Below are 230,686 nucleotides of genomic sequence, written 5' to 3' on the forward strand. Positions count from 1 at the left end.
CATTTTCATAGAAAAATAATCTGCATAAAGTAAGGAATCCCTTGGTGTTTTTTTTAGAGAATCTTTAATTCTGTCAATATTCTCATAAATATAAGAGTTAGCTTCTCTTTTGTTTTTTTTGTTGATTTTCAGAAACTTAACTATATTTAAAGTATTCACTCTGTTGTATTCGTTAATAGTATTGTTTTTCGACAACAATTGCTCCAGTTCATCATACTTTTTTAGATTCAACAATAATGATATTATTGGTAAGGAATTGTTTCCGGACAGTCCAATTTCTACATAATCTTTATTATACTTAAGTTCTTCATAAGCGCTATTCAAAATTCTTTTGTCTTTAGTTTGAAAATATTCTCTAATGCTTTTATTTAATAATACATTTAGATCTTGATTTGAGATATCCTTTTTTTGGTTAGTACATGATAAAAAGAATAAAAAACTTATTGCTATCGTGAAAATTCTCATAATTTATTAGGATTAATTAATATTGGCGCCGCTGTATTATTAAATTTAGCTGAAACATTCGTTTCGGTAGTATTGGGAAGTCCTAAGATTCCAGCAGCTCCTAAGAATGACATTGGAGTATTTCCATTTAAATATTGACCTGTAAAACTAAAATCAAGAATAAATGATTTCCCAAAATTCCTTTGTATTGAAGAACTGTTCCAATAACTATCAAATATTGTTGTTGCAACACCTCTACCTCCTTGTCTAAACTCGCCAAAACGACTAGCTTCGTGTGCTTTCATTTCATTACCTTGCAATTTCATATTATGAACAACTAAACTAATATCAATATCGGGATATGGCGCAACGATATCTCCAGAAACAGATGCACTTATATTTATCCCTTTAAAATCTTTACTTTTTACACTACCATCACTATTATATACAGTAGATATATCTGCAGAAAAACTTACAGTCAAAGTTGTATTAGTCATCATATTCATAAATGCCGCTCCTTTTGCTGAATGTGGATTATCAAAATCTGCTATTGAAATTAATCCAATATCTCGGCTACTATCGCTAATCGAATTAGTTCCAAATAAATTCATAACAATAGAATTATTTTCTTTTCCAATATAAACGTAACCCTTTGGTGTATTAAATTTAGAAGTTACACCATTTTTCCATTCAAACTTGCCTGTCGTATTATTTTTTATCCAATCTCTTCCATCTGGATCAATTAATTTAAGGGGATTATTGGCTACATAAATGTATGAAGAATATTCTGGATGTTTCTCTCTCTGCGGATCAACAGAAGCCCAAAGACTTAACTTTGAATCATAATACCTAGCTCCGTAGTAATAAAGTCCTGTTTCTCTATCTAATTCCTTAGACGTAAACAAATAAGGCGTATTCCACTTAGCATTCTTCTCTTCTAGGAAAACCTCTCCGAAAGGTACGTATTCTATATGCTGAACAACTTCGCCATCTAAGTTGCTAATATATGAAGAACTTCCCAAATGATCCGGGTGGTAATAAAACTGTTGCAGTTCTGCGTTATCATTCTTAGCACTTTTGGCTGTCGTCGAGCTACTAGAAGAAGCATCCTGAGAAGGATTACAGCAAAAACCAAGCCCATTCACATAGTCATTATTATCAACGCCATAATAAGGAACTTCAAATGCATCGTAATTTGCTTTAGTAATTTCTAGCGCTTTTTTGTATTTAGCATCATAATTTACTTTTACGCCTGAAAATGATTCGCCCGCTTTCTCAACACGTCTTGGGTCAGCTCCGTAAGAATCAAAATCTCCCAATTTTGAAACTATTCTTTGGCTTCCAATATAGATGTGTTTCGTATATCTTCCGCCGTTCTGTGCGACTAAATAAGGATTTACATATAATGTGAAATCTGAAGTCGACGTTTTTCCTCCCGCAAATACAGAATTCACAAATATCCCTTGTCCTCCGCCTGAAAGCTTAGTTACACGCTCGCCTCCGGCGTCATAAGTATAATTGGAAACATATCCATTTATATCAATAGCTTGTAAACGATTTTCTTCATCCCATAAAAGTTTCTTTTCAAGCGCTTTTTCAGCAACTTTTCCATCAATTTTTGCTTCCTCAGTATTAACATAAACCTTGTTACCGTTCTTGTCGTAAGTGTATTTGTTGTCTTTTTGCTTGTCGTTTCAAATATTGAAATTTAGATAGAACTTTTTAGGACCTAAAAGCTTTATTTAAAACACGATAAGCCAAGAAAAAACATGTTTTAATCCCCTATTCTGATACACTTAATTCATTTTTACTTGATTTTGTGCTTTTTAAACAGCTAAAAACAAAAAAGACAACCCGAAGGTTGTCTTTTTTTAAATTGAAATTACATTTTATCTGTTATTTTAAAGGGCTTGAGAGCTTGTTTTTATAAAACCCCCTATTCTGAAACGTGACCAAAACCCCTAATCTGAAACGTGACCCGAAGGTTGTCCTCTTTTAATTTGAAATTATAATTTATCGTCCATTTTTGTTGGGCTTAAAGGCTTCTTTTTATAAAAACCCCTAATCTGAAACGTGACCTATATTATCTTCTTTTTCAAATCCATATAAATTACCACCATTGGCTGTACATCTTATAAAGATTTCTTTGGGGATACTATCTCTAAAACTAACAACTGTTGTTTGGTTACATGAAGCGTAATTCTCATCAAAAATTAAATTATCATTTTCAAGCCGAGGTGTACTGACGGACCCTATATAATATTTTCCTAATTTTTCCCCACTACTACTATAAAGAGACAAATATGAATCAAGATGAGGGCTATCAGTACCTGCCAGTCTATCATAATGCAATACCTTTACACCAGATTTTTTTAAAACTCCTATAAAAATAATATTATATTCCAGTGTTTCTTTTTTAGTATTTGATTTTATAATATATTCTTGTAACACATTATTTTCACTCAAAACAAGCTCTTCTAATTTCGTTAAATAATCTTTTGTTTTTTGATTATTTTTAGGCTTATTTTTACAACATAAAAAAATAGAAGTCATAATTACTAATAATATCCGTTTTAAGTTCATATTGTATATTTTAAAATTAATTAGATTCGTTAACCATTGATTTAATATAATCTTCATACATAGATGGGGTTTTTCTATCTTCTTTTTTTATACCTTTTGAATTTTCGACTCCCCAGCCATTATAATTACCAGCAGCTCTAAACCAACCTTTAAAATTATAAGTTTTATTTCCAGTTTTTGTATCATAATCTATACCATCTCTAAATCCTTTTGTGGCCAAAAATCTAATCCCCAAATATAAAGATCGATTTGTATCAACATACTCATTTTTGGTTAAACCATAAGCAGCTTTATATGCGTCATAGTCACCTTTATTGTTTACAGTCATAATGTCTCCAATCCCCCTAATTCCATTATGAGATTCTTGAATTGCCATAGCTTTTACAAGTGTTGGATCTAAGTCAGGAATCTTTAAAGATTCAGAAATTGGTATCGGTAGACCTTTCTCCGTATAAAGTTGTAATAGACCAGCATTTTTTGTTTGATTAAACAGTCCAGTTCTAGCGGCTATAATATAATCATTTTCTTGGTAAGCTGCTCCTGTTGTATCTTCTCCTGTCTGTATTCTTTCTTTTATTACATTTGGCATAGGAACTTTACTAAAAGAAGTTTGTCTATCGTTTTTAGCAATATAAGTTTCAAAAATAGTTGTTGAAACTATCCTTTTACTTGTTATTTCATTACCATTAACATCAAAATAAACTATATCTTTTCCTTGTGGGTCTTTCAGAACGATAGGATTATTGGCAACATAGCAATAAGGAGATATATTAGGATATTTCTCCGCCAGCGGATCAACAGATATAAAGATTCCCAACTTAGGATCCTGATATCTCGCCCCAAAATAATATAAACCTGTTTCTCTATCTAATTCCTTAGACGTAAACAAATAAGGCGTATTCCACTTGACATTCTTTTCCTCCAAGAAGACCTCCCCGAAAGGCACATATTCTACATGTTGAACAACTTCGCCGTCTAAATTAGTAATATATGAAGAACTTCCCAAATGGTCAGGATGATAATAGAATTGCTGTAACTCTGCATTGTCATTTTTCGCAGATTTAGCAGTAGAGCTACTAGCACTAGCATCCTGCGAAGGATTGCAACAAAAACCTAGACCATTTACATAATCATTATTATCAACTCCATAATAAGGCACTTCAAATGCATCGTAATTTGCTTTAGTAATTTCTAGCGCTTTTTTGTATTTAGCATCATAATTCACTTTGACACCAGAGAATGATTCTCCAGCTTTCTCCACACGTCTAGGATCTGCTCCATAAGAATCAAAATCTCCTAATTTTGAAACAATTCTCTGCGAACCAATATAAATGTGTTTCGTATAACGACCACCATTCTGAGCAACCAAATAAGGATTTACATACAGCGTAAAATCACTTGTAGATGTTTTCCCACCAGCAAAAACAGAATTCACAAAAATACCTTGTCCTCCGCCTGAAAGTTTTGTTACACGTTCTCCGCCTGCATCGTAGGTGTAATTACTCACATAACCGTTTATGTCAATAGCTTGCAATCTATTCTCTTCGTCCCAAAGCATTTTTTTCTCTAATGCTTTTTCAGCAATCTGACCATCAATTTTGACTTCTTCCGTATTTACATAAATCATATTTCCGTTGGAATCATAAACATATTTGTTGTCTTTCTGCTTGTCGACTTTCGGTTCTGTGTTTTTAGTTCTGTACTCCGTTTCAGTTACGTTGTCAAGCTGGTGTTTGTTGGTGCTGTTGTAATTGTAATTCATCGTATAACCGGCCTTCAGCGCACCTGCTTCGGTAACCTTATTCTGCGCAACGTTTTGTGTTTTACTCACAATATTGTGCAAATCGTCGTATTTCATTTCCAGATTATAATTTGCCGTTTTCTGGTCTGCTCCTGTGTAAACACCGCTGGCACTTGTAAGCTGGTACAAATTGTCGTACGCATAATTATGCGCCATGATGCCACCCATTTTGTTGGTTACGCCTGCAGCGCTGTTGGTCACGCTCAGCACATTGCTTACTTTGTCGTATTGATACTTGTTGTTCATGAACATTCGCGGCGTGTTAACACCTTGATATCCTGTTCCTGAAGCTACGGTCATATTATCAAGCCTTCTTCTCAGTGGCTCATAATTGTATTTTGTTTCGGTTCCGTTGCAGTATTTTAAATAACTTCTCTGCTCAAATTTGTCGTAGCCAATTTTGTTTACATAATTGTAGCTGTAGGCTTTTTGGCCTGCAACGGCCTGCAACAAGCCTCCTGAGTTATACGTATAACTTATCTTTTCCTGATCCGGATAAATCATTTCCTGCAGGCGGTTCCATGAATCGTATTTCCAGCTGGTGACATACGTTGCCACGGCAGAATTAGGCACAATAACCGTTCTTCTTATGCTTTCGATCTCGCCCATAACGCCATACGAAAACTCCTGTGCGCCTGTGGCGTCTTCCATCAAAATCAATCTTCCTTTGCGGTTCTGGCTTTCGTTTTTGGTGCCAAAAACATAACGTACATCATTCTGGGGATTTTCAGGATAATGAATATTGGTCAGTCTGTTGTACTCGTATTCATAGGTTATCTTCTTGCTTTTGGCTTCCAGATTTGCTGTCTGTCTTTCCAGCAAATTCCCCAAAGCGTCAAATTTGAAGGTGCTTTTTCCGGCATCGGGCTGGATGACCTGTATGCGCCTGTCGCCCATATCAAACGTGCTCTTGGTCTGCTGTCCCTGCGCATCGGTCACCAGAATATTTCTTCCTATTCCGTCATAAGCAAACTGCGTTGCAACGCTGTTGGCGTCCAGAGTTTTCATGGTTAATCCTGAACCGTTGGCATAACTTGAATTTATGTTGCCCAGCGCATCTGCAACTTCTGTTTTCAGCAGATCGCCTTCTATTGTATATTTCATTTGAGTTGCAGCACCATCCGGCAAAGTAGTCGTAATGGGTCTGTCCAGAATATCATAAGTCGTTTTGGTTGGTTCAACCAAATCATAACTGTCCAAAAATTTATTCCAGTCTCCAAGTACCGAAGTCTGCGGGTAATAGGCTTCTTTCACACGCCCGAAAGCGTCAAATTTTGCACGTCCTGAAACTATCATCACATCACTTTGCTGATCAGGCGTTTTATTATCGGTAATGGCTGCATCTTTCTTAATCTGAATGGCTCGTCCTATTCCGTCAACAAAAGTCACCGTTTCAATCGGGTCGTTCGGGTGCTGGGCGTCGAAATGGCTGGTTTTGGCATACGCTGTTCGGGTTATCTTTCCATCGGCCACAATTGTTTTTGGAAAATATTCCATCTGAATGGTGTACAATTGTCCCGTTGCGGCTTCTTTCGGCCCCTGAATTCTCGTGATGCGGCCAAGTTCGTCCAGTTCTTTTAGTACTACATAACCATTAATATCTTCGGTTTCCAGAGGAATTCCGTAACGCGTGTCATATCTTCTGAAATAGCTTCTGTAATCAAAATTATCTGAGATTTCTTCTACATACATTTTGAGTTTATCATCGTAACGGTAATAGAAAGTAGGTCTTTCTCCTTTATAATTCTGTGGCAGATATTTTCGGGTTATATTTCCGTATTCATCATACATAAAACTTATAGAAGCCGATTCGAGGTCATTCACTTTTGACGAATAGTTTAATATCTGGTTGTACTCCATATCCATCTGAACAGCAACATCCTTGACAATCTGCCCTCCTGTAGTAACCCTGTATATATAAGGAACCCCGATGATATGCTTCGCTAAGTTCGATTTATACATCAAATCTGTTGTATAGCTTCCGGTGCTGTTGTCTTTAAAATTGTAGGTTCTCAGATTCCCAAACTCTCCTTTGCTTACATAATAATCATAATTTACTTCGCTTAGCTGAAGCGGGTTTCTGCCTCCCTCATAAGCAAATGAAACTTCTTTTTTGACAGGAGTAAAACTCACGCCGCGGTCTGAGCATATTTTGGTTACGGGACTAAAACTATATTCGTCTCCTGATGCTTTTACCGAATATGTATAATAGTTCTGCGTGCTTTCTGTAAATTTTTCTCCAGCATTTGTCTGCGCATCTGTCCCTTCATTGCTCGCCAAAACAGAACTTACTAATTGTCCGGCATTGTAATAATCGGATACATCGTAGTTTTGGGTTAGCATTGTTTTTTTATTTAACTGTTTTTATTTTTTTGAAGCAGAAAATTCACGTTTTCAAAACAAGTTTAGTCCCGCTATCCGCTGTATCTTTTGTAGCGAACCCCGCTACAAAAGGATGCCGCTTCTATCGGGGCTAGACTAGAAGTTTTCAGTTTTTTCGATTACGCTTGTTTCAAAAAAACTTTTCAAAAATTGCAATTCCTTTCTAAATTTTTGAGCCCTAAAAGCTTTATTTCAAACACAATAAGCCTAGAAAAAACATGTTTTTACCCCCTATTCTGATACACTTATTTCATTTTTATTTGATTTTGTGCTTTTTAAACGGCTAAAAACAAAAAAGACAACCCGAAGGTTGTCTTTTTTTTAAATTGAAATTTTATTTTATCGTCCATTTTGTTGGGCTTAAAGGCTTGTTTTTATAAAAACCCCTAATCTGAAACGTGACCCCTCACTCCATTAAATCTAATTCAATATCTGTTGTATTCCATATTTCTTTTATCAATTTTATAATATTTTCAATTCTTTGATCATTTTTATTTATTCTTAATTCTTGCGAAATAGGGAGAGAAACAATTACCCTATTTCTTAAATTTTTATTATCTGAAATCAAACCAATTTTAAAACTTATTTGTGCACCATAAAGATTACTATCTTTTCCTGACCAAAAAGTAAAGTAACTCCCTAATTCTTGATTTTTTTTATCCCATGCTTTTTCAACAACTTTTTGAATGAATTCTTTTTCAAATACGACTTTTTTTTCTAAAGCTTCTTTTTTTGACCATCCTTGCTCAAACCAATTAGAGAATAAATCCTCATCTATTTGTTTTAAGGATTCCAAAAAAAATACAACTCTATTAGATAAACTATCAATACCCTCTGTTTTTTTAGGTATGAATCCTCTTATGTTTTCTACAAATTCAATTTTCATTTTTAATTTGGTTTATATATCAATTCTATTCCTTTAATTCCTTCTTTTTTAAATAACTTTTGAGTAGCTTCCATTACTGATTTGTTTTCAAAAAACCATTGTATTTTAGTGCCATTCGCAGCTCCTATCTGTCTTTCAGCCTGCTCAATCATTTTTCTGCCACCTGTGAACCATGGCTTAAAGCTTCCTGTAGCCTTATCAACGAAATTGCCCATTCCTGATTTTGCATCTTGTAAAATACCATTTGAAAATCCATCAAATTTAACACCTTTTAACAAAAATGATTTATTTGCCGCTTGACCAGTAATTGAAGTTTGATATTTTGCAGCTGCTGCACTCATGTTTTCTGTAGTTTCTATCCAAGCTCCACCTTTAATAGTTCCTGAACCAAATGGAGTTTTTATATATTTTGCGCCAGCTCCAATTACTGCTCCAATCGAAAAATCTATTAATAAGTCTGCTGCTGTGGTTTCTTTATCTTGAATAGCTCTATTTACTGTGCCTCCAATGGCATTTGCACTACCAGCGACACCAGCGGTTACCGCCAAACTTGCTCCTCCTGTAAATCCTGCTGCCCCACCTACAATAGCTCCTTGTAATGCTGAACCACCTACGGCTTTCCAATTGTTTACCTTTCCATTTCTGTATAATTGTGTTCCTGCTTCTATAGCCCCTCCAATTATACCTCCAATTACTGCTCCAGCAGCTGCAGTTACACAATTTGGACATTCGCCATTTGGATCAACATAAACTATTGGACTATTATATGAAAATGAATAAGATGATAAATTATGTGAATTATAAACACCTCCATTAGTAAACTCAGGATTTTCATATATCTCTTCACGTAACAAAATAGGATCAACAGAAGTCCAAATAGAAATCTTTGGATCATAATATCTCGCACCGTAATAATAAAGTCCTGTTTCTCTATCTAATTCCTTAGACGTAAACAAATAAGGCGTATTCCACTTAGCATTCTTCTCTTCTAGGAAAACCTCTCCGAAAGGTACGTATTCTATATGCTGAACAACTTCGCCATCTAAGTTGCTAATATATGAAGAACTTCCCAAATGATCCGGGTGGTAATAAAACTGTTGCAGTTCTGCGTTATCATTCTTAGCACTTTTGGCTGTCGTCGAGCTACTAGAAGAAGCATCCTGAGAAGGATTACAGCAAAAACCAAGCCCATTCACATAGTCATTATTATCAACGCCATAATAAGGAACGTCAAATGAATCGTAATTAGCTTTTGTTATTTCTAGCGCCTTTTTATACTTTGCATCATAATTTACTTTCAGTCCAGAGAAAGATTCTCCTGCTTTCTCTACTCTGCGTGGATCTGCTCCGTAGGAATCAAAATCTCCCAATTTACTCACGATACGTTGCGAACCAATGTAAATATGTTTTGTGTATCGTCCGCCATTTTGAGCAACCAAATAAGGGTTCACATATAACGTAAAATCACTCGTTGAAGTTTTTCCACCGGCAAAAACTGAGTTTACAAAAATACCCTGCCCACCGCCAGACAATTTGGTTACTCGTTCTCCGCCGGCATCATAAGTGTAATTGCTCACGTAACCATTTATATCAATAGCCTGCAAACGGTTTTCTTCGTCCCAAAGCATCTTTTTCTCTAATGCTTTTTCTGCAATCTGACAGTCTATTTTTACTTCTTCCGTATTTACGTAAATCATATTTCCGTTGGCATCATAAACATATTTGTTATTTTTCTGTTTGTCATTTCAAAAATTGCAATTCCTTTCTGAACTTTTAAGTCCTAAAAGCTTTATTTCAAACATAATAAGCCAAGAAAAAGCATGTTTTCATCCCCTATTCTGATACACTTAATTCATTTTTACTTGATTTTGTGCTTTTTAAACAGCTAAAAACAAAAAAGACAACCCGAAGGTTGTCTTTTTTTAAATTGAAATTATATTTATCTGTTATTTTTTGGGCTTAAAGGCTTCTTTTTATAAAAACCCCTAATCTGAAACGTGACCCCATAGGAATCAAAATCTCCTAATTTAGAAACAATTCTCTGCGAACCAATATAAATGTGTTTCGTATATCTTCCGCCATTCTGTGCCACTAGATAAGGATTCACATACAAAGTAAAATCACTTGTAGATGTTTTTCCTCCTGCAAAAACTGAGTTTACAAATATACCCTGACCGCCACCTGAAAGTTTCGTTACTCTTTCTCCTCCAGCATCATAGGTGTAATTGCTCACGTAACCATTTATGTCAATAGCTTGCAGACGATTTTCTTCATCCCAAAGCATCTTTTTCTCTAATGCTTTTTCTGCAATTTTTCCATCAATTTTTACTTCCTCGGTATTTACATAAATCATGTTACCGTTCTTGTCGAAAGTGTATTTGTTGTCTTTCTGCTTGTCGTTTCAAATATTGAAATTTAGCTAGAACTTTTTAGGACCTAAAAGCTTTATTTAAAACACGATAAGCCAAGAAAAAACATGTTTTCATCCCCTATTATGATACACTTAATTCATTTTTACTTGATTTTGTACTTTTTAAACAGCTAAAAACAAAAAAGACAATCCGAAGGTTGTCTTTTTTTAAATTGAAATTACATTTTATCTGTTATTTTAAAGGGCTTGAGAGCTTGTTTTTATAAAACCCCCTATTCTGAAACGTGACCATATTTTTATCAGTTTTTTGATTTAATATTTTTTCTCTATTAAGGTTTGCTATCAGAATGAAAAATAGTGCGGTCGCAATTATAAATATTATTACTAAAACGCCTCCTTTTATATCCTTTCTAAAATCACATTCTAAGAACTCTTCTTTTCTAACAATTCCATAATAATTAAATATCCAAATAAGAATCATAAATACAACAATATAGGATTTACTGAGAGCAAAGGGAAACATATTTAAATATTCAAAAATAAAATAAATAGTCATTAAATTGACACTTATTAGAACTGTACTAACGAATGAAGCTGAAAGACTATAATTGCCTTTCTCTTTTATAGTGTCTTTATAGAACATATAAATTCTAAACAATAAGTAGTAATAGGTTTTCATAATTTATTATTGTGGTTTTTCAAATAAAGTATTTCCTGAAGAATATTCATAAATTGTCTTGCCAACAAAATATGTTAAACTTACAGTTGCTCCTATAGGCCCCATAAAACCTATAGCTCCCATAGTTGCATCGACACTAGCTTCTCTACCAGTAATTTGACCAGTAGCATATTGATATCCTGTTAATCCCATTCCAAAGCCTCCTAAAACTTTACTACCAATACCTGCGCCACTAGCTAGTTTATTCATACGAGCCGTATTCTGAAGAGTTAATTCAACAGCACTAGCTTCAGCACTACCGTATTTATAAATTGTTTGAGAATTTGCTTTAGCAAAGTCTGTTAAAGCTTCAGCATAAACATTTAGAGCAAGAGCACCAGTACCTAATGCACTTACATCTAAAGGTTGTTCACTTGTACTAGTAGGATTATCTTGACTAACAGTATTATCTTTACCTACTTGTGCAAATATAAGTTCTTCATGCCATGACTTATCTGCATACAAATTTACAGTTGTTCCTCGCTCAGAAGTATATGCCACATCCTTACCAAGATAGGTCTCTCCAGATTTTGTTGTGGCTTGTGATGTTGCATTATTATCCCAATAAACACTGTTATCTGCCCTAGCTACCCAATCAGGAGGAGAAGCTATCATCCCGTTAGGGTCAATAAAATAAACTGGATTATTAAGTGCATACGCATAAGAACTAACTCCTGGATATTTTAGTGCCATTGGATCAACAGATATAAATATTCCGAGCTTCGGGTCTTGGTAACGTGCACCAAAATAATATAAACCTGTTTCTCTATCTAATTCCTTAGAAGTAAACAAATAAGGTGTATTCCACTTCGCATTCTTCTCTTCCAAGAATACTTCCCCAAAAGGAACGTACTCAATATGCTGTACAACCTCTCCATCTAAGTTGCTAATGTACGAAGAACTTCCCAAATGATCAGGATGATAATAAAACTGTTGCAGTTCTGCGTTATCGTTCTTTGCAGATTTAGCAGTAGAACTGCTGGCACTTGCACTTTGTGAAGGATTACAGCAGAATCCTAAGCCATTCACATAATCGTTATTATCAACGCCATAATAAGGAACTTCAAAGCTATCATAGTTTGCTTTAGTAATCTCTAGCGCTTTCTTGTATTTAGCGTCATAATTCACTTTTACTCCAGAGAAGGATTCCCCAGCTTTCTCCACTCTTCTAGGATCAGCTCCGTAACTATCAAAATCACCAAGTTTAGAAACAATTCTTTGTGAGCCGATATAAATATGCTTGGTATATCTACCACCATTCTGCGCTACTAAGTATGGATTCACATAAAGTGTAAAATCACTTGTAGATGTTTTTCCTCCTGCAAAAACTGAATTTACAAATATTCCCTGTCCACCACCTGAAAGTTTCGTTACTCTTTCTCCTCCAGCATCATAGGTGTAATTAGAAACATATCCATTTATATCAATAGCCTGCAATCTATTTTCTTCGTCCCAAAGCAATTTCTTTTCTAACGCTTTTTCTGCAACCTGACCGTCTATTTTTACTTCCTCGGTATTGACGTAAATCATGTTTCCATTGGCAACGATTTTTCAGTTTTTTCAAAGACTCCTATTTCAATAATGAAACGTTCAAATATTTAAATTTACCTACAATTTTTTTGGACCTAAAAGCTTTATTTCAAACACAATAAGCCAAGAAAAGCATGTTTTCATCCCCTATTCTGATACACTTAATTCATTTTTATTAGATTTTATGCTTTTTAAACAGCTAAAAACAAAAAAGACAACCCGAAGGTTGTCCTTATTTAATTTGAAAATTATAATTTATCACCCATTTTGTTGGGCTTAAAAGCTTGTTTTTATAAAAAACCCTAATCTGAAACGTGACCACCTGACCATCAATTTTTACTTCCTCGGTATTGACATAAATCATGTTGCCATTGGCATCATAAACATATTTGTTGTTTTTCTGTTTATCGTTTCAAATGTTGAAATTTATATAGAGTTTTTTAGGACCTAAAAGCCTTATTTCAAACATAATAAGCCAAGAAAAAACATGTTTTCATCCCCTATTCTGATACACTTAATTCATTTTTACTTGATTTTGTGCTTTTTAAACGGCTAAAAACAAAAAAGACAACCCGAAGGTTGTCTTTTTTTTAAATTGAAATTATATTTATCTGTTATTTTTCAGGGCTTAAAGGCTTCTTTTTATAAAAACCCCTAATCTGAAACGTGACCCCCTAAGGTTGTCTTTTTTTAATTTGAAAATTTTAATTTATCTCTTATTTTTCGGGGCTTTAAGGCTTATTTTTATAAAAACCCCTAATCTGAAACGTGACCGGGCTTAAAGGCTTGTTTTTATAAAAACCCCTAATCTGAAACGTGACCATTTATTACAATAACTTTGCGTGTTATCCGTTCTTCATTTTCTATAAGTCTCACAAGTTGAGAACCATTTTTATCCTTTTTACCTGTATCAATAATAACACAGTCATTTATGATGCCATCAATATAATTAATACCAGGTCTAGTAAACTTTACATCATAAATAGAAATTTTCTTATTATTATCTGCTCCAAATTTCTTTGCAACTTTTTTTAAATGAATATAATCAGGGTCTGGTTTATCTACTATTGTTAAATAAAAAAGAACATATCGATTCTTTTTCTTATCATCAAAACTTGTTGTAATAGTATCTAATATACTTTTGTAATTAATAACCCCACTATACAAATCATTTACATAAACAGTATCAGGAAATTCTATTTTATATTCTATTTTCTTTTTGGTTTCTTTATCAAAAACTTCTTCATTTTTTTTACAAGAAGACATTATCGATTGTAATGCAAATCCAACTATTAAGACTAAATTTCTATTTTTTGACATAATATTAATATCCAAATTTTCTTTTATGCTCTATGTTTTTTTCTCTTGATTCTTTAGCTGATCGGACTGAATCTCGTGTGTTTAATATATTAATTATAGATTTATTTCCTACTGGAACTGTGGTATCAATAGGTTTTCCAGCAAAAGGAACAGAATTACTAACACCTACAGGATCTGGAGCTGTATAATGATATCTTTGACCTGTAAATGTTTCTGGTTCAGCAGGAGTTGTAGTAGTTTCAGGAGTAGATTGATTATTAGAATTACTGTACTTTAACTTTAGTCCTAATCCCATTGTTGTTGGATTTGAGATAAGGAACCCCGAAAATAAATTCCCAAGCATTTTACCAAAATCAAACATGGTGTTAAAATCATGACCTGGAGCATCAATCGATCCGGAACCTCTATCGTTTCCTAAATTTCCACTACCTCCTGTAGCATCTCCTCCATTACCAAAAATTCTCAATCCATCACTAGAAGGACTACTATAATTATCCGATGCTGAAATACTTCCATCTGCATTATAATTAAGAGTATAATTTCCTGCATCATTAGAAACTTCTTCTGTATAGGTAGCTCCAACATATGAATCGCCGTCATTTAATTGAGTTGAAGCATTTTCTTTAGTAAGATTAGGGTCAAATATCATATTTCCATTAGCATCAGTTTTCCAGTCATCTGCCATCATACCATCAGGATCAATAAAACGAATAGGATTGTTAAGCGCATACACATATGGAGAGTAACGTCTTGATTTCTCCGCTAATGGGTCAACAGATATGAAGATTCCTAACTTTGGATCTTGGTATCTCGCACCAAAATAATAAAGTCCTGTTTCTCTATCTAATTCCTTAGAAGTAAACAAATAGGGAGTATTCCATTTCGCATTCTTCTCTTCCAAGAAAACTTCTCCGAAAGGTACATATTCTATATGCTGAACAACTTCGCCGTCTAAGTTAGTGATATATGACGAACTACCCAAATGATCCGGGTGATAATAAAACTGTTGCAGTTCTGCGTTATCGTTTTTAGCAGATTTAGCGGTAGAACTGCTGGCACTTGCACTTTGAGATGGATTACAGCAGAAACCTAAACCATTAACATAATCATTATTATCAACGCCATAATAAGGAACTTCAAATGCATCGTAATTTGCTTTAGTAATTTCTAGCGCTTTTTTGTATTTAGCATCATAATTTACTTTTACGCCTGAAAATGATTCGCCCGCTTTCTCAACACGTCTTGGGTCAGCTCCGTAAGAATCAAAATCTCCCAATTTTGAAACTATTCTTTGGCTTCCAATATAGATGTGTTTCGTATATCTTCCGCCGTTCTGTGCGACTAAATAAGGATTTACATATAATGTGAAATCTGAAGTCGACGTTTTTCCTCCCGCAAATACAGAATTCACAAATATCCCTTGTCCTCCGCCTGAAAGCTTAGTTACACGCTCGCCTCCGGCGTCATAAGTATAATTGGAAACATATCCATTTATATCAATAGCTTGTAAACGATTTTCTTCATCCCATAAAAGTTTCTTTTCAAGCGCTTTTTCAGCAACTTTTCCATCAATTTTTACTTCCTCAGTATTCACGTAAATCATATTCCCATTTGCATCATAAACATATTTGTTGTTTTTCTGCTTGTCTACTTTAGGATCAGTATTTTTAGTTCTGTACTCAGTTTCGGTTACATTGTCAAGCTGGTGTTTGTTGGTACTATTGTAATTATAATTCATCGTATAACCAGCCTTCAAAGCTCCGGTTTCTGTCACTTTGTTCTGCGTTACGTTTTGCGTTTTGCTCACAATATTGTGCAGATCGTCGTACTTCATTTCCAGATTATAATTGGCTGTCTTTTGATCCGCTCCGGTGTAAACTCCATTCGCAGAAGTCAATTGATACAAATTGTCGTACGCATAATTATGCGCCATCATACCGCCCATTTTGTTCGTTACGCCTGCGGCGCTATTAGTCACGTTCAATACATTGCTTACTTTATCATATTGGTACTTGTTGTTCATGAATGTTCTCGGCGTATTCGTTCCCTGATAGCCAGTTCCCGAGGCAACGGTCATGTTATCAAGCCTTCTTCTCAAGGGCTCATAATTGTATTTGGTTTCCGTTCCGTTGCAGTATTTCAGGTAACTTCTCTGCTCAAATTTGTCGTAGCCAATTTTGTTTACATAATTGTAGCTGTAGGCTTTTTGGCCTGCAACAGCCTGCAATAATCCGCCTGAATTATACGTATAACTTATCTTTTCCTGATCGGGATAAATCATTTCCTGTAAACGGTTCCAGCTGTCGTATTTCCAGCTTGTAACATACGTTGCCACGGCAGAATTAGGCACAATAACCGTTCTTCTTATGCTTTCGATCTCGCCCATAACGCCATACGAAAACTCCTGTGCGCCTGTGGCGTCTTCCATCAAAATCAGCCTTCCTTTGCGGTTCTGGCTTTCGTTTTTGGTGCCAAAAACATAACGTACATCATTCTGGGGATTTTCAGGATAATGAATATTGGTCAGTCTGTTGTACTCGTATTCATAGGTTATCTTCTTGCTTTTGGCTTCCAGATTTGCTGTTTGTCTTTCCAATAAATTCCCTAAAGCATCAAACTTAAAGGTGCTTTTTCCGGCATCAGGCTGAATCAGCTCTATGCGTCTGTCGCCCATATCAAACGTGCTTTTGGTCTGCTGTCCCTGCGCATCGGTCACCAGAATATTTCTTCCTATTCCATCATAAGCAAACTGCGTTGCAACGCTGTTGGCATCAAGAGTTTTCATGGTTAATCCTGAACCGTTGGCATAACTTGCATTTACATTATTCAATGCATCTGTAACTTCGGTTTTCAGTAAATCTCCTTCAATGGTGTAGGCCATTTTTGTGGCTGCACCATCCGGCAAAGTAGTCGTAATGGGTCTGTCCAGAATATCATAAGTCGTTTTGGTTGGTTCAACCAAATCATAACTGTCCAAAAATTTATTCCAGTCTCCAAGTACCGAAGTCTGTGGGTAATAGGCTTCTTTCACACGCCCGAAAGCGTCAAATTTTGCACGTCCTGAAACTATCATCACATCGCTCTGCTGATCAGGCGTTTTATTATCGGTAATGGCTGCATCTTTCTTGACCTGAATGGCTCGTCCTATTCCGTCCACAAAAGTCACCGTTTCAATCGGGTCGTTCGGGTGCTGGGCGTCGAAATGTCTGGTTTTTGCATAAGCTGTTCGGGTTATCTTTCCATCGGCCACAATTGTTTTTGGGAAATATTCCATCTGAATGGTGTACAATTGTCCTGCAGCAGCTTCTTTCGGCCCCTGAATTCTCGTGATGCGGCCAAGTTCGTCCAGTTCTTTTAGTACTACATAACCATTAATATCTTCAGTTTCCTGAGGAATTCCGTAACGCGTGTCATATCTTCGGAAATAGCTTCTGTAATCAAAATTATCTGAGATTTCTTCTACATACATTTTGAGTTTATCATCGTAACGGTAATAAAAAGTCGGCATTTCCCCCTTATAATTCTGTGGAAGATATTTTCGGGTTACATTTCCGTACGCATCATAGAAAAAACTTGTAGAAGCCCACTCGTCGTCATTTAGTTTTGCCCTATATTGCATTACTTGGTTATAATCCATATCCATTTGGGCGTAAACATCCTTGACGACTTTTCCTCCTGTAGTAACCCTGTATATATACGGAACCCCGATGATATGCTTCGTTAAATTTGATTTATACATCAAATCTGTTGTGTAGCTTCCAGTGCTGTTGTCTTTAAAATTGTAGGTTCTCAGATTCCCAAACTCTCCTTTGCTTACATAATAGTCATAATTTACTTCGCTTAGCTGAAGCGGGTTTCTGCCGCCTTCATAAGCAAATGAAACTTCTTTTTTAACTGGGTTAAAACTTACGCCGCGGTCTGAACACATTTTAGTTACAGGCGTAAAATTATATTCGTCTCCTGATGCTTTTACCGAATATGTATAATAGTTCTGCGTGCTTTCTGTAAATTTTTCTCCAGCATTTGTCTGCGCATCTGTCCCTTCATTGCTCGCCAAAACAGAACTTACTAATTGTCCGGCATTGTAATAATCGGATACATCGTAGTTTTGGGTTAAAGTTCTGTACACTTTATCGCCATTTTCTGTATCTATATTTTGAATTTTTACTTCGCCAAAACCTAAAAAGCTTCTTTCGTGACGTTCGTATTTTCCTTTCGCGTAGGCAAACTGCGTTTTCATATCAACACCATCGCTGGCAATTCCGTCTTTTATCACTACACTCTGCATAACCCATTTTCCTCCCGGATGATCATAAGTCGGCGTACTGCGGCTATAATCAACTATATATTCTCCACCAAATGGCGTGTGCACTGCTTTTAACTTATTAGTACGTGCAATAGTAGAGCGTTTTACCGTCATTTCGTCATCTTGTGTAGAGGTCAAATAATCTGGAAAACCATCGCCGTCAATATCCTGTAATTGGCTTTCTACACGGTTGCTTGAAAGTCCAGCACTTACTCCTGGATTTATGGCTAATTTGAAAGCTGGAGTTGCTGGAGTTGGCAATGGTATTCCGACTGTGAATGCCGTATTCAATGATTCTGCCGTAGAAGAAACTTGACCCAAAATTCCTAATCCGTTCCACGGCATTGGAGTACTAAAACGATCTCCTAAATTTAGGCGAACCAAATCATTTTTAAAGACCTGATCTACCAATCCATCACCATTGACATCTTGAAGGCTAAAATCATTCCAGGTAATGTTTTTATTAATTCCGTATCCAGCCGTAATTGAAGACGATCCAAAATCAACACCCATACCTAAACTCGGAAAAATCGATTCTCCTTTATTAATATCTTCAAGCCCATAATCTATAGGTTCTGTAAAACTGTAGCCTAAATTGAGTTGGACTTTTTTATTGCTTAAAATTTTATCTGGTAGCCCGTCTCCATTTACATCTGTCCACGTTTGAACTGTTGCCTCTTTATTGTAAGCAACTCCACCACTATAGGTTAAGGAATTAGAATCATTTTTGGCTTTGCCTAAAGCCGACTTAGCCGCATCTTTGTCATTATACCTTGCTACAGCTGCATCTAGTGGCGTATTTATATCGATTTTATCAATATTTGCTTTTGCGGATTTATAGTCTGCCTTGGCAGTTGCTACAGAAGATGAAAAGAAAGCTTGTCCTCCGTAAGAAACGGAATACGCTTCATTATTACTGGAATGTAAACCTGTAATTGGGATGTTTTCACCATCAAAGCCACCTTTGGCATTAGTCATCTGGATATTTCCTTTGGTGATAATATCAGGAAAACCATCTCCATTCATATCCTGAAAATCCATAATAACTTCTGAGCTCCCTGTTGCTGTATTGGCTGTGAATCCACTTAAACCAGTTTGTATAGCAACACTTTTAGATTTTGTTATCTTATTAACTCCAATCGCACCGGATGCTTCCGTACAATATCTATTATTCGTATTTAATTCTCCTGCAGTCAAACCGTCCAGAGGATTTGTTAAAACTACATTATTCTCTCCCAAACGCGAACTTGACATTTCAGCACCTTTTATATAGGTCAAATTATTAGGTCCTGACCAATATTTTTTAGTAGTAACATCAGGAGTCATCATTGTAAAGATCATTTTTCGGGGATCCATTTCTGCGCTCTCAGAATCCGGTAATACCAGTTTACTCTCATCAATTGGTTTGTTGTATCTTCCCTCCATTGCATTGTAAACAAACTGCCCCCAATGACGCAGCATGGAGCCAAATTTTTCTTCGCCTGCATTTTGAACAAATAAAGCAGCTACCAAGGGAGTTCCATTTACTAATACCGTTGGTGTAGTCGCTACTGTTGCTGATAAAATCCCTAAAGCCGCAGGATCAGAAAGGGAGTACTCCAGCCAGATTTTATCTCCGGCTGTCGCTGTGATGGTTAACGGTGTCGCATCTGTAAGCTGCCCGTTCAGCATGGTGTAATTCTTTTTGCCTAATAAGATTCCGGTACTTGTTTTTGCAGAAAGTGTTAGTTTATAAGCTACACCATTTGTATTTGTCGCTACAAATGTTGGAACAATTTGGTTTGTACCCGTTGACGCGGCAGTAAACAATTGTCCTTCGATCAAATGATAACCAAATATGCTATAATCCTTAAATGGTATGGTTTCATAATCTGATGTTCCTGTAATATTTACCTTATTGACTCCTGAACAATTTACATCTGAAGGAATGGGTGTAATCGCTGTGTAAGCTCCTGCCGGATAATGTGTTAATGTGGCATCCCATGTTATTTTATCCCAGGCAACATTGGTATCACTGGTAATATTTACTTTTAATTCCTGATAATCAGTTGCAAGAGCAGGCAAAAGTGTTGCTGCTGTCAATGTGTTATTAAACGTTTCTGTAGGGGCAAATGTCTTGCACCAAAGTGTTTCAAAAGTACCTGAACTGTTTTTTCCTAAAAGGCTGACCTGAACAGCATCGCTGGTAACGGGTTTTGTAAAAACTCCTGTTACCTGAACTGCTCCAGCTTCATTTGCTTTTTGGAGTACAACATTAGCCGTGCTATTTTCTACGACAAAACCTTCACTTGCTTTATAGCTAAAGCGCTGCTGTCCATCAGGATTTGTAGGCAAGCCTGCTCGTGTTGCGTCGGTATAGGTAATAACCGGATTCCAATCGACCTGATCAAAAGCGCCATTGGCCAGATCGGTACGTCCGGATTGAAGCCTGAAATAAATTTTCTCTCCTTTCGCGACTGTTTGTGAAGCCAAGGAAAGATTTGCTGAAGGCGCTGATTTGGTTAACGCTTGTTGCGGAACAATTTGGACTCCACCTTTTTGAATACCTACAAAAACACCATCTGCCAAAGCATATTCTTCCTGATCATAATCTCCCGTAGGTGCTATAAGCGTAGCTGTACTTTCAATTTTTATGGTTCCCGAAAAAGGAGCTTCCCACACACGCACCACATCCTGCAAAGGCGAATTAGCAATTGCCTCTGCTTGTTCGTCTGGATCTACCGCAGTAAAACTGCTGTCTATATTTCCGCCACCTTTTATGGGACTGGCAGTATCTGAACTTGAAGTAGTAAAAGTTGGAATAGGATTGCCATCAAGATTTACAATGTGATTAAAATACACTACACCATCACGCACCAAATCAACTAATCCATCATTGTTTACATCCTGAAAATAGGCACTAGTTGTTGATTTGGTATTTTCATAGCTCGTCCCTAAAGTAACTACTGCATTGCCAAAACCAGGTTTTGTCTCGATGCCATAACTAGTTCCCGTTGATTTAGAAAATGCAATAGTTGAGATTCCGCGAACTTCTAAAGGATCTCCAAAAGTGCCATTTCCTAAATTTGGTCGATAATAAATGCGTCCTGATTCGTTAAAAACCTTATCAGGAAGTCCATCGCCGTTAATATCTACTAAAGCCAAAAGGCCTTTTGATTGCGAAGGAGAAAAAGAAAAACTTGCTCCAACTGTATTACTGGTAGAGTTTACACCTCCATCATACACACCAAATCCGACATACAAAGAAAATCCTTCTGAAGTTGTCGTTCCTCCACTAATCGCTGAAATTTTATCATTAAAGTTTACACCATCTTTGGTAATATTTGTTTTTGTTATTATGCCCTTGCCAGTTATTTTATCATTTCCTGTATTCCAATTCTCGGTATTGTTAGTAAAAGGGACATATCCTTCTGAAGCTTTTACATCATCGTAATAGTCAAAAACGTGCTCAAAAGCTTGATTTTGAGATCCGCTTTTATGTATAATTTTTTCCAGGAGTGTTTTTTTAAAGGCCCCGTCATTTTTTTTGTAAACAAAATCATAGAATCTAACAAAAGAACGCTGATGTTGTACCACAATATTTTCAAGCAGTTTTTGATTTGACGTTAAAAAACCATAACGGCCACTGACGGTTTTTACTGTTTTTAATGTATTACTGTTAAAAGTAACAACGGAATGAGCTTCTTGACCGCTGTTTCCATATTCAATAGTTTTTAAATAAACGGCTTTTGCTTTTACATTTCCTTGTACAGTCTCATTTTCTGTCAAATAATTATACTTAATATAGTCTCCATGTAGTTCGGTAACCTTGGTTAAATACCATTCGGCAATGTTTCCGTTATCTGCCTGCAGCAGCTGTTTATACTGATAAACTACACCATTTTTATCGGTAATTTCCCAAACATAGTCTTTAGGACTAGATCCTGATCGTATAATTTTATTAAAACTGCCTTCATTTCTCTGATAAAACTGAACCTCTCCTGATTTACGGGCAATTTTATCCCCACGGTGTGCTACTACTGGATTTTGATTGTCCATTTGAACCAACATTGTACCATTTAAACTATAGGTTTCAGTTTCTTCTGTTGTACTATACCTTGGAACTCCCCAACGCGTATCAACTGTAATTTTTGGTATTTGTATGTCCCAGCCTTCGCCAAGCCAGCCACTGCCACCATCGCTATTGTAACTCACAGTTATGTTTGGTTGCATGCCATTTCGCGCCGGCGGCACTTCAATTGTATAACTTAAATTTGCAGAACCTTGTTGGTTTGCTGTTGGAGGTTGTATACTTTGTATTCCCGCTGTGGGGTCTGCGACTTTGATGTCGTTCATCATTGTAGCTGCAAAACCTTGCGTATCGGGAGATTCCGGAGTTTTAATAACTCCATTTATCATATCTGTAAAATGCGTCGTTTTTGATATGATGATTTGATTGGCCACATCAAGGCTATCACGTTCCAAAGCCTCCCAATGTCCAGTGTTTTTATCAAAAAAGAAGGTTCGAATATCTTCCTCTGTATATCCTGGAGGAAGCAATTCTTTGTTATAGCCCAATTTTATCAATGCACCTTCTGCAAAATGTTCGCCGTGAGGTAAAAAACGATACCCTCTACCTGTCGTTAAATTGGTCATTGTAGGATCAAGTGCTGGTAAATCAAGCGATCTAAGAGGGGTTATACTCAAAGTTTTATTTTCTAGTAAGGCATTTTCGTTTACCTCAATACTTGCAGCTCCAACAGAAAGCTGCATTTTTTGACCTTTTACAAAGGTTTTAGATTGTCCTGCAAAAACGTTAGTTAATTCTTCCTGATGCGTTGCGGCAATAGGTTTAACAACAATACTTTGCTGTAAAATCTGTCCTCTTGTTGTAATAGTTACCGTAGCTTTCGGACTGGTACCTAATGGCAAAATAGTCTCAAAAAAACCATTTTGATGTGTTATTTTTTTTCCTTCAATAGTAATTTGGCTTTCTGCGGCTAATCCATCCACAAAGCCACTTACATAAGCTTCGCCTTTACAACTTAGAGCTGTCAGGTTATCCAATCGAAGTGTTTTTGCTTTTCCTTTTTCAATTACAAAAGCCAGTTGGCGAACCTGATAACCATAAGCAGCATTTTCAGGCAATGAAAATAATATCGTATTATCGCCTTGATGTAAACTTGTTGCTGCAATATATTGTTCCTGTTTACTCCACTGGTCGCTTTTTTCTACCCAGGTTCCGCCTGTTGCAAATTCATCGTTTACACTTATCGCTACTCCATGATAATCTGAAACTCCCTGTAGTTCATAAACTAACTTAACTCGATCGTCAGATTGTAATGGTTCTTTTAAATTAAAATGGAACAAATTATCAGCAGGATTGTCCAATAACCTGCCTGCGTAAACCCCAATAATCCCTCCGTTTTCTAATGCCGGAATTACGGTTTGGCCTGCTCTTGCTGTTTCATTTTTTTCGACTGTTTTTGAATCCCGATGCGACAAGGCCACATCTGAAACAGTTGCAGTATTGCTATAGTTTTTATTAGTTCCTACGATTTTAGAAACTTTATTAGAAACTGTTTCTCTACCCCATTTTACATTATAAGCAAAGGCACTTTGTCCAAAAATTAGGGTTGCCAATATAGTTGCTGTAATTCGGTGTATCGTTGATTTTAAATTTTCTTGCTTTTCCATAGTTTTCCTAAATTGGTAGATGGATTATTTTATTGAGTTTTAAAAGTCGTACTGGAATACGTAACTTTTAATTGATAATTATAGATTTAGAGAATTCACCTTCCGCCGTTAATACTTTTATGATGTAGATTCCGTTGGTTGGAATGCTGGTAACAAACGTATTGGTCAGTTGCGGTTCAGCGTTACGCAGCTGGTTTATTAATGCACCAGCCGAATTAAATATGAGCACCATAACCTCTGAAGGGTTATTTAATTTTACATAAATATTGAAATTAGCTCCTGCTTTTGAAGGTACCGGTGCCACCACAAGATTGTCGGTAATTACAGGGGTTATTGGCGGAACAATTTCTTTACATTCTGGCGCTATAAGCTCAATTTTTTGAACAACCTTACTCGTCACGCCGTCTCCTTCAATAATGTTCAGATTAGTGGCGGTTGTCCAAACGAGTTTTGCCGGACTTGTAACTAAACCAGTATGCACTAAATTGTAAATTCCGTTGCTTGATCCCTCCATTAGTACAAATGCATAATAAGCTGATGAAACATCTGCCATTGCCAGATTTTGAGTGCCAACCAAATTATCATCGACCCAGCATTGCAGCGTGCCACTTTGCATATTGAGCTTTATTCTGTTGCCTTTATTTAGAGTAGCGAGAGCATTGCCAGAAGCAACTCCTTTATTCCAGAAATACAATTGATTTTGTTTTATCTGAACTCCATAATTAAGTACTGCTGTAGTTTTGGTCGTCTTCTGGCTGATAAAGCCAATATATTTATCGGAGGTAAAATCAGTTACCGCCCATTCCAGTGTTCCGTTTCCTCCAGTGGTCATAGGCGTATTTGAACAGCTTGCTACTGCAGTGGTTCCACCTGTTTTTTCAAAATTGGTGCCCACCATTTCCAGTGTCAAATCATAATTTCCAGCTGGTATTCCGGTCAATGTGTTTTTTGATTCATAAAAAGTTCCTGTTTGTACGACTGTGGTTGTTCCTGTTTTATTCAGCGTATATTTATAACCCGGCAAACCTTCTTTTACTTCTATATTAATTTTACCGTTTTCCTGTAGAACGCCGTCTTGACAAGTGGGATTTACTCCTTCTTCTAATGCTATCAATCTGACTGATGCATCTTTGTAGCCAAAAGAAAAAACGTCTTTACCGTTACCATCAGCATCCCAAATCACATTGTTGAAAATGATTTTTTTTCTGCTGGCATCAATCTCGCTAACGGGATAATATTCTACATTTTCAACACCAAAGTCTCCCGTTCCTGAACGGTCTATAATTAAAAAACTTCTGTCTGTGTTAGTGGCAAATTCGGCCGCTCGTGAAGCATCATAAGAGAGCTCAACTTTTGATCCTGTAGCTACAAATCCGCCGTGAACTACTTTTAGATAAGCATCTGCAGTTTTTCTCTCTATTGAAACAATTCCATAAAAAGGCTTATCGATATCTGTAGGTAAAACGGGTAAAGTTCGACTTGTAATAACTTTAGCACCATTCGAATCATAAATGTTTAGATAAACCTGATCTCCTTTTTTTTCGAGAGTTGTTTTATTGAAATTAGGAGTAACCCATCCTATATAGAGCGGTTGTTTAGTATTTTCAAGAATATATATATAACCGCTTGGGTCAATTTTTACACCAAAATCCTGTGAACTCGGAAGGCCATCTTTCGCGCCAAATTTTATGATGAGTGTACTACCCGTCGCTGCAGTAATAAATTCGAGATAACCATTTTTTCCTTGTAAGGGTGTTTGAGTGACACTAATTCCCGTTGTGTTCGCAGTTTTATTGGTGAATGTGCATTGCCCAAAACCAGAATCGGTTTCCAAACCATTATTGTTAAATAACAATATTTTTTGCTCTGAGGTTGGTGGTGGCGTATTGGTAACTAGTTTCCATGTTCTTGTCATTCTTTTAATGCCTGCAATCCCACCTTCGTTTTTGGTAGTTAAAGCGCCATTGTCATCTCCCCATAAGGTGGCATTCTTGTCTGCCAGGTCATTTGCTGGAGATTGTCCCATGACGAGCAATCTATATCTTGAAGTCTGATCGTGATATGTTTGTTCTACGTATGAATCGTAAGCGTCAGAAAAATAAGGACTTTCTTCATAGCTGGTAGTTGAAAAAGGTTGATTTAGTGCGCTAAGGTCATCACGCATGATGCCACTTATACGATTATTATAGGCAGTGTTGGCACTAAAATCCCAAAGTAATTTATCATCACTTGATATATACGAATTGCTAAGGCTAACGCCATACTTAATTGCCAGATAAGTTTCGGCTTTTCGACGTTCAAGTGGCGTCAGAACACGGCTATAAACTAATATTTCGGGAATATATCCGTAGAAATTATTATTGAAATTTTTTAAGTCATAAGTAGATAAACCATTTGCCCTATTTAAATAGGCATATCCTAATGTCAAACTGGATGTTTGATCCTCGCCCCAAACAGAAGTATGGGGTTGCTGATATTGATAATAAGAAACAATCTTTAAGGCTCTTTCCCTGTATTTTGCATCAGTGCCTTCACTATTGTCAGCCTTTCTAAATAAATCTTCTCCAAACTGACTTCCATAATCTAGTGTTTCTCCATCTCTTTCAGCACTGTTTGCGATCTTATCATTTGTGATTATGGTGCCTTCATCCGTGCGGCCTTTGATCCCAAAAAGTGTATTCTCGTAATTGAAATAGGTTGTCGAATGCCCAAAAATTCCAATTATGGTACCTTGCTGTAAGTTGGTTTGATTTAAAAAAAACTCACGACTATTGCCATCAAAGTACAATCCTGGATTGAAGTTAAAATAGCGACCGATATTTGAATACTCATTCTTAGTATTCCAGTTATTGAGTTTGGTTTGATCTCCGCTGAAATCGATCCAATTAAAATTTCCATTGGCCAAACGATTACTTTTAAACCATGCTTGCGAACCTGTTACACCTCCCGGTGTCTGTGCATAGCTGAATGTTGAAATAAAACTGCAGATAATTATGAGATAAACATTTTTCATAAGCTTACTTTTTATAGAGAAAGATCAAACCAATCAAATAAGATATTTTAGTATATTTCTTACAATTTTAAAAATTTATTCTTTTAAAATAAAAATATTTAACATATATAATCTTACTTATTTATTCAATTTTTCAAAAAGCTATTTTTTACGTAAGCAGTTGACATAAAAAAACCACTCGATAAGAGTGGTTCTTTTTTTTGCTATTTTTAGCAAGCTAGGAGTTTAAAAACTTTGTTAGGTAGTAACAAAATAACTTCGAGACCGATTTATTTATATAATCTCTTCAAATTGATTACGGTCATGATATAAACCAAAAAAGCATCACATTTGTGTGATGCTTCAAATTTCTCCTATTTGAAAATTTAATTTAATTTTTTCAAATAAACAGATTTTCCGTTCAGAGAAACTTCAATTTGATTTGTTTTATCGCTAAAGGTTGTTCGGATAACATTTCCTTTAAAAAGTTGTACATCGCCAAAAACTTTTCCAGTTTCATCAGAAACATATTCAAACAACAATTTTTTGTTTCCAGGATCAATTCCCAATTTATAGCTTGAAAATTTTGTTCCTTTTAAGTCAAATTGCTGTTGCGTGTCTATGATGTTTCCATCAGCATAAAAATTGGTAACGGTTTTGCTCAACGTGATATCCGGGTAATATTCATTTACTTTTTTAAGAAGTTCATATTGTGCCACATTAGCATCTTCAATTTTTGATGTGATGGTTTGAGCAAATGAAACTGACGAAAATAGGATCGCTAATAATAAGATGTACTTTTTCATAATTTTTTAAAATTTTTGATTAATAACTCTTTTCTGCAAATTTTAAATGCATAAATATTTAAAATTCGCTATTAATAGTGTTTAAGAACTCTACAAGTTATGAAAACTCTACCTTTGTTGGAAACTTATTAGATTTTTTTAAGAAAATGACAACAAAAAAATACATCAAACTTATCCTGATTTTAGGTTCTTTAACTGCACTTGGTCCTTTTTCAATCGACATGTATTTGCCTGGTTTCTCTGATATTGCAAAGGATTTGAATACAAACGTTGCAAAAGTTTCGATGAGTTTGTCGAGTTATTTTATCGGGATTTCTGCAGGACAATTATTGTACGGACCTCTTTTGGATCGTTTTGGACGTAAAAAACCGTTATTTATTGGGCTTTTGGTCTATGTTTTAGCTTCTTTAGGCTGTATATATGTTGCAGATATCGATTCTTTTATCTTTTTGCGTTTTGTTCAAGCCATCGGAAGCTGTGCTGCAACTGTGGCTTCTGTTGCGATGGTTCGTGATTTATTTCCTGTGAAAGATATTCCTAAAGTTTTTTCCTTATTGATGCTTGTTGTTGGGCTTTCGCCGATGTTGGCGCCTACAATTGGAGGTTATGTAACTGAAGATTTTGGCTGGCATATTGTCTTTTTTATTTTAATGTGCATGGGAATAATAATTCTGCTGGCTTCACAAATTGGATTGCCAAATACCTATGAGCCTGATTTGACTGTATCATTAAAGCCAAAACCTATTATAACAAATTTCATAAAAGTTATAAAAGAGCCTCAATTTTATACCTACGCATTTACAGGTGCCATTGCGTTCTCTGGGCTTTTTTCATACGTGGCGGCCTCTCCTATCATTTTTATGGATATTTACCACGTTGACGGAAAAACCTACGGATGGATTTTTGCTTTTATGTCGGTCAGTTTTATCGGTTCCAGCCAGTTAAATTCGGTCTTATTGAAGAAGTTTTCGAGCGAGCAAATGATTTTCGGAGCCTTGATTTCACAATCTATTATTAGTATTGTCTTTTTGATTTTGGCCCTAAATGATCTGTTGGGTTTGTATGAAACGATCGTTATGTTGTTTTTGTTTTTAGCTTGTTTAGGAATTTCAAATCCCAATACCGCTGGTTTGACTTTAGCTCCTTTTGCTAAAAATACTGGAAGCGCTTCGGCATTAATGGGCGCGATTCAGCTTGGTCTAGGAGCTTTGGCATCCTTTGCAATTGGTATTTTTGTGAAAGATTCTGTCGCGCCAATGGTTGCCATCATGACCATAACAACAATTACTGCCTTTATTGTGCTAAATATTGGAAAGCGTTTCATCAAACATAAAGTCGAATTAGGAGTAGAAAATGATACTGTAGTTGTTCATTAATTGACTTTTGGTAATTGTTTAAAAACCAGTATTTTCTGCTTTTTTAATCTTTTAATTTATTAATTTTATACTACTTAAAAATTAATGGAATCCAGATACCATTTTGAAAAACGGGGCGAAGCCGAAAAGCCACATGAGTAGGGTTAAATTTCGAATTATTATGCCGAAGTATGTTATAGAAAGGGAAATCCCAAATGCTGGTAAACTTACATCTGATCAATTAAAAAGTATTTCACAGGCTTCCTGTGGCGTACTTAATCAATTAGGAACACAAATTCAATGGCAGCACAGCTATATTACGAATGACAAGCTTTATTGTGTTTATATAGCGCCAAATAAGGAAATGGTTTATGAACATGCTAAATTAGGTGGATTTCCTGCTAATTCAGTAAATGAAGTTGTAGGGATAATTGACCCAACTACTGCAGAATAAAATTTAAAATTCCAATCTTAAAAATTCCAAATTCCAATTTATTGGAAACTAAAAAGCCAAAATCATTTGATTTTGGCTTTCGTATTTCAAAATTCGTATCACTTTTTATAGTTTGGAATTTTGGATTTGGAATTTCATTCCTTTATTTATTCCGCAGATTGTCTTTTATCTGGTCTAATGATCATTCTAAGAGATTGGTCTCGTGCAAAATAAGCGACCATCCAATTCCAAAAAGTATTTAATCTGTTTCTGTAGGTGATCAACGAAATCAAGTGAATGAATAACCAAATAACCCAAGCGAAAAATCCTTTGAAATGCCATTTCGGACTTGGTAAATCAACAACAGCTTTAGCTCTTCCTATAATAGCCATAGATCCTTTGTCATGATAAGCAAAAGGTTTTAATTGTTTTCCAGCGGCCATATTCATGAAGTTTTTGGCCAAATTTATTCCTTGTTGAATGGCTACTTGTGCCACTTGCGGATGTCCGTCTGGGAAATTTTTATCTCCGGCTAAAATTGCCGTATCGCCAATTGCGTAAATATTTTCTAAACCGTTTACTTTATTATATTGGTCTGTAGCCATTCGTCTGCCACGGCCATAACTTTCTTTTGGAATTCCATCAAAAAGTTTTGCAGAAACCCCAGCTGCCCAAATTAAATTTTTGGTTTTAATGGTTTCTCCGTTTTCAAAAAATACGGTATCATTTACATAATCAGTGACACGTGTATGTAATTTTACAACAACGCCTAATTTTGTAAGTGCTTCTAAAGTATCTTTTTGAGAAGCTTCACTCATTGGCGAGAGCAATGCATCTCCTCCATCGACCAAATAAACATTGCTAGCTGATGTTTCTAATTCTGGATATTCTTTAAGGAGAATGCTTTTTCGCATTTCGGCAAACATTCCAGAAACTTCTACTCCCGTTGGCCCTCCTCCTGCCACTACAATCGTCAATAATTTACGACGCTTGCGCATATCTTTGCAAATAGCCGCTTTTTCGAGGTTTTTAAGCAAGGTATTTCGCATTTCGATGGCATCATTTAATGTTTTCATTGGAATGGCGTTTTTCATTACGTTTTCCATACCAAAATAACTTGTTTCTGCACCGGTTGCAAAAACAAGATAATCGTATGTCAATTCGCCGTTATTGAGAATTATTTTGTTTTCTGCCGGAACGACAGAAAGCAATTCTCCTAAACGAAACTGCAGGTTCTTTTTTCCTGCAAAAAACTTTCTGAATGGATAACTAATGCTCGACGGCTCCAAAAAAGCGGTCGCAACCTGATATATAAGTGGTGGAAAAAAGTTATAATTGTTTTTGTCAACAAGGGTTACTTGAATTTGAGGATGGTTGACAAGTTCTTTCGCGAGATTGATTCCTGCAAAACCTCCTCCTATAATGACTATCTTCATAGATGTTGTTTTTAAGTAGGCTTTAATAAAAAAATACCTTATAAATATACAACATTAATATGCAATGACAATTGCTGAAATTATTACTTTTTGAATTTTTTAACAGGTTTTTCAACTACATCGATTTTGTTTTGCAAGACATAATTGGCCAGCAATTTTTCAATCAATTCGTCTTTGGTAAGATGATGAAAAACGGTTTTTACTTTTGTTTTTAGATCAGAAGAAATATCATGATTTGGTTTTGTTTTGAAGATTTGCTTCGCCCACAAAAGCGTGTTGTTTTCTTCTAAACTTAAAGCAGATGGTTTTTCGAATTTAGTGAATTTTATCCCTAATTCCTCTTCAAATTCTGGAATCTCAATAACTTCTTCTTCCTGTAAAACAGTCAATGAAAGTCCTTTTGCTCCTGCTCTTGCAGTTCTTCCGCTTCGGTGAACATAATTTTCGTATGTATCGGGCAAATGGTAATTTACAACATAAGCAATTTCTTTTACATCAATTCCTCTCGCTGCCAAATCGGTCGCAACTAAAATATTGATATGTCCTTCACGAAATTGCTCCATAATTCGGTCACGAATTCCTTGCGTCAAACTTCCATGAAGAGCTCCCGAAGAAAAACGATTAATAGCCAAATTTTTAGCTAACTTATTGACAGCCGCTTTTGTTTTGCAGAAAATAATGCCTCGTTCGCCTTCTCTTGAATTCAAGAAATGCATTAAAACATCTAGTTTTTCAATAGGATCAACTACTATATATTGATGATCTATGCCTTGATTTCCTGATGTTTCCATGCTGGCACTAATTTGAACGACATTTTTGTTCAAATAATTTTGGATTAGCTGTTTAATTGTTCCCGGCAAAGTTGCAGAGAATAAAAGCGTACGGTGTTTTTTTGGAAGTTCAACAATAATTTCGTCTAGACTTTCTTTTAGAATAGAAACCATTTCATCGGCCTCATCCAAAACTAAATATTGTGTCTGGCTTAGATCGACAGCTTTTCTCTGAATCAAATCAATCAATCGTCCCGGAGTCGCTACAACGATATGCGTAGGCTGCGTAAGGCGCTCAATCTGTGGCTTGATCGGGATTCCTCCACAAGTTGCAGCAATTGAAACATTTGGAATATTTCTAGAAAAATCTTCTAAATTTTTAAAAATCTGATGCCCAAGCTCTCTTGTTGGAACCAAAATCACAGCTTGAACAACAGGCAATTCTGTTTTTACTAGTTGCAAAAGTGGCAAGCCAAAAGCGGCAGTTTTTCCGGTTCCGGTTTTGGCTAAACCAACAACATCGTGATTTTCAGATAAAAGCAAAGGAATTGTTTTTTGCTGAATTTCTGTTGGTTCAACAATGTTTAATTCGCCTAAAGCTTTTAAAATTGGCGCTGAAACTCCTAATGCTGAGAATTGTTTAGACATGTTTTTTTATTTTAGATTTTTGACTTTAGATTTTAGATTCTCTCAAATCGTACTAAAGATTTTGTTTCTCTTTAAAATTATTGAACCATCAAGACATTTAGATTTATTTCTAAACATCTTAATGGTTTATTTTATTTAAGTTCTACAAAAGAACTTTAGGACTTTTAAACTTTAGACTTTCTGACTAAAAGTTATTAATCCGGTTCGTTCATGATTTTTTCACGGTATTTTTTACCGATTAATAAAGTCATGTTCTTTTTGTAATCATCAACCAGCCATTCGCGGTAGTTTTTACTGCATTGACTTAAACATTTTGCATAACGCTTGATACGGCATTCAATATCGTCATCGAGCTCTTTTGCTAGTAATTTTGCTTCCTGCAACGTTTCAGTATTATCAACGCACATTGAAGCGTGCTGTTCTAACGATTTGTCTAAAACAATTTTTGAACGCAAATTTTGCTTAATTGCCAGTTTATGTTCTTCATCAACGTCAAAAGTAACATCAGCCGTTTTGCTGAATTTTGCTCTCAATTCAGGTGGCATGCTGTATTTGAAAAACATTTCGATTTCAGTATCATCTCGAAGATTCTCAAGATAAAACTCAGGAGATTTAAAAATATGCTGCCAGTTTACAGGCTCGCTCCACAATCCAAAACGAGCGGCGTTGTTACCTAAATCAATTACTGTAAATTCATCTTTTCCAGGCAATTTACGAGATCCTCGTCCAATCATCTGGAAATATAAAGTAAGCGATTTTGTCGCTCTGTTCAAAATAATAGTTTCAACCGTTGGCTCATCAAATCCAGTAGTCAAAATTCCAACCGAAGTTAAAATTGCGTCTGGAGTTTTCTTGAACCATGCTAAAATATCTTTACGCTCTTCAGAACTGCTTGTGTTATCAAGGTGTCTAATGTCATAACCAGCTTCTCTAAAAGTATCATATACATATAATGATGTATGGATACCGTTATTGAAAATCAAAGTCTTTTTGCCCAAAGAACGTTCTGTATACGCATGAAGCAATTTTTCCTGCATCATGCTATTGGTGTACAAATCATCAGAAGATTTCACGGTATAATCACCATTGATACCTACTTTCAATGAAGTCAAACCAACGTCATAGCTGTAAGTTGTTGCTCTTGCCAAAAATCCTTTGTCAATCAATGAACCAATTGTATCTCCAACGATAAGTTCGTCATAGCTTTGGTGCATTGGCAACTTTATATTTGAACTCAAAGGCGTTGCCGTTACTCCGAGAATAAAAGCATTTTTAAATGAGTTTAATAATTTTCTGAATGAATTGTAATGTGCCTCATCGATAATAACCAAACCGATATTGTCCAGATGCAATTTTTCATCGTTGATACGGTTTTTCAAAGTCTCAACCATTGCCACAAAACAAGAATAATCATTTTGATCAGGAAGTTCTTTTACCTTACTGTTGATTATTTTATTGCTCACGCCAAAACCTTTCAACATTTTTGACGTTTGTTTGCAAAGTTCGATACGGTGTGTTAAAACAACCACTTTTTTATCATTATTCGATAAATAACGACGTACAATTTCGGAGAATATTACTGTTTTTCCCCCACCAGTAGGCAATTGATACAATAAATGGTGTTTTGGAGGAGCATTGTCTAGGCGGTCAAAAATGGCATCAATATCGCCTTTTTGGTACGCATAAAGTTCTTTTTTCTCTTCTCTTTCTATTTCTAAAGTGTTTTGAGACATTGTTTATTTTTGGATTTTTGCAAAAATACATCGAAAAAACAGTTATTCATCGTAATTTAACCTAAAATAAATGTTTTTTTTAAATAAAGATTTTTTATGAGAAGTGCATTTAAAGGTCAATTTTGTCTAAAATCGCTTCAAAATCGTACTTGTTTTTCCATTTTTGTTGAACAGTTTCATCATAAATTGCATGAATTCGTGCTTTATAGTCAAACAAAATTCCGTTAGAAATCAAAAAATTGATTGCTTGTTCAAATGAATTAAACATGCTTTTGTAAAACAATTCTTGCTTGATGAGATTTTGAGATGAATACGTTTGAGCAATTTCTATATTATACAACATCAAATCGGCAATAATAAAAGAATCAACGCCAAGAGAAATAAAATGTTTGATGATTTTTTGAGCTACGGAACGGCGCATTTTTGCTTTCGGACGCCATTTTGCTCCCGGTTTTTTTATTGGAAAATATTCGTGTGAAATCTTAACCTTTGATTCTTGCAAAAGTTTGTCTTCTTTCGGATTAAAAACAAAATCATAATATACTTTTACTGGACTGAATTTTTCGTACAGCTCGATCAATTGTTCTTCAAGTTGTTCTTTGCTTAATTCGGCTAAATATTTTTTTAAATCGCGTTTGCTCATTATCAAAGTTTAAGATTGTAAAAGTAAATTACTTTTCTGACACATAACTTAAAAACCAATCCTAATACTTAATTTTGCCGTCATAAATTCAAAAAACACATCTATATGCTCAAGATTTTTAAAGTTACCGCTATTTTAGAAGGAATTTCTTATTTGGTGTTATTTGCCAATATGCTTATTATAAAAAACACTAATCCTGAACTTTATCATACAGTATTGCGTCCGTTAGGAATGACACACGGTGTTTTATTCATTGGCTACATTATTCTTGCTTTTTTATTGAAAAAAACAATGAATTGGGATATGAAAACCTTCGGAATCATTTTAGTTGCTTCTCTTATTCCATTTGGAACTTTCTATATTGAGAAAAAATATTTAGAAAATAATGCATAAGCTTTTGGATAAAATATTCAACTTTTTATATCCGATTTTTAGAGATTGGGGAATGAGCCGAAATGTGGCGTCATACACCAGTCTTATTTTTAATATTGCCATTTTGGTGGCATTGGCTTATATTATTTATTATGTGGCCAAATTTGTTTTGGTTACGCTGACCGCTATTTTCGCACAACGTACTAAAACCAAATTTGATGATTATTTAATTCAGAACAAAACCACAAGATATACAGCCTATTTAATTCCGTTTTTCTTTATTTACAAAGCAGTTCCAGTAATTTTGGACAAATACGAATATTGGGAATCCATATTCGGGAAAATTGTGGGAATCTATATTGTATTGCTAGGATTATGGATCGTAAGAACTGTTTTTAATTCGCTACGCGATTATTTAAAGCAAAAACCAGAATACAGCGACAAACCAATTGATAGCTTTGTTCAAGTTATTATGATTGTGCTCTGGATTTTTGGAGTTGCCATGATTATTTCGACTTTATTCGGAATCAAAAAAGGCGAATTACTGACAATTTTAGGAACGCTTTCGGCAATTATTATCTTGATTTTCAGAGATATAATTCTCGGATTTGTTTCAAGTGTTCAGGTGGCGATCAACGACATGGTTCGAATTGGCGACTGGATTACAATGGATAAATTTGGTGCCGATGGTGATGTAATCGAAATCAATTTAACAACGGTAAAAGTTCGAAATTTTGACAATACGATTACCACGATTCCAACTTATGCCTTAAGTTCAGATTCTTTCCAAAACTGGCGAGGTATGCAGAAATCTGCTGGACGCCGAATCAAAAGACACGTTCTGATAAAAAGCAGCACCATTCGCTTTTTGACAGATGAAGATTTGGCACAAATGAGAAAAGTGCAACTGATTTCGTCTTATATAGAAACCAGACAAGCCGAAATTGAAAAATACAATGATCTTAGAGGAGTTGATAAAACACTTGCTCTTAACGGTCGAAATATGACCAATTTAGGTTTGTTCCGAAAATATATTATGCAGTACCTTGTGACGCATCCTGGATTGAATAAAGACATGCATATCATGTGTCGCCAACTGCAATCGACAGCGCACGGAGTTCCGTTAGAAATTTATGCTTTTTCGAGCGACAAACGCTGGGCAAATTACGAATACATCATGGCCGATATTTTTGACCATGTTATGGCTTCAGTAGAATATTTTGATCTTGAAATATTTGAACTTCCGTCTAAGATTGGAAGTTTGGAATAGTTTTGTTTCAGGTTTCAAGTTTCAGGTTTGAATTGTGTATCAACGATGTCACCCTGAGCGAAGTCGAAGGGCGCAAAGGGCTTCGACTTCGCTCAGCCTGACAAACTAGTTTAACGTGAAACTTGAAACTTGAAACAAAAAACTATTTTTTAATCTCTTCAAAAATAAACTTTGGGTCATTATAATTTAAGGTTCCCTGAATAAAGCACGGAAGACTCATATAAGTTCCAATTACTCCGTTTCCTGAAATTAGTTTATTGTCTTTTTTTAGAAATGCTAATGGAATTCTTTTCCAGCTCCCGCCATTTGAAATATAATGAAAATCACCTCTCAAAGTGTCTCCTTTAATATCTCCTCTTACATCGCCTGAATCTTTTCCAATTTGATGATATAGGATTTCATATCGGCCAAAAAAACGTTTTTCGTTGATATTAAGTGTCAATATAGCTGTGTCTTTTTGATGTACAGCACGATAAACAATTTCTTTATAACTGTTTTTATCTTCTTTTGAATTGCAAGAAACAATCAAAATCGAAACCAATAAAAGAAAAATTATAACTGTTTTATTCATTATGGTAGTATTCATCATATAAGTAATTTAAGCTCGATTAAAGAAAAACTTATAAACTTTTATTTGCTTATATGGTTCATTCTTTTTTTATTAAAAAACAAAAATAGACTATTTTGTATTTGATTTTTTCCTAAATTTAAAGAAAAACACATGGAAGCTAGAGACATTTTTTTAAGAGAATTCAGAGGCGAAACTTTAGGAACTGTAAGTGCTCAATCTTCCGCAGATGAGATTTTTCAAAATCAGACGATTAGGCCTATTTTAAAACTTCAAAATGATTTGTTTATTGCAGTTTTTATAAACTACATAAATAAAAACAAAGCCGATTTTTACTCCTATTCAGTCGAAAAGAAACTTCAGACGATTGAAAATTCCATTCAAAAAGATATTAAATTCAGAAATTCATTAAAGGGAATTGTAATGGCTCTTTTTACGCTTGAGGAATATGAAACGTATATTCAGAATTCATCAAGTTTAAATAAACGCATGATGAATTTGTTGATTGACCGATTGAAAAGTCAGGTGCAATTATTTGAGGTGGAATCGAATTAAAAAGAAAATCAGATAAACAAAAAAGGATTGACACTATTTGCCAATCCTTTTCTTCTTTTATATAATGCTGAATTACTCTTCTGAAAGCATTAATTTTTTTATATATTTAACCGGAGCGCTTCCAAAGCTTAAAAATTTCTCATGAAATTTTTTCAAGTTGAATTTATCGCTTTCTTGTTTTTTCAATTCTTCTCTTAAATTATAAATTTCCGTGTATCCTGTAAAATAAGAACACAATTGAACTTGTGATAAAGTTACTCGTTTCCATTTTCCTTCTGCTTCAGCTTGTTGTTGAAAAGCTTCTCTGGTCAGCAAAATCATGGCTTCTTCTTTAGACATATCTTTAGTGTGGACACTGTTGTCTAAAATAGTGTTGCAAGTCGTTCTTAAATTCCACTTATAATACATCAACCACATTTCGTCAGAATTTTTATAACCGCTTTCCAACATCATTTTTTCGGCATAAACCGCCCAGCCTTCGACCATTGCGCCATTTCCTAAAATAGATTTTATAATGCTTGGCGATTGATTGCTGTAAACTAACTGTGTATAATGTCCCGGAATTGCTTCGTGGATATTTAAAATCTGAAGAATATAATCGTTGTATTCTCTCAAATAGCTTTCAGCATTTTCTGGAGTCCAGCCAGACATACTTCCAACATTATAATAAGTATTTGCATTTTTATCATAAGGTCCAGGAGCCGAAATCGAAGCGCCAGCAACACCCGCCATGTATGCAGGTTCTTTGCGAACAACCAAAGGTTTTGATGGATCGATATATAATAAATCTTTCGCTTTTACATAAGCTGTAAGTTCCGGAATTTGCTTTTCAATTTCCGATTGGAATTTATCCGGCGTTGTATGATGAAGCGAAATTTTATCAATAACTTGTTTGATCAAATCTAGTTTATCAGCTGGTTTTGGAGCGTTTCCATTGTATTTTTTCCAAAGTTTATCAGCTAAAATGAACATTTTGTCATGAAGATCATTTTTATGATCAACAGCAATTTTGTAGATTTCATCAGCTGAATAACTTGATTGGATATCAAAATTGAATTTTTTAGCATATAAATCGGCGCCTAATCTAAAAGAACGAGGTGTTTTATTCGGCATATTTTTAAGCCATTCAGCGTAATCTTTGATAGCTTTTACAGATTTTTTTGCCTTATCCTGAATTTCTTTTTTTTCAGTTTCACTTAATTTGCTTTTGCTTAACGCCTCATTTAATTCTGCTTCAAAAACGGTTGAACCACCAATATTTTGAGCAATTGCTAAATCAGTATGTTCAATAGTTGGATTTTTAATGTTCTTTTTTGCCGCTTCGTAATAAGCGGGAACATTATTCATTTTAATGTTAAAAGTATGAAGACGAACTTCTGCGGCATCATATTTTCCGTTTAAAATTTCTGCGAAAGAACCACAAACATTATATTCTGCAGGATTCCATTCAGAGGATTTTAATTCGTTTATGCTAAAAATTGCCCCTTCAAGTTGGTTTTTAATCATCTGGAAGTCGGTTTTGTTATTGTCCGAAAGGCTTTCAATGTCATAATGTTTTAAAGAATCTAATTGTGCGTTGGCAAAATCAAGTTCCGCTCTTTTAGCATTGGCATCTGGCACAACCAAAATGCTGTCTAATTTATGATATCCTACTCCAGAAGCCCATCCTGGATAGATTTTCCATAAATCAGTAACAAAATTGTCTTTATACTTGTCAAATTTTTGATCTAACACTTTATCGACAGCAGTTTTGCTGTTTTTATTGCAGGAAATGAGCAATGAAACAGCAAGAATTGGAATAAGCAGTTTTTTCATAGTTTGGGTTTAAGTTGGATTTAAAGATAGAAAAAATGTTTTCTCTTCAAAACAATAGGTCTTTCTCGATTAATATTTCAATAAATCCAATAATGCTTCTTCAAAACGATCTTTTGCCAAAAATTGATCTTCCAAGGCTTTTGTAAACGGTATTGGAGAATCTAAACTAGCAACTCTTTTTACAGGGCCATCCAAAAATTCAAAACAGTTTTCCATAATCAAAGCCGAAATATCACTTGCTATACCGCCAAACATGGTGTCTTCTTGATAAATAATAGCTTTTCCAGTCTTTTTGACAGAAGCAAAAATAGCTACGGTATCAAGAGGTTGAAGTGTTCGTAAATCAATCAAATCGGCATCAATTTGTGGATTTTTTTCTAAAGTGTCTAAAGCCCAGTGAACCGTTGCTCCGAAAGCAATAATAGTCACCGAATTTCCTTCTTTGATCAAAGAGGCTTTTCCTAAAGGAAGTGTATAATAATCCGTTGGAACATCTTGATAAATACTTCTGTACAACTGTTTGTGCTCAAAAAACAAAACCGGATTTGGATCATTTATAGATTGATTCAATAAACCTTTTGCATCATAAGGAAACGCAGGATATACTACTTTTAAACCTGGAGTTTTGGTAAACCAAGCTTCGTTTGTTTGCGAATGAAATGGTCCCGCTTGTGTTCCTCCACCGCAAGGCATACGAACGACAACATCAGCATTTTCACCCCAGCGATAATGTGATTTTGCCAATAAATTCACAATAGGATTAAAACCTGTTGAAACAAAATCAGCAAATTGCATTTCGACAATTGCTTTGTAACCGTTGATTGACAATCCCATTCCAGCTGAAACAACAGCACTTTCGCAAATTGGCGTATTTCGAACTCTTTCTTTTCCAAAAGCATCTACAAATCCTTCTGTAATTTTAAAAGCGCCACCATATTCGGCAATGTCTTGCCCCATAATAACTAAGTTTTTATTGCGCCACATCGATTGTTCCAAACTATTTCGAATAGCATCAATAAAACGCATGTTTTTCACTTCTTCACCATGAGTATATTCTTCATATTCAAAAGGTTTATAAACATCATCTAATTCTCCGCTATAAGTTGGTACGATTTCAGGTTCTGCATTTGCAATGGCTAAATTTTCATCAATTTCTTGCTTGATTTCGTTATGAAGCTGCTCGTCGTATGCTGCTGTTAAGACTCCAGTTTCAGTCAAATATTTTCGATAATTTGTTACAGGATCCTTAACAGCCCATTCGTCCATTAATTCTTGCGGCACATATTTGGTGCCACTTGCCTCTTCATGCCCTCGCATTCTGAAGGTTTTGAATTCCAATAAAACAGGATGCGGATTCTCCTGCATTTCATTTTTTAATTGAGAAAGTTTATTATAAACCTCCAAGATGTTATTTCCATCAATAATGTGGCTTTCCATTCCGTAGCCGATGCCTTTATCAGCTAAGTTTTCGCATAAATACTGTTCGTTTGTAGGTGTCGAAAGTCCGTAGCCGTTATTTTCTATAACAAACATTACAGGTAATTTCCAAACGGCAGCAATATTTAAGGCTTCGTGAAAATCTCCTTCGCTGGTTGCGCCTTCACCTGTAAAAACTGCGGTTACTTTTTTATTATTCTGAAGTTTATCGGCTAATGCAATTCCGTCTGCAATTCCTAATTGTGGTCCCAGATGCGAAATCATTCCGATTATTTTATATTCCTGAGTTCCAAAGTGAAAACTGCGGTCTCTTCCTTTAGTAAAACCGTTTGCTTTCCCCTGCCATTGCGAGAATAAGCGATGAAGCGGAATATTTCTTGTGGTAAAAACGCCAAGATTTCGGTGCATTGGCAATACATATTCTGAATCATCCAGAACAGATGTAACTCCTACGGCAATAGCTTCTTGCCCGATTCCGGAAAACCATTTTGACACTTTGCCCTGACGAATCAGGATGAGCATTTTTTCTTCGATTAACCGAGGTTTTAAAATTTTCTTATATAAATCTAGTAATTGAGCGTCAGTCAGGTTTTCTCTGTAAAAGATCATTGGTTTATGTTTTTTATGATTTCAAATATAGAAAAATATAACAATTTTATTTGTTTTTGTTATAAAATTTCAATTTTTATATAACTTTTAAAATTCAATTCTAAAATATTCTCTACCTTTGTTTCTGAAAGGTTTTTCGACACCTTTCATCTTTAAATAAAAAATGTAAAGTATGCAAAACATTCCTAGTGTAGACTTACGTGATTTCCTTTCGGACGACCCGAAACGTAAACAAAAATTTGTAAATGAAATCGGCAGTGCATTTGAAAACATTGGCTTCGTAGCCTTAAAAGGTCATTTCTTAGATGATCAATTGGTAGACGAGCTTTATAGCGAAATTAGAAAATTTTTCGCTTTGCCAATAGAAACTAAGCATAATTATGAAATTCCTGGTATTGGCGGACAAAGAGGTTATGTATCTTTTGGAAAAGAACATGCGAAAGGTCGCAAAGAGGGAGATTTGAAAGAATTTTGGCATTTTGGCCAATACGTTGACAAAGATTCAAGATGGGCTTCAGAATACCCAGACAATGTTGAAGTAAAAGAGTTGCCACGTTTTAATGAAGTGGGAAAAGAAGCGTATCAAATGCTTGAAAAAACAGGTGTTTATGTACTGAGAGCTTTAGCTTTGCATTTAGGTTTAGATGAGTTTTATTTTGATCAATATGCAAAAGAAGGAAATTCTATTTTAAGACCAATTCATTATCCTCCTATTACTTCTGAGCCAGAAAATGCAATTCGTGCGGCTGCTCATGGCGATATCAACTTGATTACGCTTTTAATGGGAGCGCAAGGAAAAGGATTGCAAGTTCAAAATCACGACGGCGAATGGATTGATGCTATTGCGGCTGATGATGAATTGGTTATCAATGTTGGAGATATGTTATCTAGGCATACTAATAATAAACTAAAATCGACGATTCACCAAGTAGTAAATCCGCCGAGAGAACTATGGGGAACTTCTCGTTATTCTGTTCCGTTTTTTATGCACCCGGTGAGCGATATGCGATTGGATTGTTTGGAAAACTGTATTGATGCTGAAAATCCTAAGAAATTTGAAGATATCACGGCTGGAGATTATTTATACGAACGTTTAGTAGATTTAGGTTTAATAAAAAAATAAAAACTTAAATAAATTCAATATCAAAATTCCAAATTCCAGCTTTATTGGAGTTTGGAATTTAATTTTTAAATACTTTTATAGTTGGAATTTATTTTTTAGAATAAAAAAATTATGGACTTTAAAGATCAATTAAAAAACTTATTTCCTGATCATATTGAATCAAATGAACCAGAAGAAATTCAGGCAGAAGAACATGTATTATATGTTCAAAAAGAGCCTATGATTTGTAAATTTGAAAAACGCAAAGGAAAAGCAACAACAATTATCGAAGGTTACGAAGGATCTGACGAGGATTTTAAAATTCTTGCCAAAGAAATCAAGACAAAACTTAGCGTTGGTGGAACTTTTAAAGACGATTCAATCATCATTCAAGGTGATTATCGCGATAAAATCATGGCAATTTTAAAAGAAAAAGGATTTAAAACAAAACGTGTAGGTGGTTAAAAGTTTGCTTCGCCAATTCGGCTAAAGCCTCGTGTCAAGTTTAACGTTTCAGGTTTCAAGTTATGTGAATCTGAAAAAAAACTTAGAATCTTAGCAACTTAGAACCTTAGCATCTTAAAAAAAATGATACAAAACTCAGAATTAATACTTAACCCAGACGGAAGTGTTTACCATTTGAACCTTCGTCCTGAACATATTGCACAAGACATCATATTTGTAGGAGATCAAAATCGAGTGGAAAAAATCACTAAATTTTTTGATTCAATTGAATTTTCGACGCAAAAAAGAGAGTTTAAAACTCAAACTGGAATCTACAAAGGAAAGCGTCTTTCTGTAATTTCAACTGGAATTGGCCCAGACAATATCGATATTGTTTTGAATGAATTAGACGCATTGGTAAACATTGACCTAAAAACGCGTACACCAAAAGAAAAGTTGACTTCTTTGAATATTATCAGAATTGGAACTTCAGGCTCTTTGCAGGCAGATATTCCTGTTGACAGCTTTGTAATGTCAAAATTCGGACTTGGATTAGATAATATGCTTCGCTCCTATTTAATTGACGATGTTTCAAATGCAGCCATTGAAGATGCTTTTATCACGCATACCAATTGGGATATTAGAAAAGGAAGGCCTTATGCAATTGCATGTTCTGAAAAATTAGAGAAATTCATTGAATCAGATCAAATTTTCAAAGGAATTACAGCTACTGCTGGTGGTTTTTACGGGCCTCAGGGGCGTGTTTTGCGTTTGAATATTCAAGATGAAGAATTAAACAATAAAATGGATAATTTTGATTTTGACGGTACTAAAGTCACTAATTTAGAGATGGAAACGGCGGCTATTTACGGGCTTTCGGCGCTTTTAGGGCATAATGCATTATCCTTAAATGCAATTATTGCCAATCGCGCATCTGGAACTTTTAGTGAAGATCCTTATAAAGCTGTTGATGAACTTATTGCTTTTACGCTTAACAAACTGGCGGGGAAATAGTGGGACATATTTTTAGTCATATTTTACAGAGATTCTTTTTTGGTATTGGAGGTTTGATAAGATGGTGTTTTTTTCAATTGCTAAACGCATCTATTGAAGAAAAATACCCGAAAGATTTAGAATATTATATGGATTTGAAAAATCAAACTTTAGATAAAAATGGTTTTACTACAGCAAATAAAAACTTTTTTGCAGCAATATTCATTTTTGTAAGTTTTATTTTGTTGATAAAAAAAATTGAAGGATAAATATTTAAATCAATTCATAAGCAATTAATTCATGGAAAATGCATTTCTAAAATTTGAAAAATTATTAACGGAAAATGTAAACTTTTTTCCCGAAATTAGTCAAAATGTTTTAGAAGAAAGAAAACCTGGAAAATGGTCTAAAAAAGAAATTTTGGGTCATTTAGTTGATTCGGCGGTTCATAATTTGGTACGTTTTACTGAAATCAATTATGCAGAGAAGCCGTATAGACACAGGCCGTATAATCAAACAGATTTAGTAAATATAAATCAGTATCAGGAAATGGATATTGAGGAGTTGACCCAATTATGGTTTGTACTGAACAATCAAATTGTTAGGATTATGAAATCTGTTACTGAGGAAGCTTTGAATTATAAAATTGTTTTAAGTGACGAATCTGTTATCGATTTAAGATTTCTTATGACAGATTATGTTGAACATTTAGAACATCATATCAATCAGATAAAATCCTAAAAGGTTATGTTTTTAAGAGTTGCACGACACACCGATGATTTAAAAAAAATTGAAGATTTTTATGTAAATGTTCTTGGTTTTGAACAATTGGGAGAATTTCAAAATCACAATAATTATAACGGAATTTTTATTGGAAAATCAGGTTTAGATTGGCATTTTGAATTTACGCAGTCCAATAATAAAGCCAAACACACATTTGATGAGGATGACGTTATTGTTCTTTATCCGAAATCAATTTCAGATTACAACAGCCTGATAAGCAAACTCAAACATTATAATATCTCAACTATAACTGCAGCTAATCCATTTTGGAATGAAAACGGAAAAATGATCCAAGATCCCGATGGCTATCGCATTGTTATATCACCATTAAAAGCTGAAATCAGCGAAATTGAATAGAAAAATTAGAAAATTAAATAATTAGTCAATTTGAGAATTAGATAGTTCGAAACCATTGTCGAAATTACTAATGGATTGAGATAATTAAAAAATAATTTCAAATTAAATAATGACAGAAACACACAAAAAAATACTTTTTAAATATTACAGTGATTATTTGGAAGACAATGTTTCAGAAACCATGTGGGCTGAGATTATAGATTTAGAAAAAGGCCTTTTTAAATTGGATAATATCCCATTTTTTGGACCGCTTATTGCTACAGACGATTTGTTTTACGCTGAATTTGACGAAAAGGAAAATCGTTTTGTTTATAAAGAAACAATTGAAAATTCGGGCAATTCAATTGTCCAAGTTTTAATTTTAGAAAAAGGTTTTGATCAGGAAATCATTAGAGAAAAATTAAAAGCAATTAATTGCCAATCTGAAGGGCTGAATGAAACTTTATTTGCAGTTGAAATTGTTCGAGATGTTGATTATTCGCTTGTACGAAGTATTTTGAATGAATATGAAGCCCAAGAAATAATAGAATATGCTGAACCATGCCTTTCAGACAAGCATCGGGCAGATTTATTGAAAAACTAAACAAACAAACTTAGAATACGCATACCAAACTTAACTTAAACTTAAAACTGTAATGAAAACCGTAAATATTGTGGGTGTTCCCGAACACTTCAATTTGCCATGGCATTTATGCATTGAAAATGGCGAATTTGAAGCTGAAAATATTGATTTGCAATGGAAGGATATTCCGGAAGGAACGGGCAAAATGTGTCAGATGCTGCGTGATGGCGATGCTGATATAGCCGTGATTTTAACGGAGGGAATTGTCAAAGATATCTTGGCAGGAAATCCGAGTAAAATTGTCCAGATTTATGTGCAATCTCCTTTGATTTGGGGAATTCATGTTGCCGCAAAATCAGATTTTCAGACTGTAAAAGATTTAGAAAATAAAAAAGTGGCGATTTCAAGAATTGGATCTGGCTCGCAGTTGATGGCTTATGTAAATGCTGCTGAACAAGGATGGGAACAAGACGAACTGAAATTTGAAATCATAAACACAATTGATGGCGCTGTTGAAGCTTTAACAAATGGAACGGCAGATTATTTTATGTGGGAACGTTTTATGACAAAACCTCTTGTCGATAAAGGGATTTTTAGACGTGTTGGCGACTGCCCTACTCCATGGCCATCGTTTGTAATTGCAGTTCGAGATGAATTTTTGAAAAAAAATCCAAAAGTGATGGAAAAAATTCTTGAAGTGATCAATAAAACAACACAGGATTTTGCCCAAATTCCGAATATTGACAAAACATTAGCAGAGCTTTTTAAGCAAAAAAAAGAAGATATACGCGAGTGGTTAAAACTCACACAATGGTCTCAAAAGCATTTGAGCGAAAAAGCATTTATTAAAATTCAAAATCAGTTATTTGATCTGGGAATTATTGATAAAAAAAGTACTTTTGTTGAAACGGTAAAAGCGCTGTAACAATCGCTTTGATTATTTTATGATGAAAATTCCCAAAATTGACTTTCCGCAATTAAAATCCAAATTACAGGTAAAATCACCGTATGACAGGATTATTATTATGTTGTTGAGTCTTTTGATTACCATTCCAATTTTCATCATTCTGCATCAAAATCTCCGCGATTTAAATTGGGCTTTCAATTTAGATCGCGTCTTCATTTTTATTTTTGTCTTTGCAGCAATATTTTTTTTGCTGATGCTTCTCAGAACCATAATCATTCTGTGTGTCGCAGTTTATCTACTGGTCTTATTTTATGGAACTGTTATTGGAAATTATGGTTTTAGTGAAATATCTGAAGATTATAATTCGATGATTTACACCATGTCTGACAATCCGTATCCGCAAGATATTATTGTGGCAAAATTGCTTCCATTTCCAAACCGATCTAAAATTGTAAATGCGATTGAATATCAAAATCCAAAAGTGCGAAATTTTGCCATTATGAGCGCCAATAAACATTTTAAAGGCATTAGAGGATATTCAGATTATAGAACTATTATTCAGTGTTTTGCTGTTTTTAAGGAAATCAACGGACGTTGGAATTATGTCAATGATCCTAAAGATGGGGATTATATTGCGACAGCGAGCGAATCGTTAGAATACTTTTCTGGAGACTGTGACGATCATTCCATATTAATGGCCGCCGCAATTCGCGCTATCGGAGGAACTCCGCGACTTATCCACACAAAAGGGCATATTTATCCAGAAATATTGATAGGCTCTTTAATCGATTTGGAAAAGGCAAATTACCTTATCAAAAATGTGCTTTTTGTGAGAGAAAGTTACGGCAAAACAATACATTATCATATTGACGAGCGTGGCCAAGTTTGGATGAATCTCGATTATACGGCCACATATCCCGGAGGCCCATTTTTATACGAAGAAATCTTGGGAGAGCTTACGCTGAATTAAAATCGATCTTATAAACTGGTTTTATTGGTGCAAAAATTAATAAATCGTCACTTGTTAAATTGTCATTTCCTAGCAGATTCAAGGCTTTTCGACTAAATTTAAATATTTGATTACAAACGCTTTAAATATTGATTTTTTTTGTAACTTTTCCTGTCTAATTTTTTAATCGCAGAATTATGAAAAAATCTAAATTATTTATCTTCGGAATTTTATTATCAGCAGTATTAATTATTTCATGCAATAAAGCAAAAAGAAATGAATTAGTGAATTCTTGGAAAATTACCGAAATTGAATCTAAAAAAGGACCAATTTCAGATTCCATTAAACATGTAATTTTAACAGAAGGAAATTTAACATTTACTGAAGACGGAAAAGTAACAGGATATTTAACACAACCTATAACTGATGGTACCTACGCTTTGACAAAAAAAGGAACTAGTTTAGTGATTAAGGATGAAACAGGCACTCCGTATCCTTGTGTTAGCACAATTACAAAGGATCAACTTATTATTGAAGGGGAAGATTATAAATTTACGCTTAAAAAGATTTAAGCTTCCTTCACTCATAATAAACAATAACCACATATCATATCAAAACTCCTAAATGATCTCAAATTTTAGGAGTTTTTTATTTATCGACAATTTATTTCTAATAATGTAAAATTTAGCTGTATGAAAACAAAAAATAGCATTTTGATCGTTTTTGCTTTTTTAAGCGCAATATTATATAATGAAAAGGCTCTCGGCTGTACAAGAATCGTTTATCAAGGGCTGAATGGCACAATTCTTACTGCTCGTTCAATGGATTGGAGAGGTGAAATTCCGGCCAATTTGTGGGTTTTTCCAAGAGGAATGGAAAGGTTTGGTGAAGCGGGAAATAATTCGGTTAAATGGAAATCAAAATACGGAAGCGTTGTAACAAGTTCGTGGGATATTGCGTCGTCTGACGGAATGAATGAAAAAGGTTTAGTTGGAAATTTGCTTTGGCTTGCAGAATCTACCTATCCGCAATTTGAAAAAAACAGTAAAACTAAGGGCTTAGCGGTTTCGTTGTGGCTTCAATATGTTTTGGATAATTTTGCTACCGTTTCTGAAGTTGTAAATGCTTTAGGAAAAAATGACTTTACGGTAACATCGTCACATATTCCAGGAACTGATATTTTTGCCACCATACATTTGTCAATTTCTGATTCATCTGGTGATAATGCTATTTTTGAATACATAAACGGAAAACTCGTTATTCATCATGACAGAAGCTATGTTGCGATGACAAACTCCCCAATTTTTGATGAGCAATTGGCAATAAATACCTATTGGAAAAGTATTCCCGGAACCATTATGCTTCCGGGAACCAATAGAGCAGCCGACCGTTTTGTTCGTGCCCATTATTATATTGATGCGATTCCAAAAACAGATAATATAAGAACTGCGCTTTCCAGTGTTTTTGGCGTAATTAGAAATTGTTCTGTGCCTCTCGGAATTTCTTCGGCAACTGAACCCAATATTTCCTCTACAAGATGGAGAACCGTTGCGGATCAAAAAAATCTGGTATATTATTTTGACAATGTCTTAAATCCGAATGTGGTTTGGGTAGAATTCAGCAAATTGGATTTTAGCGAGAAAGCTAAAGTTCGAAAACTAAGTTTGGCCAATAATGAAAATTATTCTGGAGAATCTTCAATGAATTTCCAAGCTATGGCGCCATTTAAATTTGCAGGTTTAGATTAAAAATAAAAACCTTCAGAACTTTAGAGAAGGTTCTGAAGGCTTTTTGTATTTCATAAATTTTTAAATGAGCTAAGACAAACCACGCGTCAGCCATCCTTTTTTATTGGCTGTTGCAATAGCATAAGGCGTTATCCAAAATAAACTGAAAGTATAAAATATGCTATAAGAATAGGCCCAAAAAGCATCAGAAAAACTATATCTTTTAGCATAAAACAATACTGAAAAAGTTGATACGATCATAATGCTTAAAAGCGTTGAGCTAAAAAACAGCACGGGATGGACTGCTATAAAAAATAGCATAAATAACAAGAAAGGATATGACATAATTATTTTTAAAGACTGATTCAAAAATAAAAGTCTTGCACCAAATTTAGATTCGCTTCTAAAATCTTTAAAAACATACTGTGCCATCATGATATTCTCGCGTACATTGCTTCTTGCCCATCTTATAAACATTTTGTATAAACCTTTGTATTCTTCGGGAACATTTGTCAATACAAGCGCATTTCTTTGGAACAAAACATGAAGGCCTTGTTTTAAAATCATATTGGTCATGGCACGATCTTCGCCAATATCTGACGGTTGCCCCATAAAAGTTTGATTGATCCACTCTGGAAGACAAGCAAATACAGCATATCTCCTATATGCGGCTGCAGCGCCAGGCGTACATAAAACGGATTTCAGCATACTTTCGGCAGAACGCATAAATTCAAAACTCATTACAAAACTTACATTCAGCATTTTTGGCAACAAAGCTTTTTTATTATTCAAAACATGAACATTTCCAGCTACTGCGCCGCATTTTTCATCTACAGCAAACGGACTTACAAGATTTCGTAAAGTGTCTTTTTTTACAATTGAGTCACTGTCAACGGTTACAAAAACTTCACCCGTTCCTAGTTCAAATCCGCGATATAATGCGTGACGTTTTCCCTTATTTTCTGGTTGTTGGAAAATTTCAAGACGATCTCCAAGTTTTATTTTAGCTTGCTGCATCCAATACCAAGTATCGTCCTTGCTTCCATCATCAATGGCTAATAATTGAAGTTTTTGTTGAGGGAAATCACTTTCTGCAAGACTCATCAAGGTTTGCCAAACTAATTTCCCTTCATTGTACGCAGGAACAATTACAGTGCAAGTTGGCAATAAATCATCGGAAACAGATTCAATTGGTTTGTATTTGAAGTATAGATACAAATTATATAAAAATGAACCTGTTTGGAAAAAGAATAAAACGGTTGCTAAAATTAAGAATGGAAATCCCCAACTCGAATTTATCCTGTCTAATTGAAATTGATCAAAATCAGATTGGAATTTGTAAACTAAAAAAGCACCACCAAGCATCAATAAAAAAGTGCCTGCAAGTACTATAGTACCTAACGGACTTGATGTTTTTTCGTTTGCTTGGGTTAAGGATTTTGTATTGGGGTTAAAAATTGAACTTTTGGTTGATTGTTCTTTTGTACTGAGGATTTTATCAGAAGTATAAAATTGTTCTGAAGTAATTGTTTCACTTTTCATTTGGGCTATTGCTTTATTCGTAAAATGGCTTTTAAATTGATTTTTCTTGTCCGTTTTTGCGTTAAAAACAAATAAAAACGCAGTAAACAAGAAATCGACTCTAACCGATTTTACAAGCGTTGTGCCACAAATACTAAAAATTGAAAATGAGAGTTTTAGGAAATTTTAGCTAAAAAAAGAATGTGTAAACTTTACACAGGTGTAAAAAGTTTATACTTTAATTTTTTGAAAAAACCTCCAAAAATAAGGCTTTCCAGAGATTTTAAAAACGTTATTTACTGGATGTTATTGTTTTTGTCCTTTAGAATTTTTCCATCTTTTGAAAATTCCAAATCAATTGAGTTTGTCAAATCAACATCCAAATCTTTATGGCCGTAATCGATGTGCGTGATCTTTTCATTTGGATAGTTTTTTGAAATATAATCTCGAATATTGGACGGAATAAAATCGGTCGGAATTGGATTTTTCCCTCCGTCAACTTCCCGATACGAGCCATCTTTCCAAAATTCTACTTCGGTTCCATCTTTTAATTTGACTTCATAACCTTTTTCACCGTGTTCCGCATCTTTTTGAGCTTTAACGACAGTAGTATAACTAAAATATTTTTGAAGAAATTCTTGAGCTGGTTTTGGCAATTCTGTAGTTTCATTTTTTTTCTGGGCATTTGCCGTTAGCACTAGACTAAAAAACAATATGGCAATTATATGATATGTTTTCATGATTTCTGTCTTTTAAAATTTTGTATCTAGCTAATTTACAATAACTAACATTGGGTTCAAATGAATTTAAGAAAGCTTTAATTGTTTGCAGAATGCATTTTTAGTACATTTAACATCTTAAAACCAGAAAATTATGGAAGATTCAAACAAACAGAAAAACAATGTTGTTCCAAAAGTGACAGGCATTGGCGGTGTTTTCTTTTTTACAGAAAATCCAAAAGAAACCAGAGAATGGTATGCTAAAAATTTAGGACTCGAAGTCAATGACTGGGGTTCGACGTTTGAATCTAGAAATTTAGATAATCCAGAAATAAAAGAAGCGCTTCAATGGAATCCGTTCAAAAAAAATGATGATTATTTTTCACCTTCAAAAAAAGAATTTATGATTAATTATCGCGTTCAAAATATTGAAGGCCTTATAAGCAAATTAAAAGAAAATGGCGTAACCGTTTTAGATGATATTGCAACTTATGACTACGGCAAATTTGTTCATATTATGGATGCTGACGGCAATAAAATTGAACTTTGGGAACCGGTTTAATAAAACGCAACACAATAAAAGAAAAGCTCCAAGATCAATCGATTCTGGAGCTTTTCTTTATTCATAAACTTTAATTTACCATGGGCTTTCTTCACTTTCGTCTTCGATGTCGTTGCTGAAAAACTTTCCCGTTGGCCCGTTTTCATCTGTCAAAGTATGTTTGATGATAAAGCTTGCTGCGCTTTCGACACTTCCAGGTCCGTTAAAATTATTAAAATCGGTCGCAGTATAGCCAGGATCAATTGAATTGACCTTAAATGGCAAATCTTTTAATTCAAAAGCCAAAGTCACTGTAAAAGCGTTTAAAGCTGCTTTTGATGAAACATACGAAACCGCTTTAAACGGATAATATTTCCAAGTTGGGTCACTGTGCAAAGTAAGTGAACCAAGACCAGATGTAATATTGCTAATTCTCGGACTTTCTGATTTTTTTAGCAAATCAAGAAATGTTTGAGTCACTCTAATTACGCCAAAGAAATTTGTATCAAATGTGTCTTGTATATTTTCAATTGAAGTTGTTGAAGAACCTTGTGGCATTGCTCCCAGAACGCCTGCATTATTGATCAAAATATCAAGTTTGCCTTGTTCTTTTTCGATACTATTTTTAGCCGCTGCAACGCTTTCCTGATTCGTAACGTCAATTTGGATTGCTTTTATGTCTTCAAATCCGTTTTGAGTTAATTCGGCAACTACTTTTTCTCCTTTTTCTAGATTTCGGCTTCCTAAATAAACAAATAAACCTTTTTTAGAAAGCTGTTTGACTATTTCTAAGCCAATACTTCTGTTTGCACCTGTAATTAATACTGATTTCATTTTTTTCGTTTTAAAATTATTAATACAAAGTTGCAATCCTAAAAAATAAGAACATTTGCCAAATGACAAAAAAGCATTTTAACGAATATTTTTTCTGATTCGGCTTAACGACGACTGCGTGATTCCGAGGTAAGAAGCTAAATAAGAAAGCGGAATTCGATTGATGACATTCGGGAACATTTTCATAAAAGACAAATAACGTGTCGTTGCATCTTCTGCAACTAGCGGACTTCTTCGGGCAACTTTCTGAATCAAAGCTTTTGAAATTATTTTATGAACAATGGTGTCCCAACCAATTATGGTGTCTAACAATTCCTGCCAATCTTTTTTTGAAAAAACAATGATTTTACAATCTGTAACTGCTTGTACATAACACGACGAACAAATGCCATTATCAAAACTTTCTAAATCCACAACGAGATTGTTTTCCTCGATAAAGTATTTTGTAATTTCTTCGCCTTTATTATCGTAGTAGCAAACGCGCATTATTCCGTCGATAATAAAGCCAACTTCAGTCGCGACTTTTCCTGCTTCAGCAAAATAGTTCTCTTTGCGAATGTCCTTTTCTTCTCCTTTTGATAAAATTAAATCAATTTGCTGCTGATTCAAATTGCCAAACTGCAATATGTAATTTACTAATTCTTTCATATGCGAAAGTTAAGCATAACTTTTTGGCGAGAATTTGTCATTTGGCAAAAAATAATGCAGATGTTTTTTTTTTGCTCTGAATTAAATCAATTTTATAAATACGCCAATAATTCCTGCAATTAAAATGATATAAGGTTCTTGAATTTTTTTGTAATAAAGCAAAGCTCCAATTGTCAAAATAGCAATTAATGCAGTTGGAATATCAACAATACTTCTTGAAGCAATGACAATAACAGATCCTACCAAAGCGCCAATTACAACGGCCGTAATTCCTTCAACAAAAGCTTTAACCGATTTATCGTCAGCAATTTTTTTGAAATATGGCGCCAACAAAATGGTGAACAAATAACAAGGAAGAAAAGTTGCCAGAGCAGCAACTAATGCACCAGAAAATCCATATACCAAATAACCAATGAATCCAACTGTAATCACTACAGGCCCAGGTGTTATCATTGCAACTGCAACTGAATCAAGAAATTGCTGTTCAGTCAGCCAATGATTTTCGGCTACTACGCCCGAATGCAGGAAAGGAACAATTGCTAATCCGCTTCCAAATACGAAAGCGCCGGCTTTTGCGAAAAAAACTGCTAATTTTAAAAGTGTTGATTCTTCATAATTCCATAAAGCAAATTGAAACAAAACCAAAGAATTTGTGGTTTTGAAGTTCCACCATTTTGGAGGAGCGGTCACAATCATATAAAATAATCCCGCTAGTATAAAAAGCAAAACTTGCTCCTTTTCAGTTATATACGTTACAATAGTTGCAGTAAAAAAGAAAACCCAAAGCAACCATTTTGATTTAAAAGATTCCAGATTGAATTTGCCAATAGATTTCAATGTAAGCTTATATGAACTCAATGCTATAATTCCGACCACCGAAGCGCCAACGCCATAAAATACAGCCTGAATCCAAGATAAACCACCATACAATTGGTAAATAATACCCAACGCAATTACCATTAAAAAAGAAGGCAATATAAAGGCAAAACCCGCTAAAGTTGCTCCTAAAAAGCTATAATGAACAAACCCAAGATAAATTCCTAATTGTGCCGCAAGTGGTCCCGGTGCAAGTTGTGCTAGTGCCAATCCTTGCTTGTATTCCTCTTCTGTGATCCATTTTCGGTCTTCGACTAAATCTTTGTGCATGTATCCCACTAAAGCGACTGGACCTCCAAATCCCGAAGTTCCTAATTTTAGGAAATAAAGCGTCAATTGCAACAGGCTGTATTTTGATGTTTTTTCCATTTTAAAAAGCAATTCCGAATTGAAAACCTATTGTAAAAGTAGCTGGATGATTATTTCCAAAACGAACCGGCAAAGGAACGGCGGCATAATAACTACAAGTTTTGTTTTTAATGATTGTTTTATTTAAAACTGGGGTAAAACCATATCTTCCGCTGGTTTCAAAGGCTGCTCTTCCTGCAAAAGTGTAGCCTTTTCCTAATGCCACTAAAACTCCCGGATGAAACAATAAATTTGTTACTTTGTCGGTTCCGTTGTCGTCTTTGATGTTCGGAACAAATTCAAGTGAGAATCCTATTTTTTCGCTTTTCCAGATGTTGATTCCTGTTGGAAATCCTACCGCATAATAATCTCTGAAATTCACAGTTGTTTCTTCGCTACTAAATGTAACGATGGGGTGCATAATGCCAAAATAGCCTGTTATTTTTGGGTAAACAGTCTGAGAAAAAACAGAAAAACTGCAAAAGAATACTGCAAAAAGCAAAGTCGATTTTAAATACATTGTTTTAGTTTTGGTTATAAAACAAAACTAAGGGCTTCTACCCTTTTAAAATAGAATCAAATTTACCTTTTGTATAGGATTTACTTTTTTGCTTTTTTTCGATAAGCCGAAGGATTTTTTCCTGTGTGTTGCTTGAAAATTCTCGTAAAATGACTTTGATCTGAAAAGCCTGTCATATAAGCTATTTCGGTTAATGAGTGCGTTGAATTTGCAATAAGATGAATTGCTTTTTCAATACGAAGTTTTCGAACATATTCGCCAAAATTCAAATCTTCAAAATGTTTTGAAAATTCTCGGGATAAATATGAGGGATTCAAATCCAGTTCATTAGAAATCTTTTTTAGATCAAATGCAAACTGAGCATCAATTTGATCCTGAATCATCTCTTTTAAATCTTTGACCCAAGCAGGTGTTTTGGCAGATGATTTTTGATCTTTTAAAAACTTATTATAAACTTCATGAAGCAAATTTTCAAAAGGGCTATTCTGCAAATGATTTTGTTTGTAAAGATGCGTTGCCCAGCTGTACAGAGCATCGTATAAAATCATTCCTGTTTCTAGAAGTTGATAATCATTGGTAATATTATAAGAAAGTCCAGCAGAAATCGCCCAAAGTCCCGCCGATTCTTTTGCAATATCATGTCGGTCGGTATCTGCGCCACGAACAATTCCGGCAATAATTGAAATTGCAGGATCCTGTATTTCGTATTTTTTAATGATATAATCAAAAGTACATTGATCTTCATAATGCGTAAATTCAACATCTGGAATATCAAACGGAATTGCATTCAATTCTTTTGCTTTCTCTATAACGACATTAAAAGGAACATAAATGAATTCGGCTTCACGATCAACAAATTTGCGTATTAGCCAAGGACAGGCAATTCGGTCTATTTTTGGGCGCTCTCTCGTAATCCATTTCATGTGATAAATCTTAAAAATTTTGGATGCTCAAATCTAGTGAAATCATTTCATTTTAATAATCTAAAATTTAGGATGATTTTCTTTATTTACAACGCTAAGTTTTAATTTAGTTAATATAAAATAGTTATTTGAAATTCAGTACTTTGCATTTTATTTGTTGTTAATAAAAATCCCTGATGGAAATGTAATAATTGATTCTAGCGAATGGGAATTTATGGCGAGAAATAAAAAAAACTCCTTAGATTCTAAGGAGTTTTTTTCTATCGAATAATTTTAATAAATGCGCTATAAACATCATCTTTTATAGATGTTCGCATATAAAACATGTTTTCATCCTGTTCTTTTAAATCATATTGAATCAAGCCTGCGTCGCAATAGTACAACAGTAGATTATCATCAGTTGGAAACTCAATATTTGAAATTGGCATGGTTGTCAATTTTTTATCTAATACGACTTCCCCATTATCTAGAAGAATTTGAAAAAGCTTTTTTCCGCGCGTATATCCCCATAAATTATCATTTTCTTGAGTAATATATTCTATATTGTCATTTGTAAAATCGGTTTTCCAAAGTTGTGTTCCCGTTTTTGAATCTACACAATACACAGAAGTAGTATTAGTACCTTGGGCGGCAAAATAGATTTTATTGTCTTTGCAGAATATTCGATTCTTTACATTGTTCTGATTTTCATCAAATTTAAATTCCCATACAACATCTGATTTATTTGAACTTAAAGCATAAAGCGTGTTTTTTTCATTGGCTACAAATACATTTTGGCCATCTGTAACGGGTTTTCCGGTTATAGCATCATCAAAAGTTTTTTGATAGATTACTTTTCCAGTATTGGCGTCAAAACAATAAAAATTAGCCGCACTTTGAGTAAAAACTTTGTTGTCAAAAAACAAAACTGGTGCATGATTAACTTCGGCATCTAGTTTGTAGCTCCATGCTAAACTTCCGTTTTTGATGTCAAGGGCATAAATATTACTGTTTTGATTTTGGGTAGTAATATATAATTTTCCGTTACTTATCGTTGGAGCTTGATCTTTTAAAACAATTTGATCTGTGTAATTGCCAATTCTTGATTTCCAGAAAATTGCGCCTGTTTGATTATCAATGGCAAAAATTTCACCGTTGATAAAAGGAACATAAACAACGCCATCTTGAAGTGTTACGGCATTTGCACACATTTCAGTATGAGAATCCGACGCTTTTACAGTCCAAACAATGGTTTCAGATTCTAAATCAAATGAAAAAAGAGTACCGTCATAATCATAAAGCAAGATTGAAGCTTCGTCTAATGGAACTTTTTTAAGCGCGCTTAAAGCTTTGTTGGTAACAATGTCGCTCGAAGTTAATGTTTTACTGTTGGGATCAATTGTTGGATTAGGTTTTGCTGTAGGTGACGCTTGACCAAACATATTTATAAAAGTAAATACAAATAAAAGCGTTGTTAGTTTTTGTTTCATTTTTAAAATTTTGATTTTATAGTTTGATTTGGGGAATCATTGGCGTAAAAAATGTAACTAATTAAATTGAAAATTATTATTTTAGAATCGATTAATTCAAAACAATTCAATGAAATTGATGGAAATAAACCGACCAATATCTATGCCAAATATAGTAAAAAAGTATTATCGGAATTTGTAAGTTTTAAGCGTTTTAAAATCTGCTAGTTTTCGGTTTTTTATTAGAAAATTAAAATGCCTATATTCGTTATTTATGATGTAAAATATCAGAATTTTAAATTTGAAACAGTAAGGTAAATTATTATTGAATGAAATCATTAATTGACTATTTTGCAAAACTGGGCTTTCCAGAAAACACTTTAACTGAATTTTTGGGTTGTATTAAAACCAGGAGTTTCTCAGCAAATGAATCAATTCTTGTTCAGGGACAATTAGAAAATTATTTATCTTTTATTGATTCTGGAGTTGTATGATATTATGTAATTGCAAATGATAAAGAAATAACTTTTGATTTTGCTTTTAAAGATTCATTTTATTGTGCCTACGATTCTTTTTACAATAGGACCAAAACCAATATTTATATTCAAGCATTGACGGAATGCCAATTATATTCTGTTTCATACGACAATTTGCAACGTTTGTATGAAAAATGTGAAACTGCAAAAAAATTAGGCCGTATTGCAACAGAATATTTGCTTGACAAAAAAGTAAAACGAGAATTAGATCTTTTGACTAAAACGCCACAACAACGCTATGAAAATTTGCTGTTGGCACAACCCAAATACATTCAGCAAATTCCATTAAAATACCTTGCTTCTTATATCGGAGTTGTGCCAGAAACGCTTAGCAGAATCAGAAAACGCATTTCTTGACGAAAGTCAATTTCCGAACCACTTATTAAACGCAGCTTTGTATGATATTTTAACAACCAAAATAGAATACAAATGAAAGTTACGATTACTCATATTGATACGGCTTGCGTGTTGATAAACATTAACGGATTTAAGATTTTGACCGATCCGACATTAGATAAAAAAGATGGATTTTTTCCGCAATATGTCAGCAGCCCAATGGCATTTTCAAAAAAATATATCAATCCTTTCCTTATCAAATGAAGAAATTGGCAAGATTGATTTGGTTTTGTTGAGTCACGATCATCACAGCGATAATTTAGACAAAAAAGGAAGGATTTTTATTCAAACAGTTCCAATTGTTCTTTCTACGAAAGATGCTGAAAATCGTTTAAAAAATACCAATACAATTGGTCTTGATAATTGGCAAGAATATGCCGTTGAAACAGAAAAAGTGAAAAATCTAAAAATCACCGCAATTCCAGCCCCACATACTAATATTAAAAGATTAGATAAAATAATGGGCAAAGTGATAGGTTTTACAATAGAATTTGAAGGACAAACAAAGGGCTGTATTTATATTTCTGGAGACACAGTCCTTTTTGATGGAATTTACGAATTGGAAAAAAAGAAAAAAGTAGATGTTGCAATTTTGCATTTGGGTGCAGGCGCATTTCCGTATTTAAAAAAGAATTTGCGAGTAACTATGAATGGTGAAGAAGCAATTGCAACAACAAAACTTTTAAAACCGAATGTTGTAATTCCAATACATTATGAAGGTTGGTGGCATTTTAAGCAATCTGCAAAATCCTTAAAAAGTGAAATTGAAAAATCTGAAGTAAAAGAGCAATTTTTATGGCTTAAAAGTGGAAAGGAAACCATTTTGGCATATTAAATCGTTATAACAAAACATAAAAAAAGCTCTGAAATTTAGATTTTCAGAGCTTTTGATCTTTTAGGATTATTGATAATTAAGCCACTATTTTTCGCTTTTTTATAAATTTGTTTACGATGGTACAAAGAACAATAAAAACAATAAAATGTATTAAATAGGACTTTGGTTCGTTTCCGTTCACTACAGAAAAAACGCGATTCCATCTTACTTTATTGATGCCAACACCATCTTTGTCCCAGCTGAACCAAATAAAAACGGGCTTGCCAATAACGTGATCAAAAGGAACAAATCCCCAAAATCTTGCATCTAAAGAGTTTTGACGGTTATCGCCCATCATCCAGTAATAATCTTGTTGAAAAGTGTAAGTAGCAGCTGGTTTTCCGTTTATGATAATTTTTTTGCCATCAATTTTCAAGTCATTGTGCTCATATTCCTGAATAATTCTTTTATAAAAAGGCAATGTTTCTAGAGTCAATTGCACTGTTTTTCCTTTTTTAGGAATATAAATCGGACCAAAATTGTCAATATTCCATCCCAAAGACGGAATGTGCGGAAAAACGCCTCCATCTTCGCCCTTTGGCGTCAATTGTTTTTTAACCCCTTTTACAGCAGGATTATTTGCAATCAGTTTAGCTTCTTCATCTGTCAATGTCAAAAAATATTCACCGGTATTCGTCAAAGCAAAAGCTCCATTTTCATATCGGAGACCTTCTCTTGCGCCATATCTGTGAACAAGTGCTTCTTGATCAATTGTTTGACCTTTTGTGTCAATCAGAAAATTATATTGTGGCTTTGCGCTTTTGGGCAATATTGATAATTTTCCATTAATGTAAATATAGCCTTGACGGATTTCTAAAGAATCTCCAGGAATGCCCACACATCTTTTAACTAGATTTGTTTTTTTGTCGATTGGTTTATAATAATTTCGATCTGGATGAAAATTATCCATATCGCGTAATGTGTCTGCAGGCTGATTGAAAACTACAATTTCATTTCGTTGAATGGTTTCAATGGCAGGAAATCTAAAATAAGGCAATTGCAACTTGTTTAACAATGATGTTTCTTTTTTTGTCACATCATCATTAAATAAATATGATTTTTTGCCCAAAAAAGGAATTGAATCATGCACCATTGGCAATGCAACTGTGGTCATAGGAGTTCTTGAACCATAATTAAATTTGGTTACAAACAAAAAGTCTCCCGTGTATAATGTTTTCTCTAATGATGAAGACGGAATGGTAAATGGTTGTATGATATAGGTATGCACCAATGTTGCAACAACAATTGCAAATATAAGAGAACCTATAGTCTCTTCTGTTTTAGATTTGGGCGTTAAATCTCTATTTTCAATATAAGTGAGCTTTTCAGAATAGTTTATAAAAGCGATATACAACCCCAAAGTCACTAAAACTAGTATAGTGTCTTTTGTAGTGTTTTTTCCAAAACTTCGTATAATTTCAATCCAAAACACCGGAATCACTAACAGATTAATAATAGGAATGAAAAGCAAAACAACCCACCAACGCGGGCGTTTTATGATTTTCATCATTACCACCAAATTATAAATTGGTACAAATGCCTCTATAGGTTTTCTTCCCGCTTTTATATAAAGTTTCCAAGTAGATAATCCATGAATGATTTGCAATATAAAAATAAAGAGGAGCCATTGTGATAAATTCATATTTACGAAGTTTTATTGGTTGTTTTCTTTGAACAAAATCTATATTGATTCTGTATATGTAGCTTTTTATAGAAATTGTTACATAATAAAAAGAGTCAGTATAAATCAAAACAAAAAATAAAAAAGCACAGAAAACAAATTATTTTCCGTGCTTTTTCGATACTTTATAATGTACTTATGTTATTTCAATTGAGTAGTATTTACCCTTGTTGGTGTATCTTTTCCGCTTATAATCGAAGAAGAACTTGCTGCAATTGATTTTATTATTTGGGTCATATTATCAATGTCTAACGTTTCAAATTCATCATCGACTGTATGATACGTTAGCTCATTATCCATTTTTGAAGTAGAGATAGTATGGGCAGGAACTCCAAGCCTTGCTAATGTCGCGTTATCTGAACGGTAAAATAATTGTTGGTCTGGATAAGGATCTGGGTAAAATGTAAAACTCGTTCCCTTTAAATTATTTTGTAAAATCTGCCCCATATCCGATTTTTCGTAGCCTGTAATGTAAGCAGAGTTTTTCCCCCATTTAGATTCTGTTCCTATCATTTCAATATTGAACATCGCAATCACTTTTTCTGGCACAAGCTGTTTCGAAAAATATTTGGCTCCATAACCGCCTATTTCTTCAGCGACAAATGTGGTAAAAATAATAGTTCGCTCGTTGTTATTTTGTTTTTTAAAATATTTTGCAAGCATAATTACTGCAGTTGTTCCAGCAGCATCATCATTAGCGCCGTTATAAATTGAATCTGTTACAGTATGCGGAGCACCTTCTTCAGGAGAGCCTACTCCTAAATGGTCATAATGCCCTGAAAAAATAACATACTCATCTGGTTTAGTTTTTCCGGGTAACATTCCAACAACATTATTTAATGTTTTTTTGGAAATTGTATTTGTCAATTCAACCGAAAAAGTGGTCGCTTCTGTGGTGCCAAAAACAAACATAATGGTATTGTTTCCAGGATTAGCATTTATTCGATCAATATGCTGGATATTTGGTAAAACATTATCAAATGAAGGGTCAACTAGTACCAAAAGGTTTTTCGGACTTTTGTAATATTCATTAAATTTCTGGCCAATGTTATCCCCTTTATTGATTTTTACAATAGAAATATCGCTTTTTTCGGTTAAGGAAACTTGCGGAAGGTATGAGAATGTTACAACTTGATTATTGTTGATTTCTTTGCCATCAATCGTAATTTTTGAAGAAATGGCTTTAGAGGCCGTCATCGAAAATTCTTGTCTGTAATTTGCTGCTCCATTGAAAGTTTGCAAACCAATTTTTTTAAACTCTGATTCTATAAAGGCTGATGCTTTGTCAATACCGGGAGTAAAAGTTCTCCTGCCCTGCATATCATCGGCCGAAAGTATTTTCTCAATACGAGTTACTTCCTTGGTTGTTATAATTTTATCACTCGATTGTCCATGTACATTCAAATATAGACTTAGAACAAAAATACTTGCAATAATTTTTTTCATATTTTACTTTTATAAATAACATTTTGGTTGAACCAAATGTACGCTATTTATTTGCAAAACTTTAAAACGATTGAAATTTGAAGGAAATTTCGATGAAGTAGGATGTGGAAATCCGTCTCTATTAAGTTTGTAAATTGATATCTAAATATTCTTATATTCGTTAAAGAGCTACAAAATAAATTTTACTAATTATCAACTTAACTACGATTGAATCCAAGCATGAGAAAATGGAATATAATTATGTGTAAATCTATTATGGTCATTTTATTTGTTCTATTTGGAACTCAAACTTTAGTTGGACAAAATAATAACGATAATTTAAATGATTGGGATAAGATTGTTATTTGTGATGCTTATAGAGGTTGGTCAAATTTCGAAAACAACTTTCAGATCAAAAGGCAAGATCTTTTGCTTACATCATTAGAAAAACCAGACTCAATAATCAAAAAAATTGATCCTAAATCAGTTTCTGAAATACTTAAATTGATTAAAAGCAAAAATGATTCTGTTTCTTCTTTTAAAAATCCATTGATTTCTTTTGGAAGAGATTCTCTTTGGCTTGTTGATAATGCAGAAAAACTCTGGAAAAATTATAGAAAAAATAGAGAAACAACTGAAGAAATTGATTCTATCGCAATCGCTACATTAAGGAACTACAAAAAAGCGAATCAGGCTGCTTCATCTATTCAAGGTTCACATTGGACAGATGATTATCCTGTGATTATTTTTCATGCCATAAAAGGAAATGACACACTTTCCGCATATTCATATGGGCAATATTCTTATATGTTGCCATGGAACACAAACAAAGGAAAAATTTATAATTCAAAAATTTCAGAGCTAATTGCTGCAATATTGCCCGATAAGTTTCCAAACAATAAGGAAAGATTGAGTGGGATAAATTTTAACAGCACATTGGTTAAAGCAGTCTATGAATCTTTTCTTGAAGAGAAAGAAAATTATATAGAAGCTAAAAATACATTTCCTAGGACTTTCAAAATTTTAGAAAAAAAATTTGAAATTACGAAAGCAGAAATTATGGATATGTCTTCAATTGAGTGGGGTGGCGACTCAGGAAAGGAATGCTTAGAAATGTCTTTAAAGGATTTATCAATTTCAAAAAACATTGAATTTTATACAATTTCTGGTGTAAACGAAATATTTAGTACTAAGAAATCGATTATTACTAAAAAAAACGATTTACTACATTTATTGCGAGGAAATCCTGTCTATAGATATACTTTAAATTGTGATAATTGTTTAGGCCAAATACATTGGGTCAAATCTAAATCTTTAAGCAGGGAAGCAAAAAATAGTTTTAAAGGATATTTAGAGGAAAATGGGATAGATAAAAATAAGTACGATGGTAATTATAAGAATGCGATTTTTTTTGAACTGACGGAATACAGAAATTCAAAGAAAAGCTTTTCTCGCTGGATTTTCCTTGAAAATGGAACCTCGTTATTGTGGCAATTGCGTGGAGATTTTTTTAATGGATTTTCCAAAAGAATTTTCTGAAAACCAAGGTTATGTATGTAAGGAAATTAAATTATGAAAAATTCATTGTTTGGATTTGCAATTTGCGTATCTACAATGAACATAATACAACTTCGGAAAAAAAAAGACTAAAAAAACTCCTTAATTTCTTAATGAATTTTTACCTCACATCGAGTTCTGATTTTATGATGTAAAGCTTGGTAAAATTTAAGGAATGCCTTATGCCGAGATATGAACGCGCTTTAGCTTGAAAGGACATTTTTTTATAAAAACATCACTATTTCATATAATTAATTCAAACTGATTTTATTTTTTTTAATGACTTTTCTCAAATTATTCAACGCATAACGCATCCTTCCTAATGCTGTATTTATGCTTATTTTTTTTTCTTCGCCAATTTCTTTAAAACTCATATTGTAATAAATTCGCATTATCACTATTTCTTTTTGTTCTTCAACAAGCTCTTCTATAAGTTTTTTTAAATCAATTTGAAGCTGGTCAGTGATTATTTTGTTTTCAATATCTAGAGCGTTATCAGCCATCATAGAAAAAATCGAAAATTCATCCTGATCTCTTCGCATTGGCATTCGTTTTATTTTACGAAAATGATCAACAATCAAGTTGTGAGAAATTCTCATAACCCAGGAAACAAATTTTTCTTCTTCCTTGTATGAATTACGTTTAAGGGTTTCAATTACCTTAATAAAAGTATCTTGAAAAATATCATTTGCTATATCTCGATCCTTAATTTTCGAATATATAAAACCATAAATTCTAGATTCATGTTTGTTGATTAATTTGGAAAGTGCTTCTTCATCGCCTTCTAGATACTTTTTTACTAATAAAGAATCGGGAATATTCAAATCGATCATAACATTAAATTTTTAATTTTTGGAATCGCAAAATTAAAAACGAAACGGATCTATCTTTTGGCTAATAAAGGTTTTAAAGTATTAAAATAAGCTTTTTTATACAATGAAGATTTTCAGAACTGTTTATACTTCAGCAAAGCAGATTAAGAATATCAAAGCTAAAAAAGTGAATGATCATAAGAGGATTTTATGAAAACAAAAAACTCCAAAATCAATGACTTTGGAGTTTTTAAATTCTGTGGGCGATGAGGGGTTCGAACCCCCGACCCCCTCGGTGTAAACGAGGTGCTCTGAACCAGCTGAGCTAATCGCCCTATTTTACTAGGTTGCTATCATTTTGTGATTGCAAGTGCAAATATACAGCTAGATTTTATATTTGCAAGTATTTTTATAAAATTTTGTGGGCGATGAGGGGTTCGAACCCCCGACCCCCTCGGTGTAAACGAGGTGCTCTGAACCAGCTGAGCTAATCGCCCTATTTTACTAGGTTGCTATCATTTTGTGATTGCGAGTGCAAATGTACAGTTAGATTTTGTATTTGCAAGTGTTTTTGAGGAAAAAATTAAAAATAATTTAGAAAAAAAAATTAGCATTCTATTTTTCAGCGGATTAAAAAAGGAAAAAAAATACCCGTTTTCTTAATTTTAGTTAAAAATGGCAAACTCAAAACGGAAATTAGAATATTCTTTTGTATTCACTTGCTATAATCATACCTTTGTCGTACTTTAATTGTAAACTCCAATGGCAAGATTTCAAGAAAATGATTTACCGAAAGCTAAATTAGACTCTAACTCGCTTCAAAAAGCACTCCGAATTTTTAAATACGCCAAAAATCACAAATGGAAATTTTTCCTAGGCTTGATTTTCCTTTTGTTAACCAGCGCCACTGCCCTTGCCTTTCCTAAATTAATGGGAATGCTTGTAGATTGCGTTACCAATAAAGATCTCGACAAGGCAAACGAAATTGCACTTGCATTAATGGGAATTCTAACTTTGCAAGCCATTTTCTCTTTTTTCAGAATTTCACTTTTTGTAAACTTCACCGAGAATTCATTATCAAACATCCGTTTTGCATTGTATGAGAATTTGGTAAAACTGCCAATGTCTTTTTATTCGCAAAAACGTGTTGGAGAATTAAACAGCCGAATCAGTGCCGATATTTCGCAACTTCAAGATACTTTTACCACAACAATTGCCGAATTTTTACGTCAATTTATCTTGATTATTGGAGGTTTTGTTATTTTAGGAAGTATTAGCCCGAAATTGACTTTAATGATGTTGGCTATTGTTCCGGTTGTAGCTGTTGCGGCAGTGATTTTTGGAAGATTCATTCGTAAATACGGAAAAAAAACACAAGATAAAGTTGCCGAAAGCCAGGTAATTGTTGAGGAAACATTACAAGGGATTAGCAATGTAAAAGCTTTTGCAAATGAATGGTACGAAATTCAACGTTATAAAAACAAAATCAAAGAGATTGTAAAAATCGCCATCAAAGGCGGGCAATACAGAGGATATTTTGCTTCATTTATTATTTTATGTCTTTTTGGATGCGTAGTTGCTGTAGTTTGGTACGGGATTACTTTGACCATCAGAGGTGAAGTTGAAGGCGTTGGAGATCTGATTTCTTTTGTCCTTTATACCACTTTTATTGGAGCTTCTTTTGGGGGAATTGCCGAAATGTATGCTCAAATTCAAAAAGCCGTTGGAGCAACAGAACGCGTTTTTGAATTGTTAGAAGAAACTCCAGAAGAAATCAATGCCAATCCTCATGCATCGAATATAGAAAAAATCAAAGGAAATGTAGCTTTTAAAAATGTCGCTTTCCATTATCCTTCAAGAAAAGAGGTTCAAGTTTTAAAAGATGTAAATTTCGAAGCTGAATTTGGACAAAAAATAGCAATTGTTGGTCCGAGTGGTGCTGGAAAATCGACTATTTCTTCCTTGTTATTACGTTTCTATGATATTACAGCTGGTGAAATTTTGGTTGATGGAAAAAACATTCACGATTATGATCTAGAAAACCTTCGTGGTAATATGAGTATTGTGCCTCAAGATGTAATTTTATTTGGAGGAACCATCAGAGAAAATATTGCTTACGGAAAACCTGATGCTACAAATGAAGAAATTATTGCAGCGGCAAAACAAGCAAATGCTTTCAATTTCATAGAAGGCTTCCCAGAAAAATTTGAAACTTTGGTTGGAGAACGCGGTGTGAAGTTATCAGGCGGACAACGCCAGCGTATTGCAATTGCAAGAGCTTTGCTTAAAAACCCTAGTATTTTGATTTTGGATGAAGCAACATCTTCATTAGACAGTGAAAGCGAAAAACTAGTTCAAGAAGCTCTAGAAGTTTTAATGGAAGGAAGAACCAGCATCATTATCGCACACCGACTTTCAACAATTAGAAACGCTGATAAAATTCTAGTTTTAGATAACGGAAAAATTTCTGAAGAAGGAACACATCAAGAATTAATAAATCTAGAAAACGGGATTTATAAAAACTTAAGCAATCTTCAATTCAGCAACTCTTAAATAAAAATTCCAATTTCAAAAAAAAAATCCAAATTCCAAATTTGGAAAAAAAACATAGGAACCAAACCCGACAGGTTTTTAAAAACCTGTTGGATTTAATCCAAATTCATAGTAATGACTAGTCCTAAATAATCGATACAGATTATTAGACAAATATATTTAATTAAACACCTGTAAGAACTTTTTTTGCAGGTGTTTTTGTTTTATAAGTTCTCATTTCTACTATGTTTTGTTTGTGCATTTGATTGGGTGTTAGCATATAATTAGAATAATGGGGTCTTTCATTATTATAAACCTCAATTGCATCTTTTATTAAAATCTTCATCACAGCAAGTTGCTGATTAAATTTATCAATATTAAATTCTTGTTTTAAAATTCCATTTATTCTCTCCGCCACTGCATTTTCATAAGGATCAGAGTTTTGTGTCATACTGCATCTTATATTGTTTTTATATAATAGTTTTTGATATTGATCAGAACAATACTGAAGTCCTCTATCTGAATGGTGGATTAATGTTTTTCCTTTGTCTCGGCGCTGTTTTATTGCATTTTTTAAAGCTGTTAAACTGCTTTTAGTATTCATATTATCTGCCACATAAAAACCCATTATTTTTTTAGAGTAAGCATCTGTTATAAGACTTAAATAACATGGATTCTCTCTTTTTCCGACATAAGTTATGTCTGATACCCAGACTTGTTCTGGTCTGCAGATTTTTAAATCCAATATTAGATTCTCATGCTTTCTAAATCTATGATGAGAGTTTGTTGTTATATGATAAGAACGCCTAGGTGTTATTAATAAATGATTAGCTCTAAGTATATCTATAAATTTATCCCTGCCGATTTTGAGTTGATTCAATTGGATTTTTAAAAGATAATACAGTTTTTTTGCCCCTATTCGGGGCATTGTATTTCTAATTTTCAAAACCAGACTAATAACTTCTGAGGCAATAAGCTTTCTGGAACTGGTTCTTTTTATTCTTCGATAATAAACCTGTCTGTCTATCCCGAACAAAGTACAGGCAAACATTATTGTTTGTTGATGTTCTTCTTTAAAATGTTCGATTGTTCGGGTGGTGAGTTTTTTCGAATGTCAATTTGATATTCTTTTTCTGCTATATCAATCATCATATCGAAAATAATAGCTTTTTTATCGGCAACGTAAGCCTGCTGTTCTAAAAATGATTTTTGTTTTTCTAATAATTTCACTTTGGCTTCAAGTTCCATTATTTTTTGTTCAGGAGATTTTGGCATAGCAGAAGGTGTTTGATTGTCCCAATCAAAGTTACCAAATTTTCGAAGCCATTGAACGATTGTAGAACGGGACTGAATGGCATAATCTTTTTTAACCTGGGAAATTGAAATTCTTCCTTGTTCTATTTCCTGAACAATTTGAAGCTTAAAAGACATGCTGTAATCTTTTTGGGTGCGCTTTACATAGCGTAATTCTTGATCTTTTTCCATAATGATACTTTTTGTGTATCGCTATTTCAGGACAAGACATAATTTCGAATAAAAAAGCTCCAATTTTATAATTGGAGCTTTTTTGTTATAGTGAGTGCTGTAAACTGAGGCAGAAAACTGCGAACTACTTCCCTTTTCTTCTATTGCGTTCTGCTTTAATCATCGATAATTCGCGGCTTGTTTGTCCTGCTACAGAAGTATTTTCTTCTGCACGACGAATCAAGTATGGCATAACATCTTTTACAGGTCCAAATGGCAGGTATTTTGCAACATTATAACCGTTTTCAGCTAAATTGTAGCTAATGTTGTCGCTCATTCCGTATAATTGCCCAAACCAAATTCTGTTGTCATTTTTAGCAATCCCTTTTTGAGCCATCATTTCCATCAATTTATAAGAGCTTAATTCGTTGTGAGTTCCTGCAAAAATAGCCATTGTGTCCAAATGCTCTAACATATAGTGCACTGCAGCATCGTAATTTACATCAGTTGCTTCTTTAGAAACACAAATTGGAGAAACATAACCTTTTTCTTCTGCTCTTTTGTGTTCTTTTTCCATATAAGCACCACGAACCAACTTCATTCCTATAAAGAAACCTTCTGTTTTTGCTATAACATGCAATTTTTTCAAATAATCTAAACGATCCCAACGGTACATTTGTAATGTATTAAATACAATTGCTTTTTCTTTATTGTATTTGCGCATCATATCCGTTACTAATTCATCAGCGGCATCTTGCATCCAACTTTCTTCACCATCAATTAATAATGCCACATCTTTTTTATGCGCTTCGCTGCATATTTTATCAAAACGAGCTACTACTCTATTCCATTCTTCTTGCTCAGCTGGAGACAGAGTTTGTTTTTCGCCTAATTTTTCGTACAATTCAAAACGTCCTAAACCAGTTGGTTTAAAAACAGCGAAAGGAATCGCCAAACGTTCTTTTGCAAATTCTACTGTTCTTAATGTCATTTCTAGAGCGGCGTCAAACTGCTCCTCTTCTTCTTTTCCTTCAACAGAATAATCCAAAACAGATGAAACTCCTTTTGTAAACATTTTGTCAACCACCGTAAGGCAATCATTTTCATTTACTCCGCCACAAAAGTGATCAAAAACAGTTGCACGAATAAGTCCTTCAACCGGAAGATGCGCTTTGATGGCAAAATTAGTAACAGCAGTTCCAATTCTGACAAGTGGCTCACTGTCAATCATTTTAAAAAGAAAGTAAGCTCTGTCTAGTTCTGTATCACTCTTTAGCGAAAATGCAACTTGAGTGTTATCGAATATTTTTTCCATTAAGTTTAATTTTTATGCAAAGATATAGAGTGTTTTGAATATTGTTTACAAAACGGTATTATAATTTTGCATATTTTTAGTTAAAGTTACCATTTGGAGCAAAAGTTTAAAGAATTAAGAATATTAGCACATAATCTGCGTGACGTGGCATGCTCAATAAAATTTCGAATAAATTATGGTGTTTATCCAACAAATTAGAACCAAAGTTTGAATATTATTTGTTAAAAAATGCCTTATTTTGCGGTTTCAATTAACTTGCAAATTATGAAATCGATTCAAGCCAATAATTATTTCGTTCATTTCAACCAAAATGCTTACGAAGCTTTAAATAAACATTTGAAAGAAAATAAATACTCCAATATATTTATAATTGTTGATGATCAAACAAACGAACACTGTTTGCCTAAATTCATTCCGCTTTTAGAAACAGATTTAGCGATCGAAATCATTGAATTTGAAGCTGGCGAAGCAAATAAAAATATTGAAACTTGTATTGAAATCTGGAATATATTGACAGAACTGGGTGCCGACAGAAAAACACTTATTATTAATGTAGGAGGTGGCGTTGTTACTGATTTAGGTGGTTTTGTTGCTTCTACTTTTAAAAGAGGCGTAGATTTTATAAATGTACCAACTACTTTATTATCTATGGTTGATGCTTCTGTTGGAGGAAAAACGGGAGTTGACTTAGGAAATCTTAAAAATCAAATTGGAGTGATCAACGTGCCTCAAATGGTTTTGATTGACACAACATATCTAGAAACTTTGCCGCAAAGCGAAATGCGTTCTGGTTTGGCAGAAATGCTGAAACATGGTTTAATATATGATGCACCGTATTGGAGACAGTTTTCAGACTTAAAATCAATTGTTTTTGACGAATTGGATCAATTGATTTATCGTTCGGTTGAAATTAAAAATGAAATTGTGGTTCAGGATCCAACGGAGAAAAACATCCGTAAAGCTTTAAATTTCGGGCATACTTTAGGTCACGCTATCGAAGGTTATTTCTTGGAGAGTGAAGAAAAAACTACATTATTGCATGGAGAAGCGATTGCAGTTGGCATGATTTTAGAAAGTTACATTTCACTTCAAAAAGGTTTGATTTCTCAAGAGGAATACAGAGAAATAAAAACAATAATTAAAGGTATATATGATGATGTAATTTTTGAAGAAAATGACATCGATCCGATATTAGAATTGCTGATTCATGACAAAAAAAATGAATACGGATTAATTCAATTTGCATTGATTGAAGGAATCGGAAAAATAAAAATCAACCAATCTGTTGAAAATAAATTAATTCTAGAAGCGTTTCAGGATTATAAATCTTAAATATTTTTTAATCAAAAGCATTGCTTTAGGTATATATTATTTTTTACATTTGCCTCGATGAAAACAAACAGAAAGCAAAGACATTTCAGCTCTTACAGAAACAGACTCAACAGTTCTTTACTAAGAATGTTGAATCGTTTTTATAATAGCAAAAGTCCGTTTTGTTTTGATGTTTTTTTATGTTCACGAGCAGAACACGAAAAGCTGCCCATTATTTTTGCCAATATTAGAGTTTGAATTTTAAATTTAGTGCCGATTTTACTAAATTTAAATACAAATTAAAATATTGAAAACTAAATGAATACAAAATATTCTGATCTAATAAACCAAACATACTATTTTCCACAGGAGGAATTTAAACTAAACAAAGACAATCTTCAATTTCATAATATTGATTTAATGAAATTGGTTGAACAATATGGTACACCATTAAAGTTTACTTATTTGCCTCAAATTTCTGAAAACATCAACAAGGCAAAATCTTGGTTCAGAAAAGCAATGGAAAAGAATAAATATGAAGCAAAATACTACTACTGTTATTGCACAAAAAGCTCTCATTTTGAATACATTATGAATGAAGCTTTCAAGAATAACATTCACATCGAAACATCATCTGCATTTGATGTTAACATTGTGGAGAATTTACTTGAAAACGGCAAAATCAATAAAAGTACTTATGTAATTTGCAACGGTTTTAAAAGAGACGAATACATTACGAATATTGCAAGATTAATTAATAACGGACATAAAAACACTATTCCGATTATTGATAATTACGAAGAACTTGATTTGCTTCAAGGCGAAATCAAAGGAAAATTCAAGATTGGAATTCGTATCGCTGCTGAGGAAGAGCCTAAATTTGAGTTTTATACTTCAAGATTAGGAATTGGTTATAAAAACATAGTTTCGTTCTATAAAAAACAAATCCAGGAAAATGACAAACTTGAGCTTAAAATGCTTCACTTTTTCATTAATACTGGAATCAATGATACCTCATATTATTGGAATGAGTTGGTAAAATGTATCAAAGTTTACATTGCACTAAAAAAGGAATGCCCTACTCTAGATGGCTTGAACATTGGTGGTGGTTTCCCAATCAAAAACTCACTTGCCTTTGAATATGATTATCAATATATGATTGATGAAATCATCAATCAAATTAAAATTGCTTGTGAAGAAGCTGAAGTTGATGTTCCAAATATCTTTACAGAATTTGGTTCGTTTACGGTTGGCGAAAGCGGTGGCGCGATTTATCAGATTTTGTATCAAAAACAACAAAATGATAGAGAAAAATGGAATATGATCGATTCATCGTTCATAACTACTTTGCCTGATACTTGGGCAATAAATAAACGTTTTATCATGCTGGCAATCAATCGCTGGAATGATACTTACGAACGGGTTTTATTAGGTGGACTGACTTGCGATAGTGACGATTATTACAATTCAGAACAAAATATGAACGCCATTTATTTGCCTAAATACAACAAAGAAAAGCCATTATATATTGGTTTCTTTAATACTGGTGCGTATCAAGAAACAATTGGTGGATATGGAGGTTTGCACCACTGCTTAATTCCCCAGCCTAAGCATATTCTAATAGACCGTGATGAAAACGGTATTTTAGCAACCGAAGTGTTTTCAGAGCAACAAACTTCTGATGATGTATTGAAGATTTTAGGATACAAGAAAAAAATGTAAAAAAACAACTGCAAATTAAATGTTAATATTTTAAAAATGCTTAATTTGCATACAACACAGAAGGTTAAAATCTTTAATTCAAAAAAAACAAAAAAAAACTAGGAAATGAAAGGACCAATCAGTCAGTTTATTGAAAAACATTATTTGCACTTTAATTCTGCTTCTCTAGTAGATGCAGCTAAAGAGTACGAGCAACAATTAGCAAATGGTGCTAAAATGCTTGTAAGTATGGCTGGAGCTATGAGTACGGCAGAAATTGGTAAAATTTTCGCTGAAATAATTAGACAAGATAAAGTACAAATTATTTCATGTACTGGAGCCAATCTAGAAGAAGATATCATGAACTTAGTGGCTCACTCGCATTATGAGAGAGTACCTAACTACCGTGATTTGACACCAGAAGACGAATGGGCACTGCTTGAAAGAGGATTAAACCGTGTAACAGACACTTGTATTCCTGAGCATGAAGCTTTCAGACGTTTGCAAAAGCATATCTACAAAATCTGGAAAGATGCAGATGACAAGGGAGAACGTTATTTCCCACATGAGTTCATGTACAAAATGTTGTTATCTGGTGTTCTTGAAGAATATTATGAAATCGACTTAAAAGACAGCTGGATGTATGCTGCTGCTGAAAAAAATCTTCCAATCATCGTTCCAGGATGGGAAGACAGCACAATGGGTAATATTTTTGCTTCATATGTAATCAAAGGCGATTTAAAAGCATCAACAATGAAATCAGGTATTGAATACATGACTTTCCTTGCTGACTGGTATTCAAAAAATAGTGATAATGGTATCGGATTCTTCCAAATTGGTGGTGGTATTGCAGGAGATTTCCCAATTTGCGTTGTACCAATGTTATACCAAGATATGGAAATGCATGACGTTCCTTTCTGGAGCTATTTCTGTCAAATTTCTGATTCTACAACAAGTTACGGATCTTATTCAGGGGCAGTTCCTAATGAGAAAATCACTTGGGGTAAATTAGATATCAAAACTCCGAAATTTATTATTGAATCGGATGCTACAATTGTTGCTCCACTTATTTTTGCATATTTATTAGATTTATAGGATATTTTTATGAAAAGAATTATAGTAGACTACGCCAAATTGACCAATGAAATTTTAAACCTTTTGGTTGAAAAATTCCCTGACGGTTATGACGATTCGGATGTAATCCGTTTCAGAAACGCTAAAAACGAATTAGTAGAAGCTGTTGAAGTTCGCACCGAAGACACTATTTATTTAGTAAAAATCAGTACTAAACTTGCTGACAGAATTGAAAATTACGATGAAGATGACGATATTGATCTTGATGTTGATACAATCGAACCAGTAAAAGGTCTTGATCTTGATGATGATGCAGCTGATGACGATGATGAAGATGAAAATCTTGATAAGCCAGATACTGATGGAGGAGATGACGACGATGATGACGATAGAGATAGTGATGACATCGCAGACGAAGATGACGAAGATGATGAAGATTAATTTATATTAAAAATAAATTCAAGGAACTCAGTTTTGAGTTCCTTTTTTTATTGACTTAACAACTAATAATTTCATAGTAATACTTAATCTGATTTTTTAAAATATAAGAAAATTCTTTAAATTTATATTTTAAACATAAAAGCCATATGACTACTGAACTCCTCCATACCAAGCTGAAAGAAAATTTTGGATTCGAAAAATTCAGACCAAATCAAGAAACGATAATAAATACAGTTCTTTCGGGCCAAGATACACTTGCCATTATGCCTACTGGTGGAGGAAAATCAATATGTTTTCAATTGCCGGCTTTGGTATTGCCAGGAATTACAATTGTGATCTCGCCATTGATCGCATTAATGAAAGATCAAGTAGACAGTTTAAAAACAAACGGCATTAACGCTTGTTATATCAATAGCAGCCAATCTGCTCAAGAGCAGCAATTTTATATCGACAGTTTAAAAACAAATTCTTTTAAGCTCGTTTATATTGCACCAGAAAGCTTGTCCTATCTTGATATTGTTTTTAATGAACTGACAATCAGTTTGATTGCTATTGACGAAGCACATTGTATTTCTTCATGGGGTCATGATTTCAGGCCTGCTTATACTAATTTAGGATATTTGAAGAACCGCTTCCCTTCTACTCCAATTCTTGCCTTGACTGCAACAGCAGACAAAGCCACCCGCACAGATATCACAAAACAGCTAAATCTGAGGAATCCAAAAACCTTTGTAGCTTCTTTTGACAGAAAAAATTTAAGTTTGGAAGTTCGTCCAGCTTTAGATCGTATAAAACAAATTATCGACTTTATCGAAAAGAAACCAAATGAATCTGGAATAATTTATTGTTTGAGCCGAAAAACAACAGAAGAGCTTGCCGAAAAATTATCTAAAAACGGAATTCAGGCAAAAGCCTATCACGCAGGTTTAGACAATCAAACTAGAGCAAATACTCAAGACCAATTTATAAATGATGATTGCCAAGTGGTTTGTGCTACAATTGCTTTCGGAATGGGAATTGATAAATCGAATGTTCGTTGGGTAATTCATTACAATCTTCCAAAAAATATCGAAGGCTATTATCAAGAAATCGGACGTGCAGGACGTGACGGATTGCCAGCTGAAACCATAATGTTTGAAAGTTATGCCGATGTAATTCAGCTTCAAAAATTTGCCTCCGAAGGATTGAATTCAGATGTGCAATTGGCAAAATTAGATCGAATGAAGCAATATGCTGATGCTGTAAGTTGTCGCAGAAAAATTTTGCTTTCTTACTTTGGCGAGCTTGTAACTGAGAATTGCGGAAACTGCGATATTTGTAAAAATCCGCCAACTTTTTTTGATGGCACGATTCTCGCGCAAAAAGCATTATCAGCCATTACGCGTTTACAAGAATCTGAACCTTTGGCTGTAATTGTTGATTTTTTAAGAGGCTCGAAAAACGCATATATCTACGAAAAAAATTATCAAACGCTAAAAACTTACGGAATTGGAGCTGATATTTCCTGGTATGATTGGAATCAATATTTGATTCAACTTATTAATTTAGGTTATTGTGAAATTGCTTTTCATCAACACAACAAAATCCTACTTACTCCTTTTGCTAAAAAAGTTTTGTTTGAAGGTGAAAAAGTAAAACTTACAACTGTTGTCAAGAAAGTAATTGACAAAAATGAAATCAGACAAGAAAAAGCTAAAGTGGCTAAAAATTCTCTTTTTGAAACATTGCGAAAATTACGTTATGAAATTGCAAAGGAGGAAGAAGTTCCTGCTTATGTGATTTTCAGTGATGCGGCATTGAGACAAATGGAGATTATGCGACCTATGAATGAAGATGAATTTCTTGCTGTTGAAGGAGTTGGAAAAGTAAAACTAGAAAAATATGGATCTGAATTTATAAATGCCATAATTGAATTTCAAAGAAATAAGTCGGTTGTCAAAAAAGAGAAAAAAGACAGTACTTATAAAAAAACATTGGAATTATTCGAAAGCGGAAATTCTGTTGAAGAAATTGCAGCACGAAGAAACATCAGCCAAACGACTGTAATTTCGCATTTGGCAAAATTATATGTTGATGGCCATAATTTAGATTTAAGCCAATTTCTTTCTGAAGAAGAAATCGAAAAAATCAAAAAAGCTCAAATAGAATTAGAAAACCCAAATGCTCTAAAGCCCTATTTTGATTATTTTGAAGAAAAAATATCGTACGATAAAATCAGGTTTGGATTAGCTTTTATAGAAAGAAACTTAAATAATCAAGCAAATCAAAAATCGTACTCTGTTGAAGAAATTCGCCAAACTCATACTGAAGCATATAAAAAATGGGATTCCACAGAAGACGTAAAACTTGCAAATCTTTTTAATGAAGGCAAAAAGATTGAAGAAATAGCAAATTTGCTTGGAAGAAATAATGGTGCAATTACTTCACGATTGAAAAAACTAGAATTGAAATAATTTCTAGATGTTTTTTATTCCGCCGAAATTGTTATTAAAAGAGAAACCCGACAGGTTTTAAAAACCTGTCGGGTTTGCTTTATCTTTAAAATTCAAAGCTTTACAAATATCTTTCCTTAAAAACTTTTTGATGATGTTTTTGATGTCCGATGATAGCAAAACCTAAAGCACGAACTGAAATTTGAATGTTTGATGCTGTTCCAATTCTTTTAAGCTGTTCTTCAGATAAGCTTTTATAAAACAATAAAGTTGAGTGTCTTAAAGCCGAAAGCTCAGTCAATAATTCCTGGATGCTTCTTGCGTTTGCATTTGTATTTTCGGCATAATCATTTTCTTCGAAACTTGGCAAAGGCGTTTTATCATTTCTCGAAAAACGCAATGCACGATACGCAAAAATGCGTTCACAATCTAAAATATGCTGAATGATTTCTTTGATTGTCCATTTTCCTTCTGCATAACGATAGTCGAATTTATCCATTGGAATATCTTGCACAAATCGAATGAAATCATGCAAAGAAATTTCCAACTCTTCAATCAAATTCACATTTCCTGCTTCGCGGATATAAGTTGCAAATCCGCCAGAATATTCATTTTCTAATAATTGGTCTGCATTCATGATTTTTGTTTTTAAGCTGAATTTCTACTTGCATTCGTATTTCCGAAAAGCGATCTAGTTACGATTTTTTCATAAACTTTGATCAAATCTTCGTTTGCTTCTTTTTCTTTATTCAATTCGTTTATTCTCAATAAAGCATACTGCTGTATTGTCAACAATGGCAGTACAATGCGCTCTCTGATTTGAATTGAAGCTATACCATCAGGGTAATTTTCCATCAATGTTTTATGGCCAGCAATTTTAAGTAAAAGACGTTTTGTCTCTGAAAATTCATCATAGATAATTTGCCAAAACTCACCAAATTCAGGGTCTTTGCGCATATATGCCGTTAATGGCAGGAATGATTTTGCCAATGACATCATACTGTTTTCAAGCAATGTTTTAAAAAATAAAGAATTATGGTAAAGATTACTTACTTTTTCCCATTGTCCAGATTCTTCAAAATATTTCAAAGCAGAACCTACACCAAAAAAACCTGGTACGTTTTGTTTTAATTGGCTCCAGGATCCAACAAATGGAATCGCTCTTAAGTCAGCAAAATCTAATGATTCTGATTTGTTTCTTTTTGATGGACGGCTTCCAATATTTGTTTTTGAGTAATATTTCAGCGTACTCATTTTTTCCAAGTAAGGAATAAATTTCGGGTGATTTTTAAAACTCAAATATTTGTCATAACCTAAATTCGCTAATTGCGTCAAAATTTGCGTTTCTTCAGCGCTTAACTCGTTTTCTTCTTTTTTGAATACCTGATTAGTAACTCCGGCGGTCAATAAATTCTCAATATTGTAACGGCAAGAATCCAAAGTTCCAAAATTAGAACTAATAGTCTGACCTTGAACGGTGATTTGGATTTCGTTGTTTTCAATTTTCGGACCTAAAGAAGCGTAAAATTTATGCGTTTTTCCACCACCACGCGCAGGAGGTCCTCCACGCCCGTCAAAGAAAATGGCTTTAATTCCGTATTTTCTTGAAATTTCAGTCAATGAAATTTTAGCTTGATAAATACTCCAGTTGGCCATCAAATAACCACCATCTTTTGTTCCGTCAGAGAAACCAAGCATAATGGTTTGTTTGTTTCCTCTCGCTTGAAGATGTTTAGAATATTCTGGATTTGTATACAATTGCTCCATGATTGAATGCGCATTCTGCAAATCGTCAACCGATTCAAAAAGCGGAATAATATCAACTGATGGATTTTCCCAATTGTTCAAACGAATCATCGCGAAAGTTTCCATAACATTCAGGGCGCTTTCGTTATTACTTATAATGTAGCGATTAGCTCCTTCTTCTCCATTATTTTGCTGAATTGTTTTAATCGCTTGAACAGATTCCAGCGTCGATCTTGTAATTTCGTTTTCAAAATCAGCCGGATTTAAAGTTCCTTTTACTTTTGACAAAACATCAATTTTTTGATCTTCGGTCAATTCATAATAGTTCTTAGGAAAAATATCTGAACCAGAATTCAAATAATAATTCACAACATCTTTAAATACAGCGTTATGAATTTTACTGTTCTGACGAATATCTAAAGTTGCAAAATGGAATCCAAAAAGATTGATTTTTACTAAAAGCGCCTCTAATTCGTCTAAATATAAAGATTGGTGTTTTTCAATAATAATAGTTCTGATTTTATTCAATTGCGCTAATAACTCTTCTAAAGTGATAAAAATTTCACCTTTAGAATAAAATACCGAACGATAAAGTTTATGTTCAAGTTCAGCAACTAAAGTATCTACTCCTGAGAAAGTTAGCTTACGCTTTAAATTTCTCATTTCAACATAATAGCACTTTAAAATTGAAGTACGCAAACGATCCGCAACTTTCAAAGTGATTTCTGTTGTAACAAAAGGATTTCCGTCGCGGTCACCTCCTGGCCAGAAACCGAGTTTGATTAATTGATTTTGAATTGCGCTTCCGTTTAAAATATTTTTTTGCAAATAATGCACAATTTCTCCGGAAGTTGCATAGAACACATTTTCCAAATACCAGATCAAGCTCACCGCTTCATCATACGGATTTGGTTTTACATTTTGAATAAAAGGAGTTTTCCCTAATTGTGCCAATAATTGCTTAATCTGCAACAAATCATTCTGACGAATTGCTTCAGTCAAATCATTGATGATTCCTAAAACTGGCCCAGGATAAAACTGAGTTGGGTGCGCAGTCAAAACGGTACGAACATTAAAGTTTTCTAAAAACTCGATCAATTCTTCGTCTTTTTCTTTTGCGTCAGTTTTTTCTTTAATATCACGTAAAGAACCACGTCCTTCCATATTGTTTACTTCTGGAAAAGCGGCATCTTCAATCGCATCAAATAACACAATTTGACGTTCTATGTATTGAATAAATCGGAACATTAAATCGATTTTTTCAGTCTCAGAAGCATTATTTAGGAACTTATTTGAGAAAAAATCAAAAATCTCTTTTGGTGTTTCTTGTTTTTTAAATCCTGTCTCGCAAGTTTCTGTAAACAAAGGCAATAAAACCCCTGTATTGTCAATAGAATCAAACGGCAAGGTTATAAAAACACTATTATAAATGTAGTATTTAGAGAGAACGTCTTGATTAAAACGTTCAATTTTTGGTAACGTGTACATAATTGTGTTGTAGTTGGTTGGTTAATTAGTCATAAAAAAACCCCAAGAGTAAACTTGAGGTATATTTTTATATAGCATTCAAGAAAATATTACATATTTTTAAAAATAGTATGCATCAAACGCTTCTTATCGTTAATACTTTCTTCTAATGAAATCATAGTTTCTGTTCTGTAAACACCTTCGATATCGTCGATCATGAAGATAACTTCTTTTGCGTGTTTAGTATCTTTTGCTCTAATTTTGCAAAAAATGTTGAATTTACCTGTCGTTACAGAAGCTACTGTTACGAATGGAATTTGATTGATTCTCTCTAATACAAATTTAGTTTGAGACGTATTATTAAGGAATACACCTACATAAGCAATAAATGAATACCCTAATTTATCGTAATCTAAGGCTAATGAAGATCCCATTATTATGCCGGCATCCTCCATCTTTTTTACTCTAACATGTACTGTTCCAGCAGATATCAATAGTTTTTTTGCAATGTCAGTAAACGGAACTCTCGTATTGTCTATTAACATATCTAAAATCTGGTGATCTACTTCATCTAAACGAAATTTACTCATAATTCTTTAATTAATATTACTAATTGCTCTTACAAAGTATAAAAATATATATAAAAAACAACAAATTCACATAAAAATTAACTTTTTATCAACCCGTTAACAAATTTAATATTTTTATTTAAATAAAAGTCTGCTTTTTGGTTTGATTTCGGAAAATTACCGTGGTCGTCTGAATAAACTGCACCTTTTGCATCATATTCATAATGTCCAAAATAATTTTCTAATTCTCCTGCTTCAACGATGTATGCATTGAAATGAATCTTATTTTCAATCAATTCCTCTTTGTATTGAGCGACAAAATTCGTAATAATTTCGATACCATCATAATTTATTTTGATGTTTTTATACATAAAATCATAAAAAACCACTTTATTTTGTGAAATATTCAAATAATCACCAATTCTATTATAAACTAAATCGTTTTCGGAAATCAGTTCGAATGCCGTAATTAGTGAGAAAAATATGAACTTTCGCGTTATTTCTCTATCGTAATCGCCTGCATAATGCCCTGCTTCAAATAAAATGGTCGGAACGCCTAAAAATTGAAAAGTATCACCAATACAATTAATATTAAAAGAATCATCAAATCGGCCAATTTGCCCAGGAATATGTTTTTGTAACTCATCATTAATTCCTGCAATCAAATTGATAGCTGTTAATCTATTTGCGTTAACTTCTCTTTCTTCGTTATAAGATGGGGCTAAAAAAGAGACCGTTGCCGGTTTTCCAGTTTCTCCAGCACCAAAAATTGTTCTTTGGTCATGCAGATTAAAACAGAAATCAGGCTTAAAACTCTCAAAAACATCTCTTAAAACATTACTTTCAGGTTGTGTCAGATTCTGTGAATCACGATTCAGGTCAATTTTATTGGCGTTTTCACGGGTATATAACTTCGCACCATCAGGATTTAGTATAGGGATACTTAAAAATGTAAAAGTATTTAGCATTTTTTGAGCAAACTCTGAACCGCTGTTTAGCACATTAATAAAGTCAAACAACGCTTTTGTTGTTGTGCTTTCGTTTCCATGCATTTGTGACCAAAGATAAACGCGAGTTTTTCCGGTTCCAATTTGGTACTTATATATAGGTGCTCCTAAAACTGATTTTCCAATTACTGAAACTTGGTTATTCGTATTTAATTTATTTAATAAAGGCTCGATATGATCTAAAGTCAAGTAACGTCCTGATATCGATTCTTCTTTGTTTAGGTTAAATAATTCTTCTAAATTCATTGTGTTTTGATTTGTTTACAAAAGTAAACATCTTTATTTTTACAATTGTAAACTTCTAAATTTAAGAATAATTCAGAATTGTAAACAGTTTTCATTGCTTTATTTAAAGGAATTGGAATTGCTGAGTTAACAAATGTCATTATTTAAAATAAAAGAATTTAATATTTTTATTTTCAACAAATTAAATGTATTTATATAAAGCTTTAATTTCATATTTTACATGCCGATTTTATATTTTACAACTGTAAAATTGTTTATTGAGCTTCTTTTTGTTACATTTGTAAACAAGTAAATCTTTTAAAATAATTTACAATGGTAAACATCGATGATTTTGTAAAAAGGCTTGAAATTATACTCGATTATTATACTTTAAATGCGTCATCTTTTGCCGATAAAATTGGCGTGCAGCGCTCAAGTATGTCTCATCTCCTATCTGGAAGAAACAAACCAAGTTTGGATTTTGTCATGAAAATTCTTGAAGTTTTTCCCGATGTCGATTTGTATTGGCTATTAAATGGTAAAGGAGTTTTTCCAAAAAGCAATGAAGAAACTCCAATTCAAAAATCGACTGTCATTTCAGAAATAGAAAAAACGACCGCTCCTATTTCTTCAAATGATAATTTTGACGCAATTGATTTATTTTCTCAAATCAATTATGAGAAAGAAAAAACAGAATCCAAAAATCCTGCTTTGACAAAAAATCAAGTTTTTGCTTCAGAAGAAGACGAAATAGAAAAAATTATCTTTTTTCACAAAAACGGAACATTTAAGGTATATATCCCGTAATTCGAAATTTTCGCGTATTTGAAAATTTTTAAAATTATTTTTGTTTTAAGCGATTCTCACGCAATTGGAAAAAACATCAAAAATTTAAATTTGAATACCATTCTCAGGAATTTTACCTACTACTCCTTTATAATGCATTTTTAAAATTTTCCAATCGGCTTCATAATTTCCTGTTGGAAAAAATGGTACTCCTAAATTAACTTCTTTTTTTCCCCAATCAAAAGCAACAGGAACAATTGGCACATTTGCTTTGAGTGCGATATAATAAAATCCAGTCCTTATTTCGGTTACTCCTTTTCGAGTTCCTTCGGGAGCAACGGCAAGACGAAATATTTCTTTACGATCAAAAATTGCCGCGATCGAATCAACTTTGTTTAACCCTCCGCTTCTATCAAGAGGCTCACCTCCCACATTTCTAAAATAATAACCAATAGGAAATTTAAATAATTCCTTCTTTCCAACCCAATTCATTTGCAGTCCAGAAATTCCGCGAGTAAAAAGCCCAATATAAAAATCGTGATTGCTGGTATGAGGAATAACCATTAGAATGCATTTTTTTACATCAGCATTTTCGATTCCCTTAATTTGCCAGCCCATTAGCTTGTAAAAAATGAATTTGTATAACTGTTTTTTCATTAAAGTTTTATTATTTCTGCAAAATAAAAGATTTAAAATGTATTTTTGAGTAAAAGCCTTATAAAATGATTCAAAAACTGTTCAGTTATCTTATCCCAATAAAAATTTACAAAAAAAAATCGGCCAGAAGCAAAACAATTGAGGTGACTTGGGCAAATGGAGAACTGGTTTTGGACTCTGAAAATACGAATTATTCATATGGAAGTTTGCAGCGTATTTTAAGATACGGCTTGCGAAATATTGGCTACAATAAGGTTTTAGAAATGAATCATGTTTTGGTACTAGGAGTTGCCGGCGGAAGCGTTATCAAAACTTTGGTAGATGAAATACAATATAAAGGTAAAATTACCGGAGTTGAAATTGATCCCGATATGATTCAGGTTGCTAATCAATACTTTAATTTAAACAAAATCAATCAATTAGAACTTATTATTGATGACGCTTTTGAATTTGTTCTAAAAACAAAGGACAAATACGATTTAATCATAATCGATATTTTTGAAGATATCAAAATGCCGAATTTCTTATTTGAAAGTTTTTTCAGCAATCGTGTTTGTTCCTTATTAAATGATCAAGGTTTTGTGCTTTTTAATACGATGATTTTGGATGAAGCACATAATGTGAGAAATAAGAAGTACATATTAGAAATAAATGCTAAATTGTTTTCCTCAAAAATGCTGCCTCGCATTGAGGTTCACAATGAGTTAATTATAATCGAAAAAGTAGCCTAAATTTTATTTTTATGAAACCCCTTTCCGCCATTTTAAACGCCTTACCACCTACTAAAATTATTGATTCTAGTATTGATTTATCAATGTACATTCCGTTAGATTTGTCTGCAAACAATGAAGAATTAATGGACAGCCGACCAGAAAATACTGTTGAATTCGAAGTTTTTATCTCAGATTATCTGTCAAGAAATAATGCCGAAGTTGCTTTTGGCGGTTATATTGAAGGTCGCACTTTATATAAAAGGAGTACTATTTTTAGAAATGATTCGATACCAGAAAGAAATATTCATATTGGTCTGGATTTATGGACAAAAGTTGGCACCACAGTTCATGCTCCGCTTGACGGAAAAGTGCATAGTTTTAAAAACAATATCGGTTTAGGCGATTATGGGCCGACGATTATTTTAGAACATGAAATTCAAAATGTAAAATTTTATACTTTATATGGACATTTATCGTTAGAAAGTTTAGACAACTTAACGGTTGGGAAATCTTTCAAAAAAGGTGATCAAATTGCAACCCTAGGAAATGCAGCAGTAAACGGCGATTATGCTCCTCATGTCCATTTTCAGATTATTCAAAATATTGAAGATTATTGGGGCGATTATCCTGGAGTCTGCAATTCAAATGACCTTAATTTTTATATCGAAAATTGCCCCGACCCTAACTTATTATTAAAAATAACATAAATAGTTATGAAGAAAGCAGGATTGGTTATATGTTTGTTATTGCTTATTGGATGCAAATCAAAAACGGTCAGCAGAGATACTGACGATTTGAAAATTAAGAAAGTAGTAGTTTCGGAAGTTAATTCGAACCAACAAAAAAAAGCGTACGAATTAGGCAAACGTGTTTTGGAAACCTGCAATACTTCTAAATTTAAGCCATTTAATGAAACAGAAGTGACTAAATCAGTAATGGAAAACACCACTGAAGAACGACTGACCAAAACCTGTACCAGATTTAGACAGTATTATGGCAGTTTTATTGATTTGAAATTAGACGGTGTTTATAAAACTAAAAATGAAGTCATTTACCGTTATCATGCTTTGTATTCTAAAAAAGTAGCCAACAAAGAACTTAGAGTATTTGTTGATGAAAATAATTTGATTTCTTCTATAAAATCAATGGATTGGGATGAAAAATTTGATGCCAAAATAACCGAAAAATAAAGTAAATATATGCGTTTAAGATTACCGTTGTTTTTATTGCTGCTTATTGCAAACTTTGCTAATGCCCAAGAAAGTTTGAGTGTAAAAGGATCAAAACCGTATCCAGCAACTCAAAAATATGTTTTCATTTGTGAAAAATATGCTTTCTCAGGCGAACTTGATGTTCAGGTCGCAAAAACAGAAAAAGGCGGAATTTTAAAATTAAGCATCGCTACTGCCAATGATCAATCCAAAATTTTGGGTGGTGTTTATGTCGATCTGGCAAATGGCGATGTAATTGCATGCGTAGATAAAAACGTAAAAGAAACTGCTGACGGAAAAACTTCGGCTTACTACTACTTCACTCCTGCTGAAATGCTGAAACTAAAGAGAACAGATATTCAAGGCATTCGCTTTATTATTGTGGGCAATTCAAATGCTTTTAGCAGTGAAACTGGGCATTTTACAGCTGTGAACAGAAATTCTTATTTTTCAACGGCCTACGATAAATCAAAAAAGACTTTTGATACAGCAAAAGAAATTAGTGTTTTATAAAGAAAAGACTTAAAAATAATAATCTTATATTTATACTCAAATTAAGATCTAAATGAACGCCAACGAAAGTTTAATTACAAAATTCTATACCGCTTTTGCTAATGCTGATGCAAAAACAATGAGCGAATGCTATCATCCAAAAGTACATTTTATTGATCCAGCTTTTGGATTACTGAAAGAAGAGCAAGTTTCTAAAATGTGGGAAATGCTGCTTTTGAAAAGCAAAGGAAATATTAAAATTGAATTTTCAAATATAAAAGCCGATGATTTTTCGGGTTCTGCACGATGGCTTGCTACTTATAACTTTAGCAAAACCAATAGAAAAGTGGTAAACAGCATTTATGCAGAATTTGTGTTTCAAGATGGGCTAATCATCAAACATACAGATAATTTTGATGTTTGGAAATGGTCTAAACAAGCTTTTGGCATCACCGGATATTTGCTGGGATGGACAGGTTTTTTTCATAAAAAAATTCAAGAACAGGCCTTGCTGTCTCTTAAAAAGTTTCAGGAATCCAAATAATATCCTTAACTTGAATATTCAAAATTCAAGATTAACTAGATAATTCAGTTTCAAATAGTATGAAACTGCTCGCAAATACAGATTTTAATTGTTTTGTTGCCATTTTTATAAAGTTAATCGAGTTGTAATCTTGAATAATCATGAAAGAAATCGTCCATAAAAAATTAAATCAATTACAGGCAACAGCTATTTGTGGCAACGATATCAGCTCTTCTTGTTTGTATGTTTCGGCGTTAACCATTTTATATGCTGGTCAATATGCTTGGATTTCGTTGTTGATTGTCGCAATTGTTTTATTTTTATTCCGAAAAATTTATGGGGAAGTTGTTGGCGCAATTCCTTTAAATGGCGGAGCTTATAACGTTTTATTAAATACTTCTACTAAAAAACTTGCATCATTTGCTGCAACATTAACGGTTTTGTCCTATATGGCAACAGCTGTTATTTCTGCGTCTGAAGGAATGCATTACCTACACGGAATTTTTGACGGACTAAATGTTACGATCGCTACAGTCATTATTTTAATTTTATTTACGTTTTTAGCTATTTTAGGAATTGGCGAATCTGCCTTTGTGGCCGTAATTATTTTTATTACACATATCACTACTTTAAGTTTGCTGGTCTTGACGTCAGTTTGTTTTCTGTTATTTAACGGATTAGAAACCTTTCATATAAATTGGCAAACCCCATTAACAACAGGAAATATTGAAACTGCACTTTTTCTAGGATTTTCTGCCGCAATGCTTGGAATTTCAGGCTTCGAAAGTTCGGCAAATTTTGTCGAAGAGCAAGAACAAGGCATTTTCCCGAAAACGCTCCGCAATATGTGGGCAATTGTGAGTTTCTTCAATCCAGTGATTGCCATTTTATTGATAAGCGTAATTCCGCTTACTGAAGTTGGCGAAAATAAAGAATCACTTTTGGCGCATCTAGGCGAGACAACTGGCGGTTCATGGCTGGCTTGGTTAATTTCTATTGATGCTGTTCTAGTCTTGTGTGGCGCTGTATTGACATCATTTGTTGGTGTTTCCGGATTGTTAAACCGAATGACTTTAGATCGGATTTTGCCAAATTATTTTCTAAAACAAAACAAAAGAGGCTCACATTATAGAATTGTAATAAGTTTTTTAATTCTTTGCATTTCCGTACTTTTTGCTACTCAAGGGCATTTAGAATCTTTGGCTGGCGTTTATACATTTTCATTTTTAGCTGTAATGGCGCTCTTCGGAATCGGGAATTTATTGCTGAAATTTAAACGTAAAAAACTTCCAAGACCAGAACGCGCTCGCGGAATTGCGGTCGTAACTGCGGTATTTTTTGTCATTGCAGCCTTCATCGGAAACATGGAACTTAATATTCACGCTTTTTATACCTTTTTGAAATACATGATTCCGTCTTTAATTTTTATTGGGATTATGCTCAATCGTGTTATGCTTATTAGGCTGTTAATCGAGGCACTTGAATATTTTTATCAACCTTTGCGCCGAATGGTAATTGTGAGCAATCGCTATCTGCAAAATTTAAGCATTAAGATAAATTCACAGGAATTTGTGTTTTTCACCAAGGGCGACGACATTGCAATTCTAAATAAAGTATTGCAATATGTTGAAAACAACGAAACCACAAAAAAACTCAAAATTGTCCACGTCAAAAAACACGAAGCCACAAACACCGCTTTAAAAAAAGATCTTGAAGTTTTAGATCGTGCATACGATGATATTGACATTGAATACCTTGAAATACAAGGAGAATTTGGCCCAGAAATGATCGATGAACTTTCGAAAAAATGGAATATCCCAAAAAATTTCATGTTTATTGCTTCTCCTGGAGATAAATTTTCTTACCGTGTTTCAGATCTTGGTGGCGTACGACTGATAATGTAATTCTATTTTTTTAGGAGCAGAAAAATCAGTTTTCAATTGATGAGACGTCCCGCTATCCACTATATCTTTTATGGTCTCGTAGAAAAAACGAGACCATAAAAGGATGCCGTTCCTATCGGGGCTAAACGAGAAATATTTTGTTTTCATGAGAAACTACAAACTCATTTATACAACAAAACCAGACAAGTTTGAAAAAAACTATCTGGTTTGGCTTTATTAAACTTTGCGTGATTCCCGTCGACCTTAGCGAACTTTGCGGTTAAAAAATCTTAAGACTTAAACCAGCTTTCCACTAATTCATCTTCAAACGAAGTAGCATCTTTATGAATAAATTCGTTTGTGTTTTTATTATAAGAATAATCTAAAGCCCAAGTTTCGTGGTTTTTGGCCAATTCTTTAATGCTTTCGCATACATAAGCAATTTCTTCATCGGTTGTCGTTGGGTGAATCGACATTCTAATCCAACCTGGTTTTTTGATCAAATCTCCAATCGTAATTTCGTTAACCAATTTATTTGAAGTTTCTTGATCAACATGCAGTAAAAAGTGTCCGTAAGTTCCGGCACAACTGCATCCGCCACGAGTTTGGATTCCAAAGCGGTCGTTCAATAATTTTACACCTAAATTAAAATGAAGGTTTTCAATAAAAAACGAAACAACACCTAATCTTTCTTTATGCTGGCCGGCCAAAATCTTGATGTTTTCAACAGATTCTAATTGATCAAAAACATACTCAACAATTTCATGCTCGCGTTGCAAGATGTTTTCAATTCCCATTTCCTCTTTCAATTCAATCGCCAGCGCAGTTTTTATAACTTGTAAAAATCCTGGTGTTCCGCCATCTTCGCGGTCTTCAATATTATCAATATATTTATGCTCACCCCAAGGATTTGTCCAGCTTACGGTTCCTCCTCCAGGACAATCCGGAATCATATTTTTATATAATTTTTTGTTGAAAATCAAAACTCCAGAAGTTCCAGGTCCGCCCAAAAATTTATGGGGAGAAAAGAAAACGGCATCCAAATAAGCTTCAGGATCTGCGGGGTGCATATTGATTTCTACATAAGGTCCTGAGCAAGCAAAATCAACAAAACAAACGCCATTATAATGATGCATCAATTTTGCGGCTTCGTGAAAAGGTGTTTTCAACCCCGTAACATTAGAGCATGAAGTAATCGAAGCGATTTTTAGTGTTCTGTCTTTGTACTTTTCTAGAAGCGTTTCCAAATGCTCAAGACTAAAAAGTCCTTTTTCACAAGACGGAATAATTTCAACATCAGCAATAGTTTCTAACCACGAAGTTTGATTAGAGTGATGTTCCATGTGAGAAATAAAAACAATCGGTTTTTTCTCGGCAGGAACAGTCGTACAACTTTTAAGGTTTTCTGGAATCTTCAATCCTAGAATACGCTGAAATTTATTGACAACGCCCGTCATTCCAGTTCCGTCAGTAATCAAAACATCATCATGATTTGCATTAGCATGACGCTTGATAATATGTCTGGCATGATGATATGCTTTTGTCATGGCAGTACCTGACACAGTCGTTTCAGTATGTGTATTTGCCACAAATGGCCCAAATTCGTTAAGAAGTTTCTCTTCAATTGGTCTATACAACCTTCCGCTGGCAGTCCAATCAGTGTAAATTATTCGCTTTTTGCCAAATGGTGAGGTAAATTCTTGATTAATTCCCACAATATTTTGACGAAATTCCTGAAAATAAGTTTCTAAACTGATGGTATTATTTTTGCTATTCATTATGTGTGCCTGAGTTTGATTGCAAATATATTGCTTTTTTATACAATTGCGAATTTATCAATACTAAACTTCAAATTTTAAAGAACCAATCAGTATATTTAACATTTAGGTTCTTTTTTTAATAAATTATCATAATATTCTATCGGATTAATAGGTATTAAAACAACAAACACTTCTATTTATTATGGGAAATTTAGCAACAGCTACCTTTGGTGGCGGATGTTTTTGGTGTATTGAAGCTGTAATTCAGCGTTTAAACGGAGTAAAATCTTTAAAATCAGGTTATTCTGGAGGTTTTATTAAAAATCCTCCTTACCGTGAAGTTTGCACTGGCAGAACGGGACATGCCGAAGTCATACAAGTCACTTTTGATCCTGACATAATTTCATATCATGATTTGATTTTTATATTTATGACCAGTCATGATCCTACAACTTTAAACCGACAAGGTGCCGATGTTGGAACACAATATCGCTCGATTGTTTTGTATCATGATTTGGACCAAAAAGAAATCGCCGAGCAGGTTTTCAAAGAAGTACAACCTTTTTACGAAGACAAAATTGTAACAGAATTGACTGCTTTTGAAGTATTTTATATTGCCGAAGAAGATCACCAAAACTACTACAACAACAATCAAGATGCTCGTTATTGCCAAATCGTAATTGATCCGAAAGTGCAGAAACTGAAAAAAATGTACGCCGATCGATTAATTTAATTTTTAGCTACAGATTTAAAGGATTTACACAGATTAAAAAAAGAAATCTTTTTAATCTGTGTAATCAGTGGCAAAAAAAGAAAAAAACAAAATGAAAAATCTAAAAATAAATAATCGATTTACAGCCGAATTGCCTGCTGATCCAGAATTGTCAAACGAAGTTCGTCAGGTAAAAAACACATTATTTTCGTATGTAAATCCAACAAAACCTTCAAATCCAAAACTGATTCATGCCTCAGAACAAGTTGCGGCATTAGTTGGAATTTCAAAAGATGAAATTCAGTCCCAAGATTTCTTGAATGTTTTTTCAGGAAAAGAAATACTTCCTGAAACAATGCCGTATGCGATGTGTTATGCTGGGCATCAATTTGGAAATTGGGCTGGACAATTAGGTGATGGCCGTGCAATAAATTTGACTGAAATTGAACACAATAATCAGTTTTATACACTTCAATTAAAAGGTGCAGGAAAAACTCCATATTCAAGAACGGCCGATGGTTTGGCTGTTTTGCGTTCCTCAATTAGAGAATATCTATGTGCCGAAGCCATGTTTCATCTTGGCGTTCCTACTACTCGATCGCTTTCTCTGATACTTTCTGGAGATCAAGTTTTGCGTGATATTTTATACAACGGAAATCCTGCTTACGAAAAAGGTGCTGTAGTGTGCCGAGTGGCTCCGTCATTTATCAGATTTGGAAGTTTTGAAATGCTTACGGCGCGAAATGAACTTAAAAATTTAAAACAGTTTGTTGAGTTTACTATAAAACATTATTTCCCTGAAATTACTGGCGAGCCAAAAGAGCAATATTTACAATTCTTTAAAAAAGTCGCTGATACAACTCGAGAAATGATTCTGCATTGGCAGCGTGTTGGATTTGTTCACGGTGTAATGAACACAGACAACATGTCGATTCACGGAATTACAATTGATTACGGTCCGTATGGTTGGCTGGAAAATTATGATCCGAATTGGACACCAAACACAACTGACAGCCAAAATAGAAGATACCGTTTTGGGAATCAACCTGGTGTTGCACAGTGGAACTTGTTTCAATTGGCCAACGCGCTTTATCCATTAATTAATGAAGCTGCACCTTTAGAAAAGATTCTAGAATCGTTTATAAATGATTTTGATTCTGATTACAAAACAATGTTTTTAAGCAAATTAGGATTATTTACTTCAACTGAAACTGATGAACAATTGATTTCAGATTTAGAAAATATATTGCAGTTGACTGAAACTGATATGACAATCTTTTTCAGGAATTTAAGCTTGGTTGAAAAAACAGATTTTGCTCCAGAAGCAATTGAAAAAATCAAATATTCATTCTATAGTATTGACGAAGTTTCAGGCGAAATTCTAGACAACTGGACAAAATGGTTTGCTTCTTATTTAGAAAGATTGAAATCTGAATCATTATCAGATGAAGAACGTTTACAAAAAATGAACTTGATTAATCCGAAATATGTGCTACGAAATTATATGGCACAATTGGCAATTGATGCTGCTGAGAAAGAAGATTATTCTTTAATTGAAGAGCTTTACAAACTATTGCAAAATCCATACGATGAGCAACCAGAATACGAAAAATGGTTTGCAAAACGACCAGATTGGGCAAGATCTAAAGTAGGTTGTTCGATGTTATCTTGTAGTTCTTAAAGTTTTTTAGCAAGGAATTCATAAATTGCTACTAATTATTTTATTTGTTTGTCACATTGAGCGAAGTCGAAATGCTACGAAAGTTCTCGACTCCGCTCGAACTGACAACCTTTTTTTACTTCAAAATAATATAATCCACAATCATTTTAGCATGAATTCTTGAGTTTTCAATAAACCATTTATGCGTCTGCATGCCACCACACACGACACCTGCGAGAAATAATCCATCAATATTGGTTTCCATAGTTTCTGGATTATAAGATGGAATTTTCAATTCATCATCTGAAAGCTGAATGCCAATTTTTTCTAGAAAATTCAGATCTGGCTTATATCCCGTTAATGCAAGAACAAAGTCATTTTCGATAGTTACTTTTCCGTCAGGAGTTTCGATTTCAACTTCATTTTCTTTTATTTCGGAAATATTTGACTGAAAATAAGCTTTAATGCTTCCTTCGGCAATTCGGTTTTCGATGTCAGGTTTCACCCAATATTTCACTCTGCTGTTGATTTCATTTTTGCGAATAACCATGGTAACATTTGCCCCTTTTCGCCAACATTCCAATGCAGCATCTACAGAAGAATTATTTGCTCCCACAACCAAAACATTTCTAAAAGCGTATTCGTGCGCTTCTTTATAATAATGACGAACCTTTGGCAGTTCTTCCCCTTTAACATTTATCGTTATCGGAATATCATAAAAACCAGTCGCGATAATTACATTTTTAGATTTATAAAAGCTCTTGTTTGTGGTGATTTCAAAAGTTGAATTTTCGTTTTTCTCAATTCCAACAACTTTTTCAAACAAATTTATATCGAAATTAAAATAGCGATGAATATTTCGATAATACTCCAAAGCTTCCTGACGCCCCGGTTTTGGTGCCAAGCAATTAAACGGAATATCACCAATTTCTAATCTTTCTGCAGTTGAGAAAAAAGTCATATACAAAGGATAATTGAAAATGCTATTTACAATTGCGCCTTTTTCAATAATCAAATAACGTAAGTTTTTTTTTTGAGCTTCTATTGCACAGGCAAGACCAATTGGCCCACCACCGACAATAATCAAATCATAATCTGTCATAAATCAGTTATTTTTCCCAGTCTTTAAAAGGTTTTTTGCTCAAATAAGCATTGTAATACCGTTCATCATTTGTCACTTCTTCTCCAAGCCAATTTGGTTTTTCAAATATTTCAGTCTCAGACTTTAGTTCTATTTCTGCAATAATCAAACCTTCATTTTCACCATAAAACTGATCAACTTCAAATACATGATTTCCAGATTTGATTTCGAAACGAGTTTTTTCAATTTTTCCTTTTTCGCATAATTTCAGCAATTCCAACGCTTCTTCAAGCGGAATTTCATTTTCCCACTCAAAACGAGACATTCCTCCCTGATGCCCAATTCCTTTTATGGTCAAAAAACCTCTTTCTCCCTTAATTCTAACACGAACCGTTCTTTCAGGAATTGAGCTTAAATAACCTTGGGCAATTTTATTTTGAGTAAAAGCCTGTTCTTTAAAATCCTCTGATTTTACAAGAAACTTTCGTTCAATTTCAACCATTTTAATTCTTGAATTAATTATACCGCAAGTTACTCAATTTAATTCAGTATCTAAATTCTCAAATGGAGTCTCCACATTTTTTCCGATTTTAAAGACAGAACCATTAAATCAAATTAACTGATTTTTAATATATTAAGATTTGTTTTTTGAGTAATTTTGATTAACCCTAATACCATTGTTTTTATCGTGTTTGAAGACAATGTGTATTTCAACAATCCATAATTTATCAAAATTTAAAATGTCTGATCATGAATATAATGTCATTTTTAATACCGACACTAGTAGGTTTGGTCTTTGGGATTTTAGGTTATCTACTAGGAAGAATCAGTTCAAAAAAAGATGTTTTGCTCGCTATATCTTTACAAGAAGATCTAGATGTATGCAAAGCTACAGTCAAGAATTTAAACCAAAAAATTAATAGTCTTGATACAGAATTAGCAGCAAAAACAAAAAACTATAATTCACAAATACAACCACAAGTTATATTTGACAAGGAAATAGCTTTAACTATTTTAGGCAAAAAAGTCAGAAATAATGATTTGAAAATTGTCGAAGGAATAGGTGTAAAAATCGAATCTCTGTTTAATGAAGCAGGAATTACAAGCTGGCAGGAATTGTCTATAACTTCTACCGAAAAACTGCAATCAATTTTGGATGCTGGTGGTGAAAATTATGGCATACACAATCCCAGTACTTGGGCAAAACAGGCATTAATGGCGTATCAAGGAAAATGGCAGGAACTCAAAGACTGGCAAGCTAATTTATTAGGAGGGAAAGAGTGAAAAAAGATTCAAAGATGCAGAGTGACAAAGGTATAAAGTTTTAAAATTAGGGACTTTGTTACTTTGAACCTTCAAAAAGAATCCCATTCTTTTGAAGTATTATACCATAATTGCCCTTTTAATACTTCAAGAGGGCAATCAAAATTATTGGTGTAAAGCGCTCCGGTTCCTAAACCTTGTGGCATATTTGAATTTTGTAAAAAAGTCCATTGCGCTATGGCATTTAAACCAATATTGCTTTCTAAAGCTGATGTAATCCACCAACCAATTTTGTATTTATCCGCCAGATCAATCCACTCTTTTGTTCCTCTAAAACCGCCAATAAAACTTGGCTTTAAAATAATGTATTGCGGCTTGATTTCTTGCAACAGTTTTTCTTTCTCTTCTATTGAAAATACACCTATCAATTCTTCATCTAATGCAATAGGGAATGGAGTTTGTTTGCACAACTCAGACATTGTTTGTATTTGCCCTTTTTTGATTGGCTGTTCAATGCTATGAAGTTGAAATTTAATAAGTTGATGCAATTTATCTAAAGCATCATTTAAACCAAAAGCGCCATTCGCATCTACCCTGATTTCGATTTGCTCAGGTGAAAAATGCATTCTTATAAACTGTAGCAAATCCAATTCTTTTTGGAAATCGATTGCTCCAATTTTTAGTTTAATACAAGTAAAACCATCTGCTAATTTTGTTTCGATTTGTTGTTTCATAAACGATTCATCTCCCATCCAAACCAATCCATTTATTACAATTGATTTTGAATTTGAAGTGAAATCAGAAGGAAACAACAAATAAGGATTTTCGCTTTTTAAGGACAAAAAAGCCATCTCAATTCCGAATTGAATTGATGGAAATTCAAGCAAAGCTTCCCACAATGCCTTTTCTCCTAAATGAATATTCTTGCAAGCCCACTTAAGCTTTTCTTCATAATCATCACAATCATCTGCACTTAAACCACGTAAAATGCCACACTCGCCTATTCCTTTTTTTCCATTTTCTTCCAAAATGATAAACCAGGTTTCTTTTTCAGTCATGATGCCACGTGAAGTCCCTGAAGGAACTTTAAATTCGAGCATGTATTTATGGTAAGTAGCTTTCATTTTTTTTTGAGGTGCTAAGGTTCTAAGTTTCGAAGGTAAAATAATGCTTAAAAAAAACTAAGCATCTTAGCATCTTAGCAACTTAAAACCTTAGAATCTTTAATAATAAAGTTTAAGGATTTTTTCAAAATCTTTTGATGGCAAGCCGGCCTTCTGAAAAATGGCAAAATCTAATTTTGTTTTGTCTTTCCAGCTTACGCTGTCGGTAACATTTTGATCTTGATATTTTTTGTAGATTGTTTTGGCATCACTATAATTATTGGTTACCAAATATAAATGCGCTAAATTCAATTTTACTAACAACTCGGTGTTGTCTAATTTTTCACCTTCTTGGAGAAATTTTAAAGCTTTTTCATATTGTTTGGTCAAAATATAGCAATAACCTATTGAATTGTAATCTAATGCTGTGGCTTTTCCTTCATTGATAATGATATTCAATTTTGGAATTGCTTCGTTGTATTTTTGTTTCTTAATTAATGATGAAGCTTGACTTCTAAGATCATTAAAGACATTTTTTGAAATATCGGCATCTTTGTAACATGCGTTTCCAAAGTCTTTATAAACTTTGTTTTTCTCTATTGGAAGCAGTTTTTGAAATTCAGTATAACGGTATTGTTTTATGATTTTGTCTAAAATGCAAACACAAAAATCATCAGAATTGGCCATTTTTTGCGCCATAGTCGATGTCTTACATAGGCTTATAATCTCATTTTTATTGTCTTGATTCCAACCGCGGTTTAGTTTGACATCTACCCAAGGCACAACTTCTAAAACTATTTTTTGCTTTAAAAGCCAATTTTTGCTGTGAAATCCAAACCAAATATTGCTGGTGTTTTGTCCTAAGCAAGAAGATTTATCTAATGACAAACGTTTAGCATCTTTGCTTAAAGGCTCTTCTTGAGAATAACATGCTTTGTCTATTTTTCCGTCTTCTATGTATTTTTTTGCCGTTTCGCTTGAAGTGAACAACGAATACGTACAAGTATCATCTCCTGAAATTTTAGACATCAAAAAAACAGCTCCAGCAGAACCTTGGCTAATTCCCGTTGGATCTGGAATTGATTTTAAAACAGAAACCAAGCTATTTGCCATTTGCTGATTTTCATCCAAAAGTGTTATTCTGTAAACTATTTCTGTTGTCCCAACTGGCAAATCTTCAGTTTTCAGAACGATTCGATCTCGGGCAGAAACGATGATTTCTTTTGTTGTTGCACGTTCTTTATCCCAATAGCCCTCTTTTTGAGCAAAAGCATTTAGAGAAAAAGCAATTAAAAGAGATAATACTGTTTTTTTAAAAGTCATATTAAATGGTCGTTTTTTGGCCACGAATTGCATAAATCTCACTAATTTTTATTGTTGCCAATTTTATGATTTGAAATAAACTTAGTAAAAATTATGCCAAATTATTTGTCTTGAAATCGAGTGCCCTAGCCCCGATTACTTCACTATTGTTTTATTTTAACTGGAGTTCAGTGAACTTCGTTTGAGGCGGTATCTCCCGTTTTAGAAAAACAAGGCTTTTTGAGCCGTAGTTTTTGTTAATCGGGAATTTAGCCGAAAGCGGGATTAGCTCCTACTTTCGACTACATTCAAAATCAGTATGTTTTTATAACTCGATTGATTCGCCAATTGCCAATAACATCAAATCTTTTCCTTTATCAAAGAATTTTTTGATTGCTTCTTCATGATTGATTTCAATGTACCCAAAAGTATCAAAATGATAGCCAAGAACTTTGTCACATTCTAAAAAATCTGAGGCGATAATAGCATCTTCGATATCCATTGTGAAATTATTTCCAATCGGAAGTATTGCTAAATCTAATTCTGTTCGCAACGGAATCAATTTCATATCCATTGTAAGAGCAGTGTCTCCGGCGATGTAAATGTTTTTATGTTCGCTTTCAATTACAAACCCGCCTGGATTTCCTCCGCTAGCGCCGTCAGGAAAAGTACTCGAATGAATAGCATTTACATATTTAACTTTTCCAAAATCGAATTTCCAGCTTCCGCCATGATTCATTGGATGTGTATTAAATCCTAATTTTGCATAATAACTTGCAATTTCTGCATTTGACACAATAACTGCATTAGTCAGTTTTGCAAGAGCTTGAACGTCTAAAACGTGATCGCTGTGCGCGTGTGTCAGTAAAATATAATCTGCTTTTAAATCCCTTAGATCGATTGAAGCTGCCGCAGGATTTGCCGTAATAAAGGGATCAACAATAATATGTTTTCCTCCAACTTCGATGCCTAAAGAAGCGTGTCCGTAAAATGTTATTTTCATGATCTTATTTTTTAAATTGAACTTGATTATCTTCCTCCAAGAAAAAGATTAACGATAATATCTGAAATTAGTGAAATCATGCAGATTACTAATAATAGCGAAAGCAAAAAAGTACTTAGCGCCACTTTTTTTAATTCTGGATCTAAAAGCTTAGGATCCTGATTTTTAGAAACCGTAATTAGATGTTTGGTTAAAGGAATATAAGCCAGCAAAAATAAATACTGATCAAAATTATAATCACTTAAAATTGCAAAAACAACTACCAAAATCATTGCGGTAATAATCAAAGTGAAATGATATACCTTAGCTTTTGCTCCACCAATTTGAACTACAATGGTGTTTTTTCCAGATTTTCGATCTGATTCTTCATCACGCATATTGTTCAAATTCAACACTGCAACACTCAGCAAACCAATTGCAATCGCAGGCAGAATTAAAAGTGGCTCAACTTCTTTCGAATATAAAAAATTGACCCCCAGCGTACTTACTAATCCGAAGAATATGAAAACGAAAACATCGCCAAATCCTTTATATCCATATGCTGAATTTCCTACTGTATATTTAATTGCAGCGACAATTGCAGCAATTCCTAACAATAAAAAGAAAATTGAATATCCAAAATTGTCTTTACCAAATGCAAAGTAAATCAGAATTATAGCCGATAAAAGCGTTAATAACGAAGTAATTATTATTGCTTTTTTCATAGCTTGAGGCGTGATTTTACCGCTTTGAATAGCACGCTGTGGCCCTACTCTGTCGGCATTATCAGTACCTTTTACGCCGTCACCATAGTCATTGGCAAAATTGGACAAAACCTGCAAGCCTAATGTTGTTAAAAGTGCAAAACCAAAAATTTTCCAGCTAAATACTTCTGTTGGCGTATTAATTGTTTCTGTTGGGTTTGATAAAGCGTAAATGCTTCCAACGATAATTCCAGAAACTGATAAAGGCAATGTGCGCAGTCGTGCGGCTTCAATCCAATGTTTCATATATTAATTTTAGATTTTAGAATATAGATTTTAGATTATTATATTCTGATTAAAAATTATAGATAAAAAAATCTAAAATCAGAAATCAGAAATCTAAAATTATTTATGGCAACCATTTATTTTCGCCAAAGTTTGGTTTTCTTTTTTCTAAAAAGGCATTTCTTCCTTCTTTAGCTTCTTCTGTCATGTAAGCTAAACGAGTTGCTTCTCCGGCAAAAACTTGCTGTCCAACCATTCCGTCATCTGTCAAGTTCATAGCGAATTTCAACATTTTTATAGAAGTTGGCGATTTTTGAAGAATTTCTTGAGCCCACTCATAAGCAGTAGCTTCAAGCTCATCATGAGGAATTACGGCATTTACCATTCCCATTTCAAAAGCTTCTTGCGCTGAGTAGTTTCTTCCTAAAAAGAAAATTTCACGAGCTTTTTTCTGTCCAACCATTTTAGCCAAATAAGCAGATCCGTAACCTCCGTCAAAACTTGTAACGTCAGCATCTGTTTGTTTAAAAATAGCGTGTTCTTTACTTGCCAAAGTCATATCACAAACCACGTGCAAGCTGTGTCCGCCTCCTACAGCCCAACCCGGAACTACTGCAATGACTACTTTTGGCATAAAACGAATTAATCGCTGCACTTCAAGAATGTTTAAACGATGTTGTCCATCGTCACCCACATACCCTTGGTGTCCGCGAGCATTTTGATCTCCGCCGCTGCAAAAAGAATACACACCATCTTTAGTTGACGGGCCTTCGGCAGAAAGCAAAACCACGCCAATTGACGTATCTTCTTGTGCATCGTAAAAAGCTTGGTAAAGTTCTGAAGTTGTTTTTGGACGAAAGGCATTTCTAACATTTGGTCTATTAAAAGCAATTCTGGCAACTCCATTACATTTTTTATAGGTTATATCTTCAAATTCTCTGGCAGTAATCCAATCCATTTTATTTGTTTGTTTTATAATTATAGTGTAAAAATAAAGCATTTTTACATTTTTACCTACTCAATTTAATTTAAGTCTTGCACCAAAACAACTCCGAATGTTAACAATTGGTATTTACTTACAAAAAATAACACTTTTTAACATTAGTTTTAAAAAATAATAATTAATTTTACACCCTAGAAATCAACGAGATACAATTTATTTTGTTGATATAAGATTGATTTTCTTTCACTGATTTATTAACCTAAAAAATGATTTTTTTGAGAAAATTTAAAAAATTTGTCGCTCATTTTTTTACGGTTTTAATTAGTAAAAAAACCTTAAACAGTGAGCAAATGATTTATGCGTTTGTTAAAACTTCAAAAAGGCGATAGTAGCACCTACGGTTAAACAATAGAATTGTTCAATGTAATTAGTATAAAAGATTGATTACGAAAAGAGGAAAAAATACTAACTGAAACTTTCTAAAAGTTATTTTATCAAACCAAATGGATTAGCCGTGAAATCGAGCTTTTGCAAATCAAAATGAATGTATCAATTGTTTAAAAGACATACCCATGATGAAAAGTAATTTCTAAAAGCAATAAAGCTATTATTTTTTAAATGGATTCGAATTATTTTATTTCTGTTTTTTTTTAATTACAATTTTTTTTAAAACTAGAATAAAAAGAGAGAGGCTGCTTGTAATGAGCAGCCTTTCTTGTTGGGTGAAATTCCAAAAAAAAATAAAATTGCTTCACCAGTTCGCTAACGCTCGGGTCCAAATTCCAGTAAAATTTAGAATTTGGAATTTGGAATTTTGAAATATTGTGATTTAACCTTTTAGTTTTCTTTTACAAGATAAATCCCGTCTTCTTTGATTTCAATAAGCTTCTCTTTATACAAAGCGCCGATTGCTTTTTTAAAGGTCTTTTTGCTCATTTTCAATACTGTTTTAATATCTTCAGGATGTGAGTTGTCATTTAGCCTCAAGAAACCTCTATTTGCTCTTAATTCTCCTAAAATCTTCTCGGCGTTCGGTTCAATGCTTTCATAACCTTGAACTTGCAGCACAACATCTATTTTATTGTCGGGACGAATATTTTTAATATAGCCACGCATTCTGTCTCCAGTTCGGATCGAATCATCATAGACTTCATCTTTATACAAAAGACCTTTGTGCTGCTCATTAATGATGACATTAATTCCCATGTCTGTAATATGCGAAACAATCAAATCAACTTCTTCACCTTTTTCAACCGTCAAATGATCGTTGCTCAAAAACTGATTTGTTTTGCTCGACGCCACCAAACGATTCGTTTGTTTATCCATATACAAATAAACCAAGTAACGTTTTCCTTTTTCCATTGGGCGCGCTTGTTCTTTAAACGGAACAAGAATGTCTTTTTCCATTCCCCAATCCATAAAAGCGCCCACTTGATTGATGTAATTTACTCTCAAAAGCGCAAATTCATTCAACATTATATAAGGTTCAAGCGTTGTCGCCACTGGTCGTTGTTCGTGATCCAAATAAACAAAAACAACAAGCTCTTCGCCTATTTCAAATTCATTTGGGACATATTTATTTGGAAGCAAAACATCATGAATTCCGTCAGGATCATTTTCAGGATTTCCTAAAAACAAGCCAACTTTAGTATCACGCAATATTTTTAGTGCATTGTATTTTCCTATTTTAAGCATATTCTTTAAGTTCTAGGGTGCAAATGTACGAAGTTTGGGAATGGTAAACCGAAAAATGTTAAAGAACGCCGCATTTTGTCATAGTTTATTCCTTTTAATTACATTTGAAAACCTATAATTAACACCAAATAAATGAAAAAGACCCTTATCTATGCTGCTTTCGCATTTTTAATTTTCACTCAAGCTTCTGTATCCCAAGTTTCTGAAGACCCGGAAATAAAGAAAATGATCAGCGAAATCAAAGCTGAAAATCTCGAAGCAACTATCAACAAATTAGTTTCTTTTGGAACAAGACATACTTTAAGTGATCCAAAAAACAAAACAAAAGGAATTGGTGCGGCGCAACAATGGGTGAAATCTGAGTTTGATAAATTTGCACTGGAATCTAATGGCCGATTAACTTCTGAAATTGATTATTTTGACGTTAAAGCAGATGGCAAAAGAATCAATGTTGACAGTAAGATTGGAAATGTAATGGCCACTTTAAAAGGAACAGATCCAAATGACAATCGTATAATTATTATAAGCGGACACCTAGATTCAAGAGTTTCTGATGTTATGAATATCAAATCAAATGCTCCAGGAGCGAATGATGATGGTTCTGGCGTTGCTGCTGTGATTGAATTAGCAAAAGTGATGAGCAAAAGATCTTTTCCAGCAACCATTATTTTTGTTGCCGTAACTGGTGAAGAGCAAGGATTAATTGGTGCGCGACATCTTGCAGAAAAAGCAAAAGAAGGCAAATGGAATATTATTGCGATGCTTAATAATGATATGATTGGAAATAGCTTGTCTAGCGGCACCAATTTGAGAGACAATACTCAAATTCGTATTTTCAGTGAAACTATTCCGTATCTAGAAACTGAAGAGGAAGCTAAAATGCGTAAAGCAATAAGTCGTGATAATGATAGTCCGTCAAGGCTTTTGGCTCGATACATCAAAACTGTTACTGAACAATATGTAGATCAGCTGAAAGTAAAATTAGTTTATAGAAATGACCGTTTTTTGCGTGGTGGAGATCATACGCCATTTAGCCAAAATGGTTTTACGGCAGTTCGTTTTTGCGAAATGAATGAAAATTTCGATCATCAGCATCAGGATTTGAGAACTGAAAACAACATAAAATATGGCGATTTGCCTGAATTTATGGATTTTGACTATTTGAGAAAAAACACTTGTTCAAACTTGGCAACATTAGCAAATCTTGCTTCGTCTCCAAAAGCTCCTGAAAATGTTGGAATTGAGGTTAAAAAACTTTCTAATTCATCTACTTTGATTTGGTCTGCTCCAGAAGGAAAAGCGCAATATGGCTATCAAATTTTAATGAGAGAAACTTCATCTTCACATTGGGAAAAAACAATTTTTGTAAAAGATACACAGGCAGAAATTCCATATTCTAAAGATAATTACTTTTTTGCTGTACAAACGGTAGATGCTTTAGGACATTCAAGTTTGCCGATTTTCCCTATTCCTATTAAATAAGATTATTTTAAAAATAAAAAGCGCCAATAGGCGCTTTTATTTTTTTACTTGTTGTAAACACTTTCTTTTTTAAAGTGGATTGTCAATAAATAATATACAACCGCCCTGTATTTGTGTTTGTTGGCATGACCGTATTTTTCGATCACAGCATTAATACCGGCATCTAAATCTGGACCGTCTTTCAATCCTAATTTTTTGATCAAAAAGTTTTTCTTTACTGTGTCTAATTCAGATTGTTGCGAAGATGCAACTGTAGAGGCATCAGCATTATAAATAGATGGCCCACAGCCAATCGTTACTTTTGTCAACAAATCCATGTTTGGCGATATACCGCATTTCTCTTTTAAATCTGCCGCATACTTTTTAATTAATTCTTCTCTTGCGCTCATAATTTTAATATTGGTTACAATTAATGCAGCCAATTTAAAATAAAATATGGATTTAAAATAAATTTTAACACAATTTAACTTACAAAAAAAATCAAATCAATTCTTTAAAATACTGTTTCAGAATGACATCATTTTCAGCAGTTGGAGTAAATATTTCAAAAAGAACCGGAGTATTGTCTTGAGAGTAAAAAGTATTGATGTTTTCACGTAGTGATTTATTATCAGAAGCCTTTAAATACTCAAACCCATACATTTTCGCCAAATGTTCAGCAGTCAATTGATGCGAAGTCTCAAAATAAGTATTGAAAACAGGTTTCTCTTCATGTCCAGGCAAAATTCTGAAAATTCCTCCCCCACCATTATTGATTAAAATAATTTTGAAGTTTTTTGGGATATAAGAATTCCATAAGGCATTGCTGTCATATAAAAAGCTGATATCGCCGGTTATAAAAATCCCTTGTTTCTTGCTGCCTACGGCAGCACCAATTGCCGTTGATGTACTTCCATCGATTCCGCTCGTTCCTCTGTTGCAGAAAACTTCAATCGATTCATCAATATCAATTAATTGTGCATATCGAATGGCAGAACTGTTACTAATTTGTAATTGGCTGTTTTTTGGCAATGATTTAATGATTTCGTCAAAAACTTTAAAATCTGAAAAGGGTATTTTTTGCAAATATTCGTTACGTTTTGCTTTTCGCAAATCATACACTTTTTTGATTTCAGAAAAATAATTGCTTTTTGTAAACTCCGTTTTTGCAAATAATTCAGTGAAAAAATTATTTGGCTTCATTACAAAATGCTGCGTCAAGGCGCCAAAAGTATCGTATGCACGCAAAGCGTCTATATGCCAATGCTGTTTTGGTTTATATTTTCGCAAAAATCCTTTGATTCTTTTAGAAACAATCATTCCCCCAAAAGTGATTAAAATTTCAGGCTCAAGAGCTTTGAAATCAGCATCATCAAAAGGCGTAATTAAAGTGTCAATACTACTAACAAAATGAGGATGATGCAAATTAGAAGTCGTTTCGGTCAATACTACAACTGATGGATCATTGGCTAAATTTTCAATAATTGCATTATCAATTGTATTCGCTTCATTTACGCCAACTAAAACAAGTTTACGTTTAGCTTTATTCCAAATAGAAACAAATTCAGCTTCATTTTCAATGGTTTTTGTTCCGATTATTTCCTCAGAATTTGTGATTTTAGATTGAACAGAAAGCGTTTCAACAGTTTCGTATAAAGGTTCTTCAAAAGGCGCATTAATATGAACTGGCCCTTTTTGAAGAATGGAAGTTTCAATCGCTTTATTGATTTTCAAATCATTTTCAACAGAAGCTTCTTCGGTTAAATTGGCATTGAAAACGGAGTGATTCAAGAAAACATTTTCCTGACGAATGGTCTGTCCGTCGCCAATATCAATCTTGTTTTGCGGGCGATCTGCAGAAATTACGATTAAAGGGATTTGACTATAAAAAGCTTCGGCTACAGCCGGATAATAATTCAATAATGCTGATCCTGAGGTACAAACAACCGCTGTTGGTTGTTTGGTTTGTTGTGCAATTCCTAAAGCAAAAAATGCTGCACAACGCTCATCAGCTATGCTGTAACATTTAAAATTTGGATTTTGTGCAAATCCTATCGTTAAAGGTGCGTTTCGTGAACCTGGAGAAATTATAATGTTTGTTATTCCTTTTGCTGAACAAATTTCGATAATGCTTTGTGCAAGCGGTATTTTGGGGTAAATCATTCCTGTGGCGTATTATTTTTTAAAGAAAATTAATGAAACTAAAACTTTCTTTTACTATTACAAAGTTACAAACTTCGTAATTGATTTAACTTATAAATGGCAAGATATTAAGAAACATTCTCAAAAAAGGGAATATATTTGTAAAAGTGAATTTGTACTAAAAATATACACCTTATGCGTTTACTTTACATTGTCATCCTTTTTCTTTCACTACAAACCGTAAGTTCTCAAAATCAGTTTGTTCCAAATGATACGCCATATAAAACCGCATTAGAAAAAGCAAAAACGGAAGGAAAACCGCTTTTTATAATGCTTTACGCCGATTGGTGCCCGCATTGCAATCAAATGAAAAAAGAGGTTTTCAGCAATCCTGACGTAATGGCTTTTTTAAACGAAAACTATGTTTGTATTTGGAAAAATATTGAAAAAGATGAAGGAATAACTTTGAAGGACAAATACAAAACAAAATCGCTGCCTACATTTTTGTTTTTGGATTCGAATGAAACGCTTTTATATGCCTTGAAAGGCGAAATGAAAACGCCTGAGTTTATGATCGAGGCAAAATATGCGCTGAATTCCCGAATGCAATTGCCTTATTTAGAAAAAGAATTCATGTCAGATCCGAGTAATTCTGATAAATTTTTTGCTTATTTAAGTACGCTCAAAAAAGGAAAGGATCGAACTGAATTATCGCCAGCAACTCATATTTATTTAAAAACACAATCTGATGCACAATTAGTTAGTGAAACCAATTGGAGAATTATTGCTAATGGCGTTACTGATATTAATTCAAGGGAATTTCAATACGTTTTAAAACATCAAAAAGAATTTGCAACTGTTGCTTCTCAAAGTCGTGTAGACCGTAAAATTGAAAGTATTGTAACCGAATTACTTCGCCCTTACGTTGATAATTTAGATACTGTAAATTATTTTAAACAAAGAGAAGTTGCAAAATCGATTCGTTTGCAAAAAACGGATTCGTTAGTTTTTAAATTTGATCTAACGTTGGCAGAACGAACAGAAAAATGGCAGTTTTACAAAAGAGTGACGCTTGAAAATACTCAAAAATTAGTTTGGAATGATGCCGGCTTTTTGAAAGATATCGGCCAGACTTATTTAAAACATATTAATGATACAGAAAGTTTGAAAAAATCAATTTTCTGGGTGAAACGTTCGTTGGAAATCAATGATTCGTATGATGGAAATTTATTGATTGCCCGACTTTACAATAAAATCAAAGACAAAACAATGGCGTTGCAATATGCCAAAGATGCCAAAGTAATTTGTACCGAAATGACTTGGGATCCTAAAGAAGTTGATGCTTTAATAACTGAACTAAACAAAAAATAACCAAAAAAATACCGCAGAAATTACCATGGAAGTTACATTAAGACCCGCAACTGAAAATGACTTGCAAAAAATTCTTGAAATTGTAAATCATTCTATTTTGCATACAACTGCAAATTATAGTTATGATATTCAAACACTTGAAGTGCAGACAAAATGGTTTGAAGATAAAAAATCTAAAAACCTGCCAATCGTAGTTGCCGATTTAGATGGTGAAGTGGTAGGTTTTGGAAGTTATGGGCAGTTTCGTGAAAAAATTGGCTATCAATATACAGTCGAACATTCTGTTTATGTAGTTGACAATGTAATAGGAAAAGGTATTGGATCTAAATTATTAACTGAATTAATTCGTTTAGCAAAAGAACAAGGCTATCACGTTATGATTGGCGCAATCGACGCAGATAACGCAGGAAGCATTGCTTTTCATGAACGCTTCGGATTTGTAGCAACAGGAACAATCCGAGAAGTTGGATATAAATTTGATCACTGGCTGGATTTAGTTTTTATGCAGTTGATATTAAAATAGTTATAACATCTTCATCTTTGTCAGGCTGAGCGAAGTCGAAGTCTCAGTTGCTGAATCACTTTGCGGGACTTCGACTTCGCTCAGTCTGACATCTGACTAAACCACTCTGCACTGAAAGTGCAGAGGTTTGTTTGACGAGGGACTGAAAGTCCCTTTTTCTATTTCATTCAAGAATGAAATTTGAATCATCATCATTATCTTTCCTTCTATGATGCTCCAGATATTCATTTACCATTTCATCAGTTATATTTCCTGTACTCCAAACTCCATAACCACTTGCCCAAAAATGTTGTCCCCAGTAACGTGCGTGAAGTTCTGGAAACTCCATTTGCAATTTCCTTGAAGTACGACCTTTGAAACTTTTTAAAATTGAACTTACATTTTGCTTTGGCGCATACTCAATATGCATGTGAACGTGATCTGCGCTCACAACTCCTTTCAAAATTTCTATCCCTTCCGCTTCGCATATTTGTATCAAAAGTTCACGACAGCGCTTTTGGATATCACCTTTCAAAACCTTAAACCTATATTTCGTAACCCAAACAACATGACATGTTAATCTGCTTACTGTGTGCGAACCTTTTCTTAATTCTGTAGCCATAAATTAAAGATAAAGATTTTTTCGCATTACTAAAGTACTGCAATAAATTGCAGGGTTTTTAACCCAAATCTGAGACCAATAAAACAAAAAAATCCACAAACTTGAATTTCTTCAAATTTGTGGATTTTTTTTATTTTTAAGCTAAGAATTAACTTTTAATCCAATTGATTACTTCTGCATCTGTAACTAATGTTTTAGGTTTGATTACTTTGACCAATTGCCCTTTTTCATTAATTAAATATTTTTGAAAATTCCATTCCACTTCTGAATCTTGCACTCCGTTTTTAGATTTTTGAGTCAAGAATTTGTAAACCTCGCACATATCATCACCTTTTACCGAAACTTTATCCATCATTGGAAAAGTTACGCCATAATTCAATTGGCAAAATGTAGCAATTTCTTCATTTGTTCCTGGCTCCTGCCCTGCAAAATTATTTGCCGGAAAACCTACAATTACAAAGTTTTTGTCTTTGTATTCTTTGTAAACTGCCTCAAGATCTTTGTACTGTGGCGTAAGTCCACATTTTGAAGCTGTATTGACAATCATTACTTTTTTTCCTTTTAAGGAAGCAAAATCAAAAGTCTTTCCTGACAAATCTTCAACTTTGAACTGGTAAATTGTTCCTTCTGCCATGTTTTTTTCTGTTTTAGATTTTTTATTACTCGATTGAGCCTGAGTTTGTGCAAAAACCATAAAGAGGGCGCTGCACATCAAAAATGCTATTTTTTTCATTGTTTAATTTTTTATAAAATTAGTTAAAATCTGATTTACAATGTGGCTTTGTTACTTTTATTTTCTATTAAAGATTCGTTAAAAAAATGAAGCCTAACGTTAATCAGACGTTAGGCTTCCCCCCATACAAACAAATCAAACCATGAATTAATTACTATGCCTTTTTTTATTTTTATTTTAAATATAGTTGATGCCTCCCGGTTATAACGAAAATTAATTTCAACCCCTAATTCGTATTTTAATGACTTTTTTAATGGCGTGTATGGATTTTTACTATTTATAAATTGAAAATACGGCTTAATAAATTTTCTATTTGGAAGTCCGAGGACACCAACTATTAAACTTTAATAATCAAATATTATTCATCAGAATTTCGAAATGAACGTTCTGTCTGTCTTTTTTAAAATCATTTTTAGAGAATTTTGTAAGTGCCAAAACATTTGTAAGAGCTACAATCAATATTTTAAAAAAAATTACCTTATTCATGATCCTATATTTTTATTTATTGAGATTTTATTTACACTTTTAACTCCAAAAACATTCTTTTTTCTAAACTTATTTTTAGAATTTCTAGAACCGTTGTTCTCAAATTCTCCCCGTTTTATGGGTGATTTTGCTATTATTATGCATTTAGATTTTCTTTTATAATAGCATTTACGTAATTGGATTGCATTTGGTTTTAAAAAATCGAAAAAAAAATTAAAAAAAACTTTAAATATTTTTCAAACCCTAATGTTTACTAGGTTTTTGGCTGTTAAAAAAATAGAATTTTCACAAAAAAATAAATTATCTTTATCTCAGGTAATAAAATAATGTAAGAATTAATTATTTGTTTAAGCTTTAAAATCCAAATCTATGAGTCAAGAAGAGTTATTAGTTTTAATTTACAAAAAAGACGAAAGAGCTTTTACCCATCTGTACGATATGTACTCGAAAAGTTTGTTTTCGGTCATTAGTGTACTAATCAAAAATCGCGAAGAAGCCGAAGATGTTTTGCAAGAAGTTTTTGTAAAAATCTGGAAAAACATCGATTCGTATAACGAAAGCAAAGGACGATTTTATACTTGGATCCTTAATATTGCTAGGAATACTTCTATTGACACATTGAGATCCAAAAATTATAATAACACTCAAAAAAACCTTTCATCAGATAATTTCGTAAATCTGTTAGATGAGAGCAATAAATTAAGCAATAAACTGGATGCAATTGGAATTCAAGAGTTCGTAAAGAAGCTAAAACCAAAATGTATCGAAATTATTAATTTGTTATTCTTTAAAGGATATACCCAACAAGAAGCTTCAGAAGAATTGGCCATGCCATTGGGAACTATCAAAACGCAAAACAGAAACTGTATTAACGACTTAAGAAATTATCTAAAAATATAATGGAAGCACAAGAATATATTGAATCAGGAACTCTAGAGCTATATGTTTACGGTTTATTGACCGAAGCTGAAAATTTAGAAATTGCCGAATTGGCGAAAAAAAATCCAGAAGTTTTACAAGAAATTATTTCTATCGAAAAAGCTATTGTTGCTTTGTCATCAAGCTTCTCTCCTTTCCATTCGGTAGCGAATTTTGAGAAAATCAAAGCCAGATTAGAGCTTAAACATGGCAAAGTAGTCGATATGAAACCAGCATCAAACTGGTCTCAATATGTAGGCTGGGCTGCAGCAGTACTTTTATTACTAGGCTTGGGCTATCAGACTTTAGAATTAACTAAGTCAAAAGAAGCCATTAGCACAGTTGGAACTGAAAAAAGCAAAATTGAAAGAGAGTATGCTTTTCTAGATCAGCAAAACAAAGAAACCGAGAAAAATTTAGCTATCGTTAGAGATATCAAAAATACTGGTGTAACGCTTGGCGGTCAAGCGGTTTCTCCAACATCTTTCGCAAAAGTATATTGGAACAAGGAAACCAAAACGACTTACATTGATGCGGCTGGTTTGCCAAAACCTCCAAAGGGAATGGTTTACCAAGTTTGGGCTTTAAAGCTTAGTCCAGTGTTAACACCAACGAGCATTGGTTTACTGAGTGATTTCGAAGGAAATTCTAATAAAATTTTCGCCGTTGATCGTACAAACGAAGCCGAGGCATTCGGAATTACGCTTGAGCCCGCCGGCGGAAGCTTGACACCAACAATGACACAACTTTATACATTAGGAAAAGTTTAAAATTGACATTTGTACTTAAAATGAAAAACGCATATTATCTCAAATATGCGTTTTTTTATTATTTTTAATTCATTATAAATCAAATACCACAATAATGAACGGAAATTTACTTCTAAGAATTGCAGTTGCTATTATTTTATTGACTCATTCTGTTTTTGGTATGTTCAATAACGGAATCAACGATTTTGGGAATTTATATTTGAACCAAATTGGCTTTGCTCCTTTTGGCGTTTTCCTAGCTTGGAGCATTAAACTCTCGCATATGATTGCTGCAATACTTTTACTTTTGAATAAATACATTAAGCTTGCTGGTTTTGTAACCATTTTTGTTTTAATAATGGGAATTATTCTGGTTCATTTTCAAGAAGGCTGGTTCGTTGTTGGTGGCGGAAGAAACGGTGTTGAGTACAACTTTTTATTAATTGTTGTTTTATTAGCGATTATGTTTCCAAATGGTTTTAAAAAAGTAGAATCTAATTAAATGTCATTATGCAAATTCTCTGTAAAAATTGTCACCATACTTTTACTATTGCAGCAACTGCGGACAACCTGCAGCAACTCATAAAATAAACATTCATTTTTTATGGCATGATATTCAGCACGGGTTGCTGCATTTTGATAAAGGAATAACGTATTCGTTAAAACAGCTTTTTACAAGACCAGGACATACTGTTCGTGAATTTATTGAAGGAAAACGTGTCAGGCATTTTAAACCGCTTTCATTAGTTGTGGTTTTGGCAACGCTTTATGGCGTACTTTATCATTATTTCCATATCAATACGTTTCCAGATCCGGGAGATAAAACGTTAGATTACAATGAATTCAACGAATGGGTTGCGATACATTTTTCATGGGTTACGATTGCTACAATTCCAATTTACACCATTGGAACTTATATTGTTTTTAGAAAACAGGGATATAATTTTGTTAAATTTTTTGTATTGAATACTTTTAAGGCTTCACAAAGGCTTTTTGTTCAAATATTGACTTTTCCAATATTGCTTTATTTAAATGGAACGCCTGAAATTCGAAAATTTTCATCAGTAACTTACTTTATTGGACTAGTGCTTATATTCTGGACAAATATTCAATTCTTTAATAAAATGTCGAAGTGGAAAGCTTTCTATTTGAGCATTCTAAGTCATCTTATTTTTTTAGTTTGCTTTTTCGTCATTGCCTGTATAATATTAATAATTTCAGGAAAAGTTCCGGATTAAATTATTCAATACTATTTTAATAGAAAAAAGGTTCTGCAAAATATGCAGAACCTTTTTTTATAATGAATTAATAACTTTCGAGATAAATTATTTCTTTTTTACTTTTTTGCTTTTGTAATATTTACGGTATTTTGGATATGTTAACGCTCCAATTACAGAAATTGTTGCAAAACAATAATAAACCCAGCTTAAAGAATGTGCTTCTCCACTTGCATATGAGTGTAATCCAACTAAGTGGAAGTTTACTCCATAGTACGTAAATAAAATCGAAATAAAAGCATACATACTCATTAAGTTAAAGAACCATTTTCCGCGTAAAGCCGGTACAAAACGAGCGTGAATAACAAACGCATAAATCATAATCGAGATTAAAGCCCAAGTTTCTTTTGGATCCCAACCCCAGTAGCGTCCCCAGCTTTCATTTGCCCATTGTCCGCCAAGGAAGTTTCCTATCGTTAACATAATCAAACCAATTGTCAATGACATTTCGTTGATATATGTAATCTCTTTAATGTTCAACTCCATTTTAGCTTTGTTTTTTTCCGTAGTAAAGAAAATCAATAGTAAGGCCACAAAACCTAAAATCATTCCTAATGCGGTCGGACCGTAACTACCTACAATAACCGCCACGTGAATCATTAACCAATAGGAATTAAGAACGGGCTGTAAGTTTGCAATTTCTGGATCAATCCAGTTCATGTATGCAGCCATTAAAATCATAGCGGTAACGAAAGCAGATGAAGCCACCGTTAATTTTGATTTGCGGTCAAAAGCCAATCCGAAGAACATCGTTGACCAAGCCACATATACAATAGCTTCATACGCATTACTCCACGGAGCATGACCAGAAATATACCAGCGTGCTATTAATCCTAATGTGTGGATCGCAAATAACAGTCCCACAATAACATGAAAAGCATTTACTGTAATACGAATCCATTTTTTTTCAAAAAAGATATTTAAAATTGTAAAAGCGAACATTAATATTGCTGCTGTCAAATACCAATACGGTAATTTTTGAAGAACATCATATTTGTTATAAGCAATCTCAGCATCGATTTTTTGCTCGCTTGGACGAACTTTTGCACCAAATTTCTTTTGGAAACCATTAATACTTTCAACCAATTGATCAGCTGTATCCCAATTTTTAGAAATTGAACCATTATTCAATGCGCTGAAATATAAAGGAAGTATTTGCTTCACATAAGTAGAATCCATTCCTTTAAAACCGCTGTTTTCACGTTCTAAGAAAGAGACCCATTTATTATTTGGATCATTTGGAATTGGGAAAATTTTCAAAATGCTTCCGCTCAAAGCAGATTCCATCAAGTTTACTTTTTTATCTGTTTCGATAAAATCTTTCTCAAACTGATTTGGATTTCCTGCTTTATAAGCATCATCTAAATATGGTGATAATTTATAATTTCCGTTTTCATCAAAGAATTTTACAAATGGAGCATATTTAGCTTCTTTTTCAATACCAATAATTTTACGAATACTGTCATTTCCAGATTTGATATAAATAAGCGGAATTTGAATCCAGACCTGTGCATATTGCGTCATAGACAAAAATACCTGATCAGAATTCATTCCGTTATATGTATCATTATGACTTACCTTACGCAACAATTCAGATGAAAACGTATTGATTGGTTTCATTCTTCCTCCAGCATCTTGAATAATCAAACGTCCAAATTTAGCTGCATGAGCTTCTTGAGCTTTGTAGATTGTCAATAATGAATCCAACTGTTTTTGACTTGGCGGTGCTACAACATGATTAGCATGATCATTTGGATCTGTAGTATGATTATGATCGTGTTCATGTGAATGTACATGCGGATTTTGTTGTGCAAAACCGCTCAAACCAATCATTAAAACCAAAATCGTAATCAGTTTTTCTTTTTTCTTTTTAACCGTTTCCAATTTACGCTTCAAATCTCCAAAACGAGAATGCTTTGTAAACATGATTGCCATTAAACCAATGTAAAGTAAAAAATATCCAAAATATGTAATGTTAGTTCCCCAGAAATCATGGTTTACAGATAAAACAGTTCCCTTTTCATCTGGATCAAATGAAGATTGGAAGAAACGATAGCCTTTATAATCTAAAACGTGATTCATAAAAATATCAGCATCAAAAGTTTCAGTAGAATCCTGAACCGTTACTTTACTTTTAAAAGCAGAATAACTTTTTTCTGTTCCAGGATATTTATCGGCAATAAAATCATTTAATCTCACTTTGAAAGGCAAAATATAAGCCTTGCTTCCAAAGAATAAACTATATTCAATTTTTCCAATTTTTACCGTTTGAGCCTCTCCTACACTTCCTTTAGAACCTAAAAGACGTACTTGTTTTTCTTGACCATCAGCTTTTATTTTTACAAATAAAGCATCAGTATGCGATTTTGCTTTAAAGTCGTTGCTTGATTCATAATCAACAACACCTTTGATTGCTGGATCTGGAAAAACAATACGGATATCGCCAATGCTGTAAAGAGAACGCATCATCAAAGGCTGTACATTATCTTTAGTTACATCACCTTGTAACTTATCAGCCATTCGCATAAATTTTCCTTCAAATGGCGTTTGAATGGTATATTTTTCTCCCGTTGTATTGATGTTGATTGCGCCTTCAGTTTGTTTGTTCAATGCAAACAATACATTATGAATATTTTGAACTTCGCCTTCTTTCAAAAAATGCTCTTCACGTCCGCCAGCACCAGCTTCGACTAATTTTAAATAAAGCGTTCCTTTTGGATCTGGTTTTATTGTTTCTTTTGCGCCCATGATATAGTTCACGTAAGAAACCTCAAACGGAGTTTCGTCAAATTGACCTGAAAGCGTAAAATCATTATTAGTTACCGGCGACAACAAAAGATTTTTGTCGAAAACTCTTCTTCTCGGTTCGCCTTTGTATTCTCCATCAGCAAAAACAGTAATAAAAGTTTTGTCTGAATAAATTTGATTTTCTGCTGCGCCTTCGCGAATTGGCATCATTCCTTCATAACTAATATAACGTGTTATAAAAGCTCCAAGAAGGATAAAAATAAAAGCAATGTGAAGCAATAAAGTCGCCCATTTTTCTTTTTTAAGCAATTGGTAGCGTTTTATATTTCCAAGGAAATTTAGCATAAAAACGACCATTATCGCCTCAAACCACCAAGTATTGTAAATTAAGATTCTGGCTGTATCTGTGTTGTATTTGCTTTCGATAAAAGTTCCAACTCCCATTGCAATTGCAAATGTTAAAAAAAGAACGGCCATTAAGCGTGTAGAAAACAAAAAAGAGAATATTTTTTTATCCATTTTTGAGGAATTACATTGTATAAAAGTGGCACAAAAGTACTTAAAAATGTTGAGTTCCAATATTTGAGATTTGTTAATAAAAACTAAAAGTAACATCCTTTTTTAAGGAAAACCTGCCCATCCATAGGTTAATTACTACAAAATCAAACTGTTTAATAATTTCTTTGAATATTGAGATTTTTTCATAGATTTGTGTAATCGATTACATTTTGAATTTATGCTTTTCAAACCAAGAAATTTATATTTTTCTCAAAAAAGGAAGCATCAAATAAAAATTCGTTTATTAACTATCTCTTTTTAAAATTATTAAAATGAAAACCAAAACCATTCATCTTGTTCTTTCGCTTTCACTTTTCGCATTAGCCGTAACAAACAAAACTGTTGCTCAAAATTCAAAATCTACTTCTTTTTATAAGGATATTGAATTTAAAATGGCTAAAGTTCAAGAACCAATAATTCCTAAAAATACAGTAAACTTAAAAGATTTTGGTGCAGTAAGCGGTGGTTATGTTTTAAATACAAAGGCTTTCGCCGATGCGATTGACGCTCTTTCAAAAAAAGGTGGCGGAAAATTGATAATTCCACCTGGAATTTGGCTCACAGGTCCGATAATTTTAAAAAGCAATATCGAATTACATGCTGAAACTGGCTCTTTAATCAAATTTTCAACGGATAAAAAACTTTACCCAATTATTGAAACCAGTTTTGAAGGATTAAATACTTGGCGTTGCATCTCTCCTATTTATGGGAAAAATTTGGAGAATGTCGCTTTTACAGGAAATGGCGTTTGGGACGGTTCTGGTGAAGTTTGGAGGCAGGTAAAAAAGAGCAAACTAACAGATAGTCAATGGAAAAATTTTGTGGCTTCGGGCGGTGTTTTAAATGAGAAAAAAGACAGTTGGTATCCGTCTGAAACTTTTATGAAAGCAGCTGTAGGAGCTGATCAAAATGTAAGACTTGATTTAAAATCGAAAGAGCAATTTGAAGAAATTCATGATTTTCTTCGTCCTGTAATGGTAAGCATTCAAAACAGCAAAAGAGTTTTATTTGATGGTCCGGTTTTTCAAAATTCTCCAGCTTGGAACATTCATCCACTAATGATTGAGGATTTGATTATCCGAAATATTACCGTTAGAAATCCGTGGTATTCTCAAAACGGCGACGGACTCGATGTAGAATCATGCAAAAATGTTTTGGTCGAAAATTCGAGTTTTGATGTTGGTGATGATGCAATCTGTATTAAATCAGGAAAAGACAAAGATGGTCGTGATCGCGGTATTCCTTGCGAAAATATAATCGTAAAAAACAATATCGTTTATCACGGTCATGGTGGTGTAACGGTTGGAAGTGAAATGTCTGGAGGCGTTAAAAATCTGCATGTTTCAAACTGTACTTTTATGGGAACTGATGTTGGTTTGCGATTCAAAAGTACGCGTGGTCGTGGCGGCATTGTTGAAAACATCTTTATTTCGAATATTTATATGACCTACATTCCTTCTCAAGCTATTTCTTTTGATTTATATTATGGAGGAAAATCAATCGCTGAAACATTAGCCGAAGGTGGCACTCAAGTGAAAAACAAAATGATGCCTGTAAATGAAGAAACGCCTCAATTCAAAAATATTTCGATCAAAAACATCACTATTGCTGGAGCTTATCAAGCCGTTTTTCTCCAAGGTTTGCCGGAAATGAATCTTGAAAATATTGAAATTTCAAATTTGACGGCAAAAGCTGAAAATGGTTTTTCAATTATTGATGCAAACGGAATCAAAATCAGCAACGCAAAATTAGACATTCAAAAACCTACTATTTTTGAAATTTACAACGTAAGAAATATGTCTTTTAAAAATATTGAATTCAATTCAAAATCAGAAAAAGCGATTTCAATTAATGGAGAAGTAAGCCAAAATATAGAGTTTGCAAAAAATTCAAATACTGATTTATCTAAGAATATCACTATCGGTGAAACGGTTCCTAAAGGTGCCGTGAAATTTTAAAATCATTAAAACCAATAAACAAAATCCGCTTTTTGAAATGACAAAAGCGGATTTTGTTTTTAAATTTAAACCTAAACAAACTCATCCGCATTTAAAAAAATAAATGTTAATTTTGTCCTATGATTCGACTCTCAATAATTGGTTCCGGAAATGTTGCACAGCATTTAATTAAAGCTTTCGCCAAAAGTGAGGCTATCGAAATTGTGCAAATATTTTCTAGAAAAAAAGAAGCCCTGCTTTCTCTTATTGATGAAAATAAAATCGTAACTGATTTGAGCCAATTAAAATCGGCTGATTTATATATTATTGCTGTTTCAGACAATGCAATTCTCGAAGTTTCACACCAATTGCCTTTTCAAAACAAACTTGTAGTCCATACTTCTGGCGCTGCGCCGTTAAATGCCTTGGATTCTAAAAACAGACGAGGCGTTTTTTATCCGCTTCAAACTTTTTCTAAAAATAAAGCTGTAGATTTTTCAGTTATTCCGATGTGCTTGGAAGCCGAAAATAGTTCCGATTTTGAACTTTTGGAAAAAACAGCGAAAACTATTTCAAATGCCGTTTTTGCAATAAATTCGGAACAAAGAAAAGCTTTGCATGTTGCAGCCGTTTTTGTGAATAATTTTACGAATCATTTATATCAAATTGGAAAAGAAATTTGTGATGAACATCAAGTTCCATTTGAAGTTTTGAAACCTTTGATTCAGGAAACTGCTGAAAAAATCAATATTCTAGATCCAATTGATGCACAAACTGGTCCAGCAAAACGAAATGACACGAATACTATAGAAGCACATTTGGCGTTTTTAACCAACGAAAATCAAAAAAACATTTATAATATACTCACACAATCTATACAAAATAATGGCAAAAAGTTATAAAGAAATAATGAATGACATCACAACATTTGTTTTTGATGTTGATGGCGTACTTACAGACAGTTCTGTTTTTGTAACCAATGAAGGCGAAATGCTTCGTACAATGAACATTCGCGATGGTTATGCAATGAAGGCTGCTATTGAGAGCGGTTACCATGTGTGCATTATTTCTGGCGGAAGCAATGAAGGCGTTCGTATTCGTTTAAATAATCTAGGTGTTAAAGATGTTTATTTAGGGACTCCTGACAAGGTGCAGACTTTTAACGATTATACTAATGCAAACAATATAAAACCTGAACAAGTATTATATATGGGTGATGATATTCCGGATTTTCATGTAATGAAATTAGTTGGTTTGCCAACTTGTCCTCAAGACGCAAGCCCAGAAATTAAACACATTTGCCGTTATATTTCGCACGTAAAAGGCGGGCGTGGTGCTGCACGTGACGTAATCGAACAAGTGATGAAAGTGCAAGGAAAATGGATGGAATACTTTAATGGAAAACACGATTAATTGTCAATTATAAATTGTTAATTATCAATTTAAAAAAAACTTAGCAACTTAGCCCCTTAGCTACTTAGAACCTTAAAAAATGAAATACTTAAAATTAGTTCGATACCAAAACCTACTGATGCTTGCATTTATGCAGGTTTTATTTCGTTATGCCTTTTTAAAACAGCAAAATATTCCGCTAGCTTTGGCCGACTGGCAATACGGATTATTGGTTTTAAGCACTGTTTTATTGGCAGCAGCAGGATATGTCATCAACGATATTTTTGATGTAGCAACCGATTCAATCAACAAACCAAATAAAGTTATTATTGGCAAAGAAATTTCTGAAGCCAGAGCTTATAATCTTTACATTGGCTTGAATATTACTGGAGTTGCAATTGGATTTTATTTGTCGAATGTAATTTTGAGGCCAAGTTTTGCGACGATTTTTATTCTGATTGCTTCATTGCTTTACTTTTACTCTACTAGTTTAAAACAAATAATGATTTTGGGCAATTTTATTGTAGCCTTGCTTTTGGCTTTGAGCGTAATTATTATCGGAATTTTTGATTTGTTTCCGGCAACAAATGCAGAAAATCAAGCGCAAATGGCAAGTATGTTTTCTATTTTAATCGATTATGCTCTTTTTGCTTTTATGATAAATTTCGTGAGAGAAATAGTTAAAGATATTGAAGATGTAAATGGTGATTACAATCAAGGAATGAATACTTTACCAATTGCAATTGGCAATAGTAGAGCTGCTAAAATTGCTTTAGGATTTGCTATAGTTCCGTTTATTTTATCGTTGCTTTATATTAATGAATACTTCATGCACAATAAGCTTTATATTGCCACTTTATACGGTTTTGCTACTGTACTCGCACCTTTATTATACTTTATTGTCAAAATATTCACAGCAAAAACACAAAAGGAATTTCATCATTTGAGCACCGTTTTAAAACTGATTTTGTTTTTCGGAATTTTATCAATTCTTGTAATAACGCTAAATATTAAGTACAATGCTTAAAGAAAAACTCAAAAAATATACTTTGATTCTGGCTTCAGGATCGCCAAGAAGACAGCAATTTTTCAAGGATTTAGATTTGGATTTCGAAATTCGCTTAAAAGATGTTGAAGAAATTTATCCGCCAGAATTGAAAGCGGTTGAAATCACCGATTTTTTATCAGAATTAAAAGCAAAAGCTTTTGAAGGTGAATTAAAAGAAAATGAAATTTTAGTAACCAGCGATACCATTGTTTGGCACAAAAACAAAGCTTTAGGAAAACCAAAAAATGCCGAAGAAGCTTTTGAAATGATCAAATCAATGTCAAATGCAACCCACGAAGTGATTACATCGGTTTGTTTTAAAACCGCCTCTTCTTCTACTCTGTTGCACGATATCACAAAAGTTACCTTCAATGAATTATCAGACGAAGCCATTTTGTATTACATCGAAAATTACAAACCTTATGACAAAGCTGGTGCTTATGGCATTCAGGAATGGTTTGGGTTTATGGCAGTAGCAAAAGTTGAAGGTTCTTATACGAACGTTATGGGACTGCCGACTGCTAAAGTTTATGAATATTTGAGTACTTTAGTATAAAAATCATTTTATGTTTTCTTTTAAAGAATATAGCCAGGAAATACTCGCCACCATAATATTGCTACTAGTTTTAGTAGCGCTTCGAATTATTGTTGCCAAATTAATTAGACGTTACGCCAGCAGCAGTCAATTGTTAGAACATAGAACAAACTTAGTCATAAAATATGTTCATATTTTAATGAATATATTGGTAGCGATTTGCTTGATCGTGATTTGGGGAGTTGATACTAAAGATATTTTTTTCTATGTTTCATCAATTGCAACTGTAATTGGCGTGGCAATGTTTGCGCAATGGTCTATTTTGAGCAACATTACTTCTGGAATTATTTTGTTTTTTTCATTTCCTTTTAGAATCGGCGATACAATAAAAATCCACGATAAAGATTTTCCCATTGAGGCCGAAATCGAAGACATTAGTGCCTTTCATGTCAATTTAAAAACAAAAGAAGGCGAACGAATTATTTTTCCAAACAACCTTTTACTCCAAAAAGGAATTTCGATCATGCCCGCCCACTACGAAGACAAAGAGTTTTTTGACTAATTTTTGAATGGAAATTTTATAATCCAAAACAAAAAACATAAAACAGAATTCCTGATTTTAAGTGCAAAATTTGTTTAAGCCAATTTACGTTTATTCAAAATTTCACAAAAATGACTCAACCTATAAAATTGCCTTTTTATGCAAAACTTGCTTGCATATTAATAACTTTAATTTCGTTTGCTTATATATTTTGTATTGCAAAAGATGTTATCACTCCAGTGTTAATGGCATTTTTGTTTGCAGTTTTATTATTGCCGATATTTACCTTTTTAAATAAAAAATTAAGGTTTCCTAGACATCTGGCTGCCATAATATGCGTTTTGGTTTTTGCTGCTTTTATTGTAGGGATTTTAGTTTTTATTTCATTCGAAGTTAGAGATATGGCTAATGATTTTGAAACTATCAAAAAAAATGCAAACGCTTTTATATCTGATCTTCATCGATTTATTAAAGACAATTTCAATGTAAGTATTGGCGAACAAAAAAAATACATTGACAATGTTACTAAAGATTCTGTTAAAAATGGAAATGCAACAATCAGTTCGGCTCTAATTTCGATTACAGATTTATTGTTAGACTGCACAATTATTCCAATTTATACTTTCTTATTTTTAATTTATAAAGACCATTTTATTCTTTTTTTAGCTAAATTAATCAACAAAGACAACCATTTAGCATTAAGAGATATTTTGTCTCAAATTAGAGTATCTATCAATAATTATATTGTCGGGCTTCTCTTAGAAATGACCACAGTAGCTATTTTAACCAGTTTAGGACTTTGGATTATTGGTGTAAAATATTTTATTTTATTAGGATTGATAACTGGAATTTTAAATCTTATTCCGTACATCGGGATATTTATTGCTGGAATAATTACAGTTTTAGCTTCGTTGACAGGAACAGGAGAAACTTCAATCATTTTAGGTATTTTGGTTGTCAATATCATTGTTCAATTTATTGACAATAATTTATTAGTTCCTTTGATAATTAATTCTAAAGTTGAAATCAACGCATTTGTTTCTATTATCGGAATTATAATTGGCGGTGCAGGCGCTGGAATTTCAGGAATGTTCTTGGCCATTCCGCTTTTGGCCATTTTAAAAATTATTTTTGACCGAATTGAATCGATGGAATCTTGGGGTTATTTAATGGGCAATCATGTACCCAGAAAATTTACATGGCGTGTTAGAAAACAAAAAGTTGTCAGTTAAAAACCAGTTAATTTTAAAAATAACAGCAATTTTTATTCTAAATTCATATTGTAAACTGTATCAAAATAAGCGAAATACTACCTGAATGTTTATAAAAAAAAAAATAATCGTTTTCTTTTTGTTGTGCTTTTGTTTACAAAGCATTTACGGACAATCAGATAGTACAAAAAAAGATCCTGCTGTAAAAAAAGATACGACTGGAGTTTATGATAGAATTCGAAATTATTCTAAAAAAAATACTTTCACTAAAACACTTCACAAACTTTTTTTCAGAACCAATAAACCTAAAAAGAAAGAAGAATTACTCATACCAAGCGACACTTCAAATTACGATGGAAAAATTATCCGAAAAATAAATATCGTAACACTAGATCCTTTTGGGCATTCTATTACAGACACTACGCAAATGCCTAAAAATTGGGGCGAACAAACCGGAAACAGACTTCATTTAAAGACAAAAAAAATTGCCATTTACAACTTGCTTTTATTTAAGCGAAATAGTGTTTACGACAGTTATAAAGTACAAGAAACCGAGCGTTTGATACGATCTCAAAAGTATGTAACGGCAGTAAGAATCACACATAAACTGGCTGGTGTGGCTTCAGATTCTGTTGATGTCACGATTAGAGTATTGGATTCTTGGAGTACCATTCCTAGGTTCGCAATATCAAGTAACCAAGTTTCTGTCGGTTTTAAAGAAAAAGACTTTTTTGGAACTGGACAGCAACTGGAATATCGTTTTACGAATCGCTTTCATGATGGCGCAAACGGAAATGATGTTACTTATACCGTTCCGAATATTAAAAACACTTATATCGGAACCACGCTGAACTACAAAATGGATCTCGATAATAATTATACCAAAAGTATTAACATCGAAAGATTATTTTATTCTCCGCTGACCAAATGGGCAGGTGGAATTTATGTGGGACAGAATTTCAGAAAAGATACTTTGCAAGCTCCAGACATGAGTTATGCCTACCAGCCTTTTAAATACAATTTTCAAGATTTTTGGGCAGGAAAAGCCTTTAAGGTTTTTGAAGATGAAGATAAAGGAATCACCAATTTAATTGTTTCGGGCCGATTTCTTAATGTAAATTATAGTGAAAGCCCCACTGAATTATACGATCCGACCCATTTTTATTCCGATCAAAAATTGATTTTATCTGGTGTGGGAATCAATACTCGTAAATTTATCAAAGACAACTATATCTTTAGAAACGGCCAGACCGAAGACGTTCCAATTGGCCGAATCTATGGCGCTACATTTGGTTATCAATACAAAAATCAAATGTGGAGGCCTTATATTGGGGGTCAGTTTTCTTTTGGAAATTATTACCGGCTTGGTTTTTTAAGTGCCAATTTTGAAGGCGGAACTTTTTTTCATGATTCTAAAACCTATGAGACCGCTTTTTCAATAGAAACCAATTATTTTACAAAGCTTTACAGCATTGGTACTTGGAAATTAAGACAATTCGTAAATCCTAAAGTGGTAATTGGCGTCAATCGAGAAGACATTGTTGGCGATCAACTAAACATAAACGAACAAAACGGACTTGCTGGTTTCAATAGTGCTATTTACGGAACCAATAAAATGGTTTTATCGCTTCAAACGCAAACATATTCGCCAAACGCGCTTTTAGGTTTTCGTCTGAATCCGTTTTTTAATTATTCGGTCGCTGTTTTGGGAAGTCCGAATAATGCAATGGGAAGAAATAAGGCGTATTCAAAATTTACACTGGGCGTAATTGTAAGCAATGACTATTTGGTATTCAGTTCCTTTCAGTTGTCGCTGTCATATTACCCCACTATTCCATTTGAGGGAGATAATGTTTTCAAAACCAATACTTTTGAAACAACAGATTTTGGCTTAATGAATTTTGAGCTGTCAAAACCAAGAATCGTCGATTACAAGTAGAAGCATTTTTTTTATTTTTTTATACTTTTTTAATTATTTCAAAACAAATTAAAAATCAACAACTTACCAATACTTTAGCACCTTAGCGCTCGTTAAACGGTTAATTTTATCCGACGAAATGCATTCGGTTTTTATTTTTGGCACAGTATATGAATATTACTAGACAAGAGTAACATTAAAACTTTAGAAAAAATGAAAACAATAAAGATAGCAATCGCTGGATTATTTCTTTTGGTTGCAAATGCCACACAAGCCCAAGTATCAATTAATGTAAATATAGGTACGCCACCAGCTTGGGGACCTGCAGGATATTCTGAAATGGAATACTATTATTTGCCGGACATTGAAGCATACTACGATGTAAGAGCTTCACAGTTTATTTATTTTGGAGGCGGAAGATGGGTGCGAACAACTTATTTGCCAAGACAATATAGAAACTATGATTTATATGGAGGTTACAAAGTAGTTTTAACAGATTATCATGGAAGAACACCTTATGTGTATTTTGATCGCCATAGAGTGAAATATTACAAAGGTTATCACGGAGCTCCTCAAAGACCATACAGTCCAAGACCGGTTTATGGGTATAATGATCGTTATGATAACAGAGATTATAAGCATTACGATAAGCATTATGACAAACACCATGACAAACACGATCGTCACGATCACGATGATCATGATGATCACCACGGTCATGGCAGAAGATAATTTGCTAAATATCTAGCATTCAACACAAAAGAGTATCAATATTTTTGATACTCTTTTTTTATGCACGCATAATATATTTACTAAATGTTAATTTGCTGCTTAATATTTAAAAATGATGCCAAAATCGATTATAATTATAGTAATTGTCTTATTCTATTACAATTGTGACTTATATTTGCACAATATTTTAAATTTCATTTGTTTATGAAAAGTAAATTTTACCTATTCGCCTTATTAACTACATCACTTTTTATTTCTTGCGACAATAATGACGACAATTCTGGAAATCAAGCGACAGAAAATGGCATTACAATTAATAGTGATGCTGCTTCTTTAAACAAAAGACTTGATTACACTAATTCTGGAGTTATTTCGATTACAAACACTTCAACAGCAAAAGGTTTAGCAACACAAGCTACAACTGATTTGCCTTTGGTTCAAATTGCTGAAGTAAATCCACCAACAGATAGCAACGGAAGAACTTTGCAAGCAAATCATGTTGCTGTAAACGGAAACTATGCTTATGTAGCTTATACAATGATGGGTGATGCATATTCTGGAGCAATCGATGTTATTGATGTTACAGATCCTTACAAACCTAAATTGCTTACATCTGCCTTAATTGCAAATACAGATATTACCTCTCTTACATATTCAAACGGGAATTTAATTATTGCTGGAGCAAAAGATGTTGACAAAGATGCAACTTTGACAAATCCTGCAATTGTGATCAATATGCAGTTAAGCTCGGGAATGTTGACCGATAAATATACCGTAACTAAACTAGAAAGTCATGCAACAACTGATGTTGCTGCCAATTCATCTTCTTATTTTGCTGTAACTGGTGATACTGGTAGCTTGTTTAAAATTAATAATGCTACAAAAGCAGTAACTTCAAAAGTGGCAGTAGAAGATTTACGTACAGTAGCGCTAAGTGGCGACAAAATAGTGACTTTAAGTGGCACAAAAGGTGTAAATATTTATAATGAATCAACTCTTGCGCTTCAAAAATCATTTGCAACAAGTACCGATGTAAGTGCTGCAAAAAGAACAATTGATTTTGACGGAACAAAATTGTTAGTTTCTGAAGGATACAATGGTTTAGGAATTTACGACATCAACAGCGGATCAAAATTGCAAGCAATTGGTTTGGCTTCTGCTGGTGGTGATAATGTAACCAATGCTGTTTCTGTAAACGACGGATATGCTTTTGTTGCAAACGGCGCTGCAGGATTAAATGTTTACAAATCTGGAACTCCATATAGTTTAGTAGGAACTGTTGGAATCACAGGTTCATCAAACTATGTAAAATCTAGCGGAAAATATATTTATGTTGCGAGCGGAAAAGGCGGTTTAAAAATCATCAAGATGGAAAAACCTAACACCACTTTCGCAAATTGTTCTTCATATAGTGTTTACAACCAAGGAAAAGATTTGATTTTGAACTCAAACGAAGTAAAATCATATAATGGTTCAACCGCCATCAACTCAATTATCGTAAACTCTGGAGGTGTTTTAACGCATTGCGGATCTATCTCTGTTCAAAATACGTTGATTTTAAACAGTGGCGGAACTTTTAATATGACAGGAAGTTTAGCTCAAGGTAAATACCAACAATCAAACCCAACAGAACTTATTATCAACAGCAATGCATTATTGCAAATCGAAGGTTCTGTTGTAATCTGGGGAGACCTAAGATTAAACAGCGGTGCGAAAATTAATTTTATTGGAAACAATTCGTCAATTACTATTTATGGTAAAGTGACTAAAAATAGCGGCGTAACCATCACGGGTACGTACAACGACACAGAGAACAAATTGAAATAATTTTTCTGTAATCCTAAGAAATACCACCTGATTTAATTTTTAAATCAATTCTTTAAAAAAAATGCTGTCGGAGACAATCTGATGGCATTTTTTTTGTGGTGTAGTTTTTCTTAAAAATAGAAATCAATAACCAAACATTAACAATTCATTTAAATACTCTTCAAAGATATAATTACTATTTTTGAAGCACTTTCAAAAACACCAGACCTCTTTATGCGAAAAATTCAGTTACTAATTCTTTCATTTTTTTTAACAGGAATCACAAATTCTTTTGCGCAACAGCCACAAAAACCTAGTTCTGTCGAAATTTACAACCAGATCAAGAAATTGAACTTTTTAGGTTCTGTCTTATATGTTGCTGCACATCCTGATGACGAAAATACGCGTTTGATTTCGTATATGGCAAATGAAATGAATGCAAGAACTGGATATTTGTCGTTGACTCGTGGCGATGGAGGACAAAATTTAATTGGTCCGCAATTACGTGAATTATTGGGCGTAATACGAACTCAAGAGTTAATTGAAGCCCGCAAAATTGATGGTGGAGAACAGTTTTTTTCAAGAGCAAATGATTTTGGTTTTTCAAAAAATCCCAGCGAAACTTTAGAAATTTGGGACAAAGACAAAGTTCTTGCCGATGTAGTTTGGACCATTAGAAAATTTCAACCCGATGTAATCATAAATCGTTTTGATCATCGTTCGCCAGGCACAACGCACGGGCATCACACTTCATCGGCAATGTTGAGTGTTGAAAGTTTTAAATTGACAAATGATCCAAAAATACATCCAGAACAATTAAAATATGTTGCGCCTTGGCAAGTAAAACGCCAATTCTTCAATCCGTCCTGGTGGTTTTATGGAAGCCAAGAAAAATTTGACGCCGCCAATAAATCCAAATTCACCAAACTAGAAACCGGAGTTTATTACACCGGAATTGGAAAATCAAATCAAGAAATTGCTGCTTTAAGCCGAAGCCGACACCAATCACAAGGTTTTGGAAGCACTGGTGCACGTGGTGAAGAAACAGAATATTTAGAACTTATAAACGGAGAAGCTCCAACAGAAAGAGATAATTTATTTGACGGAATTGATACTTCTTGGAATCGCGTTAAAAACGGAAAACCAATTGGCGAATTAATTTCTAAGATCATTTCAAAATACGATTTCAGCAATCCGTCAGCAAGCATTCCTGATTTGATAAAAGCATATACAATGATTGAAGCTTTAGATGAAGATCATTGGAAACCTTTAAAAGCAAACGCAATAAAAAACATTATTGCGTCATGTTCAGGCTTATATCTTGAAGCAGTTGCGAGCGAACAAGAAGCAACTCCTGGAAGCTCAATCAAACTTAATCTTGAAGCCATCAACAGATGTGCTGTTGAAATGGAATTAGCTAGTGTTACAACTTTGCCAGATCATAAAACAACGGCTCAAAACCGTATTCTAAAAAACAACAACGATCAAAAAATAAATCTTCAATTACAGCTTCCTGAAACAATTGAATACACACAACCTTATTGGTTGAAAGAAAAAGCAGCTGTTGGAATGTACACAGTTTCAAATCAAGAAATCATTGGAATTCCAGATATCATCAGAGAAGTTAAGGTTATTTTTAATGTAAAAATAAATGGCGTTGAAATTCCGTTTGAGCGTACTGTTGTCTACAAATACAATGACGGTGTAAAAGGCGAAATGTACAATTTCTTAGACATTGTTCCCGAAGCAACTACTTCTATACCAGAACGAGTTCTAATTTTTAAGGATACGAAAACGAAAATGATTCCGGTAAAGGTTCGTGCCGGAAAAGATGGAATAAAAGGAAATCTACAATTAGAATTGCCAAAAAGTTGGGTAGTTTCGCCAAAACAAATTCCGTTTACTTTAGATAAAAAAGGAAACGAGCAAATCTTTTATTTTGAAGTTACACCTCCAGTAAATCCAGAAGAAGCCGTTGCTAAAGCCGTTGCAATTACTGATAATAAACGTTTTGACAAAGACGAAACGATTATAGATTACAGCCACATCACGAAACAAATGGTTTTAAAACCAGCGGAATCAAAATGTATTAGAATTGACTTGAAAACTTCTGGCGATGCTATTGCATACATTATGGGCGCTGGCGACGAAGTTCCAGAAAGTTTAGCACAAATGGGATATAAAGTTACGATTCTAAAACCAGAAGAAATCACACCAGAACGTTTGGATTCTTTTGCTACTGTTATCACCGGAATTCGTGCTTACAATACCGTAAATGCTTTGGCCAACAAACAAAAAATACTTTTTGATTTTGTAAAAAGCGGTAAAAATATGATTGTACAGTACAATACATACGGCAAAATGGTAACAGATCAAATTGCGCCATATCCGCTAAAAGTTTCAAATGACCGTGTAACTGAAGAAAACGCTAAAATCACATTTTTAGCTCCAAATCACCCTGTTTTAAATACGCCAAATAAAATCAGCGAAAAAGATTTTCAAGGTTGGACTCAAGAACAAGGTTTGTATTATCCTGATCAATATGACGCAGCCTTCACTCCTATTATATCATCGCACGACAAAGGCGAATCTCCAAAAGATGGTGCTTTGTTAGTAGCGCCATACGGAAAAGGATATTATATTTACACTGGTTTAAGCTTTTTTAGAGAATTGCCAGAAGGTGTTGCCGGCGCATACAGATTATTATCAAATATTATTTCGCTGAAACAACCCGTAGAAGCTCCTAAACAAGAATTTAAGCAATAAAACATTTGTAAAATGGAAGCTAAAAAAACAAAAAAATGGAAAAAAAGCTACACCTATGTTTTGGTGGCAAATGCTATTTATATTCTTATTTTCTTCTTAATCATGCAATTATACTCTTAACCTATGCAACTATTTGATTGGATCGTACTTATTGTTACACTTTTATTCATTGTTGGATATGGTTCTTGGAAAACCAAAGGGAGTAAAAATGTCGAAGATTTCATTTTAGGAAACAACGAAACGCCTTGGTACACCGTTGGACTTTCGGTAATGGCAACACAAGCGAGCGCCATTACATTTTTGTCAACTCCCGGGCAAGCTTATCATGACGGAATGGGGTTTGTGCAATTTTATTTTGGATTGCCAATTGCCATGATTGTCATTTGCGCCACTTTTATTCCATTATATCATAAAAACAAGGTTTATACGGCTTACGAATTTCTTGAAAAACGATTCGATGTAAAAACCCGTTCTCTTGCCGCAATTTTGTTTTTAGTACAAAGAGGTTTAGGAACCGGACTTACTATTTACGCTCCGGCCATTATTTTATCGGCATTATTGGGCTGGAACTTGACTGTAATGAATATTATAATTGGAGTTTTGGTTATTATTTATACGTTTTCTGGGGGAACAAAAGCAGTAAACGTAACGCAGAAACAACAAATGTTTGTGATTATTTCAGGAATGTTTATCACTTTTTTCTTGATTTTGCACTATTTGCCAAACGATATGACTTTTACGAGCGCGATGCACATAGCGGGCGCAAATGACAAAATGAATATTGTAGATTTCTCTTTTGATCCGGAAGAAAAATATACGTTTTGGAGTGGTATTACAGGCGGTTTTTTCTTGGCTCTCTCCTATTTCGGGACAGATCAATCACAAGTTGGTCGTTATTTATCTGGGAAATCGGTAAAGGAAAGTCAAATGGGATTAATCATGAATGGACTTTTAAAAGTTCCGATGCAGTTTTTCATATTACTGACTGGAGTTATGGTTTTTGTTTTCTTCCAATTCAATCCAGTGCCGTTAAATTTTAATCCAAATAACAAAACGGTAATTGAAAAATCAGCATACAAAGAAGAATATCATGCTTTGGAAAAAAGACTTGACAAACTTTCTGAGGATAAAAAAGTAATCAATTTATTGTATATCGATCAGTTGAATCAGGATTACGACAATCCTATTTTGAGAAAAGAATTAGTTGCCTTGTCTAACAAAGAAAAAGATTTGCGCGACAAAGCCAAAGAAATCATTTCAAAAGCCGACAACAACAGCGAAACCAATGACAAGGATTATGTTTTTTTCCATTTCATTCTGCATTATTTGCCAAAAGGTCTTATTGGTTTATTGCTTGCCGTAATTCTTTCAGCTGCAATGTCATCGACTGCTTCAGGATTAAATGCTTTAGCTTCGACAACAGCAATTGATATTTACAAACGAAATGTAAAAACCGAAAAATCAGATAAGCATTATTTGATGGCGACTAAATTCTTCACTCTTTTCTGGGGAGTTGTAGCGATTCTTTTTGCTTGCGTTGGAACTTTATTCGAGAATTTGATTCAGCTTGTAAACATCATTGGTTCAATTTTTTACGGAACCGTTTTAGGAATATTCCTTGTTGGTTTCTATTTGAAACGCGTTCAGGCAAAGTCGATGTTCATTAGTGCTATTATTAGTCAATTGACGATTTTTGTGATTTATTATTTCATGATTTATATTTATCCAAGCGGTCAAGAAAAACTTGGATATTTATGGCTGAATTTTATTGGTGCAAATCTTACAGTTGTATTGTCATTGGTATTGCAGTTTTTGTTCTTTAGAGAAAAACCGGATGTTGATAATGTGATTTTCGAATAAAATCTTAATGAGATATTTTAAAAACACACTTTTCTTTTATTCTTCTTTCACAGAAAAATCAGGAAGAATTGAATATGGTCTTTATGTATTTTTCACAATCTTATGGCACATTTTTGCTTTGCATTTGTACCAAACGATTGATTTGAATAATGAAAAAATTCTATATTTCTTTTACATCTGTTTGATTGTATTATTTACGTTTGTCCCGATGCAAGCAGTCACCATAAGAAGATTAAGAGATTAAGAGATTTAAATGCAAAACCAACTTTTATTGTTTTTAATTTTATTCCAGTTTTGAATTTAGTTTTTATTGCATTTTTATTGTTTGCTAAACCTAAACGGAATTAGTCTCTATGTTACAAAAAATTATACCCCCGATTTTTCTTCTTTTTAGCATATCAGTCGTATGCCAAAATACTTCAGACACAATTGAAATAAAAGACAATTCAATCTCAGCATAGTTTTATACAAAATGTTTTGAGAATCTAAATCAAGGAGCTGAAATATTAGAAAAATACGCTGCTTTTAAAAATATAAAATTTTGTTCAATTTTGGCATGCAGTTATTTATTGTCATACGATGAAGAAATTCAATTTATTGGAGAAAAAAGATTAATTGGAATTGCAACCCAATTATTTAGAGAAGGAAATCCCGTACACATGATTATGGGCATGAATAGTTCTTTATATGCAAACGAGAAAAACGAAAACTTGACTGATTATAATCATCTCGTTTACGTTAGTTACGGAGAATGTACAAACCCATCTTTTTTAATAAAAGCTGCTGAAATTATAAATAAACAGACTACATTATTAATCGAACAATCTCGATCAAAATAATAATTCTTAAAACGAGAATGCCCTAGCCCTGATGGAACCGGCATCTCCCTATTTAGAAAAACAAGGCTTTCTAGCCGTAGTTTTTATTTATCAGGAATATAGCGGACAACAGAAAATAGCTCCTAAAATTTGACTAAATAATTCTTCTACATTTATAAGTAAAAAACACTATTTTAGATGTTCAAAGACAAAATCTAATTTGAACCTAAAAAACTGCGAATGAAAATTTCAGACGATATTCAAAAATTACTTCCCTTTGGTTATCTTTTCCTTGTCATAATGGGAATATTAAAAGAAAGTTTCTTCTATTATCAACTCGGAATCAATATTTTGAAATATTCAACAATAATGGACATATTAATTAGTCCGATTGCTACTTTTACTTCAAACCCGATCGTTTTAATTTTTATACTTTTATTATTTATATTTCACTATAATTTGCCGTCGTTGCTTACAAAATATCGCCACAAGAAATTCATCATAAAAACATTTGAACTAAAAAAGATTGAAGGTCTTTCTCCGGCAGCAACAAAAAGTTATTTCAATAGTCTTTCAATAAAAACACTGGCGTCAATACTTTGTTCATTTTTTCTTGGTTATGGAATTGCTGGCGGCTATGGAACTGCAGAAAAAATTAGAAACCATAAAGAAAAGCACATTTATAAAATCAATTATAATAGTGGCGAATCTGAAGAAATATTTTTAATCAACACCAACAGCCTATATTATTTTTATACTGCAAAAGGAAGCAAAACCATAAAAATAACGCCTTTGGGAGCTGTCAAGAATATTGAACTGATAGATAATAAAATGGTTGACAAAGGACTGTTTCTTTATAATACATCATTATGAGAGATTTGAAAAAATATAGCAATAAAACCAAAGCTGCATTTATTTTGCTGATTGTAATGCTGATTATTATTTTGAGCAACTTCAATACGCTTGAAAATTCTAAAAAAGTAAACGAAAACATAAATGCCATTTACAATGACCGATTAGTTGTAGCACATTATATTTTTCAATATTCAAAAGAATTACATTTTATAAAAGCTGAAGCTGAAAAACTCGATTTGAGTGACAATATCAAAAAAAACGAAATCAATCACACTCTTGACATCATTCACAATATTGATGATTTGTATGCCAAAACAGTTTTAACAAATAAGGAAAAAGAGCATTTTGATATTTTTCTGGCTTCATGCAAAGAAATAAATACCCAAGTTGAAAATAAAAATTGGAGCAAAATTGCCTATGCGTGTGAACAAGCTTTAAAAACTTTAGAATCTTTGTCTGAAATTCAAATCAAAGAAGGAAAAGCAAAACTGGCCGCCGCGAATGCAATGTATAATGACAACAATAGTCTTGGACAGCTTGAAATTGCATTGTTGATTATTTTAGGCGGAATCACTTTCTACTTGTTAATAGTAAAGAAAACCAAAAGAAATATCAAAATTCCAGAACCGCCTAGTATGAATTAGAAATTCTAAATTTTTAAATTCCAATTTTTCAAATTCCAAATTCCAAAAATTTGCACAATATTGTCGTTTTGATCTAAATAAAAAATCCAAATTCTAAAGACAAAACTTTGGAATTTGGATTTTTAATATTTAGAATTTTCAACAAATTATCTGCTCCACTCAGCGATACTGTCTTTATTCATTTTTACATAGTCTTGATTGTTTGCTGTTTCAGCAGCTGCTAATGAAGCTTTTGCAGTTTCAATTGCACCTTTTTTATCACCTTGCTTAGCTTGAATAATTGATTTCAATCTTAAGATGTAATACGGTTTATCAGTAACCATATCTAAAGATTTGTCAACGTAAGTTCTTGCAGTATCAATATTTCCGTTAGATGAAAATAAATATTGAGCTGCAGCATAATAATCGTTTGATGTTGGTCCTGCCAAAGTTTTTTCGATACTTGCAGTAGCTGTTTTTGCTGTTGGCACTTCAAATTTCAGCGCCACATGAGAGTTTTCCCAAGCCATTTCCAAGTAAGCAAAATTTTGATCTAAACCATTAATTCCTATCGTAAAAGTTTCTACTGGAGTTGGCAATGCTTCTTCTTTAACTGTAGTTCTCAATGCTACATAAGCATCGCTCCAGTTTTCTGGCAATCCCCAGTTATCTGTCGACAAGTAAAAAATAATTTCCCAGCTTTCAATTTTAGGAATCGTATAAATCGAGTACTTACCTTTTTTCAAAGTTTTTCCATCAATTACAACATCATCACTAAAATTGATAATCGTATTTTCGTTAGCTCCCGTTCTCCATAATTTCCCGAACGGAACTAAATTTCCAAAAACTGCTCTTCCTCTTGCACCAGGTCTTGAGTATGTCACTTCAACATCAGTTAAACCAACAGTTTGCTTAATGTAAGCTTTTGGACTCGCCTGTGGTGTTTTTATTTGTGCGTGTGAAGCAAAAGGCGCTATTAGTATCGCAAATGCAATAAGTATTTTTTTCATTTTAGAATTTTATTTGTTTCTGTTCAAATTTACAAATTCAATTAGGTAACAAATGTTAAATTTAACTTAATTCAGACAGTGATCTGTGATATTTTTTGAGCACTTAACTCACTGAAATGATTTATAACTAAATCAGCATCTGAAAGATCTTGCAAGTTTGAATTCTCGCTTCTGTAACCTACACAATAAATCCCTGCCGCTTTTGCTGCTTTAATACCGTTTGTGCTATCTTCAATGATAATGCAATCCTCTTTTGGCGCAATTGACAAAGAAGCGGCATGGTTGAAAATCGCTGGATTGGGTTTTGATTGCGGAAAATCTTCACCGCTCACAATATGCGAAAAATATTGATGCAAATTAAATCGAGTAAAAACACGCTCAATAGTAACTTTTGCTGCTGATGAAGCTAAAATCAACTGAATTTTATTCGCATATAAATCTTTAATCAAATCTTCAACACCATCTAACAGAAACAAATCTTCTTTTGTATCAAAAGCATCATTAAAAATGCTTCTTTTTCTTTGAATCAAATCTTCGACTTCTTGATCAATTACTGGAAAAAATCCTTTCAGCGTCTGAAAAGTATTTCGAGTTGAAAATCCAGTAAATGAAGTGTACATTTCTTCTGAAACTTCAATATTTAATTCTGAAAATTGTTTGTAATAAGCATAACGATGAACGGGTTCTGTATCGACAATCACGCCATCCATATCAAAAATTACTGTTTTAATCATTTTTTTTTAAGGTGCTAAGGTTCTGAGGGACTAAGGTTCTAAGGTTTTTTTAAGAGGCTAATCTTTTAAATTTCTGTTTTTTTTAATCTTAGAAACTTAGAAACTTAGCATCTTAGTACCTTTTTTATTCTTTTTTGTTTGTAATCAAATAGCGAATTACTGTTTCAGCTGCATGAAGTCCAAATAATCCTGGCATGTAGCTGTTTGTTCCGTAGAAAGATTTTTTAAAGTTTTTTCCGTCAGTTAATTTTAAACTTTTTTCGTTTTGAATTTCTGATGAAAAAACCACTTTTAGTTTATTGATTTTCGCTGCCTTCAATCTTTTACGGATTGTTTTTGAAAAATAGCAGTTGATTGTTTTCGAAATATCTGCAACTTTTACTTTAGATGCCAACATCTTTCCTCCTGCTCCCATGCTGCTTATAATTTTGACTCTTTTGCGTTTTGCTGCAATAATCAAATTTAATTTCGGAGTAATACTGTCAATGCAATCCAAAACATAATCAAACTCTGGCGAAACAATTTCGAAGGCACGTTCTGGCGATAAAAATTCTTTTACACGTGTCAGTTTCAATTCTGGATTAATATCCATTAAACGATCACCAACAATTGTAATTTTTGGCTCGCCAACAGTTGAATGTAATGCAGGTAATTGTCTGTTGATGTTTGTAATATCAACTACATCGCCGTCAACAATTGTCATGTTTCCAACTCCCGCTCTTGCTAAAAATTCAGCTGCAAATGACCCAACACCGCCTAATCCTACTACCAATACATTAGCATTCTGTAAATTCTCTAATCCTTCTTTTGTAAATAAAAGCTCGGCTCTTTCTGTCCACTCTGCCATATTATATTTTTTTGTTGTTTTTGTTAATCTTGTTTCAAGTTTCAGGTTTCACGTTTCAAGTTTAGCACTTGTCAGGCTGAGCGAAGTCGAAGCCCACGTACTAATTGGAGCGCCCTTCGACTTCGCTCAGGGTGACAACCTTAATTGTCAAAAACTGCCTTATAATTACTTGAAATAATCTCCTGTAATTCTTTTAAATTTAAACCTTTATATTCTGCTGCTAAATCGTAAACCTGTTGAATACCTTCTTCAATTGTATCAGTTTCTAGCAGAAATTTATTATTTGGAATATTCTGAAAAACCGTTTTTAGCTCCGGATTTTTTAGAAGATATTTTCCAAATGAAATGTAGAAACCTTCTTTTAATAATTGTTCTGCAACTTGCTTATTCTTTGAAAATCCGTGAATAATCATTGGAACCGAAATTTTCAATTTCTTTTTGATTTCTATCACTTCTTGAAAAGCCGCAACGCAATGAATTACGACTGGCTTTTTATATTTTTCGGCCAAAGCCAATTGTTTTTCAAAAACTGAAATCTGAATTTCAAAAGGCTGTTCTATTCGTTTATCCAATCCGCATTCGCCAATTGCCAAACAATTTTCTGTCTGAAGTTTTTCTTCTATAATTTTCAAATCCGATTCCAATCTTTCTTCTAAAATATACCACGGATGAATTCCGATGGAATAAAACGGAATTGATGCATCAAATTCATGTGGATATTGATTTACCAATTCCAATACATTGGATTGATTTGTAAACTGGTGCGTATGAAAATTAAAAAATCCCATTAATGAAACGTTTTAACTCCTGCTTTGATTTCAATATTCAAATCATTTTCTAAAGGAACAAGCGGACAAGAATACTTATGATTATAAGCACAATACGGATTATAAGCCTGATTAAAATCGACTACAATTGTGTTTCCTTTTGGGATTTTCAAATCAATATATCTTCCGCCGATATAGCTTTCTTTTCCGCAAGTCAAGTCAGAAAAAGGCAAAAATAAATGATCCTTATATTGTTCTTGTTTTGAAAGATCAATACTTCTGTAAACATTCAGCTTCAGTGCTTTTCCTTCTAAAGTAAAAGACAGTGTTCCGTATTTTATATATTTTGGAGTTCTGGTTCCTGTAGTTTTCATTTCGAAAACTTTTTCATTTTTCGCTTTTTCAAACTTTGCAACTACAAAATATTTCTCATTAATCGGATAAAAATCTAGCGATTTAAAAGTCTTCAAATCCTCTTCCATCAACGGACTAGTCTTAGCGTCAGCATATTCGGAATTGATTGTAGTTTGAAAATTTGCAACATTTGCGTAACTAAACTTTTTTTGGCTATAACCAAAATTCAAAATCATCAATACAACAAGTACAATTACTTTTTTCATCTTAGAAATTTTCTGCAAAAATAGTTCAAAAGTAACAAAGCAACAACGGCAAAACGTGACAAAGTTTCCTAACTTTGTTGAAAATAAGAATAATTCTACAATGCTTAAAACTGCCTTAGGTCGCTACATTAATAATTTTAAGGGTTTCACTCACGAAGTTTGGATTCTTGCATTAATTACTTTTATCAATAGAGCAGGAACAATGGTTTTGCCCTTTTTATCTAAATATTTAAAAGAAGACTTACAATTTACTTATGGCGAAGTGGGCTGGATTATGGTTTCCTTTGGATTAGGTTCTATGTTAGGTTCTTGGTTAGGAGGAAAATTGAGTGACAAAATTGGGTTTTACAAAATCATGATTTTCAGCCTTTTTACAAGCGGAATTCTATTTATCTTATTGCAATTTGTCACAACATTTTGGGGATTATGTTTTGCCATGTTTGTAATAATGGCAATTTCAGATATGTTTCGTCCTGCCATGTTTGTGTCACTAAGTGTGTACGCAAAACCAGAAAACAGAGTTCGTGCATTGTCATTAGTACGCTTAGCAGTAAATCTTGGCTTCACTGCTGGTCCGGCATTAGGCGGATTAATAATTATAGGAATGGGATATCAAGGCCTATTTTGGGTTGACGGTATTACTTGTATGATTGCAATTTCAATTTTCGCATTTTATATTAAGGAAAAAAAGAAACCAATAAATAAAGAAAATATCGCTTTATCAGATTTGCCAAAATCCATCTATAAAGACAAACCTTTTTGGTTACTGCTTTTTATCAGTTTTGTTACATTTATGGTTTTTCTGCAAATATTTTCAACTTTGCCTTTATATCATAATGAAAAGTTTGGACTTAGCGAATTTCAAACTGGTATGCTTTTATCTATAAATGGTTTATTAGTATTTCTATTAGAAATGCCAATTGTAAGTACGCTGGAGCGAAAAGGAGTAAATAAAATTAAAAATATTGCTTACGGTTGCTTTTTTATTGCCACTGGCTATTTTATTTTACTGTTTGATTCCTGGGTTGGAATTCTTGTAATTAGTATTGTATTACTCACATTTGGAGAGATTTTCTCTTTCCCGTTTGTGAATGCAGTAGCATTAAGTCGCGCACCAAAAGGACAGGAAGGCCAATATATGGGTTTTTATACCATGAGTTTCAGTCTGGCTCATATTGTCAGTTCTAAAACAGGACTGGAAATTATTGCGCATTATGACTACCAAATCAATTGGTTTATTATGGGAACACTGGGTTTACTAGCATTACTTTGCTGTTTTTGGCTTAATGAATTAGTGCATCCCAAAAAAGAATCATAAAGTTTATCCCTTCTTAACTTATTTAAAATCAATTTATTAATTTTAAATTGAAATAATTTCACGCGCCTAAATCCCAAATTCAAACTTAAAAAATAGTTAAATAACTATATTTATAGTTGTGTAACTAAAAAAATAGTTGTAGGTTTGAATTAAAATTAGGAGACATGCAAAAGTTAACCAACAAAGAAGAAGAAATCATGCACATTTTATGGAAGCTTAGAAAAGCTTTTGTAAAAGAAATTCAGGCAGAAATTACTGAAGATCAACCGCACTACAATACACTTTCGACTATTGTTCGCAATCTTGAAGAAAAAGGTTTTGTAGCGCACAATGCTTTTGGAAATACGCATCAATATTATCCAATAATTACTTTAGAAGCGTACAGCAAAAAGTATATGAAAACTGCTATTGACAATTATTTCAATAGTTCTTATAAAAACATGGTTTCGTTTTTTGCGAAAGAAGAAAAAATCTCAGCCGCAGAATTACGTGAAATCTTGGATATGATTGAAAATCCAAAAGAAGAAAAATAGTCGATTATGGAAGCACTTTTCATATACATAGCAAAATCAGCAGGTTTGGTTGTAATGTTCTTTTGTGTTTATCATTTTTTGCTTCGCAAAGAAACATTCTTTAATACCAATAGATGGTTTTTATTAGCAGGTTTAGGAACCTCGGTTTTATTGCCTTTTTTGGTTTATACCAAAACTATCTTGGTCAACCCTACTCCTGTTTCAAATTTTGTTTTATCACAAGTGCCTCTTTCACAAACTACTCCTAAGGAAGTTTTTGTAATCAACTGGAATTATGTTCTTCTAGCAGTTTATGGCCTCGGTTTTTTAGTCTTATTAATAAAATTTGCCTTAGACTTTTACAGTCTGCAATCTATCTTAAAAGGAAAGAAAATCCAACAACAAGCTGATTTCAAATTTATCGACACCAACGAAAATATTGCTCCCTTCTCCTATTTTGAATACATCGTGTACAACTCATCAATGTACACTCCATCAGAATTAGAGAATATCATAGAGCACGAAAAAGTGCACAGCGATCAAAATCATACTGCAGATGTTTTGGTAGCCCGCATTTTTTGTCTGCTTTTTTGGTTTAATCCAGTGATCTGGCTTTATAAAAAAGCAATCGCTCAAAATCTGGAATTTATTGCTGATAAAGAAGCAGCAAAAAAATTGTCAGACAAAAGAGCTTATCAATACACGCTTTTAAAAATCACAACTCACGAAAGCTGTATTGCAATCACCAATCATTTTTATCAATCATTAATCAAAAAACGAATTGTTATGTTAAACAAAAATCAATCACGAAAAAGGAATTCTTGGAAATACTACGTCGTAATTCCAGCGCTTATAGCTTTTGTTTTATTTTTTCAAGTCGAAGTAATTGCAAAAGAAAGACCGCAAACCAGCAAAAAAGAAGTTTCTAAAGAAAGTAATTCTACAGACACTTATAAAATCACAAAAGCAACTACAGATCAACAGTTAAAAGAAATTGCAGAAAATTTAAAGAAAAAACACGATGTTGAAGCTTCAATTTCCGACGTTGAAAGAAACTCAAACAACGAAATTACTGCTATTAAAGTTGAGTTAAAAAAAGGCTCTGAACAAAATCAAGCTTTTATGGTTGATGGAAGCAAAGCCATTAAAGATTGCCAAATTGTTGTTACAACAGAAGATGACGGATCTATAAAAATTGATTTTGTTTCTGAAAATCTAGAAAATCAGATAAAAGTTGTCAATAAAGAAAGAAAGGTTGAAGTAAAAAATGTTCAAAATTCTAAAGTAAATTGTGATGTTAAAACTACTGATAATACTCATACAAGCGTTACTACAAGTAGTAGCGCAAATTCTAGCGATAATGTAAATACAAATACATCTGTCAGCGTAAGTGTAAATAGTGACAATAAACAAGGCAAAAAGTTTATGATATTTACGAATGGTGAAAATGTTTCTAAAAATTTACCACAATTAGTAATTGTTAATGGAGTTGTGAACAAAAATGTGACCACTGGAGATGATATAGCCAAATTGAATGTTAGATCCTTAACACTTCTTACTGAAGAAAATGCCATAAAGAAATATGGTGAAGAAGGAAAAAATGGTGTTCTTATTATTGATACAAAAAATTAAATAGATCTAACAAAACTATTTTTAACAGCCAAAACCAAAATAATGCAAAAGTTAACCAACAAAGAAGAAGAGATAATGCACATTTTATGGAAGCTTAAAAAAGCTTTTGTAAAAGAAATTCAGGCTGAAATTACTGAAGAACAACCGCATTATAATACGCTTTCGACTATTGTTCGCAATCTCGAAGAGAAAGGATATGTCAATCATAATGCTTTTGGAAATACGCATCAATATTATCCGATCGTGAGTATTGAAGAATACAGAAAAGGCTTTATGAGTACTGCAATTGATAATTATTTCAACAGTTCATATAAAAGTATGGTTTCGTTTTTTGCCAAAGAAGAAAAAATTTCGGCAAACGAATTACGAGAAATCTTAGCAATGATAGAAAATCCAAAAGAAGAAAAATAATAGTCATGGAAGCACTTTTCACTTTTATCATCAAATCGGGCGCTTTAATCGCTTTGTTCTATTTTGCTTATTATTTTTTACTGCGAAAAGAGACTTTTTTTACCAGCAACAGGTATTTTTTATTGGCAGGATTGATAACTTCAGTTGTATTGCCTTTTGTGATTTACACAAAAGTAGTTTGGGTAGATCCTGCGCCTATTTTATATTCACCTGTCGTTCAAACAGCAACTACTTCCGTTAATCACGATTATGTTTCAACCTATAATCATTTGCCAACTGTTGAAGAAGAACCTTTTGAAATAAACTGGAATTTAGTTTCATTGGCTATTTATGCCATTGGATTTGCTGCCTTTATGCTAAAATTTGCTATCGATTTTTACAGTTTGAATTCGGTTTTAAAAGGAAAAAGCATCAAGCAACAAGAAGATTTCAAATTTGTTGATGTTACAGAAAATATTGCTCCTTTTTCTTATTTCGATTATATCGTGTACAACTCATCACTGTACAGCGAAGCAGAATTACAAAGCATTTTAGAACATGAAAAAGTGCACAGCGACCAATATCATACAGTCGATGTAATAATTTCTAGGATTTTCTGTATTCTTTTTTGGTTCAATCCAATTATCTGGCTTTACAAAAAAGCAATTCTGCAGAACTTAGAATTTATTGCCGACAATGAGGCTTCAAAAAAATTATCAGACAAAAAAGCGTATCAGTACACGCTTTTAAAAATAACAACACATGAAACTTGTGTTGCAATCACCAATCATTTTTATCAATCATTAATCAAAAAACGAATTGTCATGTTAAACAAAAATCAATCAAAAAAATGGAATTACTGGAAATATTATGCTGTAATTCCGGCGCTTGCAGCTTTTGTATTTTTATTCCAAATTAAAACGATTGCTCAAGAGAAGAAAGGCGCCGCTGAAAAAGAAGCTGTTGTTTCTAAAAACGAAGATCTAAATATTTTCAAAATCACAAAATCAACTACAGATCAAGAACTAAAGGATTTAGCATCAAAATTAAAAAAAGAACACAATGTTGATCTTATCGTTTCGAATGTAAAAAGAAACGGCGATAACGAAATTACAAGCATCAAAGTTCAAATCGCGAAAGAAAATGGCACAAAACAAATCATTGAATTGAACAGCACTAAAGCAATAAAAGATTGCAATATTGCACTAAATACAGATGATAAAGGTTCTAAAAACATTACTTTGACTACTGATGATCAATTGGATCATCCTGTTGTTGTGGAGAGACAAAATATCATAATTAAAGATTTTAAAGGTTCAGATGACGCTCCGGATGCTCCTGCTCGACCAAGCGCACCAGGCATGGTAGCTCCTGTTCCTCCTGTTGCACCAGTTTTCCCAACTGGACCAATGCCTCCAATTCCTGCAATCGATATGTCTAAAATACCTAAAGCCCCTAAAGCTCCTAAAAATCCAAATGATAAAGTAGCATGGGCTCAATTTGAGAAAGACATGAAAGAGTTTGAGAAAAAAATGGAAGAATGGGAACCTCAGATGGACGCTTACGAAAAACAAGTTGATGCAATCATGTCGCAACGTGAAGCCGTTTTTGAAAAACAAATGGAACAATATGAAATTGCTATGCAAAAATTCAATATGAATATGGATAAATTCAATATTGATATGAAAATGAAATTTGGAAGTGATTCTCAAGAATATGAAAACCACATGAAGCAATATGAGCAAGACATGAAAGATTATGAACTTGACATGAAGCAACATGAAAAAGAAATGAAAGAGCATGCAAAACAAATGAAACAGCATGCAAAAGATATGAAGCAACATGAAAAGGACATGAAAGTAAAAGAAAAAGCAGACAAGAAAGCTTAATCTTTTCAGTTTAAAATTTAAAAACCAGTGCCAAAACACTGGTTTTTCTATTGCAATTAATTTTAAAACAATAAAATGAAAAAATACTATTTCATCCTATTTTTGCTTTTTTCGTTGTCAATTTTCGCACAGCAAAACAGCATCTTTGTTGCAATGGACAAAGCAGCTTCGGTTTTAATGCAAAAATCAAAAGCAAATTCTATTTCTATTGGAGTTGTAAAAAATGGAGTATCTTACACCCGACATTATGGAGAAATTGACAAAGGAAAAGAGAATATTGCTAATAACAATACTGTTTTTGAAGTTGCATCCATAACAAAACTATTTACAGGATTGCTTACTGCTCAAGCAGTTTTAGAAGGAAAACTCAATCCAGATGATGATATTAGAAAATACATCACAGGTTCCTACCCAAATTTACAATATAATGGAACGCCTATCACAATTAAAGATTTGGTTTCTTTTAGAACAGGTTTTAATAAAGATCTTCCAGATACTGCAGAATTAAGAAAAAATCGAAATGACAGTAGTTATTTAGCTTTCAAAAGATTAGATGAATCATATAATCGCGAAAAATTCTTTGAAGATTTAAAAACAATTCAGTTAGACACTTTACCTGGAACCAAATTCAAATACAGCAACGGAAGCTTAAACTTGACAGCTCATATTCTAGAAAATGTATATCATAAAAGTTATGAAACACTTTTAAAGGAACATATTCTTTCTAGACTTAGAATGACTTCAACTGGAATAAATTTAAGTCCAAAGGTTGTAGTTGCAAATGGTTATAATTTAAAAGGTACATTGATGCCTCAAATTTCTGACAATCTTTGGGGAGCTGCCGGACGATTAAAATCAACTTTAGGTGACCTAACCAAATTTATTGTTTATGAATTAAATACAAAAGATAAAATTGTTCAGGAATCGCAACGAAATCTTTTAAATAGTTCGACAATCTGGAATGGATATTTTTGGGATCATATCGAAGTTGACGACAACGGAAAAAGTTGCTGGAAACATGGTGGTGCTTTTGGAACACAAAACATGCTCGTTGTTTATCCAGAAAGACAATTGGGACTTTCCATCATTGTAAATATCAGCGATGAAAATACTGCAAATGCTTTAGGCGAAGCCATTGTGAGTCTTTCAAATGATTTATTAAGCGAATACAAAAAACAGTCTGGAATTTATGGATACAAAATAATGAATAATAATATAATTTTCAGCTACATACACGACAAAGCTTTAAATGCCGACTTAGTAAAAAGTGTTTCAATTGCAGGCACTTTTGATAACTGGAATCCTGATGATAAAAATTTTCAGATGATTCGAAAAGACAAAAACACCTTTGAGTTAGCTGTCCCTTTATCTCAATTGGAGAAAAACAAAACACATCTATTTAAATTTGTAATCAACAAAAGTGGCTGGATGCAAGCTCCAAAAAATGCTATAAATAAGGAAACTGAAGGAAATCAAAATCTTATTCTAAAAATTTAATTTTCAAGTTTTATAGTCTAAAAGACTTTGCAGAAAATGCAAGGTCTTTTTTTATATCTTTGAAAAAACAAATCTGCCATGTACAAAATCTTAGCTAAATTAAACAAAGTATTGTTGCCAAGTTTTACCAAACAAGGTTTGGATATTTCAAAAGCCAAAAAATGGCAAATGGCAATCATTGGGTACCGCGCCTATGTCACAAAACGCGCGTTAGGCAATTAAAATCAGAAATTATTCCGCAGAAATTTATTTTCGTTTTTCTGCAATTCAATTATGAAAACTAAAAAAATCAACCTTCCTCCTGTTCAGGCGGTTTTACTTGCAATTATTAGTGTACAATGTGGCGCAGCAATTGCTAAAACATTATTTCCAGCACTTGGAGCAGCAGGTACTGCATCTATCAGAATTGGCGTTTCGGCAATAATTTTGCTTCTTGCCTACAGGCCAAATCTAAAAGAAATTACAAAAGCGCAATGGAAAGTTGTCATTCCGTATGGATTATCTTTGGGCGCCATGAATCTGATTTTTTATTTTGCAATCGAAAAAATTCCAATTGGACTTGCGGTAACATTAGAATTTATTGGTCCGTTATTGCTTGCGATTATCGGATCAAAACGTCTTATTGATTATTTATGGGTTCTATTAGCCGCAATCGGAATTTTATTGATTGCGCCATGGACAAATGACCGTTTAGATAGTTTGGGCGTTATCTTCGCTCTGCTTGCAGGAGCATTATGGGCATGTTATATTGTTTTTGGAGGAAAAATTTCAAAAATAATGAACGAAGGGACGGCTGTTTCAACAGGAATGTTGTTGGCGGCAATTCTGGTTTTGCCTTTTGGAATTTTCGAAAACGGATTGGCAAATCTCACACCAAGACTTTTCGGAATGGGCGTCGCTCTTGCCTTATTATCAAGTGCGATCCCGTTTACTTTAGAAATGAAAGCTTTAGGAAAACTGCCTCCTCGTACTTTTAGTATTTTAATGAGTTTAGAACCGGCAGCAGCTTCAATTTGTGCTTTTATTTTCCTGAATGAAAATTTAAGTTTTTATGAAATTTTAGCTGTGGTTTGTGTCATAGTTGCTTCTGCAGGAAGCACTTTGACAGCAAAAAAATAATTTGAAAACTTCAAAATTAAAACTCCAAATTCCAAGTTTATGGAATTTGGAATTTTAAATATTTACTTTATTAAGTATTAATTTTTTGGAAGCAAAACAGCATCTACTACATGAATCACACCATTTGACTGATTAACATCTGCGATTGTAACTTTTGCTTGCCCACCATTTTCATCACTAATATATAAATCTTTACCTTTCATCCAAGCAGTAAGGGTACCGCCACTTACCGTTTTAATAGAAGCTTTTCCTTTTCCATCTTTAATTGCTTTTGCAATATCAGCAGCGCTCCATTTTCCTGCCGCTACATGATAAGTCAAAATTGTTTGCAATTTCTTTTTATTCTCTGGTTTCAGTAATGTTTCAACTGTTCCTTTTGGCAGTTTATCAAAAGCAGCGTTTGTTGGAGCAAAAACAGTAAACGGTCCTTTTCCTTGTAAAGTCTCCACCAAATCTGCGGCTTTTACAGCAGCAACAAGAGTGGTGTGATCTTTTGAATTTACTGCATTTTCAATAATATTTTTGTTTGGATACATTGGGGCTCCCCCGACCATAACTGATTTTTGAGCAAAAGATACAAATCCGAATGTCAAAGCTAAAACTGCTGTCGCTAAAAATTTTCTAGTTTTCATAATTAATATTTTAAGTTATAAGCTCATTTACGACGTTATATTTGTTTTGGTTTTACAAAAAATCAAAATAATTTTAAAAAAGATTGAAATATTCTTAAAACACGCTATAAAACAGCTCATTAATTATAAAAATATTTTTGATTATTTTTATGCTCGAGTCGGATTTTACATCTTTTAATTATTAAATTCAAATCGTATTTATTAAACAAAATCTGCTTAAAAAATAAGAACCAAAAAGCTAAAAAACACTTCATAACTTTACCTCAAAATGATAGTTAACAACCACGCAAAAACGTTTCTCTGTATTTTAATCTTACTAACTTTTATACAATGTAAATCCCCAGCTTATAAAATGAATTATCAAGAAAATTATCTTTCGGAAGCCGATAAAGCAATAAAAAAATATATAATTCCGCCTTATCTAAAAAAAGGCGATACCATAATGATTGTTGCGCCAGCAGGTTTCTTAACCGATTCAACAGAAATTGATCCCGGAATTGAACTTGCAAAAAGTTGGGGGCTAAATATTAAATTAGGAAAAAACCTTTTCAAAAGACACAATCATTTTGCTGGAACCGACCTAGAAAGACAAAATGATATGCAAGAAGCTTTAGATAATAAAAACATAAAAGCAATCTGGTGTTCCAGAGGAGGATATGGCACGGTCAGAATTATTGATCAATTGGATTTTACGGCTTTTAAAAAAAATCCAAAATGGATTGTTGGTTATTCTGATATTACCACTCTTCATGAACAAGTTCATAGATTAGGATTTGCATCTATACACGCTACAATGCCTGGCGGAATGAAGCGAGCGACGCCTGAAGCAAAAGAAACATTATATAAATCTTTGTTTGGTGAAGATCTTAGTTATGAAGTAACTACTAATCCGCTTAATAAATTGGGTACGAGCAAAGGAGTTCTTATTGGCGGAAATTTATCGATCGTCATGTCAATGTTAGGCAGTAATTCTGATATTGATCCAAAAGGAAAAATTTTATTCATCGAAGATGTTGGTGAAGATTTGTATCGAGTTGACCGAATGATGTATACACTTAAAAGAAATGGCTTTTTGAAAGATTTAAAGGGAATTATTGTTGGTGATTTTGATTATAAAACAGAAGAAAATATTTTATTTGGAGGCACACAACGTGAAATCATTTTAAATGTAGTAAAGGAGTATGATTATCCTGTTATTTTTGATTTTCCAGCAGGACATATCAGAAACAATCATGCGCTGACTTTTGGCAAAAAAGTCAAATTAGAATCTAATGCTCAATCTGTAATTATTTCTTACCAATAAAATGAATCTAAAAACATGTATTTAAATCTTGATTTATTTTCTGAATAAAATTTTCATTAACTTTAATGTAAAATCACATTCCTATGAAAAATCTACCACAAAAAATCAGAAGTAAAAAGCTAAATTCAAGAGTTGATTTAACCGCAATGGTCAGTGTTTCTTTTTTACTGATTATATTTTTTATGGTTGTTGGAGAATTGTCGAAATCAAAAGCTTTAGATTTAAATATGGGACGTGATTGCGAAGATTGTGGCTACGGTTATGAAGGAGAAAATCGTAATTTTACGATATTATTAGATGAAAAAGATAAACTAATTTATTATATAGGAATCTTGGAAGGCCCTAAAAAAGGACCAAAAACTATAAGCTACGGAAAAAATGGCATACGTAAAGAATTAGCCGCTTATAATAATATTGCGCTAAAATATTCAAAACAGAAAGGCAAAACTAGAAGAGGAATTACTGTTATTATAAAACCAACTAAAAAATCTAATTACGGAAATCTTGTAGATATTCTTGATGAATTAAAAATTGCAAATATAACTTCTTATTACATAGTTCCTGAGTTTACTCCTGAAGAATCAAAATTATTAGCTGCAAAATAAAATTTCTTTTGAAAACGACTGCCCTAGCCTTGATCGAAGCGACATCTCCCGATTTAGAAAAACAAGGCTTTTTAGCCGTAGTTTTTATTTATCGGGAATACAGCGGAGAGCAGGAATAGCTCCTCAAAATTCAAACATCAATTCTTAAAATTCAAAATTTCATTTTAGACATACGCACTCTGTGTATCTCAAAGATAAGACAATACAAACAAATATAGCCCGTGGTTTTAACCATGGGAACATCACGCATATCACAACACGTTTCCCGCGGTTAAAACCGCGAGCTATATTTCTAAAACAGGTTAACAAGAACTTGAAACCCGAAACTTGAAACAAAAAAAAGTCCCACATTACTGTGGGACTTTCTATTTATAAAAAGGCTAAGAATTATTTTTTCTCAGTTTTTTCCATTTTAGCTTTTAATGCAGCTAATACATCATTGTTATCTCCTAAAGTTGCAGCTGGTGCATTTGTAGAAGATGCAGATGAAGTATTTTCAGTTGCAGCTTTCACGTTTTTCTCTTCTTCTTCTCTGAAGATAGCAGTGTGAGAAGCAACTACTCTTTTGAATTCTTTGTTAAATTCAATTACTTTGAAATCAGCTGTATCACCTTTTTTCAATTTCTTTCCGTCTTCTTTTTCAAGGTGACGAGTAGGAATGAAAGCAACGATATCATCTCCGAATTCTACAGTAGCTCCTTTGTCAACGATTTCAGAAATCTCACCGTTGTGGATAGTTCCTACAGCGAAAGAATCTTCGTATTGATCCCAAGGATTAGCAGTAGTTTGTTTGTGACCTAAAGATAATTTACGTCCTTCAACATCTAACTCTAATACAACAACATCAAGTTTTTCACCAACGTTTACAAACTCAGATGGGTGTTTGATTTTCTTAGTCCAAGATAAGTCAGAGATATAAATTAATCCATCAATTCCTTCTTCTAATTCTACGAAAATACCAAAGTTTGTAAAGTTTCTAACGATACCTGTATGTTTAGAACCTACTGGGTATTTAGAAGTAATGTCAGTCCATGGATCTTGAGTTAATTGTTTGATACCTAATGACATCTTACGATCATCTCTGTCAAGAGTTAAGATAACTGCTTCAACAACATCTCCAACTTTCACGAAGTCCTGAGCAGAACGTAAGTGAGTTGACCATGACATTTCAGAAACGTGGATTAAACCTTCAACACCTTCAGCAACTTCGATAAATGCACCGTAATCAGCGATTACAACTACTTTACCTTTAACTTTGTCACCAACAGTTAAGTTAGCATCTAAAGCATCCCATGGGTGAGCGTTTAATTGTTTCAATCCTAATTGAATTCTTGTTTTCTCATCATCGAAATCAAGGATTACAACGTTTAATTTTTGGTCTAATTCAAGAACTTCACTTGGGTGGTTGATTCTACTCCAAGAAAGGTCAGTAATGTGAATTAATCCGTCAACACCACCTAAGTCAATGAACACACCATAAGAAGTAATGTTTTTAACAACACCTTCTAATACTTGTCCTTTTTGTAATTGACCGATGATCTCTTTTTTCTGTACTTCAATATCAGCCTCGATAAGCGCTTTATGAGATACAACAACGTTTTTGAATTCGTGGTTGATTTTTACCACTTTGAATTCCATCATTTTGTTTACATATACATCGTAGTCTCTAATTGGCTTAACGTCAATTTGAGATCCAGGTAAGAACGCTTCGATACCGAATACGTCAACAATCATACCTCCTTTAGTTCTACATTTAACAAAACCGTTAACGATTTCTCCAGTTTCATTAGCTGCAATAACTCTATCCCAAGATTTGATAGTACGTGCTTTTCTGTGAGATAATACTAATTGACCTGTTTTATCCTCACGGATGTCGATTAATACTTCTACTTTGTCACCTACTTTTAAATTTGGGTTGTAACGAAATTCGTTTAAAGAAATAACACCTTCAGATTTAGCATTGATATCAACGATAACGTCTCTATCTGTAATTCTAACTACAACTCCTTCAACTACTTCTTCTTGATCTGTAGCGATGAAAGTTTTTGATACTAGTTCCTCAAACTCTTGTAAGTTTTTTTCATCTACTGCATCGATTCCTTCTTGGAAGTTGTGCCAGTTAAAATTTGCTAAAAACTCTTCTTGTGATTTTGTTTGTTCAGACATGCTGATAAAAAATTTGTATTCTGTTTTTCTCGAGTTTCTCCAAGCGATAGAAAATACAGAAGTTGTTTTACATAAATGGTTGATACCTAAAGGAAACTCTTCTCTGCCAAAAGGTTTGCAAAATTAATACATTTTTATGAATTAACAAAACAAAACCGATATGATTATCAGTTGATTATTCAGAAGCAGAAGATTTGAGGTCTCAAAAGACGCTTAGTCCCGCTATCCGTTTCAATCTTTTATGCCTCCCGAAGCCTCGGGACCGCCATAAAAGGATTTCCACTGCTATCGGGGCTATATTAGAAATTTTTGTTTTCATGAGAACATTAATAACGAAACTCGACGGGTTTTAAAAGCCGATCGGGTTTATTTGCTATAGAAGACCATATTTAGATTAGACAAAAATTACTTCAAATATTAAAAAAAGAAAACCCGAAAGATTATCAATCTTTCGGGTTTAAGCATCTTAATCAATTTGTTAATGATTCAAATTCTCTAATTCTTTAGGATCATGTTTATACTTAAATAAAAACGTGAAGAAAATTAGAATAACAAAAGCGTACGCTGCAAATGAAAACCATACTTTTGACCACTCAACAGTATTGCCAGTTGTGAAATAACTCACAGTTCTTCCAGCGAATTCACCTCCCAAAATTGCTCCAATTCCATTAGTCATCAACATGAATAATCCTTGAGCACTAGATCTGACTTTACTATCAGCTTCTCTTTCAACAAACAATGAACCTGAAATATTAAAAAAGTCAAAAGCCATACCGTAAACGATCATTGATAAAATAAGGAAAATAACTCCCGAACCAGGATTCCCTATTCCGAATAATGCAAAACGCAATACCCATGCAATCATACTAAACATCATTACTTGTTTAATACCAAATCTTTTCAAGAAAAAAGGAATAGTCAAAATAAACAGCGTTTCTGAAATTTGAGACAATGAGATTATAAATACCGAATGTTCAACTCCGAAAGTTCCGTGATATTCTGGATTAGCACCAAAACTTCTTATAAAAGTGTCACCAAACATATTTGTAACTTGAAGCGCAGCTCCTAACAACATGGCGAAAACAAAAAATATTGCCATTTTCTTTTGCTTGAACAAAACAAAACTATCCAATCCAAACTTGCTTGAAAGCGATTGATTCGTATTTTTATTCTCCGCTGGAACATCAGGCATTGTAAACGAAAACAATCCAGTAACAATCATCGCTACAGAAGCAAAAACAAATTGTCCAGTATTTGACTTCCAATCTGTCAAATCAGTGATCCACATTGCGATAATAAAACCTACTGTACCCCAAACTCTAATTGGCGTGAAGGCTTTTTGCACATCAAATTGGAATTTATTTAAAACCGCATAACTTACCGAGTTATTTAAAGCAATAGTTGGCATATAAAAGCAACTTGTCGCAAAAATCACCCAATACATTTCTGTAGAATTTTCTGCTTTAGTTGCGAAGAAAATAGCAATTCCTGCTATTATATGTGAAACCCCTAAAACTTTCTGTGCGCTAAAATATTTATCAGCGATTATCCCAAGCAAAGCCGGCATAAACAAACTTGCCCATCCCATAGAACCATAAGTTCTTCCTATTGATAAACCTACACTACCGCCTTCTAATGGACCAAAAACCTGCCCCATATATCCTCCTAACGAAATCAACCAAATTCCCCAAACGAAAAATTGAAGAAAATTCATTACAGTCAGCCTTAATTTTATCCCCATATGATGAAATTGTCTTTAAAATAAAATGAAGCGGTAAAACTAACATTTAAAATAATATCTGCAAAAAATTAAGCGGTTTTTACAACATCATTTATTAATTCCAAAACCGCAGCGAACTGCTCTTCTTTATTCAAGTAAGAATTATCAATTTCGATTGCATCATCGGCAATTACTAATGGCGAATCTTCACGATGTGTATCCATATGGTCGCGGTCAACTACATTTTTCAAAACCTCTTCATAAGTGACATTATCGCCCTTTTGTTGCAATTCATCAAAACGCCTCTGCGCACGAGTTTCTGCGCTGGCAGTCATGAATATTTTAAGTTCGGCGTCAGGAAAAACAACTGTTCCAATATCTCTCCCATCCATTACAATTCCTTTGTTTTTCCCCATTTCCTGCTGTTGTTCTACTAATTTAGAACGAACTTCAGAAACTGCAGCAACTGTACTAACAAAATTAGACACCTCAATAGTTCTGATTTGTTTTTCCACATTTTCACTGTTCAAATACATTTCTGCAAAACCCAAATCGGAGTTAAATTTGAATTCTAGCTGGATTTTAGGCAATGACGCGATTAGTTCTTCTTTTTTAAAAAAGTCGGTTCCAATAAAATCATGTTGCATGGCAAAAAAAGCCACCGCACGATACATCGCTCCAGTATCTACATATACATATTCAAGCTCTTTTGCCAATTGTTTTGCCAAAGTACTTTTTCCAGTTGATGAAAATCCGTCGATTGCAATGGTAATCTTTTTCAATTTTTTATTTTTAAATTTTTATTTCTCTATAATTAAAGGCTTGCAAATGTAACCATCTTTATTTTTATTTCGAAGATTTATAACTTTTACAATTATTGCTTTTAAACAAAAAAAGCTTTAAATTATCAAAATTCAGTACTGATTCTGACAATAAAAAGCTTTAATAATTTTTAACCAAAGAATACTTTTTCAGCTATTCTTTAGTAGTAAATATCCATGATGATGTTCGACTTAGAACTATCAATTATTTTTTGAATTCTTTTGAAAAACTCCTCATTTACCATTGGACATCCGTGGCTGCGGCTGATATAATGATCTTGTTCTTCCAATGGAACTGCAGAGTAGGCGTGCAAAACAATAGCTCTTTCTAAGGCCTTGTTATTTGTTTCATCTAAACCTGCTAATCTATAAGCTTTACCAAAAATACCTTTGTACGTTTTTCCAATTGAATATCTGCCTAAAGCCGTACAATTAGAATTTGGCATGTTGCTGAACTTCAGCATGCCCTGAATACCTGTTTCTGAACCAGAACCGTGAGCTACAAGACCTTGATCTATAACTTCATTCTTTTCTAGATCGTAAACAAAAAAGCGGTTTTTTCCAGAAGGCACTTTCATATCAATCAAAAATGCGATTTTAGAATTATATCTCTTATCAGCATTAATCATGTTTCTTATGTCAGTTATTCTACTGTTGATTCTTTCAATCTCGACATTGGTAATCGTCGATTCTTCTGCTTTGAAGTAGTGTTTTGCTCCCGAAAAAACACTTACTGTCATAAATAAAAATAAAGTAAATATTTTCATTAACTATTGAAAATTTAAAGTTAGACCAAAAAGACTTGTATTAGCTGCCAATGTATATCTTGAATAAGAATAATTGAATTTCAACTTATTCATTCTCAAACCAAATCCTAGTGAAACCCCAGAAAAATTACGCTGTTCATCAATTCGTAATTCTTCTCCCCTTCTAAAATTATATCCCAAACGCAAATTGAATGCTCTTTGCGGAAATAATTCTATACCAAAAGCGACATGTCGCAACACATTATTTACAAATGAAACTTTTTCCTCACTTGTTGATCCATCAATATTAGTTTCTCCGCGAACGGGATTCGAAAAAGAAATGTTCCATTGCTGCAAATTTTCTAATGTAAGATGCCAGCGAAGCGGTACATGTTCTAATTCTTGTGAAACACCTGCTATGATTTCAAAGGGCAAATTCTCTTTTATTCCTGAGTAAGTTGTAAACTGTGTTCCAATATTACGAAATACTAGTGCCAAATTTACATCATTTTTTTCAATTTGATACATAATTCCCACATCAATTGCTCCACCAATTGAATTATAACTCTCTAAAGTCGAAGTTATTAACTTTCCATTTACCCCAATATGCAAGTCCGTATAAGGAACATTGTAAGCATATCCGAGTGTTAGCGCGCCTTCACTCCCTGTAAAATCTGATGTGGCTTGGCCATTTTCATCATAACCCTCAAAGCTTCCGTAATTGACATAACTTACTCCAGCATAAAAAGTTTGAACGTGTCTGTCGTAAGTATATGCATACGATGCTGTTCCGTAAGAAGCTTCGCCATAATAACTTCCGTAATTCATTGCTAAATGATTATCCATATCTTCATTCAAAACCGCGGGATTAAACATCACTTGGTTAACATCTTCATCATAAATCGTAATAACTTTTCCTCCTAACGCAGCCTGCCTGGGCGATGATGTCAGGTTTAGAAATTGATAGGTGTAACGCCCTCCTACTTGCGCGATTGAACTCGAACAAAGTAGCAACATAAAAAATAAAACAATCTGTTTTAACATGTTTTTGGAACGTTCCTATGTGGGAATAACGTAAATACAAAGATAAAATTATATAACAGAAAAAATAATTTTTATAATTAACTCAAAATCAACAACTATACCAAAAATAAATTCCAGAATCATTAAAAATCAGCACAAAAAAATTCCAAACTCCAATAAAAGAATTGGAATTTGGAATTTAAATATTGAAATTTAAGATTAAGCTTATTTCAGTTGTTTTGCATTTTTCACACTTTGATCTGTAAGTGCAATTGCTAGAACTTCACTCATTTCTTTTACATAATGAAAAGAAAGTCCATCTAAATACTCAGCTTTAATTTCGTCGATATCACTTTTATTTTCGTGACATAAAATAATCTCTTTAATGCCAGCTCTTTTTGCAGCAAGAATTTTTTCTTTGATTCCTCCTACTGGTAAAACTTTTCCACGAAGCGTAATTTCTCCCGTCATTGCCAAACTCTTTTTCACTTTCTTTTGAGTTAGCAATGAAACCAATGAAGTCAACATTGCTATACCAGCGCTTGGGCCATCTTTTGGAGTTGCACCTTCAGGAACGTGCAAGTGAATATTATATTTTTGGAAAATCTCTGTGCTCAATCCTAATTTCTTGGCATTGGCTTTAATATATTCCAAAGCAATTGTAGCGGATTCTTTCATGACATTTCCAAGATTTCCTGTAATTGTCAATGCTCCTTTTCCTTCAGAAATTAATGATTCTATAAATAAAATATCTCCTCCAACACTTGTCCATGCTAATCCTGTAACAACACCAGCAACATCATTGTTTTCGTATTTGTCGCGCTCTAATCTTGGAACTCCCAAAACAGCTACAATATCTTCATCTGTAACTTTTTTATTGTATTCCTCTTCCATTGCAACGGCTTTTGCCGCATTACGAATTACTTGAGCAATCTTAGTTTCTAAATTACGAACGCCTGATTCACGCGTGTAGCCTTCCACAATTTTTTCTAATTGTTTTTTGCCAATTGCCAAATCTTTAGAAGTTAATCCGTGTGCCTCTAATTGTTTTGGAAAAAGGTGTCTTTTTGCAATTTCAACCTTTTCTTCAATCGTATAACCAGACATTTTGATTACTTCCATTCTGTCGCGCAACGCTGGCTGAATTGCTGCCATATTATTTGAGGTCGCAATGAACATTACTTTAGACAAATCATAACCCATTTCAAGGAAATTATCATAAAAAGCATTGTTTTGTTCTGGATCTAAAACCTCTAATAATGCAGATGATGGATCTCCAGAATTTCCGTTAGATAATTTATCAATCTCATCTAAAATAAAGACCGGATTTGAAGTTCCTGCCTTTTTCAAACTTTGAATGATTCGGCCTGGCATTGCTCCTATATATGTTTTTCTGTGTCCGCGAATCTCCGCTTCATCACGCAAACCGCCTAATGAAATACGCACATATTCACGACCTAAAGCTTCTGCAACCGAACGCCCAATCGAAGTTTTACCAACTCCCGGAGGCCCTGTCAAACATATAATTGGTGATTTCATATCATTTCGCAATTTCAAAACTGCCAAATGTTCGATCATTCTTTTCTTCACTTCATCAAGTCCAAAATGATCTTTATCTAATATTTTTTGAGCATGTTTCAAATCGAATTTATCTTTAGAATATTCGCCCCAAGGCAATTCTAAAAACAATTCTAAATAGTTTCGTTGAATTCCGAAATCTGGCGACTGTGGATTCATGCGACGCATTTTAGACAGTTCTTTCTCGAAATGTTTCTGCGTTTTTTCATCCCATTTTTTAGTTTTCGCCTTTTGCCCCATTTCGTCCATTTCTTCTTCTTGAGAAACGCCTCCCAATTCTTCTTGGATGGTTTTCATTTGCTGATGAAGGAAATATTCTCTTTGTTGCTGATCTAAATCAAAACGAACTTTTGATTGAATGTCATTCTTCAATTCTAATTTTTGAAGTTCGACATTCATATAACGCAAAGTCTCTAAAGCGCGCTCTTTTAAACCATTTATTGATAAAAGCCCTTGTTTTTCTTTTACCGATAAATTCATGTTTGAAGAAACAAAATTGATCAAAAACGATTGGCTTTCAATATTTTTAATTGCAAATGTCGCTTCTGATGGAATATTTGGGCTTTCTTTGATAATCTGAATGGCCAATTCTTTTACTGAATCTAAAATTGCTGTAAATTCAGTATCATTTTCTGCTGGCCTATCTTCTGCAACTTCTTTGATGGTTGCATTCATATAAGGTTCTTCTGAAACTACTTCGTCAATTTCAAAACGTTTTTTTCCTTGCAAAATAACCGTAACATTTCCGTCAGGCATTTTTAAAACACGAAGAATTCTAGCTACAGTTCCAATTTTATGAATATCATCTTTAGATGGATCTTCATCTTCCTCATTAATTTGAGAAACTACTCCAATGATTTTTCCACCGGCATTGGCATCATTAATTAATCTGATTGATTTGTCTCTTCCTGCTGAAATCGGAATAACTACACCTGGAAATAAAACGGTATTACGCAAAGGCAAAATTGGCAGAGAAACCGGAAGTTCCTCATTGTTCATTTCTTCTTCGTCTTCGGGAGTTAATAATGGAATTAATTCTGCTTCGGAATCAAATTCCTGAAGTGACAGATTGTCAATAGTAAGTATTTTATGATTTGACATAATAATATATAAGTCGTTTTGTCATTAAATGATTAATACAACTTGCAAATAAAGCTCGAAATTCATTATTTCTTAATAAAAAGCCAACTAAATCTCGATTTACAAGATACACCAATAAAATAGACAATCACTATGCCAAGAATGGAATGTACAATATCTATTTAATTAGCCAAACTAATAAAATCAAATTGTATTACCAAAAAAAATCCGCACAAGGCGGATTTTAAGCGAGTCTATAAATTGTTATAAACCTTCGATATCTATATCAAAAGATCCTGTAATTGTCTTTTCATCATTTATACTAAAATTTTGAACGACCAAATCAAAAGTCCCCACGAGTTTTGTTGCTGTTTTTGAAACAATTGTTATTGACCCAGATTTAGATGTATATATGTAATCATTTATTCTGAAAGTACCTGCAATAACGTTTTCAAGAGCGCCACCCGTATTTGATGAATTAGTTGAAACCTGATAAGTTCCGGCTCCATATGATTTATTAATACTCAAACCAACACTTACACTCCCATCATTCTTTTTTCCAACTATACTATAATACGGATTACTACCAGATGCACTTACAGCAGTTACATCAACTTTATCATTAATAAAATCAACCCCATTTACTTTTGCTTTCAAAATTTGATCTGAATCATCTGCAGGAATATCTGTTGTATAAGGTACATTAACAAAAGTACCGTTTGTAATTACTTTAGTTTCAGTTGAACCATTATCAGTCTCTCTAAATCCTGTAAATTGAAAAGTACCTGAAATTGTTTTTTTTGTTTTATCTACGGCAGTAATTTTAATAATTGCAGTATCGGTATAATTTTTTACACCTAAAAAGACTGCATCTTCGTTTGAAGCACTAACAAATCCATATCCACCTACTTCTTCGGCGTAAGCCAAAACAAATTTTTCAGCATTTTCTTTACTGTTTACCCATGTATATGTTCCTACTTTATTACTTGGCAAAATAATTTGAATTAAATCACCTTTAGAAGATCTTGTGCCAGCTATTAATACAAAATTATCGGTCACAACTGCAGTTGTAGTATTTGCAACAAATTCTTCACTCCCAACTTTAGCCTTGAAAACAGCCTTTTCTTCAACAGTTCCACTTCCATTTCCGTTTCCATTATTCTGAGAACCTTCGATATCGCGTCCATCATCGAAAGTACTACAAGACACCAAAAAACAGCATGCTACAAAAAGCAAAAGAAATAAAGTATTTTTTTTCATGTGATATTTATTTTACCTACAAATATAGATTTTATACAAAGAAATAAAAATCTTACACAATCTAATTATTTAAAAAAAAATAAAATTAATTTTATAGAAACTGTAACAAATAAAAAAAAGCCCAGTCATTATAAAAAACTAGCAATCATTACTTGAGTATAACCAACCAAAATATCGAAGAATTAATCGCGCTTTGTAAAGAGAATAATCAGAAAGCCCAATTTGAAATTTACAACCGATACAGTAAAGCCATGTACAATGTGGCATACCGTATTGTAAAAGACGAACATTTTGCACAAGACGTCATGCAAGAAGGTTTTTTGAAGGCATTTACAAAAATAAACGACTACAAACAGGAAGTTGCTTTTGGCGCGTGGCTAAAGAAAATCGTGATCAATTATAGTATTGATTTTTACAAAAAGAACAATGCTTTTCAGATCGATGATTTGAGCAAGACGCTTTATAAAATTGAAGATAAAGATGAGTTTAATTCCGAAGCCATTGATTTTAACACTTTAAAAGTAAAACAAGTTTTAGACACTATTTCAAGTCTGAAAGACAGTTATCGAATGGTTCTGACACTTTTTTACATAGAAGGATACGATCAAGAAGAAATAAGCGAGATTTTGAATATTAGTTATCAAAACTGCCGAACCACATTAAGCAGAGCAAAAGAAAGTTTGCGAAAAAAATTAGAGGAGATATGAAAATGGAAAATAACAACGACAATTTAGATCAATTATTCAACAAGTTTGAAGACCAATGGGATGTTCAAGAATTAAATCCAGATCATCAGGATATTTTCTTGAGCAAATTAAATCAAAAACAGCCTAAAAAGAGAAATTATTGGTTTGCCACAGCAATTGCAGCCACTATAGTTTTAATGCTTGGAATAACTGTTTTTTATAAAACCGAAAAACCGAAGGAATTCAAATTTGCATCTAAAGAAACACAACGTACTGATTCTATTTTCAATATTCTGATTGATAACGAGCTGGTTAAACTTAAAGAAAAAAGTTCGCCCGAAAATGAGCAAATCATAAATGATGCATTGAAACAAATGAAAGTTTTTGATGCTGATTATCAAAAAATCATTAATGAATTGCAAAAAAACGGCGAAAACAAACAAATCATTTATGCCATGATAAGCAATCTGCAAACTAGAATTTCCTTTTTGCAGACAGTTTTGAAACGAATCGAAGAAAACGAAAATTTAAAAAACACTAGCCATGAAAAAACATTATAAAATACTAATTCTGTTCATCTTAGTTCCTTTCTTGGGATTTTCAAATGATGACACGAATATTTCGAAACAAAAAAATATCAAAAAAACCTATATCGTAAATTCAAATGCGGGAATTGATATTGATAATAAATATGGAAACATTTCTGTATCCACTTGGGATGAAGACAAAGTAGATCTTGACATCACGATCAAAGTCACTGGAGCAAATGAAAATTGGGTAAACGAAAAATTGAACACTATTGATGTTGATATTACTGCCTTAAAATCAATGGTAACAGCAGTTACTAAAATTGGAAATTCTACCAACAAAGGACGAGGAAGCAGCAATAGTTTTGAAATCAATTATGTAATTAAAATTCCGAAAAACGGAACCGTAAAACTGATGAACAAATACGGAAATATTACCACAATGACTTTAGAAGGTGCAACTGACATAAGCTGTAAATACGGAAAAGTCACTATTGGTAAATTAAATAATGCCACAAATAGACTTAACATTGAATATTGCCAAAATTCATCTATCGATTATATCAAAAATGGCACGGTAGAAGCTCGTTATTCTGGTTTGAAAATCAATGATTCAGGTAATATTAATTTTGATGCAAATTATACAGATTTAGTAGTTTCTGACGCTCAAAACATTAAATACGACTGTAATTACGGAAATCTGAAATTTCAAAAAGTAAACTCTTTTTCAGGTTCTGGAAACTATCTTACAGTTTCTGTTGCCGAAGTATCAAGCAATTTGACCATCAACACAAATTACAGCAAGGTAAATATTGGCTCACTGACTGAAAAAGCTAACAATGTGAATATTAACTCAGGATATACCGATATTTCATTGGGCTACAATTATAATTATGCTTTTGATTTTGACATTAATACAAAATATGCGAGCATTAAAAATGGAGATGATCTTGAAATTAATGTCAGTGAAACTAAAAACAATTCAAAAAGCATAAGTGGTTATCACAAAAAGAAAGGTCAGAATAAAGTAATAATTAATTCAAATTACGGAAACGTATCATTAATCAAAAAACAATAATTTTAAAGAAACAAAAACCATGAAAAAAATTTTTCAATCAGTAGTTTACGGTGCATTATTAATTGGTTTAACAGCAAACGCACAAGAAAAAATTAACGGAAACGGAAATGTTGTAACTCAAACCAGAACAACGTCAGAATATGATGCAATCAAAGTATCAGGTTTTTACGATGTTGATTTAGTAGCAGGAAAAGAAGGTAAAATTACAATTAAAGGCGAAGAAAATATTCTGGCCGTAATTATTGTTGAAGTACAAGATAATGCTTTAAAAATTTATACAAAAAAAGGAACTAATATTCGCCCAAGCTCAGGAAAAAAAGTAGAAATCACGATTCCATTTGAAAAAATATCAGAACTTAACCTTTCTGGTTCAGGAGATATTGTAAGTAAAGATCCGATCAAAAATGATAAATTTTCAGCAAAATTATCGGGTTCAGGAGATATCGATTTAAATGTTGTCGCAAATTCTTTTGATTTTAGCTTGAGCGGTTCGGGAGATATCAAATTAAAAGGCAATGCAGACAATTTAGCTATTAAACTTTCTGGTTCTGGTGATATTGAAGCGACAAATTTGAAATCTAAAAAGGCTGATGTAATGGTTTCAGGTTCTGGCGATGTTAAAATAAACTGCAACGAAAGTTTGACTGCAAGAGTTTCTGGTTCTGGCGATATTACATACTCTGGAAATCCTGAGAAAAAAGATACAAAAGTTTCTGGATCAGGAAAAATTTCAAAAGCATAAATTAAAAGAACTCAATAATAAGAGATTTTTAAAAATCATCAAATCAAAAATCGAACAATCATTCGTCTTTTATTATTGAGTTTTATTTTCTTCATACTTTATTAAATAAAAAGAGGCACTTAAAGTGCCTCTTTTTTATGAACTCTTCTTAAAAGGAAAATCGATGTGACGAAGAAAATTGCAAGAACAACAATTGCTTTACGCGGACTTCCTGTTCGCTGATCAATTATTCCATAAATGCACATTCCTATTACAATTCCGATTTTCTCGGCAACATCGTAAAAACTAAAAAACGAAGCTGTATCTTCAGTTTCTGGCAATAATTTTGAATATGTAGAGCGTGATAATGCCTGAATTCCTCCCATTACAAATCCTGCAACAGTTGCCATAACATAAAAATGCATTGGTAATGTTATGAAATATGCCAAAGCGCAAAATACTGCCCAAATGGCATTAATAAAAATCAAAGTTGGTACATTTCCATATTTTGCCGAAGCTCTTGAAGTCAAAACGGCTCCCACAACAGCTACAAGTTGAATTAACAAAATGCAAATAATTAATCCTTGTTGACTTTCTTCTGGCGAAGACCACTTAATTTCTTGTGCGCCAAAATAAGTTGCAACCAGCATTACAGTTTGCACTGCCATACTTGAAACAAAAAATCCACCTAAATATCGTCTCAACGGAACATTGTCATTCAATAAACCCCAAACCTTTTTTAGCTCTTTAAAGCCATTGAAAACAACGCTTCTAGTCAATTTTTGACCATTCTCTTTACTCCCTTTTGGCAAATAATAATAGGTATATTGGCTAAAAAGAATCCACCAAACACCAACCATAATGAAAGAATATCGCATTGCTTCCATTGCTGTGATATTAAAAGTTTGTGGAAACATAATCATGCCAAGATTGATAAGCAATAAAATTACACTGCCAATATATCCAAGAGAATATCCTTTGGCACTAATTCGATCCTGCTGATCCTCAAAAGCAATATCGGGCAAATAAGAATTATAAAAAACCAAACTTCCCCAATATCCAATTAATCCTAAAAAATAAAATGCCAATCCGATATAAATATTCCCAAGATCAAACCAATATAATCCTACACAAGACAAAGCACCTAAATAACAGAAAAACTTCATAAAAGCTTTTTTGTTGCCAACATAATCTGCAATTCCAGATAATAATGGTGAAATAAATGATACAACTAGAAACGCGGCTGCAGTAGTGAAACTAATTAATGCAGAATTTTTAAGATGCATTCTGAATACATCAATATAATGACCACGATTTGTAAATAATGCTTCGTAAAATATTGGAAATACCGCCGATGCAATAGTCAAAGTATAAACTGAATTTGCCCAATCGTAAAATGCCCAGGCATTTAGTAATTTCTTATCTCCTTTTGGTAGGTTTTTCATAGAAATGGTTTTGTTAATGCGCTACGAATTTATCTATTTTTTATGATAATCAAATATAATTTGTTCGATTCCTATATTATTAAATCATAAACTAAAAAAGCCATTCGAAAACGAATAGCTTTAAATATCATTTAATTGTAAATGTAAAATTTATTTTATAGTCCCTACTTTCAAAGCTATTGCTTTAGCTTCAGGTACTAATGCTTTTATATTAGCAATTCTGGTTGCATCTGAAGGGTGTGTACTCATAAATTCCGGAGTTCCTGACGCGCCCGATTTTGCAGCCATTCTGCTCCAAAATGCAACTGCATCATCTGGATTATAACCTGCAATCGCCATTAAAGTCAGACCAATTTTATCAGCCTCGCTTTCATTGCTTCTGCTGAAAGGAAGCATCACTCCTACTTCAGAGCCAATTCCGTATGCTTGTGCAAAAATTTGTTGCGTTGCTTCAGATTTTCCGCTTGTTGCTGCTCCTAAAGCAGCTCCACCAATTTGTTGTAATTGTGCTGCAGACATCCTTTGTGCGCCGTGGTTCGCTAATGCATGTGAAACTTCGTGTCCCATTACCGTTGCCAAACCAGATTCATTTTGCGTTACCGGTAAAATACCTGAATAAACAACAATTTTTCCTCCAGGCAAACACCATGCATTTACTTCTTTATTATCAACTAATTTGTATTCCCAGCGATAATCTTTTAGATATTGTGTCTGTCCTAAGTAATTTAAATATTTTTCGGCTGCCAATTTAATTTTGTAACCGACCGTTTCTACAAGTTTAGCATCTGCAGTTCCAGTAATTACTTTGTTTTCAGTCAAAAACTGATTGTATTGTTGAAATGAAGATGGAAATAATTCACTATTGGAAACAAAATTCAAATTTTGTTTTCCTGTTATTGGGTTTGTTGCACAGCTGTAAACCAAAACAGCTGTAAAAACCCCTGCAATTAGATGTTTTTTCATGATACTAAAAATTTAAACACACACAAAAATACAACTAAAAAAGTGTAAATTATTATAGAATTTTATAAAAATTTATCAGAATTTACTTATTCTCCTACAATATGCAGCTCATTGAATTCTTTATCAACAATCAAGAAGTTATTTTGCTCAAAACCAATTTTGTCAAATTCGATGCTTTCATTGTCAATTTCAATCTCTTTAACTTTAAATGGAAGCCCAATTAAATTAATTTTATATTTAGAATAAGGCGTATCATATTTTCCTTCTTTATGAAGCTGAATAATCAATTCTTTATCTTTTCCGATAGAACGCAATGATAAATGGCTATAACGTCCTTTTTTATAATCATATCCATCTTGTGCATCTTCATAAACTGCTGATTTTTCTTTGCCATGTTTGTAATAAACATCCAAAGTCAATTCATCAAATTCCAATTCACCAACATACTGCTGAACAGGATATTTTGGAATAATAGCACCTGCTTTTACAAAAACCGGAATTTCGTCAAATTTTGTATCAATCCAAATTTCTCTTCCTCCTAAAAAAAGTTCATTTGTCCAGAAGTTATACCACTCACCTCTAGGAATATACATACGTCTACCTACAGCATTAGGTTCAAGAATTGGACACACTAAAATTTGGTTTCCAAAGATAAATTCATCATTTCGATAATGCGTTTGTGTATCTTCTTGATCGTAATACACTAAAGGTTTCAACATCGGAATACCTTCTTCAATATATTGCCAGAACATCGTATATAAGTATGGTAGAAGCTGATAGCGAAGACTCACAAATTTTCTGGTAATATTAATGACTTCTTCATCAAAAGCCCAAGGTTCCTGATTTCCATGATCTCCAGAAGAATGCGTTCTGCAAAAAGGATGAAAAACCCCTAACTGAATCCATCGCGCATAAAGTTCTCCCGTTGGTTGCTCGGCAAAACCCCCAATATCAGAGCCTGTAAATCCCATTCCCGAAATTGACATTCTCTGAACCTGAATATTCGCAATCCATAAATGTTCCCAAGTTGCTACGTTATCTCCCGTCCATGACGATGTATAACGTTGAGCGCCAGAATAAGCCGATCTTGTGATTACAAATGGACGTTTTGGATACGCAAATCGTTTTACGCCATGATAAGTGGCTCTTGCCATTTGTGTTCCGTAAATATTATGTGCTTTTCTGTGGCTGCAAGGATTACCATCATAAAGATGTCGAACATCCATCGGGAAAGTTTTGTTTGGAACTTCCATAACGGCTGGTTCGTTCATATCGTTCCAGACTCCTTTTACACCAATCTCTGAAATTAATTCTTTAAATAATCCTGCCCACCATTCTCTTACTACAGGATTTGTATAATCGGGAAAATTACATTCGCCCGGCCAAACTTTTCCTTTCATATAAGGACCATCAGCTCTTTTGCAGAAATAATCTTTTTCTAAAGCTTCTTTATAAACCCAATAATTTTTATCAATTTTAATTCCGGGATCGATGATTACGATTGTTTTAAAACCGTCTTCGGCTAATTCGGCAACCATCTTTTTCGGATCAGGAAAATATTCTTTATTCCAAGTAAAACATCGGAAACCATCCATATAATCAATATCGAGATATATGGCATCACACGGAATTTTAAGTTCTCTGAATTTTGAAGTGATTTCTTTGACTTTGCTTTCTGGATAATAACTCCATTTACATTGATGGTAGCCCAAAACCCAAAGTGGTGGTAATTCTGGTTTTCCTGTCAAATCGGTATAAGTTGTTACAACATCTTGCATTTGCGGGCCGTAAATGAAATAATAATTCATTTCTCCACCTTCTGCCCAAAAACTAGTCACGTTTCTTCTTTCCTGACAAAAATCAAAAAAGGTTCTAAAAGTGTTATCGAAGAAAACACCGTAGGATTTTTGATTGTGTAATCCAATATAAAATGGAACAACTTTATATAGTGGTTCTTGATCTTTATGATAAGCATATTGGTCAGTGGCAAAATTCTCTACTCTTTTGCCCTTTAAATTCATTTGGGTGGCTTTGTCACCAAGACCGTAAAAACATTCTCCATCTTTTGAAGACTTACTCATTTTTACAATGTTACCGCCATATTCATAGCTTTCTTCCCAGTGAAATCCAAGCTCATCCTGAAGAATCAAACAATTTTCTAAATCATAAATAGACAAACGAACATCTGCTTTTTTAATTTTGCAAACTACTTTGCTGGTTCTGATTTCAAAATAATTTTCGTCTTCGCTGACTTGCAAAAAATTATAGCCATGCAATTGCGTTTTATCAATCGCATACGAAAAATCGTTGCTGAAATATCCTTTTGTAGTAAAACGAAAACGAATTAAACTGTCTCTAAGAACCGTGACTTTTAAAATTACATTATTGTCGGTGAAAAAAGAAATAGAATCTCCCTCATGTTCATACGAAACTATTTTTGATGGAAATAAATTGCCTTTATGTTCTAGTGATGTATTTGTAATCATATCGCAATTGTCTTAATTATATAACTCAATCCTTACTTCAAACATACAAAAAAACTTGGTAAAGCACTATGAATAAAAGGTTTATTCACGAAAACGTTTTTTCTGAATGAGTAACAAATTACTTTACAAAAAATCAATAATTCGATAATTTATAAACGTTAAAATGACAAAAAAGCATTACTGAAAATTATCGGTAATTTTCTATTCAAAAGAATAAACAGTAACACTCAAAGGTGGCAAAATCAATTCGACAGAATAATCTCTTCCATCATACGGAGAAATATCAATTTTTATGGAAGTAGGATTGCCAACACCACTTCCTCCATAGATTTTAGCATCACTGTTAAAAATCTCTTTTAATTTCCCTTTTTTAGAAATACCAATTCTGTAATTTTCTCTTACAACCTGAGTAAAATTACAAACCACAACTAGATTTTCATCTGGATTATTTCCTTTTCGGATAAAAGAAACAATAGCATTCTGATGATCAGAATAATTAATCCATTCAAAACCTTCACCTGTAAATTGTTTTTCGAACAATGCTGGCTGAGATTTATATAGTTGATTCAAATCTGTAATCACCTTTTTAATTCCTGAATGATAATCATACTGAAGTAAATGCCAATCTAAGCTCTTTTCAAAATTCCATTCATCGCTTTGCCCGAATTCTGCTCCCATAAACAATAATTTCGTTCCGGGATGTGTAAACATATAGCCGTAGAGCAATCTCAAATTAGCAAATCGTTGCCATTCGTCGCCAGGCATTTTATAAATAAGAGATTTTTTTCCATAGACCACTTCGTCATGCGAAAACGGAAGCATAAAATTTTCTGTAAAAGCATACGTCATTGAAAAAGTCAAATCGTTTTGATGATATTTTCGATAAACAGTTTCTTTCTGGAAATATTTCAACGTATCATGCATCCAGCCCATCATCCATTTCATTCCAAAACCTAAACCTCCATAAGATGTTGGTCTCGAAACCATTGGAAAAGATGTACTTTCTTCTGCAATTGTCTGAATTCCATTAAAATTAGAATAGATTACCTCATTGAATTCTTTAAGAAAGCTAATACTATCTAAATTTTCTCTTCCGCCATAAATATTCGGTTCCCATTCGCCGTCATTTCTCGAATAATCAAGATATAACATCGAAGCTACTGCATCAACTCTTAATCCGTCAGCATGATAATTTTGAAGCCAAAAAACAGCATTACTGATTAAAAAAGCACGAACTTCATTTCGACCGTAGTTAAAAACCAAACTTTTCCAATCCGGATGATAGCCTTTTCTTCGATCTGGATGTTCATATAAATGCGAACCATCGAAGAAGCCTAAACCATGTGCATCGTCAGGAAAGTGCGACGGAACCCAATCCAAAATTACACCAATACCAGCCTGATGCAGTTTATCAACCAAAACCATAAAATCCTGAGGTTTTCCAAAACGAGAAGTTGGCGCAAAATATCCTGTCAGTTGATATCCCCATGAAGGATCATAAGGATATTCCATGATCGGCATAAATTCTACATGTGTAAAACCTGTTTCTTTTACATAATTTACCAAATCGTCTGCTAATTCCAAATAAGTCAAAAAGCGGTTATGTTCTGCTCGTTTCCACGATCCTAAATGCACTTCATAAACCGAATAAGGTTTGTCAAGGGCATTATTTTGATGGCGCGATTCCATCCAATTTTTATCTTTCCAATTGTAATCTAAATCCCAGACAACTGATGCTGTATGTGGTGGTTTTTCACAATATAAAGCAAATGGATCTGCTTTTTCAGTTACAACTCCATCGATATGCGACTGAATTTTGTATTTATAAAGCGAACCTTTTGACAAATCAGGAATAAATCCTTCCCAAATTCCAGAAGAATCCCAACGAACCTGCAATTCATGTTCGCCTTGAACCCAACAATTAAAATCTCCAACCACAGAAACTGATTTGGCCGTAGGGGCCCAAACGGCAAAATACACGCCTTTTGTTCCATTTACTTCAATTAAATGCGCTCCTAACTTTTCATATAATTTGAAATGTTTTCCTGCTTTGAATAAATCAATATCAAAATCGGTAAATAAAGAATGCGTAATTACTTTTGTCATATTTGGTTTTTAAGGCAATAATTGGAATTTCTTATTTGTATTTGGAATTTTAAAATTTTATTCAATTCTAAAATTATCCGAAAGAATCGCTCCTTTTTTAATCACAACAATACCATCTTTTATGCTGTATAATTCGTTTGTAAAATTATCCAAATGTTTTCCTCCGCTAATGTGAACGTTATTTCCAATGCGGACATTTTTATCTACTAAAGCATTTTTAATGAAGCAATTTTCACCAATTCCAACATGAATTTTATTTACGCTTGCTTCATGATTTAGTTCATCAAGATCTTGATAGAAATCGTTCCCCATCACATAGCAATTTTCAAGAACGGTTCCAACGCCAATTCTCGAACGAATTCCAATTACTGAGCTTTTAATTTCTTTAGCATTAATAATACAGCCTTCAGAAATCAAGGATTGATTGATGATAGAATTTCTAAATTTTGACGGAGGAAGCAATCGCGGTCTTGTAAAAATCTTGTTGTCATTATCGAACAAATTAAACTCTGGAATATCAGCGGTTAAGCCGATATTTGCTTCAAAGAATGATTCAATATTTCCGATATCTGTCCAATATCCTTCGTATTGATAACTTAATATTTTATGTTTTCCAACGGCTTGTGGAATAATTTCTTTTCCAAAATCCTTCGTGTCCGGATTTGCCATTAACTCCTCCAACAACGATTTATTAAAAATATAAATTCCCATTGAAGCCAAGTATTTTTTGCCTTTTTCTTGCATTTGCTCGCTCACCTCAGATTCCCACTGTGGCAATAAAGAAGCATCTGGTTTTTCAATAAAAGCTTCAATAACACTCTCGTGATTGGTTTTTAAAATTCCAAACTCCGGAGCATCTTTAGCATTTACAGGCAAAGTTGCAATCGAAATTTCAGCATCAGCTGCAATATGAGCTTCTAACATTTCATTAAAATCCATTTGGTATAGTTGATCACCTGAAAGAATCAAAGCATGGTCAAAATCATGTTTCAAAAAATGTGACATACATTGTCTAACAGCATCTGCTGTTCCTTGAAACCAGGTTGGATTATCAGGAGTTTGCTCTGCGGCCAAAATATCAACAAAAGACTGGCTGAAAATACTAAAATTAAAAGTGTTTTTAATATGAGCATTTAAAGATGCAGAATTAAACTGTGTCAAAACAAATATTTTAAAAATATCCGAATTGATGCAATTCGAAATTGGAATATCGACCAAACGATATTTTCCTCCAATAGGAACTGCAGGTTTTGATCTCGTTTCTGTTAACGGGAACAAGCGCGATCCTTGTCCGCCTCCTAAAATAATGGCAACTACATTTTTCTTTTTAAATTTCATTTTGCTGAATTATTAAGTTGTATATTTCGATATATTCTTGGCACACACTTTCCCAGGAATGATCTGCAGACATTCCTCTTTTTAAAACTTTATTAAAATTTATTTTATCATCATACAGTTTCACTGCACGATTTATCGAATAACAAATATCTCCAACAGAAGCCTGATCGTGACAAACTCCATTTCCATCATCACCAAAATCAATAACCGTATCTCGCAATCCCCCAGTTCTTCTCACAATCGGAATTGTACCATATCGCATCGCATACATTTGATTCAAACCGCATGGTTCAACTCTCGATGGCATTAAAATATAATCAGAACCAGCATAAATGAAATGCGCCAAATCTTCATTATAACCTATAAAAACATTGTAATTGCCTTTATAATCGTTGCGTAATTGCGTCAATTGCGATTCTATTTCTGAATTTCCTGATCCTAAAATCAGAATATTAATATTTTCAAAATTTTCAGATAATGCTAATGCCGACGCTTGTGGCAATAAATCACCGCCTTTTTCTTCAAACAAACGTCCAATAAAACTAAAAAGAGGTTTTGTAGGATCTAATTCAAATTGTTCACAGAGCTTTTCTTTATTCTTTTGTTTTCCAATTTCAAAGCTTTCGATAGTATAATGATGTTCAATCATTTTATCTTTTGATGGATCCCAAACTTCAATATCAATTCCGTTTAAAATTCCTTTAGATTTATTTCGAACCGAATTAAACAATGCCTCCAATCCGTTTGCATAGCTATTTATTTCATTAAGATAACTTGGCGAAACCGTCGTAACTGCATGTGCGCACTTAACACCAACAGCCAATGAATTAATAGAATGATTCCATTCCAGAAACCCTACATGAATCAAATCAAATTCGGGCAAATAATGCAGTTTGTCAAATCCAAACCATCCTTGATACAAACCATTATGAATTGTAATAGCTGTTTTTACATTTTGTAAACTTTCATATTTATAAGCATATTTTATCAAAAATGGAACAACTCCTGTATGATGATCGTGGCAATTTATAATATCAGGTACTTTATTTCTTGCCACAATCCAATCTAAACTTGCGATTTGAAAAGACAAAAAGCGTTCAATATCATCTTCGTATCCATAAACATTTGGCCTATCAAATAATTCTTTAATTTCTATAAGATATAATTCGTAGCCGAGCTTGTCAGTGGTCTCTTTTAAAACACTAAAAGGAAAATTGAAATTCCCGAGCTTTACATTTCCCCAATGAACACATTCAAAATCATTTTCTTTTCTGAATTTGGTATCATAACAAGGAACAACAACTCTTACATGATGTCCTGCATTAGTCTGATATTTTGGCAATGCACCAACAACATCGGCCAAACCGCCCACTTTTGCCATCGGGTAACATTCTGCGCTTAAATGAAATATTTCCATCCTAAAATTTTATAACAGTATTAAATAGTAATTGTTGATTTATTTTTTTCGACATCTAATCAATAATATGCTACTTTTATGTTCTTTAAATTTAGGAAAAAATAAGGAGAATCAAGCTCTCTAAAAAAAATTATCAATATGTCAAAAAAGGAAACTAATCCTACTAAATCATTAAAAATTCCACAATTTATTATTGTATCCTGTAAAATTTGCGCTTTAATTTCAACCAAATTGGTTACTTCATATGCGGCAAAATTATTTACAACGCCTATAAAACATAAGATTCCGAAACGAGAACTTGAAATGGATTCTAAAAGCGTACATAAAATAATTCATGTGCCAGCAATAAACAAAAACATTGTGACGTACCAATATGGAGAAAGCAATCGTAAAGTTTTATTAGTTCACGGATGGTCTGGAAGAGGTACACAACTGTTTAAAATAGCAGATGAACTTTTGAAAAATGGTTTTTCAACAGTAAGTTTTGACGCTCCTGCACATGGAAAATCTCGAGGAAAATCGACGATAATGTCTGAATTTATTGCTTCTATCTTAGAAATTGAAAAACAGTTTGGACCATTTGAAATTGCAATCGGTCATTCACTTGGAGGTATGTCAGTTCTAAATGCAATTAAAGACGGACTTCAAGTAAATAAAGCAGTTATTATTGGAAGCGGTGATATTGTGCAAGATATTTTAGACGAATTTATTTCAAAATTAGGCTTAAAACAGGAAATCAGCGAACGCCTTCGCAACCATTTTGAGGAGAAATATCAAGTGAAAATGGATGATTTTTCAGCATATCGAACGGCACAAAAAGTAAAAATTCCTGTTTTAGTTATTCACGACAATGATGACCCTGAAGTTCCCGTTAAAGCAGGAATACATATTCAAAAAAATCTTGAAAATGGCACTTTATATCTCACTGATGGTTTAGGTCACCGAAAAATACTTGGAAATCAAAATGTTATCAAAAAGACCATAAATTTCATTAAAACTAACTAATTTTGTGACAGTTACATTTTCAACATGCTTAACTTAATGAAAATTTGATATGAATTTATTTGGAGAAACATCAGATTGGGAAACTAAATTAGAACCCATTTTAAAGAAATATAAAGGAAAAAGACATCCTCTAGAGCACCAAAATCCATATCAATTATTAGTTATGGTCATTTTATCTGCCCAAGATTCTGATGCGAATATTAACAAAATAGCACCCGCTTTATTTGAAAAATTTCCAACATTAAAAAGTTTATCTAAAGCAGATCTTGAAACATTAATTCCTTATATAAGTAAAGTTCGCAATTTCGGAACAAAAGCCAATTGGATATTAGAAATTGCAAAAACAATTCAAAATGATGATGATATTCCGTTAACAATGCAAGGATTAACGGCATTAAAAGGTGTTGGAAGAAAATCTGCAAATGTCATTTTAAGAGAAACAGGAAAACCCGCTGAAGGAATTATTGCCGATTTACATGTAATTCGTGTTGCTCCAAGAATTGGAATAATAAAAGAAGCAAAAGATGGAAATAAAGTCGAGAAAGATTTGATGCAAGTTTTGCCAAAAAATATCTGGTCAGAAATTGGGATGGCCATTTCTTTTTTAGGAAGAGAAACATGCAGACCAAAACCTAAATGTGAAGAATGCTTAATAGCCGATTCGTGTCATTATTACGCTACAGAAGTAATATAATTCTTATTTTCTTCGCGTATCTATTAGATAAATAATTTTCCAAGAATCTTTTTCTTTAAATAAAGTAAAAGTATTTACCCCCGTATGACTTAATTTTTCATTCAAATAAAACTCATATGGAGCCCAAACATGAGCCATCGTGCCATCAATTTGAATATTGTAGCTCAAAATCTTCTCTTGAAATTTCATACTTGATGGGATTGACGCAATAGATTTATAAAAAACGCTTGCTTTTTCATCAGACAATTTATTTCCTTTCGTAGAACTTTCACTAATAGATTGCAGAATCATTCTATCAGAACAAACTGATTTTATTTTCATAGAATCTTTCTGATGAAAACCTTCAAAAAATATTTCAATTGTTTTTTGTACCTCTTGTTTTTGTGCGTTTACAGATAATCCAAGTGCAAAAAACGCAAATAGTAAACAGAATCTCATAATAATAAAATTTTAAACACCGAATTGAGATAGATGATGATCTAAATGTTTAGCAAACATATTGTTCCATTCTGAAGAAGTCAATACACCAAAAGAATGAGATTCTTTGCCTTCAAATTCTTGTTCTCCTAATTTTTGAGTTTTATCAATGTAAGCAATTAATCGACTTCTTTCAATTTCAAAATCACGATCATTTTTAATAATAAATTGTGGTGCTGTATTGATATTTCTGGAATATGGTTTATCACTTACCACTGTCTTTTTTGCAAGCAATTTTAAAATAAATTTCATAACCGCATTAGGTTTCGGATGAATATTATCATAAACCATTTCATAAGTAACGTTACAATGCGAAAGCATTTGAGCAACACTCATTTTGCCCCACAGTCCTTTTGAATCAGGCGTGAGAAGATTAATTCTCTTTACAAATTGATCACAATCCTCTTTCTGAAATATATTTTGCATAGTTTAAAAATTAGTATACTATAGAGTAACAAAAATATAAAATTTGCTTTTTGAAATTATATTTTAACACGAAATATATTCTTTAAGTATTCCATATTACCATTTCACAGTATACCGTACTGTTACGGATGCCAGTTCCATCACAAACAAAACAATATGCCAAACCACAAGTATTAAGATTTCAGAAGATTTTATAAAACAGAAAACCCCGTCCGTTTCGGACAGGGTTTTCAAAAGAAAGGCGACGACATACTCTCCCACAATGATGCAGTACCATCTGCGCAGGCGGGCTTAACTTCTCTGTTCGGGATGGGAAGAGGTGAGCCCCGCCGCAATAACCACCTTAAGGTTTTTAGTGACTAGTCCTTAGCGATTAGTAATTAGTTTTTAAGCTAATCACTACTTGCTCTTTACTATTCACTGCCCGCGACGGGCAAATATTTTAACATACTGAGATAAAGAAACAGACAAGCTCTGTTATAGAAAGTTTCCTCCCGATCCGCCTGGGCGGATCGGGAAAAGTGTGTACATAAGCTTACGGATTATTAGTACTACTCGACTGTGACATTGCTGCCTTTACATCTGTAGCCTATCAACGTGGTCATCTTCCACGATCCTTAAAAGAAATCTCATCTTGTGGTGGGTTTCGCGCTTATATGCTTTCAGCGCTTATCCCTTCCCAACGTAGCTACTCTGCGGTGCCCCTGGCGGGACAACAGATACACTAGAGGTTGGTCCAATTCGGTCCTCTCGTACTAGAATCAGATCCACTCAAATTTCTAACGCCCGCAGTAGATAGAGACCGAACTGTCTCACGACGTTCTGAACCCAGCTCGCGTGCCACTTTAATGGGCGAACAGCCCAACCCTTGGGACCTTCTCCAGCCCCAGGATGTGACGAGCCGACATCGAGGTGCCAAACCCCCCCGTCGATATGAGCTCTTGGGGGAGATCAGCCTGTTATCCCCGGCGTACCTTTTATCCTTTGAGCGATGGCCCTTCCATGCGGAACCACCGGATCACTATGCTCTACTTTCGTACCTGATCGACCTGTATGTCTCTCAGTCAAGCTCCCTTATGCCATTGCACTCTGCGCACGGTTACCAAGCGTGCTGAGGGAACCTTTAGAAGCCTCCGTTACTCTTTTGGAGGCGACCACCCCAGTCAAACTACCCACCAAGCAATGTCCCCCGCAACGCGGGGTTAGGCCTCAGATAAACAAAGGGTTGTATTTCAACAATGACTCCACAACGCCTGGCGACGCCGCTTCATAGTCTCCAACCTATCCTACACATCATTTATCCAAGGTCAATACTAAGCTATAGTAAAGGTGCACAGGGTCTTTTCGTCCCACTGCGGGTAAACGGCATCTTCACCGTTACTACAATTTCACCGAGCTCATGGCTGAGACAGTGTCCAGATCGTTACACCATTCGTGCAGGTCGGAACTTACCCGACAAGGAATTTCGCTACCTTAGGACCGTTATAGTTACGGCCGCCGTTTACTGGGGCTTCAATTCAATGCTTCTCCGAAGATAACATCTCCTCTTAACCTTCCAGCACCGGGCAGGTGTCAGGCCCTATACGTCATCTTGCGATTTTGCAGAGCCCTGTGTTTTTGATAAACAGTCGCCTGGACCTCTTCACTGCGGCCCCGATTGCTCGGGGCGACCTTTCTCCCGAAGTTACAGGTCTATTTTGCCTAATTCCTTAGCCATGAATCTCTCGAGCACCTTAGGATTCTCTCCTCAACTACCTGTGTCGGTTTGCGGTACTGGTACTTATTGCCTGAAGTTTAGAGGTTTTTCTTGGAAGCCCTTAGGCGCGCTATCTCTTTGTCCGAAGACTCCGAGTACTATCGTATTTCACCAAGCTCTCCGGATTTGCCTAGAGAGCCTATAGCTAGGTACTTCAACGAACTATTCCGTCAGTCCGCGGCGCTTTCATCACTCCGTCACCCCATCACAGCAATAAGTAGTACGGGAATATTAACCCGTCGGCCATCGACTGTCCCTTTCGGGTTCGCCTTAGGACCAGACTAACCCACAGCTGATTAGCATAGCTGTGGAAACCTTAGTTTTTCGGTGTGCGGGTTTCTCGCCCGCATTATCGTTACTTATGCCTACATTTTCTTTTCTGACCGGTCCAGCATGCCTTACGGCACACCTTCAGCCCTGTCAGAATGCTCCCCTACCACTTGCACATACATGCAAATCCATAGCTTCGGTAATATGCTTATGCCCGATTATTATCCATGCTCGTCCGCTCGACTAGTGAGCTGTTACGCACTCTTTAAATGAATGGCTGCTTCCAAGCCAACATCCTAGCTGTCTGGGCAGACAAACCTCGTTCTTTCAACTTAGCATATATTTGGGGACCTTAGCTGATGGTCTGGGTTCTTTCCCTCTCGGACTTGGACCTTAGCACCCAAGCCCTCACTGCTGGGAAACATTATATAGCATTCGGAGTTTGTCAGGAATTGGTAGGCGGTGAAGCCCCCGCATCCAATCAGTAGCTCTACCTCTATATAACTATCCTCAGCGCTGCACCTAAATGCATTTCGGGGAGTACGAGCTATTTCCGAGTTTGATTGGCCTTTCACCCCTACCCACAGGTCATCCGAAGACTTTTCAACGTCAACCGGTTCGGTCCTCCACTGTGTGTTACCACAGCTTCAACCTGCCCATGGGTAGATCACACGGTTTCGCGTCTAACACTGCCGACTAAAGCGCCCTATTCAGACTCGCTTTCGCTGCGGATCCATGGCTTAACCACTTATCCTTGCCGGCAACGTTAACTCGTAGGCTCATTATGCAAAAGGCACGCCGTCACCCCACTAAAGGGCTCCGACCGCTTGTAGGCGCATGGTTTCAGGATCTATTTCACTCCGTTATTCACGGTTCTTTTCACCTTTCCCTCACGGTACTGGTTCACTATCGGTCTCTCAGGAGTATTTAGCCTTAGCGGATGGTCCCGCCGAATTCAGACAGGGTTTCACGTGCCCCGCCCTACTCAGGATACCGCTATCCATTACACTCGTTGCCCATACGGGGCTGTCACCCTCTGTGGCGCTCCTTTCCAGAAGCTTCCGGTTCCTTGTGCATGAAATATCGCGGTCCTACAACCCCAGCTATGCCGCAACATAGCTGGTTTGGGCTAATCCGCGTTCGCTCGCCACTACTTACGGAATCACTTTTGTTTTCTTCTCCTCCGCCTACTTAGATGTTTCAGTTCAGCGGGTTTGCCCACCTATCGGTGTGCTATATCTTCAATATAGCGGGTTGCCCCATTCGGATACCTGCGGATCGATCGGTGTGTGCCCGTCCCCGCAGCTTTTCGCAGCTTATCACGTCCTTCATCGCCTCTGAGAGCCTAGGCATTCCCCATGCGCCCTTGTTTTGCTTATTGTACCAATCATAATATCTATTATGACCGTTTTTTTTGTCTCCTGCAGCAAAACTGCAGAAAACGCTTTCTACTTTCTTGTATTTTCTTATCTCAATATGTCAATGAACTTTAATAAGTATCAAGATTTTTGCATGAAGCATCAAGACTACCGTCTTGATACCCTGTACTATCACCTTTGTACTTTTTTGTGGAGAATAACGGAGTCGAACCGTTGACCTCCTGCGTGCAAGGCAGGCGCTCTAGCCAGCTGAGCTAATCCCCCAATCTAATTATGAATTGTGAATTATGAATTATGAATAATCATTCATAAGAACTCAACCCTAGAATTTCCTTTTTCTCAAGTCAAAATAGTAGTCCCGGGCAGACTCGAACTGCCGACCCCTACATTATCAGTGTAGTACTCTAACCAGCTGAGCTACGAGACTCTGTTTTTTCTTAATTGTTTATCATTTTTTAAATCGACAGCAAGAGTAATCGAATTCCGAGGCCCAAGACCTTCAGGATATCCATCTTGTTTCCTCGCCGTGCCTTGCGGCAAACAATCGAGGCTCTAGAAAGGAGGTGTTCCAGCCGCACCTTCCGGTACGGCTACCTTGTTACGACTTAGCCCTAGTTACCAGTTTTACCCTAGGCAGCTCCTTGCGGTCACCGACTTCAGGCACCCCCAGCTTCCATGGCTTGACGGGCGGTGTGTACAAGGCCCGGGAACGTATTCACCGGATCATGGCTGATATCCGATTACTAGCGATTCCAGCTTCACGGAGTCGAGTTGCAGACTCCGATCCGAACTGTGACCGGCTTTGTAGATTCGCTCCTGGTCGCCCAGTGGCTGCTCTCTGTACCGGCCATTGTAGCACGTGTGTAGCCCAAGGCGTAAGGGCCGTGATGATTTGACGTCATCCCCACCTTCCTCACAGTTTGCACTGGCAGTCTTGCTAGAGTTCCCGACATGACTCGCTGGCAACTAACAACAGGGGTTGCGCTCGTTATAGGACTTAACCTGACACCTCACGGCACGAGCTGACGACAACCATGCAGCACCTTGTAGACTGTCTTGCGAAAGTTCTGTTTCCAAAACGGTCAGTCTGCATTTAAGCCTTGGTAAGGTTCCTCGCGTATCATCGAATTAAACCACATGCTCCACCGCTTGTGCGGGCCCCCGTCAATTCCTTTGAGTTTCAAACTTGCGTTCGTACTCCCCAGGTGGGATACTTATCACTTTCGCTTAGCCACTGAGGTCGCCCCCAACAGCTAGTATCCATCGTTTACGGCGTGGACTACCAGGGTATCTAATCCTGTTCGCTACCCACGCTTTCGTCCATCAGCGTCAATCCACCAGTAGTAACCTGCCTTCGCAATTGGTATTCCATGTAATCTCTAAGCATTTCACCGCTACACTACATATTCTAGTTACTTCCTGGTAATTCAAGTCCTGCAGTATCAATGGCCGTTCCATCGTTGAGCGATGGGCTTTCACCACTGACTTACAGGACCGCCTACGGACCCTTTAAACCCAATGATTCCGGATAACGCTTGGATCCTCCGTATTACCGCGGCTGCTGGCACGGAGTTAGCCGATCCTTATTCTTACGGTACCGTCAAGCTCCTACACGTAGGAGTGTTTCTTCCCGTACAAAAGCAGTTTACAATCCATAGGACCGTCATCCTGCACGCGGCATGGCTGGTTCAGGCTTGCGCCCATTGACCAATATTCCTCACTGCTGCCTCCCGTAGGAGTCTGGTCCGTGTCTCAGTACCAGTGTGGGGGATCTCCCTCTCAGGACCCCTACCCATCGTAGCCTTGGTAAGCCGTTACCTTGCCAACTAGCTAATGGGACGCATGCTCATCTTCCACCGTTGTGACTTTAATTGCAAAGGGATGCCCCCTTGCAATGCTATGAGGTATTAATCCAAATTTCTCTGGGCTATCCCTCTGTGGAAGGCAGATTGCATACGCGTTACGCACCCGTGCGCCGGTCTCTAAATCCGAAGACTTATACCCCTCGACTTGCATGTGTTAAGCCTGCCGCTAGCGTTCATCCTGAGCCAGGATCAAACTCTTCATCGTATATTTTAATATTATCATTCGATGAATTCCAGTCGGTTCTTTTCGAATCTCTCGATTCCATTACTCTTATTCTTTTTTTTGTTCCGATTTGCATCGGAACGGCTGTCAATTCAATATGTCTACGAACGTGTCTTTTTTTGTCTTTGCGCTTGTTTCTCAAAGCGGGTGCAAAACTAAAACTTCTTTTTGTTTCTCGCAAGAAAAACTTGAAAAATCTTTGAAGCTTTTTTTTCGCCTCATCCCTTCTCGTTTTCCTTCCAATACCTCAATGAACTTTCCGTGTTTTGCGGGGTGCAAATGTAGAACGCTTTTTCAAAACCTGCAAGCTTTTTTTGAACTTTTTTTTCGAGAATATCTTCCCGCTTGATCCGTATTGCCTGCCAGTATTTCTGTGAACGTTTTCGCTGTTGCGGGTGCAAAAGTAGCACCTTTTTCCAGTTATGCAAGGCTTTTTCAAATCTTTTTTAATTCTTTTCTTCATTTATTTCATAACTCGCTGATAACGGATTCTTTACATTCCGAAGTTTTTTCAGCAATTGTGGGGTTTTTCCTCGTTTGGCTGTTCTTTGCGCTGTTCTGCCGCGAAGGCGCCAAGCCGCAAAGCCTTGTTTTCTGCCTTTTTTAATCTCGAAAAGGCGCAAAGGCGCTGAGTTTTTTCTTTTTTTCTTCTGAAAATGTCTTCTGCTTCGGAAATCTTCTTCTGAAAACCGAGGCCATAGCCCCGATAGGAGCGGAAATCCTTTTGCTTTTTTCTTTAAAAAGCAAAAGATTGCAGCGGATAGCGGGATTAAGCTCCTTAAAATCCCAATAAAAAAAATCCAAATCCCAATTCTGATGGCTTGGATCGATTTTTGATTTTACCCATCTTGCACATAAGGCGCACTGCAGTGCGCCTCTGCGGTGAATTGGGGCTCTTTTGGTTTTGTACATACTATATATATGTAGGCTAAAAAAAACAAACCCGACAGCTTTTGGGAAACTGGCGGGTTGCGTGTGCGCAAAAATATGCTAATATATTAAGGAGTGTATTCTTGCTATTTATCAACAGGCGCTTTTGCCTTTTCTTCCCATTTTGCCATTAAATCATTGTAATCAACAGGGTTTGCTGCTTTTTGATTGACCAATCGGCCAGACTCGAAGGCTCTTTGAAGAATGGTTTCTATTAAATAGTCTTCATTGACTTCGTACGGATTGTATTCTTTCTTTAAACTAATATCAAATAAATTCGCAGTAGTATTAGAAACAAATGCTTTGAAACCACTTTTTAAAGTTTTTATTAAATCATAAGTCGTAATTCCTGTTTGGCGATGAACGAGCTTTACAAGAATTTGGCCTTGCTTTCGAGAAAGCTTCTTAAGTCTATCTTCAAATTCGTTGTTTAAATAGTCTTCAACAATTTTAAAGTATTTCTTTTTTTCTCGATTTGAATTCAAACGCGCCATACCTTTATTTAACGCCGTCAATCTATCTGCAGCTAATTTGGCATACGGATAAACTTTGTATACTCTGTTCTGAAGAATCAAAAATTGTTTTTGCGCTTCAGGATCAAGTTTTTCTTTTGTAATAATGATCTCAGGCAATTCAATTGTATCGCCCAAAATAGAATCTTTTTCTGTTAGCACATAACCCATTTGCTGGTTTTCTTTTGGGGCAACCTGAGCGTAACTTGAAAATGAAAACAATAGGAAAAATAAAAGAATACTGGTAAATCTCATTGAGTCATAATTTAAATGTAAAATTATATATTTATATACAACTCTAATACCAAATTTATAAATTAGCAAAAAAATATTTTTATGAGTTCAAATTCTATCTTAAAAGATACTTCAATTGCTTTCTTGGAAAGCTACCTAAATAATGCCTCACCTACCGGATATGAAAGCGAAGGGCAAAAACTTTGGATGCACTATTTAAAACCTTATGTTGATACGTTTATAACCGATACTTATGGAACAGCAGTTGGAGTTATTAATCCTGATGCTCCTTTTAAAGTAGTAATCGAAGGCCATGCCGATGAAATTTCATGGTACGTTAATTATATTACAGACGACGGCTTAATATATGTAATACGAAATGGCGGTTCTGATCATCAAATTGCTCCTTCAAAAAGAGTTGATATTCACACTAAAAAAGGAATCGTTAAAGGTGTTTTTGGTTGGCCTGCTATCCATACACGTATGCGTGATAAGGAAGAAGCTCCAAAATTGAGCAATATATTTATTGATTTAGGTTGCGAAACCAAAGAACAAGTTGAAGCTCTTGGTGTTCATGTAGGCTGTGTAGTTACCTACCCTGATGAATTTATGATTTTGAACGAAAATAAATTTGTTTGTCGCGCTATTGACAACAGAATGGGCGGTTTTATGATTGCCGAAGTTGCGAGACTACTTCATGAAAACAAAAAAACACTTCCGTTTGGATTGTACATTGTAAATTCTGTTCAAGAAGAAATTGGTTTGCGTGGTGCCGAAATGATTGCTCATACCATAAAACCAAACGTTGCAATTATTACTGATGTATGCCACGATACTAATACGCCAATGATTGATAAAAAAGTTGAAGGTGATTTAAAAATGGGAAAAGGTCCCGTAATTGCATATTCGCCTGCTGTTCAAAACAAATTGCGTGATTTAATTGTTGACACGGCAGAAGAAAAGAAAATTCCGTTTCAGCGCAATGCTACTTCAAGTGCTACTGGAACTGACACTGATGCTTTTGCTTATAGTAACGGTGGTGTGGCATCGGCATTGATTTCACTGCCTTTGCGTTATATGCATACAACTGTTGAAATGGTACACAGAGAAGATGTTGAAAATGTGATTCAGCTTATTTACGAATCATTGTTGAAAATTGAAAACAACGAAACTTTTTCTTATTTTAAATAATATTCCTGATAAATTAGGCTGTTTATACGAACAGCCTAATTTACAAACAAACTAAATATGAAAATTTTACTACTCGAGGACGACTTTACTTTATCTAAAGAAATAGCTACATTCTTTACTTCGAAGAACTTCGAGTGCGTTCCTTATTATGATGGAGCACTATTGTTAAAAAAATATGTTTCATACGAATATGATTTAATTATTCTTGATATTAATGTTCCTGGTGTAAATGGTTTTGATGTCTGCAAAGGCATTAGGGAAACCGATAAAAAAACGCCCATTATTATGCTGACCGCCTTTAGTGAAATTGATGATAAATTGACCGCTTTTGAGAATGGTGCTGATGATTATCTCGTAAAACCTTTTCACTTTGAAGAATTATATGTTCGCATATTATCTCTTTTAAGACGAAAAGAAATTCCTCAATTAACTGAAAAAAAGATTTTAATTGAAGATTTAGAAATTCTTGAAGAAGAAATGAAAGTTTTTCGATCTGGCGAGGAAATCAAGCTTACTCCAAAAGAATTCAAATTGATTATGATTCTGGCTCATGCCAAAGGAAAAGTTTTGTCTAAACAATTTATTGCTGAAAAACTCTGGGATTATCATATTGAAACCAACCAAAATACAATTGAGGTTTATATAAACTTCCTTCGAAAAAAAATAGATAAGGATCACGAAACAAAACTTATTCGAACAAAAGTTGGCTACGGGTATTATTTAAGCAACCAAGAATGACATTAAAAAACAGAATATCACTTTTAGTAAGTTTACTTTTTACAATCCTTTTTGGATTGGCCTCTACTGTGATATTTGTTTTGTATTCAAATTTCAGAAAAGAAGAATTTCGGGATCGATTGCAAATAAAAGCGCTTTCAAACATCAAGCTTTTGGTAAATGTAAAGGAAGTCGACGAACAGCTTTTGAAAATTATCGACCAAAATTCTATTAATAAATTATACGATGAAAAGACTTTAGTTTTCGATTCGCATTTTAAACTCATTTACAGCAGTATTGATGACGCAAAAATAAATTGGTCTGTAGAAGATTTAAAATACCTTAAAAAACACAAAACTTTCTTTAAGCAACAAGGCAATTATGAAGTATATGGCGTTTTTTACGATACAAAAGACCGTGATTTTTATGCCTTAATATCAGCAACCGATGATTATGGAAAAAGGAAATTGCTTTTTCTTCGCTATACTTTAATTATATCTTATATCTTTTTTACTTGCATTTGCTGGGTTTTAACTTCGTTTATGGTTAAAAAAGCGATGAATCCCTTAAATGTATTTCATCAGAAAATAAAAAATATAAACGCAAACAATCTTGATACACGAGTCGAATCCAAAAGCAATACAAATGAAATTGACTTGATTGCAAATGAATTCAATTTCATGATGGATCGAATTGAGATTTCCTATCAAAAGCAAAAAGAATTTACTGCAAATGCTTCACATGAGTTAAGAACCCCTTTATCCCGAATCACGTCACAAATCGAAAATGTTGTCACAGATCCTGCGACATCGGAAAAAGGAAAATCTTTTTTAAAGGTAATTTTATCAGATGTCAATCAATTGACGGAATTAATCAACTCCTTATTAATTCTTTCCAAAATTGATTCCAACAATCACGAAAATACTGAAGTTCATCGAATGGACGAAATTCTATTTTCGGCTATTGAAAATTTAAACAAAAGCTTTCCTGATTTTGTCATTCTCTTTGAAATGGAGGAAAGCGAAAATCTAGATTCTGCATTAGAAATCAAAGGAAATAAAAATCTTTTGGAAATTGCCGTGAGCAATGTTTTAAAAAATGCTTGCGTTTATTCAGATAACAAACAAGCCAAAGTAATAATTGGAACTCAAAACGATCATCTCGTTCTTTCGATTTCCAACACTGGAAATACACTGACTGAAAAAGAACAGCAAAATCTTTTTCAACCTTTTATGCGTGGAAAAAATGCCAAAGGAACTTCAGGCTTCGGGCTGGGGTTACGCATCGTACAGCGCATTTTAACACTGCATAATTCAACCATAACTTACAGTGTACCAACTAAAAACACAAATTTATTTCAGCTTTTCTTTCATTAATATTCTTTTTAAGGTATTTTTAAGGTAGAATTTAAGGTCTCTTAAAGTCTGCCAATAGCATATTTGTACAACTTAAAATTGATACAATGAAAAAACTGTATGCATTATTCCTGCTCGCATTATTCAATCAGGCAGTAATGGCTCAAAAAACAGTCACCCTTCAAGACTGCGAAAGCCAATTTCTTAAAAACAATCTTTTTCTGCTTGCATCGCAATATAATATTGATGCCTCAAAAGCATTGACCATTCAGTCAAAAATTTGGGATAATCCGACTATAACGGCAGAATTAAATGCTTATAATCCGGACGCTAACAAATATTTTGACGTAGGGAAAGAGGGCCAAAAATCATTTGGCATTGAGCAATTAATTTATTTAGGTGGAAAAAAGCGTAACGAAGTTAAATTAGCTCAAACCAATGAACAATTGGCAGAACTACAGTTTAATGATCTTTTAAGGACACTAAAACTACAACTTCGAAAAAGCTTCTACACTGTTTATTACAATACAAAAAGTCTCGAAACAACAGATCAACAACTTGCTCATATCGAGGATTTGATTAATTCCTACTCCATTCAAGCGCAAAAAGGAAATATTCCTTTAAAAGATGTTGTTCGTTTGCAATCACTGTATCTCAATTTTAAGAACGAAAGAATGGAAGTTGTAAATGACAACATCGAAGAGCAAAGCAATTTAAGATTATTGCTTAATTCAACTGAAAATGTAGTTCCAGAAGTTTCTAAAGAAGAATTCAGCAAATATCTGAAAACCATTACTTTTGATTTAAAATCTTTAGAAGATCAAGCCATTGCAAGCAGACCTGATTATTTGGCTAAACAAAAAGAAATTGATGCCAATGCTCTAAATGTAAAATGGCAAAAATCACTTTCGATTCCTGATCTTACTTTAGGCGCAAATTATGATCAACGTGGCGGTGCTTTTAATAAAGAAGCAAATGTATCACTTGGAATTCCGTTGCCACTTTGGAACAAAAATAAAGGAAATATCAAATATGCTCAAACTATTTTGGAGCAATCAAAAATTGAAAAACAAAATTTTGATTTGCAGTTGAAAACCGAAATTACATCGGCTTGGAATAAATGGGATGAATCCCGTAAAAATTATTCGGTTATAAAACCAACCGTAAATGCCGATTTCGAAGCTGTTTACAACGGAATGCTGACCAATTTCCAAAAACGAAATGTGAGTTTGTTAGAATTTACAGATTTCATGGAAAGCTACAATCAAGCAACAATTTTAGTAAATGAATTGAAGAAAAAACTGGCACTTTCAGGCGAAGAATTAAATAGTACAATCAACAAAGACTTATTCTAAAAATATACAAAGATGAAACATAAATTAATCATAGGAATTGCAATTGTAAGTCTGTCACTGGCAAGTTGCAAAAAAGAGGTCGACAATCCGCAAACCAACTCTTCTTTTGTGTTAAGTGATGCTATGCTAAAAACAACTTCGACAGCTGTGGCACAAACACAACCCGTAAAAAATGAATTAAATTTTTATGGAAAAATCACAGCCGATAATAATAAAATGATTGATGTTTATCCTTTGGTTGGAGGAAATGTAATCAAAGTAAATGTTGAACTTGGAGATTATGTTAAAAAAGGACAAGTTCTAGCTACTATAAAAAGTACTGATATTGCTGATTTTGAAAAACAATCGCTAGATGCCAAAAGTGACTTATTAGTTGCTAAAAATAATTTGAAGGTTGCACAGGAATTATTTGATGGAAAATTAAATTCTGAAAGCGATGTTCTACAAGCAAAATCTGAAGTAAATAAAGCGCAATCGCAATTAAGCAAAATTCAGGAAACTTATAAAATCTACAACATTAAGGCCGGTTCTATCTATGAAGTAACTGCGCCAATAAGCGGCTTTATTATTCAAAAAAGCATCAACCAAGATATGCTTTTAAGAAGCGACCGTTCTGAGAACATCTTTGATATTGCTGAAATCAGCGAAGTCTGGGCAATGGCAAACATCAACGAAATGGACATCAACAAAGTAAAGCTTGGAATTGATGCTGATGTCACCACGTTAAGTTATCCTGATAAAGTTTTTAAAGGTAAAGTAGATAAAATTTTCAATGTTATTGATCCAGAGACCAAAGCGATGCAGGCCAGAATCAAATTACAGAATCCGGATTATTTGTTAAAACCAGATATGAATGCAAACATCAAATTAACATTCAAAGAAGACAAATCAATGATAGCCATTCCAAGCGAAGCAATTGTGTTTGATAAAAGCAAAAACTTTGTAATGATTTTTAAAGATCGCAACAATATTGAAACCAGACAAGTTGATGTTTATAGAGTTGTTGGAAAAAACACCTACATATCAAATGGCTTAAAAGAAAACGAAAAAGTCATTACCAACAATCAGTTATTTATTTACCGCGCCTTAAACGAATAAAAAAATGAACAAATTCATTAGAAATATAATTGCTTTTTCACTTAAGAATAAAGCATTCACCTTTTTTTGGGTTGGGTTGTTGGCTGTTGCTGGATTTATTTCGTTCAAAAATATGCCAATTGATGCCTTTCCAGATGTGACTAATACGCAAATTATCATCATTACACAATGGAATGGGAAAAGTGCCGAGGAAGTTGAGCGTTTTGTGACTTCTCCAATCGAGATTTCGATGAACTCGGTACAAAAAAAGACCAGCGTACGCAGTATTACAATGTTTGGTTTATCGGTTATTAAAATTATTTTTGACGATGGTGTAGATGATACTTTTGCGCGTTTGCAAGTCAATAATTTATTGAAAAACGTTTCCCTTCCTGATGATGTCGAACCAGATGTTCAACCTCCGTACGGGCCAACTGGCGAAATTTTCAGATATATTGTAAAAAGTGACAGCCGTGACAGCCGAGAATTATTGACGTATCAAAACTGGATTATCGACAAACAATTGCGTGCCGTTCCGGGTGTAGCCGATTTGAATGTTTTTGGAGGTCAAACCAAAACGTATGAAGTTGGTGTTGATCCAATAAAACTAGCCAAATACAATATTACTCCTTTACAAGTTTACAATGCCGTGAACGGTGGAAACTTAAATGTTGGTGGTGATATTATTGAAAAAAATGGACAAGCGTTTGTGGTTCGTGGTGTCGGGCTTTTAAAATCAATTCCTGATATTGAAAATATTATTGTTGATGACGCCGGAGGAAATCCAATTCTGGTAAAAAATGTAGCGAATGTTTATGAAAGCGCCATGCCAAGAGTTGGTCAAACCGGAATTGGCAAAAACGATGATGCTGTTGAAGGAATTATCGTGATGCGAAAAGGCGAAAACGCTCAAGAAACCTTAGCCTTAATAAAAGACAAAATAAAAGACTTAAATGAAAATATTCTTCCAAAGGATATTAAAATTGAGACTTTTTACGATCGTGACAATCTTATGAATTTCACGACCGAAACGGTAATGCACAATTTATTTGAGGGAATTATTCTGGTTACTTGCGTCGTATTTTTATTTATGGCCGATTGGCGAACTACCTTTACCGTTTCCATCGTTATTCCGTTGTCCTTATTATTTGCATTTTTATGTTTAAAAATGATGGGAATGAGCGCCAACTTACTGAGTTTGGGTGCTGTCGATTTCGGGATTATTATAGATGGTGCCGTTGTTATGGTTGAAGGATTATTTGTTGTACTCGATCATCGAGCGCATCAACTGGGAATGGATAAATTCAACAAAATTGCAAAAGGAAGCTTGATCAAGAAAACTGGAACTGAAATGGGAAAAGCCATTTTCTTTTCTAAATTAATCATCATTACTGCTTTATTGCCAATATTTTCATTCCAGAAAGTTGAAGGAAAAATGTTCTCTCCTCTAGCCTACACTTTAGGATTTGCTTTAATGGGAGCATTACTTTTCACTTTAACACTGGTACCGGTTTTATCTCATATTTTATTAAATAAAAATGTAAAAGAAAAACACAACCCGTTTGTGAATTTCTGGGACAGAATTGTCGAAAAAGGATTTGCATGGACATTCAAACACAAATCAAAAACATTGATTGCTTCTGTCGCCATTCTTGCCTCTGTATTCTTTTCGGCAACTTTTTTAGGAACAGAGTTTCTTCCACAATTAAATGAAGGCGCGTTATGGGTTACTGCAGAATTGCCAATGAGTACCTCACTTCCTGAAAGTGTGCAGACTGCTGCAACGATTAGAAAAGATTTAGAAAGTTTTCCTGAAGTCAAAAAAGTGCTTTCACAAACAGGAAGAAGCAATGACGGAACAGATCCAAACGGATTTGGATTTATTCAGCTACAAGTAGATTTGAAACCAAAATCTGAATGGACACGAAAAATCTCTATGGATGATTTAATTAATCAAATGGATGAGAAACTGAAAGTTCATCAAGGGATTACGTATAATTATTCGCAACCTGTTATTGATAACGTAGCCGAATCTGTTGCGGGTTTCAAAGCTTCAAACGCCGTTAAAATTTATGGTGATGATTTGGATAAATTAGACGAATTATCAAATGAAGTTTTAAACAAAATTAAAAATATTCCTGGTATTAAAGATGTCGGAATTCTTAGAAATGTTGGCCAGCCAGAAATCAGCGTAATTTTAGATCGAGAAAAAATGGCCGCTTATGGAGTTACTTTAAGCGATGCGCAAGCCGTTTTAGAATTGGCTTTTGGCGGAAAAACAGCTACTGAGAAATATGAAGATGAAAAGAAATTTGATGTAAGAGTTCGTTTTTTAAAAGAATATAGAAAAGATGAAGTGGATCTAGCCGAATTGAAAGTACCAACAATTAGTGGCGTTAAAATTCCGCTGAAAGAAATCTGCGATCTTAAAACAATAACTGGACCTGCATTTATTTACAGAGACAATACAAAACGTTTTATTGGAGTAAAATTCTCAGTTCGCGACCGAGATTTAGGAAGTACAATTGCCGAAGCGCAATCAAAAGTAAATGAATTAAAATTACCAACAGGTTACACAACGGGTTGGACAGGAGAATTTGAAAATCAGGTTCGCGCCAGTGCTCGTTTGGCTCAAGTTGTGCCAATCAGCTTAATCGGAATATTTGTATTGTTATTTATTTTATTTGGAAATATTAAAGATTCGCTATTAGTTTTGGCCAATGTTCCTTTTGCAGTTATTGGAGGAATTATTGCGCTACACCTTACAGGAATGAACTTCGGAATCTCCGCAGGTGTTGGTTTTATTGCCTTGTTAGGAATTTGTATTCAAAATGGTGTCATCCTGATTTCAGAGTTTCATCATAATCTAAAGGCAAAATTCACTCTCGAAGAATCTATTTTTATGGGTGTTAAAGCAAGAACTAGAGCGGTAGTTATGACAGCACTTATGGCTTCGATTGGGTTGATGCCAGCAGCAATTTCAACAGGAATTGGCTCTGAGTCACAAAAACCATTAGCTATTGTAATTATAGGTGGTTTGGTTACAGCAACAATTTTAACATTATTGGTCTTTCCAATTATTTTCTGGGTTTTCAACCGCAAGAAAAATGTTCCAATTGAATAAAACTTAAAACAACTTAATTCAGCGGAAAAGCATCATTAATTTTTAATGGTGCTTTTTTTATTTCATTCTCTTTTAGTTTAATATCTTGCAGGATATCTTATACAATGAAATATGAAATACATCTACTTGTTGATTGCCATTTTTTCGATTTCCTTATTAGCTTCAGTTATAAATGCTAAAGAAGGTTTTACCTGTTTTCTTGAAATTATTCCAGCAATAATTGGCTTTTTGATTTTAGCATTCACTTTCAAAAAATTCAGATTTACCAATTTTACTTATACCTTAATTCTAATACATTGCATTATTTTGTTTGTTGGCGGGCATTATACGTATGCCGAAGTTCCGTTGTTTGATTATTTCAAAGAAATTTTTCATCAAAGCCGAAATAATTATGATAAAGTCGGGCATTTTGCACAAGGTTTTGTTCCCGCAATGATCATTCGAGAACTTTTTATTAGAAAGGCCGTTATTAGCAATAAAAGCTTTTTCAATTTTATAATTGTCAGCATTTGTTTGGCAATAAGTGCGACTTATGAATTTATAGAATGGTTTGTTTCTTTAGCAACTGGAGATGGTGGCGACGCTTTTTTAGGAACACAAGGCTATGTTTGGGACACGCAGTCTGATATGTTGTTTGCAACAATTGGAGCCATTACTGCTCTGATTTTATTTTCGAAATTTCAGGACAAAAAAATTCAAGAAATTGATTGACTAAATACAAATAAAAAAACGGCCCTCTGCTCAAGGAAGGCCGTTTACTATACTAACTCTCAAACTCGATTTAAACTGTATTATTTTAAATCTTTTAAAATTGCAATTGCTTCAGTTGCATTTGATAATTGTGCATATTTTAATGCTGTAAAACCTTGCTCATTTTTATCCTCTGGACGAGCACCATTTTCTAATAAAACTTTGATAATCTCAACTTTATTGTATCGTGCTGCGATCATCAAAGGTGTCATATCCTCTGATTGCTCATTTACATTGGCTCCATAAGCAATAAATTTTTTCACTACTTCTAAATCCCCTTTGCTCACTGCTACGTGCAATGGTGCAGAAAAGTTTCTAGAAACCGCAATTTTTGGATTTCCAACTAATGATGTGTGGTTTGCTGCCATTGAAACATTGGCAAAAGCTACTAAAGCTACTCCTAAAATAATTACTGACTTTTTCATGTTGATTGATTGTTAAATTGATTGATTATTGATGATTTTTAATTTCGATGTAAAGGTAATTCATTTTATTGTATTATGTATTACACAGTACCTTGTTTTAACTAATTCTTAACATTCAATTAATATAAGCGCTTAAAATCAAACTGAACGTTAATAATTTGCTTTCTTAATAGACGCACAAAAAGTCAGTATGTTACAGTTTGAAGCAAAAAAAATGTAAAAAATCTTATAAATATTTTAGTAGTCAACAAAATATGGATAATAAAAACCAATTTTATACCACTCAAAATCAACAACTAACACCTTAAATTGCTAGATTTTACGTATTTTTAGAAAACGAAAAACATCGCTAACCTTAAAACCAAAAAAATTATGAAAATCATCAAAAAAATTTTACTCGTAATTGTTATAATTGTTGCTATTATACTTATAGCTGCCTTTTTTATGCCTAAAAATTATGCTGTAGAAAGAGAAATAACAATCAACAAACCTGTTGATTCAGTATTTAAATATGTACGATCATTAAAAAATCAAAATGAATTTAGCGTTTGGGCGAATATGGATCCAAAAATGAAATCGACTTTTACAGGTACAGATGGACAAGTTGGATCGATTTCGGCTTGGGAAAGCGAAGTTGAAAATGTTGGATCAGGCGAGCAAGAAATCACTAAGATAACCGAAGGAGAACGAATTGACTTTGCTCTGCGTTTTAAAGAACCTATGAATGATACCGCAGAAGGTTTTATGTCAACAGAAACTGCTCCCGGAAATCAGACAAAAGTAAAATGGGGAATCAATGGTGCTATGCCTTATCCTTGGAATGTCATGCTCCCTTTTATGAAAATGGATGAAATGATTGGCAATGATCTGCAGAAGGGTTTAGAGAATTTGAAAACAAAAATGGAAAAATAGTATTTGGGTCCAGTCGCAGTTGTCAGTCGCAGTCACAGTCGCAGTGAAAACTGAGACTGAAAACTGCGACTGAATACTTATTTTATTTGATTTTCTTTTTATAAATATTTTTCAAATCTTTCTCAAACAAAGTAAAAGGATCATCATAAAATTTGACAAAATCTGGTGCGCTTGCTTGTCCCGGAAATGGCGCGTAATAATGCGTCTGGCTTGTACTGTCGTTTCTCCAAACTAAAACATAAGCCAATTCTAAGTTTTCTGATTTCAAAGTTTTTAATAAAATTTCTGTCCACCACTTTTGATTTGGTATCGATTCTAAGCCTGTTTCTGTAAAAGCTGCCAATTTTTGTTTTTTGATTGCCAAATCAGAAATTATTTTGAGCCTCTTCACTCCTGCTTCAAGATTGTATTTTCCTTCTCGGCCAAAATCGGCATAATCATCCATTCCAAATAAATCCACAAAATTATCTCCGGGATACCGTTCCAGATATTCTGCTTCCGAATTAAACCTGACATCTGGCGAAAAAGCATAAATAAAATTATGAACGCCTAAAGTATCTCTCAAATACGAAACGGCAAATTGTCAAACTGCGGTAAAATCTTCGCGAGATGTATATTTTTTTCCCCACCAAAACCAATCGCCGTCAAATTCGTGAAAAGGCCTGAAAATCATTGGTGCCAATGTTCCATCTTTTGCTTTTACTGAATGTGCAAAATCAGCAATTGTTTTTAGAATTTCTTTGTATTGTTCATGATGTGAACCTCCAATTTTAATTAGAGCCATTGCAGGTACAGACACAGAATCTTTCCCATAAAATCCATTTCCTGAAACGGGATTATTAAAATGCCAAGAAACCGTTGTGATTCCGCCACGTTCATAAGTGTCGATTACATTTTTTCGAAGCGATTCTTTAGCTTTTTCAATGACTTCTTTCGGGCGACCAGAAAAATCACTGAAATCTACACCGATAACTGCTGGATGAGAACCTACAACCGATTTTACATCAGAGCGATTTAATTCATTTTTCCAGCCATGTCCATATTCCAGTGCATGTTGATGACCAAAAAGAATATGCTTTTTTGAAATCAACTTTAAATTTTGATATAAAATTTTAGTTTCTTTAGTGGCATTCTTATCGATTTGCGCAAAAAGAAAATGCCCAACTGTCATGAAGATGAACAGAAAGGCATTTTTTGTATCTCTAAATTTCATGGTTTAAATAATTAGTTTAAACCCGAAAATTACTATTTAGATGTCAAGTAATCTAATACGTTTTTTTCAATACGTTTGTCAATATTGTCAATATTCGCTTTTACGAATTTTTCTCCTAAAATATTCTCGTACAATTCAATATATCTTTCAGAAACAGACTCAATGTATTCATCAGACATATCTGGAATTTGTTGTCCTTCTTGACCTTGAAAACCATTTTCGATCAACCAACGGCGTACAAATTCTTTTGATAATTGTTTTTGCTCCTCACCTTTTGCTTGTCTTTCAGCATATCCGTCAGCATAAAAATAACGAGATGAATCTGGAGTATGAATTTCGTCAATCAAAACAATAACACCGTCTTTCGTTTTCCCGAATTCGTATTTTGTGTCTACTAAAATCAAGCCACGAGATGCTGCAATTTCGGTTCCTCTTTGAAATAAAGCACGAGTGTATTTTTCTAAAATCAAATAATCCTCTTCTGAAACAATTCCTTTTGACAAAATGTCTTCACGAGAAATATCTTCATCATGAGAACCATTATCTGCTTTTGTAGTTGGCGTAATAATTGGTTCAGGAAATTTATCGTTTTCCTTTAAACCTTCAGCCATTGTAACACCGCAAATTTGTCTTTTTCCAGCTGCATATTCACGTGCAGCATGTCCTGAAACATAACCACGGATAACCATTTCAACTTTAAAAGGCTCACATAAATGACCAACAGCAACGTTTGGATCTGGAGTAGCAATCAACCAGTTTGGAACAATATCTTGAGTCAACTCCATAAATTTTGTCGCAATCTGATTCAAAATCTGTCCTTTGTACGGAATTCCCTTTGGCAAAACCACATCAAAAGCCGAAAGTCTGTCAGTTGCTACCATTACTAAAAGCTCGTCGTTAATATTGTAAACTTCTCTAACTTTTCCGCGGTAAACTGATTTCTGATTCGGAAAATTAAAATTTGTTGTTGTGATTGTATTGCTCATTATGTGTTGTGTTGTTTTTTATTATTGCAAATTTAAAACTAATTAAAAGAGCAAGCAAATGTTTTATTGTTTGTGGTTGATGGTTTTTGGTTTATGGTTGGTGGTTTTCTCACTATCAACTATCAACCAAAAACCATCAACTAAATTATTTCTTTAAAAGCGTCGAATTAAATAAATTCAAGATTCTGCTATATTCATCAATCCAAGAATAAGTTTCCTTAAATCCGTGTGATTCAACAGGGAAAGAAGCTAGGCTCCAGTTCTTTTTCTCTAATTCGATGAAACGTTGCGACAAACGTACAATATCTTTGTATTCAACATTATCATCAACCATTCCGTGAAGCATTACCAGATTTCCTTTTAAATTATCAGCAAAATAAATTGGCGAACTTTTTTTGTAAGCATCTGGATCGGTTTCAGGGAAATTCAAGATGTTTCCAGTATATCCGTGATTGTAATGCGCCCAGTCTGTAACTGAACGCAATGCAGCGCCCGAAGCAAATTCACCTGGAGTTGTCAACATTCCCATTAAAGTAATGAAACCTCCATAAGAACCACCATAAATACCTACTCTATTAGCATCGATTCCGTATTTTTCAACTAATAATTTTTTACCGTCTAAATGATCTGATAAATCTTTTCCGCCCATAAAACGATAAATTCCAGTTCTGAAATCGCGTCCGTAACCATCACTTCCTCTGTAATCAATATCTAAAACTGTATAACCTAAATCAGTCAACATATTATGGAACATGTATTCTCTATAATAGTTACTCCAAAAATTATGCGCATTTTGAAGATATCCAGCACCGTGAACAAAAATAATTGCAGCATTATTTTTTACCTCTTGGCTTGGAACATAAATTCTTGCATTTACAGGAGTTCCGTCTTGCGCTTTAAACGTTACAACTTCAGGAGTTCTCCATTGGTATTTCTTGAAATCTTCGGAAACTGAAGACGAAATTTGTTGCAAAGTTGTATTCTTTTTGTTCTCTCCAACATAAAAATCCCAAGGAATATTTTTATAAGAATAACGAACTAGGAGTGTTTTTTCATCTGGAGATAAAACCACCTCATTTGCGCCATCTTTAGTCAAAATTGGCTGTAAAACGCCATCAGTCAAAGCTAATTTATAGAAATTTCTGTTTCCCGGATGTGTTGTATTTGTAGTCAAATAAAACACTTTTTTATCTTTAGACAACGTTACATCACGAACTTCCCAATTTCCTTTTGTTAATTGCGTTTTCTTTTTCGTTTTTAAATTATAGGTATATAAATGTGAATATCCTGTCTCTTCAGATTGAAAATAAACCGTTTCATTATCAGCCAAAAAATCAATATTTCCTGATGCAAATGAATACGAAGGAATTCCAGGTCCGCCAATCCACGCTTCGTCATGCTGATGCTCAATTTCTTCAAAAGTTCCTTTATCCAAATTTAAGCTCACCAGCCATCTGTCTTTGTTGTCCTGGCTTCTGATTTCAACAATTGCCAAAGATCCGTTTTCGTTATAAACGGGAGCTTGAGCCACAATTAGTTTATCTTCTTTTGGCTTATTTTTTAAATTTTCATAATCCTGAAAATACTTTGGAGTATCTTGAATATGGCTTAAAGTTGAAAAATTCACATAATAAACAGAATCTTTCGCAACAGAATAAATTCCGAATTTTGTTTTCACAAAATTGTTTACCGAAACTTTTTCTTTCGTTTCAGGATTTTGGTTGTATCCGTCAGAAGTAATAAATACTTCCATTTTTTCAGATTTTGTTTCCGCTTCTTCCACTAATCTAAAAGTCGCAAAATTTCCATTTGGATTTACTTTCAAACTTGTGAATCGGTCTTTTCCGTAGAAATATTCTTTTGCAAAATCAGATTTAACTGCTTTTGATTTAGCCAGATTCCATTGTTTTCTAGCTTCTTTATCTCTAATAAACTGGAACAATTCTTTTTGTTGCGTAGTTAAAAAAGTCTCTTTTTCTGGTTTTGTTTCTTTCTTAGTTCCTTTACTAAAATTAGTAATCTGTAAAACCGTTCCCTCTTTGGTATTGTATTTAAAAATATTGTCATTTTGAGAAAAAAACAATACTCCAGCTTCAGCTCCTAATTGTAAATTAGATATTGGTGATGATTGCTGAATCAACTTTTTGCTCGTTTTAGATTTGATTGAATACGAGTACAAACCACCTTTGTTTAGATAATAAACCACATCTGAACCCGGTTTTGATATAAAATTCATTTGAGAAAAAGCGGCTTCTTTTGGCTCAACAATTTGAGGTTTTGCCATTCCCTTTTCCCAGAAATAAGTGCTTGTACCTAATTCATCTTTTGGATTCCATTCAAAATAAACCTTTTTTCCATCTGGCGACCATCGTCCATTTGTTGGTTGATTTCCAATGAAAGATTCTCCTTTCATTATTTCTTCTAATTTTAATTTCTGAGAATTTCCAGTAATGGAAAGCAGTAAAAAGGCAAGAATAAAACTGTTTTTTATCATGGTAGTTGTATTTGAGAAAACAAAAATACACTTTGAAAACTATTAAAAAAATTGTTTTTCCCTAATCCAGTTTACCGAGTTAATTTTCAGATGATTATAAAAAATAGAAATATTTAATTTGCAGATTATAAGCACAATTAAAAGAAAAAGCTATTTGAAAGTCAAAATCCCTTTTCCAAAAGATTTTATTGAATTATCTAGATTTCCAAGTGTAGTTTCAGGCAGTTTTTTAAAATCGCTTGCTTTTACAATTAAAATGTGTCCGTGATCTTTGGTTGGCGCATTAGGGACAAAAACAACTGCATTTCCATTTTGATCTTCTTCAATCAAATGTGCAGGTTGCCAGTAATCACCATATTTTAATAAAATGGGCAAATCAGTGCTTGGTTTAGGTTTTCTTTTATTTAGTTTCTCTTCAGCTTCTTTTTTATTTTTTTCATAGCCAGGCAAAAAGATCATTAGCTTATCATCAACCCATTTTGTGAATCTTCTTAATAATGACAAGCGCATTAAGTAACCACTGAAATATATTAAAAGTACTAAGATAACACCACCAGCAATGTCTGTAGCGTATTTGCCCAATACCAAATCTAAACGCAGAAAATGGGCAAATTTTTCACCATAAGTCTGAAAAAATTTCCAAACTTTTCCCAACAATACAAAAAATACAAGAAGTGGTAATAAAACTAAAGCTCCTGAAATGCAATTTCTCTCAACTTGACCTAAAAATTCTTTCATAATTAAATAAATTAAGGTTAAAAAAAAGAGCTGATTCTTAATGAATTAGCTCTTATAAAAATAACTATAATTTATCATTCAGTAAAAAACCAAATGCAAAACACTCCTTATTTAGCTCGCCACGAACTCTTTGTCTAGAATTTTTGATGCAATATATCTTGCAACGCCATCTTCGGCATTTGTTTCAATGACTTCTAAATTGGGTAAAGTTTCTTTCAATAGCGCTGGCGCATTTCCCATAATCAGTCCTTTTCCTGCTGAAGCAAGCATTTGAACATCATTAAAACCATCACCAAAAGTCATCGCTTCTGACAAAGTGTAACCTTCTTTTTCAAGAACTTGTTCAATAGCAACTGCTTTATCTACAGATTTATCCATGAATTCCAAACAGGTCGGCAAACTGAATGCATGGTGCAAATGTTCTGAAGATTTTGCTAAAATAGCATCTTTTAGTTTTACTAATTTCTCATGATCATTGCATGAGAAGAAAATTTTAATCGCCGCAAAATCATCCAACTCTTTGTAATCAACAAGTTCTGGATGATATTTTAATTCTTCTTGAAAAGCCTTTAATTTCTCGTTCCATTTGTTGGTTTGCCAAACATTTTCTTTGAATAAAACCACTGTAATTTCTGGATCAATTTCAACATCTAAAGCATTCTTCACTACATCGCTATCTAAATTGAAAGCAAAAAGTTGTTCTTTATTTGGTCCGTGAATACGAGCGCCGTTTGAACTTACCAAGTAAACTGGAACTTCTAGTTTTTCAATAATGCCCAAGGCGTCAAGATGATGGCGGCCTGTAGCAACAACGATAAGATAGCCTTGATTGTGAAGTTCCTGAAAAATGGATTTTGTATATTCTGAAATTCTATGCTGAGGGTTGAGTAAAGTTCCGTCAAGATCACTTACTACAACTTTTATATTCTTAAGTTTTGTCATATTAATTTTAACTCTTTATGAAATGCAAATTTACAGCTTTAAGACCGGAAGACCAAAGTTATAACGGCTTAATTACATGTAAGCTAGTATATTTAATGAATGTTATCTTTTCTTGCTATTATTTTAAAATACACCAAATAAAAACTGGAAAACTTTTAAATTAATATTTTTTTTACCGATATTAAAAACGTAAATTTACAGTAATCCACTCATTTTTAGCATTACTTGCTTTCCAAAAACTTTTTTCTTCCTTTTTCAATTTATTTTCAAAGAAAATATAATTATTCCAAAAGCATAATTACATTTTAAAATCTTTGTAAATGCATGTGTATTATTAAAATTTTAAAAACAAGGAAACATGAAAAAAGTAGTCATTTTGATCGCTGTTATTTTAGTAGCAATTCAGTTTTATCGCCCAGACAAAAACATCTCTGAAAATTCGAGTCATAATTCAATTGAAAAACAATACACAGTTCCAGAAAATGTACGTTTGCTTTTAAAGACAAGTTGTTACGATTGTCATTCAAATAATACATATTATCCTTGGTATAGTAACATCCAGCCGGTTGCATGGTGGTTGAACAAACATATTGTTGAGGGCAAAAGAGAATTAAATTTTGACGAATTCAACAGTTATTCTCCTGAGAAGAAAAAGAAAAAACTCGTCGAAACAATTGATGAAATTGAAAAAAATGGCATGCCTCTTCGTTCCTACACTTTTATTCATAAAGATGCTGTGTTAACTCAAGAGCAACAAAAGGAAATCATTGATTGGGCAAAAAAACTGAAAGATTCGATTCCAGATTAATCATCAAAGCTTTACAATTCCAGATTTATATAAATTCAAGGCTTTAACTAAAACCGATTGAATTTGTTCTAAAGGCAAATCTTGATTAGCATCAAACAACATTATTTTCATTCTGGAACGCGCTTCCTGAAGCAAAAATGGCTCGTCAAAATATTTCCCTTAGACTATACTCAAATACGGTTTTTTGTACTTTTTATGAATCCACAAATAGCAAAACATTTTTCCTTTGTAACAAAAAAACGCATTCCGTATTTTAAAACGTGCGTAATGTCTTTATCTTGTTTTAAGATAATATCTCGCAAAGCAAGAAATATCCCTTTTGTGGGTTCTTCTAGATTTTGGTAGAAATCATCTAATTGTTTCATTTTTTGAATTATTCGTAAATTCTAGCTCCTTTAAAAATTTCAGAAAAAGTTTTCCAATCAGGTTTATCAGCATCAACATTCTGATTTGTATTGTTGTAATAACCTTGAATTTCTTCCGCATAACGCGCAAAACTTTCTAAAAAGTCAGGTAACGTTTTATTTTCCCACTTATTAGGGTTGTTCAAAAGATCATCATGTAATAATTCAATAAATTTCACAAAACTATCTCTATCACTAACTTCGAAATCATTAATTATATCCTTCATCAAAAATTATTTAAAAAAAATATTCGTTTTGCACCTTTCAAAAAAAGAAATAAGCACAAAACGAATATTAATAAATGTTAAAACACATTTTACGATTTACATTTAACATTTCACTAAAATTAAACTTTAGTCGTGATTTTCTATTTGTTTGTAAGCGTCGATTACCTTTTTCACTAATCTGTGGCGTACGATATCTTTATCATCCAGATAAATTATTCCGATTCCTTCAATATCTTTCAGAACCAAAATCGCTTCTTTAAGACCAGAAATAGTTCTTCTTGGCAAATCGACCTGACCAGGATCACCCGTAATCATGAATTTGGCGTTTTTTCCCATACGAGTCAAAAACATCTTCATTTGCGAATGCGTAGTGTTTTGTGCTTCATCTAGAATTACAAAGGCATTATCAAGTGTTCGCCCGCGCATAAATGCCAGAGGCGCAATCTGAATAATTCCTTTCAAGATGTAATCTTCTAGTTTTTCATTTGGCAACATATCGCGTAAAGCGTCGTAAAGAGGTTGCATATAAGGATCCAGTTTTTCTTTCATATCTCCGGGCAAAAATCCAAGGTTTTCCCCTGCTTCTACTGCCGGACGCGTCAATATGATCCTTTTTACTTCTTTGTCTTTTAGCATTTTTACAGCCATGGCAACTCCAGTGTACGTTTTTCCGGTTCCAGCTGGCCCAATTGCAAATACCATATCATTTTTTTTGATGGTATCTACAAGCAATTGCTGGTTTGGCGTCATGGCTTTGATAATTTTGCCACCAACTCCGTGAACTAGTATTTTATCATGATCGTAAGCTTTTTTCTCCTCCTGACCATCGCTCATTATTACACGCTCAATCACATTATCGTCAATGTTGTTGTATCTGGTAAAATGAAGCATCAGCCTCTGAAATCTCTTTTCGAATTCATCTAAAACTTCTTTCTCGCCAAAGGCTTTCAAAGTTGTCCCTCGCGCTACTATTTTAAGCTTTGGGTAGTACTTTTTGATTATTTCAAGATGAGAATCCTGCGCGCCCCAAAAGTCTTTTGGAGCGATGTCTATAAGCTCTATAATTCTTTCGTTCAAATGAGATAAATTTAAATTAAAAATAAATTTGTTTTGTAAATCTATGGCTGTCGGGTATTTTAGTTTTGAGTTTTCAGTAGCAGTCTCAGTTTAAAAATCTCTCTGTGAAACTTTTCAAACTAAATCCTGTTTCTTTTTATCTTTCAAAATTCAATTCTTTTTACGGACTGAAAACTGAAACTGAAAACTGAGACTATTATAATAATAAATTGTCCTTTCTTTCTTTCAATTTGCATTTAGTATTATTAGATTTGCATTTCTCAAATTTAATGAAAATTAGATTTAAATACTATCAATAGTTATAAACAAAATGATGTCAATAATTACCCTTACTACTGATTACGGCTTAAAAGACCACTTTGTGGGTTCGCTGAAGGGTAAAATCATTTCTGAACTGCCAGATGCAAAAATTATTGATATTTCGCATGACATTGATCCATTTAACACTGCCGAAGCGAGTTACGTTGTTGGAGCATCATATTTGAGTTTTCCAAAAGGAACCGTTCACTTGATTGGAGTTGATATTGAGCGCAATAAAGAGAATCAGCATATTGCCATGCAATGGAACGATCATTATTTTATTTGTGCCGATAACGGAATTTTAAGCATGCTTACGCAGAAAATAGTGCCGCAAAAAATTGTCGAAATTAATATCCATGATCGTTTCCCGAGTGAGTTCAGCGATTTGGATATTTTTATACAAGTTGCCTGCCATATTGCAAAAGGCGGTTTGCTGAATGTTATTGGCAAAGAAATTTCATCTGTAAAAGAAGTCACAGAACTTCAGGCGATTGTTGCTGCCGACGGAAATTCTTTAAAAGGATACGTGATTTATATTGATCATTTTGGAAACGTAGTAACCAATATTTCGAAAAAACAATTTTTAGAAGTTTCCCGCGGACGTCCGTATGAAATCGTGATGAAGCCAAAGAGCATCAAAACCATTCTGCCAAATTATTCTGCAATTGCAACTTCTGATAAATATCCGATAAAAACCTATGAAGGCGAAAAATTAGCCATTTTTAATGAGGCTGGTTTCCTTGAAATTGCCATTTTCAGAAGCAATCCTTCAAAAGTAGGTTCTGCAAATAGTTTATTGGGATTGAATTATCGGGATGTGATTACGGTTAAGTTTTCGTAGCTAAATTAAATGGCACACAGATTTTACTGATTGAACGGATTTACACTGATTATATTTCCACTTTTTTGCCATTTCCTCGATTATCATAACCATAGCCCGTGGTTTCAACCACGGGAACACAATGCATATTACGCACAATACCTATTACAACACGTCCCCACGGTTGAAACCGCGGGCTATATTTGATTATTGTTACGATAAAAAATCAAGTTTTAGATTATTTTATTTTTTCATAAAAAGAACAATCAATTTTGGTATTTTTGCGCACCTGAAATGCTTTTAGACTTAAACAAATCTAAAATCTAAATTCAGAAATCTAAAATTAGAAATATGTTCGTAAGAATAGTAAAAATGAGTTTTCACGAAGAAAAAATTTCCGATTTTCTGGAGAATTTTGAATCTATAAAACACAAAATACGAAATGCAGAAGGAAATCGTTTTTTAGAATTATATCAGGACAAAAACGACAAATGCATATTTTTCACATACAGTTATTGGGAAACCGAACAAGATTTGGAAAATTACAGACAATCTGAGCTTTTTGATTCTGTTTGGAGTTTTACAAAGAAATTATTCAATGCAAAACCAGAAGCTTGGAGTGTTGACAAAGTGGTTTCTTTAATTTAAAGTTTCAAGTTTTTTAGCTAACGCAAAACCTGAAACTTTAAACAAAAAAACAATTACACGATTAAACAAATAAACGATTAAACATCATACATGAAATCAATCATTTTACGAGAAATAAAATCTTTTTTTGGCTCTCCTATTGGCTATTTGGTCATTGCGATTTTCTTAATCAGCAATGGACTATTTTTATGGGTATTTGAAGGAGATTACAATATCTTAAAGTCAGGTTATGCAGATTTGACTCCTTTTTTCACGTTAGCGCCTTGGATTTTAATTTTCTTGATTCCGGCAGTTACCATGAGAAGTTTCTCTGATGAAAGAAAACAAGGAACGCTAGAATTGCTTTTGACAAAACCATTATCGGTTTGGGAAATTACAAATGGAAAATTCTTCGGGTCATTTTTACTGATTATATTAGCAATCATTCCAACATTCATTTATGTAAAAGTAATTTCTGGATTAGGTGCTCCCGAAGGAAATATCGATATGGGAAGCACAATTGGCTCTTATTTTGGGTTATTATTTTTAATCGCTTCTTATTCTGCAATTGGAATCTTCACTTCTACCCTTTCAGAAAATCAAATTGTTGCGTTTATAATTGCGGTATTTCTGTGCTTCTTTTTCTATTTTGGATTTGAAGGAATCGCTTCTTTGATTCCAGGACAATCAAACTTAATTCCAGCTCTTGGAATGCAGGAGCATTTTAAAAGTATAAGCCGTGGCGTTATCGATACGCGCGATGTCATTTATTTCTTGAGCATCACTGTATTGTTCTTGTCTTTTACCGTTTACCAATTAAAATCCTTTAAAGCGTAATGAAAGCATCTAATAAATTAAATTTAAAAACATTAGGCATTACAATTTTCATTTTAATTGTTTTAAATGTACTTGGAAGCTTATTTTTTCACCGTTTTGATTTAACAAAAGACAAACGATATACTTTATCTGAAACTTCATTAAATATTGTAAAACAGGTTAAAAACCCGCTTTCAATCAAAATTTATATGCAGGGCGAACTTCCTGCAGATTTCAGACGTTTACAGCAGGAAACCAAACAATTACTGGAAGAATTTCAGGCTTACAACAGCAATATTGTTTTCGAATTCGTAAATCCGATGGAAAACGAAGACGAAAGCATGGAAATGATAAAATCACTTTATCAAAAAGGCTTAACACCTGTAAACATAACAGTTGACGATAAAGGAAAGCAATCTCAGGCAATGGTTTTCCCTTGGGCAATTGCCGTTTACGACAATAAAGAAGTTAATATCCCATTGTTGAAAAACATCATGGGAGCTAATACGGAACAAAAAGTGAAAGGCTCCATTCAGCATTTGGAATATTCAATTGCCGATGCAATCAATAAAATCACCAAAGCAAAACAAAAGAAAGTAGCTTACATAAAAGGAAATGGCGAATTAAACGAAGTGCACGTTGCTAATATGTTGCGTCAAATCAAAGAAAGCTATTATATTGGGCCTTTCACCTTAGATTCGGTTGCAAAAGATCCAAACGGAACTTTAAATGCGCTAAAAAAATACGATTTAGCTATTATCTCTAAACCTACAGAAGCTTTTTCTGATGAAGAAAAAGAAGTTCTAGATCAGTTTGTGATGAATGGCGGAAAAACAATTTGGCTAATCGACCAAGTTGCAGCCGATATGGACAGTTTATACAATCAAGCGGGCGCAACCTTAGCTTACCCGAGAGATTTGAATTTAAATGATATGTTCTTCAAATACGGAATCAGAATTAATCCTGATTTGGTAAAAGACGAAATCGGAAGTCCGTTGAAACTGGCTACAGGAGAACAAGGAAGCGCAACGCAATATCAAGAATTTAAATGGAAATTTGCTCCAATCGTAATTCCGGCAAGCCAACATCCGATTGTGAAAAATTTAGGCGGAATAAAATTTGATTTTGCCAACCAAATCGACACTTTGAAAAACGGAATCAAAAAAACGGTTTTGCTGCAATCTTCACCATATTCTAAAAAAATTGGCGCACCAACAGAAATCAATTTGAATATCGTTACTGAAAAAACTTCTCCGAAAGATTATTTGAACAAAGGAAATTTGGCAATGGCTGTTTTGTTAGAAGGTTCTTTCCATTCGGCTTTTCAAAATCGTGTATTGCCATTTAAAGAAAGTTCGTTTCTAGCACAAGGAAAACCAAATAAAATGATCGTGATTGCCGATGGAGATTTGGCAAGAAACCAATTAGACAAAAACATGATGCCAGTAGAGCTAGGCTACGATCAACGCACCGGAAATCTATACGACAATAAAGATTTCATGATGAACTGCATCAATTATTTGCTAGACGACACTGGACTTATTAACATTAGAAGCAAAGACGTTGAACTGCCTTTGTTAGATAAGGAAAAAGTTTATGAAAACTATACAGCAACGCAATTCATAACTATCGGACTTCCAATTCTAATTTTATTGGTTTTCGGATTAGTATTTACGTTCCTTAGAAAAAGAAAGTATAGCAAATAGATGTTGATAAAAAAATGTAATACTTTAGATAGTTTAAGATATATTTGTAATCCGTATTCTTAACGGCAAATAGTAATGAATACATCAAAAAATAAAATATAACAGATGAAATTTATAGTATCGAGTTCGTACTTATTAAAACAATTACAAGTTTTAGGTAGTGTAATCAATAGTAACAACACGTTGCCTATTTTAGATAACTTTTTATTTGAACTAGACAATGACGCGTTGACAGTTTCGGCTTCAGATCTTGAAACTACAATGTCGGCTACATTATCAATCGATTCTAAAAGCAAAGGAAGCGTTGCTGTGCCAGCAAAACTTTTGCTTGAAATTTTAAAAACGTTTCCAGAGCAACCTTTGACTTTTACAGTTGAAGACAACAATACAGTTGAAATTAGCTCTAACTCAGGAAAATATGCATTAGCTTATGCTGCTGGTGAAGAATTCCCTAAATCTGTTAGTCTTGAAGATCCATCTGTAACGCTTGTTCCTGCTGATGTTTTGGCAACTGCAGTAAGCAAAACTATTTTTGCTGCCGGAAATGACGATTTACGTCCGGTAATGTCTGGAGTATTCTTCCAGTTTTCTCCAGAAGGATTGACTTTTGTTGCTACAGATGCTCATAAATTGGTAAAATATGCTCGTACAGATGTAAAAGCATCTCAAGTAGCTGATTTTATTATGCCTAAGAAACCTTTGAATATTTTAAAAAGTATTTTAGGAAGTTCTGATGCTGAAGTAAAAATTGAATACAACGATTCAAATGCGACTTTCTCATTTGACAATTATATCTTGATGTGTCGTTTGATCGACGGAAAATACCCAAATTACGAAGCGGTTATTCCAAAAGAGAATCCAAACAAATTAATGATCGACCGTTCTTTATTTTTAAGTTCAGTTCGTCGTGTTGCGATTTTCTCAAACAAAACAACACACCAAATTCGTTTAAAAATCGCTGGAGCTGAATTAAATGTTTCTGCTGAAGACATCGATTACTCAAACAAAGCAGAAGAAAGATTGACTTGTGATTATCAAGGAGATGACCTTCAAATTGGCTTCAACTCTCGTTTCTTAACAGAAATGTTGACTAATTTGCAATCAGACATGATTATGTTAGAAATGTCATTGCCAAACAGAGCTGGAATCCTTACCCCAGTTGATGGTTTAGAAGAAGGAGAAACAGTGACAATGCTGGTAATGCCTGTAATGTTAAATAGTTAACATTAAAGTTTCTTTCTGTTACAAGGATATTTTTTAGTTTTAAATAAAAGATATATCATTGTAAAAAAAAATATCGCTATTAACCAACCATTTTTTATACCTAGAAACCGCAATTCTTTTTTTAAGATTTGCGGTTTTTTATTTGCTAACCTGTACGCACAATTTTTAACGCAAAGCACGCTAAGATTTTTTGATATAGATTGCACTTACATTGCACCAAGTTCGCAAAGCTTTGTGTTAATATAACTTTGCGAACTTAGCGGTTATACAAAACAACTTATCAAAAAATCTTAGCGTGCTTTGCGTTAAAAACTACACATCAAAATACAAACTTGAAACCTTAAACATATTTTTTCAGTACTTTTGTAAAATGAAAATAGAAATTTGGTCGGACATCATGTGTCCGTTTTGTTATATCGGAAAAAGACAATTGGAATCAGCCTTAGAGCAATTTCCGAATGAAAAAATTGAAATTGAATGGAAAAGCTTTCAGCTTGATCCAACTATCACGCCACAATCCGGAAAAGACGTTTTTACGTTTTTAGCCGAACGAAAAGGTATGTCAGTTGAACAATCTATCGAAATGCATAAAAACGTCACAGAGCGCGCAAAAAGCGTTGGTTTAGATTATCATTTTGAAAAAGCTATTATTTCAAATTCTCTCGAAGCACATCGCATTATACATTTGGCAAAAGCCAAAAACCTAGGTGATGAAATGGAAGAAATATTTTTCCGTGCATACTTTACAGAAGGACGTGATTTAAACGACGGTCCTACTTTATTAGAACTTGGCGAAAAAGCTGGTTTAAAGCAAGAGGAAGTTTTAGAAATTTTACAAAACGAACATCTGTATTTAAAAGATGTTGAGCATGATATCAAAGAAGCTCAGGAAATTGGTGTACAAGCTGTTCCTTTTTTCGTTTTTGATAGAAAATATGCTATTTCTGGCGCTCAGCCTGTTGAAGCTTTTGTAAATACAATTAATGAGATTTTGAAGTAATCTTTAGGACTCTTTCTAAAAAATCATTACATGAGCTTATTTAAAAGAAATTAACCCAATGTAATGTCAACCAAAAAAGACCAAAATATTCCCCTACTCGGCCTTCAGGAATTCAAAAAAGACCAAAGCACGCATAATGAACAGGTTTTGTTTAATGAACTGCATGGCGAACGCCATATTGACAACCCGCACCAGCACGATTTTTTTATTATCGTGCTGTTTGATCAGGCAAAAGGTGTTCACAATATTGATTTTATAGATTATCAAATAAACAATCATCAAATCCATTTGCTTTTTCCAGGACAAGTCCATAAATGGAACATTGAACCAAAAACAACGGGCTACCAATTGATGATCGGAAGGGAATTTTTCGAAAGCTTTTCATCGAGTTTCAGATTTTCATTTGCGCAATACCATAATCATCCTGTAATTGAACTTAGTGAGGAATCTTATACTCTTTTGCATTATGAGTTTGATGCCATTAAAAATGAATTAGAAAAGCCCGATTGCCTTCAAGAATTGATCAGTTCCCGCACAAATATCATTGCTGCAGTTATTAGCAAAGAAGCTGCAAAAATCTTTACAGATCATGATATTTATCAAAACGAACCTCGTATTGCGAAGTTTCGAGAATTAATTGATATTTATTTCAAGGATGAAAAACTGGTTTCATTTTATGCCTCAAAACTTCATATTTCAGCCAATTATCTAAATATTCTCTGCAAGAAACATTTAAAAATTTCAGCGACGCAATTAATTCAGCAGCGAATTGTTCTGGAATCTAAGCGACATTTGAAAGCGACAACTCTTTCAATTAAAGAAATTGCTTTTGAATTAGGTTTTATAGATCACGCCTACTTTTCAAATTTCTTTAAAACTCAAACCGGAATCACACCCACTCTTTTCCGCGAGCAGTTATAAATCTTTCAAGCCTTGAGATAAATTTTCTATTCTTGATATTTATATGAAGTTTACTTTTGTATACAAATTACTTCGTATGAAAAATTCCGATATTACTCGTAAAGATTTTTTAAGAAACTCCGTTTTAGGCGTTGCCGGACTTGCAGTTGGCTCAGGTTTTATAAATTCTGCAACAGCTTCTACAATATCTGAAACAGATTCAAATATAAATATTGCTTCAGGCAAAAATTTTACTTTAAAAAATGTTAGGTTAGAAACTGGTTTCGAATACGAAGAAGGTGAAGTTGTTCGTACTAAAACAGACTTATTCTGCGTTGAAATCAGCGACGGAAAAATCAAATCAATTTCAGCAAATAAACCAAATGCACAAGCTATTGATGCAAAAGGCTTTTTGATGCTTCCTGCTTTTCGCGACATGCATATTCATTTGGATAAAACATTTTATGATGACTGGCATGCCGTAAAAAAGAGAACTGGCGGCGTAAAAGCAATGATTGCGCTAGAACAGCAAATTTTGCCAGAAATGCTAAAAAACTCCACTGAAAAAGCAGAAAAAATAATTGATTTATTGCAATCACACGGAACTTCATTTGCAAGAAGCCATGTCAATATTGAACCGACTTCAAAATTGCAATCTTTAAAAAATCTGCAAAAAGCACTTGAAAACAAGAAAAACACTTTTGGCGCAGAATTAGTTGCTTTTCCGCAACATGGTGTTTTTTATACTGATTCTGCTCCCTATTTAGAAGAAGCTGCAAAAACGGATATCGATTTTATCGGAGGGCTTGATCCTTTTTCTATTGATGGCTCTATTGAAAAAACAATCGATTTTACCATTCAATTGGCATTAGATAACAATAAAGGAATTGATATTCATTTGCATGAATCTGGAGAATCTGGCGTAAAAACAATCGAATATTTAATGGCTAAAGTCAATGAAAATCCAAGTTTAAAAGGAAAGACTTTTTTAAGCCACTGTTTTGCCCTTGGAAAAATAGACAAAACAAAACAAGAAGAAATGGCCGAGAAATTAAGTGCAGCACAAGTAGGAATTGTTTCTACGATTCCTTTTGGCAGTTTGATAATGCCAATTCCAACTTTAATGAAAGCTGGCGTAAATGTAATGACCGGAAACGACAGCATTATTGACCATTGGAACACATTTGGAACCGGAAGTGTTTTACAAAAAGCAAATCTGGCGGCGCAATTATATGGACAAGTAACTGAATTCAACTTATCGAGAATGTTGAAACTTGCAACAGCTGGACCAATTCCTTTAAATGACAAAGGTGCGCAACAATGGCCTAAAGCGGGAGACAAAGCTGATTTAGTATTTTTAAAAGCCAGTTGCTCTGCTGAAGCGGTTTCTAGAATGTCGCCTGTAAAATCGTTAATACATAATGGAAATATTGTTTATTAAATTGTTATTTCAAATTACAAAACAAAACCACAAATAATTAATTACTTATAATCCCGATTTATGATGAATCGGGATTTTTTATGTAAAGATTTTTTGCTCAACAATAATCAAAAAAAATCATTATTTAATTGATTTACAAGTGTTTAAAAACAGGTAATTATACTCTATTGTAAGATTATACATTGCATTAGCTTTACCAGATCAATTATAAACAACCACGAAACCATGGAAAAAAATCAAGATTCATGCATCCCAAACGGATGGGTTGGCGGATTCCCTCCTGCAAATTCTCCTATGAGATACCCAACCCGCGACCTTTCCTCTTTGCCAATGTTAGGCAACATGGATAATATTAACTTTCTTCAGCGCCAAGTAGGAGTAAAATGGCCCGAATTTAGCTGGGAAACAGCAAAAGGTTTTTCAGATCCCAAAAGGTGTTACCAGCAGTTTGCTCCCTACATTTCCCGAGTAGGATATACTGATGAAGGAAGAGTTTATTCTGTTATTTGTCCGCAACAAGGAATTTGGCTTAAAGACGAGATTTGCCTAAATGTGGAAGTAACCGTAACCGGGCAAAGAGGCTGGTTTGACGAAAACACTAAAGAAATTGCCGTAGATATGACTGTTGAAGGCAAAATTTGGTTTACACCAAGTGAACATCAAGGCGACAAAATAAAAGAAATTTGGCCTTTGCTTCGATATAGCCTTCCAAAATTCCCGTTAGACAAAGAAAATGCCATTCGTGTAACCACTTATGATCCTGGAAATCCCAACCAGCCTATTTTTCCTGTAAACAAAGGAATCTCTCCTGAATTCAAAAACCCACCATTTGCATTGCATGAAAACGAATCCTATACAACTGGATACATTGCCGTAGAAATTGGTGATATTAAGAAAACAAAAGACCCAATTGTTGACGGATTTAACGAGCTAATCATGAAAGCTTTTAACTTGGCTTCAGGCAATATGCTGCAACCAGGAAATGTATTATCATGGAATCTTTGGTTTATTGAGCCTGCTTTAGTAAATACTTTGGAATGGAAAAATCATGCTGAATATTGGCGAAAATCAATCGATGCACATCACGGTTCTCCAACTGGAGATGGAACAAGAGCCCGATATTTTGACGGCACTTTCTTTAATGCCGAGCAAAGCGAAATTGACAAAATAATTCAAGACATTATTGACTACATAAAATCTCACTTATAAAACAGAAAATGGCTAAAAAATATACTTTTAGCCATTTTTTTCTATGAAAGCAACTTAATTTAAATTACACCCATTTTTTGCATTAAGAAAGTGGCGCTTTTATTTTTGCAAATACCGTTTCTGAGTTTGTAATCAAAATACAATTCATTATTCTTGATTTCGACTTCAAAACATTGATTCGTCAAAACATGAGGAAAATCATTTGTGGTCAAACAAACCTCAATATCATGAGTTGCTATCGCCCCAATTGCATTCTTCGCAATTATTTTTTTTACGACTTCAATCGTTCCATTACGTTTGTCATCAGAGTTGGTTCCTCTTAAAATCTCGTCTAGTAAAACAAAAGCGGGACGTTCTTGCAAAGCGTCCATAATTTGTTTTAAACGTTTAATTTCAGCAAAAAAGTACGATTCACTATCTGCCAAAGAATCGGATAATCGCATTGAAACTAAAACTAGAAGTGGGTGAATATTAGCTTCTGAAGCACAAACTACTGAACCAATTCCGCCTAAAACCATATTTACTCCTAAACTTCTTAAAAAAGTACTTTTTCCGGACATATTAGACCCAGTCAAAATCATAAACGATTGGGGATAAAAATAAGTATCATTCCCCACTCTGTTATTTGGATTTAATAATGGATGACTCAAATTTTTAAATCCGATTTTATTCTCAGTGTTAATCTCTGGAAAAACAAAATCAGGATTATTGTAAGCCAAGTTTGCCAAGCTATTCAAAGCTTCGAATTCACCTATAATCGCAATCCAATTTTCAAGCTCATGCGAATAATCTTCTTTCCATTTTAAAAGAGCTTTTAAAACATGAAGATTAAACAAAAAAGTTCCGTTAAAGACAATAGCAGTTACAAAATTATTGATGGTATCCATTCGTGAAAACAATTCAGATAATTGCTTTAAGTGAACGCTTGCTGGGATTTTTTTAGAAATTAACTGCCGTTGCAATTCGATCAGTTTTTTGGATTCAAATTTTTCCGATTCAATTTTTTCAACCAATAAACTGTACTGCTTGATTATTTTATCGACATGATCAGCTTGAGCAATTTCTGATTTAATTCGTTTTACAGACTGTCCCAAAACAATCATGTTAGCAATAAAAATATAAGTCAGATACGACAACAAAATTGTTTTAGACGTTACAAAATAAGCGAATAAAACACCAAAAAAAAGTAATGGAACTGCATATGACAGTAAAACTAAAGCTTTAGGAAGCCCATTGTTTTTAAATGAACTCCAATGAATTAAAGCATCATACGAACTTTTCGTATCATTACTGACAGTAGCCAAAGCAAGAAAATCTTGCCTCCACTCCATTTTTAATTTAAGTTCATTAATGGCTTGCTGATTTTCAAGAATAATTTCATTCGGAAAAAGATTCAATAATTGATTGGCCAATGTTTTTTTTCCGACAAAAGTTGCTGTTCGATTTAAATTTTGGAATAAAGAATGATCTCCAAAAATATCCAAATCATACGCATAAGGATGATGAAAATCATTGAATTCTATTCCGTTCTCAAAAGGAAGCTTTTCTCTTTTCAAAAAAGAAATCTCATTTTCATTGATTTTTAAAAGCGCGCTGGTAATTTGCCTCTGAAAAGCTAATTTTGAATGGATTTTCATCAAAAAAATAAAACCAACAAAAGATAAAAAAGCTAGGGCTACGTATAAAACTTCATTGGTTTTAATGTATTTATACAACATAAATAAACCAAGAAAAACAGCTAACAAACGCAGTAAACTAATGCTATTGTATTTTTTGTTGATTTTACTATAAGTCTCTGAAAAGTGTTTGACTTTATTTTGATATACTTCCATTTCTAAAATTTAATGAAGCACAAATATAGCTTTTACACTTCCAAAATTATAATTTTAAAAAACGACTTTTTATTCCTTTTCGTGCATTACCAGCACTGGAATAGAGACTTCTTTTGTTATTTTTTTTGACAAACTTGATTCAAAAATGCTTTCAAAAAAAGATCTTTTATGCGTTATAGTCGTCAGAATATCAATGTCTTTGTAAAGAATAAAATCAAGAATAGTTTCTTTGACTTCATCGCTTGGTAATATCAAAAATTCTACATTATCATTTGCAAATTCTTGTTCCCATTCTTTGACAGTCATGTCAGAAACATCAGAATTTGAGGTTTTTACATATAAGCTTCTAACCTTTGCATCTGTTTTTTTTGCAATTTTCAATATTCTGCGAAGCACGTCTTTGTCTTTATCACGATATCGCGTCGTAAAACCAATGGTTTTCACTTTTTTATATTTTGCGTCAATAGGAATGCATAATACCGGAACATTGACTTCAGAAATCACAGAATTGGTATTAGATCCTGTAAAAAACTTAGTCCAGTCAGACACTCCCGTCGTTCCCATTATAACAAAATCAATATCATCTTCTTCAACGGCATTTTTTAAATTATAAATCAAATCGCCATCCATTAATCGATGTTTGATTACAACATCATCAAGCTTTCGCTCAGTTGCAATTGCCCTCAGTTTTGGAATTTCGTCCTTAAACATCTCAAAGTTTGCCAATTCTATAGAACTGTAAATTGAGGCATAATTTTCAGGAAAAAACTGACTGTCATACACCGGAATCTCAAAAGTATGTAACAAGACAAGTTCGGCTTTTACCATTTTAGCGAATTCTAACGCATGAACAAACGCATTTGTAGCAGCTTCAGAAAAATCTGTGGGAAATAGTATCTTTTTCATTTTGTTAAGGATAAGTGTATTGTTCTCTCAAATTTAATCATTCTAAAAACAAAACAACCTGATAATTATCAGTATTTTAACATTAGGAAAAATGTCAAAAGTCTAAAGTCGAAAGTCGAAAGTCAAAAGGCGAAAGTTAAAAATTGAAAATTGAAGTTTATAACTTAAGGACAATACTTAATTAATTCACAATTCATTACGTAGCTCTCGCAACTCATAATTCGTTTAAGGCTTTTTTCATACCTTTGCAACATGATAAATCAAGATTCTATAGTTGCATTAGCTACTCCGTCTGGAGCCGGAGCTATTGCTATCATTCGTATTTCGGGCGCTGAAGCTATTTCAATAGGAAATTCTGTTTTTAAATCCATAAAAAATAAAGACTTAACTAAACAAAAGACACATACTTTGCATTTAGGTCATATTGTGGATAATGAAAAAACACTGGATGAAGTTTTGGTTTCTGTTTTTAAAGGCCCAAATTCCTATACGGGCGAAGACACGATTGAGATTTCTTGCCACGGATCAACGTACATTCAGCAGCAAATCATTCAATTATTACTTCGAAAAGGTTGCAGAATGGCCGATGCTGGAGAATTTACGCTCCGTGCTTTTTTAAATGGAAAACTTGATTTATCGCAAGCAGAAGCCGTTGCCGATTTAATTTCATCAGATAATGAAGCTTCGCACCAAATTGCCATGCAGCAAATGCGTGGCGGATTCAGCAATGAAATTGCCAAACTTCGTGAAGAACTTTTGAATTTTGCTTCGTTAATTGAATTAGAATTGGATTTTGCCGAAGAAGATGTAGAATTTGCAGATAGAACTCAATTTCACGAATTGCTTAACCGAATCGAATTTGTTTTAAAACGATTGATCGATTCATTTGCTGTTGGAAACGTAATCAAAAATGGTATTCCGATAGCAATTGTTGGCGAACCAAACGTTGGAAAATCGACTTTGCTGAATGCTTTGTTGAATGAAGAACGTGCCATTGTTTCTGACATTGCCGGAACAACTCGCGATACTATTGAAGATGAATTAGTTATTGGCGGGGTTGGTTTCAGATTTATTGATACTGCTGGAATTCGCGAAACTAAAGATGTTGTAGAAAGCATTGGTATCAAAAAGACTTTTGAAAAAATTGATCAGGCCCAAGTGGTAATTTACTTGTTTGACGGATTGAAATTTAAAACTTCAAGTTCTGAGTTTGTTTCGGAGATTGAACAAATCAAAAATAAATATCCATTAAAACCACTTTTGATTGTCGTTAATAAAAAAGACATTTTATCTGAAGATGAAGTTTTAAACATTACCAATCAGCTTGAGAATTTGAACGCAAAATTACTTTTGATTTCTGCAAAAGAAAAAATTGGAGTTGATGAATTAAAGAATGAATTGCTTTCATTTGTTAATACTGGCGCTTTAAGAAACAACGAAACGATTGTAACAAACACAAGACATTACGATTCTTTACTTAAAGCTTTAGATGAAATACAAAAAGTAAAATTCGGACTTGAAACTAATCTTTCGAGCGACTTGATGGCGCTAGACATTCGCGAAGCTTTGTACCAATTCGGGCTTATTACGGGTCAAGTTACAAATGATGAATTGCTGGGGAATATTTTTGCTAATTTCTGCATCGGGAAATAATTGTTGTTTCTTTAAGTTTCTAATGTTTTCTTTTGCTTGACTCCCATTGATTTAGGGTGTTTTTTGTTTTCTTATAATATCTTTAGTTTGTACATTTGTTACACTCAATGTACACCTTTATGAAAATAAGGTGTAAAAATGTACATCTTATGGTAATTAGTCTGAAGAAGAAAAAACTGCAAAATGGTAGGTATAGTTTATATATTGAATATTACAAAGGTTCAACTGCTAAAGCGGATGGAAAGCGTGTACATTTAAGAGATTTTGAGTATTTAAAATTATATCCTCATCAAGAACCTAAGACTGCTACTGAAAAGAAAGAAAATAAGGAGATTGAGGTTTTAGCAGAACAAATCTTGTCAATCAGAAAAGCTGAATATTTTCAGGGTAAGTTTGATATAAAAAACAATTCCAAATCTAAAACACTATTTTTGGAATACTACAGCAATCAGGCTGAAGAGCGAATTGATTCTGCTAAGAATTATGGTAACTGGACGGCTTCATTTCTACATTTAAAACGATTCTGTAGTCCAAATGTCACTTTCAATGAGATAGATGAAGATTTTGTAAAATCCTATCGTAACTACTTGGATAAAGATGCAAGAACTAAAAGTGATCTTCCTTTGTCCCAAAATTCTAAGTATTCATATTATAATAAATTCAAAGCAGCCATACGTGCAGCATTTGAGGATGGTTATCTTACAATTAACCCTGTCAAAAAAGTAAAGGGATTTGAGCAAGGAGAAAGTCAACGAGAATATTTAACCTACGATGAGTTAGTAGCAATGAACAAAGCTCATTGTAAATATGATGTTTTGAAAAGAGCATTTGTTTTTTCTTGTTTAGTGGGTTTGAGATGGTCTGATATCAATACTTTGGTTTGGAGTGAAGTAAGAGACGAGGGCGAAGTCAGCAGAGTTAACTTTAGACAAGAAAAAACAGAAAGTGTTGAATATTTATATATCTCTAAAGAAGCAAGAAGTCTGCTTGGAGAAAGAGAAAATCAAACCGAAAGGGTTTTTAAAGGATTAAAATATGGAGCTCATTTTAATGCTGAAATATTAAGGTGGTGTATGAAAGCGGGAATAACAAAACACATTACATTTCATAGTGCCAGACATACAAATGCGGTTTTGCTATTAGAAAATGGCGCTGACATTTATACCGTTTCAAAACGCTTAGGTCACAAGGAATTAAAAACAACAGAAATTTATGCTAAAATCATTGATTCTAAGATGAAAGAGGCAGCTAACTTAATTCCAAACATTAATATATAAATTATGTTACATTCCTATTTTAGAATCAAAAACAAGCATCATAAAACTTTAGATTTCATAAATGACAACTTAAACTCTCAGGAAGATAATTTATCAATTGACAAGAAAATAAAAAAGCTAAACGAATTTCAATTTTTTCATTTGCTTAGTGAATTAATGTATAATCATCCGATTAAGCATTTTTCTATTAATACGATTAGTTTATTTTTTAAAAGGCAGGAAACAAATGTTAATGAAGATGATTATTTGCCATTTCAGGATTATGACAAGGATTTCGTGCGAATTCCAATTACTGGATCTTATGTTGTTTTTAATTCTAAAAAAGAACTAAGATATTTAGTCGATTATTACTTTAAGACAAAAGAATATCCAAAAGAAACTCTTATAACTAAGCTTTTAGTTCTATCAGATAAAATCCTTGAACACATATCTCAAAAAGTACATACAATAAAGTATTACTTTCTGAATCATCTTCAAAAAGAAGAAAATCATCACAATGACTTAACAGTCTCTTTTTTTGTGGATATAATAACAGCTTTAGAAGATTACGAAAAAGATCTTTTAAAATTATATGATGAAATTCAGGGTAAAATTTCTGGGTTATCTGGATCTATTTCCAATAATGAAAATTATACTATAACTACAGATAATGAAATTTTAAGAAAACTATATTTCGGTTTGGAAAAATTCATGTATATAGATCAATCTAAAACTTCATTAACCGAATTTATTGATGTTTTAAAATTGGGTTGGAAAGAACATAATTCTGTTATATATCTTCAAATGGATAACCTTCAGTTTAAGTACTTCATTGAATGTCTTAATCAATTTTTAAGTATTAAAATCCCTCTCACATTTATTGAGCTTTCGGGGAACATTCAAAATAAAAATGGAAGAATAAAAGCCAATTCAATATATACATCTGTTTCCAAGAGTATTATAAAAACAAAAGATTTAGAATTAATCAAATCAATTTTTGAAAAATTATAAAAAAGGTTAAGGACCTTAACCTCCTTAACTTTTTGCATTTTGCTTTACTGACTTTTGCTACCATAATATTAAAAAAATATAAATATGGAAAGCAACGCAATTTTTCAAAAGTTAGCTCAATTAGAAAAACTTATAATTGGGACTACAAAACAAATCTTCACAGTTGACGATGTTGTAAACTATACTGGATTTTCAAAAAGTTATGTGTATAAATTAGTACATATGAATATCCTCCCTTATTCAAAACCAAACAATAGAACGCTCTTTTTTACTAAATCAGAGATCGACGAATGGTTACTACAAAACAAGTCTAAATCTATTTCTCAGATTCAGAAAGAGGCTACTAGCTACACTAATTCTCATAAAAAATAACGGTGTTATTCTTTATATAAAAAGAAATGCATTAGAAAACCCACTAATGCTTTTTTTTCGTTTGCTTGAAGATTCGATATTTTAAGTAACTAACAGAAAATCAAGTAAATATTAATAAAAAAGACGTAAAAATACCTCTACAAAAGCTTTTTACGTCTATGATAATTTGTCTAATTGAAAACGATGCGAATTTACGCAAAGTTTTCCATATCAGTATAGTTAAAATGGAGAATAATAATGAGAGCAATGATTTTGTTCCAAATATTTTTATAATTACTGAAAAGTATCTAAAAAAATATGAATTTAGATTTAATGAAATTGCATTAGATATTGAATACAGATTAAAAGATGGCAAGGAATTTAAATCTGTAAATGAAAACTCCCTGTACATAGAGTTACAAAAAGCCGGTATTAAAATTTCCATCGCTAATTTACTAGCACTTTTAAGGAGTGATTATGTGAAAAAGTTTAATCCAATCAAAGAATATTTTTTGAGTTTACCACCATGGGATAATAAACCTCATATTCAAAATCTATGCACTTATCTCCCTGCTGCTGATTCCAAACAATTTGAATATCATTTTATAAAATGGTTTGTTCGTTGCGTTAAGTGTGTTTTTAATGATGACTATTTTAACAAACAAGCTTTTGTAATAGTGCAAAAACAACAAAGTAGTGGTAAGACAACATTTTGCAGATTTATTTGTCCGCCTGCCTTAAAAAGCTACATCGCAGAAGATATTTCAAACGACAAAGATGCTCGAATCCTGCTTGCTAAGAACATATTAATAAATTTAGATGAGCTCGCTGTTTTATCAAGGCAAGAAATTAATCAGTTAAAGGCCTATTTTACAAAGACAGTTATTAATGAACGATTACCATATGATCGCAAGAATAGCATTTTATCAAGAATATGTTCATTTATTGGAAGCACAAATGAGGGGACTTTTTTAAACGATGAATCTGGAAGTGTGAGATGGTTGTGCTTCGAAATCATAGGACAAATAAATTTTGCTTACAGCAAAGATATTGATATCAATAAAGTTTGGGCACAAGCTTATGCATTATCAAAAACGGATTTTGACTGCGAATTATCTCCAAAAGATATTCAAGAGAATGAAAAGAGAAATTCTAAATATAAAAAGCTATCCGCAGAATTTGAAATTGTAAGTAAGTACTTTAAGATACCTGAGAATACAGATAATGCTCAATTCATGACCTCGAGCGATGTGTTACACTATTTGTCAATTAAGTATCCTAAATTAAATCACATAAATATAGGTAAAGCAATGAATGGACTAGGGTTTGAAAGAATTAAAGATAGGGAAAGGCAGATCTATGGGTATATGGTTTTATCCTTGCCTTTATTTCCAATGATTTAAACAAAAAAAGGGATTTACATCTTACCTAATTACCTAATAATCATAAGTACTAGAAACACAGGTCTTTACCGTAGGTAACTTAATATATTTTTATCTTATCTAAAGTTACCTAAGTTACCTTAAAGTATAAGTATTTAATAATTAGTTATTTATGGTTATTAAGGTGACATAGGTAAGAAGAGAAAAACAGGAAAAACATCTTACCATCACTGTTGTTATTGGTTTAGGTAAGTAGGTAAGATGATTATGCAAAAAACAGTATAGATTTTCTGCTGACGAAAAAAAACAATATTAATTTATAATACTATATCCATGAATTCAATCCAGGCAAGAGGAATTCCAATAGAAAAAATACTCGAAAATTTAGGATGCGTACCGACAAAATCAAATGAAAATGAAAGTTGGTATTTATCTCCATTTAGATATGAAAAAACCGCTTCTTTTAAACTAAATAGGACTCTAAATCGCTTCTTTGATCATGGCGAACAAAAAGGTGGAAATGCGATTGATTTTGTAATATTCAAATTTGGTTTTAGCGTTTCAGAAGCTTTAAGTTATCTTGAGAAGTTCGACACTTTTTTTTCTTTTCAAAAGCAAATTTTTGAACCTTCAGTAAATTTAGAAAGCAATGTCAAAATTGAAAAAGTAATTGAAATTCGACATTTGGCTCTAATTCAATATTTGACAAGCAGGAATATTTTAAAGTTTGAAAAAGAAAACAATCTGAAAGAAGTTCATTATACCATAAATAGCAAAAAATATTTTGCAATTGGTTTTGAAAACCAAAGTGCTAGTTTTGAAATCAGATCCAAGTATGCCAAATTATGTATTGGCAAAAAAGATGTGAGTCTAATTTCAAATCAATCTCTAACACTAAGAATTTTTGAAGGTTTTTTCGATTACTTATCATTTGTCCAAATTAGGCATAGTAAAAATCTGGAGCAATCCGATTATCTAATTTTAAATTCTGTAGCTCTATTAGTGAAAAAAAAAGCTCTTTTAGAAAAGTATGAAAATATAGAATTGTACTTGGATAATGATCAAACGGGAGATAAATATACGACTATAATTTTGGAGCAATTTCCTGACTCTTTAGATCTTAGAAAGTTGTATGAAAATCATAAAGATTTAAATGAATGGTTAACCAAAGGGAAATAAAAAAAATAATTACTTAGTCATTTAGCAAGGTGTGTTTACACATATGTCAAAACCAAAAATCTACGATTTTGAGTTTCTTATATGGACAACCATCTCGCCCTATCGGGAAAGAAATACTTCAAAGTCGTATTTCTAATTTAAAGAAAAAAATATGGATTATAAACGAAAAGGGAAAGGTCTACAATAAAATTGAAGACTGCGTTAGAAATCAAAAATTTAATTTTTCAGAAGAAGTATACTTTTATAATATTATAAAGTATACTTCTTAATTTATATATTAATTAATAAAATTATCTATTTAATATTTTTTTATGATGGAGTATTATGATTTGATGAATGAATATTCAGAAACAGAATTGTTTAAAGAAATAATTCATTTTATGGATATGTCTTTTCCCGAATGGAAAACTAATCGTGGTTTAGGTTTTACTTCTTTTGAGTTCATAAGGCATTGTATTAATTTTTTAACTTTATGTAACCTGGAAAAAAATAATGGAGATCTTAATCTAAAATTTTTGAAAACAATCTATTTAAGTTTAGCGGAAGACTACGAACGTTTTAAAATGGAATATCAATTTATATTTTCATCTTTTGTATTGGATAAATTTACTGCTGAATATGAACAGGAAATCGAAGATGAATATTTTACTGATTTTAGATATAATGATTTGTATGATAGTTTTCTAAAAAAGGAGTTGAAAAAAGTAATTTATGATTTTATGTAATGATAAAGAATTTTGGTTGAAAAAATGAGATAGGAAACAAGGACTATATTAGAAGATACTATAAGAAAGATATTTCTTTATAATTTACGGTTTTCCTCAATATGAGAAAAGTTTTTTTTCGATATCTTAGCGAAAAATAAAACTATAAAAAGGTACTTTGATCTCTTTAAGGAGTTGAATCTTAAATCTTAAATTATAAATAAAAAAATGAATCAAAATGACTTTTTAAATACTCTTGCGCAAAAGGGGTACGATATAGGGTTCGGTGCTAAAAAAAATTTTTCTTCATATGATATAATAAACAAATTACCGAGTTGGGTAGGGTTTATTTCTCTTGCGATAGGTATTGTTCAAATTGCTTATGAAAATATTGCTTTTAATAAAGAACTATCCATTTTATTGATATTTGTAGGAATTGCTATTGTATACATTGATGTTTTTAAAGATAAGGCTGATGATTATAATAATGAAGGAATAAGATTAACTAGGATTTTTAATGCGACTCGTGACTTATATTATTTAGCAAAAGGTGATAACAATTTCGTTTATCAAAATTATGACGTTAGATATCAAGCTCTTTTGAATGATTTCTATAGTAATACCCTTAGTAAGCAGGTATTTATGTCTCAATGGTTTGCTCATTATAAGTTTTTCTATGAGATGCAAGTAGGATGGATTGAAGAAGAATTAAAACTTAAATTTTTCAAAGACAAAGTCCCAAACTCTTTAAAGACATTAATTTTAATCATTTTTATAATTATTTTAATTTGCATTTCATATGAATATAGAGCAAACATTCAAGGACTTTTCGAATAATTTAACCGTATTAAACGAGGAAAGCATTGAAAGTAGGTTTGGAACAATTACAAAGAGACTAAATAAAGATTTTTATAACATAGATTCAAATACTGAAAATGGCATTTACATTGGAAGTTATGGAAGAAATACGGCTATTAGTGGTATAAGCGATTTAGATTTGTTATTTGTGTTGCCTGATGATTTTTATTCTAAATATAATAACAGAGCAGGAAATAAGCAAAGCCAATTATTACAAGATGTGAAAAATTCGCTTTCAAAGACGTATTCGCAGTCAAAAGTAAGAGGAGATGGGCAAGTTGTAGTTATAGAATTTAAGAATGATTACATTGAAGTATGTCCCGCTTTTTTAGAAAATGATGGAAGTTTTACATATCCGGATTCTAACGATGGAGGGAAATGGAAAAAGACAGATCCAAAACCTGAAGCCGAGGAAATCATCAATTATAATGATGATTGTAATGGCAATCTTATAAATATGTGTAGATTTATGAGAGCATGGAAAAATAAAACTGGTGTGAAAATCGGCGGTCTTTTGATTGATAGTTTAGTTTATAATTTTTTTCTCTATAATTCCGAGTATAGAGAATATACATTTGAAAATTACCATATTTTAATTAGAGATTTTTTCAAATATCTAAAGGATTTAGATGATGACAGATCTTATTGGTACGCTCCAGGTAGTAATCAGCATGTCTACAAAAATAATTCTAATTTCAAGTCAAAAGCGAAAAAAGCATTTAAAAATGTAGAGGAAGCCATTGAAAAAAATGAAAATAATAGTGTTTATGAGATATGGAGAAGAGTATTTGGAAAAGCATTCCCTTATCCACAAGCGATAAAAGAATCAAGTTACAGCTATACTGCGTCAGAGGAATATATTGAAGACCGCTATCCAATGAATATTAGTTATAAACTAAGAATTGATTGTCAAGTAACCCAAGCTGGATTTAGAACAGAATTGTTAAGGGCAGTAAAATTTTTGAGAAAAAACAAAGAATTAGTTTTTTTTATAACCGATACGGATGTTCCTGCACCTTATGTAGTTTTGTGGAAAGTAAAAAATGAAGGAGAAGTAGCTAGAAGAAAAAATTGTTTGCGTGGACAAATAATTGATAGTAATCGTGGTACTGACAAAAGAAAGGAAAACTCAAATTTTGAGGGAGCTCATTTTGTTGAATGTTATATAATTAAAAATGGTTTTTGCGTTGCAAGAGATCGTATTGATGTTCCAATTAGTATTTACTAGTGATTACAGTTGCTGCGAAAATTTATTTGTTACGAAATCAGTTAATTGTAAATCAGTTTTATTAATTTTTTAAAATATAGTGAATTAAGTATAACTAATTTAATTGATAGTCATGGAAAGAAAAATGAGAAACGTTCATCCTGGTGAAATTTTAAAAATGGAACTTATTGAAGGAAGAAAACTTTCAATAAGTAAAATTGCAGAACTTCTAGATACTTCAATTTTGGATATTTCCAATATTTTAAATGGTAATATTGGAATTTCTCCTTTGATAGCTTTAAAACTTGAAAAAGCATTTGGTGGAACAGCTGATTCATTTTTACGTTTACAAGCTGGATATGATTTTCAAGAATTTAATAAACATTTTAAATCATAAATCAGCTATTAGTAGTAAACTATTTGTCAATAATACAAATAAGTAGGTTGTTTTTGTAAATAAATTGATGTTAATTTTATAAAATGGATAAAGTATTAGAGAAAGTATTTGATTTTTTTGAAAATAAAGCTATACATTTTGGTTTAAGGAGCTCTCTATTTATCATTTCTATCTTTGTTGTAACTTTTTGTGACTACTATTTTGACTTTTCTTACGACTACCATCTGAGTAATAAAATAGAAAAATTAGAATCAATTGATAGACTAAAAAAAATATATAAAAATGATAATCAAAAAATTACCGAACTGACTGAATTAGAAAATCGCATTTATAAAAGGAGGCATTATTCAGATCGTTTACGGAGTTTAGATATAAACCAACTAAATCTTTTTAAAAAATCAGATAAAACTGCAATTAAAAGTGTGGTTAATAAAAATGATAATATAACTATTGAAAATAATGTTCGTTCATTATTTTGGATGGTCTTGACATCTAATTATTTTTTTATTATTTTAATTATTGGCTTAATAATAATGCCTTTTACTGGTTCTGTTCACAGAGAGTTAAAGAATGTTTTAGGATCTATTGCGGCAATAATTATAATTATCGGAATAATATATATTATTACTTGGGTTGCTTATAAGATTCCTTTATTATGGAATAGGCCATATTTGAATTATATACTTAATTCACTAATTCAGTCCCCTTTCATTTATTTGATATTTTTGTGGAATAAAGCTGAAAAAAAATAGTAAAAACGTACGTAGTTGTTATTGTAAAATTTAGTGGAATTATCGTTTTAAATTGTCCAAAATACTCATTTTAGAAATTAGCAACAGCAGAGGATGTCGGTTCCGATATACTTGCAACATATTTTATCAAAAAAGCTTAAAAATCATGACCAACTTCCAACATAATTTAAATGAACCTCCTGAATTTGGTGAGTTAAATTTTTCCTTTGATTTTGAGCCAGTTTCATTGCAATCTAATTCAGCAAAAAAGGCATATGTTAGGGCTGAAATAAGAAAAGTAACAAAAACCTTAAATTATCTTCTAAGTGGAGATGTAAAAGTTGAAATTCAATGGTTGGTTCATGAGCAAGAAAGATATGAAAGTGCCAATGCGCCCGATATGGATAATATTATTAAACCAATTTTAGATGGATTGTCAGGTCCAGAAGGCGTTTTAATTGATGATTGTCAAGTTCAGACTATTGGGAGTCATTGGATTGATTGGACTAAAAAAGAGCACAAAATTAACATTTCGATTAAGTACATCCCAGACGATTATGTTTCTAAAATAAATCTAATTTTTGTGAATCTCGGTAATAACCTATTTATTCCTTTACAATCTGATTTGCCAACTAAAGCAAAGAAAATTATAATAGAAATACTAGAAAAGGGTATGGATTTAAGAGAATTAATTCTAAAAGAAACGGGTGATTATTATCAAGCTAAAATGGCTATGTCAGTCCAAAGAATATTTCATAAGTCAAGAATTAGTGATGCATTTGTAATTATAGAAAAAGAAGAATTTAAAAAACTTACTTAGATAGTAAAAGCTAAAGGTTAAGAGCTATTATTCATAATTGAATATACTAAAACAATAAGCATAATTATGCGTTTTGCAATAATTAAAGGAATTAGAGTTGAGGCCACTTCAAAGGCGAAAGCGATTTGTCCAGGTTGCGCTCAACCTGTTGTGGCAAAATGCGGTACAAAACGAATCCATCATTGGGCTCATCAAGGCAATAAAAATTGTGACAAATGGTGGGAGCCTGAAACGGAATGGCACCGAAATTGGAAAAAAGAATTTCCACTTAAGTGGCAAGAAATTATTATGCGTGATGAAATTACAGGAGAAGTTCACATAGCAGATATTCGTACTGATAATAATATTATAATTGAATTTCAACATTCGCATATAGACATAAAAGAACAAACCTCAAGAGAAAACTTCTATCCAAATTTAATTTGGGTTATTGACGGAACAAGGCTTAAAAATGATTACAAACGTTTTCAAATGGGAAAATATCATTTTTCTTCATTGATGTCAAAAGTATTCAGAACATTTTCATACGATATTTTTCCTTCTGATTGGATTAATCGACCAGTTGCAGTTATATTTGATTTTGGAGGGATTGAAACTGCCAAAAATAATAGAAATACAAAACTATATTGCTTATTTCCTCAACGTCTAAATAATGAGTTCATTATTGCTGAAATATCTAAAGAAGCTTTTATATCATCTGTTACAAACGGTAATTGGCTAATGCGGTTTGAAAATTTTATTAAAAAAATTAAAGCTATAGCAATAGCAGAACGAGAAGCACTTGCAGCACTAGAATTAATTGCATCTCGTAACAATAGATAAAATGGAAGATGCAAAACTGAATACCATTGTTTAAAAGGAAAGATTGAATAATTATTGTTTTTTGAACAAATAGATAATAAAAATTAAAAAAATATGAATAAAGAGTTTCACGAAAACGATATTGAAATACGTAAAGAGTTAGAAGATTTAATAGAAAATGGTAAAAAAAAGATTATAGAAATCGAAAAGATAATTGAAAATAATGATTTTAGAATTAATGATCTAAACGATCCAAATTCAAAGTCCGCAGTTAATCTTCTAATCGTTAGGAATTTTGTAATTGGAACAATTTTATTTTTGCCAATTACATTTATTTTACTTATTTACGTTAAAGGTTTTAATGAGGTATTATTTTATTTTCTTTTAATTTTTTACTCTTTGCTAATTGGACTTGTTTTTTGGTTTATTCGAAAGAAATATAGGCTGTTGTATGCTTTAATTGAATTAAGCGTAGGGGTTACTGCTATTTTTATAGTACTTCAATCTGTCAATAATAGCTTAGATATTTTTCACTGGAAAATTGAAAAATTAATGAGTTTTGTGGGTGGAGTATATATTCTAGTTAGAGGTATTGACAATATTTCCATAACAAATTTTGGAAAGAAAGTTGATGATTTTCTAAATTTTAAATAGAAAAAATTAATTAATATGCATAGAACAATTATAAAGAATAAAGTAAAAATAATACGAAAATTCTAAGGATCACAATATGAAAAAAAAGATATTCTTATTACTCGTAATATTTTCAACATTAAATAATTACGCTCAATTATCTGATTCAGAATATCAAGATAGATGCGATATTGAATTTCAATCACTTTGTAAATTATTACCAAAAGGGCAAGAAGAAAGTTGGATAATAAAATCTAGAAATATTGATAGTGAATATCTCAAAATTGGAAAAGAAAAACAGAAAGAAGAAGAAGCTTATAAAAAACTAAACGCAGAAGGAATCTACGCTGTACAATATTTGAATTCAATCAATAATTTTGTATTACCTGCAAAAACAAAGCTTGTGAATTCATTAGCGGATAAAATTGTTATGATTAGTATCGGTAATTCAATTGAATTAAAAATTGATTCTTTAGATCGAGTATTTAATAATTATGCAAATACCAAGAAGGCCGAAAATTTTGAAAGAGCATATTATAGATTTTTAAATCAAAAATCTAAATACTTGAATGCAAAATCTGAACGAGATACCTTATTTTACACTATTTATGAAGTAAAAGATAATGTCTATGCAGATCCCGAGTCTAAAGATGTATATGCAGTATTTAATTGGAAAGATCGTATTAAAAAATTGAATAAATTAAAAACTGAATTTAATAATATTTCTGAAGAAGTTAAGTCTAAACAATTTTTAATTGTTAAAGATCCCAATCCCGTAGTTCCATTATTATTTCAGTTTTGTACACTTTTAGTAGTAGTTTCAGGTGTATTTATAAATTTTGCATTTGAAAAAAAGATTCATAAAATAGTCCTATTATTAGTTTTTTCATCATTATCTACAGCAATTATATTATTATTCGTAAGTGACAATACAATTTTAAATACCGCAGTAAATATATTGGTTCCAGGCATAGGCTATATATTATTTTACTATAATAAAAAAAGAAGTCAAAATCGTAATATTTAAATTAAAGCAATTACATAACTATAATGTAGATAATTACCTCAATTAAGGATGACAGATAATATTACTTTTAAAAATTTTGGAATATTTTTCACATTTTATTCAGTAGCATATGTGTATGTATATTATGGCTTTTATGGTATTAATATTTTTTATTACACAGACTTGCAAGGAGTTTTAACATTATTCCTTAGTAATATGATTAAAATTTTGATTTTTGCGACCATTGTTTTACTTGTTTGGGCGGGCATTTCGAAAGAAAGTTTCCCAGTGAGTCAAGCATTCAATAAAGTTTCTTTAAGAAGAACATTATACATTTTGATATCATTGCTGGTACTTTTTATTGGTGCTTGGGCTCTTCTGCTATCAGGAATTAAAACACCCTTACAAAAAAAGGCAATATTCATTGCCTTTATAGCATTAGGTATTCTATCTGCTATTGATAGACTCAGCAAACTAATTTTCTATAAATTTAAAGTATCAGCAAATAGCCTTAAGATGTATTTTTTTGTATTGTTAATAGTACCATATTTCATGTGCCAACTGATTCTACTTGAGGTAAACTATTTTCCGAAAACCGACCATATCTATTTTTGTTACGATGAATCTAAAACTGTAGAAACTGGAGAAAAATTCAAGCTATATTTGATTGGAAAAACAAGTGATAATATTTTTATTTATGACAAATCCAAAAATCAAACCCTAATTTATGATATGAGTAACGTGAAAGATTTTAAAATTTATGATGTACCAGCTCCATATTTACTACCAAGTGCGGGAGCACCAATACCAGACAAAGCGCCATAAAACAAACAAGCACGAATTATTTTTACTGCAATTCATTATCTTTCTCTAGCAAGTAACTACATCTTTTGTACACCTCTACCTTTATAATCCCTTTTAAATAAGGGAAAGTTAGATATTGCATCGGAAAATAAGAAAACATAAAGCAATTAAAAGTCGGGAGACCTTTAAGAAGATTGTGATTTTTAAAAACAAAAAACTGCGCAATCCTAAAAGCTTTTAGGATTGCGCAGTTTTTTGTTAGAACTCTTCGCTGGATATGCAAACAAAAACTGGAGAAAAAGTTAAGCTACATTTTTATAATTAGTTAGTTTGTTAAATTCTTCAATTGTTTTATAGTTCAAAGCCGAATGTCTTCTTTTTTTGTTATACCAAATTTCGATGTATTCAAAAATTTCAAGTTCCATCTGTTCTCTAGAAATTAATTTACTTCCATAAACCAATTCCGTTTTTAAAGATTTGAAAAAACTTTCAGCAACCGCATTATCCCAGCAGTCTCCTTTACGGCTCATACTTCTTGTGATATTTTTATAAGAATCCAATACATTAGTAAATTTTTTATTGGCATATTGGATTCCTCGGTCAGAATGGAATATTAATTCACTTGCAATTGTTCTGTTCTTTACAGCCATTTTCCAAGCCGTCATTGTAGTTTGTTTAGTGCTTAGTCCATTGCTTAAACTCCAGCCGACTATCTTTCTGTCAAATAAATCTAAAATGATGGTCAGATATAAAAATCCATCCTTTGTCTGTATATAGGTGATATCTGAAACCCAAGCCTTTGCTGGTTCGGTTACTGTAAATTCTCTTTTCAGGATATTTGGCACAACAAAATGATTATGTTTTGAATTGGTTGTTACTTTGAATTTTTTACTCAATTTGCTGTACAATCCTAACAGCTTCATGTATTTAGCAGCAGTTATTCTGGATATCTGATATCCTTGGCTTTGGAGTTCCAGAGTAATTCTTGGGCTTCCATATCGTTGTTTAGCATTAAAGTATATTGACGTAATTTCTTCTTTAATCAGAGCAGTCTTCCTCTGTCTTTCTGATAGAATCTGTTGCTTCCAATTATACTAGCTGCTTGGACTTATTTTTAAAACTTTGCACATCTTTTCAATCGAATATATTTTTTCATGGTCTTTTATGAAAAGATAAATCATCGACCTCCCTTGGAAAAGATGCTTATAGCCTTTTTTAGAATATCAGGTTCTAATTCTGTTTCTTTTAATTTTTTTTCAAGCTCATGGATTTTTTCCTGTTCAGGGCTAAGTTTTAATTTTCCTTTCCCAGGAAAACTTCCTGTTCCAAATTCTTGGTAATCCTGACGCCATTTGTAAAGCAAAGGTGCTGTTATTCCAAGTTCCTTGGCTAATTGTGAGATATTATCTCTTTCATAACTTAATTGGACTGCTTTCTCTTTGAAATTGCGATCATAAGTTTTACGATTATCTTTCATGCTCTAAAGTTAAGATTTAGTTCTTAACTAGAACTCCATGCTAAGTTAGCACATCCAACAACAATAAATATACGGAACAATATTATAAGAAAGTAATAACAAACTCGCTTCTTCGATTCATTTGATGCTCTTCTTCGGTGCAATTTACACCATCTGAGCAGTTGTTTACCAATTGCGTTTCACCATATCCTTTGGCTGTTAAACGGTTTTTGGCAACTCCATTTTTAACAAGCCAGTTTAAAGTAGATTTTGCTCTCTGGTCAGATAATCTTAGGTTGTACTTGTGTGATGCCCTGCTATCGGTATGAGAGCGAATATCAAGTTTCATAGTTGGATGTAGGTTTAGAACATCTAATATTTTTTCTAAATCTATGGCGGCTTCAGTGCGGATATCGTATTTATCCAAATCAAAATAAATCATTTTTATGTCAAAACATTTTCCC

At 33.4% G+C, this 230,686-nt stretch carries 196 protein-coding genes, 4 tRNA genes, 3 rRNA genes and 2 pseudogenes (2 of these 205 cut by a window edge); 110 read left to right on the forward strand and 95 right to left on the reverse strand.

Annotated elements, in window-relative coordinates:
• From SCB73_RS17245 to SCB73_RS17300, 12 genes are all read right to left on the reverse strand, one after another.
• Positions 1 to 465, reverse strand: the 5' portion of a protein-coding gene (locus SCB73_RS17245) for a hypothetical protein (protein WP_320567432.1). 138 nt of this gene lie to the left of the window's left edge; the window shows 465 of its 603 coding nt (coding positions 1-465); it begins with the start codon at positions 463 to 465; its stop codon lies beyond the left edge, outside the window.
• On the reverse strand, positions 462 to 1,898 hold the full coding sequence (locus SCB73_RS17250) for an RHS repeat domain-containing protein (RefSeq protein WP_320567433.1): 1,437 nt from the start codon (positions 1,896 to 1,898) through the stop codon (positions 462 to 464). Before SCB73_RS17250 ends, SCB73_RS17245 begins: the two co-directional genes overlap by 4 nt.
• Before the next feature lie 607 nt (positions 1,899 to 2,505).
• Positions 2,506 to 3,027, reverse strand: coding sequence for a hypothetical protein (locus tag SCB73_RS17255; protein ID WP_320567434.1), 522 nt, complete (start codon positions 3,025 to 3,027; stop codon positions 2,506 to 2,508).
• Between the two features lie 16 nt (positions 3,028 to 3,043).
• Positions 3,044 to 7,171, reverse strand: coding sequence for an RHS repeat-associated core domain-containing protein (locus tag SCB73_RS17260; RefSeq protein WP_320567435.1), 4,128 nt, complete (start codon positions 7,169 to 7,171; stop codon positions 3,044 to 3,046).
• Positions 7,172 to 7,616: 445 nt separating this feature from the next.
• The gene (locus tag SCB73_RS17265) at positions 7,617 to 8,096 is read right to left on the reverse strand and encodes a hypothetical protein (protein WP_320567436.1); all 480 of its coding nucleotides are present in this window, start codon (positions 8,094 to 8,096) and stop codon (positions 7,617 to 7,619) included.
• Between the two features lie 2 nt (positions 8,097 to 8,098).
• Positions 8,099 to 9,793 carry an RHS repeat-associated core domain-containing protein gene (locus SCB73_RS17270; RefSeq protein ID WP_320567437.1) on the reverse strand — a complete coding sequence of 565 codons (1,695 nt, stop codon included), beginning with the start codon at positions 9,791 to 9,793 and terminating at the stop codon, positions 8,099 to 8,101.
• A gap of 242 nt (positions 9,794 to 10,035) precedes the next feature.
• On the reverse strand, positions 10,036 to 10,449 hold the full coding sequence (locus SCB73_RS17275) for a hypothetical protein (RefSeq protein ID WP_320567438.1): 414 nt from the start codon (positions 10,447 to 10,449) through the stop codon (positions 10,036 to 10,038).
• Positions 10,450 to 11,152: 703 nt separating this feature from the next.
• The gene (locus SCB73_RS17280; protein ID WP_320567439.1) at positions 11,153 to 12,715 is read right to left on the reverse strand and encodes an RHS repeat domain-containing protein; all 1,563 of its coding nucleotides are present in this window, start codon (positions 12,713 to 12,715) and stop codon (positions 11,153 to 11,155) included.
• 804 nt (positions 12,716 to 13,519) lie between these two features.
• A complete protein-coding gene (locus SCB73_RS17285; RefSeq protein WP_320567440.1) occupies positions 13,520 to 14,035 on the reverse strand; it encodes a hypothetical protein in 516 nt (171 codons plus the stop codon).
• A 4-nt stretch (positions 14,036 to 14,039) separates the two neighbouring features.
• Positions 14,040 to 24,017: an RHS repeat-associated core domain-containing protein gene (locus SCB73_RS17290; protein WP_320567441.1), complete on the reverse strand. Its 9,978-nt coding sequence runs from the start codon at positions 24,015 to 24,017 to the stop codon at positions 14,040 to 14,042.
• Positions 24,018 to 24,084: 67 nt separating this feature from the next.
• Positions 24,085 to 27,030: a DUF8202 domain-containing protein gene (locus SCB73_RS17295; RefSeq protein WP_320567442.1), complete on the reverse strand. Its 2,946-nt coding sequence runs from the start codon at positions 27,028 to 27,030 to the stop codon at positions 24,085 to 24,087.
• 365 nt (positions 27,031 to 27,395) lie between these two features.
• On the reverse strand, positions 27,396 to 27,815 hold the full coding sequence (locus tag SCB73_RS17300) for a hypothetical protein (protein WP_320567443.1): 420 nt from the start codon (positions 27,813 to 27,815) through the stop codon (positions 27,396 to 27,398).
• A gap of 146 nt (positions 27,816 to 27,961) precedes the next feature.
• Here SCB73_RS17300 and SCB73_RS17305 point away from each other — a divergent pair, with 146 nt between their 5' ends.
• Both SCB73_RS17305 and SCB73_RS17310 read left to right on the forward strand, forming a co-directional pair.
• On the forward strand, positions 27,962 to 29,191 hold the full coding sequence (locus SCB73_RS17305; RefSeq protein ID WP_320567444.1) for a multidrug effflux MFS transporter: 1,230 nt from the start codon (positions 27,962 to 27,964) through the stop codon (positions 29,189 to 29,191).
• 160 nt (positions 29,192 to 29,351) lie between these two features.
• A complete protein-coding gene (locus SCB73_RS17310; RefSeq protein WP_320567445.1) occupies positions 29,352 to 29,624 on the forward strand; it encodes a DUF4242 domain-containing protein in 273 nt (90 codons plus the stop codon).
• A gap of 146 nt (positions 29,625 to 29,770) precedes the next feature.
• Here SCB73_RS17310 and SCB73_RS17315 read toward each other — a convergent pair whose 3' ends face one another.
• The 4 genes from SCB73_RS17315 to SCB73_RS17330 all read right to left on the reverse strand — a co-directional run bounded on the left by SCB73_RS17315 (position 29,771) and on the right by SCB73_RS17330 (position 34,833).
• The gene (locus tag SCB73_RS17315; RefSeq protein WP_320567446.1) at positions 29,771 to 31,039 is read right to left on the reverse strand and encodes an NAD(P)/FAD-dependent oxidoreductase; all 1,269 of its coding nucleotides are present in this window, start codon (positions 31,037 to 31,039) and stop codon (positions 29,771 to 29,773) included.
• 83 nt (positions 31,040 to 31,122) lie between these two features.
• Positions 31,123 to 32,457, reverse strand: coding sequence for a DEAD/DEAH box helicase (locus tag SCB73_RS17320; protein ID WP_320567447.1), 1,335 nt, complete (start codon positions 32,455 to 32,457; stop codon positions 31,123 to 31,125).
• Between the two features lie 194 nt (positions 32,458 to 32,651).
• Positions 32,652 to 34,190 carry a DEAD/DEAH box helicase gene (locus tag SCB73_RS17325; protein ID WP_320567448.1) on the reverse strand — a complete coding sequence of 513 codons (1,539 nt, stop codon included), beginning with the start codon at positions 34,188 to 34,190 and terminating at the stop codon, positions 32,652 to 32,654.
• 109 nt (positions 34,191 to 34,299) lie between these two features.
• Positions 34,300 to 34,833: a DUF6155 family protein gene (locus SCB73_RS17330; RefSeq protein WP_320567449.1), complete on the reverse strand. Its 534-nt coding sequence runs from the start codon at positions 34,831 to 34,833 to the stop codon at positions 34,300 to 34,302.
• Positions 34,834 to 34,938: 105 nt separating this feature from the next.
• Between SCB73_RS17330 and SCB73_RS17335 the strand changes: the two genes are divergently transcribed.
• Both SCB73_RS17335 and SCB73_RS17340 read left to right on the forward strand, forming a co-directional pair.
• Positions 34,939 to 35,226: a DUF3817 domain-containing protein gene (locus SCB73_RS17335; protein ID WP_320567450.1), complete on the forward strand. Its 288-nt coding sequence runs from the start codon at positions 34,939 to 34,941 to the stop codon at positions 35,224 to 35,226.
• Entirely contained in the window at positions 35,219 to 36,475 is a 1,257-nt protein-coding gene (locus SCB73_RS17340) for a mechanosensitive ion channel family protein (protein ID WP_320567451.1), read from the forward strand. The genes SCB73_RS17335 and SCB73_RS17340 overlap by 8 nt, the downstream gene beginning before the upstream one ends.
• 142 nt (positions 36,476 to 36,617) lie before the next feature.
• On the opposite strand, the gene SCB73_RS17345 is transcribed toward SCB73_RS17340, so the two are convergent.
• Complete coding sequence (locus SCB73_RS17345) at positions 36,618 to 37,064, reverse strand: hypothetical protein (protein ID WP_320567452.1); 447 nt, start codon at positions 37,062 to 37,064, stop codon at positions 36,618 to 36,620.
• A gap of 132 nt (positions 37,065 to 37,196) precedes the next feature.
• Here SCB73_RS17345 and SCB73_RS17350 point away from each other — a divergent pair, with 132 nt between their 5' ends.
• Positions 37,197 to 37,598 carry a glyoxalase gene (locus tag SCB73_RS17350; protein ID WP_320567453.1) on the forward strand — a complete coding sequence of 134 codons (402 nt, stop codon included), beginning with the start codon at positions 37,197 to 37,199 and terminating at the stop codon, positions 37,596 to 37,598.
• A 72-nt stretch (positions 37,599 to 37,670) separates the two neighbouring features.
• Here SCB73_RS17350 and SCB73_RS17355 read toward each other — a convergent pair whose 3' ends face one another.
• Positions 37,671 to 39,413 (reverse strand): DUF885 domain-containing protein, encoded by a 1,743-nt coding sequence (locus SCB73_RS17355; RefSeq protein WP_320567454.1) that lies wholly within the window; start codon positions 39,411 to 39,413, stop codon positions 37,671 to 37,673.
• A 69-nt stretch (positions 39,414 to 39,482) separates the two neighbouring features.
• On the reverse strand, positions 39,483 to 41,459 hold the full coding sequence (locus SCB73_RS17360; protein WP_320567455.1) for an alpha-ketoacid dehydrogenase subunit alpha/beta: 1,977 nt from the start codon (positions 41,457 to 41,459) through the stop codon (positions 39,483 to 39,485).
• A gap of 172 nt (positions 41,460 to 41,631) precedes the next feature.
• Here SCB73_RS17360 and SCB73_RS17365 point away from each other — a divergent pair, with 172 nt between their 5' ends.
• From SCB73_RS17365 to SCB73_RS17410, 10 genes are all read left to right on the forward strand, one after another.
• On the forward strand, positions 41,632 to 42,582 hold the full coding sequence (locus SCB73_RS17365) for an isopenicillin N synthase family dioxygenase (protein ID WP_026729838.1): 951 nt from the start codon (positions 41,632 to 41,634) through the stop codon (positions 42,580 to 42,582).
• Positions 42,583 to 42,693: 111 nt separating this feature from the next.
• Positions 42,694 to 43,026, forward strand: coding sequence for a translation initiation factor (locus SCB73_RS17370; protein ID WP_320567456.1), 333 nt, complete (start codon positions 42,694 to 42,696; stop codon positions 43,024 to 43,026).
• A gap of 123 nt (positions 43,027 to 43,149) precedes the next feature.
• On the forward strand, positions 43,150 to 44,019 hold the full coding sequence (locus tag SCB73_RS17375; protein ID WP_320567457.1) for a nucleoside phosphorylase: 870 nt from the start codon (positions 43,150 to 43,152) through the stop codon (positions 44,017 to 44,019).
• A gap of 279 nt (positions 44,020 to 44,298) precedes the next feature.
• Entirely contained in the window at positions 44,299 to 44,739 is a 441-nt protein-coding gene (locus tag SCB73_RS17380) for a DinB family protein (protein ID WP_320567458.1), read from the forward strand.
• 6 nt (positions 44,740 to 44,745) lie between these two features.
• On the forward strand, positions 44,746 to 45,138 hold the full coding sequence (locus tag SCB73_RS17385; RefSeq protein ID WP_320567459.1) for a VOC family protein: 393 nt from the start codon (positions 44,746 to 44,748) through the stop codon (positions 45,136 to 45,138).
• A gap of 109 nt (positions 45,139 to 45,247) precedes the next feature.
• Positions 45,248 to 45,721, forward strand: coding sequence for a DUF4265 domain-containing protein (locus SCB73_RS17390; RefSeq protein ID WP_320567460.1), 474 nt, complete (start codon positions 45,248 to 45,250; stop codon positions 45,719 to 45,721).
• A gap of 52 nt (positions 45,722 to 45,773) precedes the next feature.
• Complete coding sequence (locus SCB73_RS17395; protein WP_320567461.1) at positions 45,774 to 46,625, forward strand: substrate-binding domain-containing protein; 852 nt, start codon at positions 45,774 to 45,776, stop codon at positions 46,623 to 46,625.
• A 19-nt stretch (positions 46,626 to 46,644) separates the two neighbouring features.
• Positions 46,645 to 47,577, forward strand: a complete 933-nt coding sequence (locus tag SCB73_RS17400) for a transglutaminase family protein (RefSeq protein ID WP_320567462.1) — start codon at positions 46,645 to 46,647, stop codon at positions 47,575 to 47,577.
• Between the two features lie 176 nt (positions 47,578 to 47,753).
• Entirely contained in the window at positions 47,754 to 48,128 is a 375-nt protein-coding gene (locus tag SCB73_RS17405) for a hypothetical protein (protein ID WP_320567463.1), read from the forward strand.
• Between the two features lie 120 nt (positions 48,129 to 48,248).
• The gene (locus tag SCB73_RS17410; RefSeq protein ID WP_320567464.1) at positions 48,249 to 49,304 is read left to right on the forward strand and encodes a linear amide C-N hydrolase; all 1,056 of its coding nucleotides are present in this window, start codon (positions 48,249 to 48,251) and stop codon (positions 49,302 to 49,304) included.
• A 69-nt stretch (positions 49,305 to 49,373) separates the two neighbouring features.
• Here the strand turns inward: SCB73_RS17410 and SCB73_RS17415 are convergent, their stop codons facing one another.
• Positions 49,374 to 50,825, reverse strand: a complete 1,452-nt coding sequence (locus SCB73_RS17415) for a glycosyltransferase family 2 protein (RefSeq protein WP_320567465.1) — start codon at positions 50,823 to 50,825, stop codon at positions 49,374 to 49,376.
• Between the two features lie 275 nt (positions 50,826 to 51,100).
• Positions 51,101 to 51,544 (reverse strand): PepSY-like domain-containing protein, encoded by a 444-nt coding sequence (locus SCB73_RS17420; protein ID WP_320567466.1) that lies wholly within the window; start codon positions 51,542 to 51,544, stop codon positions 51,101 to 51,103.
• 133 nt (positions 51,545 to 51,677) lie between these two features.
• Between SCB73_RS17420 and SCB73_RS17425 the strand changes: the two genes are divergently transcribed.
• Positions 51,678 to 52,085, forward strand: a complete 408-nt coding sequence (locus SCB73_RS17425) for a VOC family protein (RefSeq protein WP_320567467.1) — start codon at positions 51,678 to 51,680, stop codon at positions 52,083 to 52,085.
• Between the two features lie 75 nt (positions 52,086 to 52,160).
• Here SCB73_RS17425 and SCB73_RS17430 read toward each other — a convergent pair whose 3' ends face one another.
• The 6 genes from SCB73_RS17430 to SCB73_RS17455 form a co-directional block, all read right to left on the reverse strand.
• Positions 52,161 to 52,898, reverse strand: a complete 738-nt coding sequence (locus SCB73_RS17430; RefSeq protein WP_320567468.1) for an SDR family oxidoreductase — start codon at positions 52,896 to 52,898, stop codon at positions 52,161 to 52,163.
• A gap of 78 nt (positions 52,899 to 52,976) precedes the next feature.
• Complete coding sequence (locus tag SCB73_RS17435) at positions 52,977 to 53,546, reverse strand: Crp/Fnr family transcriptional regulator (protein ID WP_320567469.1); 570 nt, start codon at positions 53,544 to 53,546, stop codon at positions 52,977 to 52,979.
• A gap of 81 nt (positions 53,547 to 53,627) precedes the next feature.
• Positions 53,628 to 54,791, reverse strand: a complete 1,164-nt coding sequence (locus SCB73_RS17440; RefSeq protein WP_320567470.1) for a chromate transporter — start codon at positions 54,789 to 54,791, stop codon at positions 53,628 to 53,630.
• A 1-nt stretch (position 54,792) separates the two neighbouring features.
• Positions 54,793 to 55,290, reverse strand: a complete 498-nt coding sequence (locus SCB73_RS17445; RefSeq protein ID WP_320567471.1) for a hypothetical protein — start codon at positions 55,288 to 55,290, stop codon at positions 54,793 to 54,795.
• Positions 55,291 to 55,370: 80 nt separating this feature from the next.
• Positions 55,371 to 56,213: a chromate resistance protein ChrB domain-containing protein gene (locus SCB73_RS17450; RefSeq protein WP_320567472.1), complete on the reverse strand. Its 843-nt coding sequence runs from the start codon at positions 56,211 to 56,213 to the stop codon at positions 55,371 to 55,373.
• A gap of 260 nt (positions 56,214 to 56,473) precedes the next feature.
• Positions 56,474 to 57,682 (reverse strand): PQQ-binding-like beta-propeller repeat protein, encoded by a 1,209-nt coding sequence (locus SCB73_RS17455; protein WP_320567473.1) that lies wholly within the window; start codon positions 57,680 to 57,682, stop codon positions 56,474 to 56,476.
• Between the two features lie 308 nt (positions 57,683 to 57,990).
• Between SCB73_RS17455 and SCB73_RS17460 the strand changes: the two genes are divergently transcribed.
• From SCB73_RS17460 to SCB73_RS17475, 4 genes are all read left to right on the forward strand, one after another.
• Positions 57,991 to 58,155 (forward strand): cyclic nucleotide-binding domain-containing protein, encoded by a 165-nt coding sequence (locus SCB73_RS17460; protein ID WP_320567474.1) that lies wholly within the window; start codon positions 57,991 to 57,993, stop codon positions 58,153 to 58,155.
• 117 nt (positions 58,156 to 58,272) lie between these two features.
• Positions 58,273 to 58,554, forward strand: coding sequence for a Crp/Fnr family transcriptional regulator (locus tag SCB73_RS17465; protein ID WP_320567475.1), 282 nt, complete (start codon positions 58,273 to 58,275; stop codon positions 58,552 to 58,554).
• A 72-nt stretch (positions 58,555 to 58,626) separates the two neighbouring features.
• Complete coding sequence (locus SCB73_RS17470) at positions 58,627 to 58,797, forward strand: hypothetical protein (RefSeq protein WP_320567476.1); 171 nt, start codon at positions 58,627 to 58,629, stop codon at positions 58,795 to 58,797.
• Positions 58,739 to 59,428 (forward strand): MBL fold metallo-hydrolase, encoded by a 690-nt coding sequence (locus tag SCB73_RS17475; protein ID WP_320567477.1) that lies wholly within the window; start codon positions 58,739 to 58,741, stop codon positions 59,426 to 59,428. Before SCB73_RS17470 ends, SCB73_RS17475 begins: the two co-directional genes overlap by 59 nt.
• A 76-nt stretch (positions 59,429 to 59,504) precedes the next feature.
• Here the strand turns inward: SCB73_RS17475 and lepB are convergent, their stop codons facing one another.
• Positions 59,505 to 61,109, reverse strand: coding sequence for a signal peptidase I (gene lepB, locus SCB73_RS17480; protein WP_320567478.1), 1,605 nt, complete (start codon positions 61,107 to 61,109; stop codon positions 59,505 to 59,507).
• Between the two features lie 180 nt (positions 61,110 to 61,289).
• Positions 61,290 to 62,594, reverse strand: a complete 1,305-nt coding sequence (locus SCB73_RS17485) for a M20/M25/M40 family metallo-hydrolase (RefSeq protein ID WP_320567479.1) — start codon at positions 62,592 to 62,594, stop codon at positions 61,290 to 61,292.
• Positions 62,595 to 62,801: 207 nt separating this feature from the next.
• Between SCB73_RS17485 and SCB73_RS17490 the strand changes: the two genes are divergently transcribed.
• Complete coding sequence (locus tag SCB73_RS17490) at positions 62,802 to 64,112, forward strand: hypothetical protein (RefSeq protein ID WP_320567480.1); 1,311 nt, start codon at positions 62,802 to 62,804, stop codon at positions 64,110 to 64,112.
• 269 nt (positions 64,113 to 64,381) lie between these two features.
• Here the strand turns inward: SCB73_RS17490 and SCB73_RS17495 are convergent, their stop codons facing one another.
• The 3 genes from SCB73_RS17495 to SCB73_RS17505 all read right to left on the reverse strand — a co-directional run bounded on the left by SCB73_RS17495 (position 64,382) and on the right by SCB73_RS17505 (position 65,439).
• On the reverse strand, positions 64,382 to 64,963 hold the full coding sequence (locus tag SCB73_RS17495) for an RNA polymerase sigma factor (RefSeq protein ID WP_320567481.1): 582 nt from the start codon (positions 64,961 to 64,963) through the stop codon (positions 64,382 to 64,384).
• A gap of 239 nt (positions 64,964 to 65,202) precedes the next feature.
• Positions 65,203 to 65,277, reverse strand: a tRNA-Val gene (locus SCB73_RS17500).
• Between the two features lie 87 nt (positions 65,278 to 65,364).
• A tRNA-Val gene (locus tag SCB73_RS17505) sits at positions 65,365 to 65,439 on the reverse strand.
• 265 nt (positions 65,440 to 65,704) lie between these two features.
• Between SCB73_RS17505 and SCB73_RS17510 the strand changes: the two genes are divergently transcribed.
• Positions 65,705 to 67,495, forward strand: a complete 1,791-nt coding sequence (locus tag SCB73_RS17510) for an ABC transporter ATP-binding protein (protein WP_320567482.1) — start codon at positions 65,705 to 65,707, stop codon at positions 67,493 to 67,495.
• A gap of 163 nt (positions 67,496 to 67,658) precedes the next feature.
• On the opposite strand, the gene SCB73_RS17515 is transcribed toward SCB73_RS17510, so the two are convergent.
• The 3 genes from SCB73_RS17515 to SCB73_RS17525 form a co-directional block, all read right to left on the reverse strand.
• Entirely contained in the window at positions 67,659 to 68,525 is an 867-nt protein-coding gene (locus tag SCB73_RS17515; RefSeq protein ID WP_204251648.1) for an IS3 family transposase, read from the reverse strand.
• Positions 68,525 to 68,959 carry a hypothetical protein gene (locus SCB73_RS17520; RefSeq protein WP_204251647.1) on the reverse strand — a complete coding sequence of 145 codons (435 nt, stop codon included), beginning with the start codon at positions 68,957 to 68,959 and terminating at the stop codon, positions 68,525 to 68,527. The genes SCB73_RS17515 and SCB73_RS17520 overlap by 1 nt, the downstream gene beginning before the upstream one ends.
• Before the next feature lie 124 nt (positions 68,960 to 69,083).
• Positions 69,084 to 70,253 carry a proline dehydrogenase family protein gene (locus tag SCB73_RS17525; RefSeq protein WP_320567483.1) on the reverse strand — a complete coding sequence of 390 codons (1,170 nt, stop codon included), beginning with the start codon at positions 70,251 to 70,253 and terminating at the stop codon, positions 69,084 to 69,086.
• A 264-nt stretch (positions 70,254 to 70,517) separates the two neighbouring features.
• Here SCB73_RS17525 and aroB point away from each other — a divergent pair, with 264 nt between their 5' ends.
• From aroB to recQ, 5 genes are all read left to right on the forward strand, one after another.
• Positions 70,518 to 71,585 (forward strand): 3-dehydroquinate synthase, encoded by a 1,068-nt coding sequence (aroB, locus tag SCB73_RS17530; RefSeq protein ID WP_320567484.1) that lies wholly within the window; start codon positions 70,518 to 70,520, stop codon positions 71,583 to 71,585.
• 297 nt (positions 71,586 to 71,882) lie between these two features.
• Complete coding sequence (locus SCB73_RS17535; protein ID WP_026728689.1) at positions 71,883 to 73,286, forward strand: type III PLP-dependent enzyme domain-containing protein; 1,404 nt, start codon at positions 71,883 to 71,885, stop codon at positions 73,284 to 73,286.
• 105 nt (positions 73,287 to 73,391) lie between these two features.
• Positions 73,392 to 74,360: a deoxyhypusine synthase family protein gene (locus SCB73_RS17540; protein WP_026728690.1), complete on the forward strand. Its 969-nt coding sequence runs from the start codon at positions 73,392 to 73,394 to the stop codon at positions 74,358 to 74,360.
• A gap of 9 nt (positions 74,361 to 74,369) precedes the next feature.
• Positions 74,370 to 74,780, forward strand: coding sequence for a DNA primase (locus tag SCB73_RS17545; protein WP_320567485.1), 411 nt, complete (start codon positions 74,370 to 74,372; stop codon positions 74,778 to 74,780).
• A gap of 146 nt (positions 74,781 to 74,926) precedes the next feature.
• A complete protein-coding gene (recQ, locus tag SCB73_RS17550; protein WP_320567486.1) occupies positions 74,927 to 77,233 on the forward strand; it encodes a DNA helicase RecQ in 2,307 nt (768 codons plus the stop codon).
• Positions 77,234 to 77,333: 100 nt separating this feature from the next.
• On the opposite strand, the gene SCB73_RS17555 is transcribed toward recQ, so the two are convergent.
• From SCB73_RS17555 to SCB73_RS17570, 4 genes are all read right to left on the reverse strand, one after another.
• Positions 77,334 to 77,849, reverse strand: a complete 516-nt coding sequence (locus SCB73_RS17555; RefSeq protein WP_320567487.1) for a DinB family protein — start codon at positions 77,847 to 77,849, stop codon at positions 77,334 to 77,336.
• Between the two features lie 11 nt (positions 77,850 to 77,860).
• Entirely contained in the window at positions 77,861 to 80,446 is a 2,586-nt protein-coding gene (locus SCB73_RS17560) for a phosphoenolpyruvate carboxylase (protein WP_320567488.1), read from the reverse strand.
• A gap of 89 nt (positions 80,447 to 80,535) precedes the next feature.
• The gene (locus SCB73_RS17565) at positions 80,536 to 81,015 is read right to left on the reverse strand and encodes an Lrp/AsnC family transcriptional regulator (RefSeq protein ID WP_007805990.1); all 480 of its coding nucleotides are present in this window, start codon (positions 81,013 to 81,015) and stop codon (positions 80,536 to 80,538) included.
• A gap of 77 nt (positions 81,016 to 81,092) precedes the next feature.
• A complete protein-coding gene (locus tag SCB73_RS17570; RefSeq protein WP_320567489.1) occupies positions 81,093 to 82,247 on the reverse strand; it encodes a M14 family metallopeptidase in 1,155 nt (384 codons plus the stop codon).
• A 312-nt stretch (positions 82,248 to 82,559) separates the two neighbouring features.
• On the opposite strand from SCB73_RS17570, the gene SCB73_RS17575 reads away from it, so the two are divergent.
• Positions 82,560 to 83,033 carry a helix-turn-helix domain-containing protein gene (locus SCB73_RS17575; protein ID WP_320567490.1) on the forward strand — a complete coding sequence of 158 codons (474 nt, stop codon included), beginning with the start codon at positions 82,560 to 82,562 and terminating at the stop codon, positions 83,031 to 83,033.
• Positions 83,034 to 83,117: 84 nt separating this feature from the next.
• On the opposite strand, the gene SCB73_RS17580 is transcribed toward SCB73_RS17575, so the two are convergent.
• Positions 83,118 to 83,669 carry a 1-acyl-sn-glycerol-3-phosphate acyltransferase gene (locus SCB73_RS17580; RefSeq protein ID WP_320567491.1) on the reverse strand — a complete coding sequence of 184 codons (552 nt, stop codon included), beginning with the start codon at positions 83,667 to 83,669 and terminating at the stop codon, positions 83,118 to 83,120.
• A gap of 65 nt (positions 83,670 to 83,734) precedes the next feature.
• Between SCB73_RS17580 and SCB73_RS17585 the strand changes: the two genes are divergently transcribed.
• The 6 genes from SCB73_RS17585 (at position 83,735) to SCB73_RS17610 (ending at position 88,512) form a co-directional block, all read left to right on the forward strand.
• Positions 83,735 to 84,400, forward strand: a complete 666-nt coding sequence (locus SCB73_RS17585; RefSeq protein WP_320567492.1) for a spermidine synthase — start codon at positions 83,735 to 83,737, stop codon at positions 84,398 to 84,400.
• Positions 84,401 to 84,411: 11 nt separating this feature from the next.
• Entirely contained in the window at positions 84,412 to 85,089 is a 678-nt protein-coding gene (locus tag SCB73_RS17590; RefSeq protein ID WP_320567493.1) for a peptidoglycan DD-metalloendopeptidase family protein, read from the forward strand.
• A gap of 6 nt (positions 85,090 to 85,095) precedes the next feature.
• The gene (locus SCB73_RS17595) at positions 85,096 to 85,572 is read left to right on the forward strand and encodes a hypothetical protein (protein ID WP_320567494.1); all 477 of its coding nucleotides are present in this window, start codon (positions 85,096 to 85,098) and stop codon (positions 85,570 to 85,572) included.
• A gap of 9 nt (positions 85,573 to 85,581) precedes the next feature.
• Positions 85,582 to 86,106: a hypothetical protein gene (locus tag SCB73_RS17600; RefSeq protein ID WP_320567495.1), complete on the forward strand. Its 525-nt coding sequence runs from the start codon at positions 85,582 to 85,584 to the stop codon at positions 86,104 to 86,106.
• A 52-nt stretch (positions 86,107 to 86,158) separates the two neighbouring features.
• The gene (locus SCB73_RS17605) at positions 86,159 to 86,629 is read left to right on the forward strand and encodes a nuclear transport factor 2 family protein (RefSeq protein WP_320567496.1); all 471 of its coding nucleotides are present in this window, start codon (positions 86,159 to 86,161) and stop codon (positions 86,627 to 86,629) included.
• 140 nt (positions 86,630 to 86,769) lie between these two features.
• Positions 86,770 to 88,512, forward strand: a complete 1,743-nt coding sequence (locus SCB73_RS17610; RefSeq protein WP_320567497.1) for an APC family permease — start codon at positions 86,770 to 86,772, stop codon at positions 88,510 to 88,512.
• A 269-nt stretch (positions 88,513 to 88,781) separates the two neighbouring features.
• Here SCB73_RS17610 and SCB73_RS17615 read toward each other — a convergent pair whose 3' ends face one another.
• Entirely contained in the window at positions 88,782 to 90,269 is a 1,488-nt protein-coding gene (locus SCB73_RS17615) for an aminotransferase class V-fold PLP-dependent enzyme (RefSeq protein ID WP_320567498.1), read from the reverse strand.
• A 184-nt stretch (positions 90,270 to 90,453) separates the two neighbouring features.
• Here SCB73_RS17615 and msrA point away from each other — a divergent pair, with 184 nt between their 5' ends.
• Both msrA and SCB73_RS17625 read left to right on the forward strand, forming a co-directional pair.
• Positions 90,454 to 90,984, forward strand: coding sequence for a peptide-methionine (S)-S-oxide reductase MsrA (gene msrA / locus SCB73_RS17620; RefSeq protein WP_320567499.1), 531 nt, complete (start codon positions 90,454 to 90,456; stop codon positions 90,982 to 90,984).
• Between the two features lie 91 nt (positions 90,985 to 91,075).
• Positions 91,076 to 92,644, forward strand: coding sequence for a protein adenylyltransferase SelO (locus tag SCB73_RS17625; protein ID WP_320567500.1), 1,569 nt, complete (start codon positions 91,076 to 91,078; stop codon positions 92,642 to 92,644).
• A 115-nt stretch (positions 92,645 to 92,759) separates the two neighbouring features.
• Here the strand turns inward: SCB73_RS17625 and SCB73_RS17630 are convergent, their stop codons facing one another.
• Positions 92,760 to 93,725, reverse strand: a complete 966-nt coding sequence (locus SCB73_RS17630) for a YpdA family putative bacillithiol disulfide reductase (RefSeq protein ID WP_320567501.1) — start codon at positions 93,723 to 93,725, stop codon at positions 92,760 to 92,762.
• Positions 93,726 to 93,732: 7 nt separating this feature from the next.
• Entirely contained in the window at positions 93,733 to 94,206 is a 474-nt protein-coding gene (locus tag SCB73_RS17635; RefSeq protein WP_320567502.1) for a CYTH domain-containing protein, read from the reverse strand.
• A 248-nt stretch (positions 94,207 to 94,454) separates the two neighbouring features.
• On the opposite strand from SCB73_RS17635, the gene SCB73_RS17640 reads away from it, so the two are divergent.
• Complete coding sequence (locus tag SCB73_RS17640; RefSeq protein WP_320567503.1) at positions 94,455 to 94,988, forward strand: hypothetical protein; 534 nt, start codon at positions 94,455 to 94,457, stop codon at positions 94,986 to 94,988.
• A gap of 71 nt (positions 94,989 to 95,059) precedes the next feature.
• On the opposite strand, the gene SCB73_RS17645 is transcribed toward SCB73_RS17640, so the two are convergent.
• From SCB73_RS17645 to SCB73_RS17670, 6 genes are all read right to left on the reverse strand, one after another.
• Positions 95,060 to 96,091 carry an o-succinylbenzoate synthase gene (locus tag SCB73_RS17645; protein WP_320567504.1) on the reverse strand — a complete coding sequence of 344 codons (1,032 nt, stop codon included), beginning with the start codon at positions 96,089 to 96,091 and terminating at the stop codon, positions 95,060 to 95,062.
• Positions 96,092 to 96,190: 99 nt separating this feature from the next.
• Positions 96,191 to 97,393 (reverse strand): tetratricopeptide repeat protein, encoded by a 1,203-nt coding sequence (locus SCB73_RS17650; protein WP_320567505.1) that lies wholly within the window; start codon positions 97,391 to 97,393, stop codon positions 96,191 to 96,193.
• Positions 97,394 to 97,697: 304 nt separating this feature from the next.
• The gene (locus SCB73_RS17655; protein WP_320567506.1) at positions 97,698 to 98,375 is read right to left on the reverse strand and encodes a metal-dependent hydrolase; all 678 of its coding nucleotides are present in this window, start codon (positions 98,373 to 98,375) and stop codon (positions 97,698 to 97,700) included.
• Positions 98,376 to 98,401: 26 nt separating this feature from the next.
• On the reverse strand, positions 98,402 to 99,364 hold the full coding sequence (gene menA, locus SCB73_RS17660) for a 1,4-dihydroxy-2-naphthoate octaprenyltransferase (RefSeq protein WP_320567507.1): 963 nt from the start codon (positions 99,362 to 99,364) through the stop codon (positions 98,402 to 98,404).
• 103 nt (positions 99,365 to 99,467) lie between these two features.
• Positions 99,468 to 100,301 (reverse strand): 1,4-dihydroxy-2-naphthoyl-CoA synthase, encoded by an 834-nt coding sequence (locus tag SCB73_RS17665; RefSeq protein ID WP_012024845.1) that lies wholly within the window; start codon positions 100,299 to 100,301, stop codon positions 99,468 to 99,470.
• Between the two features lie 822 nt (positions 100,302 to 101,123).
• Positions 101,124 to 101,981: a CvfB family protein gene (locus SCB73_RS17670; protein WP_320567508.1), complete on the reverse strand. Its 858-nt coding sequence runs from the start codon at positions 101,979 to 101,981 to the stop codon at positions 101,124 to 101,126.
• 132 nt (positions 101,982 to 102,113) lie between these two features.
• Here SCB73_RS17670 and SCB73_RS17675 point away from each other — a divergent pair, with 132 nt between their 5' ends.
• Positions 102,114 to 103,463: a M28 family metallopeptidase gene (locus SCB73_RS17675; RefSeq protein ID WP_320567509.1), complete on the forward strand. Its 1,350-nt coding sequence runs from the start codon at positions 102,114 to 102,116 to the stop codon at positions 103,461 to 103,463.
• A gap of 44 nt (positions 103,464 to 103,507) precedes the next feature.
• On the opposite strand, the gene SCB73_RS17680 is transcribed toward SCB73_RS17675, so the two are convergent.
• Together SCB73_RS17680 and menD are read right to left on the reverse strand one after the other, a co-directional pair.
• A complete protein-coding gene (locus tag SCB73_RS17680; RefSeq protein WP_320567510.1) occupies positions 103,508 to 103,852 on the reverse strand; it encodes a DUF2853 family protein in 345 nt (114 codons plus the stop codon).
• A 91-nt stretch (positions 103,853 to 103,943) separates the two neighbouring features.
• Positions 103,944 to 105,605: a 2-succinyl-5-enolpyruvyl-6-hydroxy-3-cyclohexene-1-carboxylic-acid synthase gene (menD, locus tag SCB73_RS17685; protein WP_320567511.1), complete on the reverse strand. Its 1,662-nt coding sequence runs from the start codon at positions 105,603 to 105,605 to the stop codon at positions 103,944 to 103,946.
• 174 nt (positions 105,606 to 105,779) lie between these two features.
• On the opposite strand from menD, the gene SCB73_RS17690 reads away from it, so the two are divergent.
• Together SCB73_RS17690 and SCB73_RS17695 are read left to right on the forward strand one after the other, a co-directional pair.
• Entirely contained in the window at positions 105,780 to 106,955 is a 1,176-nt protein-coding gene (locus SCB73_RS17690; protein ID WP_320567512.1) for a thioredoxin family protein, read from the forward strand.
• A gap of 25 nt (positions 106,956 to 106,980) precedes the next feature.
• A complete protein-coding gene (locus tag SCB73_RS17695) occupies positions 106,981 to 107,478 on the forward strand; it encodes a GNAT family N-acetyltransferase (RefSeq protein ID WP_320567513.1) in 498 nt (165 codons plus the stop codon).
• A 163-nt stretch (positions 107,479 to 107,641) separates the two neighbouring features.
• Here the strand turns inward: SCB73_RS17695 and tnpA are convergent, their stop codons facing one another.
• From tnpA to SCB73_RS17710, 3 genes are all read right to left on the reverse strand, one after another.
• Positions 107,642 to 108,079, reverse strand: coding sequence for an IS200/IS605 family transposase (tnpA, locus tag SCB73_RS17700; protein ID WP_320566631.1), 438 nt, complete (start codon positions 108,077 to 108,079; stop codon positions 107,642 to 107,644).
• A gap of 148 nt (positions 108,080 to 108,227) precedes the next feature.
• Positions 108,228 to 108,812 (reverse strand): glutathione peroxidase, encoded by a 585-nt coding sequence (locus tag SCB73_RS17705; protein ID WP_320567514.1) that lies wholly within the window; start codon positions 108,810 to 108,812, stop codon positions 108,228 to 108,230.
• Between the two features lie 351 nt (positions 108,813 to 109,163).
• Positions 109,164 to 109,298, reverse strand: coding sequence for a hypothetical protein (locus tag SCB73_RS17710; RefSeq protein ID WP_320567515.1), 135 nt, complete (start codon positions 109,296 to 109,298; stop codon positions 109,164 to 109,166).
• Between the two features lie 369 nt (positions 109,299 to 109,667).
• Here SCB73_RS17710 and SCB73_RS17715 point away from each other — a divergent pair, with 369 nt between their 5' ends.
• From SCB73_RS17715 to SCB73_RS17730, 4 genes are all read left to right on the forward strand, one after another.
• Complete coding sequence (locus SCB73_RS17715) at positions 109,668 to 110,198, forward strand: RNA polymerase sigma factor (RefSeq protein WP_320567516.1); 531 nt, start codon at positions 109,668 to 109,670, stop codon at positions 110,196 to 110,198.
• The gene (locus tag SCB73_RS17720; protein ID WP_320567517.1) at positions 110,198 to 110,986 is read left to right on the forward strand and encodes an anti-sigma factor; all 789 of its coding nucleotides are present in this window, start codon (positions 110,198 to 110,200) and stop codon (positions 110,984 to 110,986) included. Before SCB73_RS17715 ends, SCB73_RS17720 begins: the two co-directional genes overlap by 1 nt.
• Positions 110,987 to 111,080: 94 nt before the next feature.
• A complete protein-coding gene (locus tag SCB73_RS17725) occupies positions 111,081 to 111,467 on the forward strand; it encodes a DoxX family protein (RefSeq protein ID WP_320567518.1) in 387 nt (128 codons plus the stop codon).
• 28 nt (positions 111,468 to 111,495) lie between these two features.
• Positions 111,496 to 112,203 carry a DUF3667 domain-containing protein gene (locus SCB73_RS17730; RefSeq protein ID WP_320567519.1) on the forward strand — a complete coding sequence of 236 codons (708 nt, stop codon included), beginning with the start codon at positions 111,496 to 111,498 and terminating at the stop codon, positions 112,201 to 112,203.
• Between the two features lie 87 nt (positions 112,204 to 112,290).
• Here SCB73_RS17730 and SCB73_RS17735 read toward each other — a convergent pair whose 3' ends face one another.
• Positions 112,291 to 115,509: a cytochrome c biogenesis protein CcsA gene (locus tag SCB73_RS17735; RefSeq protein WP_320567520.1), complete on the reverse strand. Its 3,219-nt coding sequence runs from the start codon at positions 115,507 to 115,509 to the stop codon at positions 112,291 to 112,293.
• A gap of 311 nt (positions 115,510 to 115,820) precedes the next feature.
• Here SCB73_RS17735 and SCB73_RS17740 point away from each other — a divergent pair, with 311 nt between their 5' ends.
• The 16 genes from SCB73_RS17740 (at position 115,821) to SCB73_RS17815 (ending at position 133,611) form a co-directional block, all read left to right on the forward strand.
• The gene (locus SCB73_RS17740; protein ID WP_320567521.1) at positions 115,821 to 117,506 is read left to right on the forward strand and encodes a glycoside hydrolase family 28 protein; all 1,686 of its coding nucleotides are present in this window, start codon (positions 115,821 to 115,823) and stop codon (positions 117,504 to 117,506) included.
• Between the two features lie 119 nt (positions 117,507 to 117,625).
• Positions 117,626 to 118,387 (forward strand): Rossmann-like and DUF2520 domain-containing protein, encoded by a 762-nt coding sequence (locus tag SCB73_RS17745; RefSeq protein WP_320567522.1) that lies wholly within the window; start codon positions 117,626 to 117,628, stop codon positions 118,385 to 118,387.
• A complete protein-coding gene (locus tag SCB73_RS17750; RefSeq protein WP_320567523.1) occupies positions 118,371 to 118,898 on the forward strand; it encodes a KdsC family phosphatase in 528 nt (175 codons plus the stop codon). Before SCB73_RS17745 ends, SCB73_RS17750 begins: the two co-directional genes overlap by 17 nt.
• A gap of 79 nt (positions 118,899 to 118,977) precedes the next feature.
• On the forward strand, positions 118,978 to 119,904 hold the full coding sequence (locus tag SCB73_RS17755; RefSeq protein WP_320567524.1) for a geranylgeranylglycerol-phosphate geranylgeranyltransferase: 927 nt from the start codon (positions 118,978 to 118,980) through the stop codon (positions 119,902 to 119,904).
• Positions 119,897 to 120,481 carry a Maf-like protein gene (locus SCB73_RS17760; RefSeq protein ID WP_320567525.1) on the forward strand — a complete coding sequence of 195 codons (585 nt, stop codon included), beginning with the start codon at positions 119,897 to 119,899 and terminating at the stop codon, positions 120,479 to 120,481. The genes SCB73_RS17755 and SCB73_RS17760 overlap by 8 nt, the downstream gene beginning before the upstream one ends.
• Positions 120,482 to 120,491: 10 nt before the next feature.
• Positions 120,492 to 121,022: a mechanosensitive ion channel domain-containing protein gene (locus tag SCB73_RS17765; protein WP_320567526.1), complete on the forward strand. Its 531-nt coding sequence runs from the start codon at positions 120,492 to 120,494 to the stop codon at positions 121,020 to 121,022.
• Positions 121,023 to 121,132: 110 nt separating this feature from the next.
• Positions 121,133 to 122,233, forward strand: a complete 1,101-nt coding sequence (locus tag SCB73_RS17770) for an AI-2E family transporter (RefSeq protein WP_320567527.1) — start codon at positions 121,133 to 121,135, stop codon at positions 122,231 to 122,233.
• An 85-nt stretch (positions 122,234 to 122,318) separates the two neighbouring features.
• A complete protein-coding gene (locus SCB73_RS17775; protein WP_320567528.1) occupies positions 122,319 to 124,151 on the forward strand; it encodes a hypothetical protein in 1,833 nt (610 codons plus the stop codon).
• 192 nt (positions 124,152 to 124,343) lie between these two features.
• Positions 124,344 to 124,862: a hypothetical protein gene (locus SCB73_RS17780; protein ID WP_320567529.1), complete on the forward strand. Its 519-nt coding sequence runs from the start codon at positions 124,344 to 124,346 to the stop codon at positions 124,860 to 124,862.
• A gap of 204 nt (positions 124,863 to 125,066) precedes the next feature.
• Positions 125,067 to 126,689: an LVIVD repeat-containing protein gene (locus tag SCB73_RS17785; protein ID WP_320567530.1), complete on the forward strand. Its 1,623-nt coding sequence runs from the start codon at positions 125,067 to 125,069 to the stop codon at positions 126,687 to 126,689.
• Between the two features lie 213 nt (positions 126,690 to 126,902).
• Entirely contained in the window at positions 126,903 to 129,434 is a 2,532-nt protein-coding gene (locus SCB73_RS17790; RefSeq protein ID WP_320567531.1) for a PIG-L family deacetylase, read from the forward strand.
• Between the two features lie 123 nt (positions 129,435 to 129,557).
• A complete protein-coding gene (locus tag SCB73_RS17795; protein ID WP_320567532.1) occupies positions 129,558 to 131,294 on the forward strand; it encodes a sodium:solute symporter family protein in 1,737 nt (578 codons plus the stop codon).
• A gap of 7 nt (positions 131,295 to 131,301) precedes the next feature.
• Complete coding sequence (locus SCB73_RS17800) at positions 131,302 to 131,538, forward strand: DUF805 domain-containing protein (RefSeq protein WP_320567533.1); 237 nt, start codon at positions 131,302 to 131,304, stop codon at positions 131,536 to 131,538.
• A gap of 307 nt (positions 131,539 to 131,845) precedes the next feature.
• Positions 131,846 to 132,133, forward strand: coding sequence for a hypothetical protein (locus tag SCB73_RS17805; RefSeq protein ID WP_320567534.1), 288 nt, complete (start codon positions 131,846 to 131,848; stop codon positions 132,131 to 132,133).
• Positions 132,134 to 132,352: 219 nt separating this feature from the next.
• The gene (locus tag SCB73_RS17810; protein WP_320567535.1) at positions 132,353 to 132,985 is read left to right on the forward strand and encodes a hypothetical protein; all 633 of its coding nucleotides are present in this window, start codon (positions 132,353 to 132,355) and stop codon (positions 132,983 to 132,985) included.
• Entirely contained in the window at positions 132,982 to 133,611 is a 630-nt protein-coding gene (locus tag SCB73_RS17815; protein ID WP_320567536.1) for an MCP four helix bundle domain-containing protein, read from the forward strand. The genes SCB73_RS17810 and SCB73_RS17815 overlap by 4 nt, the downstream gene beginning before the upstream one ends.
• 146 nt (positions 133,612 to 133,757) lie before the next feature.
• Here the strand turns inward: SCB73_RS17815 and SCB73_RS17820 are convergent, their stop codons facing one another.
• From SCB73_RS17820 to SCB73_RS17840, 5 genes are all read right to left on the reverse strand, one after another.
• The gene (locus SCB73_RS17820) at positions 133,758 to 134,600 is read right to left on the reverse strand and encodes a DUF2911 domain-containing protein (RefSeq protein ID WP_320567537.1); all 843 of its coding nucleotides are present in this window, start codon (positions 134,598 to 134,600) and stop codon (positions 133,758 to 133,760) included.
• 71 nt (positions 134,601 to 134,671) lie between these two features.
• Entirely contained in the window at positions 134,672 to 135,334 is a 663-nt protein-coding gene (locus SCB73_RS17825; protein WP_320567538.1) for an HAD family hydrolase, read from the reverse strand.
• 124 nt (positions 135,335 to 135,458) lie between these two features.
• Complete coding sequence (locus SCB73_RS17830) at positions 135,459 to 136,181, reverse strand: tRNA threonylcarbamoyladenosine dehydratase (protein WP_320567539.1); 723 nt, start codon at positions 136,179 to 136,181, stop codon at positions 135,459 to 135,461.
• A gap of 140 nt (positions 136,182 to 136,321) precedes the next feature.
• Positions 136,322 to 136,969 carry a TatD family hydrolase gene (locus SCB73_RS17835; RefSeq protein ID WP_320567540.1) on the reverse strand — a complete coding sequence of 216 codons (648 nt, stop codon included), beginning with the start codon at positions 136,967 to 136,969 and terminating at the stop codon, positions 136,322 to 136,324.
• On the reverse strand, positions 136,969 to 137,568 hold the full coding sequence (locus SCB73_RS17840) for a DUF1684 domain-containing protein (protein WP_320567541.1): 600 nt from the start codon (positions 137,566 to 137,568) through the stop codon (positions 136,969 to 136,971). Before SCB73_RS17840 ends, SCB73_RS17835 begins: the two co-directional genes overlap by 1 nt.
• A 100-nt stretch (positions 137,569 to 137,668) precedes the next feature.
• Between SCB73_RS17840 and SCB73_RS17845 the strand changes: the two genes are divergently transcribed.
• The 8 genes from SCB73_RS17845 (at position 137,669) to SCB73_RS17880 (ending at position 145,925) form a co-directional block, all read left to right on the forward strand.
• A complete protein-coding gene (locus tag SCB73_RS17845; protein ID WP_320567542.1) occupies positions 137,669 to 138,886 on the forward strand; it encodes an MDR family MFS transporter in 1,218 nt (405 codons plus the stop codon).
• Positions 138,887 to 139,050: 164 nt separating this feature from the next.
• Positions 139,051 to 139,419, forward strand: a complete 369-nt coding sequence (locus tag SCB73_RS17850; protein ID WP_320567543.1) for a BlaI/MecI/CopY family transcriptional regulator — start codon at positions 139,051 to 139,053, stop codon at positions 139,417 to 139,419.
• Between the two features lie 6 nt (positions 139,420 to 139,425).
• Positions 139,426 to 141,030 (forward strand): M56 family metallopeptidase, encoded by a 1,605-nt coding sequence (locus tag SCB73_RS17855; protein ID WP_320567544.1) that lies wholly within the window; start codon positions 139,426 to 139,428, stop codon positions 141,028 to 141,030.
• A gap of 42 nt (positions 141,031 to 141,072) precedes the next feature.
• Positions 141,073 to 141,441, forward strand: a complete 369-nt coding sequence (locus tag SCB73_RS17860) for a BlaI/MecI/CopY family transcriptional regulator (RefSeq protein WP_320567545.1) — start codon at positions 141,073 to 141,075, stop codon at positions 141,439 to 141,441.
• A 5-nt stretch (positions 141,442 to 141,446) separates the two neighbouring features.
• Positions 141,447 to 143,309: a M56 family metallopeptidase gene (locus SCB73_RS17865; RefSeq protein ID WP_320567546.1), complete on the forward strand. Its 1,863-nt coding sequence runs from the start codon at positions 141,447 to 141,449 to the stop codon at positions 143,307 to 143,309.
• A 75-nt stretch (positions 143,310 to 143,384) separates the two neighbouring features.
• Positions 143,385 to 144,806, forward strand: a complete 1,422-nt coding sequence (locus SCB73_RS17870) for a serine hydrolase (RefSeq protein ID WP_320567547.1) — start codon at positions 143,385 to 143,387, stop codon at positions 144,804 to 144,806.
• Between the two features lie 78 nt (positions 144,807 to 144,884).
• Complete coding sequence (locus tag SCB73_RS17875) at positions 144,885 to 145,028, forward strand: SsrA-binding protein (protein WP_320567548.1); 144 nt, start codon at positions 144,885 to 144,887, stop codon at positions 145,026 to 145,028.
• Positions 145,029 to 145,079: 51 nt separating this feature from the next.
• Positions 145,080 to 145,925, forward strand: coding sequence for an EamA family transporter (locus tag SCB73_RS17880; protein WP_320567549.1), 846 nt, complete (start codon positions 145,080 to 145,082; stop codon positions 145,923 to 145,925).
• Positions 145,926 to 146,002: 77 nt separating this feature from the next.
• Here the strand turns inward: SCB73_RS17880 and SCB73_RS17885 are convergent, their stop codons facing one another.
• Complete coding sequence (locus SCB73_RS17885) at positions 146,003 to 146,557, reverse strand: fasciclin domain-containing protein (RefSeq protein ID WP_320567550.1); 555 nt, start codon at positions 146,555 to 146,557, stop codon at positions 146,003 to 146,005.
• A 352-nt stretch (positions 146,558 to 146,909) separates the two neighbouring features.
• On the opposite strand from SCB73_RS17885, the gene SCB73_RS17890 reads away from it, so the two are divergent.
• On the forward strand, positions 146,910 to 147,860 hold the full coding sequence (locus SCB73_RS17890) for a S66 peptidase family protein (RefSeq protein ID WP_320567551.1): 951 nt from the start codon (positions 146,910 to 146,912) through the stop codon (positions 147,858 to 147,860).
• Between the two features lie 83 nt (positions 147,861 to 147,943).
• A complete protein-coding gene (locus tag SCB73_RS17895; RefSeq protein WP_320567552.1) occupies positions 147,944 to 148,465 on the forward strand; it encodes an ExbD/TolR family protein in 522 nt (173 codons plus the stop codon).
• Positions 148,466 to 148,852: 387 nt separating this feature from the next.
• Here SCB73_RS17895 and rpsA read toward each other — a convergent pair whose 3' ends face one another.
• The 7 genes from rpsA to SCB73_RS17930 form a co-directional block, all read right to left on the reverse strand.
• Entirely contained in the window at positions 148,853 to 150,631 is a 1,779-nt protein-coding gene (gene rpsA / locus SCB73_RS17900; protein WP_320567553.1) for a 30S ribosomal protein S1, read from the reverse strand.
• Positions 150,632 to 151,109: 478 nt separating this feature from the next.
• Positions 151,110 to 152,372: a nucleoside permease gene (locus SCB73_RS17905; protein ID WP_320567554.1), complete on the reverse strand. Its 1,263-nt coding sequence runs from the start codon at positions 152,370 to 152,372 to the stop codon at positions 151,110 to 151,112.
• 68 nt (positions 152,373 to 152,440) lie between these two features.
• Entirely contained in the window at positions 152,441 to 153,133 is a 693-nt protein-coding gene (cmk, locus tag SCB73_RS17910; protein WP_320567555.1) for a (d)CMP kinase, read from the reverse strand.
• 200 nt (positions 153,134 to 153,333) lie between these two features.
• Positions 153,334 to 153,939, reverse strand: coding sequence for a murein L,D-transpeptidase catalytic domain-containing protein (locus tag SCB73_RS17915; RefSeq protein WP_320567556.1), 606 nt, complete (start codon positions 153,937 to 153,939; stop codon positions 153,334 to 153,336).
• Between the two features lie 3 nt (positions 153,940 to 153,942).
• Positions 153,943 to 154,962 (reverse strand): type IX secretion system protein PorQ, encoded by a 1,020-nt coding sequence (porQ, locus tag SCB73_RS17920; RefSeq protein WP_320567557.1) that lies wholly within the window; start codon positions 154,960 to 154,962, stop codon positions 153,943 to 153,945.
• 204 nt (positions 154,963 to 155,166) lie between these two features.
• Entirely contained in the window at positions 155,167 to 157,620 is a 2,454-nt protein-coding gene (lon, locus tag SCB73_RS17925; RefSeq protein ID WP_320567558.1) for an endopeptidase La, read from the reverse strand.
• Positions 157,621 to 157,863: 243 nt separating this feature from the next.
• Positions 157,864 to 158,859 (reverse strand): DUF6252 domain-containing protein, encoded by a 996-nt coding sequence (locus SCB73_RS17930; protein WP_320567559.1) that lies wholly within the window; start codon positions 158,857 to 158,859, stop codon positions 157,864 to 157,866.
• A 152-nt stretch (positions 158,860 to 159,011) separates the two neighbouring features.
• Here SCB73_RS17930 and SCB73_RS17935 point away from each other — a divergent pair, with 152 nt between their 5' ends.
• Genes SCB73_RS17935 through SCB73_RS17950 form a run of 4 tightly spaced genes read left to right on the forward strand, consistent with a single transcriptional unit; the run spans position 159,012 to position 161,892 of the window.
• Positions 159,012 to 159,566, forward strand: coding sequence for an RNA polymerase sigma factor (locus SCB73_RS17935; protein ID WP_320567560.1), 555 nt, complete (start codon positions 159,012 to 159,014; stop codon positions 159,564 to 159,566).
• Entirely contained in the window at positions 159,563 to 160,105 is a 543-nt protein-coding gene (locus tag SCB73_RS17940) for an anti-sigma factor (protein WP_320567561.1), read from the forward strand. Before SCB73_RS17935 ends, SCB73_RS17940 begins: the two co-directional genes overlap by 4 nt.
• Entirely contained in the window at positions 160,089 to 161,150 is a 1,062-nt protein-coding gene (locus SCB73_RS17945; RefSeq protein WP_320567562.1) for a hypothetical protein, read from the forward strand. The genes SCB73_RS17940 and SCB73_RS17945 overlap by 17 nt, the downstream gene beginning before the upstream one ends.
• A gap of 19 nt (positions 161,151 to 161,169) precedes the next feature.
• Positions 161,170 to 161,892: a head GIN domain-containing protein gene (locus tag SCB73_RS17950; protein ID WP_320567563.1), complete on the forward strand. Its 723-nt coding sequence runs from the start codon at positions 161,170 to 161,172 to the stop codon at positions 161,890 to 161,892.
• 119 nt (positions 161,893 to 162,011) lie between these two features.
• Here the strand turns inward: SCB73_RS17950 and SCB73_RS17955 are convergent, their stop codons facing one another.
• The 6 genes from SCB73_RS17955 to SCB73_RS17980 form a co-directional block, all read right to left on the reverse strand.
• Positions 162,012 to 163,316: an MFS transporter gene (locus SCB73_RS17955; protein ID WP_320567564.1), complete on the reverse strand. Its 1,305-nt coding sequence runs from the start codon at positions 163,314 to 163,316 to the stop codon at positions 162,012 to 162,014.
• A gap of 150 nt (positions 163,317 to 163,466) precedes the next feature.
• On the reverse strand, positions 163,467 to 164,279 hold the full coding sequence (locus SCB73_RS17960; RefSeq protein ID WP_320567565.1) for a M48 family metallopeptidase: 813 nt from the start codon (positions 164,277 to 164,279) through the stop codon (positions 163,467 to 163,469).
• Between the two features lie 86 nt (positions 164,280 to 164,365).
• Entirely contained in the window at positions 164,366 to 166,765 is a 2,400-nt protein-coding gene (locus SCB73_RS17965; RefSeq protein WP_320567566.1) for a glycoside hydrolase family 31 protein, read from the reverse strand.
• A 201-nt stretch (positions 166,766 to 166,966) separates the two neighbouring features.
• The gene (gene glgB, locus SCB73_RS17970) at positions 166,967 to 168,871 is read right to left on the reverse strand and encodes a 1,4-alpha-glucan branching protein GlgB (protein WP_320567567.1); all 1,905 of its coding nucleotides are present in this window, start codon (positions 168,869 to 168,871) and stop codon (positions 166,967 to 166,969) included.
• 57 nt (positions 168,872 to 168,928) lie between these two features.
• Positions 168,929 to 170,209 carry a glucose-1-phosphate adenylyltransferase gene (locus SCB73_RS17975; RefSeq protein ID WP_320567568.1) on the reverse strand — a complete coding sequence of 427 codons (1,281 nt, stop codon included), beginning with the start codon at positions 170,207 to 170,209 and terminating at the stop codon, positions 168,929 to 168,931.
• Complete coding sequence (locus SCB73_RS17980; protein WP_320567569.1) at positions 170,199 to 171,626, reverse strand: glycogen synthase; 1,428 nt, start codon at positions 171,624 to 171,626, stop codon at positions 170,199 to 170,201. The genes SCB73_RS17975 and SCB73_RS17980 overlap by 11 nt, the downstream gene beginning before the upstream one ends.
• A 138-nt stretch (positions 171,627 to 171,764) precedes the next feature.
• Between SCB73_RS17980 and SCB73_RS17985 the strand changes: the two genes are divergently transcribed.
• Positions 171,765 to 172,631 (forward strand): alpha/beta hydrolase, encoded by an 867-nt coding sequence (locus SCB73_RS17985; RefSeq protein WP_320567570.1) that lies wholly within the window; start codon positions 171,765 to 171,767, stop codon positions 172,629 to 172,631.
• A gap of 49 nt (positions 172,632 to 172,680) precedes the next feature.
• Entirely contained in the window at positions 172,681 to 173,325 is a 645-nt protein-coding gene (locus SCB73_RS17990) for an endonuclease III domain-containing protein (RefSeq protein ID WP_320567571.1), read from the forward strand.
• Between the two features lie 3 nt (positions 173,326 to 173,328).
• Here SCB73_RS17990 and SCB73_RS17995 read toward each other — a convergent pair whose 3' ends face one another.
• The 8 genes from SCB73_RS17995 to SCB73_RS18030 all read right to left on the reverse strand — a co-directional run bounded on the left by SCB73_RS17995 (position 173,329) and on the right by SCB73_RS18030 (position 181,418).
• Positions 173,329 to 173,763 carry a nuclear transport factor 2 family protein gene (locus SCB73_RS17995; RefSeq protein ID WP_320567572.1) on the reverse strand — a complete coding sequence of 145 codons (435 nt, stop codon included), beginning with the start codon at positions 173,761 to 173,763 and terminating at the stop codon, positions 173,329 to 173,331.
• A 12-nt stretch (positions 173,764 to 173,775) separates the two neighbouring features.
• On the reverse strand, positions 173,776 to 174,228 hold the full coding sequence (locus SCB73_RS18000; protein ID WP_320567573.1) for a DUF1569 domain-containing protein: 453 nt from the start codon (positions 174,226 to 174,228) through the stop codon (positions 173,776 to 173,778).
• Between the two features lie 236 nt (positions 174,229 to 174,464).
• Positions 174,465 to 174,574, reverse strand: a 5S ribosomal RNA gene (rrf, locus tag SCB73_RS18005).
• A 179-nt stretch (positions 174,575 to 174,753) separates the two neighbouring features.
• Positions 174,754 to 177,635: ribosomal RNA gene (locus tag SCB73_RS18010) — 23S ribosomal RNA — on the reverse strand.
• Between the two features lie 188 nt (positions 177,636 to 177,823).
• A tRNA-Ala gene (locus SCB73_RS18015) sits at positions 177,824 to 177,897 on the reverse strand.
• A gap of 89 nt (positions 177,898 to 177,986) precedes the next feature.
• A tRNA-Ile gene (locus SCB73_RS18020) sits at positions 177,987 to 178,060 on the reverse strand.
• A gap of 129 nt (positions 178,061 to 178,189) precedes the next feature.
• Positions 178,190 to 179,703 (reverse strand): 16S ribosomal RNA (locus tag SCB73_RS18025).
• Together the 16S, 23S and 5S rRNA genes with 2 tRNA genes alongside form the textbook arrangement of a ribosomal RNA operon.
• A gap of 1,034 nt (positions 179,704 to 180,737) precedes the next feature.
• Positions 180,738 to 181,418, reverse strand: coding sequence for a DUF4294 domain-containing protein (locus SCB73_RS18030; RefSeq protein WP_320567574.1), 681 nt, complete (start codon positions 181,416 to 181,418; stop codon positions 180,738 to 180,740).
• Positions 181,419 to 181,499: 81 nt separating this feature from the next.
• Between SCB73_RS18030 and SCB73_RS18035 the strand changes: the two genes are divergently transcribed.
• The 7 genes from SCB73_RS18035 to SCB73_RS18065 all read left to right on the forward strand — a co-directional run bounded on the left by SCB73_RS18035 (position 181,500) and on the right by SCB73_RS18065 (position 190,927).
• Positions 181,500 to 182,588, forward strand: a complete 1,089-nt coding sequence (locus SCB73_RS18035; RefSeq protein ID WP_320567575.1) for a M42 family metallopeptidase — start codon at positions 181,500 to 181,502, stop codon at positions 182,586 to 182,588.
• 57 nt (positions 182,589 to 182,645) lie between these two features.
• Positions 182,646 to 183,326, forward strand: coding sequence for a response regulator transcription factor (locus SCB73_RS18040; protein ID WP_320567576.1), 681 nt, complete (start codon positions 182,646 to 182,648; stop codon positions 183,324 to 183,326).
• Complete coding sequence (locus SCB73_RS18045; RefSeq protein WP_320567577.1) at positions 183,323 to 184,681, forward strand: HAMP domain-containing sensor histidine kinase; 1,359 nt, start codon at positions 183,323 to 183,325, stop codon at positions 184,679 to 184,681. The genes SCB73_RS18040 and SCB73_RS18045 overlap by 4 nt, the downstream gene beginning before the upstream one ends.
• 86 nt (positions 184,682 to 184,767) lie before the next feature.
• A complete protein-coding gene (locus SCB73_RS18050; protein WP_320567578.1) occupies positions 184,768 to 186,015 on the forward strand; it encodes a TolC family protein in 1,248 nt (415 codons plus the stop codon).
• A gap of 12 nt (positions 186,016 to 186,027) precedes the next feature.
• Positions 186,028 to 187,113: an efflux RND transporter periplasmic adaptor subunit gene (locus tag SCB73_RS18055; RefSeq protein WP_320567579.1), complete on the forward strand. Its 1,086-nt coding sequence runs from the start codon at positions 186,028 to 186,030 to the stop codon at positions 187,111 to 187,113.
• A gap of 4 nt (positions 187,114 to 187,117) precedes the next feature.
• Positions 187,118 to 190,216 carry an efflux RND transporter permease subunit gene (locus SCB73_RS18060; RefSeq protein ID WP_320567580.1) on the forward strand — a complete coding sequence of 1,033 codons (3,099 nt, stop codon included), beginning with the start codon at positions 187,118 to 187,120 and terminating at the stop codon, positions 190,214 to 190,216.
• A gap of 111 nt (positions 190,217 to 190,327) precedes the next feature.
• Complete coding sequence (locus tag SCB73_RS18065) at positions 190,328 to 190,927, forward strand: DUF2238 domain-containing protein (RefSeq protein WP_320567581.1); 600 nt, start codon at positions 190,328 to 190,330, stop codon at positions 190,925 to 190,927.
• An 80-nt stretch (positions 190,928 to 191,007) separates the two neighbouring features.
• Here the strand turns inward: SCB73_RS18065 and SCB73_RS18070 are convergent, their stop codons facing one another.
• A complete protein-coding gene (locus SCB73_RS18070; RefSeq protein WP_320567582.1) occupies positions 191,008 to 191,391 on the reverse strand; it encodes an ankyrin repeat domain-containing protein in 384 nt (127 codons plus the stop codon).
• A 372-nt stretch (positions 191,392 to 191,763) separates the two neighbouring features.
• On the opposite strand from SCB73_RS18070, the gene SCB73_RS18075 reads away from it, so the two are divergent.
• Complete coding sequence (locus SCB73_RS18075; protein ID WP_320567583.1) at positions 191,764 to 192,303, forward strand: SRPBCC family protein; 540 nt, start codon at positions 191,764 to 191,766, stop codon at positions 192,301 to 192,303.
• 82 nt (positions 192,304 to 192,385) lie between these two features.
• Here SCB73_RS18075 and SCB73_RS18080 read toward each other — a convergent pair.
• The 5 genes and pseudogenes from SCB73_RS18080 to SCB73_RS18100 form a co-directional block, all read right to left on the reverse strand.
• Positions 192,386 to 193,516 (reverse strand): annotated as a pseudogene (locus SCB73_RS18080) (glycoside hydrolase family 26 protein).
• A 32-nt stretch (positions 193,517 to 193,548) separates the two neighbouring features.
• Positions 193,549 to 194,502: a phosphoribosylaminoimidazolesuccinocarboxamide synthase gene (locus SCB73_RS18085; RefSeq protein WP_320567584.1), complete on the reverse strand. Its 954-nt coding sequence runs from the start codon at positions 194,500 to 194,502 to the stop codon at positions 193,549 to 193,551.
• 145 nt (positions 194,503 to 194,647) lie between these two features.
• Complete coding sequence (locus tag SCB73_RS18090) at positions 194,648 to 196,996, reverse strand: S9 family peptidase (RefSeq protein WP_320567585.1); 2,349 nt, start codon at positions 196,994 to 196,996, stop codon at positions 194,648 to 194,650.
• Positions 196,997 to 197,146: 150 nt separating this feature from the next.
• On the reverse strand, positions 197,147 to 197,734 hold the full coding sequence (locus tag SCB73_RS18095; protein ID WP_320567586.1) for a hypothetical protein: 588 nt from the start codon (positions 197,732 to 197,734) through the stop codon (positions 197,147 to 197,149).
• Between the two features lie 111 nt (positions 197,735 to 197,845).
• The gene (locus SCB73_RS18100; protein ID WP_320567587.1) at positions 197,846 to 198,676 is read right to left on the reverse strand and encodes a Cof-type HAD-IIB family hydrolase; all 831 of its coding nucleotides are present in this window, start codon (positions 198,674 to 198,676) and stop codon (positions 197,846 to 197,848) included.
• 358 nt (positions 198,677 to 199,034) lie between these two features.
• Here SCB73_RS18100 and SCB73_RS18105 point away from each other — a divergent pair, with 358 nt between their 5' ends.
• Positions 199,035 to 199,484: a heme-binding domain-containing protein gene (locus SCB73_RS18105; protein WP_320567588.1), complete on the forward strand. Its 450-nt coding sequence runs from the start codon at positions 199,035 to 199,037 to the stop codon at positions 199,482 to 199,484.
• Between the two features lie 170 nt (positions 199,485 to 199,654).
• Here SCB73_RS18105 and SCB73_RS18110 read toward each other — a convergent pair whose 3' ends face one another.
• From SCB73_RS18110 to SCB73_RS18120, 3 genes are all read right to left on the reverse strand, one after another.
• Entirely contained in the window at positions 199,655 to 199,849 is a 195-nt protein-coding gene (locus tag SCB73_RS18110) for a hypothetical protein (protein WP_320567589.1), read from the reverse strand.
• Positions 199,850 to 199,857: 8 nt separating this feature from the next.
• Positions 199,858 to 200,115: a DUF7660 family protein gene (locus SCB73_RS18115; RefSeq protein WP_320567590.1), complete on the reverse strand. Its 258-nt coding sequence runs from the start codon at positions 200,113 to 200,115 to the stop codon at positions 199,858 to 199,860.
• A 126-nt stretch (positions 200,116 to 200,241) separates the two neighbouring features.
• Positions 200,242 to 201,192, reverse strand: coding sequence for a PhoH family protein (locus tag SCB73_RS18120; protein WP_144339608.1), 951 nt, complete (start codon positions 201,190 to 201,192; stop codon positions 200,242 to 200,244).
• A 313-nt stretch (positions 201,193 to 201,505) separates the two neighbouring features.
• On the opposite strand from SCB73_RS18120, the gene SCB73_RS18125 reads away from it, so the two are divergent.
• The 9 genes from SCB73_RS18125 to SCB73_RS18165 all read left to right on the forward strand — a co-directional run bounded on the left by SCB73_RS18125 (position 201,506) and on the right by SCB73_RS18165 (position 211,235).
• The gene (locus SCB73_RS18125) at positions 201,506 to 202,333 is read left to right on the forward strand and encodes an SAM hydrolase/SAM-dependent halogenase family protein (RefSeq protein ID WP_320570102.1); all 828 of its coding nucleotides are present in this window, start codon (positions 201,506 to 201,508) and stop codon (positions 202,331 to 202,333) included.
• A 330-nt stretch (positions 202,334 to 202,663) separates the two neighbouring features.
• Positions 202,664 to 202,960, forward strand: a complete 297-nt coding sequence (locus tag SCB73_RS18130; protein WP_320567591.1) for a putative quinol monooxygenase — start codon at positions 202,664 to 202,666, stop codon at positions 202,958 to 202,960.
• Positions 202,961 to 203,050: 90 nt separating this feature from the next.
• Positions 203,051 to 203,776 (forward strand): gliding motility-associated ABC transporter permease subunit GldF, encoded by a 726-nt coding sequence (gldF, locus tag SCB73_RS18135; protein ID WP_320567592.1) that lies wholly within the window; start codon positions 203,051 to 203,053, stop codon positions 203,774 to 203,776.
• Positions 203,776 to 205,461, forward strand: a complete 1,686-nt coding sequence (gene gldG, locus SCB73_RS18140) for a gliding motility-associated ABC transporter substrate-binding protein GldG (RefSeq protein WP_320567593.1) — start codon at positions 203,776 to 203,778, stop codon at positions 205,459 to 205,461. The genes gldF and gldG overlap by 1 nt, the downstream gene beginning before the upstream one ends.
• A 105-nt stretch (positions 205,462 to 205,566) precedes the next feature.
• Positions 205,567 to 206,685 (forward strand): DNA polymerase III subunit beta, encoded by a 1,119-nt coding sequence (dnaN, locus tag SCB73_RS18145; protein WP_026730732.1) that lies wholly within the window; start codon positions 205,567 to 205,569, stop codon positions 206,683 to 206,685.
• A 370-nt stretch (positions 206,686 to 207,055) separates the two neighbouring features.
• A complete protein-coding gene (locus tag SCB73_RS18150; protein ID WP_320567594.1) occupies positions 207,056 to 207,685 on the forward strand; it encodes a DsbA family oxidoreductase in 630 nt (209 codons plus the stop codon).
• 63 nt (positions 207,686 to 207,748) lie between these two features.
• Positions 207,749 to 208,606: a helix-turn-helix domain-containing protein gene (locus SCB73_RS18155; RefSeq protein WP_320567595.1), complete on the forward strand. Its 858-nt coding sequence runs from the start codon at positions 207,749 to 207,751 to the stop codon at positions 208,604 to 208,606.
• Between the two features lie 76 nt (positions 208,607 to 208,682).
• Positions 208,683 to 210,026, forward strand: a complete 1,344-nt coding sequence (locus SCB73_RS18160; protein ID WP_320567596.1) for an amidohydrolase — start codon at positions 208,683 to 208,685, stop codon at positions 210,024 to 210,026.
• 225 nt (positions 210,027 to 210,251) lie between these two features.
• On the forward strand, positions 210,252 to 211,235 hold the full coding sequence (locus SCB73_RS18165) for a hypothetical protein (protein ID WP_320567597.1): 984 nt from the start codon (positions 210,252 to 210,254) through the stop codon (positions 211,233 to 211,235).
• Positions 211,236 to 211,294: 59 nt separating this feature from the next.
• Here the strand turns inward: SCB73_RS18165 and SCB73_RS18170 are convergent, their stop codons facing one another.
• Both SCB73_RS18170 and SCB73_RS18175 read right to left on the reverse strand, forming a co-directional pair.
• On the reverse strand, positions 211,295 to 213,067 hold the full coding sequence (locus tag SCB73_RS18170; protein ID WP_320567598.1) for a MutS-related protein: 1,773 nt from the start codon (positions 213,065 to 213,067) through the stop codon (positions 211,295 to 211,297).
• Positions 213,068 to 213,136: 69 nt separating this feature from the next.
• Positions 213,137 to 213,973 (reverse strand): universal stress protein, encoded by an 837-nt coding sequence (locus SCB73_RS18175; RefSeq protein ID WP_320567599.1) that lies wholly within the window; start codon positions 213,971 to 213,973, stop codon positions 213,137 to 213,139.
• A gap of 252 nt (positions 213,974 to 214,225) precedes the next feature.
• Here SCB73_RS18175 and mnmE point away from each other — a divergent pair, with 252 nt between their 5' ends.
• The 16 genes from mnmE to SCB73_RS18255 all read left to right on the forward strand — a co-directional run bounded on the left by mnmE (position 214,226) and on the right by SCB73_RS18255 (position 228,787).
• Entirely contained in the window at positions 214,226 to 215,626 is a 1,401-nt protein-coding gene (gene mnmE / locus SCB73_RS18180) for a tRNA uridine-5-carboxymethylaminomethyl(34) synthesis GTPase MnmE (protein ID WP_320567600.1), read from the forward strand.
• A 149-nt stretch (positions 215,627 to 215,775) separates the two neighbouring features.
• The gene (locus tag SCB73_RS18185) at positions 215,776 to 216,903 is read left to right on the forward strand and encodes a site-specific integrase (RefSeq protein ID WP_320567601.1); all 1,128 of its coding nucleotides are present in this window, start codon (positions 215,776 to 215,778) and stop codon (positions 216,901 to 216,903) included.
• A gap of 3 nt (positions 216,904 to 216,906) precedes the next feature.
• On the forward strand, positions 216,907 to 217,893 hold the full coding sequence (locus SCB73_RS18190) for a hypothetical protein (protein WP_320567602.1): 987 nt from the start codon (positions 216,907 to 216,909) through the stop codon (positions 217,891 to 217,893).
• 84 nt (positions 217,894 to 217,977) lie between these two features.
• Positions 217,978 to 218,265, forward strand: a complete 288-nt coding sequence (locus tag SCB73_RS18195; RefSeq protein WP_320567603.1) for a helix-turn-helix transcriptional regulator — start codon at positions 217,978 to 217,980, stop codon at positions 218,263 to 218,265.
• Positions 218,266 to 218,489: 224 nt separating this feature from the next.
• The gene (locus SCB73_RS18200) at positions 218,490 to 219,647 is read left to right on the forward strand and encodes a VapE domain-containing protein (RefSeq protein ID WP_320567604.1); all 1,158 of its coding nucleotides are present in this window, start codon (positions 218,490 to 218,492) and stop codon (positions 219,645 to 219,647) included.
• 312 nt (positions 219,648 to 219,959) lie between these two features.
• Positions 219,960 to 220,805, forward strand: coding sequence for a toprim domain-containing protein (locus SCB73_RS18205; RefSeq protein ID WP_320567605.1), 846 nt, complete (start codon positions 219,960 to 219,962; stop codon positions 220,803 to 220,805).
• A gap of 311 nt (positions 220,806 to 221,116) precedes the next feature.
• The gene (locus tag SCB73_RS18210; RefSeq protein WP_320567606.1) at positions 221,117 to 221,530 is read left to right on the forward strand and encodes a hypothetical protein; all 414 of its coding nucleotides are present in this window, start codon (positions 221,117 to 221,119) and stop codon (positions 221,528 to 221,530) included.
• A gap of 207 nt (positions 221,531 to 221,737) precedes the next feature.
• Positions 221,738 to 222,346, forward strand: a complete 609-nt coding sequence (locus SCB73_RS18215) for an SLATT domain-containing protein (protein ID WP_320567607.1) — start codon at positions 221,738 to 221,740, stop codon at positions 222,344 to 222,346.
• A complete protein-coding gene (locus SCB73_RS18220) occupies positions 222,309 to 223,595 on the forward strand; it encodes an SMODS domain-containing nucleotidyltransferase (RefSeq protein WP_320567608.1) in 1,287 nt (428 codons plus the stop codon). Before SCB73_RS18215 ends, SCB73_RS18220 begins: the two co-directional genes overlap by 38 nt.
• Positions 223,596 to 223,707: 112 nt before the next feature.
• Positions 223,708 to 223,971 carry a HigA family addiction module antitoxin gene (locus tag SCB73_RS18225; protein ID WP_320567609.1) on the forward strand — a complete coding sequence of 88 codons (264 nt, stop codon included), beginning with the start codon at positions 223,708 to 223,710 and terminating at the stop codon, positions 223,969 to 223,971.
• An 83-nt stretch (positions 223,972 to 224,054) separates the two neighbouring features.
• Complete coding sequence (locus tag SCB73_RS18230) at positions 224,055 to 224,723, forward strand: hypothetical protein (protein WP_320567610.1); 669 nt, start codon at positions 224,055 to 224,057, stop codon at positions 224,721 to 224,723.
• Positions 224,724 to 224,868: 145 nt separating this feature from the next.
• Positions 224,869 to 225,522, forward strand: a complete 654-nt coding sequence (locus tag SCB73_RS18235; protein ID WP_320567611.1) for a RusA family crossover junction endodeoxyribonuclease — start codon at positions 224,869 to 224,871, stop codon at positions 225,520 to 225,522.
• Positions 225,523 to 225,588: 66 nt separating this feature from the next.
• Positions 225,589 to 226,344, forward strand: coding sequence for a competence protein CoiA (locus SCB73_RS18240; RefSeq protein WP_320567612.1), 756 nt, complete (start codon positions 225,589 to 225,591; stop codon positions 226,342 to 226,344).
• A 93-nt stretch (positions 226,345 to 226,437) separates the two neighbouring features.
• Positions 226,438 to 226,977, forward strand: a complete 540-nt coding sequence (locus SCB73_RS18245) for a hypothetical protein (RefSeq protein ID WP_320567613.1) — start codon at positions 226,438 to 226,440, stop codon at positions 226,975 to 226,977.
• A gap of 76 nt (positions 226,978 to 227,053) precedes the next feature.
• On the forward strand, positions 227,054 to 227,983 hold the full coding sequence (locus tag SCB73_RS18250) for a hypothetical protein (RefSeq protein ID WP_320567614.1): 930 nt from the start codon (positions 227,054 to 227,056) through the stop codon (positions 227,981 to 227,983).
• 48 nt (positions 227,984 to 228,031) lie between these two features.
• Positions 228,032 to 228,787, forward strand: coding sequence for a hypothetical protein (locus SCB73_RS18255; protein WP_320567615.1), 756 nt, complete (start codon positions 228,032 to 228,034; stop codon positions 228,785 to 228,787).
• A gap of 281 nt (positions 228,788 to 229,068) precedes the next feature.
• Here the strand turns inward: SCB73_RS18255 and SCB73_RS18260 are convergent.
• Both SCB73_RS18260 and SCB73_RS18265 read right to left on the reverse strand, forming a co-directional pair.
• Positions 229,069 to 230,243: pseudogene (locus tag SCB73_RS18260) on the reverse strand (IS3 family transposase).
• Between the two features lie 82 nt (positions 230,244 to 230,325).
• Positions 230,326 to 230,686, reverse strand: the 3' portion of a protein-coding gene (locus SCB73_RS18265; protein ID WP_320567616.1) for an OmpA family protein. 1,571 nt of this gene lie beyond the right edge of the window; the window shows 361 of its 1,932 coding nt (coding positions 1,572-1,932); the start codon falls outside the window, past its right edge; its stop codon occupies positions 230,326 to 230,328.

Source organism: Flavobacterium sp. KACC 22761 (genome assembly GCF_034058155.1).
GTDB lineage: Bacteria > Bacteroidota > Bacteroidia > Flavobacteriales > Flavobacteriaceae > Flavobacterium.

Excerpts from the sequence above, each read along its gene's own strand:
- SCB73_RS17305 (WP_320567444.1), top strand. The coding sequence starts at position 27,962 with ATGACAACAAAAAAATACATCAAACTTATCCTGATTTTAGGTTCTTTA.
- SCB73_RS17960 (WP_320567565.1), bottom strand. The coding sequence starts at position 164,279 with ATGAAAAAACATCTAATTGCAGGGGTTTTTACAGCTGTTTTGGTTTAC.
- SCB73_RS17555 (WP_320567487.1), bottom strand. The coding sequence starts at position 77,849 with ATGAATGCAGACCAATTATTAGAAAATGAATATTCTGGCGGATTTGCA.
- SCB73_RS17985 (WP_320567570.1), top strand. The coding sequence starts at position 171,765 with ATGTCAAAAAAGGAAACTAATCCTACTAAATCATTAAAAATTCCACAA.
- SCB73_RS17435 (WP_320567469.1), bottom strand. The coding sequence starts at position 53,546 with ATGAAAGAATTAGTAAATTACATATTGCAGTTTGGCAATTTGAATCAG.
- SCB73_RS17380 (WP_320567458.1), top strand. The coding sequence starts at position 44,299 with ATGGAAAATGCATTTCTAAAATTTGAAAAATTATTAACGGAAAATGTA.
- SCB73_RS18100 (WP_320567587.1), bottom strand. The coding sequence starts at position 198,676 with ATGACAAAACTTAAGAATATAAAAGTTGTAGTAAGTGATCTTGACGGA.
- SCB73_RS17850 (WP_320567543.1), top strand. The coding sequence starts at position 139,051 with ATGCAAAAGTTAACCAACAAAGAAGAAGAAATCATGCACATTTTATGG.
- SCB73_RS18205 (WP_320567605.1), top strand. The coding sequence starts at position 219,960 with ATGAATTCAATCCAGGCAAGAGGAATTCCAATAGAAAAAATACTCGAA.
- SCB73_RS18040 (WP_320567576.1), top strand. The coding sequence starts at position 182,646 with ATGAAAATTTTACTACTCGAGGACGACTTTACTTTATCTAAAGAAATA.
- SCB73_RS17915 (WP_320567556.1), bottom strand. The coding sequence starts at position 153,939 with ATGAAAATATTTACTTTATTTTTATTTATGACAGTAAGTGTTTTTTCG.
- SCB73_RS17445 (WP_320567471.1), bottom strand. The coding sequence starts at position 55,290 with ATGTATTTAAAATCGACTTTGCTTTTTGCAGTATTCTTTTGCAGTTTT.
- SCB73_RS17425 (WP_320567467.1), top strand. The coding sequence starts at position 51,678 with ATGGAAGATTCAAACAAACAGAAAAACAATGTTGTTCCAAAAGTGACA.
- SCB73_RS18050 (WP_320567578.1), top strand. The coding sequence starts at position 184,768 with ATGAAAAAACTGTATGCATTATTCCTGCTCGCATTATTCAATCAGGCA.
- SCB73_RS17260 (WP_320567435.1), bottom strand. The coding sequence starts at position 7,171 with ATGCTAACCCAAAACTACGATGTATCCGATTATTACAATGCCGGACAA.
- SCB73_RS17765 (WP_320567526.1), top strand. The coding sequence starts at position 120,492 with ATGTTTTCTTTTAAAGAATATAGCCAGGAAATACTCGCCACCATAATA.
- gldF (WP_320567592.1), top strand. The coding sequence starts at position 203,051 with ATGAAATCAATCATTTTACGAGAAATAAAATCTTTTTTTGGCTCTCCT.
- SCB73_RS17290 (WP_320567441.1), bottom strand. The coding sequence starts at position 24,017 with ATGGAAAAGCAAGAAAATTTAAAATCAACGATACACCGAATTACAGCA.
- SCB73_RS17275 (WP_320567438.1), bottom strand. The coding sequence starts at position 10,449 with ATGATTTATGTAAATACCGAGGAAGTAAAAATTGATGGAAAAATTGCA.
- SCB73_RS17365 (WP_026729838.1), top strand. The coding sequence starts at position 41,632 with ATGCAAAACATTCCTAGTGTAGACTTACGTGATTTCCTTTCGGACGAC.
- SCB73_RS17750 (WP_320567523.1), top strand. The coding sequence starts at position 118,371 with ATGGCAAAAAGTTATAAAGAAATAATGAATGACATCACAACATTTGTT.
- SCB73_RS17655 (WP_320567506.1), bottom strand. The coding sequence starts at position 98,375 with ATGAAAATAACATTTTACGGACACGCTTCTTTAGGCATCGAAGTTGGA.
- SCB73_RS17315 (WP_320567446.1), bottom strand. The coding sequence starts at position 31,039 with ATGAAGATAGTCATTATAGGAGGAGGTTTTGCAGGAATCAATCTCGCG.
- SCB73_RS18075 (WP_320567583.1), top strand. The coding sequence starts at position 191,764 with ATGAAAATCATCAAAAAAATTTTACTCGTAATTGTTATAATTGTTGCT.
- SCB73_RS18165 (WP_320567597.1), top strand. The coding sequence starts at position 210,252 with ATGGAAAAAAATCAAGATTCATGCATCCCAAACGGATGGGTTGGCGGA.
- SCB73_RS18225 (WP_320567609.1), top strand. The coding sequence starts at position 223,708 with ATGGAAAGAAAAATGAGAAACGTTCATCCTGGTGAAATTTTAAAAATG.
- SCB73_RS17845 (WP_320567542.1), top strand. The coding sequence starts at position 137,669 with ATGCTTAAAACTGCCTTAGGTCGCTACATTAATAATTTTAAGGGTTTC.
- SCB73_RS18200 (WP_320567604.1), top strand. The coding sequence starts at position 218,490 with ATGGAGAATAATAATGAGAGCAATGATTTTGTTCCAAATATTTTTATA.
- SCB73_RS17965 (WP_320567566.1), bottom strand. The coding sequence starts at position 166,765 with ATGATTACAAATACATCACTAGAACATAAAGGCAATTTATTTCCATCA.
- SCB73_RS17670 (WP_320567508.1), bottom strand. The coding sequence starts at position 101,981 with ATGCTTAAAATAGGAAAATACAATGCACTAAAAATATTGCGTGATACT.
- SCB73_RS17475 (WP_320567477.1), top strand. The coding sequence starts at position 58,739 with ATGTCAGCAGCCCAATGGCATTTTCAAAAAAATATATCAATCCTTTCC.
- tnpA (WP_320566631.1), bottom strand. The coding sequence starts at position 108,079 with ATGGCTACAGAATTAAGAAAAGGTTCGCACACAGTAAGCAGATTAACA.
- SCB73_RS17385 (WP_320567459.1), top strand. The coding sequence starts at position 44,746 with ATGTTTTTAAGAGTTGCACGACACACCGATGATTTAAAAAAAATTGAA.
- SCB73_RS17455 (WP_320567473.1), bottom strand. The coding sequence starts at position 57,682 with ATGAAACAAAAACTAACAACGCTTTTATTTGTATTTACTTTTATAAAT.
- SCB73_RS17945 (WP_320567562.1), top strand. The coding sequence starts at position 160,089 with ATGAAAAAACATTATAAAATACTAATTCTGTTCATCTTAGTTCCTTTC.
- aroB (WP_320567484.1), top strand. The coding sequence starts at position 70,518 with ATGAAATCGATTCAAGCCAATAATTATTTCGTTCATTTCAACCAAAAT.
- SCB73_RS18220 (WP_320567608.1), top strand. The coding sequence starts at position 222,309 with ATGAATATAGAGCAAACATTCAAGGACTTTTCGAATAATTTAACCGTA.
- SCB73_RS18085 (WP_320567584.1), bottom strand. The coding sequence starts at position 194,502 with ATGAGCAATACAATCACAACAACAAATTTTAATTTTCCGAATCAGAAA.
- SCB73_RS17495 (WP_320567481.1), bottom strand. The coding sequence starts at position 64,963 with ATGATCGATTTGAATATTCCCGATTCTTTATTAGTAAAAAAGTATCTA.
- SCB73_RS17560 (WP_320567488.1), bottom strand. The coding sequence starts at position 80,446 with ATGTACACGTTACCAAAAATTGAACGTTTTAATCAAGACGTTCTCTCT.
- SCB73_RS17745 (WP_320567522.1), top strand. The coding sequence starts at position 117,626 with ATGATTCGACTCTCAATAATTGGTTCCGGAAATGTTGCACAGCATTTA.
- mnmE (WP_320567600.1), top strand. The coding sequence starts at position 214,226 with ATGATAAATCAAGATTCTATAGTTGCATTAGCTACTCCGTCTGGAGCC.
- SCB73_RS17515 (WP_204251648.1), bottom strand. The coding sequence starts at position 68,525 with ATGTTTGCCTGTACTTTGTTCGGGATAGACAGACAGGTTTATTATCGA.
- SCB73_RS17855 (WP_320567544.1), top strand. The coding sequence starts at position 139,426 with ATGGAAGCACTTTTCATATACATAGCAAAATCAGCAGGTTTGGTTGTA.
- SCB73_RS17790 (WP_320567531.1), top strand. The coding sequence starts at position 126,903 with ATGCGAAAAATTCAGTTACTAATTCTTTCATTTTTTTTAACAGGAATC.
- SCB73_RS18045 (WP_320567577.1), top strand. The coding sequence starts at position 183,323 with ATGACATTAAAAAACAGAATATCACTTTTAGTAAGTTTACTTTTTACA.
- SCB73_RS18090 (WP_320567585.1), bottom strand. The coding sequence starts at position 196,996 with ATGATAAAAAACAGTTTTATTCTTGCCTTTTTACTGCTTTCCATTACT.
- SCB73_RS18060 (WP_320567580.1), top strand. The coding sequence starts at position 187,118 with ATGAACAAATTCATTAGAAATATAATTGCTTTTTCACTTAAGAATAAA.
- SCB73_RS17610 (WP_320567497.1), top strand. The coding sequence starts at position 86,770 with ATGAAAGAAATCGTCCATAAAAAATTAAATCAATTACAGGCAACAGCT.
- SCB73_RS17545 (WP_320567485.1), top strand. The coding sequence starts at position 74,370 with ATGAAAAGAATTATAGTAGACTACGCCAAATTGACCAATGAAATTTTA.
- SCB73_RS17570 (WP_320567489.1), bottom strand. The coding sequence starts at position 82,247 with ATGAATTTAGAAGAATTATTTAACCTAAACAAAGAAGAATCGATATCA.
- menA (WP_320567507.1), bottom strand. The coding sequence starts at position 99,364 with ATGAAACATTGGATTGAAGCCGCACGACTGCGCACATTGCCTTTATCA.
- SCB73_RS17895 (WP_320567552.1), top strand. The coding sequence starts at position 147,944 with ATGAAAAATCTACCACAAAAAATCAGAAGTAAAAAGCTAAATTCAAGA.
- SCB73_RS18190 (WP_320567602.1), top strand. The coding sequence starts at position 216,907 with ATGTTACATTCCTATTTTAGAATCAAAAACAAGCATCATAAAACTTTA.
- dnaN (WP_026730732.1), top strand. The coding sequence starts at position 205,567 with ATGAAATTTATAGTATCGAGTTCGTACTTATTAAAACAATTACAAGTT.
- SCB73_RS17615 (WP_320567498.1), bottom strand. The coding sequence starts at position 90,269 with ATGAATAGCAAAAATAATACCATCAGTTTAGAAACTTATTTTCAGGAA.
- SCB73_RS17630 (WP_320567501.1), bottom strand. The coding sequence starts at position 93,725 with ATGACAGATTATGATTTGATTATTGTCGGTGGTGGGCCAATTGGTCTT.
- SCB73_RS17265 (WP_320567436.1), bottom strand. The coding sequence starts at position 8,096 with ATGAAAATTGAATTTGTAGAAAACATAAGAGGATTCATACCTAAAAAA.
- SCB73_RS17295 (WP_320567442.1), bottom strand. The coding sequence starts at position 27,030 with ATGAAAAATGTTTATCTCATAATTATCTGCAGTTTTATTTCAACATTC.
- SCB73_RS17865 (WP_320567546.1), top strand. The coding sequence starts at position 141,447 with ATGGAAGCACTTTTCACTTTTATCATCAAATCGGGCGCTTTAATCGCT.
- SCB73_RS17430 (WP_320567468.1), bottom strand. The coding sequence starts at position 52,898 with ATGAAATCAGTATTAATTACAGGTGCAAACAGAAGTATTGGCTTAGAA.
- SCB73_RS17420 (WP_320567466.1), bottom strand. The coding sequence starts at position 51,544 with ATGAAAACATATCATATAATTGCCATATTGTTTTTTAGTCTAGTGCTA.
- SCB73_RS17980 (WP_320567569.1), bottom strand. The coding sequence starts at position 171,626 with ATGGAAATATTTCATTTAAGCGCAGAATGTTACCCGATGGCAAAAGTG.
- SCB73_RS17375 (WP_320567457.1), top strand. The coding sequence starts at position 43,150 with ATGATACAAAACTCAGAATTAATACTTAACCCAGACGGAAGTGTTTAC.
- SCB73_RS17780 (WP_320567529.1), top strand. The coding sequence starts at position 124,344 with ATGAAAACAATAAAGATAGCAATCGCTGGATTATTTCTTTTGGTTGCA.
- SCB73_RS17360 (WP_320567455.1), bottom strand. The coding sequence starts at position 41,459 with ATGATCTTTTACAGAGAAAACCTGACTGACGCTCAATTACTAGATTTA.
- SCB73_RS17835 (WP_320567540.1), bottom strand. The coding sequence starts at position 136,969 with ATGGGATTTTTTAATTTTCATACGCACCAGTTTACAAATCAATCCAAT.
- recQ (WP_320567486.1), top strand. The coding sequence starts at position 74,927 with ATGACTACTGAACTCCTCCATACCAAGCTGAAAGAAAATTTTGGATTC.
- SCB73_RS17285 (WP_320567440.1), bottom strand. The coding sequence starts at position 14,035 with ATGTCAAAAAATAGAAATTTAGTCTTAATAGTTGGATTTGCATTACAA.
- SCB73_RS17415 (WP_320567465.1), bottom strand. The coding sequence starts at position 50,825 with ATGAAAAGTGAAACAATTACTTCAGAACAATTTTATACTTCTGATAAA.
- SCB73_RS17340 (WP_320567451.1), top strand. The coding sequence starts at position 35,219 with ATGCATAAGCTTTTGGATAAAATATTCAACTTTTTATATCCGATTTTT.
- SCB73_RS18240 (WP_320567612.1), top strand. The coding sequence starts at position 225,589 with ATGCGTTTTGCAATAATTAAAGGAATTAGAGTTGAGGCCACTTCAAAG.
- SCB73_RS17400 (WP_320567462.1), top strand. The coding sequence starts at position 46,645 with ATGATGAAAATTCCCAAAATTGACTTTCCGCAATTAAAATCCAAATTA.
- SCB73_RS17890 (WP_320567551.1), top strand. The coding sequence starts at position 146,910 with ATGAATTATCAAGAAAATTATCTTTCGGAAGCCGATAAAGCAATAAAA.
- SCB73_RS17310 (WP_320567445.1), top strand. The coding sequence starts at position 29,352 with ATGCCGAAGTATGTTATAGAAAGGGAAATCCCAAATGCTGGTAAACTT.
- SCB73_RS17580 (WP_320567491.1), bottom strand. The coding sequence starts at position 83,669 with ATGAAAAAACAGTTATACAAATTCATTTTTTACAAGCTAATGGGCTGG.
- menD (WP_320567511.1), bottom strand. The coding sequence starts at position 105,605 with ATGATTTACCCCAAAATACCGCTTGCACAAAGCATTATCGAAATTTGT.
- SCB73_RS17585 (WP_320567492.1), top strand. The coding sequence starts at position 83,735 with ATGATTCAAAAACTGTTCAGTTATCTTATCCCAATAAAAATTTACAAA.
- SCB73_RS17600 (WP_320567495.1), top strand. The coding sequence starts at position 85,582 with ATGCGTTTAAGATTACCGTTGTTTTTATTGCTGCTTATTGCAAACTTT.
- SCB73_RS17410 (WP_320567464.1), top strand. The coding sequence starts at position 48,249 with ATGAAAACAAAAAATAGCATTTTGATCGTTTTTGCTTTTTTAAGCGCA.
- gldG (WP_320567593.1), top strand. The coding sequence starts at position 203,776 with ATGAAAGCATCTAATAAATTAAATTTAAAAACATTAGGCATTACAATT.
- SCB73_RS17300 (WP_320567443.1), bottom strand. The coding sequence starts at position 27,815 with ATGAAAAAGTACATCTTATTATTAGCGATCCTATTTTCGTCAGTTTCA.
- SCB73_RS18235 (WP_320567611.1), top strand. The coding sequence starts at position 224,869 with ATGACCAACTTCCAACATAATTTAAATGAACCTCCTGAATTTGGTGAG.
- SCB73_RS18105 (WP_320567588.1), top strand. The coding sequence starts at position 199,035 with ATGAAAAAAGTAGTCATTTTGATCGCTGTTATTTTAGTAGCAATTCAG.
- lon (WP_320567558.1), bottom strand. The coding sequence starts at position 157,620 with ATGTCAAATCATAAAATACTTACTATTGACAATCTGTCACTTCAGGAA.
- SCB73_RS17995 (WP_320567572.1), bottom strand. The coding sequence starts at position 173,763 with ATGAGATTCTGTTTACTATTTGCGTTTTTTGCACTTGGATTATCTGTA.
- SCB73_RS17280 (WP_320567439.1), bottom strand. The coding sequence starts at position 12,715 with ATGATTTACGTCAATACCGAGGAAGTAAAAATAGACGGTCAGGTTGCA.
- SCB73_RS17450 (WP_320567472.1), bottom strand. The coding sequence starts at position 56,213 with ATGAAATGGATTACGAGAGAGCGCCCAAAAATAGACCGAATTGCCTGT.
- SCB73_RS17860 (WP_320567545.1), top strand. The coding sequence starts at position 141,073 with ATGCAAAAGTTAACCAACAAAGAAGAAGAGATAATGCACATTTTATGG.
- SCB73_RS17950 (WP_320567563.1), top strand. The coding sequence starts at position 161,170 with ATGAAAAAAATTTTTCAATCAGTAGTTTACGGTGCATTATTAATTGGT.
- SCB73_RS18065 (WP_320567581.1), top strand. The coding sequence starts at position 190,328 with ATGAAATACATCTACTTGTTGATTGCCATTTTTTCGATTTCCTTATTA.
- SCB73_RS17825 (WP_320567538.1), bottom strand. The coding sequence starts at position 135,334 with ATGATTAAAACAGTAATTTTTGATATGGATGGCGTGATTGTCGATACA.
- SCB73_RS17595 (WP_320567494.1), top strand. The coding sequence starts at position 85,096 with ATGAAGAAAGCAGGATTGGTTATATGTTTGTTATTGCTTATTGGATGC.
- SCB73_RS17875 (WP_320567548.1), top strand. The coding sequence starts at position 144,885 with ATGTACAAAATCTTAGCTAAATTAAACAAAGTATTGTTGCCAAGTTTT.
- SCB73_RS17680 (WP_320567510.1), bottom strand. The coding sequence starts at position 103,852 with ATGAGCGCAAGAGAAGAATTAATTAAAAAGTATGCGGCAGATTTAAAA.
- SCB73_RS17695 (WP_320567513.1), top strand. The coding sequence starts at position 106,981 with ATGGAAGTTACATTAAGACCCGCAACTGAAAATGACTTGCAAAAAATT.
- SCB73_RS18210 (WP_320567606.1), top strand. The coding sequence starts at position 221,117 with ATGATGGAGTATTATGATTTGATGAATGAATATTCAGAAACAGAATTG.
- SCB73_RS18115 (WP_320567590.1), bottom strand. The coding sequence starts at position 200,115 with ATGAAGGATATAATTAATGATTTCGAAGTTAGTGATAGAGATAGTTTT.
- SCB73_RS18150 (WP_320567594.1), top strand. The coding sequence starts at position 207,056 with ATGAAAATAGAAATTTGGTCGGACATCATGTGTCCGTTTTGTTATATC.
- porQ (WP_320567557.1), bottom strand. The coding sequence starts at position 154,962 with ATGTTAAAACAGATTGTTTTATTTTTTATGTTGCTACTTTGTTCGAGT.
- SCB73_RS18000 (WP_320567573.1), bottom strand. The coding sequence starts at position 174,228 with ATGCAAAATATATTTCAGAAAGAGGATTGTGATCAATTTGTAAAGAGA.
- SCB73_RS17605 (WP_320567496.1), top strand. The coding sequence starts at position 86,159 with ATGAACGCCAACGAAAGTTTAATTACAAAATTCTATACCGCTTTTGCT.
- SCB73_RS17650 (WP_320567505.1), bottom strand. The coding sequence starts at position 97,393 with ATGACTTTTAAAAAAACAGTATTATCTCTTTTAATTGCTTTTTCTCTA.
- SCB73_RS17885 (WP_320567550.1), bottom strand. The coding sequence starts at position 146,557 with ATGAAAACTAGAAAATTTTTAGCGACAGCAGTTTTAGCTTTGACATTC.
- SCB73_RS18230 (WP_320567610.1), top strand. The coding sequence starts at position 224,055 with ATGGATAAAGTATTAGAGAAAGTATTTGATTTTTTTGAAAATAAAGCT.
- SCB73_RS17405 (WP_320567463.1), top strand. The coding sequence starts at position 47,754 with ATGAAAAAATCTAAATTATTTATCTTCGGAATTTTATTATCAGCAGTA.
- SCB73_RS17775 (WP_320567528.1), top strand. The coding sequence starts at position 122,319 with ATGTTTATAAAAAAAAAAATAATCGTTTTCTTTTTGTTGTGCTTTTGT.
- SCB73_RS17330 (WP_320567449.1), bottom strand. The coding sequence starts at position 34,833 with ATGAGCAAACGCGATTTAAAAAAATATTTAGCCGAATTAAGCAAAGAA.
- SCB73_RS17470 (WP_320567476.1), top strand. The coding sequence starts at position 58,627 with ATGAAAGTTACGATTACTCATATTGATACGGCTTGCGTGTTGATAAAC.
- SCB73_RS17370 (WP_320567456.1), top strand. The coding sequence starts at position 42,694 with ATGGACTTTAAAGATCAATTAAAAAACTTATTTCCTGATCATATTGAA.
- SCB73_RS17705 (WP_320567514.1), bottom strand. The coding sequence starts at position 108,812 with ATGAAAAAAATAGCATTTTTGATGTGCAGCGCCCTCTTTATGGTTTTT.
- SCB73_RS17675 (WP_320567509.1), top strand. The coding sequence starts at position 102,114 with ATGAAAAAGACCCTTATCTATGCTGCTTTCGCATTTTTAATTTTCACT.
- SCB73_RS17645 (WP_320567504.1), bottom strand. The coding sequence starts at position 96,091 with ATGAAAGCTACTTACCATAAATACATGCTCGAATTTAAAGTTCCTTCA.
- SCB73_RS17390 (WP_320567460.1), top strand. The coding sequence starts at position 45,248 with ATGACAGAAACACACAAAAAAATACTTTTTAAATATTACAGTGATTAT.
- SCB73_RS17800 (WP_320567533.1), top strand. The coding sequence starts at position 131,302 with ATGAGATATTTTAAAAACACACTTTTCTTTTATTCTTCTTTCACAGAA.
- SCB73_RS17820 (WP_320567537.1), bottom strand. The coding sequence starts at position 134,600 with ATGAAAAAAATACTTATTGCATTTGCGATACTAATAGCGCCTTTTGCT.
- SCB73_RS17955 (WP_320567564.1), bottom strand. The coding sequence starts at position 163,316 with ATGAAAAACCTACCAAAAGGAGATAAGAAATTACTAAATGCCTGGGCA.
- msrA (WP_320567499.1), top strand. The coding sequence starts at position 90,454 with ATGGGAAATTTAGCAACAGCTACCTTTGGTGGCGGATGTTTTTGGTGT.
- SCB73_RS18155 (WP_320567595.1), top strand. The coding sequence starts at position 207,749 with ATGTCAACCAAAAAAGACCAAAATATTCCCCTACTCGGCCTTCAGGAA.
- SCB73_RS18070 (WP_320567582.1), bottom strand. The coding sequence starts at position 191,391 with ATGAAAAAGTCAGTAATTATTTTAGGAGTAGCTTTAGTAGCTTTTGCC.
- SCB73_RS17720 (WP_320567517.1), top strand. The coding sequence starts at position 110,198 with ATGGAAGCACAAGAATATATTGAATCAGGAACTCTAGAGCTATATGTT.
- SCB73_RS18160 (WP_320567596.1), top strand. The coding sequence starts at position 208,683 with ATGAAAAATTCCGATATTACTCGTAAAGATTTTTTAAGAAACTCCGTT.
- SCB73_RS17535 (WP_026728689.1), top strand. The coding sequence starts at position 71,883 with ATGAATACAAAATATTCTGATCTAATAAACCAAACATACTATTTTCCA.
- SCB73_RS17350 (WP_320567453.1), top strand. The coding sequence starts at position 37,197 with ATGGAAGCTAGAGACATTTTTTTAAGAGAATTCAGAGGCGAAACTTTA.
- SCB73_RS17785 (WP_320567530.1), top strand. The coding sequence starts at position 125,067 with ATGAAAAGTAAATTTTACCTATTCGCCTTATTAACTACATCACTTTTT.
- SCB73_RS18175 (WP_320567599.1), bottom strand. The coding sequence starts at position 213,973 with ATGAAAAAGATACTATTTCCCACAGATTTTTCTGAAGCTGCTACAAAT.
- SCB73_RS17975 (WP_320567568.1), bottom strand. The coding sequence starts at position 170,209 with ATGAAATTTAAAAAGAAAAATGTAGTTGCCATTATTTTAGGAGGCGGA.
- SCB73_RS17635 (WP_320567502.1), bottom strand. The coding sequence starts at position 94,206 with ATGGTTGAAATTGAACGAAAGTTTCTTGTAAAATCAGAGGATTTTAAA.
- SCB73_RS17590 (WP_320567493.1), top strand. The coding sequence starts at position 84,412 with ATGAAACCCCTTTCCGCCATTTTAAACGCCTTACCACCTACTAAAATT.
- SCB73_RS17725 (WP_320567518.1), top strand. The coding sequence starts at position 111,081 with ATGAACGGAAATTTACTTCTAAGAATTGCAGTTGCTATTATTTTATTG.
- SCB73_RS17325 (WP_320567448.1), bottom strand. The coding sequence starts at position 34,190 with ATGTCTCAAAACACTTTAGAAATAGAAAGAGAAGAGAAAAAAGAACTT.
- SCB73_RS18215 (WP_320567607.1), top strand. The coding sequence starts at position 221,738 with ATGAATCAAAATGACTTTTTAAATACTCTTGCGCAAAAGGGGTACGAT.
- SCB73_RS17565 (WP_007805990.1), bottom strand. The coding sequence starts at position 81,015 with ATGAGTAAATTTCGTTTAGATGAAGTAGATCACCAGATTTTAGATATG.
- SCB73_RS17755 (WP_320567524.1), top strand. The coding sequence starts at position 118,978 with ATGAAATACTTAAAATTAGTTCGATACCAAAACCTACTGATGCTTGCA.
- SCB73_RS17760 (WP_320567525.1), top strand. The coding sequence starts at position 119,897 with ATGCTTAAAGAAAAACTCAAAAAATATACTTTGATTCTGGCTTCAGGA.
- SCB73_RS17990 (WP_320567571.1), top strand. The coding sequence starts at position 172,681 with ATGAATTTATTTGGAGAAACATCAGATTGGGAAACTAAATTAGAACCC.
- SCB73_RS17665 (WP_012024845.1), bottom strand. The coding sequence starts at position 100,301 with ATGGATTGGATTACTGCCAGAGAATTTGAAGATATAACCTATAAAAAA.
- SCB73_RS17830 (WP_320567539.1), bottom strand. The coding sequence starts at position 136,181 with ATGGCAGAGTGGACAGAAAGAGCCGAGCTTTTATTTACAAAAGAAGGA.
- SCB73_RS17270 (WP_320567437.1), bottom strand. The coding sequence starts at position 9,793 with ATGATTTACGTAAATACGGAAGAAGTAAAAATAGACTGTCAGATTGCA.
- SCB73_RS17815 (WP_320567536.1), top strand. The coding sequence starts at position 132,982 with ATGAGAGATTTGAAAAAATATAGCAATAAAACCAAAGCTGCATTTATT.
- SCB73_RS17710 (WP_320567515.1), bottom strand. The coding sequence starts at position 109,298 with ATGAATAAGGTAATTTTTTTTAAAATATTGATTGTAGCTCTTACAAAT.
- rpsA (WP_320567553.1), bottom strand. The coding sequence starts at position 150,631 with ATGTCTGAACAAACAAAATCACAAGAAGAGTTTTTAGCAAATTTTAAC.
- SCB73_RS17940 (WP_320567561.1), top strand. The coding sequence starts at position 159,563 with ATGAAAATGGAAAATAACAACGACAATTTAGATCAATTATTCAACAAG.
- SCB73_RS18170 (WP_320567598.1), bottom strand. The coding sequence starts at position 213,067 with ATGGAAGTATATCAAAATAAAGTCAAACACTTTTCAGAGACTTATAGT.
- SCB73_RS17795 (WP_320567532.1), top strand. The coding sequence starts at position 129,558 with ATGCAACTATTTGATTGGATCGTACTTATTGTTACACTTTTATTCATT.
- glgB (WP_320567567.1), bottom strand. The coding sequence starts at position 168,871 with ATGACAAAAGTAATTACGCATTCTTTATTTACCGATTTTGATATTGAT.
- SCB73_RS18030 (WP_320567574.1), bottom strand. The coding sequence starts at position 181,418 with ATGAGATTTACCAGTATTCTTTTATTTTTCCTATTGTTTTCATTTTCA.
- SCB73_RS17930 (WP_320567559.1), bottom strand. The coding sequence starts at position 158,859 with ATGAAAAAAAATACTTTATTTCTTTTGCTTTTTGTAGCATGCTGTTTT.
- SCB73_RS18250 (WP_320567614.1), top strand. The coding sequence starts at position 227,054 with ATGAAAAAAAAGATATTCTTATTACTCGTAATATTTTCAACATTAAAT.
- SCB73_RS17395 (WP_320567461.1), top strand. The coding sequence starts at position 45,774 with ATGAAAACCGTAAATATTGTGGGTGTTCCCGAACACTTCAATTTGCCA.
- SCB73_RS17255 (WP_320567434.1), bottom strand. The coding sequence starts at position 3,027 with ATGAACTTAAAACGGATATTATTAGTAATTATGACTTCTATTTTTTTA.
- SCB73_RS17690 (WP_320567512.1), top strand. The coding sequence starts at position 105,780 with ATGCGTTTACTTTACATTGTCATCCTTTTTCTTTCACTACAAACCGTA.
- SCB73_RS18035 (WP_320567575.1), top strand. The coding sequence starts at position 181,500 with ATGAGTTCAAATTCTATCTTAAAAGATACTTCAATTGCTTTCTTGGAA.
- SCB73_RS18255 (WP_320567615.1), top strand. The coding sequence starts at position 228,032 with ATGACAGATAATATTACTTTTAAAAATTTTGGAATATTTTTCACATTT.
- SCB73_RS17905 (WP_320567554.1), bottom strand. The coding sequence starts at position 152,372 with ATGGGGATAAAATTAAGGCTGACTGTAATGAATTTTCTTCAATTTTTC.
- SCB73_RS17840 (WP_320567541.1), bottom strand. The coding sequence starts at position 137,568 with ATGAAAAAAGTAATTGTACTTGTTGTATTGATGATTTTGAATTTTGGT.
- SCB73_RS17520 (WP_204251647.1), bottom strand. The coding sequence starts at position 68,959 with ATGGAAAAAGATCAAGAATTACGCTATGTAAAGCGCACCCAAAAAGAT.
- SCB73_RS17485 (WP_320567479.1), bottom strand. The coding sequence starts at position 62,594 with ATGAAAAAAATTATTGCAAGTATTTTTGTTCTAAGTCTATATTTGAAT.
- SCB73_RS17625 (WP_320567500.1), top strand. The coding sequence starts at position 91,076 with ATGAAAAATCTAAAAATAAATAATCGATTTACAGCCGAATTGCCTGCT.
- SCB73_RS17525 (WP_320567483.1), bottom strand. The coding sequence starts at position 70,253 with ATGGAAAAAATATTCGATAACACTCAAGTTGCATTTTCGCTAAAGAGT.
- SCB73_RS17510 (WP_320567482.1), top strand. The coding sequence starts at position 65,705 with ATGGCAAGATTTCAAGAAAATGATTTACCGAAAGCTAAATTAGACTCT.
- SCB73_RS17880 (WP_320567549.1), top strand. The coding sequence starts at position 145,080 with ATGAAAACTAAAAAAATCAACCTTCCTCCTGTTCAGGCGGTTTTACTT.
- SCB73_RS18245 (WP_320567613.1), top strand. The coding sequence starts at position 226,438 with ATGAATAAAGAGTTTCACGAAAACGATATTGAAATACGTAAAGAGTTA.
- SCB73_RS17870 (WP_320567547.1), top strand. The coding sequence starts at position 143,385 with ATGAAAAAATACTATTTCATCCTATTTTTGCTTTTTTCGTTGTCAATT.
- SCB73_RS18055 (WP_320567579.1), top strand. The coding sequence starts at position 186,028 with ATGAAACATAAATTAATCATAGGAATTGCAATTGTAAGTCTGTCACTG.
- SCB73_RS18185 (WP_320567601.1), top strand. The coding sequence starts at position 215,776 with ATGGTAATTAGTCTGAAGAAGAAAAAACTGCAAAATGGTAGGTATAGT.
- SCB73_RS18130 (WP_320567591.1), top strand. The coding sequence starts at position 202,664 with ATGTTCGTAAGAATAGTAAAAATGAGTTTTCACGAAGAAAAAATTTCC.
- SCB73_RS17735 (WP_320567520.1), bottom strand. The coding sequence starts at position 115,509 with ATGGATAAAAAAATATTCTCTTTTTTGTTTTCTACACGCTTAATGGCC.
- SCB73_RS17440 (WP_320567470.1), bottom strand. The coding sequence starts at position 54,791 with ATGGAAAAAACATCAAAATACAGCCTGTTGCAATTGACGCTTTATTTC.
- SCB73_RS17740 (WP_320567521.1), top strand. The coding sequence starts at position 115,821 with ATGAAAACCAAAACCATTCATCTTGTTCTTTCGCTTTCACTTTTCGCA.
- SCB73_RS17320 (WP_320567447.1), bottom strand. The coding sequence starts at position 32,457 with ATGTCTAAACAATTCTCAGCATTAGGAGTTTCAGCGCCAATTTTAAAA.
- SCB73_RS18110 (WP_320567589.1), bottom strand. The coding sequence starts at position 199,849 with ATGAAACAATTAGATGATTTCTACCAAAATCTAGAAGAACCCACAAAA.
- SCB73_RS18125 (WP_320570102.1), top strand. The coding sequence starts at position 201,506 with ATGTCAATAATTACCCTTACTACTGATTACGGCTTAAAAGACCACTTT.
- SCB73_RS17460 (WP_320567474.1), top strand. The coding sequence starts at position 57,991 with ATGAAATCATTAATTGACTATTTTGCAAAACTGGGCTTTCCAGAAAAC.
- SCB73_RS17810 (WP_320567535.1), top strand. The coding sequence starts at position 132,353 with ATGAAAATTTCAGACGATATTCAAAAATTACTTCCCTTTGGTTATCTT.
- SCB73_RS17345 (WP_320567452.1), bottom strand. The coding sequence starts at position 37,064 with ATGATGAATACTACCATAATGAATAAAACAGTTATAATTTTTCTTTTA.
- SCB73_RS17335 (WP_320567450.1), top strand. The coding sequence starts at position 34,939 with ATGCTCAAGATTTTTAAAGTTACCGCTATTTTAGAAGGAATTTCTTAT.
- SCB73_RS17715 (WP_320567516.1), top strand. The coding sequence starts at position 109,668 with ATGAGTCAAGAAGAGTTATTAGTTTTAATTTACAAAAAAGACGAAAGA.
- lepB (WP_320567478.1), bottom strand. The coding sequence starts at position 61,109 with ATGAATTTATCACAATGGCTCCTCTTTATTTTTATATTGCAAATCATT.
- SCB73_RS17540 (WP_026728690.1), top strand. The coding sequence starts at position 73,392 with ATGAAAGGACCAATCAGTCAGTTTATTGAAAAACATTATTTGCACTTT.
- SCB73_RS17770 (WP_320567527.1), top strand. The coding sequence starts at position 121,133 with ATGACTCAACCTATAAAATTGCCTTTTTATGCAAAACTTGCTTGCATA.
- SCB73_RS17640 (WP_320567503.1), top strand. The coding sequence starts at position 94,455 with ATGAATATAATGTCATTTTTAATACCGACACTAGTAGGTTTGGTCTTT.
- SCB73_RS17575 (WP_320567490.1), top strand. The coding sequence starts at position 82,560 with ATGGTAAACATCGATGATTTTGTAAAAAGGCTTGAAATTATACTCGAT.
- SCB73_RS18095 (WP_320567586.1), bottom strand. The coding sequence starts at position 197,734 with ATGAAAGAATTTTTAGGTCAAGTTGAGAGAAATTGCATTTCAGGAGCT.
- SCB73_RS18195 (WP_320567603.1), top strand. The coding sequence starts at position 217,978 with ATGGAAAGCAACGCAATTTTTCAAAAGTTAGCTCAATTAGAAAAACTT.
- SCB73_RS17355 (WP_320567454.1), bottom strand. The coding sequence starts at position 39,413 with ATGAAAAAACTGCTTATTCCAATTCTTGCTGTTTCATTGCTCATTTCC.